Origin of the sequence: Mesorhizobium sp. XAP4 (assembly GCF_029269325.1) — a bacterium.
Lineage (GTDB): Bacteria > Pseudomonadota > Alphaproteobacteria > Rhizobiales > Rhizobiaceae > Mesorhizobium > Mesorhizobium ciceri.
The window spans coordinates 502,640-728,743 of sequence record NZ_JARIXW010000002.1 but is presented as its reverse complement, the minus strand read 5'-3'; the positions used below and the strand labels follow the sequence as shown (position 1 = coordinate 728,743).

The following is a 226,104-nucleotide window of genomic DNA, read 5'->3' as shown; positions in this document are numbered from 1 at the left end:
AGGTTGAAGCGATGACCATGGCCGACAAGATCGTCGTGCTGAACGCCGGCAACATCGAGCAGGTCGGCTCGCCGATGGAGCTCTACAAGACGCCGAAGAACCTGTTCGTCGCCAGCTTTATCGGCTCGCCGAAGATGAACCTGATCGAGGGCGCGCCGGCTGCCAAAAACGGCGCCAAGACCATCGGCATCCGTCCCGAACACCTGGAGATCTCGACCACGGCGGGCGAATGGAAGGCGGTCGTCGGCGTCGCCGAGCATCTCGGCTCCGACACCTTCCTGCACGTCCAGGCCGACGGCGTCGGTCCGCTGACCGTGCGCGCCGACGGCGAACTCGGCGTCCATCACGGCGACACCATTTACCTGACACCAGACAAGGCCAAGCTGCATCGCTTTGGCGCCGACGGAAAGGCAATCTGAACATGCGACTGGCCGGCAAATCCGCGCTGATCACGGGTTCGGCCCGCGGCATCGGCAGAGCCTTCGCCGAAGCCTATGCCGGCGAAGGCGCAACCGTCGCCATCGCCGACATCAATCTCGAGGCGGCGCAGAAGACCGCCGCCGAGATTGGCGGCAAGGCCTATGCGGTCAAGGTCGACGTCACCGACCTCGCCTCGATCGAGGCGGCGGTGAAAGCCGTCGAGACGAAGACCGGTGGCCTCGATATCCTGATCAACAACGCCGCCCTGTTCGACCTGGCGCCGATCGTCGAAATCACCAGGGCAAGCTACGACAAGTTGTTTTCCGTCAATGTCGCCGGCACGCTGTTCATGCTGCAGGCAGCCGCCCGCTCGATGATCGCGCGAGGCAAGGGCGGCAGGATCATCAACATGGCGAGCCAGGCCGGACGCCGCGGCGAGGCGCTGGTCGGCGTCTATTGCGCCACCAAGGCCGCCGTCATCTCGCTGACCCAGTCGGCGGGGCTCGACCTGATCAAGCACCGCATCAACGTCAACGCGATTGCCCCTGGCGTCGTCGACGGCGAGCACTGGGATCACGTCGATTCGCTGTTCGCCAAATATGAGAACCGGCCGAGGGGCGAGAAGAAGAAACTGGTCGGCGAGGCGGTGCCGTATGGCCGCATGGGCACGGCACAGGACCTCACCGGCATGGCTGTGTTTCTCGCCAGCAGCGACGCCGAATACATCGTCGCCCAGACCTACAATGTCGATGGCGGCCAGTGGATGAGTTGAGGGCGGGGGACGGCCTCTGCTCCTCGTCCCTCCGCGGGGAGCAGAGGCCGACTTCAGCGGGCGCGTAGCAAGTGCCACCCCTTATCCGCTCCCCGACGGGGAGAGGAGCGTAACGAAGGCCGAAACCCGGCCAAAGGGTAAAACAGATGACCGTGAAACTCTCGTCCTCTAACCTCTCCAAGCTGCCCGCCAACGTCGCAGGTCCGAAGTATGACCGCGCGACGCTGAAGGCCGGCATCGTGCATTTCGGCGTCGGCAATTTCCACCGCTCGCATCAGGCCGTCTATCTCGACGATCTGTTCAATGCGGGCATCGGCCATGACTGGGCGCTGATCGGTGCCGGCGTGTTCGACGGCGAAAAGATCGGTCGCGGCAAACTGGAAGAGCAGGACTGGCTCACCACGGTGGTCGAGCAGGATAGCGGCCATATGAGCGCACGCGTCACCGGCGCGATGATCGACTTCCTGATGCCTGGCGATGCGGCCGGTGTGATCGAACGGCTTGCCGACCCGGCGATCAAGATCGTTTCGCTGACCATCACCGAAGGCGGCTACTTTATCGATCCGGCTTCCGGCGTGTTCAACCCGACCCATCCCGACATCGTTGCCGATGCGCAGCCCGGCGCCACGCCGAAGACGGTGTTCGGCATCATTCTTGCCGGGCTGGTGCGCCGCCGCGATGAAGGCACCGTGCCGTTCACCGTCATGTCGTGCGACAACATTCCCCACAACGGCCATGTCACCTCGGATGGCGTCATCGGCCTGGCCCGTTTGATCGACGAGGATCTGGCGAACTGGGTCAGCGAGCATGTCGCCTTTCCGAACGGCATGGTCGATCGCATCACGCCGGCCACCACCGACCGCGAGCGCGGCATCCTGGCCAAGGATTTCGGCCTCGAGGACAACTGGCCGGTGTTCTGCGAGCCGTTCCGGCAGTGGGTGCTGGAGGACCATTTCACCGATGGCCGGCCGCCGCTGGAAAAGGTCGGCGTGCAGTTCGTCAAAGACGTTGCGCCTTATGAACTGATGAAAATCCGCATCCTCAATGGCGGCCATGCAGCGATCGCCTATCCGGCCGGCCTGATGGACATCCATTTCGTGCATGAGGCGATGCAGGAGCCGCTGGTGAGCGGTTTTTTGGCCAAGCTCGAACGGGACGAAATCATCCCGACGGTGCCGCCGGTGCCGGACACGGTTCTGGAAGACTATTACCAGCTCATCGAGAGCCGCTTCTCCAACCCGAAGATCGGCGACACGGTGCGCCGGCTCTGCCTCGACGGCTCCAACCGCCAGCCGAAGTTCATCATCCCGACCATCGCCGACCGGCTGAAGGCTGGGAAAAGCGTCGCCGGCCTGGCCCTGGAATCGGCATTGTGGTGCCGCTACTGCTTCGGCACGACGGACAGCGGCGCCGTCATCGAGCCCAACGACCCGAGTTGGGACCGGCTGCAGGCGACGGCAAAGGCAGCAAAGGACGCTCCCGCCGCCTGGCTCGCCATGGAGGACATCTATGGCGATGTCGGCCGCGCAACGGCGTTTGTCGAGGCCTTTGCCCATGCGCTCAACGTGCTGTGGGCGAATGGCGCGCGCGCCACGCTGACGCGCTACCTCGCCGGCAAGCTCTGAGAGCCATTCTCGGCCATGACGCCTGAACTGGTCATTTTCGACTGCGATGGCGTGCTGGTCGACAGCGAGGCGCTCTCCGTCTCGGCGCTGCTCGGCATGGTCAGGCTTGCCGGCGGCAGCGTCAGTGAGGATGCCGCCTACGAGCATTTCCTCGGCAGGAGCATGAAAAGCGTGCGCGAGATCCTCGGCCGCGACTTCGGGCTCGATATCACCGACCTGCACCTGACCGAGATGCGCGTCGAATTGATGCGCAAATTCCGCGAGGAGCTGAAGCCGATCGCCGGCGTCAAGAAGATGCTGCCGAAGCTTGGGCTGCCGTTCTGTGTCGCGTCCTCGGGCACGCTCGACCGCATCCGCTACGCGCTCGACGTCACCGGATTGCTTGGGCTGATGGAACCGCACCTGTTCAGTGCCACCATGGTGGCCAAGGGAAAGCCCGCGCCGGACCTGTTCCTGCATGCCGCCGCCAGCATGCGGGCCCATCCACGCAAATGCCTCGTCATTGAGGACAGCCCGGCCGGCATCATTGCCGCGCGGGCGGCGGGGATGCGCGTGTTTGCCTTCACCGGCGGTTCGCATGCCGGCAACCCGACCTTGAAAGCGCGGCTTGCGTCGAGTGAACCGGACTTTATATTCGCTGACATGCTGCAATTGCCCGATCTGATTGCAGGCCTGGGAGCGAGAGACAGAGCATCTTGACGAAACAGTTCGTTTGCGCGGTCGATGTCGGCACCGGGAGCGCTCGCGCGGGCATTCTCGACACCAACGGCACCTTGCTCGGCCGCGCCGAGCGGCCGATCGCCATGAACCAGCCGAAGCCCGATCACGCCGAACATGATTCGCGCGATATCTGGTCGGCCGTCTGCGCCGCCGTGCGCGCTGCCCGCGAAAAGGCCGGCATAGCTGCCGAGGAGGTCGTCGGCATCTCCTTCGATGCCACCTGTTCGCTGGTGGTGCGCGACCGGCAAGGCGGCCAGCTCAGCGTCTCGACCACGGGCGACAAGCGCTGGGACACCATCGTCTGGCTCGACCACCGCGCCATCGCGGAGGCCGACGAATGCACGGCAAGCGGCCATGCCGTGCTGAATTACGTCGGTGGCGTCATGTCGCCGGAAATGGCGACACCGAAGCTGATGTGGCTGAAGCGCAATTTGCCGGAGACCTGGAATGAAGCCGGCTATTTATTCGATCTCACCGATTTCCTGACCTGGCAAGCGACAGGTTCGCTGGCCCGCTCGCAATGCACGCTGACCGCTAAATGGACCTATCTGGCGCATGAAGAGGCCGGCTGGCGGCGCGACTTCTTTGCGCTCGTCGGCCTCGGCGATCTTTTCGAGCACGGCAATTTGCCGGAAAAGGCCAGCCCGGTCGGCGCTTATATTGGCCAACTGACCGCCCAGGCAGCGGCCGAGCTTGGGCTGAGCGAGAAATGCCGGGTCGGCGCCGGCGTCATCGATGCCTATGCCGGTGCGCTTGGCGTGCTCGGCGGCTTTGCCGGCGACCAACAGGACATCGGCCGGCATTTGGCGCTGATCGCCGGCACGTCGAGCTGCGTCATGGCGATGTCACCGGATCCGCAGCCCTTCGCCGGCGTCTGGGGTCCCTATTACGGCGCGGCGCTGCCCAGGCTGTGGCTGTCGGAAGGCGGCCAGTCGGCGACCGGCGCCCTGCTCGACCACATCATCCGCTGGCACGGCGCCGGCGGCGAGCCGGATGCCGCCATGCATGCGAAGATCGCCAGGCGTGTCGCCGAGCTGCGCGCCACCGAGGGCGACAACCTTGCCGCGCGGCTGCATGTGCTGCCCGATTTTCACGGTAACCGCTCACCGCTCGCCGATCCGCATGCCGTCGGCGTCGTCAGCGGGCTGACGCTGGACTCCTCCTTCGACAGCCTGTGCAAGCTCTACTGGCGCACCGCCGTCGGCATCGCGCTCGGCGTGCGCCACGTGCTGGAGGCGCTGAACGAGAACGGCTATCTGATCGATACGCTGCATGTCACCGGCGGCCACACCAAGAACCCGCTGTTGATGGAGCTCTATGCCGACGCCACCGGCTGCACGGTGATCGAGCCGCTGGCCGACGAGGCGGTGCTGCTCGGCACCGGCATGATCGCCGCCACCGCGGCCGGGCTGTTTCCCGACCTCAACGCGGCCTGTCTTGCCATGCAGCAAGGCGGCAGGAAGCGCGCGTCGAACCCGAAATCATCAGGGCGTTTCGACCGCGACTACAAGGTTTTCCTTGAGATGCACCGCCAGCGGCGGATGCTGGACGCGATCCGCTAGAGCATCGGGGCCGGTCCCTGGCTCAATCCGTTCCCGTCCCTCCTCTCTTGCCTTCATGTCGCGTTTCGTCCAGAAGCTGACGCAAACGCCGCGAAACCGAAGGTTTTGCCGTTTGACATGCGGCTTCCGGCTTTAATGCCGACGTGCCGTATCTGGAAAGAGCGGAACAATGTCTGCGATCGAAGCCGGCGCTCGCGCGCCGGAAAATCTTTGGCGTCAGGAAATCAGGGCGACGCTGGCGCTCGCCTGGCCGATGGTGCTGACCAATCTCGGCCAGACCGCGATGACGGCCACCGACGTCATGATGATGGGCCGGCTGGGGCCGGACACGCTGGCCAGTGGCGCGCTTGGCGCCAACCTCTATTTCATGCCGCTGATCTTCGGCCTCGGCCTGATGCTGGCGACATCGCCGATGATCGCCACCGAGCTTGGCCGCCGCCGCTATTCGGTGCGCGACCTGCGCCGCACCGTGCGCCAGGGCCTGTGGCTGGCGATCCTGATCTCGATCCCGATCTGGCTCGTGCTTTGGCACGGCGAAGGCATTCTGCTGGCCATGGGCCAGGAACCGGCACTGGCGCATCAGGCCGGCATCTATCTGCGCTGGCTCGAATGGGCGGTGCTGCCCTTCTACTTCTATATCGTGCTGCGCTCGTTTATCTCGGCGCTGGAGCGGCCGGGCTGGGCGCTGGTCATCGTCTTTGTTGCCGTCGCCTGCAATGCCTTCTTCAACTGGGTGTTCATGTTCGGCAATCTCGGCGTGCCGTCGATGGGCATTGCCGGGTCGGGCCTTGCCACCTCGCTGTCCTCAACGCTGATGTTCATCGGCCTGGCTGCCGTGGTGATGCTGGAGAAGAAGTTCCGCCGTTATCGTCTGTTCGGACGGTTCTGGCGATCGGACTGGCCACGCTTCAAGGGCCTGTTGCGGCTCGGCCTGCCGATTGCCGGCATTCTCGCCTTCGAGGTGACTATCTTCAATGCGGCCGCCCTGCTGATGGGCCTGATCGACGCGGATTCGCTGGCCGCGCACGCGATCGCCATCCAGATCGCCTCGATCTCCTTCATGGTGCCGCTTGGCCTCAACCAGGCGGTGACGGTGCGCGTCGGCCTTGCGCATGGCGCCGGCAATCCGCAAGGCGTGTCGCGCGCCGGCTGGACCGCCTTCGTCATCGGCGTCTCGTTCATGGCGCTGATGGGGCTGGTGATGATCCTGTGGCCGCATCCGCTGATCAGCGCCTTCATCGATCTGAGCTATCCGGCCAATGCCAGGGTGATCGAACTTGCCGTGTCGTTCCTGGTCTTCGCGGCGCTGTTCCAGGTCTTCGACGGCGCCCAGGCGGTGGCCGCCGGCATGCTGCGCGGCCTGCACGACACCAAGGTGCCGATGATCTATGCCGCGATCGGCTATTGGGGCGTCGGCCTGCCGCTTGGGGTGCTGCTCGCCTTCCATTTCGGCCTGCATGGCGTCGGCATCTGGATCGGTCTGTCGACGGGGCTGGCCGTGGTGGCCGCGCTGCTGCTGGCGCGCTGGCTGCGGCGCGACCGACTGGCGCCGCCGCTCGCGTTCGGGCATTGAAACAGGACGGTTGGGCTCGGCGGCTGTTGTCCTGTGGACGTTGGCTCATTGAACGACGTCTTCAGAACTCCCTCGAAATCCGGCGCCGCGCTTGAGGCGGTCAGAATGTCGGCGGCGTGTTGACCCAGAGGATGCGGACCGTGGTCGAACCGATATTGCGGTAGCCGTGGCCGAGTTCGGAGTTGAAATAGAACGCGTCGCCTGCCTCGAGCGCCACCACGTTCGCCTCGACCAGCAATTCGACGGAACCTTCGAGCACGTAGCCGAACTCCTGTCCCTTGTGGCTGATCAACTCGGGGCTGCCGCCGCCGGCCTCGATCACATGAACGTTGATCTGCAGCAGATATTCCGGACCGGACGGCACCAATTGCTCGAGCACGACATGGTTGCCCGAACGCCGATGTCCCGTCTCCATGTGCGGACGCTCGTTCTGCCGCAAAACGAAAACTTCCGAGGCATTGTGCTGCAGCGTGCCGAACATCGCGTTCATGTTGATGCCCAGCGCCTGCACCAGCCGATGCAGAGCCGCCATCGAGGGCGTCGCCCGGTCGTTTTCGATCTTCGAGAGATAACCCTCTGTCAGCCCGATGCGGGCGCCGAGCTCTTCCAGGCTGAGGCCAAGCACCTGTCTGGCATGGCGCAGCTTGACGCCGATCCTCGGGGTTCCGTTTCTGTCGCGCATGTCAGGTCCGCGTCTTCATCCAGTCCGCCAGCTTCGCCAGCAGGAAATCGACTTCCGCCTCGGTGTTGTAATGAGCCAGCCCGATGCGGACGACACCGTTGCGGTCCGCAAGCCCCAGCCGCTTGATTGGCTCCAAACCGTAATTGTGACCGTGCCAGAGATAGATGCCTTCCTCTGCCATCGCCTTGGCGATATCGGCGGGATCGGTTCCGTCAACGGTGATCGACACGGTAGGCACACGGCGCGCCAGCGCCGCCACATCGGATATGCCCTGGATCAAGACGCCATCAATTCTGGACAATCCGGCAATCAGCCGTGCTGTCAGGACACGCTCATAACGGTCGGCGACTTCAATGCCGGCGACGATGCGCTCCCGCCGCGTCGCCTGCGGGTGGACGTTGCCGAAGGACTGTCCGAGCCAGGCATAGTGCTCGACGGCGCCAAGCACCCCGGCAAGCGCCTCGCGGCTTGTCGTTCCCGTCTCGAATTTTCCAGGTGGCGTATTGGAAGCCGCGCGCACCTTATAGGCGGTCAGCGCCTGCAGCAGATCGAAACGGCCCCACAACACCCCGTGATGCGGTCCAAAAAATTTGTAGGCCGAGCAAACCAGGAAATCACAGCCGATCTCCTGGACGTCGATCACCCCATGCGGCGCGAACTGCACCGCGTCGATATAGCTCAGCGCCCCGATCGCGCGGGCGCGCTGCGCGATCCGCTTCACGTCGTTGATCGTGCCGGTAACGTTGCTGGCATAGCCGACGGCGACCAGCTTGACGTCCTCGTCGATAGTCGCCTCCAGCGTCGACAGGTCGAGTTCGAAGGTTTTTGGATCGAGGTCGATCCAGCGTACTTCAAGCCCCCGATCCTCCGCCAGCATCAGCCAGGGTGCGACGTTGGCGTCATGATCCATGCGCGTCAGCACGATGGCGTCGCCGGCGTTCAGATCGCGGCCGATGGCGCGCGAGACGGCGAAAGTCAGAGTCGTCATGTTCTGGCCGAACACCACCTCACGCCGGTCGGCGGCATTGAAGAAATCGGCCATCGCCTGATGCGCGTCGTCGACCATCGCCTGGGCCGCGAGTGAGGTTTCGAAATAGCCACCAAGATTGGCGTTGGTTTCGATCATGACACGCGTCATACGCTCGATCGAACGGCTCGCCATCTGGGTTCCCGCGGGATTGTCGAAGAAAATCCGCTTCTTCGGCTCGGCACCTCTCGCCATCGCCGGAAAAGCATCGCGGACTGTATCTATATCCATGTCTGAATTCCGTGTCTGATGATCGTTGTGCGGCGGCCCCTCGACCGCCGCCAGCAGCGGCTTCACGCGTTCAGCCGGCCGCTTCATGGATGGCGATAGCGCGAGCCGGGAAGCCAGATCCGGCCTTTGGCTTTGGCCAGCTTGCCATTATCAACGCGCCGGCTTCGGGCACCTTGTCGAGATTGGCCAAGAGCTCGATCTGCCAGCAGTCGCGCGACAGCACATAGTATTCCAGGCTTGCGTCACCTGCCGAAGTGGCACGGCCGGGATCAGTGTCCATGCCCTCGTGCCCGATCGCAGCGACACCGCGGCGTTCCAAAAGTTCCTCCAGCACCGGCTTCGACCAACCCGGCGCATGCGAGATACCGTCGGCCGACTTGTTCCGAAATGCCACGGGGTCCGGCCAGCGCGGCCACCAGCCGGTGCGAAGTGCGACAAAACACTTTTCCGGGATACGGCCGTTCCGCGTCTCCCAGGCCGAAATATCGTCGAGCGTCGGCGTCGCGTCGGGATCGGCGGCGACCCTGTCGCTGATGTCGAGGATGACCAGCGGCAGAAGCATCTCCGCCACCGGCAGTTGGTCGATCGAGCGGCCGCCGTCGATGAAGTGCACCGGCGGATCGACATGGGTGCCCCACTGTCCGACGAAGGCGTAGTGGTGGACCTGGAAGGCATCGCCCTTCGAAAAATCGAGCAACGCACTGCGCTCCTCGTCCGGGAAGGCCGGGAAATGCGGCTGACCCGGATGAAACGCATGCGTCAGGTCGGTGAAGGTCGCGGCGGAGAGCCGCGACCTGTAGATGTCCCAAAGCGAGCCCGGAGTGGACAAGATCACGGCTCCGCGACGAAGGTCGGTGCCGCTTCACTTGCTAGGACAAGCTTGCCGTCCTTGACACCAATGACCGAGACCGACTTGTCCGGCACCGAAATGCCCGGGCGGTAGGTGACCGTGCCGGTCACGCCGTCGAGCCCGGACGTAGCGGCCAGCGCGTCACGGATCTTGGCCGGATCCGGCGCACCGGCACGCTTGATCGCGTCGGCCATCAGCTTGACCGAGTCGTAGCCGAGCGCAGCGAACGCGTTCTCCGGGGCATTGCCGACCGACTTGGTGTAGGCGTCGATGAAGGCCTGCACCTTCGGGGTGGCGCCCTCACCGATGTAGGCGTGTGTAGTGAAGTAGGTGTCCTTGGCCGCGTCGCCGCCGACCTGGATCAGCAAGGGCGTGTCGTAGCCGTCGCCGCCGACCACCGGCAGGTTGATGCCGGCCTGGCGCATCTGCTTCAAGATCAGGCCGATTTCCTCGGCATTCGACGAGGCATAGACGAAGTCTGGCTGCGGCGACAGCGCCTTCAGTTTGGCGATCTGCGCGGTAAAGGTCTTGTCGCCGATCTTGTAGGTGTCGCGCTCCAAAATCTTGCCCCCGCCATGCTCGTAGGCGGTGACGAAGTAGTCCGACAGCAGCGTTGTGTATTCAGTGCCGATGTCGGTCAGCAGGTAGGCGGTTTTGCCATTCAGCTTGTTCAGCGCAAATTCCGCGCCAACCGCAGCCTGAACGTTGTCGCCGAAGGCGGCGAGGAAGATCTCGTTGCCGAGCTGGCTCGGCAATTTCGGCGAGGTCGCGCCTGGCGTTATGAACGGTATCTGCGCCGTCTGGACCTGCGGTCCGATGGCCAGCACCGAGTCGGAATCGGCGAAGCCGATGATGCCGACGACCTTGTCGCTGTCGATCAACTGGCTGGCGACGGTCGAGATCGTCGTCGAATCGCTCTTGGAGTCGTAGATCACCAGTTCTATCTGCTGGCCGAGCACGCCGCCGGCGGCGTTGATTTCGCTCGCTGCCAGCTTGGCGCCATTCAGCATCGGACCGTCGAGCGAGGCCTGGATGCCGGTCAGGTTTGCCGGATAGCCGATCTTGATGGTGTCGGCAGCAAGTGCCGTGCTGGCCGAGGCAAGCGCGAAGAATGCGCCAAGTCCCAGGCCGATGGTACCGCGTCGAGTGAGTTTGATCATCGTTTTCGTTCCTCTGTCTGGTTCACCGTTGCCGATCTTTGGGTTGATCCGAACGTAAGTTCCCGGTCCCCCATGATCCCCTTCGGCCGGAAGATCATGACTAGAATGAAGATGAAGCCGAGCACGATCTGGCTGGCGCCAAACAGGGCCGGCACCGCGAAATCGCCGATCGTGAAGCCGCGTTCGACCGAGCGCAGGATCTCCGACAACAGCGAAACGCAGATGACGCCGACCACCGCGCCGGTCAGGGAGCCCATGCCGCCCAGCACCAGCATTGTGATCAGACTCATCGTCAGCGCGAAGTAGAAAGTGTTCGGCGAAAACGAGCCGAGATAATGCGCATAGAGCGACCCGCCGATGCCTGAGAAGAACGCGCCGATGACGAAGGCGATCAGTCTGGTCCGCAGCACGCCGATTCCGACAGCGCTGGCCGCGATCGTGTCGTCGCGCACCGCCTTCATGGCGCGCCCGAAAGGCGAATAAACCAGGCGTGCCAGAACGAACACCGTGATGGCGAGCCAACCCATCACCCAGGGCAACGTCGTCTCCAGCGGCACGCCGGTAAACGTGCGGGCGCCTCGGGTGAAATCCGACGCATTGATCAGCACCACGTTGACGATAATCAAGAATCCCATCGTCGCCACCGAAACGAAATAGCCCGACAGGCGCATCAAGGGATAACCGACGACCACCGCAAGCAGTGCCGTCAGAACGCCTGCCACCAGCGTCGCCGGCAGGAAGGGGAGACTGAAAGCATGCAGAAACGCCGGCAAATGCGGCAGCAATGCCATCTTCTGCTGCACCGGGATCGACAGGATCCCCGAAATATACGCGCCGGCGCCGATGAAGCCGACATGGCCGAGCGAAAACACGCCCGTAAAACCGTTGCTCAGCGACAGCGCCAGCACCAGGATTGCATTCAGCGCGATCAGCAGGATAATCCGGACGAAATAGTCGCTCAGCACGTGCGGCGCACCGAATGCGACAGCTGCCCCCGCTACCAGGGCGACGAGGACGAGGAGTGTGATCCGCGCTTCCCGGCTCACAGCTTTATCTCCCGGTTTGGCTGCAGCAGCCCGCCCGGGCGCACCAGGAGAAAGGCGATCAGCACGGCGAAGACGATTGCGTCGCGATAGGACGAGACGCTGCTCGGCAGGAATGCGACGATGAATATCTCCAGCGCGCCCAATATGTAGCCGCCGACCAGGGCGCCCGCGATCGACCCGAAGCCGCCGATGATTGCCGCCACGAAAGCCTTCAGGAGCGGCGTGAAGCCCATCTGCGGCTGCACCACGCCGGCCTGCGCCGCCCACAAAATGCCGGCGAGGCCGGCATAGGCGGATGCGACGATGAAGGCGACGATGATCAGCCGGTTGACGTTCAGACCGACAAGGTGTGCCGCCGACATGTCCTCGGCTGCGGCGCGCATGCCGAGCCCAGTCGTGGTGCGCGTGATAAACCAGCCGAGGAGCAGCAGCGACACGAAGGTCAGCGCGATGGTCAGGAGATTGATGCTGGTGAAGGTGATGGCGCCGTTCGACATCTCCCAGGAGGTGTTGAGAATATCGGGGAGTGGAAAATTGCGCGGCGAGGAGGTGAACACCAGGATGCCGACATTCTCGATGATGTAGGTGACGGCGAGGCTGGTCAGCAGTCGCGCGACGTCGGGCGCGTCGCGGATCGGGCGATAGGCGATGCGTTCGATGAGGAAGCCGGCGACGGCGGCCGCGGCGATGCCGCAGATCACGGCGACCGGGAACGGAACGCCGATGCCGACCAGCAAGGCAACCCCGAAGGCACCTACCATCATGACGTCGCCATGCGCGAAATTGGTGAGCTTGAGGACGCCGAAGACGATCGACAGACCGACCGCCACCAGTGCGTAGAGGCTGCCGAGGCTCACCGCATTGACGATCTGCTGCAGGATATAGTCCAGCTGGGTCATGTTGCCGCCCCGAGATATGCCTGCGCCACGCGTTCGCTGTCGCGCAGTTCCGCGGACCGGCCCGACAGCGCCACCTGACCCGTGCGCAGCACATAGGCGCGGTCGGCGAGGTCCAGCGCGAGCGTGATGTTCTGTTCCACCAGCAGCATCGTCATGCCCTGGCGCTTCAGTTCGGCAAGCGCGCTGAAGATGTGGCGCACCAGCAGCGGCGCAACGCCGAGCGAAGGCTCGTCGAGCAGCAGCAGGCGCGGCGCCGCCATCAGCGCGCGCGCCAAAGCAAGCTGCTGCTGTTCGCCGCCCGACAGCGTGCCGGCCAGCTGCTTCAGCCGCTGCTTGAGAATCGGGAACAGCATGAACATGCGCTCGCTGTCTCTGACGACGGCCTCCTTGTCGGTGCGGGTGCAGGCGCCGAGCCGCAGATTGTCAGCCACCGTCAGGCCGCCGAACAGGCGCCTGCCCTCCGGGCTCTGCGCGATGCCCAGACTTACGATGCGCGACGGAGCGATACCTCCAATCGGCTTGCCATCGAAGATGATCCTGCCGCCGCGCGGCCGCGACAGGCCGGAAATGGTGCGCAAGGTCGTGCTCTTGCCGGCGCCGTTGGCGCCCACCAACGCCACCACCTCGCCGGCATGGACGTCGAGCGAAATGCCCTTCAGCGCACGCACCGCGCCGAAATTGACCTCGAGGTTCTCGACGCTGAGCAGAACGGGGCTAGGCGTGGCCAAGATACGCCTCCCGCACTTTCGGGTGTTCGCGTACCTGCTCCGGTGTTCCGACGCAGATCACCTCGCCAGTCGCCAGCACCTGGATGCGTTCGCACAGCGCCATGATCAGGTCCATGTCGTGCTCGACAACGACCACCGTTACGCCATAGCGGTCACGGATCGTCCGGATCAGCGCTGCCAACACCTTGGTCTCGTTGGAATCAAGCCCGGCTGCGGGCTCATCGAGCAGCAGCAGCTGCGGGCCGGTCGCCAACGCACGCGCAATCTCCAGCCGCCGCTGATCGCCGTAGGGAAGATCCGCGGCGACCCTGCCGGCCTGATCTGTCAGGCCCATGAGGTCGAGGAGTTCGTCGGCCTTCTGCCGGGTCGCGGCCACCCGCTCGCGATAACGCCGACCGCGCAGCACGGTATCGGCGGCGCCGACAGGATGGCGCAACTGCGCCGCCGTCAGCACGTTCTGCGCGACGCTGAGGCTGCCGAACAGGCGAGAGCCCTGGAAGGTGCGGGCGATGCCCATCGCGACGATCTGCGATGTGCGCAGGCCGACGATCGACCGGCCCTCCATCTCGATGCTACCGGAATTCGGCTGGGAGAAGCCGGTGATCAGGTTGAAAAGCGTGCTCTTGCCCGAGCCATTCGGCCCGATTACCCCAATGATTTCACGTTCGTGGAGTTCGATGGAATGATCCCGCAGGGCAACTAGCCCTCGAAAGGCTTTTGTCAGCCCAACCGTCCTCAACAGCACTCGACTCGACTGTCTATCCACCCGCCGGTTTGCCCCTGTCCCTCGCCGCCCCGTTCGGCCCGGTCAAGCTTCAAATGGACAATTCGAACGGCAAGATGTCAAGTCCTATTCCCAAGAGGAAAGCTGTATGCCTGCCTCGGCTCGACCGTTGCCGCGACAGCACCGGCATCGATTCAGGGCCTGCAGTCCAGCGCGCCAGCGCTCGCTTCTCGAGCCTGCGCGCATAGTGCGTGGGCGCAAGGCACGAGACGAAGACGATCGGCGCCACCGGCCCGTAGACCTTGGGCGTCCTCGGACCGCGCTTGTGCTAGCTTGTTATCTGTTCGGCGACAGCTTCTTCGAGGCCGGCTGCGGCCTGGGCGGCGAGAGCGCGCGCCGCCGCCTGTGAATCGTAGAATTCCTCGAGCGCATGAACCCTGCCCCACCGCAGCGTGAACACGTGGAGACCACGGTTGACGTAGGACGTATCGCCATTGAGCAGGGTAGCGGTGCCATCCCACTGGGCAAACACGGTGGTATGCCAGGGCCAGCCCTTCACCCACACGTGGTTGACCGTGAGATGGAGAGTGGGCAGAACACGGCCGAGGCGCTCGAACCACCGGCGCAGGGCTTGCTTGTCGTGACGCTCGCCACCAAGCGCGTGTGCGCCACCAACCCGGTGATGGACATGCGGCGCGATGGCCTTCACCGACACATCCCAGCGATGGTTGTTGACGTCGTCGAAGCTCTGCCGGATCGATTTCTCGACAAAATAGCTGTAAAGCATGTGACCTCTCTCCAAACTTATCGGTGGCGCGCCGTTCCGACGCGAGACCCCGGCCAGCATCGCTCGGCCGCGGCCTGCGCGTCAGGTCAGGGCATTGTCGCGTCGGCTCGCAGGGATGTGTCCGTCTCGGTCGAGACCGTCACCTCCTCACCGGACCTTGAGAACGCGTAGAGCGAGCCCGGGTGGCCCGGTATGGAAAACGCCACGGAGTCACTGTTGGCGAGGCCCATGACAACCCGCAGCGGATCACCCCCGGCCTTCGGTGCGAAAGTGGCGGTGACCTCAAGCAGGTCGCCGCGCGGAACGTAGTAGGCCACCATGTCCAGGTGTCCCTGGTGCAGGCTACCGCCTTCGATCGGGCGCCCGATGGTGGCTTCCTCGGCAAGAGCCGGGGTTGCAAGAAACAGCGCCGCCAGCAGCGAGGCGCCCAAGGTTTTGCGGATCATCTCATTTGTCCTTTTTTAGATTGCGTTCACCCTCTATATCGGGTATAGATTACGAATGCAATCTAAAAAAGGAGATGACGATGCGTGTAAGTCGCACTCAGGCCGCGGAAAACCGTGAGACCGTGATCAATGTGGCAAGCCGGCTTTTTCGGGAGCGCGGGTTCGACGGCATCGGCCTCAAGGATCTGATGAAAGGGGCCGGGCTGACCCAGGGCGCCTTTTACAAGCAATTCGAGTCGAAGGACGATCTGGCGGCGCTGGCGTCCAGGCGGGCGATGGAAAGCGCCACCCACAAATGGTCGGCCGCGACCGCGGCAAATCCCGGGAACCCGCTCGACGGGGTGATCTCATTCTACCTCAGCATGGATCATCGCGGAGAAAAGATGGACGGCTGCCCGGTCGTTGCGCTGGGCTCGGATGCGGCCAGGCAAGGTGCCGAGGTGAAGGCATCATTCGAAGCCGGCATCAAGGCGTACCTCGAGATGCTCGGCGGTTGGGTTGGCGAGGGCGACAGCGAAAAGACCGGCAACAAGGCAATGGCCGTTCTCTCGACGATGGTCGGCGCGGTCGTGCTGTCGCGGGTCGTCAACGACCCCGACCTTGCGCAGGCTTTTCTGGATGCGGCGGCCGATCAGGTTCGCGAAGCAGTCGCTACTTGAACGGCGCGAGCAGCGCCGCCAGCACAGCAAGGATAGGAGAGCAGATGGAACGGATTGTCGTCACGGGCATGGGTGCGGTCACGCCCCTTGCCGCCAATGTCGAAGCGTCCTGGTCACGCCTGCTTGCCGGCCGGTCTGGCGTTCGCAGGCTTCCTGACGATGTGGTGGGAGAGCTGCCGGCTAAGATTGGCGGCGTGGTTCCCTCCCTGGGCGAAGACCCCGAGGCCGGTTTCGATGCCGATGCCGTCCTGTCCGCGAAGGATCAGCGCAAGGTGGACCGGTTCATTCTCTTCGCGCTGGCGGCGGCGGAAGAGGCGCTTGCGCAGGCGCAATGGAAACCTGCCTTGGAGGCGGATCGCCTGCGCACGGCCACGATCATCGCTTCAGGTGTCGGCGGGTTCCCGGCCATCACCGAGGCGGTGCGCACGGTGGACCTGCGTGGCGCCCGCCGCCTGTCTCCCTTTACGGTGCCGTCCTTCCTGGTGAACCTCGCGGCGGGCCACATCTCGATCCGTCATGGCTTCAAAGGTCCACTCGGCGCACCGGTGACGGCGTGCGCGGCGGGCATCCAGGCGATCGGCGACGCCGCCCGCCTGATCCGCGCCAACGAAGCCGACATCGCCGTGTGCGGCGGAACGGAAGCGTGCATCAATACCGTCAGTCTCGGCGGTTTCGCCGCGGCTCGTTCTCTTTCAACCGGCTTCAATTGGGCGCCGGCCCAAGCCTCGCGCCCTTTCGACACATCGCGCGACGGCTTCGTCATGGGCGAAGGGGCCGGCGTGCTGGTCATCGAGGCGTTGAGCCACGCGTTGGCGCGCGGCGCAAAACCGATTGCTGAGCTCGTCGGCTACGGCACGACGGCGGATGCCCATCACGTCACCTCCGGGCCAGAGGACGGCGACGGCGCGCGCCGGGCCATGCAGATCGCGATTGCCCAGGCAGGGATTTCGCCACGCGACGTTCGTCATCTCAATGCGCATGCGACCTCCACGTCAGTCGGCGACCTGGGTGAGATCGAAGCGATCAAGAGCGTGTTCGGGCGCGATTTCGCGATAGCTGTCAGTGCCACGAAATCGGCGACCGGACACCTGCTCGGAGCGGCCGGCGGGCTTGGTGCGATCTTCGCAATCCTGGCGCTCAGGGATCAGGTCGCCCCGCCAACCCTCAACCTGGGCGAGGCCGATCCGGCCGGCGACGGAATCGACTTCGTCGCCAACGCACCCCGGCCCATGGAGATGGAGTACGCGATCTCCAATGGCTTCGGCTTTGGCGGCGTGAATGCCAGCGCCCTGTTCAGACGCTGGAACTAGCGGTGGCCAGACGCAGTCATGACCGACGCCCTTTGCCCCGGCCTATCTCAATGCTTTTCCCAATCCGATCCAACGCAAAGAAGGATATGATTCCATGAACAAGACCAGTCCCGGCGTCGCCCTTGTCACAGGGGCATCTTCCGGCATCGGGCGCGCTACCGCCGACGCCTTGCTCGGCGCTGGCTTTCGCGTCTTCGGAACCAGCCGTCGCACGGCCTCACAGCAATCCGCCGGCGTGACCATGCTGACCTGCGACGTGACCGACGACGCGTCCGTCGCGACAATGGTCGATGACGTTCTGGCCGCGGCCGGACGCATCGACGTGCTTGTCAACAATGCCGGCATGGGGCTGTTTGGCGGCGCGGAGGAGTCCTCGACCGCCCAGGCCAAGGCGCTGTTCGACGTGAACGTCTTCGGCGTCTTGCGCGTGACCAACGCGGTGCTGCCGGCAATGCGGCGCCAAGGGAAGGGCAGAATCGTAAATTTGAGCTCGGTACAGGGGTTCATCCCCGCTCCCTATTTCGCGCTTTACTCGTCGACCAAACACGCCATCGAAGGGTATTCCGAGTCGCTCGATCACGAATTGCGCCCCTTCGGCATTCGCGTTTCGCTGGTGGAGCCCGCCTATACCCGCACATCATTCGAGGACAATCTTGCCGCCCCCGACCGGTCGCTCGAAATCTACGACTCCGCGCGCGCCGGGATGACTATGTCAGTGCGGAAATCGATGGAAAAAGGCGATGCGCCCGAAGTGGTCGCCAAGACCATTTTGGCAGCAGCGACCGATCCCGCGCCGAAGAAACGCTATGCGGCGGGAAAAATGGCGCGCCAGGTCAGTTTCCTGCGCCGTTTCGTCCCCGCATCCGAATTCGACAAGAGCCTGCGCAAGCAGCTTGGGTTGCCGGTCTGAAATCGGGCGCTGCCTTGGCGCGTCAGCGAGCAGCCGCCTGTTTCTCGAGCCTGCGGGCGTATTGCGTCAGCGGAAAGCACATGACGAAGAAGATCAGCGCCACCAGCCCGTATACCTTGAACGGTTCGAAGGTCGCATTGTTGATGGCGTTGGAGGTCCGCACCAGCTCCTCGAAGCCGATGATCGAGGTGAGCGCCGTCGATTTGATCAGCTGCACCAGGAAGCCGACGGTGGGTGCGCGGGTGATCGAAAACGCCTGCGGCAGGATGATCAGCCTGAGTTCCTGCAGATAGTGCAGGCCGAGGCTGGCACCGGCGTCCCATTGACCGAGGGGTAGCGCCGCGACGCCGGAGCGCCAGATTTCGGCGAGATAGGCGCTGGCGAAGAAGGTGAGGCCGAGCGCCGCCGCCGTCCAGGGTTCGATGCGCAGACCAAGCATCGGCAGGCCGAAGAACATCAGGAACAGCTGCATCAAGAGCGGCGTCCCCTGGAACAGGGCGATGTAGCCGGAGGCGACACGCCGGCTCCATTTGTTCTCAGCGATCCTGAAGAACAGCACGATCATGCCGACGATACCGCCGCCGATAAAGGCGGCCAGCGATAGCAGCACCGTCCAGCGGGCGGCGAGCAGTAGGTTGCGCACGATGTCCCAGAAGGTGAACTCGATCATGACACACCGGCTCCGAGCGCGCGGCGCCCGCCTGACACCAGCAGCCGGCGCAAGGCCATCGACAGAGCGAGATAGACCAGCGTCACGACGAAATAGGTCTCGAAGGAGCGGAAGGTGCGTGCCTGCAGCATGTCGGCCTCGTAGGTCAGCTCACGCACGGCGATCTGCGACACGACGGCGGACTCCAGCATCATGATGACGATCTGGCTGGTGAGCGCGGGGTAGATGATCTTGAGCGCCTGCGGCAGCACGATCTTGACGAACACCTGGCGTGGCCGCAGCCCAAGGGCCAGCGCTGCTTCCGTCTGCCCGCCGGGCACGGCGTCAAGCCCGGCGCCGACGATCTCGATGGTGTAGGCCGCCATGTTGAGCGTCATCGCCAGCATGGCGGCCAGGAGCGGGTCGAGCCGGACGCCCAGGCTGGGCAGCCCGAAGAAGATGAAGAACAACTGCACCAGGAACGGCGTGTTGCGCATCACCTCGACATAGCAGGCGATTGCCCGCTTGAGCAGCACCGGGCCGTTTCGCCGCCCCGCGGCACCCAGGATGCTGAGCAGCGTTCCGGCCAGCGTGGTCACGGCGATCAGCAGGATCGTCGTGGCCGCGCCATGCGCGATGTCGCCCAGGGCACCCGGGAGCCAGCCAAAGGCCACGGAAACTCAATCCTTGAGATTGTCGGGATTGAGCGGCGTCTTCAGCCAGGCTTTCGAGCTTTCGTCCAGCTTGCCGTCGGCCAGCATCTTGGCGACCGCATCGTTGACGGCCTTCTTCAGGCCGTCTTCGTTCTTGTTGAGGCCGATATGCGAAGGCGAGGTCAGAAGCTGGAACTTCTGCTCCGGCTTCAGTGCGTCCTGCTTGGCCAGCACCTGCGCGCCGACGTCGTTGCCGACGACCATCAGCTGCGTCTGGCCGGAGATGAAGGCCTGGATCACCGAATTGTAGTTGTCGAAGCGCTTTATGTCGGCCGATGCCGGTGCTGCCTCGGTGAGCGAGGTGTCTTCCAGCGTGCCGCGATTGACGGCGATCGACTTGTCGGCGAGGTCTTCCTTGCCTTTGACGGCAAGCGCTGCCGGACCGATCACGGCGATGTAGTAGGGCGCGTAGGCAGCGGCGAAGTCGATGACCTGCTCGCGTTCCTTCGAATAGCCGACGCTCATCAGCAGGTCGACGCGATGATCGTTCAGATACGGGATGCGGTTCTGGCCGGTGACGGCGATGGGATTGAGCTTCACCTTGAGCGTATCGGCGATGTATTGCGCGACATCCATGTCATAGCCCTTGAGGCTCATGTCGGCGCTGGCCGAGGAGAAGGGCGGAAAGTCGGCGAAGACGCCGACATTGATGGTGCCGGCCTTGGTGATGTCCGCCAGCGCATCGGCGCTAGCGGCCTGAACTGCGAGGCCGAAACCGGCCGTGCCGAGCATCAGCACGGCGGCGATGGAGGCAAATGTCTTACGGATTGTCATTGTCATTCCCCTGTCTGGAAGCTTTGTTTGTTCGGGTCGGCCGCCGGCTCCAGCGCGGCGGCTGCCTTTGCTTTTCTAGACGTCAGGCGCCCTTGCCTGTTATCGCCGGGCTGAACACCATCAGGCTCAGTATCTCGAACAGCACCTGCGCCGCAGCGTGCGCCGTGTTGGTGGTGGCGTCGTATTGCGGCGCCACCTCGACGACGTCGCCGCCGACGATGTTGAGACCTTTGAGGCCGCGCAGGAGTTCAAGCACTTCGCGCGTCGTCAGCCCGCCGACCTCCGGCGTGCCGGTGCCCGGCGCGAAGGCCGGATCGACGCTGTCGATGTCGAAGGAGACATAGGTCGGGCCGTCGCCGACGATCTTGCGCGCCTTCTCGATGATCGCCGGAATGCCGAGGCCGGTCACCTCCTCGGCATGCACCACGGTCATGCCGGACTCGTAGGTGAACTCCCACAGATATTCGGCCGAGCCGCGGATGCCGATCTGGATCGTGCGCGTCGGGTCGAGCACGCCGTCAAGCACAGCGTTGCGGAACGGGCCGCCATGGTGGAACTTGGTCATGTCGAACAGGCCGCTGGTGTCGCAGTGGGCGTCGATATGGATCAACCCGACCGGAGCTTTCTTGCCGACGGCCTTCAGGACCGGATGGCTGATCGAATGGTCGCCGCCGATCGACAGCGGAATCACCCCGGCATCGACGATCTGGTTGGTGCGGCGCTCGATATCCTCATGGCTGGTCTCAAGCCGGTAGCGGCTGCGGAACGGCGTGTCACCAATGTCGGCGACCCTGAGCTCATGCGTCGGCGCGCATTCCAGCACGTGATTGTAGGGCCCGATGCGCTCGATGGCGCGCAACGCCCTTGGCCCGAAGCGCGAGCCCGGGCGGTTGGTGACGCCGAGATCCATCGGCACGCCGATCATCGCCACCTGCAAATCGCCGAAATCCGGATTGTCGGCCGATATTTCGCGGTAGGGCGCGGCAAGAAAGGTCGGGATGCCTGAATAGGGCGCCAGCCGCGTGCCGCTCTTGGAGAAGATCTTGTCGGCGACCTTGCGGAATTTCGGGTCGAACATCTCGCCGCCATGGCTTTCACCATATTTGCGACGCAACGCATCGAGCTTGCCGCGATCGTATCCCATGTCCGCTCCTCCTGGGCTGATGCAGTGCCGGCGCGGGTGACGCCTGCGAACCGACCATCATCCGGCCGGGCCGCTGTCCCGCTGGCTGCCTGCAGATTTCATGTCTTGATGCTGTTCTGAACTCGAGTGTCTGGCAGTGGCATTGAAAAATCAATTGATATTGTTAGGGTGTATTCTGTGAGAAAATCTCACAACAAAGTGGTACCATGACCAAGCGCCTGCCACCGCTCAATCCGCTGCGCGCCTTCGAGGCAACGGCTCGCCATGGTTCACTGACCAAGGCGGCCACTGAGCTGAACGTCACGCATGGCGCCGTCAGCCACCAGATCAAGGCGCTCGAGCAGTCGCTCAGTGTCAAGCTGTTCGAGCGGGTCGGCCAGCGGGTCAAGCTGACACCGCATGGCGCGGAGCTTCTGCCGGCGGTGTCGACCGCGTTCGACGGCATCGCCGCCGCCACCCAGCGCATGACAAGGCCGGCGAGCAGCGGCACACTTTCGGTCTCCTGCGTGCCGGCGCTACTGTTGCTGTGGATGACACCGCGGCTCGGCAGTTTCATGGCGCAATATCCCGACATAAGGCTGACGCTTATTCCGTCCAACGATCCCAAGGATTTGCGGGCGCCCAATATCGATGTCTGCGTGCATTATGGCGACGGCAGCTGGACCGATTGCTGGATGCGCAAATGGTCGGGCCTCGAACTGTTTCCCGTGGTCAGCCCGACCTTGATCAACAACCGGCCGATCCGCAGCGTCAGGGATCTCGCCGATCATGTCTTCCTGCATGGCGATGACGGCCGCGAGTGGCACACCTGGCTGGCTGCCGCCGATGCGCTGGACCTGGAGCGGGGCCGCCGCCATCACCTCGGCGATGCGCGTATGGCGACCGAGGCAGCGGTGCACGGCCATGGCGTGGCGCTGGGCGACTCGGTGACGGCAAGCGCGCTGCTGGCCAGGGGCATGCTGGTCGCGCCGTTCAGCCTGTCGGTGCCGGCGGTCGACGATTTTTATGTCGTCTGCCGCAACGAGATGCGGACGACGCCGATCGTGCAGGTGTTCGTCGACTGGCTGTTTGCCGAGAAAGCGGGGGACGACGGGCGCGCCGACGCCCCTGTGGCCGGCCGCATCGTCAGCCGCCGCAAGCGTCCGGCGCTCAGGGTGATGGGCGGCAAATCCGCAAGCTGATGCCAGGCTGCGCGCCGCCGCATGCAGGCAGCTCTTTTTGTCGGGCCAGCCTGAAAGCGGGCAGCGTTGCGGCCGATTCGATGCTATGAGGCCTGTCGCGATTGTGGATGGCAGGCAGCGAAGGCGGTGTTGAAACATGGCTAAGACCGATATTGCGCGGCGCGTCTACAACCACACCTGGAAGCTCGACCCGATCGTGCGCAGCCTGCTCGACACGGATTTCTACAAGCTTTTGATGCTGCAGATGATCTGGGGCATGTATCCCAAGGTCGACGCAACCTTCTCGCTGATCAACCGCACGACGTCGGTGCGGCTTGCCGACGAGATCGACGAGGGCGAATTGCGCGAACAACTCGACCATGCCCGCACGCTGCGCTTCTCCAAGAAGGAGATGATCTGGCTCGGCGGTAACAATTTCTACGGCCGCAAGCAGATCTTCGAGCCGGAGTTCCTCGCCTGGCTGGAAGGCTTCCGGCTGCCCGAATACGAACTGTCAAAGCGCGACGGCCAGTATGAGCTGACCTTCAGCGGGGCGTGGATGTACACCACGCTGTGGGAAATCCCGGCGCTCGCCATCATCAATGAACTCCGATCTCGCGCGGCGATGCGGGCGTTCGGGCCTTTCGCGCTCGACGTGCTCTATGCCCGCGCCAAATCCAAGATGTGGGCCAAGACCGAGCGGCTGAAGGCGCTGCCCGGCATCCGCATCTCGGACTTCGGCACGCGCCGGCGCCATTCCTTCCTATGGCAGCGCTGGTGTGTCGAGGCGTTGAAGGAAGGCATCGGCGAGGCGTTCACCGGCACCTCCAACGTGCTTTTGGCCATGGACAACGACCTCGAAGCGCTCGGCACCAACGCACATGAGCTGCCCATGGTGTTTGCCGCGCTTGCCGACTCGGAAAAAGAGCTGAGACAGTCGCCCTACAAGGTGCTGCAGGACTGGCAGCGCTACTATGGCGGCAATCTCTTGATCGTGCTGCCCGACGCCTTCGGCACAGCCTCATTCCTGCGCGATGCGCCGGACTGGGTGGCCGACTGGACGGGCTTTCGCCCCGACAGCGCGCCGCCGATCGAAGGCGGCGAAAAAATCCTGTCCTGGTGGCGCGACAAGGGCAAGGACCCCAAGCAGAAACTGCTGATCTTCTCCGACGGGCTCGAGGTCGAGACCATCGAGGAGACCTATCGCCACTTCAAGGGCAAGGTGCGTATGTCCTTCGGCTGGGGCACCAATCTGACCAATGATTTCGAAGGCTGCGCGCCGACGGAAACCAACAGCCTCGACGCCATATCGCTGGTTTGCAAGGTCACCGAGGCCAATGGCAGGCCAGCGGTCAAGCTGTCGGACAATCCGGCCAAGGCGACCGGCGATGTGAAAGAGATCGAGCGGTATCTCAGGATTTTTGGCGAGAAGGACCGCGTGGAGCAATTGGTCAAGGTGTGAGGGGTGGTGGGGCTCTTGGATAGGCCGAGTTCCTTGGCGCCCCCCTCTGTCCTGCCGGACATCTCCCCCTCAAGGGGGGAGATTGGACGTCATCTCCGCTTTCGCCAATTTTCGACGCCCAACGAAAAGCGCCGATCGAGCGAACTGCCAATCTCCCCCCTTGCGGGGGGTGAGGAGTGGTCCGCGCAGCGGACGGAAAGCCAATTGCTTGGCTTTCCGAACGACGAACGCCCGGAGCGACGGCGAAGGGCCGGGTCCGGCAGGACAGAGGGGGGCGCCGCAGGGTGCCGTCATCTATCGTTGGCTTTGTTGCTTACAGCCGCATCGCTCATATTTCCCGCCCCCGCCTGCGCACACGCCTCCGACCGGGGCCACGTCCTGCTGTTGCCGACCGGCTACTATCTGGTCGGAGGCGCCTTCGCCGTGGCCGTCAGCTTCCTCGTCCTGGCGCTGCTGCCGGCGGCTTCGCTTGACCGCTTCTGGCGCCGACGCCTGCCGCTGTTCACCTTCGGCGACAGCGCCCGCGCCGCCATCAGCCTGATATCCTTTGCCGGCTTTGCAATTCTCATCGCCGCCGGCCTTTTCGGCAGCCGCGACCCGCTTTCAAACCCGCTGCCTTTGGTGATCTGGACCCTTTTGTGGGCCGGCGTCACGCTGTTGCAAGGCCTCTTCGGCGATCTCTGGTCATGGCTGAACCCCTGGTATGGACCATGGCGTATCGCCTCGCGCCTGTTCGGGACCGGGACATGGCGCCTGCCCCGATGGGTCGGCTGCTGGCCTGCGGCCATCTTGTTCTTCGCCTTTGCCTGGTTCGAACTCATCGATCCGGCGCCCGACGATCCGGCGCGTCTGGCCGTGGCCGCCGGCCTCTACTGGCTATTCTCTTTCCTCGCCATACTGGCGTTCGGCTATCGCGGCTGGAGCCGCAGCGGCGAATTCCTGACGGTCTTCTTCTCCATGGTGGCGCGTTTCGCAATTGTGGTACGGAACGAACATGGCCGGCTTGCCCTGTGCTGGCCGGGCGCCAAGCTGCTGGCCGCGGAGCCCTTGCCGGCCAGCGGCATGGCTTTCCTGCTGCTCGCCCTGTCGTCGGTGTCCTTCGACGGCCTGTCGAAAACCTTCTTCTGGCTCGGCCTGTTCGGCATCAACCCGCTCGAAGTTCCCGGCCGCACGGCGCTGATCGGCAGCGGCACTTTCGGGCTGATCCTGACATTCGCGCTGCTGGCGGCGGTGTTCCTGCTTGCCGTCTGGCTCGGCCAACGTCTTGCCGGCAGCGACCACATTCTTAACCAGGCGGCCGGTCAGCTGGTGTGGTCGATCGTGCCGATCGCGCTTGCCTATCACATTGCGCATTATCTGACGGCGCTGCTCGTCGACGGCCAATATGCGCTTGCGGCACTTTCCGATCCGTTCGCGATGGGCTGGAACCTGTTCGGCACCGCCGATATGCAGATCGAGGCCGGCATCGTTGCGGGGGCGGACTCTGCGTGGTGGCTGTGGAATATCCAGGCCGGCGCCATCATCCTGGGCCATGTGCTCGCCGTCCTCGTCGCTCACGGCTTCGCCTGGCGCCTGCACCCACAGCCCTCCCGCGCAGCCCTCAGCCAGTTCCCGCTTACCTTGCTGATGATCGCCTACACCGTCTTCGGCCTCTGGTTGCTTGCCACGCCGACTGTCGGATGAGAAAAGGCGACCAGCATGCCTTCGGGGAAAGCCCGCTTGCCACGTCGGGGCTTTGGTGATTTAGTTTGTACACATGCGATTTTTTGCCTCGTTGCAGCCAGTCAAAACTCAAAAACAGGGGAACTGCCGTGACTGACAAGAATGGGTTTTTCGATCTCTCCAGATCCACGCTCACCCGCCGCACCGCACTGAAAGGTCTGGCCGCAGGCGCCGGCCTCGGCCTTGCCCCTGGCTTCGTCCGCTATTCCCAGGCGCAGAGTTCGGCGCCGATCAAGATCGGCTTCCAGTCGCACCGCACCGGCATCGGCGCTGCCTATGGCCGCTGGTACGAAAAGACCACGGCTGCCGCGGTCAAGGCGATCAATGCCGCCGGCGGCATCAATGGCCGTCAGGTCGAGGTGATCATCGAGGATGACGGCACCGATCCCGGCCGTGGCGCCGAGGTGGTCGGCAAGTTCGCCACCCAGCACAAGACCGACATCGTCTTCGGCACGCTGTTCTCGCATGTCGTCATCGGCTCGGCGCCCGCCGCCGGCGAAAACAAGATGCCCTATTTCGTCGTCAGCGAAGGCCATCACGTCGCCTCGACCAAGCTGAACCGCTATGTCTTCCAGCCCGGCATCACCGACGTGAAGAGCCAGATCCAGTCGATGGCTCCGTGGATCGCGGCCAACGCCGGCAAGAAGGTGACGCAGATCTTCCCGGATTTCGCCTTCGGCTACGACCACCGCGACTACCTGCCGCCGGCGCTGAAGGCGCAAGGCGGCGAGGTCATCGCGCAGATCGCCATCCCGCCGACGGAATCGTCCTTCACCAAGTATTTTCCGCAGATCCCGGCCGAGACCGAGGTGATCTACCACGTCATGGTCGGCCCGGCCGTGCTCACCTTCGTCAAGGAGCTTGGTGAGTTTTACGGCTCCAACCGGCCGCAATTGTTCGGCTTCATCGATTCGCTCGAAGCCACCGACATCAACAGCCCCGGCCTCGAATTCCTCGATGGCAGCCATTTCTGGGAAGGCTCGCCGCGCTATGCGCAGGCCGATGACTCCGAGGCGCAGAAGGCCTATCGCGCTGCTGTCGGCATCGACGACAATGGCGCCGCCGTCGGCGACCCCAAGGACGTCTCCACCGCAGCCCACATGTTCGGCTGCTGGGAAACGCTCTACGTCGTCAAGAAGGCGATGGAGGACGCCGGCTACAAGGGACCGGAAGACCGCGCCAAGCTGGTCGAGGCGACCGAGGCGCTGACCGAATTCGCCGAAGGTCCGGAACATCCGCAGGGACCGAAGACCTTCAACGGCAAGATCCACCAGTGCTTTGGCATCCAGAACATCTCCAAGATCGAAGGCGGCAAGCTCAAGGTCGTGCACAAGACCAAGATCGAGGACGGACTTTACGAGGCCGAAGGGGATTATACGACGCAGGCGCTGTGAGCTGCTCCAGCACAAGCGTGAGCGCCAGGCCGCCCCCCTCTGTCCTGCCGGACCCGGCCCTTCGCTGTCGCTCCGGGCGTTCGTCGTTCGGAAAGCCAAGCAATTGGCTTTCCGTCCGCTGCGCGGACCACTCCTCACCCCCCGCAAGGGGCGCGATTGCGCTATCGCTGGGCGTGTAGCATGCACTTCGGTCCCCACCTCCTCCTCGCCGCCCTCGAAGGCCTCGTCACCTCAGCCGTGCTGGCGCTGACCGCGCTCGGCCTGTCGCTGGTGTTCGGCGTCATGCGGGTGGTCAATGTCGCGCATGGTGAGTTCTTCATGCTGGGCGCCGTGCTCGCCTGGGCGATCACCACAGCCATTGGCGGCCATCCCGCGCTCGGCTTCCTGGCCGCACTTGTGATTGCTCCGCTGATCGTCGGCGCCATTGCGCTGGTCGCCGAACGGCTGGTGCTGCGCCGGCTCAACTACAATCCGGAAGCCACCATCGTCGCCACCATCGGCATGCTCTACATCATCCAGCAGCTGGCGCTGACCTTCTACGGTCCGGAGGCGCGGCCGGTGGAGCCGCCGTTCAGCTACCGTATCCTTTTGCCGTGGTTCGGCTACTCCGGCTACAAACTGTCTGTCATCGCCGCCTCCGCGCTGCTGCTCACCGCGACATGGCTGGTGCTGACGCGCACCAGGATCGGCCTCGTCATGCGCGCCACGCAGTATGACAGCGAGACGGCGCAGGCCTTCGGCATTCCCGTCGGCCGCGTCTATGGCGGCGTCTTCGCGCTTGGCGCCATGCTGGCGGCCATTGCCGCGGTGCTGATCGTGCCGATCAGCCAGGCGCATTATCTGATGGGGCAGGACCCGCTGTTGCTCTCCTTCATCGTCGTCATCATCGGCGGCCTCGGCTCGCTGCGCGGCACGGTCGTCGCCGCCGTGCTGATCGGTCTCTCCGACGGCATCATCTCGATGTTCTTCTCGCCGACGCTGGCCAAGATCATCGCCACGCTGCTGGTCGCCATGGTGCTGGTGTTCCGTCCGCAAGGCTTGTTCGGGACGAGGTCGCGATGAGCGAAGCTTCGCCGGTAAAAGCCTATGCCCTGCATCTCGGCGTCGTCGCGCTGCTTTTCGTGCTGAGCTTCCTTCTGCCGGAATACTATCACGGCCTGCTCGCCCGCATCATGGTGCTGGCGGTGTTCGCCATGGGCTACAACATGCTGTTCGGCTATGTCGGCCTGCTCAGCCTCGGCCATGCCATGTTCTTTGCCGCCGGGCTCTATGGCGCCGGCCTTGCCGTCATCCAGCTCGGCTGGAGCGTACCAGCGGCGTTCGCCGCCGGGCTTGCCTGTGGTGTTGTTGTGTCACTCGTGATCAGCCTGCTGGCGCTGCGCACCACTGGCGTCGCCTTCATGATCGTCACCATGATGTTCGCGCAAGTGTTCTACCTCCTCATCCTCTACTTCGCGACGTGGACCGGCGGCGACCAGGGCATGGTCGTGCCGCAGCCGGCGCGGGTGCTGAGCTTCGGCGCGACGTCGCTCGAGCTCACCAATCCGACGGTGCGCTACATGACAGCGCTGGCGCTGTTTTCCATCGTGCTGCTCGTCACATTGGCCATCGTCCGCTCCCGCTATGGCCGCGTGCTGGTCGCCATCCGCGAAAATGAGGAGCGTACGAAGATGCTCGGATACGACACGTTTTCGAACAAGCTCGCCGCCGTCGTCATCTCCGGCATCATCTGCGCGGCCTCGGGTGCCGCCTATGCGCTGCTGTTCGGCTATGTCGGATCGAGCTTCGCGTCGGTGCAATATTCGATCCTGCCGCTGCTGTGGGTGCTGCTGGGCGGTGCTGCAACAACGCTCGGGCCGCTGATCGGCACGCTGTTCATGTACTATGTCATCGATATCACCAGCGGCTACACCTCCGCCTATCTGCTGATCGTCGGCATCGCGCTGATCCTTCTGGTGCTGTTTTTCCCCAAAGGCATTCTGGGCAGCATTAGGCAGCGCTGGCTCGGGTGGCTGCCATGATGCCGCTTTTGACCACCAAGGGCCTTTCTCGCGACTTCGGCGGCCTGCGTGCCGTCGACCGTGTGGATTTCTCCTTGATGCCGGGCGAAATCCGCGCCGTGATCGGCCCCAATGGAGCGGGGAAGACCACCTTCGTCAGCCTGGTCAGCGGCCGCATCCAGCCGTCTGCCGGCATGATCGTCTTCGACGGCGCCGACATCACCAATCTGCCTGCCTATGTCAGGGTCCGCAGGGGGATCGCCTACACCTTCCAGCTCACCAGCGTCTATGCCAACCTGTCCGTCTACGCCAACGTCGCGCTGCCCGCGCAACTGACGCTGCGGCATGGCAGCCATTCCAGGAGCGCGATACAGGCCGCTGTCATGACCGCACTCGAACGCACCGGCCTGGCCGATCGCGCCCACATGCCGGCCGGGCAGTTGTCCTACGGCCATCAGCGCCTGCTGGAAGTGGCGATGGGCCTGGCGCTGAAGCCGCGCCTGCTGATCCTCGACGAGCCGACGCAAGGGCTGGCCGACAGCGAGATCGACAATTTCATCACCCTGGTGCGCGAGATCGCCAAGAACGCCACCATGCTTCTGATCGAGCACAACATGCCTGTCGTCATGCAACTGGCCGACCGCATCACCGTCTTCAATGCCGGCAAGATCCTCGCCGAAGGCACGCCCGAAGCGATCCGCGAAAATACGGCCGTACAGGAAGCCTATCTGGGGACCGCCCCATGACAAACAAGGCCGAGCCGAAGTCTCAAGCGCTCACCATCTCGAGGCTCGACTGCTTCTATGGCGAGGTCCAGGTGCTCTACGGGCTCGACCTGGTGCTGAACAAGGGGGAGGTGCTGTGCCTGTTCGGCCGCAATGGCGCCGGCAAGACGACGACGCTCAAGGCCATCATGGGACTGGTCCCCTCGAGCGCCGGCTCGATCAGGCTCGATGGCCAGGAATTGACCCGGCTGCCGGCACATGAGGTGCCGAAGGCCGGCGTCGCCTATGTGCCGCAGGGAAGGCGATTGTTCGCCGAGATGACGGTGGCGGAAAACATCGAGATCGGCCTGATGGCGCGCGGCAAGGGCAAGGCGACGCGTGAAAACGTGCTCGACCTCTTTCCATTGCTGCGCCAGCGGCTGCGGCAGCGTTCCGGCACACTGTCCGGCGGCGAACAGCAGATGCTGGCGATGGCGCGTGCACTCTGCCTCGAACCGCAGGTGCTATTGCTCGACGAGCCGACCGAAGGGCTGATGCCGTCGATGATCGCCAAGATCCGCGAGACGGTGTCGACGCTGCGTGACATGGGCGTGTCGACCATCCTGGTCGAACAACGGGTCGATGCAGTGCTTTCTGTCGCCGACCGCGTTGCCTTCGTCGAAAACGGCCGCAACCGCGAGACAGTCGATGTCCAAGAACTGCGCGCCGATCCGTCAGCGGTGCGCCGTTATGTCGGCGTGGGTTGATCAGCCGAAGAACAGAAAACCCGCTACCAAAAATGTCGGGATCAGCACCAGGCCCGACCATGCCATATAGCCGAAAAAGCCCGGCATCTTCACGCCGCGATGTCGGGCGATGGCGTAGACCATGAAGTTCGGCGCATTGCCGATATAGGTGTTGGCGCCCATGAACACCGCGCCGGCCGAGATCGCGGCAAGCGTCGAAGCGAACTCCGTCATCAGGTGCCGGGGGTCACCGCCGGCAAGCTCGAAGAACACCAGATAAGTCGGCGCATTGTCGAGGAAGGATGACAGCGCCCCGGTCAGCCAGAAATAGGCTAGATCGTTGGGCTGGCCGGAGGAAGAACTCACAAGCGACACCAGCGGCGCCAGCGCACCCTCATGGCCTGCCCTGAGGATGGCGATGACCGGCACGATGCAGATGAAGATGCCGGCAAACAATTTGGCCACCTCTGATATCGGACCCCAGTTGAAGCCATTGGCCTCGCGGTATTCCTTGCGCGAAATGACAAGTGAAACGAGGGCGAGCGCCAGGATCATGGCGTCGCGCACCAGATTCTGCAGTTCCAGGCTGACGCCGAACACGGAGAAGCTGACGCCCGGCTTCCAGGCCGCCGATAGCAGGATGGCGCCGATCACCCCCGCCAGCAGCGGAAGGTTGGCCAGGCCGCGCAGGCGCACCTTGGTATCCGGTGTCGGATCCTTGATCTTCGGCGCGCCAGCCTCGCGCCGGTGCAGGATGATGTCGATCACCAGAAAAACGCCCAGCACGACACCGCCGACGAACAGCGTCTCGCGCCAGAGGTTCGTCGTCGTCCAGAAGAAGTCGACGCCGCGCAGGAAGCCGACGAACAGCGGCGGATCGCCAAGCGGCGTCAGCGAGCCGCCGATGTTGGACACCAGGAAGATGAAGAAGATGACGACATGGGCGTTGAACGGCCTGTTATCGTTGGCGCGGATGATCGGCCGGATCAGGATCATCGAGGCACCGGTCGTGCCGATCACCGAGGCCAGCAGCGCGCCGACCAGCAGCAGGCCGGCATTCACCAGCGGCGTGCCGTGAATGTTGCCAGCAAGGAGAATGCCGCCGGAAATGGTGAACAGCGCAAACAGCAGGATGATGAACGACATGTATTCGGTGAGCAACGCATGCAGCACCGCTTCGGTCGCTGTGGAGACACCGAAGGCAACCGCCAGCGGCAGGATCACCAGAGCGCCCCAAAGGGCCGCGATCTTGCCGTAGTGATGCTCCCAGACATGAAGAAACAGCAGCGGACCAGTGGCGATCGACAACAGCAGCCCGGCAAAGGGCAGCGCCCACCACAGCGACATCGAAGCGCCGGGCAGGCCGTGTTCCTCCGCCCCGAAAGCCTGTGCCGGAAACAGCACGGCCACAACGATTGCCGCCTTCGTCGCGACCCACAAAAAGCCCCTCTTGCGCCTCACGATCCGTCAGTCCGACAAAGGGTCTTCGAGCCTCACGCCGGCGTCGCGCATGCGCTGCAGCGTGGCATGGAGCGAACCGTTGAGATCGATGCCGCGGCAGGCATCCAGCCGCACTGTGGTTTTGAAGCCCTGGCTGACGGCATCCAGCGCCGAAAAGCCGACGCAGAAATCGGTCGCCAGCCCGACCAGGGTCAGCGTGTCGATGCCGCGCTCCCGGAGGTAGCCGGCAAGGCCGGTCTGGGTCGTGCGGTCGTTCTCGAAGAAGGCCGAGTAGCTGTCGATATCAGGCCGAAATCCCTTGCGAATGACGAGCTCGGCCTTGGTCCAGGCGAGGCCGGAATGGAAATCCGAGCCCAGGCTGCCCTGGATACAGTGGTCCGGCCACAGCGTCTGCTGGCCGTACGGCATTTCGATCATGGTGAAGGGCTGCGCGCCCGGATGGCTGGAAGCAAAGCTGGAGTGACCGGCGGGATGCCAGTCCTGCGTCAGCACGACATGGTCGGTTCGCCGGATCAGGTCGTTGACCAGCGGCACGATCTCGTCGCCGCCGGCAACCGCCAGCGCGCCGCCGGGACAAAAATCGTTCTGCAGGTCGATGACGACAAGCGCTTCGTCGGCCATGGGCTTTCCTCTTCCGTATGCAGGCTCCAGTGGAAAATGCCGCTGACGCGACCGGACGCAGAAACTTGACCAGATGGCCGGCCGCGTCAACCTCTCAAGCCATAACAAATGCGTGCCGGCGGCGCCGCGGCAAACTCCGGCTTTGACAAATCCTGCCAGCTTGATATCATTTGCATACGAATGAATTTTCCGACCCCTGTGCTGGAAGGATCTTTCGAAGTACCAGCTCTGGAAGGCCTCTTTTCGGGAAGGCAAAGCGTGATCCGTTACGCGAAACCCACCTCGGTCGACGAAGCGCTCGCTTTGCTTGGCGAGGGCGCCTGGCGCATCCTTGCCGGCGGCACCGATTTCTATCCGGCACAGGGCAGCAAACCGATCCGCGACAATGTTCTCGACATTAACGGCCTGGCGGCGCTGTGCGGCATTGCCGAGACGAGCGACCATTTCGTCATCGGCGCGCGCACGACCTGGACCGACATCGTCCGCCATCCCTTGCCGCCGGCCTTCGAGGCGCTGAAGCAGGCGGCGCGAGAGGTCGGCTCGGCGCAGATCCAGAACGTCGCCTCGGTCGCCGGCAATCTCTGCAACGCCTCGCCTGCCGCCGACGGCGTGCCGGCCCTGCTCGTCCTCGATGCCGAGGTCGAGCTGCGCTCGGTGGCAGCGACGCGGCACCTGCCGTTGCAGGACTTCATTCTCGGCAACCGCCGTACGGCTCTGCTGCCCGGTGAGATGGTCACTGCGATCCGCGTGCCGAAGCCCAGCGGCACGTCGGCTTTCGTCAAGCTCGGCGCCCGGCGCTACCTCGTCATTTCCATCGCCATGGTGGCAGCACGTCTGGCCGTCGACAATGGCACCGTCCGGCAAGCGGCGGTCGCGGCCGGCTCCTGTTCGGTGGTGGCCAAGCGGCTGGCCGGCGTCGAAGCCGCGTTGTGCGGGCTGCCGGTGGATGGCGAGCTTGCCGATGCGGTCCTGTCCGCGCCGATGAGCGAACTGTCGCCGATCGCCGATGTGCGCGGCAGCGCCGAATACCGGCTCGATGCAGTGCGCGAGATTGTTGCCCGCGCCGTGCTTGCGGCTGTGGGGCGGACGACTGGCGAAGAGGTGGCGGCATGAGCCAGGTTCAACCTGACGTGCGTGAAGCAGTGCCCGACCTGGGCGCCGTTCGGCCTGCTCGCGGCCCGGAGCGCGTTGACATCGCCTTCGAGGTCAATGGCAGCGTCGTATCGGTCAATGTGCCGCCGCTGCGCCGGCTGTCCCTGGTGCTGCGCGACGAACTGGGGCTGACCGGCACCAAGGTCGGCTGCGATGCCGGCGATTGCGGCGCCTGTACGGTGCTGGTCGACGGCGATCCCGTCTGCGCCTGCCTGATGTCGGCGGCGTCCGCTGCCGGCGTATCGGTGACGACCGTGGAAGGGCTTGCCAACGGCCGGCTGTCGGCGTTGCAGGCCTCTTTCCTTGCCCATGGCGCGGCGCAGTGCGGGATTTGCACGCCCGCCCTGTTGGTTGCGGCGACGGCGTTGCTGGAGAAGAAGGCGAGCCCCACCGAGGTCGAGGTACAGGACGCGCTCGGCGGAATTCTGTGCCGCTGCACCGGCTACCGGAAGATCATTGCCGCAGTGATGGATGCCTCCCTGCAGGCAGCAAGCCTGGATTTCCGCTTGCCCCGGTCAGGCCACGCGATCGGTTCCTCGCCCATCCGGCTCGACGGCGTGCCGAAAGTCACCGGGGCTGAGAAATTCGGCAGCGATTCCTTCCCCGCCGATGCGCTGGCGGTGCTGGTGATCCGCTCTCCGCATTATCACGCCAGCTTCGCCTTCGGTGACCTCGATGGCTGGGCGAAGGCACATCCCGGCGTTGCCGGCGTCTTCACCGCAGCCGACATTCCGGGAAAAAACTGTTTCGGCGTCATCGGCCCGTTCGCCGACCAGCCGGCACTGGCCGAAGGGTTTGCCCGCCTTCGCGGTGAGGCGGTGGCGTTGGTCGCTGGCGAGCGCGAGGCGATGCTCGATATCGACCTCTCGGATTTTCCGATCCGCTGGACCGAATTGCCGCATGTTCTCCAATCCTGCGAAGCGCGCGCCGGCGGTGCCAAGCTCATCCATGAGAACAGACCGGCAAACCTGCTGACCTCCGGCTTCGTCGAACGCGGCGATCCGGAAGGGGCCCTTGCCGGTGCAGCGTTCACGGTTTCCGGCGTCATCGACACCTCCTATGTCGAGCACGCCTATATCGAACCGGAAGCCGGCTATGCCTATGTGGACGGCGACACGCTGGTCGTCGTCGCCTGCACCCAGGCGCCCTATATGGACCGCGACGAGACGGCGAAGGTGCTCGGCCTTGCCGTCGACAAGGTGCGCATCGTGCCGACCGCGACCGGCGGCGGTTTCGGCTCGAAGCTCGACGTCTCGCTGCAGCCGCTGATCGGCCTTGTGGCGATGAAGACAGGGCGGCCGGCGGCACTTGCCTACACCCGCACCGAATCGATGATGTCGACCACCAAGCGCCATCCGGCCGAGATGAAGGCGACCATCGGCGCCGATGCCGACGGCCTTGTCACCGGCATGATTTTTGAAGGCGATTTCAACACCGGCGCCTATGCAAGCTGGGGCCCTACCGTGGCCAACCGCGTGCCGGTGCACGCCTCCGGACCTTATGCGACGCCGAACTACCGCGCCGAAGGCCGCGCCATCCATACGCATGGGCCGATCTCCGGCGCCTTCCGCGGCTTCGGCGTGCCGCAAGCGACGATCATGCAGGAGACCCTCTACGATGAGCTGGCCGGCAAGCTCGGCATGGACAGGCTCGATTTTCGCCTGAAGAACTGCCTTCGTAACGGCTCCGAAACGGTCACAGGACAGCTTCTGGACTCGGGCGTCGGCATTGCCGAATGCCTCGAATCGCTGCGGCCGCACTGGGCGCGCGCAGCGGCCGATGCGGAGGCATTCAACAGTGCCAACACAGATAGGAAGCGCGGCCTCGGCGTCGCGTCCTGCTGGTATGGCTGCGGCAACACCTCGCTGCCCAATCCGTCGACCATTCGGGTCGGCATCGCGGCCGACGGCACGGTCATCCTGCACCAGGGCGCTGTCGATATCGGCCAGGGTTCGAACACGGTCATCGCCCAGATCTGCGCCGACGCACTCGGCCTGCCGCTGGAGAGATTCCAGCTGAAGAGCGCCGATACATCAATTACTCCCGATGCCGGCAAGACATCGGCCTCGCGCCAGACCTTCGTCACCGGCAAGGCGGCCGAAAAGGCCGGCCGCGCCTTGCGTGAAAAGATCCTGCGTTTCGCCAATGTTTCGGAAAAAGCCGCTCTCCAACTCGACGGCCCGGCGATCGTCATCCGCGAAGGCGAAGCCACGCGCCGCATCGACCTCACGACGTTGGACCTGGATGCCGAGGGCTTCGTCTTCCGCGCCGAGGAGAGCTACGACCCGCCGACGCTGCCCCTCGATGCCAAGGGCCAGGGCAAACCCTACGCCGTTTACGGCTATGGCGCGCAGATTGCCGAGTTGGAGGTCGATCTCAAGCTCGGCACGGTGAAGCTGATCAAGATCACCGCCGCGCATGATGTGGGCAAGGCGATCAACCCGCTGCTGGCCGAAGGCCAGATCGAAGGCGGTATCGCGCAAGGCATCGGCATGGCGCTGATGGAAGAGTACATCCCCGGCCGCACCGAGAACCTGCACGATTATCTCATCCCGACCATAGGCGACGTGCCGCCGATCGAGACCGTCCTGATAGAAGTTCCGGATCCGGAAGGACCCTTTGGGGCCAAGGGTTTGGGCGAGCATGTGCTGATCCCGACTGCGCCGGCAATCCTCAATGCCATCCGCCACGCCACCGGCGTGCTGGTCACCAAGATACCGGCGACGCCGACGCGTATCCGCGCTGGCATCCGCGAAAGAGATGGCATCCGCGAAAAGGAGGCACGCCGATGAGCGAGCTTGCCGAACGCTTCGAGACCCATGATCCCGGCGAGAAGCTGGTGGCGGAGAAGATCCGCTGCGATGCCTGCCCGGTGATGTGCTACATATCAGATGGGCGCACCGGCGCCTGCGACCGCTACGGCAATGTCGGCGGCAGGATCGTGCGGATGGACCCGCTGACCATCCTCGACCATGCGGCCGAGACCGGCGCGGCAATCGTGCCGTTCGTCGCCGAGGGCGAACAATGGGACGGCGAACTGGTCAACACCGGCCGCCGCTTCGTCACCGCAATCGGCGCCGGCACCACCTATCCCGACTACAAGCCGGCGCCGTTCATCGTCAGCCAGGAAGTCGAAGGCGTCGATCTCGTCACCGTCGTCACGGAAGGCATTTTTTCGTACTGCGGCGTCAAGGTGAAGATCGACACCGACCGGCATATCGGACCCGAGACGGCTATTGTGCGATCGCAAGGCGAGGCAATCGGCCATGTCACGACGGGCGAGTATGGCTCGCAGATGCTGTCGCTGGGCGGCGTGCATCATCTGACCGGCGGCTCGAAGGCCGAAGGACGCGCCACCTGCGACGCGCTGCTCAATCTGTGCAACCGCAAGCCGGTGGAACTGGCCATCGACGGCGGCGCCACCATAACAGTCGAAGCCGGCAAAGCGCCTGTCATCGACGGCAAGCAGGAACATCGCATGCGCGTCGGCTGCGGCTCGGCGACCATCGGCATGTTCGCCACGCAATGGCGCGGCCTTGTCGACGAGGTGGTGGTGGTCGACGACCACATCACCGGCGTCGTTTCCGAGCATCAGGCCGGCAAGGTGCTGGGCTGGCAGGACACAGGGATAAAGATCATCGGCCGCCGTTCGACGCCGGGCCGCTATTTCAAGGTGTCCGAGCCAGGCCTCGGCTGGGGCGGCACCAGCATTTCAGACCCGCTGTCGATCCTTGGCGAGTGGAACGCCAAGAAGGGTGCGCGGCCGGGCCTGTCGCTGCTGATGGTTTCGACCACCGGCGAGCAATTCGCCTATTACGAGCTCGACGACGAGTTGAAGCCGGTGCAAAAGCCGTTTCCGGAACGGCTGCAAAAGTCGGTCGGCCTGATCGAGGACAATTGCGAGCCGGCTTTGTGCACGGTGCTGTTCATCGGCGGCGCCGGCGGTTCGCTGCGCGCCGGCGTCACCGAAAACCCGGTCAATCTCACCCGCTCGGTTCAGGGCCTGACCACCTATGTCACGGTCGGCGGTGCGCCGGTCTATGTCTGGCCGGGCGGCGGCATCACGCTGATGGTCGATGTCACACGGGTGCCGGAAGGCGCCTTCGGCTATGTGCCTACACCGGCGCTGGTGGCGCCGATCGAATTCACGCTGCGCCGCGACGACTATGTCAGGCTCGGCGGGTACGAGGCCGAGATCCGCAGCGTCGAGGATATTGTCGCAAAAGGCGGTGAGTACCTGAATCCGCGCCGCGGCACAGGCGCCGAAGCCAACAATCCATGGCCGCCACTCGCGCAGCTACGTCGTGCCGGCTCGAATGGAGCCGGGTGATGCAAGGCCCGCAAGCGCATTGGCTGCAGGACGGCAAGCGGCTGCATCTCAACCACGGGCCGATCGACCTGATCGTCGAGGTTTTTGGTGAGGCGGATGAATGCCGCCGAGCCTATGAACAGGCCATAGCGCGCTTCCAGACGATCCTGGTGGAGCTGGTCGAGGAACTCCCCGAATTGCGGCTGCCGGCGTTTTTCCTGGCGCCGCGCACCTTCGCCGGCCCGACGGCGCGCCGCATGGAGGCAGCCGTCATGCCCCTGGCGGAATGCTTTATAACTCCGATGGCGGCCGTCGCGGGATCGGTAGCCGACGAAATGCTCGCCGCATTGCTTGCCGGTCGCAAGATCGAGCGCGCCTATGTCAACAATGGCGGCGACTGCGCGCTCCATATCGGCAAGGGCCAGTCGATGGGTCTGGCGGTAGCCGGTACCGGCAGCGGCATGGCCGACCGGATCACGATCCGCGCGGAAGATGGCGTTCGCGGCGTCGCCACCAGCGGTTGGCGTGGCCGCTCCTTCTCGCTTGGCATTGCCGACGCCGTCACCGTTCTGGCGCGGACCGGCGCCGAAGCCGATGCGGCGGCGACGCTCATCGCCAACGCGGTGGACCTGCCCGGCAATCCCGCCATCAAGCGCATTTCCGCACACGAACTGTCGCCCGACAGCGATCTCGGCTCGCGGCTGGTGACGCAAGGCGTCGGCACGCTTGCCTTTGGCGAAGTGGCGCGCGCGCTGGACAATGGCCTTGCCGTCGCCGAAGATTTTCGCCGGCGGGGGCTTATTGCCGGGTCGGCGCTGTTTCTCGGCGGCGAGATCCGCATCAGTGGCTCGGTTGCGCTTGCCGCGCCCAACGAAACTTCGAGGGAGGAAGTTGCCCATGCCTGAGTTTCCGATCCGCAAGATCGCGGTTCTGACCGAAGAGATCTTTCACGAGGGCGGGCCGGTGGCCAAGGTGCCGCGCCGCCGTGCCGCCGCCATGGCGCTGGTAAAGAACCCGTTCGCCGGGCGCTATGTCGAGGAGCTGCAGAGCGCCATGGACGATCTCAAGCCGCTCGGCCTGCTGCTCGCAGACCGGCTGATCGCGGCGCTCGGCGGCGACGTCAAGCAGATCGACGGCTACGGCAAGGGTGCCATTGTCGGCGCGGCGGGTGAGCTGGAACACGGCGCCCTCTGGCATGTGCCCGGCGGCTACGCCATGCGCGAGCGGCTCGGCGACGCCAAGGCGATCGTGCCGTCGGCCAAGAAGGTCGGCGCTTTCGGTTCGAAGCTCGACGTGCCGCTCGGCCACATCAACGCCGCCTATGTGCGCAGCCATTTCGACGCCATGGAAGTCGGCATGTCCGATGGTCCGCGCCCCGACGAGATTCTGTTCTGCCTCGCCATGACTTGTGGCCCGCGCATTCACGATCGCATGGGTGGTCTCGCGGCCGATGACATCAAAGCCTGGGATGGGCTGCGGTGAGCGGCGAGGACAATCTGCTCAAGCTGGTCGAGGTCGAGGCGCCGGACGACCAGGATTACCTCCTGCAGGAGCAGGTCGGCTTCATCCTGCGCAAGGCGCATCAGCGCCATGTCGCGATCTTTGCCGCGCATATCGGCGATCTGACGCCGCCGCAATTCGCGGCGCTGGCCAAGCTGCGTGACGTCGGCGAGACCTCGCAGAACCAGCTCGGCACGCTGATCGCGATGGATGCGGCGACGGTCAAGGGCGTCATCGACCGGCTGAAGGCGCGCGGCCTGGTCGAGCTTTCCAGGCACGAGGTCGACAAAAGACGGCTGCTGGTCAATCTGACCGCGGCAGGCCGCGATGCCATCGAGCGCCTGATCCCGCTGGCGCGCGAGATCACAAAGGAGACGCTGGCGCCGCTCTCGGCCAAGGAGATCGCCACCTTCATGAAGCTGCTGGTGAAGCTGGCTTAGACCCGCCGGGCGCCAAAGGAGGCACCCGGCAGGAAGTTTGCCTCAGAGGCCGTTGTCCTTCAGCACCTGGGCGGCGTTTTCCTTGGTGATCTTCTCGGTTGGCAGGGTAATGGTCTTTTCGACTTTCTCGCCGTTGAGGAACTTGATCGCCTGGCGCAGGCCTTCGGCACCGGGAGTGACATAGGTGAAGGTCGCCGTCAGCTCGCCCTTGTTCACCATCTGCACGCCTTCATTGGGCAGGCCGTCGATACCAATGAACTTGATGTCCTTCTCGCGGCCGACATCCTTGGCGGCGAGATAGGCGCCATAGGCCATCGGGTCGTTGTGCCCGTAGACGAGATCGATCTTCTCGTTGCTCTTCAGCGCGTTGGCCATCAGATTGTAGGCCTGGTCCTGCTTCCAGTCGCCCGATTGCTGGTCGAGCAGATATTTGATGCCCGGCTCCTTGTCGGTGAATTCGTGAAAGCCGTCATGGCGGTCATGCGCCGGCTGGGTGCCCATGCCGCCCCAGATCTCGACGACGTTGCCTGCAGCCTTGCCCTTGCCGCCCAGCAGCTCGACGGCATATTCGCCGGCCGCGCGGCCGATCAGCGCGTTGTCACCGCCGACGAACTGCGTGTAGTCCTTGGTGTCGACATTGCGGTCGAGCACGAAGACCGGGATCTTGGCGTCGATCGCCTGCTGCACGACGCCGGTCAGGCCGGCCGATTCCTTCGGTGACACCAACAGCGCATCGACCTCCTGGCGGATCAGGTTCTCGACATCGGCGACCTGCTTTTCGGTCTTGTCCTCGCCGTCGGTGATGATCAGCTCGACCTCGGGGTGCTTGGCGGCTTCGGCCAGGATGTCCTTGTTGAACTGCGCGCGCCAGGGCTCGATGGTCGTCACTTGGGAGAAGCCGATCTTCCACTTCTTGTCCTGAGCGTAAGCGTTGCCGGTGGTCAGCAGCGCGGTGGTGGTCAGCAGTGCCGCGGTCACGGCGGCAAGCTTCAGCATGTCACGTCGTTTCATTTTTTGTTTCCTCCGAGATTGAGAGACGGTGTCTCTTGCGACGGCCGCTTTGCCGCGGCCGTTTCCTTGTGCGCCGATTGCCCGCCGGGCAGGCGCAGATAGGCCAGGAGATCACCGGCATTGCGCTCCTGCACGAGCACGGTGCCGATGATGATCATCCCCTTCAGCACCAGCTGAAGGTTCGAATTGATGTTGTGGAGCTGCAGGATGTTGGAGAGCAGACCGAAGATCAGCACGCCGCAGAACGTGCCGATGAGGCTGCCGCGCCCGCCCATCAGGCTGGTGCCGCCTATGACCACAGCGGCAATGGCGTCGAGCTCCAGCCCGGCGCCGGCATCCGGCTTGCCTTGCCGGTACTGCGCAACATAGAGCACGGCGGCAATGCCGGCGAGCAGCCCGGAGACGGCATAGGTGGCGATCTTGACGCGGCCGGCGGCGATGCCGGAGAGGCGCGCCGCCTCCTCGTTGCCGCCGATGGCATAGACATAGCGGCCGAACGGCGTGAAGCGCAGCACCGCGCCGTAGATCACGATGGCGCCGAGGAAGAACAGGCCCGGCATCGGGATGATGCCGAACACCAGCGAGCGCAGGATCTCGAAATCGGCGGTGGCGTTGGAGCCGGTATAGACCGGCAGCACCGCATTGTTCTGGCCGGCGGTCAGCCGTGCGATGCCGAGCGCCGTCACCATCATAGCCAGGGTGACGATGAAGGGCTGCAGCCGTCCGGCAACGATGATGAAGCCGTTGAGCGCGCCGAACAGCAAACCAACGCACGGCGCCACCAGCAGCACGCCGAGCACGCCGAATTTCGGCTCGATCTGCGGCAGCAGAAACCACAGCGACAGGCAGCACAAGACCACGCCGACGACGGCGGGCGTGATCAGGCCGCGAATCCCGTCCAGCCTGATCTCGCGGACGAGATCGGCGCCGGCACGGGACTTTGCCAGGTTCTGGAAGATGAAGCGGGTGACGACGAAACCGAGGCAAAGCGCCACCAGCGCGACGGTCGGCACGCCCAGCACGACGCCCGGCGTCACGCCTGGGACCGTCAGCAGCATGGCACAGACCACCGAGCAGATGGCCATCAGCGAGCCGACGGAGAGATCGATGCCGCCGGTGATGATGACAGCCGTCATGCCGGTGGCGATCAGCCCGGTGGTCGAGACCTGGCGCAGCACGTCGAGCAGGTTGCCGTAGGAGAGGAAGATGTTGTTGCCCTTGGAACTCATCGGCGAGCCCAGCACGCCGATCAGGAAGATGGCGATCAGGCCCCAGTAGAGCTTGGTACGGGACAGGAGTTTCAGGGCAGTCATGCGGCTGGTCTCGATATGGTCCTGCGCGGGGCGGCGAGACGCATGATGGCCTCCTCGCTGGCCGCGTCGCGGGAAAGAATGCCTGTCTGGCGGCCATCGGCCATCACCAGGATGCGGTCGGAGAGATGCAAAAGCTCCGGCAGTTCGGAGCTGATGACGGCGATGGCCAGTCCATCGCGCGCCAGCTTGAAGATCAGGTCGTAGATCTCGCGTTTGGCGCCGACATCGATGCCGCGCGTCGGCTCGTCCAGCAACAGCACCCTTGGCCTGGTCGCCAGCCACTTGCCGATGACGACCTTCTGCTGGTTGCCGCCGGACAGCGTGCCGGCAGGCTGGTCGATGTCCCGGCAGCGGATGCCGAGCGCCTTGACCGCCTGCCGCGCCAGCCCCTGCTCGGAGGCCAGCGAGCGGATGCCGAAGCGGGCCAGCGACCCGACCAGCGGCAGCGCGACATTGTCTGCGATCGAAGCCTGCAGATGCAGGCCTTGCGTCTTGCGGTCCTCGGTGACCAGTGCAATGCCCAGCCGCCTTGCGTCGCGGGGCGAACGGATATCCACAGGCCGGCCGTCGACCTGGATTTCGCCACCGGTGCGGCCATCGCTCGAGCCGAAGATCGCTTCCAGGATCTCGGTTCGGCCCGAACCCAGCAGCCCGCCAATGCCGAGGATCTCTCCGGCGGCAAGATCGAAGCCAACGCCGTCGATCACCGTGCGCCAGCCATGCGCATCGGGCTTCGACAGCGACAGGTTTTCGACCGAAAGCACAATGTTGCCGCCGGAGTGGCGCTCTTCCTGGGAGGAAGCGAGCAGGTTGCGTCCGACCATCGCCGAAATGATCGCATCTTCGTCCAGCCTGGCCATCGGCTCGGTCAGTACATGGCGCCCGTCGCGAAACACGGTGACGCGGCTGGCCAGATGCATGACCTCGTCGATGCGGTGCGAGATGTAGACGATGGCGACACCGCTCTCGGCAAGCTGGCGGATGATGCGGAACAGCCGCTGGCATTCGGCCGGCGACAGCGCCGAGGTCGGCTCGTCCATGATCAGGATGCGTGCCGACATCGACAGCGCCTTGGCGATCTCGACCAGCTGCTGCTCGCCGACACGCAGGGCACCGACGCGGGCTTGCGGATCGAGCTCGATGCCGAGCCGCTGCAACAAAGCGCCCGCCGCGCGGCTGCTTGCCTTGCGGTCGACAATCAGCCCGGCGATCAGCTTCTCGCGGCCAAGGAAGATGTTGTCGGCGACGCTGAGTTCGGGCACCAGGTTGAGCTCCTGATGAATGATGGCAATGCCGGCATCCTCGGCGTCGCGTACGCCAGCGAAATTGACAGGGTGGCCATCGACGCTGACCGTGCCTTCATAGCCGGTGTAGACGCCGGAGAGGATCTTCATCAGCGTCGACTTGCCGGCGCCGTTCTCGCCCATCAAGGCATGAACCTCGCCGCGCCGCAGCTCGAAGCCGACATCGACCAGGGCGGCGATGCCGCCGAAGCTCTTGGAAATATGCTCGGCGCTCAGAACGGTGTCCGACCGATCGGCAGCGCCGTGCTGCGGGGAAAGGGAACTGCTCTCTCGCATGACAATGGCGGCCTCCCTTCCGTCCTCGTCAACTTCCCGCAAACGCTAATCTAAACGTTTCGATCATGTCAAGCTGATATGAGGTGCCGCATGTTTACTGCATTTCGATTCTTGCTAAAAAGGACAGGATTCCGTACGTATTGGCCGGCAAGGGTGGCGAAACGTTTCGAAAATGACAGCATCAGGGCAAAAAAAACACCGGAAATCCACCGCGCCCACCATGCTTCATGTGGCTGAAGCGGCACGTGTGTCTGTCGCCACCGTTTCGGCGCTGATCAACGGCACGGCGACGGTCAGTCCGGAGCTTAGCCAGCGCATCGAACAGGCGATCCGCGATATCGGCTACAAGCGCAACGCGATCGCCCGCAGCCTGAAGATGGGCACGACCCGCACGATCGGACTGACCGTGCCGCACATCACCAACCCATTCTTCACCGATGTCGTCTCGGTCATCCAGCAGGCCTTCGACCGGGCCGGCTATGCCGTCATGCTGTGCTGCACGGACGAGGATTTGAATACCCAGGACGATCAGATCAAGCTGCTGCTCGACCGCATGGTCGACGGGCTGATCGTGGCGCGCGTCGGCGACGGCGCGATCCTCAAGCGGATCGTCGACGACGCCAACGTGCCGGTGGTGCTGCTCGATCGTATCTGCAAAGGCGTCGACACCGATGCCGTGGTGCTGGACAACCAGCGCGCGGTGTTCGACGCCATCACCTATCTGATCAATCTCGGCCACCGGCGCATCGGTTACATCACCGGCACGTCGGACATTTCGCCGATGCATGACCGCATGGCGGGATATCGCGAGGCGCTTCACGCCGCCGGCCTGCCGATCGCGGAGGAGCTGATCCGCTTCGGCAATTTCCACGAGATCGACGGCTACAACGCGACCATGCAGATGCTGTCCTCGCACGATCGGCCAAGCGCGATCTTCTCGGCCAACAACCCGATGGTGATCGGCACCATGAAGGCGATCCGCGACATCGGCCTGTCCTGCCCGGAAGACATTTCAGTTGCCTGCTTCGACGACTTTCCATGGTCCGACGTGTTTCAGCCGCAGCTGACCACCGTCGCGCAGCCGGTGCAGGCGATCGGCGAACAGGCGGCCAATCTGCTTCTCGACCGTCTCGCCGGCAACAGGGACGCGCCGCCGCGCAAGCTTTTGCTCAAGGGCCGGCTGATGATCCGCAATTCATGCCGCCCGCTCGGGGCGATTGCGCAGAGCGTGAGCGCATAGTTTTTCGCCCAGCATATATCGTACCAGAACTTCTCAGGCCGCCTGCGACAGCGATTTGTGCGCCTCGGCCAGGATCTCGAACGACCGCACCCGCGCCGCATGATCAAAAATCTGCGCGGTGACCATCAGCTCGTCGGCGCCGGTGCGGCGCACGAAGGCATCGATGCCTTGCCGCACCGTTTCCGGGGAGCCGACGACGGCGCAGGACAATGCCTGGCCCAGCATGGTCTTTGCCATCGGATCGAGATCGCGGTCATAGTTCTCGACAGGTGGCGGCAGCCGTCCGGCCCGGCCGGTGCGCAGATTGACGAAAGCCTGTTGCAGCGAGGTGAACAGCAAACGAGCCTCGGCATCGGTGGGCGCGGCAAAGACGTTGAGGCCAAGCATGACATGCGCCTTGTCGAGCTGCTCGGAGGGTTGGAAGCGCGAGCGGTAGACATCCAGCGCGTGATCCAGATCCGCCGGCGCGAAATGCGAGGCGAAGGCATAGGGCAGGCCGAGCATGGCGGCAAGCTGCGCGCCGTAGAGGCTGGAGCCGAGGATCCAGACCGGCACGCCCTGGCCTTCGCCGGGCACGGCACGGATGCGTTGGCCTTCCTCGGCCGGCTGGAAATAGCCCATCAGCTCGACGACATCCTGCGGGAAATTGTCGACCCCGGCCTCGAGATTGCGGCGCAAGGCGCGGGCGGTACCCATGTCGGTGCCGGGCGCCCGGCCGATGCCGAGATCGATGCGGCCCGGATGCAATGCGGCCAGCGTGCCGAACTGCTCGGCAATCACCAGCGGCGAATGGTTGGGCAGCATGATGCCGCCGGCGCCGACACGAATGGTCTTGGTGCCGCCCGCGACATGGGCAATGACGACGGCTGTGGCGGCACTGGCAATACCCGGCATGTTGTGATGCTCGGCCAGCCAGAAACGCTTGTAGCCCAGGCGCTCGGCATGGCGGGCAAGATCGAGCGAGTTGGCCAGCGACTGCGAGGCATCGCTGCCTTCGACGATCGGCGACAGGTCGAGAACGGAAAGAGCGGTCATGGGTGGGATCCTGTGTCAGGACCGCATGTAGGAAGCATCCGGCGGCGCCGCAAATTCAAAAATATTGATCAGCCTTTGACAGCTTCGGGGTCGGCGATGTCGTCCTCCTCGACGACAACCGCGTGCTGCGCGGCGAGAAAATTGCCGACATGGCTGAGCCCATCGAAATGATCGCAGAACACCTTGATGACGACCAGCAGCGGCACCGCCATCAGGGCGCCGACGAAACCCCACAGCCATGACCAGAAGGCGATGGCGATAAAGATCGCCACGGCGTTGATCTCGAGGCGCCTGCCGACCACCATCGGCGTCACGAACTGGCCTTCGACGATGTCGCACAAGATCACGAAGGCCGGCGCCAGAAGCGCGTAGAAGATGGTATCGAAGCTGATCAACGCCATGACCGTGACAAGCACGATGGTGATCAGTGCTCCGACATAGGGCAGGAAATTGAGCAGGGCGGCAGCAACGCCCCAGACCAGCGGATTGGGCACGCCGAGCGCCCAAAGACCGAGAGCGATGACCGTGCCGAGGCCGGCATTGATGATGGTGACGGTGAGCAGATAGTGCGAGATTTCGCGTTCGACGTCATAGACGACGCGCAGCGCCCGCTTCTTTTCGCTGAGGCTGGCGAAGGACTGGATGATCTTTTCATAAAACATCGTGCCGGAGGCGAGCAGGAACAGCGACAGCACGAAGATGATGGTGAGGCCTGTTCCCGCCGACAGGATGTTGCTGGCGGCCGCCGACAGGATGCCGGACTGCGCTACCGCCACCTTCTGAATGCCCGACTCCTGCGAGGTCTCGGTCAGTTGTTCGATCTGATGCGAAATCTGCATGATCTTCTCGAGCGGCTGTCGCAATTGCGCCAACCGTTCGGTGAGCTTCTGGCCGATCGACGAGGTGTTGTTGATAAGATCGATTATCGGGCCACTGAGCAGATAGCCGGCGGTGGCGAACACACAGAGGGACAACAGCACCAGAAGGGTTGCCGAGATCACTTCCGGGATACCGTGCTTGCGCAGCAGCCGGACGATCGGCGTCAGCGTCAGCGCCAGCAGGAAAGCCAGAAGCACTGGCATGAAAAAGGCGCGGGCGAAGTAGAGCGCGTAGATGGCCATGAACAGGAAGATGCCGATCAGCAACGAGCGCATCAGACGCGTGTCGGCGCGAGCCGCGGCGCGCGAATCCGGTTCATCGGAAATGTCCTGACCCCAGGCTGTGGGTTCGGTTTTCATGGTCACCCCCTCAAGCCGGCGCCCCTTCGCACGGCAATCGCCTCCATGAAACGCAGAGTTACGCGCGAGGGTTCCATGAGCCGGCTTCGGGATTGAGGCCGCTCGCGCCGGCTCCGGGTCAGGCTGCCGGCGACGTGACGGCTGTGGCGGGCTTGGCTGTTTCCTTGCGAACGATCGGCGCCACCCTGGTGCCGTAGAGTTCGATCGCCTTCATGATCTTGGCATGCGGCATGGTGCCGATCGCCATCTGCAGCAGGAAGCGGTCATTGCCGAAGATCTTGTGCTGGGCGACGATCTTTTCAGCCACTTGCTCGGGACTGCCGACGAACAGGGCGCCTGTGGGGCCGCGCGACTGGTCGAAATGCGCCCGCGAGGTCGGACCCCAGCCGCGCTCGCGGCCGATGCGATTCATCACTTCCGCCTGCGGGCCGTAGAAATCGTCCGCCGCCTGCTCGGTCGTCTCGGCGATGAAGCCGTGCACGTTGATGCTGGTGGCAAGGCCCGCCGGATCACTGCCGGCGCGCTTGGCGGCTTCGCGGTAGAGATCGAACAGCGGCGCGAAACGCGCCGGCTCGCCGCCAATGATGGCGAGCGCCAGCGGCAGGCCGAGCGCGCCAGCGCGGGCGGCAGACTGCGGCGTGCCGCCAATGGCGATCCAGACCGGTAGCCTGTCCTGGAAGGGCCGGGGATAAACGCCGCGATCGTTGATCGGCGCACGCAGATTGCCCGACCAGGTGACCTTCACGCTGTCGCGGATGGCAAGCAGCAGATCCAGTTTTTCGGCGAACAGCTCGTCATAATCCTCGAGGTTGAAACCGAACAGCGGGAAGGATTCGATGAACGAGCCGCGCCCGGCCATGATCTCGGCGCGGCCGCCCGACAGAAGATCGAGCGTGGCAAATTGCTGGAAAACGCGCACCGGGTCATCGGAAGACAGAACGGTGACCGCGCTGGTCAGCTTGATGCGCTTCGAACGCTCGGCCGCCGCGGCCAGGGCCACGACCGGTGCGGAGGCGGCATAGTCGGGCCGGTGATGCTCGCCGAGGCCGAAGACGTCGAGGCCGACCTGGTCGGCCAGCTCGATCTCCTCGATCAGGTTGCGCAGCCGCTCATGCGGGCCGATGGCACCGGGGCCCGGCTGCGGGCTGACGTCGGCGAATGTGTAGAGACCGAGTTCCATTTGATGTCATCCTGGTGTTGGGTTTTCGGGTTAGACGTAGCGACGCCTCAGCCGCGCCGCCAGTGGGGCGGACGGTGAACAGTGCATGTCGGTTTCGGCTCTATCTCTTCGTCGCCATTCCGGACGGAAAACCGCTTCACACTTTTCCTGGAATTGCTCCAAAGGCGTCTCCCGAGTGCAACAGCCGACAATTTCATGGCTGCCATGCCGTTTTGGCGCTTGAACTCTCGGTTTTCGCGCGTATGTAAGCGTCGCGAATTGACTTCAGGGAAGTGGACTTGGCTATCTACAGGGAAAAAGACGTTTTCGAGCGGCGCAATGCCGCAAACGAGGCAAAGAAGGCGCTCCTCGAGCGCTTCAAGGCAAAGCCGGCGGCGGATGATCCCGCAGTGCTGGCGCGGCAGGCTGAACGCAAGGCTATCCTTGCGGCCCGCGAAATCCGCGAGGCCGAAAAGGCCCGGCTGAAGCAGGAGAAGCTGGCACGCGAAGCGGTCGAGAAGGCCGAGCGCGAGGCAGCAGCCGAAGCGGCACGTATCGCCGCCGAGGAAGCTGCACAGGCCGAGGCCAAGATTCGGGAATCCGAAGAGAACGAGCGCATCGCCCGTCTTCTGGCCGACGAAGCCGAACGCAAGGCCAAGCGTGACGCGCGTTATGCGGCACGCAAGCAGCGTACCGGCAGGACGCCTCCGGGCTTCTCCGCCCGCTAGCTCTCGGCTACGGAGCAATCTGCTTCGAGAATCAGGGTCGCCTCGCAGCGGCCCTGAACGTGTTTGTCCCATGCATGTCGCCCTGGTCCCGGCTCTGGGAGGACGACATGCGCAAACCAAGAGACCTAAGCGTTACCGTCAGGCGGCGAACTTCAGCCCCATGATGCCGCAGACGATGAGCGCGATGCAGGCCAGCCTGATCGCGGTGGCCGGTTCGCCGAGCAGCCAGATGCCGAGCAGTGCCGTACCGACGGTGCCGATGCCGGTCCACACCGCATAGGCGGTGCCGACGGGCAGCGCCTTCAGCGCCAGGCCGAGCAGAGTGAGGCTGACGACCATCGAGGCAACGGTCAGCACGGTCGGCACCAGCTTCGAGAAGCCATCGGTGTATTTGAGGCCGATTGCCCAGCCGATCTCGAACAAGCCAGCGAAAAAGAGAAGAATCCACGACATCGACAACGCTCCATCAGAGCATCGGACCCGAAAGGTATTTCGGCGCCCGACGATCAGTCAAACAATGGCGGGTCGTCCCGTCCGGATTTGGGGAAGCGCGAGGTCGTCCCCGCCACGCCAATATAAGAATTTCGGGCGCTCGAGCAACAGCGACCGGCAACAAGTGTCGCCGGCCGTAATCTTATTGCGAAGTGGATCGCCGGACCTACTTGTCCTTGAGCTTCATCGCCTTGACCGGCGGCGCCTTCAGCGCCGGAGCCGGAGCGGGCTTCTTGGCGTCCTTCTTCGGCTTGCGGGCTTCCTTGCCTGCCTTCATCGCACCTTTAGCCATGATTCGTTCCTCCTGATGTGAGAAGCCAAGTGAAACAAGAGAACCGCCCGACCGCAAGGGGTTAGCGACTGTTGCCGCCGACAGCGGATCGCTTTCAACCGGTTTCTAGAGCAATTCACCGTTTCGCGGAAACAGTGAATTGCTCTAACTCTTTGTTTTGACGCAATTCCGGACGGAAAACCGCTTCACACTTTTCCTGGAATTGCTCTAATTTGCTCGTAAACCATGGCGGTCCGTGCCATGGTCATTTTCGCACTGCAGCATCGACCCGAGCTTCGCCGGGTGATCGTCAGGCAGGCCGTCAGGACGACAATGCGAATCCACATCGGCTGCGAGATGAGCTTCGACTTTCCGCAGGAAACGCCGCTCATCGCGATGCTGAATGTGCACTATTCGCGGGCCTCCGATCTCGAGCGGCCGGATTTCCTGATCTCCAATCCACCGGTGCCGATCGAAAGCTATCGCGACAGTTTCGGCAATTGGTGCAACCGGCTTGTCGCGCCGCCCGGGCGCTTCACCTTCGGCACCGACGCGGTGATCCGCGACCCCGGCACCTTCGAGATGGGCGACCCGATGGCCTGGCAGCACGAGGTGCGCGACCTGCCGGCGGACACATTGCTGTTCCTGCTGCCCAGCCGTTTTTGCGAAAGCGACCTTCTGGCTGACGAGGCGTGGCGGCTGTTCGGCAACACGCCGCTGGGTATTCCGCGCGTGCAGGCGGTCTGCGACTTCGTCCACAGCCACATCGTCTTCAACTACGGCAATGCACGGCCGACGCGCACCGCGGCGGAAGCCTATCGTGAACGGAGCGGCGTGTGCCGCGACTACGCGCATCTCGCCGTCACCTTCTGCCGGGCGCTCAACATCCCAACACGCTATTGCACCGGCTACATCAGCGACATCGGTATGCCGAAGCCATGGGCAAGCATGGATTTCTGCGCCTGGATGGAAGTCTATCTCGGCGGCCGCTGGCATGTCTTCGACCCGCGCAACAATGCACCGCGCATCGGCCGCATCCTGATCGCCTCCGGCCGCGACGCCGCCGACGTGCCGCTGACCCATATTTTCGGCCCGGGAACGCTTGCCGGCTTCAAGGTGTGGACCAGCGAGATCATCGAGTAGTCGCCGTTTTCCATAGACCGATCTCTCATGGCCGCTGCCGTGGACGACCCGACATTCGCGCGGTGTGATGCCTGTGGAGCTTTAGCGGCCTGGCCGCTAGACTGCGCCTTGAACGGGGGCAAATGCCATGGCCGGGCACGGCGGCTCAAAAAAGGTGATCTACGCGGCGCTCGCCGGCAATCTCGCCATCGCGCTGACCAAGTTCGCCGCCGCCGCCTTTACCGGCAGTTCGGCGATGCTGTCGGAGGGCGTCCATTCGCTGGTCGATACCGGCAATGGCGGCCTGCTGCTCTACGGCATGCACCGCGCCGCTCGCCCTGCCGATCGCACGCATCCGCTCGGCCACGGCCGCGAACTCTACTTCTGGAGCTTCATCGTCGCGCTCCTCGTCTTCGCGCTGGGCGCCGGCGTGTCGTTCTATGAAGGCGTGGTCCATATCATGGCGCCGGAGCCGGTCGCCAACGCCAAGGTAAACTATATTGTTCTGGGCCTTTCCTTCCTGTTCGAAGGCAGTTCGTGGTGGGTGGCGCTGAAGGAGTTTCGCCGGCAGAAGGGCAGGCAAGGCTGGCTGCAGGCCGTGCAGTCGAGCAAGGATCCGAGCGTCTACACCGTGCTGTTCGAGGACAGTGCGGCACTTCTCGGCCTGATCGTCGCTTTCGCCGGCATATTGGCGGCGGAACTGCTGGAGATGCCGGAGCTCGACGGCGCCGCCTCTATCGGCATCGGGCTGATCCTTGGCGCGACCGCGATCTTCCTGGCCCGCGAAAGCAAGGGCCTGCTGATCGGCGAGCCGGCGTCGCCCGAGGTGCAGATGAAAGTGCTGGCGATCGCCCAGCAGGATCCGGCGGTGCAGCGGGCGAACGGCGTCCTGACCGTCCATATGGGGCCGACAGAGATCGTCGCCGGGCTCAGCATCGAGTTCGAGGACCATTTGACGGCGCCCGAGATCGAAGCTTGCGTCGAGCGCCTGGAGGCGCAGTTGAAGAAGGAAATGCCGGAGATCACACGGCTGTTCGTCAAGCCGCAGACGTCAGGCACCTGGGAGCAGCGACGCAGGCTGATCGATTCCGCATCCGATCCTGCCCTGGACTAAAACCGTGCCATTGCCTCACGGCCTTGCGCCGCTAGATTGAAGGGGCTTTGGAGGAACGAAGATGAGAATAGACGGCGGCTGTCATTGTGGCGCCATCACCTACGAGGCGGAGGTCGATCCGGAAAAGACCACGATCTGCCACTGCACGGATTGCCAGCAACTGACCGGCACGGCTTTTCGCCTTACGGTTCCGGCGCCGGAAAGCAACTATCGCATCACCAAGGGCACGCCGAAAATCTACATCAAGATCGTGGCGAGCGGCGCCAAGCGCACCCAGGCCTTTTGCGCCGACTGCGGTTCGCATCTTTACGCCACGTCTGTCGGAGATGGTCCGAAGGTCTATGGAATTCGCGTGGGGACCGCGCGGCAGCGCCAGGATTTGATCCCGACACAGCAGAAATGGCACCGCTCGGCGCTGCACTGGCTGCCTGAATTTCAGGGCATGACCACGTTGGAGGAGCAGTAGCACCGGTCCGGCACCGCGCCTCAATCGTCGCCTTCGACGACCCTCAGCCTGAGCTGCCCGGTTTTCGAATCGGCAACGCGCGCGCCGGTATCGACCTTGGCGGCGGGACCCCGTGACGCGGCGTCTACGGCGGCATCGCCGTCGGGCTGCGCGCCGAATTCCAGCGCCTCGATCTTCTGGCCGCGCTTGGTGACCTTCGACGTCGAAACCAGTATGTCGTCGATGTCCTTGGCCGACTGGCCGAAATGCACCTGCAGCTTGCGCACCCGCTCATCGACACGTGCAACATCCTCCATCAGCCGGATGACCTCGCCCTGGATCAGGTGCGCCTGTTCGCGCATGCGGGCATCCTTGAGGATCGCCTGGATGACCTGGATCGACAGCATCAGCAGCGACGGCGAGACGATGACGACGCGCGCACGGTGCGCCTTGTGCACGATCGCCTCGAAATTCTCGTGGATCTCGGCGAACACCGATTCCGACGGCACGAACATGAAGGCAGTGTCCTGCGTCTCGCCCTGGATCAGGTATTTTTCCGAGATATCGCGGACATGGATCTCGATGTCGCGGCGGAAGGCCTGCGAAGCTGCCTTCTGCAGATCGGCGCCATCGGCGGCGCGGATGGCGTTCCAGGCTTCCAGCGGAAATTTTGCATCGATGGCCAGCGACGGCGCGCCGTTCGGCATCTTCACCAGGCAGTCGGGCCGGCTGCCGTTCGACAGCGTCGCCTGGAACTCATAGGCGCCGTGCGGCAGGCCGTCGGCAACGATCGCCTCCATGCGCGACTGGCCGAACGCGCCGCGCGTCTGCTTGTTCGAGAGGATCGCCTGCAATTGCACGACCTGGCCGGCGAGCGACTGGATGTTGCCTTGCGCGACGTCGATGATCGCCAGCCGTTCCTGCAATTTGGCCAGGCTCTCATGCGTGGATTTGGTCTGCTCGGTCATGGTCTGGCCGAGCCGGCCGGTCATGGCGTCGAGGCGTTGGCCGATCGATTGCGTCAGTTCCGCCTGCCGTGCGCCGAACACTTCCGCAATGGCGCCCATGCGGCCCTGCATTTCGGCCTGGCTTTGCAGAATGCCGGCCATCCGCACTTCCGCATCGCGGGCATGATCGGCGGCTTCCGCGGCCGCCACGGCGCGCGCCTTGGCCGACCGCCACAACGCAATGACCAGCGCCACGAACAGGGCCAGAAACAGCAAAACGCCGAAGGCCAGCGCATGGCCGAGCGTGATCGTTGTGGCGCCAAGCCGGGCGACAGGCTCCGAAAGGATGGTGCTCAAATCATTCATGTGGACAGCATAGACGATTCGCCGCGATAGCACAGATCAAAACGTGAACGCGCCTGATGCCAACCGGTTGACGCGTTTCGCTGGAGGTCTTAGGTGGAACGCCATGCCGATCAAGCCGCTTATCATCCTTCCCGACCCCATCCTGCGCCAGGTTTCCAAGCCCGTAGAGCGTGTCGACGCGCCTTTGCGCAAATTAGCCGACGACATGCTGGCGACCATGTATGATGCGCCGGGCATCGGGCTGGCGGCAATCCAGATCGGCGAGCCGCTGCGCTTGCTGGTGATCGATCTCGCCAAGGAAGACGAGACGCCGGCGCCGCATGTCTTCATCAATCCGGAAATCCTGGAGAGCGCCGACGCGCGCTCCGTCTATGAGGAAGGCTGCCTGTCGATCCCGGATTATTACGCCGAGGTCGAACGCCCCGCCTCCGTGCGGGTCAAATATCTCGACCGCGACGGCAAATTGCAGGAGATAGAGGCCGAGGGGTTGATGGCGACCTGCCTGCAACACGAGATCGACCACCTCAATGGCGTCCTGTTCATCGATCACATCTCGAAGCTGAAGCGCGACATGGTGGTAAAGAAATTCAAGAAGCTCGCCAGGGACAAGGCGCCGGGCAAGCTCGCGGGATAAGGTACGGGAGTCCCCTCCAGGCCTATTGTCGGCAGGATTGCCACCAAATGGAGATGCCGACGGTCGACATGCTGATCAGGGACATTCCTGAGCCTTTGAAGCGCGAGATCGAACTGGCGGCGCGCGAGGTCGGCCAGAGCGTCTCGGACAAGGCCATCGGCCTTCTGCGCAAAGGCATAGTTGCGGAGAGGCCGGCCCGAGAGGAGTCGAGCCTCTCGGCGTGGGCTGCAATTCGCTCGGCTTTCGTATCTGAAAGCGCAATTGGCGATGAATACGCGGAAATCATGGAGAAGATCGAAGCGGAAAGATAGCGCGACGGTCGTCCCGCGACTTCGACGGCCTTGACCTAAAGCTCGTAAACCCGTTTGAAGCAGATGCCTGAGCCGGCACACTGCGCGAGCAAGAAGACAGGATACCGGAAGAAAAAATGCCCCTTCGCCTCATCTTCATGGGTACGCCGGAGTTTTCGGTGCCGACCTTGCGCGCGATCGCCGAGGCTGGCCATGAGATATCAGCCGTCTATACCCAGCCGCCGCGCGCTGCCGGACGACGCGGGCTGGAGCTGACGCCGTCGCCGGTGCAGCGCGAGGCGGAGCGACTGGGCATCGAGGTGCGGACGCCGGTTTCGCTCAAAGGCGAGGCCGAACAGGCCGCTTTTCGCGCCTTGCAGGCCGATGTGGCGGTGGTCGTCGCCTATGGACTGCTGCTGCCGAAGGCGGTTCTGGAGGCAACCCGGCTCGGCTGCGTCAACGGCCATGCGTCGCTTCTGCCGCGCTGGCGCGGCGCCGCCCCCATCCAGCGCGCCATCATGGCCGGAGACCTGGAAAGCGGCATGATGGTGATGCGCATGGAAGAGGGCCTGGACACCGGTCCGGTCGGGCTGGTTGAAAAGTGCGCCATCGAACCCGATATGACAGCCGGCGATCTGCATGATCGGTTGATGAGTGTCGGTGCTGCCTTGATGGTGGAAGCGCTGGCGCGGTTGGAAGGGAACACCCTGACATTCACCACACAAGCTGTGGATGGGGTGACCTACGCCAAGAAAATCGATAAATCCGAGACTCGCGTGGACTGGACTCGCTCGGCAAGTGAGGTCCACAATCATATTCGTGGCTTGTCGCCCTTTCCAGGCGCCTGGTCGGAGATAGGAATTGGCGGCCGCCAGGAGCGGCTGAAACTGCTTCGCTCGACGCTGTCGCAAGGCCTGTCGCCTTCGGAAGATTTGGGCGAGTCGGGAGGAATTCTCGATGACCGGCTGACGGTCGCCTGCGGGGCAGGCGCGATCAGGCTGGTCGAAGTTCAACGGGCGGGCGGAAAGCCCGCTGCCGCGTCGGAATTCCTGCGCGGGGCCAAGATCGAAAAAGGACTGAAATTCTCATGAGCATGATGTCGATACGCGCGGCAACGCCGCGGGATCGCGAGGCCATCCGCCTCGTCGAGGAACACGCTTTCGGCCAGCAGGCGGAGGCCGGTCTGGTCGACGCGCTGGTGACCGGCGGCGACGCGGTTGCCGAGCTGGTTGCGGAAGAGGACGGCCAGGTGGTCGGCCATATCCTGTTTTCGCGGCTGTTCGTCCAGAATGGCGGCAAGACCTTCGCGGCCGTAGCGCTGGCGCCGCTGGCGGTGGAGCCCTCGTTCCATGGCAGCGGCATTGGCGGCGCGCTGATCCGCGAGGCGCATATCCGCCTCAAGGATGGTGGTGAGACGCTGGCCGTGGTGCTGGGCGACCCCACCTATTACGGGCGTTTCGGCTATAGCCACACGCGTGCCGAGAACTTCGAAAGCGAATACCAGGGCGAAGCGCTGCAGGCGCTGGCCTGGGGTGACGCGCCAGAAGCAGGCAGGCTGGTCTACGCCTCCGCCTTCACCGCTCTCGCCGCGTAGAACAGTCAGCCGTTTTCACGGAAACGGCGAACTGCACTCCTCTTTGTTTTAACGCAATTCCGAACGGAAAACCGTTTCACACTTTTCCTGGAATTGCTCGAGGCGAGAGCTCTAGCCGCAAATGCCGCGTTTTCGCCTCGACATCGAATATGACGGCAGCCTGTTTGCCGGCTGGCAGCACCAGGCGGATCAGCCTTCGGTGCAGCAGGCGATCGAACAGGCGATCGAAAAATTCTGCGGCGAAGCGATCAGGCTGCGCGCCGCCGGCCGCACCGATGCCGGCGTGCATGCGACTGCGCAGGTGGCGCATGTCGACCTCGTCAAGGCGTGGCCGAGCGACAAGGTGCGCGATGCCGTCAACGCCCATCTGCAGGCGGCCGGGGCGCGCATCGCCATCCTGAAAGCGACGGTGGTCTCCGACAGTTTCGACGCCCGCTTCTCGGCCATTGGCCGCCACTATCTCTACCGCATCCTGAACCGCCGCGCGCCGGCCGCGCTCGACAAGGGCAAGGTGTGGTGGGTGCCGAAGCGGCTCGACGCCGGCGCCATGCACGAAGCGGCAAAGGTCCTGCTCGGACGGCATGACTTTACCACCTTCCGCTCGACCCAGTGCCAGGCCAACAGCCCGATCAGGACGCTGGAACGGCTCGATGTGAGCCGACAAGGCGACATGATCGAGGTCAGGGCTTCGGCGCGCTCGTTCCTGCACAACCAGGTGCGTTCGATGGTCGGCTCGCTCAAGCGTGTCGGCGACGGCGGCTGGAGCGCGGCCGACCTGAAAACAGCGCTCGAGGCGCGCGACCGCGCCGCCTGCGGCCAGGTGGCGCCGCCCGACGGGCTGTTTCTCACCGGTGTCGATTATCCGGTCGAGACGAGCCCGGAAAGGCTCTGAACTCCGACATCGTCCGGGACGGTGATGCCGAGCAACGTCTGCAGGCCGAACAGCACCAGCAGCGACGCAATGAACATGCCGACGAAAACGGCCGTGCCGACCGCTGCGCCCCTGCCCATCGTGGCATTTGTCATGCGCCAGGTCAGCACCATAGAAAGGGCAAAGAGGAACAGCGACACAAGGCTCGAAACCTGGCTTGCGGACGACAGGAAAAGCCGGATCAGCGCCGAAGGCAGCATCAGCCAAGCGGTGATGGCCGAAGCCCAGTTGCTGGCAACGACGTAGTGGACGAAGCGGCCGCCTATGCCGGCGCGCGGCGCGATGAAAGCGAGCGCAACCAGCGGCAGCACCCAGGAGCCGATGTCGACCGTCGCCAGGCGCACCAGCATGCTGAAGCGCCCCGCGAAGGCGTCGGGATCGCCGATTTCGTTGGCGATGCCGACCCAGCCGACGATCAGCGCCGGTGCTGCAACGACAATGGCGAAGAAGGAATTCCAGAAGCCGTCGGCCGACAGGTCGAGCAGGCGCAGGCCGTCGGCTCTGCCGAGCATCAATCGCCAGGCGCCCGTCAGCGAAGCTTGGGTTTCGTCCGCCGAAAGCATGCTGTTCAGCCCTGTCCGAACCAGTCTTCTATGAAGCGCTGGTAGATTTGCGTCAGCGTCTCGAGGTCGGCAATGGCGACGCGCTCGTCGACCATGTGCATGGTCTTGCCGACCAGCCCGAACTCGACCACCGGGCAATAGTCCTTGATGAAACGCGCGTCGGAGGTTCCACCGGAGGTCGACAGCGTCGGCTCCTTGCCGACCGCCGACTTGATCGAGCCGCGCAGCGTTTCGATCAGCCTGTCGTCACGAGTCAGGAAGACATGGCTCGGCCGGTCGCGCCAGACGAGCTCGTAGTCGACCGGCGTCTTCTTGCCCTGCCGGTACTTCTTGCGCCTGGCCGCCTGGTCGAGCCGGTTGTGGATTTCGGCCTGCAGGGTCTCGTCCGTCCAGGTGTCGTTGAAGCGGATGTTGAAGGTCGCGGTCGCTTTGGCCGGGATGACATTGGTGGCCGGGTTGCCCACATCGATGGAGGTGATCTCCAGATTTGTCGGCTGGAAATCCCTGGTTCCCTTGTCGAAAACCGGATGCAGCAAGGCATCGACCAGGCTCATCAGCCCGCGTACCGGATTGTCGGCAAGCAAGGGATAGGCGACATGGCCCTGGCGGCCGTTGACGGTGACGGCGCCGGACATCGAGCCGCGGCGGCCGATCTTGATCATGTCGCCCAGCGCATCCGGGTTGGTCGGCTCGCCGACGACAGAGGCATCCCATTTCTCGCCCCTGGAAGCCGCCCATTCGAGCAGCTTGACCGTGCCGTTGATCGCGGGGCCTTCCTCGTCGCCGGTGATCAGCAGCGAGACCGAGCCTTTCGGACCGCCATTGGCCTCGACATGGCGCGCCACGGCGGCGATGAAACAGGCGATGCCGCCCTTCATGTCGACGGCGCCGCGGCCATACATCTCGCCATTGGCGATCTCGGCGGCGAAGGGCGGATGCGTCCAGGCGGCTTCGTCGCCGACCGGCACCACGTCGGTGTGGCCGGCGAACATCAGATGCGGGCCATTGCCGGAACGCCTTGCATAGAGGTTTTCGATATCGGGCGTGCCGTCTTCGGAAAACACCGGCCGATCGACCAGGAAGCCGAGCGGTTTGAGCATCGTCTCCAGCGCGGTCAGCGCACCGCCCTCAGCGGGCGTCACCGAAGCGCAACGGATAAGGGCGGCGAGGTTTTCGGCAGGATCGGTCGGCAGCGTCATGGCAAAAGCGATAGTCGAAAGCGCAGGGCCTGTCACGGCCAGACATAGGGGCCAGCCTCATGGCTGGCGATACCGCCGATATTATGGTTTTCATGTCGTATAGTTGCGACCCGGCGCGGGCGACAGGATGGCAGACAAGGACAAACGGATCGTCATAGCCGGTGCCGGCAGCATCGGCTGCTATGCCGGCGGCTGCCTGGCGCTGGCCAGCCGAAAGGTCATTCTGCTGGCCCGGCCGCGCATTGAGGCAGCGTTGCGGCAGGGTGGATTGCGGGTCAGCGACCTCCAGGGCCGCGATCGCTCGATCAAGCCGGAGGCGCTTGCCGTCACCACCGATCCGGCCGCCACCCTGCCGCAGGCGGACGTGATCCTGGTCACGGTCAAGAGCGGCGCCACTCAGGACATGGCGGATCTTATCAAAGCTCATGCCCGGCCCGACGCCGTGGTGATCAGCCTGCAGAACGGTGTCGACAATGCCGACAGGCTGCGTGCCGGACTTGGCCGGCGAACGGTGCTGGCCGGCATGGTGCCGTTCAATGTGGTGCAGTCGCCGGACGGCGAGCTGCCGCTGCGCGTGCACCGCGCCAGCGACGGCAAGGTGATGGTCGAGGATGGCGATGCCGGCCTGGTCGGCCTGCTTGGCGTCGAAGGGTTTGCGGTTGAAGCGCATGGCGACATGAAGGCGGTGCTGTGGGGTAAGCTGCTGATGAATCTGAACAACGCGCTGGTGGCGCTTTCCGGCCTGCCGCTGGCAACCGAACTGGCCGACCGACGCTGGCGGCTGATCCTGGCCGGCCAGATCGACGAGGCGCTGACGGCACTGAAAGCGTCCGGCATCGAGCCGGCGCGGATCGCCGGCCTGCGGCCGGCGCTGCTGCCGAAAGTGCTCAGGCTGCCGGACTGGCTGTTCAGGCTCTTGGCGCGGCGCATTCTGGCGATCGACCCGCAGGCGCGCTCGTCGATGTGGGACGATCTTCAGCGCGGCCGGCCGACGGAGATCGACGATTTGCAAGGTGCCATCTTGCGGCTGGCGGGGAAGGCCGGCACGCCCGTGCCGACGGTTCAGCGGATCATCGCCTTGGTGCGCGCGGCGGAAGCGGAGCGGCTTGGCTCGCCGGGCCTGGCGCCGGAGCAGATTGTTGCACCGGCCGGCCGTCGATCAACGTGATCTTCTGCCAGATTTTCCGCGACAGGTTGGACGCCAGGTTCTCGATGTCGTTGACGCCGTCGATGACCACGTCGTCATTGACCGACTGCGCGAACAATGCGGCGATCTTGCCGGTGATCGACAGCATTTCGGAGCAATAGTCGAGGTAACGCGCCAGGTCGGCGGCATTGGTGATGCGGGCGGGCGAATGCGACGTCGGCTTGAAATCGGCCGACAGCGCCGCCGGATCCTTGGTCAGCTGGTGCATGTCGATGACGTGGATCAGCGAGCGCAGGCCATGCAGCTGGCGAAAGACCTGCTTGCGCTTGATGCGCTCCTCGGAGCGGATCAAGGCGAGAAATCCGACAATGGCGAGGATGAACATGTTGAGCGAAGCTTCGATGCCTTGCACCGACTGGACGGCATCACCCGGTTTGGAAATGCGGTCGAATGGCAATACGGTTCCGACGAAGATGAACATCAGTGCGCCGGCAACGACAGCGGCGACGATGAGGCCGCGCAGCCACCAGATCGGTGCTTCCAGGGCCTTGGCGCCCTGTGCCAGGTCGCGCGACAGAGAGACCAGTTCGGCGGCAACGCCGCGCAGGCCGGCATCGGGGAAACGCTCCGCAACGCGCGTCTCCAGCCGTTCTGCGGTCTCGATGATCAGCTTCGGATCAAGCGTACGGTAGCGCATGTCCGATCGAACCTCAGGGTTGTGCTGGCTCGTTGGTGCGCCGGCCGTAGCGGTTGGGTCCAGGCTGCCCCGGAAACAGGCACAACACAAGGAAGGCCACGATCGAGACCACCGGCACGAACAAGATCAGCGCCGCAATGCCCGGCTTGTCCAAATCGTGCAGCCGCTTGACCGCCAGGGCAATGTTCGACCACAGCGAGGCGATGAAGGCGACGAAGAAGATGAACGACCACATGTTGCTCTCGGCCGAACCTTCCGGCACCAGCGTGAAGCGGTAGAGCGGGAAGGCCTGGATGATGGCGACGAGCAACCCGCCAAGAAAATAGGCCGCGCGACTGACGCGGCCCGAGGTTTTGAAGAAAAGCCAGGTGAGATCTGATCTGTCAGGCAAGCGGGTCCGGTCCATATTGATTGGCGCCACTGGCGCCTTCGAGAATGCCGCATTCCACCAGAAACCAGATCGGGCCGATCAATGGCACCAGCATGATCAGGCTCCACCAGCCCGACTTGCCGCGATCATGCCAGCGCTTGGCGTAGACTGCGAGTGCGAAATAGATCGAGGCCAGAGCGATGAGAACGCCGATGATGCCGATCTGGGCGCCACTGGCCGTGGTGATGCGTGTACCGAGGATCGCATCGAGAATAAAGGCAACGATGCCAATGACGATGAAAACGCCAATCGCGGCCCAGAACTTGCCACGGTTGATGCGACCGTCAAAACTTGTGAGCAGATACTTCCAGTCCATGTCACCCCTCCATGATGAATCCGCGCGACCGATTGTCGCGCCGGCGGAAGGTGCGCCCGCTTTGCGCAAAGATCAATCGCGCAGCAATTCGTTGATCGAGGTCTTGGACCTGGTTTTGGCGTCGACGCGCTTGACGATGACGGCGCAGTAGAGGCTCGGACCCGGCTCGCCGTTCGGAAAGGGCTTGCCCGGCATCGCTCCGGCGACGACGACGGAATTCGGCGGCACTTCGCCATAGAAAATCTCGCCGGTAGCGCGGTCGACGATCTTGGTCGACTGGCCGATGAAGACGCCCATGCCGAGCACCGAGCCTTCGCGCACGATGCAGCCCTCGACCACTTCCGAGCGCGCGCCGATGAAGCAATTGTCCTCGATGATGGTCGGACCTGCCTGCATCGGCTCCAGCACGCCGCCGATGCCGACGCCGCCGGAAAGATGCACGTTCTTGCCGATCTGGGCACAGGAGCCTACCCCGACCCAGGTGTCGATCATGGTGCCTGTATCGACATAGGCGCCGACATTGACGAAGGACGGCATCAGCACGGCGCCCGGCGCGATATAGGCCGAGCGACGCACGATCGACCCCGGCACGGCGCGAAAGCCCTCCTTTTCGAAATCGACAGCGCCCCAGCCATCGAACTTCGACGGCACCTTGTCCCACCACGTCGCTTCGCCGGGACCACCCTTGATGATCTCCATCGGGTTGAGCCGGAAGGACAAAAGCACGGCCTTCTTCAGCCACTGGTTGACATGCCACTTGCCGTCGCCCTGCCGCTCGGCGACGCGGACGGCGCCGCAGTCGAGCAGGTCAAGCGCCGACTGGATGGCATCGCGCGTTTCGCCGCGCGTCGCAGTCGAAATCGCATCGCGTTCCTCGAAGGCCTTCTCGATGGTCTTTTCGAGGCTCGCCAGATCGGGCTTCGACATGAATTCGCTCCATTACCAAGCTGTTAAGGGGCTGAGCCTTAACCTGTTTTGAAAGTCGCGCGGACCCTATGTTAAGGCTTAATGGGGGTCAATCGCGTGTGCGTCACGGGACGGCGCAGTTAAGGGAATTGGACGGGTAGTTATGACTCCTATGGAAAAGGCGGGGTGGACGCCGCTGCCGCATTCGGACGAGGATCTGGAGCGGTCGAAGAGCGTACCTGACACGCCGCAGACGCGTGCCGAAACCTACCGGCTCGCCTGGAACGATCCCGACTTCATGACGCGGCGCGAGTTGCGCGCGGTCAGGCTGCAACTCGAACTCCTGAAACCGGAAATGATCCTAGCCGAACGCGGCATCCGCTCGACGGTGATCCTGTTCGGCGGTGCGCGCCTGCCGGAACCCGGCGGCGAGGCCTGGGCGGCCAAGAACGAGACGCAGAAGAAGAACCTCGAAGAGAACAGCAAATACTACGAGGAAGCGCGCAAATTCGCCCGCCTCTGCTCGCAGCAATCGGCTACCTCCTATTACCGCGAATATGTCGTGGTGACCGGCGGCGGGCCTGGCGTGATGGAAGCGGGAAACCGCGGCGCCGACGATGTCGGCGCGCCGTCGATAGGCCTCAACATCGTCTTGCCGCACGAGCAGGCGCCGAACATCTATGTGACGCCGGAGCTCTGCTTCAACTTCCATTATTTCGCTATCCGCAAGATGCATTTCGTCATGCGCGCCAAGGCGGTCGCGGTGTTTCCGGGCGGCTTCGGCACGATGGACGAATTCTTCGAGACGCTGACCCTGATCCAGACAGGGCGCATGGAGCGCGTGCCGGTGATCCTGTTCGGCAAATCCTTCTGGAAGCGGGCGATCGATCTCGATTTCCTCGCCGAGCAGGGCACGATCAGCCCCGGTGATCAGGACATCATCGACTTCGTCGACACCGCGGATGAGGCGTGGGGGATTATCAGCCGGTTCTATAAGTTAGGAGAGTAGGGCTGGGGATCGGGGAATTGAAGAATTGAAGAATTGAAGAATGAAGGGATTGTGGCTCTGCATTCGGATCGATGCCCAATTCGTCATTTCATCATTTCTTCATTTCCCCTCCCCCCTCTCCACAATCGCCGTCAGAAACCCCGCCAGATCGTCGGTGACGAAATCGACATCATCCTCGTTGGCCGGGTCGCGCTCCCATATCTCGGAAAAGGTCGGCTCGAAATTGCGCGGCACGATCAGCACCGTGGTCATGCCGAGCGACTTCGGCACCGAAAGGTTACGGGCAAGATCCTCGAACATCACCGCATTGTGGCCGGTGACGGCGTGGAGTTCGGCGAACTTCTCGTAGGTCTGGCGCGCCGGCTTGGGATTGAGCCCCGCAGCGACGATGTCGAAGATGTCGTCGAAATGGTCGAGGATGCCGAGCTGGCGCGCGGTGCGCTCGGCGTGCCTGCGGTCGCCGTTGGTGAAGATGAACTTGCGGCCGGGAAGCTGGCGGATGGCGGTGCCGAGAACGGGATCGGGCACCAGCCATGAATAGTCGATGTCGTGGACCTTCTCGAGGAAATCGTCGGGGTCGATGCCGTGGCGTGTCATCAGGCCGTTCAGCGTCGTGCCATATTCGCGGTAGAGCTCCTTCTGCAACTTGCGCGCATCGTCGCGCGGCAATGCCAACAGTTCGCCGACATAGGCGGTCATCTTGACGTCGATCTGCGAGAACAGATTCGAATGGTGCGGATAGAGCGTGTTGTCGAGATCGAAGACCCAGTCGGTGACATGGGCGAAGCGGGCGGGGTCAGGGAGCGTGGTCATGGGCTCCTTATGGCATGAAACGCGCATTCCGAAAGCGACTTTATCCACAACTTCTGCTCGTTGAGGTTGCGTAAATCGTCTCACGATTCAAATTTTAGGCATCTGGGAAAGGTGGCCTTCAGGGCTTGCTGGCAGAGAGGCAGTCTTGTGGGAGCAAGCGATGAACAGCATAATTCTGAGATCCGCCGCCGTTGCTTTCGCCTCAGTCGCGGCCTCTCTCCTGCTGACCCTGATCATCGTTCCGGCCATGGGATTTCCGGTCAACCGGACGATCTGGCTGACCTCCACGCTCTGTCCGCTGGTGCTGGCGTGGGCCGCCAGCGCAAGCACTTTCTGGCAAAGCGACAGGCTGAAAAACGCGCATCGCGATCTCGCCCGAGCCCATGCCCAGCTCGCCGCCGCGCATCGCCGCCTGGCGGAAAAGGCGAGCCGCGACGACATGACCGGCATGCTCAACCGGGAAAGCTTCTTTGCCGCGCTCGACGGTTCGCGCCGCAAGTCCGATCGCGGCGCGCTGCTGATCATCGATGCCGACCACTTCAAGACCATCAACGACAATTTCGGCCACCTGACCGGCGATGACGCGCTGCTTTTGATCGCCAGCGCGATTCAGCGCGGCGTGCGCAGCGGCGATGTGCTCGGCCGCATCGGCGGCGAGGAATTTGGCGCCTTTCTGGTTGGCGCCACCGAGCAGGAGGCCAAGCGCGTCGCCGAGCGCATTCGCCGCGAAGTCGAGCTGATCCGCTTCCGGCCCGTCGACGAGCGGACCATTCCGCTCACGGTCAGCATCGGCGGTACTGTCTGCGGCGAGGAAGCCAGCGTGTCGGAGTTGATGCGCGCCGCCGACCGACGCCTCTACCAGGCCAAGCACCAGGGCCGTAACCTGACGATCATCGACACCGGCATTTCCGAGGCGGCGTGATCCGATCTGCCGCAACCGGCCTGTTAAGAAAACTCTAACCCTGTTTGCACTCGGTTGTACCGCTTAGCCGGGTTTTCACTGCTTTGCGGCCAGACTTGGCACGATACTGGCTTCCACGGTGATGCATGTGTCGTTCCGGGAATTGCCGTTCTGGGAACGCCATGCAGTGCCGAAGCCCAGCCGAGAGACCAGCCATGAGTTTCATCATCAAGAAAATGTCACGCCGCGCGCTCGTGCAGGCGTTGATCGCACTGCCTGCCCTGTCCTTGTTCCGCAAGCTGCCTGATGCCGATGCCGCCGGTCCAAAGCCCGACCCGAACGAGATCGTCGAGGTCGATGGCTGGATCCTGAAGCGGAGCGACCTGGCATGATCTTCGACAGCTACGAGGCGTATCGCGCTGCGAACTTCACCCCGAAGGTCTGCATCCTCGGCTCCGGTCCGGCCGGCATGACCATTGCCCGCAAGCTTGGCGCGGCCGGCATTCCGGTGGTGGTGATGGAGGCCGGTCCGCGCGAATTCAGCGACGACTCGCAGGACTTTTACCGGGGCAGCACGGTCGGGGATTTCTATTTCGATCTCGACATCACCCGGCTGCGGTTCATGGGGGGCAGTTCCAACCACTGGGCAGGCTGGTGCCGCGTGCTCGACAAGCAGGATTTCGAGCCGAAGGCCTGGGTACCCGATACGGGCTGGCCGATCGCCCGCACCGACATCGAACCCTATCTGCCGGAAGTGCGCGATATTCTCGACCTTCCGGCCCTCCGGCCCGATATGCCGATCTCGGACGATATTCGCTGGGTGCAGCTGATCAAGAGCCCGGCCGTGCGCTTCGCCGAAAAGTTCGGCGATGAACTCGACAAGGCCACGAACATCGCGGTGGTGCTCAACACTTGTGCCACGGAACTTGCCGGCGACGGCAGACGCGTGACTGGCGCCAGGCTGTGGTCGAACGGGCAGGATGCCGGCTCCTTCAGCGCTGACTATTTCATCGTCTGCACCGGTGGGCTGGAGAATTCGCGGCTGCTTCTGTGGTCCAACCAGCGCTCGAACGGCGGCGTCGTGCCGAATGCAACTGCGCTTGGCCGCTACTGGATGGAGCATCCGACCTTCGAGGGCGGCAACGCCATCCTGGCCGACTATAACGCGTTCGAGGTCGACGCCGTCAACGAGGCCTTCTTCTCGCCGACACTCGCCGCCATGGAGCGACTGCAGATCATGAATTTCGGCATCCGGCTGATCGAGACGCCGTATCCCGGCGTCAAGAGCCTTATCGCCGACCTCGCCTGCACGGCGCCCAGCATGGCGGAATGGATGTCCTACCAGCTCAGTCAGAGACTGCGCTGCGCGGCCCAGCTCTACGTCGCCTGGGAACAGGCGCCGCTGGCCTCCAACCAGATCGAGTTGTCGAAGACCGATGTCGACCATGCCGGCGTGCCGCGCATCGAACTGCACTGGAAGAAATCCGAACTGGAACATCGCACCCTTCTCGAAGGGCTCAGACTGTTCGGCGCAACGCTGATCGAGAAGAATCTCGGCCGCGTGCGCATTGCCGACTGGATCAGCAATGGTCAGGACTATCCGACCAACGACGAGACGGCGGGCCATCACCATATGGGCGGCACGCGCATGGGCACCGACATCAGCAAGAGCGTGGTCGACGCCAACTGCAAGGTGCACGGCATGGACAATCTCTATGTCGGCGGCTCCTCGGTGTTCTGCACGTCGGGTCAATGCAACCCGACGACGACGATCACCGCGCTGGCCTGCCGGCTGGGCGACCATCTCAGCAAGGTGGTCACCGCCTGACGGCTGCAGGGCAGCATGCTGCCTAGGGCAGTTCACCGTTTCACGGAACGGCGATCCGCTCTAACTCTTTGTTTGACGCAATTCCGGACGGAAAACCGTTTCACACTTTTCCTGGAATTGCTCTAGAGCGTCGCCGGGTCGAGCGCCGGCTGGTCCTTGCGCCGGGCGACGATTGCCGCGAAATCGGCGGTCTGGAAGGCATCGCGCAAGGCATCGAAGGACGGCAGCACGAAATAGGCGCGCTGGAACTTGTCGATCTCGTAGCCGGTGCGCATCACCGTTTCCAGGTCGAAGGGCACGTGGTGGGCGTCCTTGCCTTCGACCGCGAACTGCAGCTCGGTAAACGACGACATAAGGCCGGCGCCAAAGGCCTTCAGCGGCTGGCCGGCCTCCTGCATCAGGCCATATTCGGCCGTGTACCAGTAGAGCCGGGAAATCATCTCGTCGCCACCCAGCGCGATGATGTCGCCGGCCTTCTCGCCATACATCTGCATGAAATCGGCGAACACCGGTTGCGACAGCGCCGGCACATGGCCGAAGAAATCATGGAACATGTCGGGCTCGACAATGTAGTCGAGCTCCTGCCTGGTCCGCAGCCAGTTGGTGACCGGGAAGCGGCGATCGGCGAGATGGTCGAAAAACGGAGCCGCGGGAATGAGCCCCGGCACCGCGACGATCTGCCAACCGGTGAGTTTGCGCAGCTTGGCGCTGACCTCGTCGAAGTCGGGAATACGGTCGAGCAGGCCGAGTTTTTCGACGCCGTCGAGGTAGGAATGGTGGGCGAGCTTGCGCGTCAGTCTGGTCTGGCGGTCGCACAGCGTGCGCCACACCGCCTGCTCTTCATCGCTGTAATCGTAACCCTGCGACACGGTGAAATCGGCACGGCAGACCGAGTAGTCGCCGCGCAATCCTTGCGCCGCGCAGTCGCGGGCATATTCGGCAACGCTCATCGTCGTCATGGTTTTTCTCCTCGCAAAGCAAATGGCCGACGTGTTGAAGGTTAAGCGGGTTTGCGGAGGCGAATCGGTTTTGATGATGGTTCGAATTCGGAAATCGGGATAATATTCACTCATAAATTCCCAGGAAGGAGTGGAAATGCCTCGATTCGATGATTTCGAGATCAAGATGCTTGATGTCCTGCAGCGCGACGGGCGCAAGCCGGTTTCCGAGCTGGCGCAAGAGATCGGCCTGTCGACGACACCATGCGCGCGGCGCTTCGAGGCGCTGCAGGAGGCCGGCATCATCAAGGGATTTGCCGCCGTGATCAGCCGCCGCGCTGTCGGGCTGATGGTCGAGGTGTTCATCCAGGTGCGCCTCGTCAGCCACAGCGACGGCTCGCCCGAAAGCTTCATCGCCGCCGTGCAGCGCATGGACGAGGTTTCCTCGTGCTGGACGATGACCGGCGACCATGACTTTCTGCTGCATGTCATGGTGCCGTCGGTCGACGAGCTCAACGCTTTCGTCATGCACCGGCTGATGCGGCTCGACGGCGTGCGCGACGTCCACACGCAGTTGGTGCTGCAGAACATCAAGGGCCCGGGCCATGTGCCGCTCGGGCATCTCAGGCGATGACAATGCCTGCCCTTCGCACTCCTTGAGGAAAAGCTGCACGCAAACTGCTGAAACGGGCCAAGCGCGTGTCCACATCGCCGGCCAGCTTGCGCGGACCAACTGCCCAGGAGGTCCGCCATGAAAATCGTCCTGATCAATCCGCCGCACACCGCCATCGGCAGCCGCGTGCCCGACGATCACCTGCCGCCGCTCGGCCTGCTGGCGATCGGCGGGCCGCTGATCGATGCCGGCCATCAGGTGCGCCTCGTCGACGCCGAGTTCGGGCCTATGCCGCTCGATGACGTCGTGCGCAGCGCACTGGAGGACCACCCCGACTTCGTCCTGATCGGCCATTCCGGCTCGACCTCGGCGCATCCGACCGCCTTGGCGATCGCGCGCATGATCAAGGAGCGCGAGCCGGCGACCATCATCATCTATGGCGGCGTTTTCCCGACCTATCATTGGCGCGACATCCTGGCCGCTACCGATGCCTTCGACTTCATCGTGCGCGGCGAGGGCGAAGCGACGGTGGTGGCGCTGGTCGAAGGGCTGGAAATGCGCCAGCCGCCGGCGAGCGTGGCCGGCATCGCCTATCGCGACGATCTCAGCCGCCCCTTCGCCACACAGGCGGCCATGACCATTGCCGACCTCGACGCCTACCGCGTCGGCTGGGAACTGATCGACCATACCAGTTACAGCTACTGGGGCGGCAAGCGGGCCGTGGTCATGCAGTTTTCGCGCGGCTGTCCGCATCTGTGCAACTATTGCGGCCAGCGTGGCTTCTGGACCCGCTGGCGGCATCGCGATCCGGTGAAATTCGCCAGGGAGATAGCATGGCTGCATCGCCAACATGGCGTCGAGCTCATCAATCTCGCCGACGAGAATCCGACGGTCTCGAAGAAAGCCTGGCGGGCCTTCCTCGATGCCCTGATCGCCGAGAACGTGCCGGTGCTGATCGTCGGTTCGACCCGTGCCGACGACATAGTGCGCGATGCCGACATCCTGCATCTCTACCGCAAGGCCGGTGTCATCCGCTGGCCGCTCGGCATGGAAAACACCGACGAGCAGACGCTTCAGTTGATCCGCAAGGGCGGCAGCACCTCATCCGATCGCGAGGCGATAAGGCTGCTGCGTCTCAGCGGCATCCTGTCTATGGCGACCTGGGTGTCCGGCTTCGAGGACGAAGGGTTTCGCGACCTGTGGCGCGGCTTTCGCCAACTCATCGCCTACGACCCCGACCAGATCCAGGCGCTTTATGTGACGCCGCATCGCTGGACGCCGTTCTTCCGCATCGCGCAGGATCGCAAGGTGATCCAGCAGGATGCGCGCCTGTGGGACTACAAGCACCAGGTGCTGCAGATGACGCGGCTGAAGCCGTGGATGCTGTTCTTCAGCGTTAAGCTGATCGAGCTGGCGGTGCAATCACGGCCGAAGGCGCTGGCCCGCATCCTGTTCCACAAGGATCCCGAGCAGCGCCATTCGATGCGCTGGTACACACAGATGGGCCGCCGCGTGTGGTTCCGCGAGGTCTGGGGCTTTCTGGTCCGCGACATCAGGGTGAAAGACGGCCCGACGCTGGCCGAATTCTGGGGCGCGCCGCAGGACGCCGAGGAGGAATCGATGTCCGTTCGACGCCCGGCCAGAAAGCCCGCCATTCCCACCATCGACAATATTGAAGATTCCGAGGCGAGAAAGTTAGCCGGCTGACGAGCGCCTCAGGGCACGATCAGCGTGCCGGCGCCATGTTCGGTGAACAGTTCCAGCAGCACCGCATGCGGGGTCTTGCCGTTGAGGATGACGACGCCTTCGACGCCGCGCTCAATCGCTTCGATGCAGGTCTCGACCTTGGGGATCATGCCGCCCGAGACCGTGCCGTCCTTGATCAGCGCCTTGGCCTCGGCCACGGTCAGTTCATCGATCAGCTTGTTGTTCTTGTCGAGCACACCCGGCACGTCGGTGAGGAACAGCAGGCGCGTCGCCTGGCAGGCGCCGGCAATGGCGCCGGCGAAGGTGTCGGCGTTGATGTTGTAGGTGTGGCCATCGCGTCCCGGCGCCACCGGCGCCAGCACCGGGATCATTTCGGAGCGTGCCAGAAGATCGAGCAAGGTACGGTCGACCTCGACCGGCTCGCCGACGAAGCCGAGATCGAGCACGCGCTCGATGTTGGAGTCCGGATCGATCATGGTCTTGCGGGCCTTTTCGGCGAACACCATGTTGCCGTCCTTGCCGCACAGGCCGATCGCCCATTCGCCCTCGGCGTTGATCAGCGCGACGATCTCCTTGTTGATCGAACCGGCCAGCACCATTTCGACGATCTCGACCGTCTTCTGGTCGGTGACGCGCAGGCCGCCTTCGAACTTGGATTCGATGCCCATCTTGGCCAGCATGGCGCCGATCTGCGGGCCGCCGCCGTGGACGACGATCGGGTTGACGCCGGATTGCTTGAGCAGCGCGATGTCGCGCGCGAAGGCCTTGCCGAGCTCGATGTCGCCCATGGCATGGCCGCCATATTTCACCACGACCGTCTTGTGCTCGTAGCGCTGCATGTAGGGCAGCGCCCGCGACAACAGGGCTGCCTGCATTTCGGCGGTGGCGGTTATTTCCGTCATCGGCTTGGTTCCCTGGAGATCGGTAAGGACGGCGGCGTCTTAGCGGGAATTGGCGCCGCCCGCAAATGGCTTTGCTGTCATATTCGAGCGCCTCACGGCCTCGTCATCGTGTCGGCACCATCAGCGGCGCCCTGCGGCCCAGCCAACCTGAGATCTTCTCCATCTGCGCGGCGAGCGACAAAAGCGTCTCCTCGTCGCCCGGACGGCCGGCAGCCTGGACGCCGATCGGCAGACCGGCGTCGGTGACATGGACCGGCAGGGCGATCGATGGCTGGCCGCTGACATTCTGGATCGCCGGCCAATGGGTGAACCAGAGGCTCTTGTCCATCAACTGGCCGAAGAACGGCTTCAGCTTCAGCAAGGGCGTCAGGTGAAGCTTGTCGAGCAGGTTCTCGATGAGGTCGTCGGCGCCTTTCGGATCCATTGCGCCGCAGGCAAGCGGCGGGTGGGCAATGATCGGCATCAGCACGGCGTCATACTGCGCGGTCTCTGCGATCAGCCGCCGTGAGGCGGCATGCAGCCGCTGCAGGTCGGCATAGGTCTCGCCGGCCGACACCAGTTCGCCGAAGCGGGCGAGCACGCGCGTGGCCCGCTCGATGTCGCCAGCAACGGAACGGCCGACGCGCAGCGCTTCGGCCCGCATCGTGCCAGCGACGGCGGAGGCAACCGTCCTGCAGAAATCGGCGAAGAAATCGCGGCCGATAAAGGGCAAGTCGATCTCCTCGACCGTGTGGCCGCCCTCGCGGGCAAGCGCCACCGCCGTGTCGAGCGCCTCGAGCGTCTCGTCCGAGATCGGCAGGCCAAGCGGCGATTTGCGGTACACGGCCAGGCTGAGCTTGCCGGGATCGCGCGCGGCGGCAGCCGCGAACGTGCCTTTCGGCCGCGGCGCGGCATAGGGCGACAGAGGATCGGGCCCGTGGGTCAGGTCGAGCAGCAGCGCGCAATCGCGCACCGAACGGGTGAGCGCATGGTCGACGACCATGCCGTACCAGCTTTCGCTCACCAGGGGCGTCAGCGGTGTACGGCCGCGCGACGTCTTCAGGCCGACAAGCCCGGTGCAGGCGGCAGGCACACGGATCGAGCCGCCGCCATCGGAGGCATGCGCCACCGGCACGACGCCGGCTGCGACCAGTGCTGCCGAACCGCCCGAAGAGCCGCCGCTGGTATGGCCGGTGTTCCACGGATTGCGGGTGATGCCAAAGGCCCTGGATTCGGTCATCAATCGAAGCCCGTGCTCGGCGATGTCGAGGTGACGATCGGGATAAGTCCGGCAGCGAGATAGCGGTCGGTCAGCGCCGAATTGACGTCGGCCAGCCATGCCGGAATGCGGCTGCCGCCATGCGTCGGCACGCCCTTGATGGCGATGCCGAGATCCTTGATGGCGAAGGGAACACCAGCCAGCGGCAGCGAGGGGTCGACGGTCTTGGCGCGGGCGCGGGCAGCATCGTAGAGCGGTTCGGCCGTGGCATTGATGTCGGGACGGGTGGCCTCGGCGCGGGCAATCGCGGCGTCGGTCAGTTCGACGGCCGAAACCTCGCCCTTGCGGACCAGATTGGCGAGGCCCGTGGCATCTTCTTCCCAAAGGATCCGTTCGACCGACATGCGCGCTCCCCCATCAATGAAGGCAAGCTAGCCAGTGGCAATTCCATTGGCAATCGACCGACGGATCCGGGCCGGCGACACACAAAAGCTTAGGCGTGCACAAGGTTATTTCCGTCGTTGCAAATACATGGCAATCGCCTAATTTGCCTGCAATGACGCCGCAGGACATCACCAAGCTGATCGTTCGGACTTCGATGAAGGATCGGGCCGCGTTCGATCTGCTTTACCGGCAGACCAGCGCGAAACTTTTTGGCGTCTGTCTTCGTGTATTGAACGACCGGGGAGACGCGGAAGAAGCGCTGCAGGAAGTCTTCGTTAAGATATGGACGAAGGCCGACCGTTTTGCTGTTTCCGATCTAAGCCCGATCTCCTGGCTGGTGGCAATCGCGCGCAATCATGCGATCGATCGCATCAGAGCGCGGCGCAACCCCGCCGCCGACATCGATGCCGCGCTCGACGTGGCCGATCCGGCGCCGGGGCCTGAAGCGATGGCGGTGGCGGGCGACGAATCCGAACGTATCCACCATTGTCTCGATGAGCTGGAGAAGGACCGGGCAGCAGCCGTCCGGGGCGCCTATCTCAAGGGCGAGAGCTATGCCGAACTGGCGGAGCGCCATGGCGTGCCGCTGAACACGATGCGTACATGGCTGCGCCGCAGCCTGTTGAAACTCAGAGAATGCCTGGAAAGATGACGCTGGCAGAAGACACAGGACCGGAACGTGGAGGCGACGACCTGCTCGCCGCCGAGTACGTTCTCGGCGTGCTCGATGCCGACGAACGCCAGATCGTCTCTCGCCGCATCGATGCGGATACGGTTTTCGCCCGTCTTGTCGAGGACTGGGAGGTCAGTCTCTCACCGCTTGCCGCCGCCTATCGGGAAGTCGAGCCGCCGGTTTCGGTGAAGACCGCGGTCGACCGCCGCCTGTTCGCTACCGCTGCCGCGGTGAGCAGGCCCGCCGAAGTGCGCGGCGGCCTGTGGTCCAGCCTGGCCTTCTGGCGCGGCCTTGCCGCAGCCGCGGTTGCGGCACTGGCGATTTACATCGCCGTGCCCATTCTCAACCCACCGGTCGAGCAGCCGCAGGCGCGACTCGTCGCTTCGCTGGCCGCCGAAGGCAGCGACGTCAAATATCTTGCCGTCTACGACGCCGCGCATCACGAAGTCGGCCTGTCGCATGTCTCCGGTGAGCGTGCTTCCGGCAAGGACTTCGAGCTGTGGATGATCGAGGGCAAGAACCCGCCGGTCTCGATGGGCGTCATTCCGGCAGGTGCAACGGCGCATATTATCGTCTCGCCGGCGGCCCATCAGAAACTTGCCCAGGGCGCGGTGCTTGCCGTCAGCCTCGAGCCGTCGGGCGGTTCGCCGACCGGACAGCCGACCGGACCGGTGGTTGCCGCTGGCGACCTGAAGAGCATCTGACCGGCTCTTCACCTGAAAAATCACAACAGACTATCATAAGTCTATCCTTCGCTGAACATGCCCAAGACAGCATGTCGGCAGGCGGCCGATGGCTCGGGAAATCCCTCTGCGCCATGGATAAAATCAAGAATCACAATATTTCTGAAACTCGGGCGAGTTTGTTCCGTATCTCCTCGCGTCCCCAAAAATGGGAAGAGAAAAACCCGAGGAGTTCGACATCATGCGTAGATACGCCACCCTTTTGCTCGCCGGTACGATCGCCGTTTCGGCCCTTGCCACCGCCGCCTACGCCGAAAACCCGATGGTTGGCGGCGCCGCCATGTATGCCAACAAGAACATCGTCGAGAACGCCGTGAACTCGAAGGATCACACCACGCTGGTCGCCGCCGTGAAGGCCGCCGGCCTTGTCGAGACGCTGCAGGGCGCCGGTCCGTTCACCGTGTTCGCGCCAACCAACGAAGCCTTCGCAGCCCTTCCGGCCGGTACGGTCGAGACGCTGCTCAAGCCCGAAAACAAGGACAAGCTCACCAAGATCCTGACCTGCCATGTCATCGGCGCCAAGGCGATGGGAGCAGATGTCGCCGCGATGGCCAAGGCTGACGGCGGCACCCACAAGGTCAAGACGGTCGGCGGCTGCGAATTGTCGCTCAAGGCCGACGGCGGCAAGGTCACGGTCACCGACGAGAACGGCAATGTCGCCAATGTGACGATCGCCGATGTCGAACAGTCCAATGGCGTCATCCACGTCATCGACAAGGTTCTTTTGCCCAAGATGTAACAAGGGGCTTGCTGCCGGCGAACTGACGGCAAGGACCCTCCGTCGATTGCACGATCCCGCTCCCGTGATCCGCAATTGGCCCGTGCACTTCGCGCCCGCCTGCATTCGGATGTGGGAGGGCGCGGAGTGTTCGTTCGAGGGGCTACCGTCACCGGCTTTTGATTTCCGCGCGGCGGTGTAGTTTGGCAAAAAGGACATCAGGAGGAACTGGTCATGAACCGTCGCGACTTTCTTTTGAGCGGTGCCGCCGCCATCGGCGTGATCGGGGCCGCGGCAACGATGCTGCGCATGGGCGATCCGCAGGCAGCACAAGCGGCCGAGAGCTTCGAGGTCGTCAAGACCGACGCCGAGTGGAAAGCCATCCTGTCGCCGGCCGCCTTCGACGTGCTGCGCAAGGAAGGCACGGAGTACCCCGGCACCAGTCCGCTGCTCAACGAACACCGCAAGGGCATTTTCGCCTGTGCCGGCTGCGACCTGCCGGTCTATTCGTCGGAGACGAAATTCGATTCCGGCACCGGATGGCCGAGCTTCTGGCAAGAGATCCCCAAGGCGATTGGCACGACCGTGGACAGGTCGCTCGGCATGACGCGTACCGAGGCACATTGCCGCCGCTGCGGCGGCCATCTCGGCCATGTCTTCGACGACGGTCCGGCGCCGACCGGCCTGCGCCACTGCATCAACGGCGTCGCGCTGACCTTCAAACCCGCCACGGCCTGAGTCCATAGACTCGAATGCAAAAAACTCCGGGCTTGCGGCCCGGAGTTTTTACGCGGTCAGAGCTTTTCGGGCGTGGACTGGAGGAGCTTCCCGAAACCGCTGCCCACGTATCCTTGTCTTGTCGCAATCTCCAAGGGAAAGCGCTGCGCGCTTTTCCCGGGAAACCGCCTTACACTTTTCCTGGAATTGCTCCGTATCAGTGCCCCCCACCGCCGCCGCCACCCGGTACGGCCGGCTTGCGGATCAGCATGGTGAACAGGCCAAGCGTCGCAAACAGCACCGTCAGCATGAAGAACACGTCCATGAAGGACAGCAGCGCCGCCTGCTGCTGGACCATGCCAGACAACTTGGAGATCGCAGCGCTTGTGGCGTCGAGGCCGGGGGTCTGCTCGAAATTGCGGGTCATGTTCTGCAGCTTGGCCTGCGCGGCTTCACTGCCCCATTGCACATGCTCGGAGAGCCTTGCGTAGTGGAAGGCGTTGCGGTCGATCAGCACGGTGTTGATCAGCGCAAGGCCGACGGCACCACCAAGGTTGCGGGTGAGATTGAACAGGCCTGACGCATTCTTCAGCCGCTCGGGCGGCAAGGTGCCGAGCGCGATGTTGTTGATCGGAACCATGCACAGCATCATCGAACAGCCGCGCAGGATCTGCGGGATGAGCAGCTCATAGAAATCCCAGTCGGCGGTCAGATGCGTCATCCACCAGGTGCCGGTGGCGAAGCCGAAGAAGCCGATCATCATCATCAGGCGCGGGTCCATCTTGTTCGACAGGATGCCCGAGATCGGCGCGGTGAAGAACATCGCCAGGCCGCTGACGAACAGAGCCTCGCCGATCATCATCGAATCGTAGCCGCGGATGCGCCCGAGGAACACCGGGTAGAGATAGGTCAGGCCGTAGAGACCGATGCCGATGACGAACGAGAACAGCGAGCCGAAGGCGAAGTTGATGTTGGTGAAGGCCTTCAGGTCGACGATCGGCTCCTCGGCGGTGAATACGCGCCAGAAGAACAGCACCGCGCCGATGCTCATGACGATGGCGCAGATAAAGACGCCCTGGTCCTGCAGCCAGTCATTGTTGGGGCCTTCCTCGAGCACATATTCCATGCAGCCCAGGAAAGCCGCCATGCCGGCGAGGCCCCACCAGTCGAATTTGCTGAACAGCTTGAGGTTAGGCTTGTCGAAGTCGATCAGCGTCCAGGCCGCCGTTGTCACCAGGATGCCGGGCACGACGTTGACCAGGAACAGCCAATGCCAGGACATGGCATGGCTGATATAGCCACCGACGGTCGGGCCGATGGTCGGCGCCAGCGTCGCCACGAGGCCGATCATCGGCGAGACGACGGCGCGGCGCGAGGGCGGGAAGATGGTGAAGGCAGCGGCAAAGACGCTCGGTATCATGCCGCCGCCGATGAAGCCCTGGACGGCGCGGTAGACGATCATCTGGTCGATGTTGGTGGCGGTCGCCGCCAGCGCACTGGCCGCGGTGAAGCCTGCCGCCGAGATGGTGAACAGCACGCGCGTCGACAGCATCCGGCTGAGAAAGCCCGACAGCGGGATCATCACCACTTCGGCGATCAGGTAGGCGGTCTGCACCCACGGAATTTCGTCGGAGCTGGCGCTCAGGCCGGCCTGGATCTCCGACAGCGAGGCGGAGACGATCTGGATGTCGAGGATGGCCATGAACATGCCGAACACCATCGCCAGGAAGGCGATGACGCGCCGCGTCGAAATGGTGTCAGGCACAGCCGGCCTCGCCGGCGGCGCTCCTGCTGTCAGGGTTGCGGTTGCCATGGCATTGCTCCCCGGCCGCCGCTCAATTCGACGCTGCCACTGACGCCGACCCGGATGGGGCGGTGCGGCTGTCGACGGCGACGACGACGCTCAGGCCGGCGCGCAGCTTACCGCTCTTCAGCGCATCGGCCGGCACATCGATGCGGACCGGAACGCGCTGCACGACCTTGGTGAAGTTGCCGGTGGCATTTTCGGGCGGCAGCAGCGAGAACACGGCACCCGAAGCCGGCGCCAGCGACGAAACGGTTCCCTCGAAGTCCTGGCCGTCGGTCGCATCGACCGAGATCTTGACCTTCTCGCCGGGAACCAGCCGGGCAAGTTGTGTCTCCTTGAAGTTGGCGACAATGTAGAGCTTGTCCATCGGCACGATGACGGCGAGCTTCTGGCCGGGGCTGACAAGGTCGCCCTGCTCGACCGAGCGGTTGCCGACGATGCCGTCATATGGCGCCTTGAGCACGGTGAAGGAAAGATCGCGCAGCGCCTTGTCATGGCTGAGCTGCAGGGACGCCAGCGTGCTCGCCGATTCCGCGCGCTGCGCCTGCAGCACGCCGATATTGGCTTGCGCGGCGGCGATCTGTGCGTCGGCGCCGACAAGGGCGGCATCGGCCTGCTGGACCGCGGTCTGGGCGTCGTCCAGCTGCGCCTGCGTGCCGACATGGGTCTTGAGCAGCTGGGAGGCGCGCGCCGCGACCTTGGCTGCGTTGTCGGCCGCGGCCTGGTCGGCGACCTTCTGCGCCTGGGCCTGCTGCAGCGAGGCGCGGGCCGCGTCGGTCTGGGCGTCGATACGGTCGAGCGTCTTGCTCAAGGTGGCGATCTGCGCCTCGGCCTGGGCGACGGCAATCTTGTAATCGCCGTCATCGACGACGAGCAGCGGATCGCCGGCCTTGACCAGCTGGTTCTCGCTGACCTTGACCTGATCGACATAGCCGGAAATCTTGGGCGAGATGAACGCCATGTCCGCCTGGACATAGGCATCGTCCGTCGAGATCATGAAGCGGCCCGTTGTCCAGTAGTCGTACCCATACCAGGCGCCGGCGCCCAGCAAGGCAACACCGATGACCGGCAGCAGGAAGGAACGCACCGAACGCTTCTTCCTGGCCGGAGCCTCTGCCGGCGGCGACGAGACGGGCTGGACAGGTACTTCCGGTGCTTCCGTCGCTGGCGCAACCTTGGCGTTGGGGAAGGGACGGACTTCGGCAGTGGTCGGCGCGTTCGAGGACATGACATCTCTCTAAAGTTATAATATAATACTGAACCGTTCGGTTCGATCCGGCCGTTGACATAGCGCGTAAAGAGGACCATATCAAGGGCAATCGAACCGCTTGGTTCGAATTATTTTCGAGGTGTGACTTTCATGGCCGAGACCCCGCCCAATGTCGAAAACGAGTCGTGTGACGACCTGTTGGAAAGCTTGCGCCGTGGCCGCCCGGCCGCGGGGCAGGATCCGGCCAAGCGCAGCCAGATCATCGACGGCGCCCGTCGTGTCTTCATCGACAAGGGCTTCGAAGCCGCCTCGATGAACGACATCACCCGCGAGGCCGGCGTCTCCAAGGGTACGATCTACGTCTACTTCGCCAACAAAGAAGAGCTGTTCGAGGCGCTGATCGAGGAAGAGCGCGGCACCATCTTCAAGAACATGTATGACGTGCTGGACAATGCCGACAACCTGCGCGAGACGCTGGTGAAGTTCGGCAAGGTGCTGGCTCTCAAGATCACGTCGGCCAAGGTCGTCCAAGCGCAGCGCACGGTGATCGGGGCATCAGACCGGATCCCCGACATGGGCGCGCGTTTTTACGAGCGCGGTCCCAAGCGTGGCCACGACAAGGTCGCGGCCTTTCTCAATGCCGCCATCGAGCGCGACCTGCTGCGCATCGACGATGTCGATCTTGCCGCCTATCAGTTCACCGAACTGTGCCTGGCCGGTCTGTTCCGCCAGTGCATCTTCGCCTACCGCACCAAGGCCCCGACCCAGGACGAGATCGACCACATCGTCAGGTCAGGCGTCAGCATGTTCCTGAAGGCCTACGGCACCGAAAGACTTGTGGCGGAAGAAGGCCATCAGACGATTGCTATCGAGGCCAAGCCCTAGCCAGACCATGCTCTAACTCTTTGTTTAGACGCAATTCTGGACGGAAAACCGCTTCACACTTTTCCTAGAATTGCTCTAAGGTGCGGATGCTTTAGCCGCCATTGGCGGCAAGCACGATGGCTGCCTGCAATTCCTCAAGGCCCTCGGCCTTTTCAGAAGAGGTGGCCAGCACGAACGGGAACGCCGCCGGCCGCTTCTTGATCTTTGCCAGCGTCTCCTCGATCAGCCTCGGCACGCCGGCAGTCTTGATCTTGTCGGTCTTGGTCAGCACGATCTGGTAGGACACCGCCGCCTTGTCGAGCAGCGACAGCACTTCGTCGTCCTTGGCCTTGATGCCATGACGGGCGTCGATCAGCACATAGACGCGTTTCAGCGTGACCCGGCCCTTGAGGTAATCGAAGACCAGCTTGGTCCACTCGTCGACCTTCTCCTTGGGCGCGGTGGCGTAGCCGTAGCCGGGCATGTCGACCAGCGCCAAGGGCGGCAGGTCGGCGCCCTCGCCCGAAAATCCATCCGGCACGAAATAGTTGAGCTCCTGCGTGCGCCCCGGCGTGTTGGAAGTGCGCGCCAGCCCCTTCTGGTTGACCAGCGCATTGATCAGCGACGACTTGCCGACATTCGAGCGGCCGGCAAAGGCGATTTCCGGCGGCCCTTCCGGTGGCAGGAACTTCATCGCCGGCACGCCGCGGATGAAGATCCACCCTCGCGTAAACAGTTCGGTGCCGATTATGCTGCTGTTCAGAGCGTTCAAGCTGCTGCCTCCAGAAGAGAAATATTGGCACCCCGGATAGCATCGAGGTTGCGGCTGACCTTGTCTACCGGCCAGTCCCACCACGCCACCGCCAGCAGCCGCCTGATTGTCCGGTCGTCGAAACGCATCTTTACCACCTTGGCCGCGTTGCCGGCGACGATCGCATAGGGCGGGACGTCGTGCGTCACCACTGATTTCGCAGCGACGATGGCGCCGTGGCCGATTTCCACCCCGGGCAGGATCACCGCCTCCATGCCGATCCAGACGTCGTTGCCGACGATGGTGTCGCCGCGCACCTCCTTCGACCAGGTCGCCGGGTCAAAACCCTTTTCCCAGCCATGGCCGAAAATATTGAACGGATAGGTCGAAAAGCCGGACATGGCGTGGTTGGCGCCGTTCATGATGAAGCGCGCGCCCTCGGCGATGGCGCAGAACCTGCCGATGATCAGCTTGTCGCCTATGAACGGATAGTGATGCAGGACGCACTTCTCGGCGAATTTGTCCGGCCCGTCGGGGTCGTCATAATAGGTGAAGTCGCCGATCTCGATGTTTGGCGCGTTCACCAGACCCTTGAGGAAGCCGACGCGGGTATGCATCGGGATCGGGTGCTTGATGTCTGGGTTGGGTCCGTCCATGTCGAAATCCGTCAGAGAAATGGCCGCCGGGTGCATCCGAAACTCGAATGCGCCCGTTCAAAATAGCGTGATCCGCCCTATAGCACCAATCGGGCGACGAGCGAGCTTTCCTTGACGGCCTTGCTCATTTGCTGCCGCGGCAAATCACGATCGGATCGGACAGCGCACTGTCGAAACCGCTGCCCTGATAGACGGTGACATTCGTGGCGCCGGGCGGCAGCATGAAGCTGCCTTCAACGATTTTCTGGTCGCCGGCCGGCATGTGGAGAGCCCAGCTATAGGTGCAAAACTGAGGCGGCGCCTGGGGTTCGACGTGGCTGCAGTTCAATTGCGCGCCACCCAGCATGGCGGCGCCGCCGCAACTGACGGCGCCCTTTGCGAGCGCAATGCCCGGCCATCCCGCAATGGCCGCCACGGTCGCGATCTTCAGCCAATTCATCGTCGTAACCTTGCCCGGCAACAGCCTGCTACCTGAGCCTTTTGGTGGGTCGCAGCCCATGCGTCATTTTTTCCAGGCGGGCTTAGTCCGTCTTGCGCACCGCGTCCAGCAAGATTATGTGCATGATGATAATAAGCATGCTCACTAATAGTCGCGCCGAAAAACTCCAGTACCTCCCATGCCATCGTCACCCAACATCAGCTTCGTGCTGCACGATGTCGCGCGCCTGCTTCGAAAGCGGTTCGAGCAGAGGTCGCGGGCATCGGGGCTGACCCGCGCCCAGTGGCAGGTGCTGGCCTATCTCAGCCTGCATGAAGGCATCCACCAGAACAAACTGGCGGACCTGATCGAGATCACGCCGATCACGCTCGCCCGGCTGCTCGACAAGATGGAAGCAAGCGGGCGCCGGCCCGATCCCGCTGACCGCCGGGCATGGCTGCTGTACCTGAAGCCGCAAGCCCATCCGCTGATCGAAATCATGCGCGGCAATGGGCGGAAGACGCGTGACGAGGCCTTTGTCGGCCTTTCCGCGGATGCGCAACTGCATCTGCTGCAAACCCTATCCCTCATCAAATCCAATCTGCTCGCGGCTTGCGCCCAGCCTGCCGCCGACCGGGAGAAAACACATGGCTGAATCAACCTCACCAAAGAAGCCTGTCGAAGAAGACGGATCCGCCGCCGACCGGGCGCGCGACCAGGTCATCCGGCTGGACAGCGAACGCGAGCAAAGGCGAGCCAGCACCGTCATCGACAATGACGAGCTCGAAGCACCGGTCGCCCTGGAGCCGGCGGCGCTTGAGGCTCCGTCCAAGGAGCCACGCCAGGCCGGGGTTGCGGTGGCGCCTCCGGCGCCGGTCAAGCCCAAGCGCGGCCGGGCACGGCCGATCCTGTTTGCCCTGCTTCCGTTCGCGCTGGTCGTCGGCGGCTATTACTACGTCATCGGCGGCCAGGTCATGACGACCGACAATGCCTACATCCAGGCGCAGTCGCTCGGCGTTTCCACCGATGTCTCCGGCACTGTGTCCGAGATCGACGTGCACGAGAACGAGGCGGTGAAGAAGGACCAGGTGCTTTTCCGGTTGCGGCCGGCCTCTTTCGAAACCGCTCTTGCCGCCGCCCAGGCACAGCTCGGCACAGTGCGCAACCAGGTGCTGACCTTGCAGGCGAGCTACCAGCAGTCGCAGGCGCTGATCGAGCAGGCGCAGGCCGACATCCCCTATTACGAGGCCGCTTTCCAACGCCAGCAGGATCTGCTCAAGACCTCCACCTCCTCGAAGGCGACCTTCGACAGCGCCCAGCACGACCTCGTCGCCGCCCGCCAGAAAGTGTCCGTTGCCCAAGCGCAGGCACAGGCGACGCTTGCCCAGCTCGGCGGCGACGCCAGCCAGCCGGTGGAGAAGAACCCGTTCTATCTCCAGGCGCAGTCGGCGGTGGACGACGCCCAGCGCAACCTTGCCGATTCCTTCGTCAAGGCGCCATTCGACGGCATCGTCACCAATGTCGACGCGCTTCAGGTCGGCAAGTACCTGCCGGCTTCGCAGCCGGCGTTCAGCCTGATTTCGGCGACCGATCTGTGGATCGCGGCGGAGCCTAAGGAAACCGAACTGACCTATGTGCGGCCGGGACAGACGGCGACGATCAGCGTCGACAGCTATCCCGGTGCCGTCTGGCACGGCAGGGTCGCCTCGATCAGCCCGGCGTCGTCGTCGAGCTTCTCGCTGCTTCCGGCGCAGAACACCACCGGCAACTGGGTCAAGGTCGTGCAACGCATTCCGATGCGCGTGACGGTGGACGATCTCCAGGGCAAGCCGCCGCTGCGCGGCGGGATGAGCGTCGTGGTCGGCATCGATACCGGCCATGCGCGCGGCCTGCCGGACTTCGTGACGGACCTCCTCGGTCGGTTCGGACAAAAGTCATGACCGGCGCGTCCGCGACAGGTGGCGTGGTCGCCAATCGCGGCGCCATCACCGCCTGCGTGATCCTGGCCGTGATCATGCAGGCGCTGGACACCACCATCGCCAATGTGGCGCTGCCCTATATCCAGGGCAGCGTTTCGGCCAGCGCCGACCAGATAAACTGGGTGCTGACGTCCTACATCGTCGCGGCAGCCGTCATGACGCCGCCTTCGGGCTATATTGCCAATCGCTTCGGCCGCAAGCGCATCCTGCTGATCTCGATCACCGGCTTCGTCGTCGCGTCGGTGCTGTGCGGCTTCGCGCAGTCGCTGCCGCAGATCGTCGGCTTCCGCCTGCTGCAAGGCCTGTTCGGCGCAGCCCTGGTGCCGCTGGCGCAGAGCATCCTGCTCGACATCTACAGCGTCGAGGAGCGCGGCTCGGCGATGGCGCTGTTCGGCGTTTCGGTGATGGTCGGGCCGGTGCTCGGGCCGGTCATCGGCGGCTGGCTGACCGAGAATGTCAGCTGGCGCTGGGTGTTCTACATCAACGTACCGATCGGCGCGCTGGCTTTCGCTGGCGTCTCGATGTTCGTCCAGGAAACCAAGACGGACCTCAAGGCCAGGCTGGACTGGCTGGGCTTCGGCATGCTCAGCGTCACCATCGCGTCGCTGCAGATGTTCCTCGATCGCGGCGAGCAGCTCAACTGGTTCTCGTCGTCCGAGATCATCGTCGAGGCGCTGATCTGCGCGTCGGCCTTCTACATCTTCCTCGTCCACACCTTCACCGCCAAAAACACCTTCGTGAACCCGCGGCTGTTCCTCGACAGGAATTTCGCCGTCGGCATGATCTTCATCTTCATCATCGGCATCACCTATCTGGCCTCGCTGGCCCTGATGACGCCCTATCTGCAGACCCTGATGGGCTATCCGGTGGTGACGGCCGGCATCGTCATGGGGCCGCGCGGTCTCGGCACCATGGCTTGCATGTTCCTGGTCGGCAGACTGATCGGCAAGGTGGACACGCGCTGGCTGCTTCTAACCGGCCTGCTGGTCACCGCCTGGGCGATGTACGACATGACCGGCTGGACCCCTGATGTCTCGCAATGGACGATCATCAGCACCGGCTTCATCCAGGGCGCGGGCCTGGGTTTCCTGTTCGTGCCGCTGACCACCATCACCTTCGCCACGCTGGCGCCGGAGCGGCGCGCGGAAGGCACCGGACTGTACAATCTGTCCCGAAACATCGGCTCCAGCGTCGGCATATCGGTGGTCACCGCGCTGTTGACGCAGAACGTGCAGATCAACCACGCCAATATCGCCACCTATGTGACGCCCTACAACCAGGCGTTCAGCAATCCGGCGATCTTCCAGGCAATGGATCCCTACAGCGCCGCGGGCCGCGCCGCGCTCGACGGCGTGGTCACGCTGCAGGCCACGATCATCAGCTATATGAACGACTTCAAGCTGATGATGATCCTGTCGCTTGCTGCCATTCCGCTGGTTCTGTTGCTGCGCAAGCCGGCGACTCCGGCCAAGATCGACCACAGCGCCGTGATGGAGTGACGACGCTCGAAACTTATCCGGCTGCACAGGCAACAGCCAAAAAGAAACCGGGGTCCTGTGAGGTACAGGACCCCGGCCGATGCCGATACGACTTCCCAAGAAACATGGCACCTCGTCATGAGGCGGGGATAGCAGGCCCGAGAAAGCCCCAACGGACCTGCCTTGATCCCATGCCGAAAGCCGTTACTTCGGCAACAACACCTTGTTGACGACATGGATGACGCCGTTCGACTGGTTGACGTCGGCGATCGTCACTCGCGCCTCGCCGCCTGACTCATCCATGATGTAGAGCTTGCCCTTCTTGACTTCGGCGGTCAGCGTGTCACCGGAGACGGTCTTCATCTCGTACTTGCCGCCCATCGCCTTGGCCTTCTTCATCATCTCGGCGCCGGAGATCTTGCCGGCCACGACATGCGCGGTCAGCACCTTGGTGAGCTTGCCCTTGTTCTCCGGCTTCAGCAGCGTGTCGACGGTGCCCTTGGGCAGTTTCGCAAACGCTGCGTTGGTCGGGGCAAAGACGGTGAACGGGCCAGCGCTTTGCAGCGTGTCGACCAGGCCGGCGGCCTTGACCGCAGCGACCAGCGTCGTGTGGTCCTTCGAATTGACGGCGTTCTCGACGATGTTCTTGGTTGTGTACATCGGCGCGCCGCCGACATTCGGGTTCTTGGCATAGGCGGGCGCGGCAATCGCCACGCCGGCGACGAGTGCGGAAAGGGCGATGATCCTGAATGACGGCAAGCGCATGTGGTCTTCCTCCGTGTGAGGGCTGATCGGAATTGATAGCCTTTGGAAACGCACAGGCAGTCACGCCGCCGAGGGGGCGCAAGTTTCGCCGATCACGGGAACGTGATGCCGGAGCTGCTTAAACGAAAAGCCCCGCGCGAGGCGGGGCTTTGAAGGCTGGAGAAAGCGCTGCGCCTTCTATTCGGCCGGTGATGGTTTCTTTCGGAACAGCGCGACCAGATTGTCCCACAGCTCGATCTTGGCGCCCTGGCGCTTCATGATGATGCCCTGCTGGAGGATCGACAGCGTGTTGTTCCAGGCCCAGTAGATGACCAGGCCGGCCGGGAAACCCGCCATCATGAAGGTGAAGATGACAGGCATCCAGGTGAAGATCGCAGCCTGCGTCGGATCCGGCGGCGTCGGGTTCATGCGCATCTGCAGGAACATGGTGACGCCCATGATCAGCGGCCAGACGCCGATCATCAGCATGTGCGGCAGGGTGACCGGAATCAGGCCGAACAGGTTGAACAGCGACGTCGGATCGGGCGCGGCCAGATCCTGGATCCAGCCGAAGAACGGCGCGTGCCGCATTTCGATGGTGATGTAGAGCACCTTGTAGAGCGAGAAGAAGACCGGGATTTGCAGCGCCACCGGCCAGCAGCCGGCAAGCGGGTTGATCTTCTCGGTCTTGTACAGCTCCATCATCGCCTGCTGCTGCTTCATCTTGTCGTCCGCGTATTTCTCGCGGATCTCGAGCATTTTCGGCTGCACCTTCTTCATGTTCGCCATCGACGCGTACGACTTGTTGGCGAGCGGATAGAAGATGGCCTTGACGATGACGGTGGTGGCGAGAATGGCCAGGCCGAAATTGCCGAAAAATTTGTAGAGCGTGTCGATCAGCCAGAACATCGGCTTGGTGATGAAGTGGAACCAGCCCCAGTCGATCAAAAGGTCGAACCGCTTGATATGACGGTCTTCCGCATAGGCGTTGATCTTGCCGACTTCCTTGGCGCCCGCGAAGATCTCGCTCTCCACCGTCGCCGACTGGCCGGCATCGACGGTGATCGGGTCGGTGAGGAAGTCGGACTGGTAGCGATGGCGGCCGTCCTCGAAATAGGCATAGCGCGGCTGGAACGGCTGCTTCTCGGTCGGCACCAGCGTCACCGCCCAGTATTTGTCGGTGATGCCGAGCCAGCCGTCGGTCGACTTGCCCGGCGTGAACTGCTTGTCCTTCTCGATGGACGCGTATTTGTGTTCCTGCAGGCCTTCCGTGCCGGTGAAGCCGATCAGGCCCTCATGCAGCACATAGGTGCTTGCAACGAGCGGCTTGTCGAAGCGGGTGACGCGGCCGTAATTGGACAGCGAGACGGCGGCCGTGCCGGCATTCTGCACCGTGTCGGACACCGTGAACATGTAGTTGGTGTCGACGGAAAAGGTGCGCTTGAAGGTCAGGCCCTTGTCGTTCGAATAGGTCAGCGTGACCGGGGTCGTCGGCGTCAGTGTCGCATTGCCGTCGACAGCCCACACTGTTTCGGGACCGGGCACCGCGCCGGTCTTGTCGTTGCCGACGAAGCCGATCTCGGCATAGTAGCCATTGGGCAGTGCTGCCGGATTGAGCAGGCTGATCTCGGGCGAGTTCTTGTCGACCGTCTCGGTGTAGTGCTTGAGCTTGAGGTCGTCGAGACGGGCGCCGGTCAGGTTGATCGAACCCTCGAGGCTCGGCGTGTCGATCTTCGCGCGGGTCGTCGTGGCGAGCGCCTGTTCGCGGCCGGCCGGCGTCACGGCATCGGTGCCGGGTGCGTTGGGAATGGCGCCAGGGGCGGCGGGCGTTCCGGTGTCGGTACCGGGATTGGTGCCGGCGGCCTTCTTCTGCTCCTCGACGCGCTGCTGTTCGACGCGGGCGGCCTCGCGCTGCGCTTCGCTGCGCGGCAACACATAAAAATATTGCCATACCGCCAGGATCAGCACCGACAGCGCGATGGTGATGAAGAAGTTCCGGTTGTTTTCCATCGAAAGCCCTTGGCCTATCGTGTTCCGCGCAGTCGGCGGGAGAGTTCGGCCTTCAATTGGCCGAACGGAGTGGTAAGCACGTCTTCGCGCCCGACGATGACATAGTCATTGCCAGGCGCCATGTCACTTGCCGCATGCGTACGGACGGCTTCTCGCAGCCGCCGCCGGACGCGGTTGCGGACAACCGCATTGCCGACCTTCTTGGTGACGGTGTAGCCGACGCGCGGCGACAGGCCGTCGCCGCGGTCGAGAACTTCGACGAGAAAAAGCCGCCCGCGTCGTTTTTCACCACGACGGACAGCCAGGAATTCCGCGCGCTTCAGAAGCCGCTTGGGATTTGGTCCCACTGGCTTGCCGGATGCGGGCAACGATCTCGTCTTCCGTTCAGGCGCTGAGCCGCTTGCGACCGCGGTTGCGGCGAGCTGCGACGACGCCGCGACCACCCTTGGTGGCCATGCGGGCACGAAAGCCGTGCCGACGTTTGCGGACGAGTTTAGACGGTTGGTAGGTACGCTTCATTTGTTTTAATACCGCGGGGTGCGGCCCTTCTTGATTCTGTCACTGTGTAACAGGAGCTTTGCCGGGCCGGCTTTGGCGCGATCGAAACCGCGCCGGGACGAATGGCCCGAGCGTGTGCGGGCTTATAGAAAGAAGGCTTTTGGAAGTCAATCCGGAGTCGTCGGGCCGAAAGCTTCGCCATTCAGGCCGGTTATGTTTGCGACCAAGGATGAAATTGGCAAAAAAGCCGTAATCGCCTAATCTGCGTTGATCAAGTGATCGTGAAGACATTAGCCGCATGAGCGAAACCATACAGGCACAGGAAGGGATCGGCACGGCGGGGTCCACCGAGGCGCCGGCCAGCGTGCGCACGGTGCCGCTGTCGCGCGGCCTGTCGACCAAGCTGCTGCTGCTGACCATCGTCTTCGTGCTGCTGGCCGAAGTGCTGATCTTCCTGCCCTGGATCGCCAGCTACCGGCTGAACTGGCTGAAGGAGCGGCTGAGCACGGCGGCGGCGGTGTCGATCGTGCTGGTGCAGGGTGAACCCACCTCGCTGTCGCGCACGGCGCAGAACGACGTGCTGATGGCGATCGGCGCCAAGGCGATCGCGGTGCGCGACGGAGGCGTCTCGCGGCTGCTGGTGGTGGCCGAAATGCCGCCGAAGGTCGACGAACACATCGATATCGCCTCGATCGGCATGATCAAGGGCATGACCGGCGCGCTCGACACGTTGTTTTTCGGCGGCAACCGTATGCTGCGCGTCTTCGGTCCGGTCGGCGACTCGGACAAGGAGTTCGAGCTTATCATGCCCGACAACAGCCTGCGCAACGCGATGCTGCGCTATTCGCGCAACGTCGCCTTCGTCTCGCTGCTGATCTCGCTGTTCACCGCCATGCTGGTCTACGCCGCCATCGACCTGATCATGATCGGGCCGATCCGGACGATGACGCGCTCGATGCTGTCTTTCTCCGAAGCCCCTGACGATCCCGGGCGGATCATCCATCCGGCTGCCCGCGCCGACGAGATCGGCGTTGCAGAGCGCGAGCTGTCGCAGATGCAGGAACGGCTGCAAAAAATGCTCTCCGAGCAGAAGCATCTTGCCGATCTCGGCCTGGCGGTTTCCAAGATCAACCATGACATGCGCAACATCCTGGCTTCGGCGCAGCTGATGTCGGACCGCTTGCGTCAGGTCAAGGATCCGACGGTGCAGGCCTTCGCGCCGAAACTGCTGCGCGCGCTCGACCGCGCCGTGTCTTATTCCGAAGGCGTGCTTCACTACGGCCGCACGCAGGAGCCGCCGCCGGCGCGCCGACGCCTGAGGCTGCGGCAACTGGTCGAGGACGTGCACGGCCTGCTGGACATCGAGCAAGGCATCGAGTTCGTCAATTCGGTCGAGCCGGCCTTCGAGGTCGATGCCGATTCCGACCAGTTGTTCAGGGTGCTGACCAATCTGTGCCGGAATTCCGTGCAGGCGATGGCGGCCGACAGTGAAAGCGCCCTGGTGCGCCGCCTGGCGGTGTCGGCCGTGCGCCTGGGCAGCGTCAGCCGCATCGCCGTCAGCGACACCGGCCCCGGCCTGCCGCCCAAGGCGCGCGAAAACCTGTTCGCGGCCTTTCGCGGCTCGGCGCGCAGCGGCGGCACCGGCCTTGGCCTGGCGATCGCGCACGAACTGATCCGCGCGCATGGCGGCACGGTCGAGCTGGTCGAGAGCATTGGCGGGCGCACCACATTCGCCGTCACCATCCCCGACCAGCCGGTCCGGCTCGACCAGGCCCGCAACGGCCTGCGCCGCCCGGCCTGAGGTTCTTGACCGGTTTCCGCTTGGCAACACCTAGCTTTTCGGTCTCACCCCTTCCTTCCAGAAACATGTCGCCCGCGAACGGGCTTTTGCCCTGAGAGGCCGGCATGCATGGAAAGCGCATCGTCTGAACCACCCAGCACGATGCGCTTTGGTTGTTTTGAGGCGCTGAGAAGCGAGCTGTCATTGCCGAATGACACACCTGCGACAAAACTTTTGCCGGATCGGCTTGCTTTTCGGAAATTCAGTCGCTAGGGAACACGTCTCGTCGCGACCGGTCGTTCACGATCGGATCGCGGGGTCATGGAAAGCATGGCCTGTTGCGCGCCCGTAGCTCAGCTGGATAGAGCACCAGACTACGAATCTGGGGGTCAGGAGTTCGAATCTCTTCGGGCGCGCCAAAACCATTCATCGTTTCCCTGCGACGATATAGCTGCCGAATTGGTGCCTACGCGACGAGCGGGGAATAGCCTGCGAGCGAAAAAGCGTAGAAACGGCGGCGTTAGGCAGTAAAGAGTTCGAATCTCTTCAGATTGGCGGAGTTCCGACGCGGCCGGAGCGGAGTTCCAAGCGGTGATTGATGTGGATGGTGCCGACGACGATCTCCCGACAGGCGAGCATCATTTATTTGTATCAGATCATGGATCGAGGTCAGCAGGCGCTCATACCACTTGGTCGGCGTGTGTCAGTCACTCGAAACCTGCTTCGGTTTTCCGGCATCCGCGGCATTGTCCCCATGCGCAGCGGCCTTCCCGGGTTCAGGAAAGCATTTCGACGCGCAGCGGATGTTCTCCGCGCGTCAGAAGGGGCGCCGGGCCCTGGTCCAGTCGCCCGAGCCGGATCAGGCCGCGCGACCAGCGGTAGGGACCATGAAACATCGCCAGATTGCCCCAGGGGGCGTAGTAGCAGAGATCGCCAGTCGCCTCGTTGCCGAAGCGACCGCTGCCTTCCTCGGTGAGCTTGCGCGGCAGGTAGGCGATCTTCTCGTTGGTCGAATAGTCGTCGATCGTCAGATCCAGCGGCAGGATCGAGACCAGATCGTGCGCGGAAGGATTGTCCTCCAGCGTCGCCGTGAAATCCTGATCCCCGAAGATGAATCTAAGGCGCATGGTGGCTCCTTTCCTATCCGTGGCTGCGTCGGTCTGAGAGCGCACCGAAGAGGGGAGCGCGAGGCTGGCAGCACCTGCCAGCAAGGTGCGGCGCGAAAGCCATACGGCGGCGCGTGTCATTTAAAGCTCTCCCGGTCGGTGCGGCCATGTCCATCGTTCCTGCACACGGCCGCACCCTTCGACGATACGACCTGGTCAGGCAGCGAGATGCTGGTTGAAGAAGCTGGTCAGCTTGTCGAACGGGATCACGTCCACCTTGTCGTAAAGATCGGTGTGGCTGGCGCCTGGAATGATCATGAGTTCCTTCGGCTCCGCCGCTGCCGCGAAGGCGGTTTCGCTGAAGTAGCGCGAATGGGCCTTTTCGCCATGGATGAACAGGATCGGGCGCGGCGAGATTTCAGCGATGTAGGTCAGGATCGGCATATTCATGAACGACAGCGGCGTGGTCTGCGTCCAGGAATTGCCTGAGTTGACCGCGCGCGCATGGTAGCCGCGCGGCGTCCTGTAATAGTCATGGTAGTCGACCAGGAACTGCGCCTCGCCGCCGTGCAGGTCGTTGTAGGGTGGTTGATAGGCTGGCGCGCCGTTTTCCGCATCCGTCCAACGCTGCCGACCCAGTTGCTCCAATGTCTGTGCGCGCTGTTCGGGGGTCACGCTGTCGTTGTAGCCCTTCGACATAACACGGGTCATGTCGTACATGGTGCTCGCCACCACGGCCTTGACGCGCTTGTCTGCGGCGACGGCATTCAAAGCCATACCGCCCCAGCCGCAGATGCCGATGACGCCGATGCGCTCACGGTCGACGGCGGGGTGCAGGCCGAGATAGTCGACGGCCGCGCTGAAATCCTCGGTGTTGATGTCCGGCGAAGCGAGATTGCGCGGCTCGCCGCCGCTTTCGCCGGTGTAGGACGGATCGAAAGCCAGTGCGACGAAGCCGCGCTCGGCCATCGTCTGCGCGTAAAGGCCAGAGGATTGTTCCTTAACAGCGCCGAACGGACCGCCGACGGCAAGCGCCGGCAGACGTCCACCGGCCCGGTCCTTCGGCAGATAGAGATCACCCGACAGTGTGATGCCGTAGCGGTTCTTGAATGTGATCTTCTCGTGATCGATCTTATCGCTGAGCGGAAAGACCTTATCCCATTGCTTTGACATATTCTGAGCCTTTGCTTTGAAGGGGTTGGATATTGAAACTGCACCGAAGGCGGCGACGCCTGCGCCGGTCAACTTCAACAGTTCGCGCCGGTGGATGACGCTTGCCGAATTTTTCGTGTCAGGGGTATTCATGGGCATTTCCGATCTCCTGTTGGTATGAATTGGGATTGGGCAGTTCGTTGAACGAACGTCAGTGCGGGGCGTCCGGGCTTCAGCAACCGCCGGCCATTGCCGATCAGGGCGATTGCAAGGCCGGCGAGAACCACGCTGCCGGCGAAGGTCGCGAAGACCGTCATGCCATCCAGCAGCAGCCCGCCGACCACGGCACCGAGCAGGATCGACGCCTGGATGGCTGCGACCATCAGGCTTCCGGCGGCTTCCGGCGCATCGTCCGCGTTTTGGGACATCCACGTCATCCAGATCACAGACATTGCGGTGTTCGCCGCGCCCCAGAGAGCAAGGAAGAGGCCGGCGGCGGCTACCGAACCGCCGAGAAGCAGGAGTCCCAGCGTGCAACCGCCCATCAGCAGCGCGGGCAACCGCAGCAGCGGTGCGACATTGCCGCTCACGATACGCCCTGCCGCCCATGTTCCGAGGAAGCCCGCACAGCCCAGTACAAGCAACAGGATCGAGAGCGTCCCCACGTTGACGCCCGTCACCTGCTCCAGGAAGGGGCGGAGATAGGTGAACATGGTGAAGGCCGAGCCCCAGGATAACATCGAGGCAATAAGGCCGCGCAGGAAATGGGGGCGCTTCAGCAGGCCGAACATCGTCCGGAAATCCTGCCGCTGGCGCGCGGGCAACGACGGCAGCGCGATCAAGTGCCAGACGAGGTTGATGGCGACGATTGGCGTCAGCGCCCAGAACACCGCGCGCCAGCCGAACACGGCGCCGAGATAGCTGCCGATCGGCGCGGCGAAGGCCGCAGCGATCGCCTGTCCGCCATACATCAAGGCGAGCGCGCGCGGCACATCCCTTTCAGGGACCAGCCGCATGATGACGGCGGTGGCCAGTGCCCAGAAGCCGCCGATGCAGATGCCCAACAGGCCTCGACCGAGCATCAGCACGGAGAAATTCGGGGCCGCCGCAACCAGAACCAGTGACAACAGCATGAAAGCCGTCATCGCGACCAAGACCCATTTGCGGTTCAGCGTTCCAGCGGCAGTGGTGATGACCATGCTCGCCGCTATGGCGAAAAGACCGCTGATCGATATCGCCTGTCCGGTCTGTCCCTCAGTTGCGCGCAATCCTTCGGCCATGGGGGTGAGCAGGCTGACCGGCATGAATTCCGAGGCGATCAGCATTGCCACACACAGTGCCATCGAAAGAACCGCGCCCCAGGCGGCGTCCGGTTTGCTATCCGCATCGGTTGCGGCGGCAATCGCCATGTCGTTTGCTCCTGCTGAATTGTTGCAACGCAAAACTAGTGGCTTTGCCATAAAGCGATTAGCCATCGAAATTCGCATGAACTAATCGACCACATCGAATAATGTGCTGCGGCATGGCAAACGAGAGAAGCTCATGGCCAAAACCGACCTCAATCAACTGACGTGGTTTCAGGCCGTCGCCGAGGAGCGCAGCTTCACCAAGGCGGCGGCAAAGCTCGGCGTCGCGCAGTCGACGCTCAGTCACAGGATCAAGCAGCTCGAAGCGCAAATGGGCATACGCCTCCTGACCCGCACCACGCGCAATGTCGCGACGACCGCCGCAGGCGAGCGGCTGTTACAGACGATCGCCCCGCGCATCGGCGAAATCGAGGATGAGATCGCCGCGTTGATGGCGTTTCGTGAAAAACCCTCGGGCTCGATCAGGCTGACGCTGTCCGACCACGCGCTTGAAAGCGTGGTTTGGCCCAAGCTGAAGCCGATCCTCAGCGCCTATCCCGATATCGGTGTCGAACTGATCCTGGACAGCACGTTCCGCAACATCGTCGAGGAGGGCTTCGACGCGGGCGTCCGGTTGGGAGAGAGCGTCGAGAAGGACATGATCGCGGTCCGAATTGGTCCGGACTGGCGTTTGGTGGCCGTGGCTTCTCCCGACTATTTCGCCGCGCGTGGTGTGCCTGAGCACCCACAGGACCTGATCCGCCACGTCTGCATCAACATGCGTCACGAGACCGCCGGCGGTCTTTATGCATGGGAGTTCGAGAAGGATGGGCAGGCGTTGCGCGTCCGGGTAAACGGCCAGCTGACCTTCAACAATTCCTATGCCATGATCGACGCAGCCGTGCACGGCTACGGCATCGCCTATGTGCCCGAGAACATCGTGGAGCGGCACATCGCCTCGGGCCTGCTGGTGCAGGTCCTCGACGATTGGTCGCCGTTCTTCGACGGCTATTTCCTCTATTATCCGAGCCGTCGTCAGAATCTTCCCGCGTTCAAGGTCATCGTCGACGCGCTACGACATCGGAATTGAGACAAGAGGATCTAACCCGCGCGATTGGCTGCACGCCGAGCCCGTTTCGCCCCGCTCGCATAGCACCCACCTGCGGAAGATACGGTATTTTCCGGATCTCGGGCATCAAGATCGTCCTTCCCACGCCCGCTCTATCGCCACGCCTCGTTCGGCTCGTCTTCGCACGTCGAGAACGCACAGCGGGCGGGATGTTGCAGAGCAAATCTTCGCAGCGCCATCACCCCAATGTGCGTGGTAAGACCGCGACAGGCGCAACCAGCGGAGCCTGATTTGACCATGACCTCTACCCCCATCAAGCGCGCTTTGATCACCGGGGCCGGAGCGGCCGACGGCATCGGTTTCGCCATTGCCCGCCAGCTCGGCCATGCCGGCCATGCCGTTTTTCTCACCGGTGCCAGTGGGCGTGTGCTCGATCGCGCCGTTGAGCTCCGTGCAGAAGGCATCGACGCCAAGGCCGTGGTCGCCGATCTCACCATAGCTGCCGATGTCGCGCGGTTGCGGGCTGATGTCGGCGCGGTCGATATCGTTGTCAACAATGCCGGCATGGGCTCGCTGGCATCGCCATCGGTCGACAAGGCGTTTCTCGCCATGACCGAGGCCGACTGGGACCATGGGATCGACGTCAGCCTGAAGACGGCATTCCTCGTCACGAAGGCGTTTCTGCCGGCGATGGTCGAAGCGGGCTATGGGCGTATCGTCAATGTGGCGTCAGTCACCGGACCGCTGGTGTCTTTCGAAGGCACATCAGCCTATTCCGCCGCCAAGGCCGGCATGGTCGGCCTGACACGCACGCTGGCGCTCGAAGTGGCGAAAAACGGCATCACGGCCAACGCAGTGGCTCCCGGCTGGATCGAAACAGGGTCGTCGAGCGAGATGGAGCGGCAAGCCGCCCTGAATACGCCGCCGGCGCGGGCCGGGCGACCGGATGAGGTGGCCGCCGCGGTCGTGTTCCTGGCCTCGGAAGGCGCCAGCTATGTCAACGGCGCCCTGCTGGTGGTCGATGGCGGCAACAGCCTTCAGGAGCGCAAGGGCTGAAGCCGTCCAACGCGTCGGGTGCGAGAATTCAGCCTTTGCCCGAGCTTTTGCCTGCCCCCGGCGCTTCCGGCCTGAGATAGACGGCCAAGCAGCAGCAACAGATCGCCAAGCCCGCGACTGGATATTTCAGGGCGACCAGCCCCGCCAGCGCGAATAGGCAGAGCGTCGCGAGCGACCGGATGCGCATGCGCTTGCGCACCGCGAGCGGAACCGCGTTCTCCGGCATCGGGTCGATGAGTTCGCGGATCAGAAGAATGTAGGTCAGGTTCACCAGGAAGAAGACGGCGGCATAGAAGGCGACCGGCTGCGGCGCCAGCTCGCTGACCGCCATCCACGCGGTCGCCAGCGGCAGCAGCGAAACCGAGAACAGATGCGCGAAATTGTACCACATCAGGCTGGCTGTCGCCTCCCTGGCGTGGCGTAACAGATGATGATGGTTCGCCCAGACGATGGCGATGAAGAGATAGCTGACGCTGTAGCTCAGCCATGTCGGCCAGAGCTCCAGAAGCGCCTTGAACGTCGGCAACTCCGGCGGGCGCAAGTCGAGGACCAGCACCGTGATGAGGACGGCGAACACGCCATCCGAAAATGCGCTCAACCGATCGAGCCCTGTCGAGGGAAGCACTGGACCGTCCTCGTCGCAGTTCGTGAGACATATAGTAGTGCTGTCGATAGCAATATCCATGGCCGCTCGGACCATCTGACGCCGCCACCAGCGCCGCTCAGGACGCCTTGGCCAGAAAACTCTGGTAGTCCGATTTCGCCTGCAGCAGGCGCAGCACATTGTCGCGCGAGCCCCTTACGTGGGCGCGGGCCAGCGTGCCGGCTCGGGCGGCATCGCCGGCGCAGATCGCCTCGACGATCTCGGCATGCTCGTCGCGGGCGATCTTCCATTCGTCGAGCCACAACAGTTCGGTCCAGACATAGTGCTGGCACTTGTCGAGGATGCCGCACAGCATGCCATGCAGCATCGCATTGCCGCTGATTTCGGCGATGACGCGGTGCAGGTCGATGCCGACTTCGAGCTCCTGGAATTTTTCGCGCGTGGTGCGCTCCGGAATGGCGGCCAGCCGCTCGCATTCGGCCAGCATGGCACGCAGCCGCGCCTTGTCCTGTTCCGTCGCAGCAGCGGCGGCCAGTGCCGTCGCGTGGCCGTCGAGCAGTTCGCGGATCTCGAAGGCCTCGCGGAACATGTTGATGTCGAACTCGGTGACGACATAGCCCTGGCGCGGCCGGCCGGTGACCAGGCCGTCGCGCTCGAGGCGGTTGAAGGCCTCGCGCACCGGGGTGCGGCTGACAGTCAGCTTCGCCGCGATGTCGTTTTCGGTGACGCGTGAGCCCGGCGGAATCTGGCCGGTCACGATCATCGCCTTGAGCGCGGAATAGACCGAGTCGCGCAGCGTGTTTTTGGTTTCCTTGGCCAAGTTCCGTTTCCAGTTCTCCGGTCTTTCCGCCGGCATATGTTCTCACGCATAGCTGTATTCAAAGTCGGCGCGGTTTGCCACGCCCCGGCGCCCCATCTCCCAGCCCGGGTTGACGGCCCCAGGCGCGCCGATCGGTGTTGACATCGCTGATCCCCAAGCTACACTCAAAATTGTATACAAAATAGCATGCGAAATCAAAAACAATGGGAACACCGGTTGGAGAGCCGAAAATGAACAGGACCAGAAGCGTTAGCATTGCCGCGATGGCAGGCCTCATGGCCTCGCTGGCGGCCCCCGCCATGGCGGGCGACACCATCACCGTCGCCTCATGGGGCGGCACCTACCAGGAGGCGCAGACCAAGGCGTTTTTCAAGCCGACCGCCGACGCGCTCGGCATCACCATCAAGGAGGACACCACCAACGGCCTCGACGACGTACGGCTGCAGGTAACCGGCAATGCGGTGAAATGGGACATCACCGAGCTTGGCGCCGACGAATGCGCACGCGGCTCGAAGGAAGGGCTGTTCGAGAAGCTCGACTACGGCATTATCGACAAGAGCGGCATCAACCCGAAGCTTGTCCATGATGACTGGGTCGGCATTTCCTACACCTCCGTCGTGCTGATCTACCGGACCGACGTGTTCGGCGACAAAGGCCCCAAGACCTGGGCCGACTTCTGGAACGTGGAAAAATTCCCGGGACGGCGCGCGTTGAGCGGCAGCCAGGCGACCGAAACGCTGAGCGTCGCGGCTCTCGCCTCGGGCCTGCCGATCGACAAGGTCTATCCCGTGGATGTCGACGGCGCGCTGAAATCCGTCGACAAGATCCGTGGCCATGTCGACGCCTGGTGGACCTCCGGCGCGCAGGCCATGCAACTGGTGAAAGACGGCGAAGTCGACATGGCGAGCATCTGGAACGGCCGCGCCGGCACCTTGAAGAAGGAAGGCGCGCCGGTCAGTTTCTCCTTCGACCAGGGCGTGCTGACCGCCGACTGCATGGTCATCCCCAAGGGTGCCAAGAACAAGGAAGCCGCGATGAAGGCGCTTGCGATGTTCGTCAGCCCGCAGCTGCAGGCCAATCTGCCGCTCTACGTCGACAATGGCCCAGTAAACGAGAAGGCTTTCGAGACCGGCAAGATCCCGCAGGACAGGATCAAGGACATCAATTCGGCGCCCGAAAACGTCAAGAAACAGGTGCTGCAGGACGCCGAGTTCTGGCGCGACAATCTGGTCGAGGCGACGGAGAAGTTCAACAATCTGGTCCAGCAATAGGCCGCGGACACAAGCTTACGGCGGGCAGCGTAACCAGCCACTGCCTCGCCACCTGTTCTCTGCGGCTAAGGAGCGAAAAATCTTGTCCATTGCGCCATCCGCGTTGCCCATCGGCATGCGCGGGATCGAGAAACGATTTGGCAGCGTCCCGGTGCTGCGCGACCTTAACCTCGATGTCGAGGCCGGCGAATTCCTGACGCTGCTCGGCCCTTCCGGTTCCGGCAAGACGACGCTGCTGATGATCCTGGCCGGTTTCGTGCGGGCCAATGCCGGCTCGATCAAGGTCGGCGGCGACGAGATCATCACCACGCCGCCGCACAAGCGCAACATCGGCATGGTGTTCCAGAACTACGCGCTGTTTCCGCACATGAACGTCTTCCACAACATCGCCTTTCCGCTGAAGCAGCGCGGCGTCGCCGCCGCCGAGACGGCCGAACGTGTCGAGAAGGCGCTCGATCTGGTGAAATTGCAGGGCCTGGGCGAACGCCGGGTCGACCAGCTTTCCGGCGGCCAGCGACAGCGTGTGGCGCTGGCACGCGCCATCGTCTTCGAGCCGCGCATCGTGCTGATGGACGAACCCTTGTCGGCGCTCGACAAGGGCCTGCGCGAGCACATGCAGATCGAGCTGCGCGCCCTGCATCGCCGGCTCGGCATGACCACCGTCTATGTCACGCACGACCAGCGCGAAGCCATCACCATGTCCGACCGCATCGCGGTCATGAACGCCGGGCGCATCGAACAGCTCGACAAGCCTGAAACCCTCTACGCCAGGCCGCAAACGCGATTTGTAGCCGGCTTCATCGGCGAATCGAATTTCATTCCGGTCGAGTGCCGCAACGGCTCCGTCTGGTACGAGGACCGGAGAATCCATACCGCGGCACCAGTGCCGGCGGCAGGCCAGCACCTGATGGTGGTGCGGCCGGAAAAGCTGCGGCTCCTGGCAGACGCCGAACCGACAAGCGGCGTCAACGTGCTCGAGGCGAAAGTCAGCGACATCATCTATCAGGGCGACAGCTTCGTCTGCTACGCGGCGTTGCGCGACGGCCGCCAGCTGACTTTGCGCGACTACTGCCGCAGCGATGTGCTGGCCAAAATGCCGGCGCCCGGCCAGCCAGTCTCATTCGGTCTCGATGCGCAGGACACGATCCTGGTGGCGGCAGACTGATGAGCGCGCAGCCCGCCCTCATGGAAGAGATCGGCAGCGCCGCAGGCCGGGAGCTCAACACGCAGGGACTTCACGCCGACGCCCGGCGTGAATCACTACGGCTGCTGGCGCTGTTGTCGCCAAGCCTGCTTCTGGTCTTCGCCATCATCATCGTGCCGATCGGCTGGCTGTTCTGGCTGTCGCTGTTCGACGAAGCGGGCGGCTTCAGCGCCGCCAATTATGCGCGATTCTTCGAGCAGGCCTCCTACATCAAGACCTTCATCACCACCTTCAAGGTCGCCTTCATCGTCACCGGCGCCTGCGTGCTGCTCGGCTATCCCTTGGCCTACATGCTGTCGCAACTGCCGCGGCGGGCGGCGTCGATCTGCCTGATCTTCGTCATCCTGCCGTTCTGGACATCGGTTCTGGTGCGCACCTATGCCTGGCTGGTGATCCTGCAGCGCAAGGGACTGATCAACAGCTGGCTGATCGATCTCGGAATCATCAGCCAGCCGCTATCGCTCGCCAACAATTTTTCCGGCGTCGTCATCGGCATGACGCACATCTTGCTGCCGTTCTTGGTGCTGCCGCTCTACGCCTCGATGAAGACCATCGACACCGACTGCCTGCGCGCCGGCATGAATCTCGGCGCCGGCCCGGCTGCCACCTTCCGGCAGATCTTCTTTCCGCTGTCGCTGCCAGGCCTCGCCTCGGGCGTGGTCATCGTCTTCGTGCTCTGCCTGGGCTTCTTCGTCACGCCGGCTTTGATGGGCGGCGGCAAGGTCATCATGTGGGCGATGCGCATGGAACAGACCACCAGCCTCTATTCAAACTGGGGCGCGGGTGCAGCACTGGGCGTGGTGCTGCTGGTGGTGACGCTGGCGCTTCTCGGCCTGTTCCAGTGGCTGCTCGGCGCGCGTGCCACCGGCGTGTGGAGTTCGAGATGAGTAGGGATCTCGGCCTGCCTATCTCGCACCGGCAACGCCTATGGCTCTATTGCTTCGGCGGCCTCGTGCTGCTGTTCCTGATCGCACCGTCGATCATCATCGTCATCATGTCGTTTTCCGATTCGACGCTGCTGCAATTCCCGCCGCAGCAATGGTCGCTGCGCTGGTACCAAGCCTATTTCGGGTCGCTGGAGTGGCGCGATGCCACGATCGTCTCGGTCAAGGTGGCTGTCATGACCGTGCTGGTGGCGACGCCGCTCGGCACCGCGGCCGCCTATGCCATCAACCGGGGCACGCTGCGCTTCAACGGCACCATCAACGCGCTGCTGACGGCGTCGCTCATCGTCCCTGTGATCCTGATCGGCATCGGCACCTTCTTCCTCTATGCGCGCATCGGCCTCAACAACACGCTGACCGGCCTGGTCATCGCGCATACGGTGCAGGCGCTGCCGTTGGTGGTGCTGACCGTGCTGTCGGGATTGCGCTCCTACGACATGAACCAGGAGCGCGTGGCGCGCAGCCTCGGCGCCGGCCGCGTCGCCGCCTTCTGGCAGGTGACGATGCCGCAGATCCGCTTCTCGATTGTCTCGGGCGCGCTGTTTGCCTTCATCACCTCCTTCGACGAAGTGGTGGTGTCGCTGTTCATCTCGGGCGGCGAGACGACGACATTGACGCGCCGTATGTTCAATGCGCTGCGCGACCAGATCGACCCGACGATCGCCGCCATCTCGACCTGCCTGATCGTTCTGTCGGTCGTGCTGTTGTCGGTTGCGCAGATCTTCGGCCGGCGGCATTGATTTCACCAGATCAATTCGCAGAAGCGACCAATTTGCAGAAGTGACTAGGGGATATTCAGACAGAATGCGTGATTTCCAGTTTCCCGGCCGCTCGCCGGTTCGTGCCACCGAGGCGGTTGCCGCGACCTCGCATCCGCTTGCAACGCTTGCGGCCATCGACATGCTGCGCTCCGGCGGCAATGCCATGGACGCCGCGGTCTGCGCCGCCGCCGTGCAGGGTGTGGTCGAGCCGCAATCGACGGGCATCGGTGGCGACTGCTTCGTGCTTTATTCTCCCGGAGGACAAGGCAATGTGCTGGCCTTCAACGGCTCGGGGCGAGCGCCGGCCAGGGCGACGGTCGGCTGGTATCTCGAAAAAGGCTTCGACCGCATCCCGCTGCAGGGTCCGCATGCGGTCACCGTACCGGGCGCCGTCGACGCCTGGAGCCGCCTGCTCGAAGACCATGGCCGCAAGGGCCTTGCCGAGGCGCTGACGCCGGCCATTCACTATGCCGAGAACGGCTATGTCGTGCACGACCGCGTCGCCTTCGACTGGGCCGAGCCGGAGACCGACCTGTCGGCCGACGAGCATGCCGCGCGCATCTTCCTGCCCGGCGGCAGGGCGCCGAAGGCGGGTGACGTCCATCGGCAGCCGGAACTGGCGGCGACCTTGCGCATCATCGCCAAACACGGCCGGTCCGGCTTCTACGAAGGCGCGGTCGCCGACGATATGGTGAGCCGGCTTAACGAATTGGGCGGACTTCATACGGCCGAGGATTTCGCCGCGACCAGAGGCGACTATGTGGCGCCGGTCAGCACCTCCTATGGCGGCCATGAGATCCACCAGATGCCGCCGAACAATCAGGGGCTGACGGCGCTTTTGATGCTCAATTTGCTGTCGGGCTTCGAGCTTGGCGGGCTCGACCCCAACGGCGCCGAACGCCTGCATCTGGAGATCGAGGCCGGGCGCCTGGCTTACCGCGACCGCGACCGCTATGTCGGCGACCAGGACCATGTCCCGGTGCCCCTGAAGCAGCTCCTGTCCGGCGCCTATGCCGACCGGCTACGCGCCGAGATCGACCGCGACCGCGCCATGACGCATCTGCCGCGCGTCGAGCTGCCCGGCAGCGACACGGTCTATATCTCCATCGTCGACCGCGACCGCAACGCGGTCTCCTTCATCAACTCGACCTATTATTCGTTCGGCAGTGGCGTCGTCGGCCCGAAGACCGGTATCGTGCTGCAGAACCGTGGTTCGAGCTTCCGCCTCGACCCGGCGCATCCGAACGCGATCGCGCCGGGCAAGCGGCCGATGCACACGATCATGCCGGGCATGGCGACGAAGAACGGCCGCGTGGTGATGCCGTTCGGCGTCATGGGCGGCGGTTACCAGCCGTTTGGCCATGTCCACCTGCTCACCAACATGATCGATTTCGGCATGGACCCGCAGCAGGCACTGGATGCGCCGAGGGTGTTTTACAACGATGACACAGTGGAAGCCGAGCGTGGCGTTCCCACTGATGCAACCGAGGGCCTGCGCCGGCGCGGCCACCGCATCGCCGAACCGCATCATCCGCTTGGCGGCGGGCAAGTGGTGCTGATCGACTGGGAGAAGGGGACGCTGACCGGCGCTTCCGATCCACGCAAGGATGGTTTGGCGCTTGGCTATTGAGGCGATCCGTTGTCCAATGGCGCCCATATCGAGGCAAGCCCGTCAGAAGGGCTCTCGCCAGTAATCGTTCGAAATCCAGCCGGTGATCATGACCCAAACTGAAACCCACGCAGATCTCTCCCGCCGTCTCGCCGCCGGCGCCGACGACGCCCCCGCCATTCTGGCGCCCGATAGGGCAACGCTCAGCCATGGCGGATTGCGCAGCATGATCGCCGACACGGCAAAACAGCTGCATGCGCGCGGCATCGGCCGCGGCGACAGGGTGGCGATCGTGCTGCCGAACGGGCCCGAGATGGCCACCGCCTTCGTCGCCGTGGCGGCCGCCGCCTCTACGGCGCCGCTCAACCCCGCCTACCGGGCCGACGAGCTCGATTTCTACCTGACCGACATCGGCGCCAAGGCGATCCTTGTCGCGGAGGGTGAGACCGGCCCCGCGGTGACGGTGGCCGAGCGCCTCGGCATCGGCGTGCTGCGGCTCGTCGTGCAGCCTGGCACACCCGCCGGCAGTTTTGCTATCGAGGGCGCGGCGATCGGACCGAAGGCCGCGCCCGACATGGCGCAAGACAGCGACATTGCGCTGCTGCTGCATACCTCCGGCACGACATCGCGTCCAAAACTGGTGCCGCTCAGCCATGCCAACATCGCGGCCTCGGCAGCTCATATCGGCGGCACGCTTGGCCTGACGGCCGATGACCGTTGCCTCAATATCATGCCGCTGTTCCACATTCACGGCCTGATCGCGGCCGTGCTGTCGTCGCTGGCTGCCGGCGGCAGCATCTACTGCACGCCGGGTTTCAACGCGCTGCGCTTCTTCCAGTGGCTGAGCGAGGCGCAGCCGAGCTGGTACACGGCGGTGCCGACCATGCATCAGGCGATCCTGGCCCGCGCGGCACGCAACACCGAGGCGCTGGCGGCGGCGCGCCTGCGCTTCATCCGCTCGTCCTCGGCGTCGCTGCCGGCGCAGGTCATGACTGAGCTGGAAGCGACCTTCGGCTGCCCAGTGATCGAATCCTACGGGATGACCGAGGCGGCTCACCAGATGGCCTCGAACCGGCTGCCGCCGGGCCAGCGCAAGCCCGGCAGCGTTGGTGCCTCCGCCGGGCCGGAGGTGGCTGTGATGGCGCCCGACGGGCGGCTGCTCGATGCAGGCGAGACCGGCGAGATCGTCATCCGCGGGCCCAATGTCACGACGGGCTACGAAAAGAACCCGGATGCCAACGCCACGGCTTTCGCGCATGGCTGGTTCCACACCGGCGACCAGGGCGTGCTGGACGGGGACGGCTATCTCAGGGTCACCGGTCGGCTCAAGGAGATCATCAATCGCGGCGGCGAAAAGATCTCGCCACTCGAGGTCGACGATGTGCTGATGGACCATCCGGCGGTGGCGCAGGTCGTCACCTTCGCCATGCCGCATGGCAAGCTTGGCGAGGAGGTGGCGGCGGCGGTTGTGCTGCGCGAAGGCATCAGCGCCACCGAGGGCGACATCCGCACCTATGCCGCGACGCGGCTTGCCGACTTCAAAGTGCCGCGCAAGATCCTGATCCTGGACGAGATCCCCAAGGGCGCGACCGGCAAATTGCAGCGCATCGGCCTTGCCGCCAAACTCGGGCTTTGACGATGAAGATCACCATCTTCGGCGCCGGTGCGATCGGCGGCTATCTCGCTGCCAAGCTTGCCGCCGCCGGCCGCACCGATCTCTCGATCGTCGCGCGCGGCGCCCATCTGGAAGCGATCAAGGCAGATGGCCTGCGCCTGATCGAGGATGGCCAGGAGACGTCCGTCCCCGTCCGGGCCGCCGCCAAGGCCGAGGAACTTGGCGTGCAAGATTATGTCGTGCTGGCGCTGAAGGCCCATTCCCTCACCCCGGCGCTCGACCAGATCGCACCGCTGCTTGGGGACCACACATCAGTCGTCACCATGCAGAACGGCGTGCCGTGGTGGTATTTCCACGGCGTCGGCGGGCCACTCGAAGGCACCAGGCTGAACGCGGTCGATCCCGGCGGCGCGATCTGGCAGCGGATTGGACCGGACCGCGTCATCGGCTCGGTCGTCTATCCCGCGGTCGCGGTCGATGCGCCGGGGCTCATCCGCCATGTCGAGGGCAAACGCTTTTCGCTCGGCGAACCTTCGGGCGAGCGCAGCGAACGGGTCACGCTTCTGGCCGAGGAGATGGTCAAGGGCGGCTTGCAGGCGCCGGTGCGCGAAGACATCCGCAGCGAGATCTGGGTAAAACTGTGGGGCAATCTCTCCTTCAACCCGATCTCGGCGCTGACCGGCAGCACGCTTGCCGCGATCGTTGTCGACGAGGGCACCCGCACGCTCGCCCGCACCATGATGCTGGAGGCGCAGGCGATCGGCGAAAGCCTCGGCGTGCGTTTTCCCATCGCGGTCGATCGGCGCATCAAGGGCGCCGGCGATGTCGGCGAGCACAAGACCTCGATGCTGCAGGACCTGGAGCGTGGCCGGCCGATGGAGATCGACGCGCTGGTGAGCGCGGTGCAGGAACTTGGCAGGCTAACGGACAAGCCGACCCCGACCATCGATGCCGTGCTGGCGCTGGTGCGGCGGCTGGCGATGGAACGCGGGTGTTATGGATAATGGGCTCGGGGTTGATCAGCACCGTGGCGAGGGCGCGACGATCCAGGCCTTGAAGCGCCTTGGCCTCATCTCCCAGCTTGACCAGGGTTAGCAGCATGCTGAACGCCATTCACCACGTCGCGCTCATCTGCACCGACTAAGACCGGTCGCGACGGTTCTACGTCGAACTCCTCGGCCTCGATCTGATCCGGGAGGTTTATCGGGAGGAGCGGCAGTCATGGAAGGCGGATCTGCGGATCGGGTCGGCCCAACTGGAATTGTTCTCCTTCCCTGCACCGGCGATGCGGCCGTCCCACCCAGAGGCTACAGGCCTAAGACATCTGGCATTCGCGGTGGCTAATCTTGATCCCGTGATTATCCGGCTGGAAGCCGCAGGCGTTGCCGTCGAGCCAATCCGGATCGATCCATACACAGACCAACGGTTTACCTTTTTCAGGGACCCGGATGGATTGCCGCTGGAACTCTACGAAGCCCCATAAGGAACGGTTCGATTTCACGATGGGCGCTTTGTACTGACGGTCTCGGTATCGGCGGACCGCGAATCTGTGCTAAGCGCCGCCCAACCAACCAAAGGACGACACCAATGAGCGAACTGACCGTGGCCGAGGCGACCGAGAGCATCTATGCCTCGCTCCGGGCGGACAATGCCGACATCGACACACATATCGCGGCGCTTAAGGCGGCGCTGACGCGAGAGGGGATCAAACAGGCGGTGTTCGATCCGACCAAGCTGGCGCAGAACAACCGCTCGGGCCGCAAGTTGATGCAGGCTTATTTTCGGCAACGCGGCGTGAGCGTGACGTTTTCGGACCAATAGAACCGCGCACGGGCGATCTCAACCGTGTGATTGGTTGGTTTCGGACGCATGTTCTCCGACGCTCCGGGCCCTCCCATTTGGCCGGTTCAATAACAGCGATCTGCCGCCGCAAGGGCTTCGGCACGGTGAGCTTGGTCCAGTGCGCCAATCCGTCGGACCGACGCATAGAACCTGACATAGTCGCCCGAGCACAGATCGAACAGGCGGAGAAACGCGGTCACCCGATCGCTATAGACGGAAGTCGCGGCGAGCTTTGCATTGTTGATCGGGGAAGCGAACCAGGCATCGTATCCCCGGTATCGGCCCCAGCGCCTGTCGCGCATGTGTCGGTAGCGCATCCGCAGCCGTTCGATCGCCGCCGTCTTCGCGGCCAGTTTTTGCTCCGAGGTTCCGGCGTTGGAATAGACTTTCGCCAACTCGTCCCGTGTTTGCGACACCAGCGCAAGAAATTCAGCTTTGCGCCTCCGGGCGGCTTCGTAACGGCGCAATGCTGCGGTATCGCCAGCCGCGCGCAGCCATTTTTTCACGCCGGTCGTTTCGACGGCGACAGCGAACGACTCGTTGAATGCGGAATCGTCGTGCACGTAGACGCGCTGGTGGGCCAGTTCATGGAACACCAGCCCCGCAAGATAGGTTTTATCCTCGCTGAACATCGTGCTCAGCAGCGGGTCACTCGACCAGCCAAGCGTGGAATATGCGGTGATGCCCGTCACATAGACATCCATGCCCTGTCCTTGAAGTTCGGCAGCGGTTTCAATTGCGGATTTCCTGGAGAAATATCCCCGGTAGGGCACGCAGCCGAAAACGGGAAAACACCATGTTCGCGGCGTCAGCGAGAATGCCGGCGCGGCGAAGACGGCCCATGTCACCGAGTCCCGACCGATATCGACGTAGCTGCGGTAGCTGTTGTTGTCGGGCAGCGCCAGTTCATCCGTTGCGAATTGTCGTATGGCGCTCGCCGATGCCATTCGAGCGCGCAATGCCTTCGGCGTCGAAGGGTCCTCGATCAGTTTTCCGACATCCTGGCGCGCCGTCATGATCCTCAGATGACCCTGCACGGATTGCGCGTAGTAGGAAACACTGGTGCAGCCGGTCACGCCGGACACCACGATCATAACGGCAAGCAATCGAAAGAATGCGCGCATCACGATTTGCCCACAGCAGTGCTCCCGTACCGATCGGGCGATTGTCGCGATTGCCCCAGGTCGCAAGCAGCCGCATCGGTTTGATCGAGGTCTATAGCTTTCTAAAGAATCCGGACAGAATATTCGGACCCACTTCCCCAGGGCGCAGTCTGATCCCGTCCTCGAAGCCGTTCAGCGTCATGCATTCGAAGCCGCTGTGTGCGAGGAGTGCCACCAGCGAGTCACGATCGAAGTGGTGGAGGTGCTCGTCGGGAAGACGCATACGCCACGTCCGGAACCAGGCGTCGCCGTCGGCGCCGAGCTCGCGCCAGCGGCAATAAGGGACGGCGACGGCAAGGTAGCGGGCCTTAAGCCGGGCGAGGAAACCCAGATTCGGGATATGCTCAAGCACATCGAACATGGCGACGAGATCCCACGAGCTGGAGAGCGCCTCATCCCAATCGACGAAGCGGACGCCCTTGGGCAGCGGAAACCTGGTTATGTCGCAGCCGGCGCAGTCGGCGACCCCGGTTATTTTCGCGGCTTCGATGAATGTGCCGGTGCCATATCCAATCTCCAGCACGGACCGGGGAATCTCGCCAGTGATTCCCAGCACCCAGCCGAGTCGCTGATATCCGAGCTTGATGGTCCGGTCACTCAGGTCCTCGTAATAGGAAATGTACTGCTTGTCATACTTGATCGGTTTGGAGTCGACCTGGTGGATCACGCCAAACCCGTCCACCGCGTAGTTGTCCAACATTGGCGTGCGGCCCCCAGGTTCCGGTGCTCAGTCCTTGCCCGCCCGCTTGAAAATCCGCGCATAAAATTCGCCGACGATGCCGCGCCGGAAGATCAGCACGCACACCATGAAGATGAGGCCGGTGGCGATGGTCACCGGAAAGCCGGAAGTGGCAAGCGTGTTTTCCAGGCCGATGACAAGGCTGGCGCCGATGATCGGCCCGACCATGGTGCCGATGCCGCCGAGAAGCGTCATCAGGATCACCTCGCCCGACATCTGCCAGGTGACGTCGGTGAGCGTGGCGAACTGGAAAACGATCGCCTTGAGCGAGCCGGCCAGCCCGGCCAGGGCCGCCGACATGACGAAGGCGCCCAGCTTGTAGTTGGCGACGGAATAGCCCAGCGAAATGGCGCGGTTCTCGTTCTCGCGGATCGAGCGCAGGATCATGCCGAACGGCGAGTTGACGATGCGCCAGATGGCGAAGACGCCGATCAGGAACACCGCCAGCACGAAGTAATACATGTTCAGCGAGACGTTCAGGTCGAGGACGCCAAGCAGCATGCCGCGCGGCACGCCCTGAATGCCGTCCTCGCCTTGCGTGAAGGGCGACTGCACGCAGAAGAAGAAGAACATCTGCGACAGCGCCAGCGTGATCATGGCGAAATAGATGCCTTGCCGGCGAATGGCGAAAAAGCCCATGACAAGGCCGAGCAAGGCCGCACCCGCCATGCCGAGCAGAATGCCGGCTTCCGGCGGCCAGCCCCAGACCTTGACGGCATGCGCGGTGAAGTAGGCGGCGCCGCCGAAGAAGGTGGCGTGGCCGAACGATAAGAGCCCGGTATAGCCGAGCAGAAGATTGAACGCGCAGGCAAACAGCGCGAAACACAGCATCTTCATCAGGAAGATCGGATAGATCAGGAAAGGCGCTACCAGCAGCGCCAGGATGCCGAGCCCGACCAGCATCCATTCAAGCCGTGCCGAGGTTTTGGCCGATGCCTCGCGAAGCGTCAGTTCGGTCATGTCAGATGTCCCTTCCGACATGTCAAGCGTCCCTTCCGAACAGGCCAGCCGGCCGGACCAGAAGCACGATGGCCATGATGACGAAGACCACGAGATTGGAGGCCTCGGGGTAGAAGACCTTGGTCAGGCCCTCGGCGAGGCCAAGCATGTAGCCGGTGACGATCGCACCGAGGATCGATCCCATGCCACCGACCACCACCACCGCGAAGACGACGATGATGAGGTCCGATCCCATAAGCGGGCTCACCTGGTAGATCGGTGCTGCCAGAATGCCGGCAAGCCCGGCCAGCGCGGAGCCAAGGCCGTAGGTGAGGGTCAGCAGCAACGGCACGTTGACGCCGAAAGCCTGGACGAGACGGGGATTCTCGGTTGCCGCGCGCAGATAGGATCCAAGCCTGGTCTTCTCGATCAGCGCCCAGGTGCCGAAGCAGACGATCAGCGAGGCGACCACGACCCAGCCGCGATAGTTGGGCAGGAACATGAAGCCGAGATTGGTGCCGCCGGCAAGCAGCGGCGGCACGGCATAGGGGTTTCCCGAGACGCCGTAATAATAGCGGAAGATGCCTTCGAGCACGAGCGCGAGGCCGAAGGTGAAGAGCAGCCCGTAGAGCGGATCGAGATCGTACAGCCTCGACAGCGCCAGGCGCTCGACCACGACGCCGAAGACGCCAACGATCAGCGGCACAAGGATCAAAGCGGGCCAATAGCCGATGCCGAGATGGGTGAGAAGCAGGTAGCCAACGAAGGCGCCGAACATATACTGGGCGCCATGGGCGAAATTGATGACGCGCAGCAAGCCGAATATGACAGCCAGGCCCAGGCTCAGCATGGCGTAGAACGAGCCGTTGATCAGGCCGACCAGCAGCTGGCCGAGAAAGGCCTGAACCGGGATTCCGAAGATCATCGTCATGGCGCCATCATACACCCAGGACTTCGTGGAGCTGCGCCATGCGGTCCGGCAGTTCGCCGACCGGAAAACCCGCCACCACCTTGCCGTGCTCCATCAGGTAGAAACGGTCGGCGACGCGACTGGCGAAGCGGAAGTTCTGCTCGACCAGCAGGATCGTCATGCCGCGCTTTTTCAACGTCGCCAGCAACGCGCCGATGCGCTGCACGATGACGGGAGCGAGCCCCTCCGTCGGCTCGTCGAGAAGCAGCATCTTCACGCCGGTTCGCAGCATGCGCGCGATCGCCAGCATCTGCTGTTCGCCGCCCGACAGCCTGGTGCCGGGACTGTTGCGCCGCTCCTTCAGATTGGGGAACAGATCGAATATCTCCTCGACGCTCATGCCGCCCTGCGCGACGACCGGCGGCAGAACCAGATTCTCGTCCACGGTCAGCGTTGCGAAGATGCCGCGCTCCTCCGGCACGAAGCCGATGCCTTGATGGGCGGTGCGGTGCAGCGGCAGCCGCATCAGGTCCTTGCCGTCGAAGGCGATCCGGCCGGTCCGCTTGCGGATCAACCCCATGATGGCGCGCAGCGTCGTCGTCTTGCCGACGCCGTTGCGGCCGAGCAGCGTGACCGTCTCGCCGGCAAACACTTCCAGATCGACACCGTGCAGCGCATGGCCCTCGCCATACCAGGCGTTGAGGCCGGTGACGGCAAGCAGAGGTGCGGCACTAGTCATCGGCGGTGCCCATATAGGCGATCTTGACGCGCTCGTCGCGGCTAACGGTGGCGTAGTCGCCAGCGGCCAGCACCTCGCCGCGCTGCATGACCGTTATCCAGTCGCAAAGGTCGGCCACCACGGTCAGATTGTGCTCGACCATCAGCACGGCGCGATCCCTGGCAACCGAACGGATGAGGCTGGAAACCGTGGCCACGTCCTCGTGCCCCATGCCGGCCATCGGCTCGTCCAGCAGCAGCACTTTCGGATCGAGCGCGAGCGTCGTGGCGATCTCCAGCACGCGTTTCCTGCCATAGGAAAGATCGCCGGCGAGCCTGTTCCTGGCGTCGTCGAGACCAACCGAGCGCAGCAATTCCTCGGCGCGCGGGGTCAGCCGGTCGAGCGCCGCGAGCGAGCGCCAGAATTGAACGGCAAGACCACCCGGCCGCTGCAGCGCGACGCGGACATTGTCGAGCACGCTGAGGTGCGGAAAAATCGCCGATATCTGGAACGAGCGCACCAGCCCCATCCGCGCAACCCTGGCCGGCGAGGTGCGGGTGATGTCGTGGCCAAGCAGCTCGATCCTGCCGCTGGTCGGCGCCAGGAACTTGGTGAGCAGGTTGAAGACGGTCGTCTTGCCGGCGCCGTTGGGTCCGATCAGGGCATGGATGTTGCCATGGCGGACATCGAGATCGACGTTTTTGACGGCGATGAAGCCGGCAAAGTCGCGTCGCAACCCGCGGGCGGAAAGCACAACCCGCGGCTCGTTCGCGTCCAGGTCAGTCGGCGCCATCGGCCGCGCCGATCACTGGCCGGCCGTCGGACAGCCGCTTTCCTTCTCGCTGAGGAAGGCCTCGTTGCCTGGAATGGTGGCGAGATATTTGTAGTAGTCCCAATCCTTGGTGCTCTCGGCTGGCGACTTGACCTGGTAGAGGTACATGTCGTGGACCATGTTGCCGTCCGCCTGCACCTTGCCGTTGGTTATCACCGCGTCGTCCACAGGCATCGAATGCAGCTGCTTGGCGACGGCTTCGGTCTCGTCCGTGCCGGCCTTGTCGATCGCCTTCAAATACTGCGTCACCGCCGAATAGGTCGCGGCCTGGATCATGTTCGGCATGCGGTTGGTGCGCTTGAAGAAGCGCTGCCCGAATTCGCGGCTCTTGTCGTCGCGATCCCAGTAATAGCCTTCGGTCAACACGACGCCCTGCGCCGCCTGAAGGCCAAGCCCATGCACCTCGGCCAGCGTGAACAGGAGTGCGGCAAGACGCTGGCCGCCCTGCACGATGCCGAATTCGGCCGCCTGCTTGATGGAGTTGGAGGTATCGAGGCCGGCATTGGCCAGGCCGATGACCTTGGCGCCCGACGATTGCGCCTGCAGCAGGAAGGACGAATAATCGGTCGATCCCAGGGGATAACGCACCTCGCCCAGCACCTTACCGCCATGGCTTTCGACGAACTTGGTGGTCTGATCCTTCAGCGAATAGCCGAATGCATAGTCGACGGTGACGAAGAACCAGCTGTCGCCGCCCTGCTGCACGAGAGAGCCGCCGGTACCCACCGCCTGCGAGTGAGTGTCATAGGCCCAGTGGAAGCCGTAGGGCGAGCACTGTTTGCCGGTCAACTCCGTGGTCGCCGCGCCGGTGACGATGTCGATCTTCTTCTTTTCCTTGGAAATCCCCTGGACGGCGAGCGCTACCGAAGAGGTCGTCAGTTCCATGATGGCATCGACTTGCTCGGTGTCGTACCACTGCCGGGCGATGTTGGAGGCGATATCCGGCTTGTTCTGGTGGTCGGCGCTGATGATTTCTATCGGCGCTCCCTGCACCTTGCCGCCGAAATCCTCAACGGCCATCTTGGCCGCCTCGACCGACCACTTGCCGCCGAAGTCGGCGTAGACGCCCGACTGGTCGTTGAGGATGCCGATCTTGACCTTGCCGTCGGAAATTTCGGCGGCCGAAGCGGGGATCGCGGATGCGGCGAGAAGTGCCGCGGAAACGAAAAGGCTTACCTTCATGGTTGACTTCCTCCCATAGCGATGAATCCGACCGACCCTCCTACGATCGATCATCGCAATGGTATTGAACATGAGGAAGATAGGGACAGAGGGCAAGAGGCCGTTAGGGATTTAGTGTTCGAAGCGATACGGTTTGGCGGCGCAACGCGAGCCTTGGGCGAGAGATAGAGACACAAACATGTGAACCGCCCGGCGGCAGTGCCGGCTCAGCCCTCGGCGGCGACGAGGTGGCCGTTGCCGACATCCCTCAGCGCCAGTTTCAGCGGCGCCTCGCCGATCCTGCGGGTGGCGCTCGGGATTTCCTGGTCGAGGCGCGCGAAGCGGCTTCTGCGCTGCGCGGGATCGGGCACGGGCACGGCTTCGATCAGGCGCCTGGTGTAGGGATGGCGCGGGTTGGAAAAGACCTGGTCGCGGGTGCCCATCTCGACGATCTGGCCGAGATACATGACGGCGACGCGGTCGGAGATGTTCTCGACCACCGCCATGTCATGCGAGATGAAGAGATAGGCGACGCCGAATTCGCGCTGCAACTCCTTCAACAGATCGAGCACGCGCGCCTGCACCGAGACGTCGAGCGCCGAGACGCTTTCGTCGGCGATGATCAGCTTCGGCCGCAGTGCAAGCGCGCGGGCAATGCAGACGCGCTGGCGCTGGCCGCCGGAGAATTCATGCGGATAGAGTTCCACCTGGTCGGCCGACAGGCCGACGCGCTCGAACAGCGCTGCGACACGCTCGCTGCGCTCTTCCTTCGAGGCGATACCGTGGATCAGCAGCGGCTCGGCGACGAGGTCGCCGACACGCATGCGTGGGTCCAACGAGGCATAGGGGTCCTGGAAAATCATCTGCACGTCGCGGCGCACCGCCTTGCGCTCGTCGCGGCCGAGGCCGGACAGATTGCGGCCGCCAATGGCGATGTCGCCGCTGTAGGGCACCAGTCCGGCCAGCGCCTTGGCGGTGGTCGACTTGCCACAACCGGATTCGCCGACCAGCGCCAGCGTCTCGTTGGGCGCGATCGAGAAGCTGACGCCTTCGACGGCGTGGACGCGACGAGTGACCCGGCCGAAGAAGCCGCCATGCAGGTCGAAACGGACATGCAGGTCCTTGACGTCAGCGACATTGGCCGGCGTTGCCGTCTCGGCACTCCTGGATTCCTGGCGACCGATACCGCTGCCGATGCGCGGCACGGCGGCCAGCAGCTCGCGCGTGTAGCCGGCTTGCGGCCTGGCGAAAATGTCAGCGGTTTTTCCCTCTTCGACCATGCGGCCATGCCGCATGATGATGACGCGGTCGGCCATTTCGGCGACGACGCCCATGTCATGAGTGATGAGGATGACGCTGGTGCCATGCTGGCGCTGCAGATCGCGCAAAAGTTCCAGCACCTCGCCTTGCACGGTGACGTCGAGCGCCGTCGTCGGCTCGTCGGCGATCAGCACGTCCGGCTCGAGCGCCAGCGCCATGGCGATCATCACCCGCTGGCGCATGCCGCCGGACAGTTCGTGCGGAAACTGCTTTAGCCGGCTTTCGGCTTCCGAAATGCGCACCGCCTTCAGCGCCTCGATGGCACGCTGGCGAGCCTCGCTCTGCGACAGGGAGGTATGCGCCTCGATGGATTCGGTGAGCTGCCGGCCGATCGACAGCACCGGGTTGAGTGAGGTCATCGGCTCCTGGAAGATCATGGCGATGCGGTTGCCGCGAATGCGCCGCATCCGGCGCTCGTCCAGAATCGTCAGATCTGTATCGCCGAGATGGACCTTGCCGGATGAAGTCCTGGCGGCAGGCTGCGGCAGAAGCTGCATGATGGCCAGAGCGGTCATCGACTTGCCGGAGCCGGATTCACCGGCAATGCACAGCGTCTCGCCACGAGACAACGTCAGCGACAGGTCGGAGACGACCTCGCGCTCGCCCTCCTCGCCGCGCACGCTGACGGAGAGGTTGGCGATGTCGAGTATGGGTTCGCTGGCGGCGATCATTGCGCGCGTGACCCGGAGAGGGATTTACTCCGGCACACCCCCCTCCTCATTCAAACACGCAGCGCGGAAAGTAGAACGACACCACCCAGTTCGGCATGTCGACGATCTCGCTGATGCGGAGATCGCCGCAGACCGAGGCCAGCATATAGGCCTCGACTGGGTCGATGTGATAACGACCGGCGAGCAGGTCGACCATCTGCGCAACCGCTTCCCTGGCGCCGGTCATCAGGTCCGGACCGATGCCGGTCGTCACCTCATAGCCCTTGGCGTCGAGATGGCGCGTCACCGGGCCTGGCGTGGTGAAGCGCGGCGTCTTCAGCCTGGCATCCTTGACCAGGTCGAGCTTGAGCACGACGTCCATCGGGCTTTCGATCGCCGTGCCGCAGACCTCGCCGTCACCTTGCGCGGCATGGGTGTCGCCAACCGAAAACAGCGCGCCCGCCACTTCCACCGGCAGATAGAGCGTGGTGCCGGCGGCGAGATCGCGGATGTCGAGATTGCCGCCGACGCGCCTTGGCGGCACCACCGAGTGGTGGCCCTTTTCCGCCAGCGCGTTGCCTATGGTGCCGGCGAAGGGTTTCAACGGCACACGCGCATTCTTGCCGAACAGCGCCGGCTCGAGCGAGGCAGCGTCGTATTTCCAGATGTTCAGCGCCGGCTCCTTGAAGTCGTCGGCGAGCAGCCCAAAGCCCGGAATGTTGGCCGTCCAGCCGAAGCCGGACGGCTTGAACATCTCGATCGTCACCTTCAGCGCGTCACCCGGCTCGGCGCCCTCGACGAAGATCGGCCCGGTCACCGGATTGACGGTGGCGAAGTCGAGCTTGGCGACGTCGGCGACCGTGCTGCCGGCCTGCAACTGGCCGCCGGAGGAATCGAGGCACTGGAACTCGATCGTCGAGCCGGGCGCCACCCGCTCGGCCGGGGCAAACGAATTGTCCCAGCCGAAATGATGTTGGCGCCCGTGGATGGTGTAGTCGCAGTTATTGCACATCTTTTACGTACACATTGTCGTAGTTGATCGGGATATGAACCGGGTCGACATAGAGGTTGTCGGCGCCGCCCATGCGCGCCGATTTCATGGTGAAGCGCTGCTCGTTGAAGACCGGCGCCCAGGGCGCGTCTTCCATCACCTTGTCGTAGATGGCGCTCCACATCTTGTCGCGTTCGCCTGATTTAGCCGGGTCGACCACCGAGTCGGCCTCGGCCGCCTTGGCGTCGAGATCCTTGTTGCAATACCACGACCAGTTCCAGCCGCCCGGCACCGCACCGGCGCAGCCGAGGATCGGGCCGTAGAAGTTCGACGGATCCGGGAAGTCGGCGATCCAGGCCATGCCGCCGGACCAGATCATCGGTGCGCCGGCCTTGTCGCCGCCGGCGGCAATCACGTTTGCCTGCGCCAGCGACTGGATGCTGGCCTTGATGCCGATCGCCGCCAGATCCTGCTGGATCGCCTGGGCGATGCGCGGGTTGGGATCGGTGTTCATGGCAAACAGCTGTGTCTCGAAGCCGTCGGGGTGGCCAGCCTCTGCGAGCAGCGCCTTGGCCTTGGCGACGTCATAGGGATAGCCCTTGTATTCCTTGTCGTAGCCCGGCATCGACGGCGGCAGCGGCTGGTTGGCCGGCACGGCGCGGCCGTTGATGATCTGGATGACGCGCGCCTTGTTGATCGCCATGTTGACCGCCTGGCGCACCTTAACATTGTCGAACGGCGCCATGGTGGTGTTCATGGTGACATAGCCGGTGTGCAGCTGGCCGCCTTCGACGACGCGTGCCTTCTGCTCGGGATCGGCCATCACCTCCTGGAATTTTGCTGGCGGAATGCCGTCGCCGGGGACGTCGATCTCGCCCTTCTGCAGGCGCAGCAGCGCCACGATCGGCTCCTGGCCGATCTCGAAGGTGATCTTGTCCAGATGCGGCAGGCCCTTGTGCCAGTAGTCCGCATTGCGCTCGAAGACGATGCGCTGGCCGAGCGTCCACTCGGCGAGCTTGAAGGCACCGGTGCCGACCGGATGCTTGCCGAAATCGGCGCCGTATTTCTCGACCTCTTCCTTCGGCACGACATGGGCGAAGTTGATGGCCATCACATGCAGGAAGGTGGCGTCGGGGCGGGTCAATTCGAACTTGATCGTGTAAGGGTCGACGACGGTGACGCCGGAGAGGCTCTCGGCCTTGCCGGCGGCGACATCGTCATAGCCCTTGATCGAGCCGAAGAAGCCGGCGCCGGGGCTCTGCGTCTTCGGATTGGTGACGCGGTCGAGCGAATATTTCACGTCGTCGGCCGTCATCTCGCGGCCATTGTGGAATTTCACGCCATGGCGCAGCTTGAAGGTGAAGGTCTTGCCGTCGGGCGAAATCTCGTAGCTTTCGGCGAGGTCGGGTTTCAAATTGGTGGTGCCCGGCTCGTAGTCCATCAACCCGTCGAACAGACTCTTGATCATCGACCAGTTCTGCCAGTCATAGCCGATCGCCGGATCGAGCGTGGCGACGTCGTCCTTGTAGGTGATGGTGATGGCGCCGCCCTGCTTGGCGTTCGGATCGACGGCGTCCTCGGCGCGAACGCTCGTCATGCCGAGCATCAGAGCCAGCGCCGATGCCGCTACCGTGGATGCGAGAAACCTTTTCATTTTTATGTTCCCTTTCTCTGTCTGGTTTTCATTTCATCTGAGCTTGATGCGGGGGTCGATGAAGGGCGCGATGATGTCGGCCAGCAGATTGCCCAGCACGATGGCGAAGGCCGACACCAGCGTCACACCCATGATGATCGGGATGTCGACGCGCTGGATGGCCTGCCAGGCGAGCTGGCCGATGCCGGGCCAGCCGAATACGCTTTCGACGACGACGATGCCGCCCATGAAGATGCCTATGTCGATGCCGATCATGGCGATCACCGGCAGGATGGCGTTGGGCAGCGCATGGCGGAACAGGATAGCTCGCCGCGCCAGGCCTTTGGCGCGGGCGGTGCGCACGTAATCCTGGCGCAGCACGTCGATCATCGACGAGCGCATCATGCGCGCGTACCAGCCGGCGCCGAGGATTCCCATGGTCAGTGACGGCAGCACCAGATGACGCCAGGTGCCGTAGCCGCCGATCGGGAACCAGCTGAGCCGCACGGCAAAGACGTAGAGCAGCAGCAGACCGACGACGAATTGCGGTGCCGAGACGCCGACGAAGGAGGCGACCATCAGCGTCTGGTCAGTGGCGGTGCCGCGCTTGACGGCGGCGATCAGGCCCATGCTCAGGCCGAGCAACAGCTCGCACAGGATGGCGCCGACCATCAGCAACAGGCTGGCCGGCAGCCGCGAGACGATCAGCTCGGTGACTTCGGAGCGCTGGATGTAGGAGCGGCCTAAATCGCCGCTGACGAGCTTCGTGAGATAGCGCCAGTACTGGACGATGAAGGGCTGGTCGAGGCCGAGCTGCTGGCGGATGTTCTCGACCGTCTGCGGCGTGGCGCTGCGGCCGGCGATCTGGCGCACCGGATCGGCCGGCAGGAGATAGAGCAGCGCGAAGGTGATCAGCGAGACGCCGAGCAGGATCAGCAGCGACTGGATGAGGCGGCGGCCGAGATAGGCGATCATGCCCGGCCCCTCTGCGTCGGATCGAGAATGTCGCGCAGCGCATCGCCGATCAGGTTGAAAGCCAGCGCCAGCGCCAGGATCGCGGCACCGGGGAAGAACACCAGCCAGGGTGCGGCCTGGAAATAGGTCTGGTTCTCGAAGATGATGTTGCCCCAGGACGCCGTGGGCGGCTGGACGCCGATGCCGAGGAAAGAGAGCGTCGCCTCGAGCAGCACGGTGGTCGAGATGCCGAGCGTGCCCCAGACGATGATGGTCGGTAAGAGATGCGGCAGGATGTGGCGAAACAGGATGCGCGGCGCGCTCGCGCCGATGGTGCGTTCGGCATCGATGAACTCACGCTCCGCCAGCGATGAGGTCTCGGTGTAGATGACGCGGGCGGTCTGCACCCAGTTGACCAAAGCGATGACCATGGCGACGATCCACAGGCTGGGCTCGAACACCGCGGCCAGGCAAATGGCGAGCAGCAGTGCCGGAAACGCCATCATCAAATCGGTGAAACGCATCAGCGCGCTGCCGATCCAGCCACGGAAATAGCCGGCGACAACACCGACCAGCGTGCCGATGAACAGCGCCACGCCATTGGCGACGATGCCGATGATCAGCGAGGTGCGGGCGCCGTAGAGGATGCGGGTCAGGAGGTCGCGGCCGAGCAAGTCGGTGCCCAGCCAGAATTTTGCATCCGGCGGCAAGGGCGAGCCCTCGATGGTCAGGCCGTCGAACATCTGCTCGTTGGGATCATAGCCAGTCAGCCATGGCGCCAGCACGGCGCCGGCAACGACGATGGCGACGATGACCAGCCCGAGCAGAGCCAGACGGCGCCTGACCAGCCGGCGCCAGACGCCGGCGCGCGGCTTGACCGGCATGCGCCCTGGCGCGGTGAGATCAGGCGCGATGGGACTGGTCATCGCCGCCTTCTTCCCCTGTTGCTTCTTCACTTGTCATGGCCACGATCCGCCGCGCGGCATCCTCGACGCTGATCTGCCAGCTCATCGCCAGCGAGCGCAGTTGCGCATAGGCGCGGCCGTCATCGCTGCCTTTCGCGAGTGCCGTCACCGCGCGCACGATGGTCTGGCGCTCGGCAACGCGCTGGCGAAGCGAGGCGATCTCGCTGGCCAGGTGTTTTCGCGCCTCGAAACTCTGGCGCGCGATCAGCAGCGCGCTGTAGACGCCGGCATTGCCGACCGGCTTCAGCAGCTGCGCATCGGCCTTATGCGACAGCGCCCATTCGATGCGGCCCGGCGCCTCGGAACCGATCAGCGCCACCAGCGGCATCGGTGCCTCGCCCGGCTTCCACGGAAACTGCTCGTCAAAGCCGAGATCGGCGTCGAAGAAGACGAAATCGGCGGCCAGCGCCTCGGGCGGCAGTTCCGGCCAGCAATCCAGCGTGATCAGCCCGATGGCCGACAATTGCCTGGTGATCGCCTGCACCGTCGGATGCGGGCGATGCAGGATAAACGCCCTGGCGCCGCCGAGATTGGGGATGCGTGGGGCTCTGGTCACGACACCACCCTCAGGCGCGGGCGGCCGAATGTTTTTGCCGGGTCGTAGCGCGACAGATACGGATCCGGCGCGACTTCGTCTTCGCGGCTGACGACCTCGAAGAAGCCGTCCGCGATGCGCCCGATGATCACCGGCAGTGTCGCGTGCTGCGAGTGGGCGTCGATGGCGATCGGACCGAGCCGGGTGGAGAAGCGGCGTTCGGCGAAGGCTTTGGAGAATTCCGCCGGACCGGCGTCGGGATTGCTGGAGAGCACGTCGGCCATCACCTGCACCGAGGCATAGGCGGAGGCCTCGAAGGATGAGGCAAAGGCAGCCGGGCGCGGCGCGAAATACGGCCCGACCGACAGATGTCCCTTGCCGGATTCACCGATCGCCGGCAGCTCACCTTCGGTCAGGTTGCAGGAGATGACGGGGCAAGTCCCGGGACTGAAGGCGGCATCCTCGTGACCCAGGTCGCGATAGGCCGCGAGGAAGGCGTAGGACGAGGTGCCGATCAAGTTGTTGAGGATGAAGTTCGGCCGCGTGGCGCGGATCTCCGCGATCAGCCGCGACACGTCGGTCTCGCCGATGCGCAGGTAGCGTTCGCCCAGCACCTTGCCGCCGGCATCCGCGATCAGGTCGCGCGCGACGCGATTCATCTCCCAGCCCCAGATGTAGTTCGAGCCGAGCAGGAAGCCGTTGGCGCCGAAACGCGGCACGACATGCGCCATCAGCGGCACCAGATGCTGGTTGGGGCAGGCGTGCATGTAGACGACATGCTCATTGGCTTCGAAGCCCTCATAGGGGCAGGCGTACCAGAGCATGCCGCCGGCTTTCTCCAAGACCGGAATGGTTTCCTTGCGGCTCCAGGAGGTGACGCAGCCGATGACATGGCGTGCGCTGCTGGTCTTGAAGATATCTTCGCAAAGCGTTGCGTAGCGGTCCGCATTGCTTTGCGGATCGCGCTCCACCGGCACCAGTTCGATGCCTGAGCTGCGATCGGCGTTGATGTCGGCTATGGCACGCATGGCGCCGATGCGGCACGCATCGGAGACGAGCTGATAGCTCCCCGAGCGGGAATACAGGATGCCGATCTCGATGCGCCGTTTCAAACAGGACCCCAGAAATGACAATGCCTCGCAGCCTGCGCCGGAAGGGCGAGGCATACGAGGCATTTTTGCCGCCCGGCAATCAGAGCCGGTATTTTGCGCTAGCGTATTCGGTCCGGCGGGTCAGTCAAGCCCTCAATGACATTTGCATGACCTGCCATCGCCGTTTCGCTGCCGCCGGCTATTTGGCCGCCGGCCTCTGGCCGAGTTGGCGGGCATAGGTCACACAGGCGTCCACCGTGCTGACACAAAGCGCGTCGCGCCTGTTCGGCAAATTGTTGTCGCCGGCATAGGCAACTTCGGCGACACGGCCATCGACCATGCGAATTTGCGTATCGCAATAGCCGCCGGGAGCGACATTGACGGAGCCGCCGACCGCCGGGATCGCGCCGACCGCCAACGTCGGAACCACAATGCTGAGATTGCCGCGCTGGACGATGCGCTTGTAGGTCCAGATCTGGCCCGATTGGCCGGCGTCGGCGGTGGCGGTCGGAAACCCGGCGCACATTCGAACATCGGCTTCGCTGAGGCCGACCATCTCCTTGCGGGCAGCCGCCGCCGTTGGATCAACCTTGGCGATACGCGACGTATCGTCGGGAACGACGCAGGAAGACTGGATGCCGACACAGAGAGCAGCGAGGCCAAGCTTTCGAATGCAGGAAAATATCATGCCGACTGTCAGATTTGCCCGATTGTCAGATTTTGCGTGGCGCCCGCCGCTCCTTTCTACCTAGGCAGACAGGCGAGCGGATCAACCCGTTCAGCTTCACGAAAAAGTGGCTGTGGCTGCATCATGGCCGGTCGGGAAGCCAACGCCCTGGCGGAAGCGGACTCGCGCCGGAACGGTGCGCCAAGGTCCGCATCCATGGTCACCCATCAATGACCCTGCAACTGTTTCCGCCGCCAGGACGCGGGCGCTTCGCCGACCCGCGCGCGAAAGAATCGTGAAAAATACGCCGGGTCGTCGAAGCCGATCTCGTAGGCGATGTCCTCGACCGTGCGTACGGTGAACAACAGCAGCCGCTTGGCCTCCAGCAGCCGTCGCTCACTGACGACGCGTTTGACGCCGCTGCCCAGCACCGCGCGGCTGGCCTTGTCGAGAAGATGCGACGTCGTGGCCAGCGCCTCGACGTAGCGATCAACAGGCCAGTTGTCGCGGAAATGCGCATCGGCGAGCCGGCGCAGCCCCAACGCCAGTGAGGCATCAGAAGACGCCGTGGCATCCTTTGTCTCGGGACTGAGGCGCGCGATGTGGGAGAGCGCGACGGCGATCAGCGCCTGCAGGACCCTGTCATTGCCGGCTTGCGCCTCGACGTATTCGGCGGCGATCATCTCCAGCACCGCCGCCAATCTGGCCCACGCTGCGTGCTGCGGCATGCCGTCGGCAAAGACCGGCCGGTCCAGCGGCAGCAGGCTGTGAGCCGCGATGGCCGCAAGCGCGCCGTCGGCGACCGAGACGACGATGGCGTCGGTGCCGGGGCCGATCGAGAAGCCGTGCACGATAGTGCTCGGCACGAAACTCACGGCAGGCGCCGAAAAGTCCCAGGATCGGTCTTCGATGCGGTAGGTACCGGAGCCGCTGGTCCAGAAGGTGATCTGACCCATCTGCGGGTGCTTGTGCGCGGCGACCTCACCAAGATGGATATTGCCGCGCGCAAGCACCGTCTCGACATGCAGAAAACCGACATCGAGCGGCCGCACCGGCTCGCCATAGACGAAGAAGTCGGGGATGGATCTCTGGCTCATGACGCCGGAAAAAGTCCAATCGGTTTTGCCGTTCCGTCCATAACCGATCGATGCCCAGGGCGCTAGGGTTACGGCTTAAGAGGAGGACCATCATGCGATCAGAAGACTTCCGCACTGATAAGGCACGCCCGTTCACCGGGGCCGAGTATCTGGAGAGCCTGCGCGATGGCCGCGAGGTCTATATCAACGGCGAACGCATTGCCGACGTCACCACGCATCCGGCGATGCGCAATTCGGCGCGGTCGCTGGCGCGCCTCTACGACGCCCTGCATGATCCAAGGCGGCGGGACGCGCTGACGTCACCAACCGACACCGGCTCGGGCGGCTACACCCACAAATATTTCCGCGTTGCCAAGTCTTCCGCCGAGCTTGTTGCCCAGCAGGCGGCGATCGCGAAGTGGTCGCGCATGTCCTATGGCTGGATGGGCCGCACGCCCGACTACAAGGCGGCGCTGATGAACACGCTCGGCGCCAATGCCGACTGGTACGGGCCGTTCAAGGACAATGCCCTGTCCTGGCACAAACGCGCGCAGGAAGCCGCGTTGTTCATGAACCACGCCATCGTCAACCCGCCGATCGACCGCCACAAGCCGGCTGAACAGGTGAAGGATGTCTTCGTCCACATCACCAGGGAGACGGATGCCGGCATCTACGTGTCCGGCGCCAAGGTGGTGGCGACGTCCTCGGCGCTGACGCACTACAATTTCCTGGCGCAAGGGTCGGCGACGGTGACCGAGGATCCGTCACTGTCGGTGATGTTCATCGTGCCGATGAATGCGCCGGGGATAAAGATGTTCTGCCGCGTCTCCTACGAGCAGACGGCCAATACGATGGCGGCACCCTTCGATTATCCGCTGTCGTCGCGCTTCGACGAGAACGACGCGATCCTGGTGCTCGACAATGTCTTCATCCCCTGGGAGGACGTGCTGGTGCTGCGCGATGCGCAAAAAATCCTGTCCTTCCATCCGGCCTCCGGCTTCATGCACGGCTACTGCTTCCAGGGCTGCACGCGCTTCGCCGTCAAGCTCGACTTCCTCGCCGGCCTGCTGGCCAAGGCGCTGCGCGCCACCGGCGGCGATGCTTTCCGCGGCAACCAGGCGGCACTGGGCGAGGTCATTGCGCTCAGGCACATGTTCTGGAGCTTTTCCAACGCCATGGCCTACAACCCGATCCCGTGGGCGAATGGCGCGGTGCTGCCCAATCTGGAAGCCGCGCTTGCCTACCGCACCTTCATGTCGGAAGCCTATCCGCGCGTCATCGACACCGTGCGCCGGGTGATCGCCTCGGGGCTGATCTACCTGCCGTCGTCGGTGCGCGACTTCAACAACCCCGAGATCGACAAATATCTGGCGCAATATGTGCGCGGCTCCAACGATATGGGCCACATCGAACGCATCAAGATCATGAAGCTGTTGTGGGATGCGACCGGCACCGAGTTCGGCGGCCGCCACGCGCTCTATGAGCTCAACTATGCCGGTGCGCCGGAAGAGGTACGGCTGCAGGTGCTGAAAGGCGCCGAGCGCGGCGGGCGGCTGAAGGCGATGGAAGAGCTGGTCGACACCTGCATGGCCGATTATGACGAGAATGGCTGGACCGGCGATACCTGGTTCAATCCGCTTGTCTCAACGGCCGAGTGAAATCACATGGCCACGCAGATTTCGAAAGCCGATTTCCGCGACGCCATGGCGAGGGTCTGCGCGCCGGTCAACATCGTCACCACAGACGGGCCGGCAGGACGCGGCGGCTTCACCGCCACCGCCATGTGCAGCGTCTCGGACGAGCCGCCGACGCTGCTCGTGTGCATGAACGGGCGCTCGACCCAGGCCGCCATGTTCCTGTCCAACCGGCGCTTCTGCGTCAACGTGCTGACGCATGACCACATGCATCTGGCGGGAAAGTTCGCCGGCGCGACCAGGGACATGGAGGCGCGCTACGCCTCGGCGCGCTGGCAGACGCTGACCTCCGGCACGCCGGCGCTGTCGGATGCGATCGTCAACTTCGATTGCGAGATCGAGACCGTGCATGTCGTCGGCACGCACAATGTCATGATCGGCCGCGTCATCGATGTCCGGCACGGCAGCGGCGGCTCGGCCCTGCTCTATGTCGACCGGAATTATACGCAGCCGACACGGTTGGGCAGCTTTGGCGGGTGAGCCTGGACGAAACGGCCAGGACCGACCGCTCAGCTCTCGCCGTCGATCAAGCTCTCCAAGAGATCGAGGAGCTGCTCCAGCTTCTCATGCCCAAAACGCTGTTCGATGTCGTCATAGATGACGCGACGCTCGGGCGACAGGGCGTCGATCAGGGCGGAGCCGGCAGGCGCAATGGTCAGCACGACGCGGCGGCCGTCGCCTTCGGCCTTGTTGCGGGTGATGAATTTGCGTCCCTCGAGGGCCTTGATGATGCGCGTCAGGCTGGGCGGCAAAACCGAGGCGCGATCGGCAAGTTCCGTCGCCTCGACCGGGCCGGCTTCGCTGAGCACACGCAGCACGCGCCATTGCTGTTCGGTCACGTCATGCGCCGCAAGCATCGGCCGAAACCGCGCCATCACCGCTTCGCGGGCATGAAGCAGCGCCATCGGCAGGGAACGACGGGTATTTTCAGGCAGCAAAAAAGAGCCTCCCACGCTTGCGATCGAAACAGGCCTTCCTTCGGCCGAATCCGCCAGCCGGGGCCCGTTCCTGCCATCCCGTATCGTTGCGCCAAGGCCGATGCAAGACTTGACTTCGCGGATGCCGCATGTAATTAACGCGTTAACTACAACAAAGCAATAACCCAGGGAAACGAAGCGCCGTGCCTCACTTCTCCATCGAGTATTCGGCCAATCTCGATGCCAAGGTCGATATGGACGAATTGTGCGCGCTGGTGTTGCGCACAGTGCTGGACACCGGGCTGTTCGAGACCGGCGCCGTGCGGGTGCGGGCCTTTCGCGCCGAGGCCTACGCGATGGCCGACAGCCTGCCGGAAAACGCTTTTCTCGACATGTCGTTTCGCATCGGCACCGGCCGCAGCCCGGACGAGAAGAAGCGGACCGGCGAGGCTGTCTTCGCGGCGGTGAGCGAATACCTTGCCACCCTGTTCGAGACCCCGCATTTCGCCCTGTCGCTCGAAATCCGGGAAATCGACCCGGTGCTCAGCTGGAAGAAAAACGCAATCCACCCGCGGCTGCGCGGCAAGTGACGGAACCCGACATGTCCGACCTGCAAGGCAATCTGAAAAAGGCCGAGGCCTATCTGGCCCGCTTCAAGCGCGATGGCGTTTTGAACCAGATCGGCGGCGAGGCGGTGCCGGCCCTCGATGGCGCGACGTTCGAAACGCTGTCGCCGGTCGATCTCAAGCCGCTGGCAAGCGTCGCGCGCGGCGGGGCCGCCGACATCGACCGCGCCGCCAAGGCGGCGAAGGCGGCGTTCCCAGCCTGGGCGGCCATGCCTGGCGAGGCACGCAAGAAGCTGCTGCACAAAATCGCCGACGCAATCGAAGCGCGCGCCGAGGAGATCGCTTTTGTCGAATGCATGGATACCGGCCAGGCGCTGAAGTTCATGGCCAAGGCAGCGCTGCGCGGTGCCGAGAATTTCCGTTTCTTCGCCGACCGCGCGCCCGAAGCGCGCGACGGCGAGACACTGCGTACGACAGGCCAGGTCAATATGACGACGCGGGTGCCGATCGGCCCGGTCGGCATCATCACGCCGTGGAACACACCGTTCATGCTGTCGACGTGGAAGATTGCGCCAGCGCTGGCGGCCGGCTGCACCGTGGTTCATAAGCCGGCTGAATTCTCGCCGCTGACCGCCCGCCTGCTGGTCGAGATCGCCGAGGAGGCCGGCCTGCCGAAAGGCGTATGGAACCTGGTCAACGGCCTTGGTGAAGACGCCGGCAAGGCGCTGACCGAGCATCCCGACATCAAGGCGATCGGTTTTGTCGGCGAAAGCCGCACCGGTTCGATGATCATGAAGCAAGGCGCCGGCACGCTGAAGCGCGTGCATTTCGAGCTTGGCGGCAAGAACCCGGTGATCGTCTTTGCCGACGCCGATCTCGAGCGCGCCGCCGACGCCGCCGTGTTCATGATCTATTCGCTGAATGGCGAGCGCTGCACCTCGTCGTCGCGCCTGCTGGTCGAAGCCTCGATCTATGGAAGCTTCACCGCCAAAGTCGCGGAGAGGGCGAAGCGCATCGTCGTCGGCCACCCGCTCGATCCGAAAACGGTGGTCGGGCCGCTGATTCATCCGGTGCATGAAAAGAAGGTGCTGTCCTATATCGACATCGGCAGGTCGGAGGGGGCGACGCTGGCCGTCGGCGGCGGCAAGGTCGAAGGGCCGGGAGGCGGCTGTTATGTCGGCCCGACCCTGTTCACCAACGTGACCAACGGCATGCGCATCGCGCAGGAGGAGATTTTCGGGCCGGTGCTGAGCGCCATTGCGTTCAACGACGAGACGGAAGCGCTGGCGCTGGCCAACGACACGCAATACGGCCTGACCGGCTATCTCTGGACCTCTGACGTCATCCGCGCCTTCCGTTTCACCGATGCGCTGGAGGCCGGCATGATCTGGGTTAACTCCGAGAACGTGCGGCATTTGCCGACCCCCTTCGGCGGCGTCAAGAATTCCGGCATCGGCCGCGACGGCGGCGACCATTCCTTCGACTTCTACATGGAGACGAAGAACGTCGCCTTCGCGACGACGGCGCACGCGATCCAGAAACTCGGCGGCTGACCGGAGGAAATCGGATGCCCTTGCCCAAACCCAATCTCTACCCCGCCTTCAACATCGTGCGCCTCAGCGATGTCGAGTTGGCTGTCACCGACCTCGCCAAATCCCGCGCCTTCTATGTCGACACGCTCGGCCTGCAGGTTACCGACGAGACATCAGGCGCCATCTACCTGCGCGCCATGGAGGAACGTGGCCATCACTGCATCGTGCTGCGCAAGGCGACGATGCCGGAAGCGCGCGATCTCGGCTTCAAGGTCTTTTCGGACGAGGACCTCGACAAGGCCGAGTATTTCTTCAAGGGCAAGGGCCTGCCGGTGGAATGGGTCGAGCGGCCCTACCAGTCGCGCACTTTTCGGACGCGCGACCCGCACGGGATTCCGCTGGAGTTCTATGCCCAGATGGAAAGGCTGCCGCCCATCCATCAGAAATATGCGCTCTACAAGGGCGTCAAGCCGCTGCGCATCGACCACTTCAACTGCTTCTCGCCCAATGTCGACGAGTCCGTCGCCTTCTACAACGAGCTCGGTTTTCGCGTCACCGAATACACCGAGGATGCCGCAACCGGGAAGCTTTGGGCAGCTTGGACGCACCGCAAGGGCGGCGTCCACGACATCGCGTTCACCAACGGCATCGGCCCGCGCCTGCATCATGTTGCCTTCTGGGTGCCGACGCCGCTCAACATCATCGACCTGCTCGACCTGATGGCGACCACGGGCTATTTGCCGAACATCGAACGCGGCCCTGGTCGGCACGGCATCTCCAACGCCTTCTTCCTCTATGTCCGTGATCCGGACAACCACCGTATCGAGATCTACTGTTCGGACTACCAGACAGTCGATCCGGACCTGGAGCCGATCAAGTGGGACCTCAAGGACCCGCAGCGCCAGACGCTGTGGGGCGCACCGGCGCCGAAAAGCTGGTTCGAGGAGGGCAGTGCGTTTGCCGGGGCGGAGGCGCGCCAGCCGGATTTGGCGGCTTCGCCGATCATTGCGCCGTGAGTGGATTCTAATCGATGTCAGCGTTCCTTCGCGCCCCCCTCTGTCTTGCCGGACATCTCCCCCTCAAGGGGGGAGATTGGCTAGGCCCATGGTCAGCGCCTCTCTTGCAGCGTTGGAAATTGGCGAAGGCAGAGATGACATCCGATCTCCCCCCAGGAGGGGGAGATGTCCGGCAGGACAGAGGGGGGCGCCGTAGAGCTCCAACCTCGCCCACCACCATCGCCGGAGCCGCAGCATGAACCACGCACGGCTCGCCACCTTCACCGTCGGCGGCAAGGCGCGCTATGGCGCGGTCACCAGCAAGGGTGTCGTCGACCTGTCGGCGCGCCACGGCCAGTGGCCGACGCTGCGGGAGGTGATCGAGGCCGGCGCCTTGCGGCGGCTGGCGGAAGAGGCAGAGGCCTTCCCAGTCGATTTCCCGCTCGACGCCATTGCCTACGAAATTCCGATCCCTTCGCCGGAAAAGATCATCTGCGTCGGCGTCAACTATCCAGACCGCAACGAGGAGTACAAGGACGGCCAGGCAGCACCCTCGAATCCGTCGCTGTTCGTCCGTTTTCCCCGCTCCTTCGTCGGCCATGGCGCGCCGCTGGTGCGGCCGCCGGAATCCCCGCAGCTCGACTATGAGGGCGAAATCGTCATCGTCATCGGCAAGGCGGGACGGCGCATTGCCGAGGCCAACGCGCTCAGCCATATTGCGGCACTGTCGCTGTGCAATGAAGGCACCATCCGCGACTGGGTGCGGCATGCCAAGTTCAACGTCACGCAAGGCAAGAATTTCGACCGCACCGGCTCGATCGGCCCTTGGCTGGTGCCGTTCACCCACGAGGCGCAGATCGCCGACATCGCGCTGACCACCCGCGTCAATGGCGAAATCCGCCAGCAGGACCGCACCAGCCGGATGATCTTCTCGTTTCGCAAGATTATCGCCTATGTCTCGACCTTCACCACGCTGGTGCCGGGCGACATCATCGTCACCGGCACGCCGACGGGCGCCGGCGCCCGCTTCGAGCCGCCGATCTGGCTGAAGCCCGGCGACGTCATCGAGGTCGAGGCAGACGGCATCGGCGTGCTGCGCAACAGCGTCGTCGACGAGGAAGCAGCATGACCCCGGAGCAAGTGGAAGACGCCGCGGCACGGCTGTTCGAGGCCGAGCGTTCGCGCAAGCAGATCCGGCTGCTCAGCCTCGATTTTCCCGAGGCGACGATGGAGGATGCCTATCGCGTGCAGGCAGCGCTGGTGACGCGCAAGATCGATGCCGGGCTGAAGCCGAAGGGCTGGAAGATCGGCCTGACCTCCAAGGCGATGCAATATGCGCTCGCCATCGACACGCCGGATTCGGGCGTGCTGTTCGACGACATGTTCTTCGACGATGGCGCGACCATTCCCGCCGGCCGCTTTATCCAGCCGCGCGTCGAGGCCGAGATCGCCTTCATCATGAAGGCGCCGCTGAAAGGCCCCGGCGTGACGATCTTCGACGTGTTCAACGCCACCGACTACATCACGCCGGCGCTCGAAATCCTCGATACGCGCATCGAGCGCGTCAATGCGGAGACGAAGAAGGCGCGTACCTTCTTCGACACCATTTCGGACAATGCCGCCAATGCCGGCATCGTCATCGGCGGCCGGCCGCAGCGGCCTGATGAGACCGACATGCGCTGGATCGGCGCCATCGTTTCGCGCAATGCCGAGGTCGAGGAGACCGGGCTTGGCGCCGGCGTGCTCAACCATCCGGCGATGGGCATTGCCTGGCTGGCCGACAGGCTCGCCCGCTACGGCATGTCGATCGCTGCCGGCGAGGTCGTTCTCTCCGGGTCGTTCGTGCGTCCGGTCGAGGCGCGACCCGGCGACACGATCGTCGCCGATTTCGGCAGTTCGGGCACGGTCAGCATCCATTTCGCGAAGGGCTGACGGTTCCGCCAGTTCTTATCAATCGGCCCTATTCGCCATGCAGATAGGCAATCACCACATCGGCTGCGATGGCCGACATGCGCAAGCCGACCTCCCTGGTGATGTCGCCTTCGACGCGGCTCTGCACCCAGCCGAGGAAGGCGAAGGCCCGCAAGGCAGAAAACAGCGGCAGCGCGGCGATGTCGCGCGCCGTCAGTTCGCGCTCCTGCCGATAGCCCTTGAGCAAAGCGGCCTCGATCAGCGGATAGATCGCCTCATCGCGGTTCTGGTAAAGCGCGACGGCAAGGTCGTACATGTGCCAGCCATGGCCGCAATCGTCGAAGTCGATGATGCGGATCGCACCATCATGGACGAGCACATTCTCGCGCACCAGGTCGGCGTGGATGATGCCGAAATTGCGGGCACTGCGTTCATACCTCAATAGCGCGCGCACGGCCTTTTCGCGCGCCCGCAAAACCAGTTCGCGGCGAGGACCGTCGAGGAAGGGCGAGGTCTCGAAACGCCCCCAATTCGGGTTCGCGCCGAAGAAGCCGTCGAAATCCCAGGCATGGCGGGCAAAGCCGGACGGAGGCGTCCAGGCTGCTGTGACATTGTGCATGTGGGCGATGGTTCGCCCGATCTCGGTAAAGATCTGTCTTGCCTGCTCGGGCGTAAAATCCAGCGGCACGCCTCGCGCGCCGACGGCGCGGCCTTCCAGCCAGCTCAGGCAATCGACTTGCCGGGGTTGCATTGAGGCATTCGCGCTGACAAGCACGAACAGATCGCCAGCCGGCGTGGCGACCGCAGATGGCGTGGCGATGCCGGCCGATTGCAGAAAACCCATCCATTGCAGTTCCGAGCGCAGGGCGGCGTCCGTGTGATAGCCAAGCCGGTGAATGCGCATGGCGGCCGGCTGGCCATCGGGCAGACGGATCCGGAAGACCGCGTTCTCGCGGAATTTCAGCAGCTCCGGCTCACCCTCATCAATGCCCCAATGGGCGAGCGCGCGCCTGGCCAGCGCCGTGACATCGGCTGCCGTCTCGGGTTCGGATTGCGCGGAGACTGCGCTCACGCCTTCACTCCGCGGACTTCGCCAAGCACTTCGTCGAGGACGCCGATCAGGAAGTCGGCATTGTCGCGGGAGAACGGCATTGGCGGGCGGATCTTCAACACATTGCCGTGGATGCCGGTCTTGCCCATCAGCACGCCGCGCTGGCGCATCCGGTTGGCGACCTGCTCGGCAATGTCGGGCGCCGGTTCGCGCGTCTTGCGGTCGTGAACCAGTTCGGCGCCGAAGAACAGGCCAGCGCCCCTGACCTCGCCGATACATTCATGGCGATCGGCGAGCGGGCGCAGCAGGTTGAGTGCATAGGCGCCGACGTCACGCGCGTTGGCAACGAGATCTTCCTGCTCGATGACGTCGAGAACGGCATTGGCCACCGCGCAGGAAACCGGATTGCCGCCGAAGGTGTTGAAATAACGGAAGGCGTTGCGGAAGGTCGCCAATATCTCCCTTGATGTGACCACGGCGGCGATTGGATGGCCGTTGCCCATCGGCTTGCCCATGGTGACGATGTCGGGAACGAAGCCGGCGCGCTGGTGACCCCAGAAATGACTGCCGGTGCGGCCGAAACCAGGCTGCACCTCGTCGGCGATGACCAGTCCGCCGGCGTCACGCACCGCGCGCATCGCGTCGTCGAAAAAGCCGGATGGGAGCGTCGGAAAGCCTTCATTGGCGAGCAGCGGACAAAGGATGATGCCGGACAGGCCGATACCGTCCTTTGCCAGCGCGGCGATGGCTTCGCGCACCGCGTCGCCAAAGGCTTTGCCGTTGGCCATCGCATCCGGATGGCGATAGCTGTCAGGCGCCGGCACCAGCCTGACATTGCGGGCGCGGCCGCCGACCGGCGGCATGCGGGTGCTGAGCTGCGAAACCGCCGCGGTGTTGCCATGATAGGTGGCGTCGGTGGCGATGATACCCATGCGGCCGGTGGCGGCCTGCGCCATGCGCAGCGCGATGTCGTTGGCCTCGCTGCCGGTGCAGGTCAGGATGGCGGTCGACAGGCTGGCATCGAAGGTCGCGGTCAGCCGCTCGACATAGTCGAGGATGGCGGTGTGCAGATAGCGCGTGTGGGTGTTGAGCAGGCTTGCCTGCCGGCACAGGGCCTCGACCACATAGGGGTGGCAGTGGCCGACATGGGCGACATTGTTGTACGCGTCGAGATATTTGCGGCCGTCGGCATCGTAGAGCCAGACGCCTTCGCCGCGCACCAGGTGCACGGGCTCGTCATAGAACAATTGCGATTTCGCACCGAGCAGGCGCGAGCGCCGGCTAACCAGCGCTTCTTGCGGTTGAGTCATTGCGTCTCGAAACTCCGTTCTCTCCAATAAACCGTCAGACCTTCGACAGGCCTGCATCCAATGCTTCGCCGATCCTCGCGACATCCGCGGCGCTGACGATAAGCGGCGGCGACAGGATGATGGCGTTACCGGAGACGCGCAGCATGACGCCGGCCTCGTAGGCCGCCTCCGAAACCAATGCCATAGTCTTCTTGTCGGCGGGCTTTTTCGTCGCGCGGTCCGAGACCAGCTCCAGTGCCGCCATCAGGCCCTTGTACCGGACATCGCCGACGATCGCATGCTTCGCCTTCAGCCCCTCCAGCACGGCTGCGAGTTCGACGCCGCGCGCGGCGGCGTTTTCGTTCAGGCGAAGCCGTTTGGTCTCGGCAAGCGCCGCCAGACCCGCGGCGCAGCCGACAGGATGGCCGGAATAGGTATAGCCGTGGCCGATGGCGCCGAAGCTGGTCTTGTCGGCCTCGAAGACATCGGCGACCTTGGCGCCGATCAAAGTGGCGCCGAGCGGGAAATAACCCGAAGTGATCGCCTTGGCGATGGTCATGAAATCGGGCTTCACGCCGGACAGACGCGAACCCGACCATGCGCCGGTGCGGCCGAAGCCGGTGACAACTTCATCGGCGATCAAAAGGATCTCGTGGCGGTCGCAGATCTCGCGCACCAGCGGCATGAAGCTCTCATGCGGAACAATAACGCCGCCGGCGCCGAGAACCGGCTCCATGATGAACGCGGCGATGGTGTCGCCACCCTGGAAGGCGATTTCGTCCTCCAGCGCCTTGGCGCAGAGTTTTGCCAGCCGCACTGGGTCGGTCTCGTCGAACGGGTTGCGGAAGGTCCAGGGCGCGGGAATGTGGAAGACGCCCGGCAGCAGCGGCTCGTAGTTGCGGCGGAAATTGGCATTGCCGTTGACCGACGCGCCGCCGAAATGCGTGCCGTGATAGCCTTTCTTCAAGGCGATGAATTTGGTGCGGTCGGCCTGGCCACGGATCTTCCAGTACTGCCGCGCCAGCCGAAGTGCCGTTTCGACCGAATCCGAGCCGCCCGAAGTGAAAAACGTCCGCACCATGCCTTCTGGCTCGAACCATTCGCAGAGTTCGTAGGCGAGCTCGATCGACGGGCCGGTCGAGGTGCCGCGAAAGCCGGAATAATAGGGCAGCGCGCCAAGCTGGTCGGCGATCGCTTTCTTGATCGGGTCGCAGCTGTAGCCGAGATTGACGTTCCACAGGCCGCCGACGGCGTCGAGCACGGTGTTGCCGGCGATGTCGGTGACCATCACACCCTCGCCTTTCATGATCACCTTTGGCGGGTTGGCCCGCATCTCGGCCGGATGCGCCATCGGATGCCAGATCGGCTTGGCGTTGGTTTCGGTGAGAAAATTGATGTCGCGCATAATGGACTCCGCAAAAATCTCAGGCAACTGGGACGAGGTCGAAATGGCCGAGGGCCTCGGCATAGGAATGAGCCGGGCGAGCGACGTCGAAATGCACCGTGCGCATGCCGGCAGCACAGCCGCCATCGACATTGCGCCGCTGGTCGTCGACGAAGACGCAAGCGCCGGCCGGCACGCCGAGCGCCTCGCTGACGAAGGCATAGGCACGCGGGTCGGGCTTGAGGATGCCGGTGTAAGTGGCGTCGATGATCACATCGAAGAGGCCGAGCAACGGCAGCCGCTGGCGGAAGTCGGCGCCGTAGAACAGGTCGAGTTCATTGGACAGGATGGCCAGTCGAAAACCGGCGGCATGCACCGTGCGAATGGTGCTGTCAGCCTCCGGCCGCACCACCTTTTCCGGCTCGGCCCCTCGCGCGCGCCGGACGAAGGTCTCCATAGCCTGCCAGTCCTCGCCCACCAGACGGCCGACCTCGCTTGTGCGTGTGCGCCAATAGTCACGCTCGCTGATCTCGTCGGCCTGCATGGCGCGCCACAGCGGATCGCTGCCCGGATCGAACGGCCCGCGCCATTGCAGCGTCCCCGGCGCGAGGCCGAGCGCCTGTTCGGTCAAGGCGTGGGTCTCGAACAGCGTGCGGGTGACGACGCCGCCGAAATCGAGGACAAGCGCCTGGGCGGGAACAGCACTCACGCCGCCACTCCCTCGGCCGGCTTGCCGCGCGGGACGATGCCTTCCTCGACCCAGCGGTCGAAGATCTCGAGCGCCTTGCCGACGAAGTCGTCGCTGTTGATGTGAGCGTCGATCTCGTGGAACTCGACGCCGGCGGGAATGACCTTGCGAATTTCGTCAGTGAAGGCGGCCAGGGCTTCCGGCTCATAGAGCGGCTCGCCCTCCACGTCCCATTCCTGGATGCCTTGGGAGGGCAGGATGAAGGCGGAGCGGCCTCTGGCGGCACCGAGCTTGGCGGCGATGGTCCTGGCGACCTGGCGGCGATCGTCGGCATCGACGGTGATCGAAGCGATCAGCCTGTTATGGGCGTGAAACGGCCGCTTCGAGAATTTAGCCGGCAAATCCTGCCAGGTCGGCAGGTCGACCATGTCGACCGCGCCGGGTGCTGCGATCTGCGGAATGCCGCGGGCACCGGCATTCTCCAGCCGGTCGGCGCCGGAACTGACGACTGAGCCCGCGAGATGATTGGTGATTTCCTGCAGGCTGAAGTCGAACACCGCGCAAAAATGGTCTTGACCGGCAATCGATTCGAAGGCGCGGCCGCCCATTCCGGTGGTGTGGAAGACGGCAACGTCATAGCCGCGCTGTTCCAGCGCCGGCTTCAGCGTCTTCATGTAGCGCAGGCAGCTGCTGCCGAGCGAGGTCATGCCGATGGTCGGGCCTGTTGCCCGCGCCGACACGCGCGACGCCAGCACGATTTTCGCCGCGCCGACGACCGCACCACAGGCCTGTGACAGGACCAGCCTGCAGATCGAGTTGAGGCCGTACAGCCCGCCCGCCCAGAGGATCATCATCAGGTCGGGCGCGACGCGCTCGGGTGGGATGAGGTGCGAATAGGCGATGGTCGAGACGACGAATTTCGGCACGCCGAGCGGCAGGCAAAGCGCCACGTCGAGCGCCAGATCTGTCCCCATCGAACCGCCGATGGCGATGAAGGCGTCGATCTCGCCGTTTTGATGGAGCTTGCGCACCAGTTGCACGGCGCCGCCGGCCATCAGCGTCATGGCGGTGTTCTCGTCACCGCTCGAAACGATCTCGGCGATCGTCACATCCACCGCCCGCGCCACGGCGTGCTTATCCTGGTCCGGGCTGTAGGGCGGGTCGCCGAGCACACTGACATCCATCATCACGGCGCTGCCGCCCGACTGCTCGATGCACTGTTTCATGAACAACAGCTCTTCGGCCTTTGTGTCGCCCGTGCCGATGACCAGGATGCGGGGTGCTGTCTCCGAGGGCATCAGGCCTGCCTCCTCAAGATTTGCAGGTTTTCACCGTTGAGGCGCATGGAAATCTCCCGTGCCGCCGCCCTCACGGCAAGTCCCCGCTCCGTGATCGCGGCCGCCGTCGTTCTGGCCTTTGGCGCCGCCACCGCGATGGTGCCGAGCGCAAAGCCATCCGCCCCGCGGATTGCCGCCGCGACGCTGATCACACCTTCCTCATAGCCCTGGTCGCAGATCGAATAGCCGCGATCGCGCGCCTCGCCCATGGATCTTGAGATGGCGGCCGGCTCGATCAGCGTATGGGCCGTGAAGGCGTCGATCGAACCCGCCAGGCACGCTTTGACGGTCTCGTCGCGGGCGAAGGCCAGATAGGCGATGCCCGACGCGGTCGAATGCAGGGGCAGCAACTGGCCGATGTCGATGTTGACCCGGTTTGCCCATGCTGGATGCTCGACATGGACGGTGACCAGCCTGTCGACGCCGAATTCCGACAAATGCACGGTCTCGGCCGTCGAGGCGGCCAGGTCCCGCACCAGCGGAACGGCCGTCTGCAGGAAGGGAAAGCGCGCCTCGCGGATGCGCGCCAGCCGCGACAGGCCGGCGCCGAGGCGATAGTGCCGCGTACCCGCATCCTGCTCGACGAAACCACGGCCGGCCAGCGCTACCAGCAGCCGCCTTGTCGTCGCCTTGTCCAAGCCCGAGCGGCGCGCCAGATCGGACAGGCCGAGCTCGGGCTCGTCGACGTTGAACAGCTCCAGAAGCGAGATCGCTTTTCCGACCGTACTCAAATTTGCCTCCCGGTTCGGACAATCATTTAACGTGTGAATTAACTTGACAGGCATCAGCATTGTTTGCAAGTCTATATTCAAAATAACGGTTCAAATAATGAACCAACCACCAGAGTGCATGGGACAGGCCATTCGGCCGGCGAACTCAAGGGTTTGCAAACAGGAGGGATCAATGACAGCAGTCTCGGAACAGGCGCCGGCCAACAGGCTGCGCAAGAACAGTCTTGGCGTCGGCGCCATCACCTTCATGGTGATTTCTGCGGCCGCCCCACTCACGGCAGTCGCCGGCGGCACGCCGCTTGGCATGCTGATGGGCAATGGCGCCGGCTTTGCCGGCACCTATCTCATCGTGACCGTGCTGCTGCTTTTGTTCGCGGTCGGCTATGTCGCCATGTCACGCCATGTCGGCAATGCCGGCGCCTTCTATGCCTATGCCGCACGCGGCCTCGGCAGCATGGCCGGCGGCGCCACGGCGCTGATCGCCATCCTGTCCTACAACGCCATGCAGATCGGCGTCATGGGCCTGCTGGGCGCCGCAACCGCCGGCCTGTTCGCCGGCTGGGGCATCAACCTGCCCTGGTGGGTGTGGAGCTTCATCGCCATCGCGCTGGTCGCCGTGCTCGGCTATCGGCAGGTCGACCTCTCCGCCAAGATCCTGACGGTGCTGGTGCTGTGCGAATATCTTGTGGTGCTGATCCTCGATATCGCCATCCTCAAGACCGGCGGCGATAGCGGCCTGTCGGCGGCGCCATTCAGCTGGAGCCAGATCGTCAGCGGCTCGCCGGCCATCGCCATCCTGTTCTGCTTCGCCGCCTTCATCGGTTTCGAGGCGACGACGATCTATGCCGAGGAAGCCCGCGACCCAAAGGTCACCATTCCGCGCGCCACCTATTTTTCGGTCGTGCTGATCGGCGTCTTCTACATGCTCACGGCATGGCTGATGGCGGTCGGCGCCGGTGTCGACAAATTGCTGCCGACGCTGCAGGGATTGCAGGATCCGACGACCTTCCTGTTCGGCCTGTCCGACCGCTACGCCGGCACGATGCTTTCGCAGGCGATGAGCATCCTGTTCGTGTCGAGCCTGTTTGCCGGCGTGCTGGCGTTCCACAATGCGGTTGCGCGCTATATCTACGTCTCGGGCCGCGAGAAGCTGTTGCCGCAGACGATCGGCGTGACGCATCCGGTGCACCAGAGCCCGCACGTCGCTTCCGTCGTCCAGAGCGTGCTCGCCGCGGTCGTTGTCGGCCTGTTCGCCGTGCTCGGCCTCGATCCGGTGCTGGCGCTGTTTTCGTGGCTGACCAATGTCGCGACGCTCGGCGTCATCGTGATGATGGCGGTGGCATCGCTTGCCGTGGTGATGTTCTTCCGCGCCAACCCGGCGGCCCACGAGAATGCGCTGAAGACCACCATCCTGCCCGGGCTGACCTTCATCGCCTTCGTCATCATCATCTATTTGATCGTCATCAATTTCGGCAGCCTGTCGGGAGCCGGCGGTTTCCTTGGCGTGTTCCTGCCGGGGCTGGTGCTGATCGCCGCGATCGTCGGCCTGCTGCTGGCCAGCGCGCTGAAGAGCCGCGATCCGGTCGCGTTCAAAAACCTCGGCCAGCCGCTGAAGGATTGAGAAAAGCAAAGGGGCGGCATGCCACGCCGCCCCTTACACCACAAGGGGAGTGGCGGATTTGAGCTTTGCCGAAAATATCACCGTCGAGGCATTGGAAGCCGATCCCTACCCGATCTATGCAGAGCTCAGGCGCAGTGCGCCGGTCGCTTTCGTGCCGGCGGTCAATCTTTGGTTCGTCACCCGCTGGAAGGATGTCGAGAGCGTCGCCAAGTCGCCCGAGATCTTCTCCGCCGTCGTCGGCTCGTCACCAGTTGAGCGTTCCTTCGGCAAGCCGACCATCCTGACCACCGATGGCGAGACGCACAAGCAACTGCGCCAAGGCGTCGACCCGAAATACCGGCCGCGCACCGTCGCCGCCTATGCCGGCGACCTCGTGCGGTCGATTGCCGAACCTTTTCTGGACCGGATCGTCAACCAGGGCTCCGCCGAGCTGATGGCCGATTATTTCGAGCCGGTGTCGACGCTCAGCCTGGCGCGCTCGCTCGGCCTTGCCGGCATCGATATGCCGACGCTGCGCCGCTGGTTCTACGGCCTTGCCCAGGGCGCCATCAATTTCGAGAACGATCCGAAACGGCAGGAGATCGCCGACGCAACCAGTGCCGAGGTCGGCGACGCCATCCTGCCGACGCTGGAAAGACTTGCGCGCCAGCCAGATGACTCGGCGCTGTCGCATATGCTGCATGACGGCATGCCGGAGGGCACGACGCGGCCGATCGACTTTCTGATGCCCAGCATCAAGGTCATCCTGCTTGGCGGCATGCAGGAGCCCGGACATGGCGCCGGCTCGATCCTCGCCGGCCTGCTGGCCCATCCCGAGCAATTGCGGCAGGTGCTCGCCGATCCCGAGACTTTCGTGCCGAGGGCGGTCGACGAGGGCCTGCGCTGGGTGGCGCCGATCGGCACGCAGACGCGGCAGACGACGCGGGCAGTCGAGCTTGGCGGCGTGACGATCCCGGCCGGCGCTGCCGTCGCCGCCCTCGTCGCTTCGGCAAGCCGCGACGAGAGCCGCTTTGCCGATCCCGACCGCTTCGACATCAACCGCAACGAAGGCAACCATGCCGCCTTCGGCTTCGGCCATCATTTCTGTTCGGGCCGGTTCTTCGCACGCGAGCAGATGTGCCTTGCGGTGCGGCTGTTGCTCCAACGCTTCCCTGATCTCAGCCTTGTGCCGAGCAGGGAACCGGTGTTTCGCGGCTGGGAATTCCGCGCGCCAATCACATTGCATGTTTCCCTTGGAGTCCGTCACCAATGATCAGTCAGAATGCCATCGAAACGCTGCGCAAGACGGAGATCGGCGCGCAGGGCCTGTTCATCGATGGCGTGCAGGTCGAGGCAACAAGCGGCGCAAGCCTGCCGGTGACGTCGCCGATCGACGGCCGACCTTTCGCCAGCATCGCCGACGGCAACGCCGCCGATATCGACCGCGCCGTGAAGTCGGCGCGCAAGGCGTTCGAGAAGGGCTCGTGGTCGCGCGCCGCACCCGCCTTTCGCAAGAAGGTGCTGACGAAATTCGCCGAGCTGGTCGAGAAACACGCCGATGAGCTCGCCGTGCTCGGTGTGCGCGACAACGGCACCGAGATCGGCATGGCCTACAAGGCAGAACCGCTGTCGGCGGCAGGCACCATCCGCTACTATGCCGAGGCCATCGACAAGGTCTATGGCGAGATAGCACCGACGGCCGAGAATGTGCTCGGACTGATCCACAAGGAGCCGCTCGGCGTCGTCGGCGTCATCGTGCCGTGGAATTTCCCGCTGATGATCGGTGCCTGGAAGATCGCGCCTGCACTTGCCGCCGGCAATTGCGTGGTGGTCAAGCCGCCGGAGATCGCCTCGCTGACGCTGCTGCGGCTGGCCGAACTGGCAAGCGAGGCCGGCTTGCCCGCCGGTGTGCTCAACGTCGTCACCGGGCTTGGCGCGGTCACCGGCGAGGCGCTCGGTCTGCATATGGATGTCGACGCCATCGCCTTCACCGGTTCCGGCCCGGTCGGCAGGCGGCTGCTCGAATATTCCGCTCGCTCCAATCTGAAGCGCGTCTTCCTCGAACTCGGCGGCAAGTCGCCGAACATCGTCTTTGCCGACGCCCCGGACCTGAAACAGACAGCGGTCGTCTCGGCCAATGGCATCTTCCGCAATTCCGGCCAGGTCTGCGTCGCCGGCTCGCGGCTTCTCGTCCAGTCAGCGGTCTACGACCGCTTCATGGACGAACTGCTCTCGGCAACCATGCGGCTCAAAGTCGGCGATCCGCTTGATCTCACCAGCGATGTCGGCGCGGTATCGAGCGCCGAACAGCTGGACAAGAACCTCGGTTTCGTCGCCAGGGCCACGGAAGAAGGTGCCCGTCTCGTCACCGGCGGCCAGCGGATGCTGACCGAGACCGGTGGCAGCTACATGGCGCCAACGATCTTCGAGAATGTCATGCAGGACATGCAGTTGGCGCGCGAGGAGGTGTTCGGGCCGGTGCTCGGCGTCATGCGCTTCGAGACCGAGGAGGAGGCGGTTCGGCTCGCCAATTCGACCATCTACGGGCTTGCCTCCGCGGTGTGGACCGCCAATCTCTCCACCGCGCATCGCATGGTGCGCGCCATCAATGCCGGCGTCGTCCACGTCAACACCTATGGCGGCGCCGACATCACCGTGCCGCTCGGCGGCGTCAAGCAGTCCGGCTTCGGCCGCGACAAGTCGCTGCACGCGCTGGAGAAATATTTGGAACTGAAGACGGCCTGGATCGCGCTTTGACGGCACGCTGAGCTCTCTGAGAATCTGACGACCTCCAGACGCGCGCAAGATCGCGCCGCGATCCGCTGCGGCCGGTCAAGCGGCGGCTTTTGCTCACGCTCTTGAAAATTTTGAGAGGATATTCCCGGCTTTGGCGAGAATGGCGAAACGCGTTCTTTGATAAACTTGATAGAATTTCTGAGGATGCGACCAAGGCTAGGCAATCCGCCTCGCTGCCATGACTCACAACCGCAGAGATCAATCATGACTGACTTCAAGAACACTTTGCCATCTTCCCCTGGGTCAACCGTCAACCGGCGCAGTGGCCTTGCTCTGCTGTTCGCCTCGGTCGTCGCGATCGGCAGCCTGATTGCACCGCATGCGTCGTTTGCCGAGGACAAGAAGGCGATCAAGGTCGGCATCATCAGCGGCGAGGACGAGGACGTCTGGCGCGTCGTCGTCGCGCAAGCCGCCGAAAAGGGCCTTGCCATCGAGACGGTGGTATTCAACGACTACACCCAGCCCAACGAGGCGCTGGAGCGCGGCGAGATCGACGCCAACGCCTTCCAGCACCAGCCCTATCTCGACAACCAGATCAAGACGCAAGGCTACCACATCGTCCGTGTCGGCTATACCGGCGTCTGGCCGATCGGCCTCTACTCTAAGAAGTTCAGCAAGGTTGCCGACCTGCCCGAGGGCGCGGTCATTGGCGTGCCCAACGACCCATCCAATGAAGGCCGGGCGCTGCGCGTGCTGCAGAACGAGGGCGTGATCAAGCTCAGGGATGGCACCGGCATTCTGGCCACCACCGCCGACATCGCCGAGAACGCGAAGAAGGTGGTGATCAAGGAACTTGACGCCGGTATCGTCGGCCGCTCGGTCGAGGATCTCGATGCGGCCGTAGTCAACACCGACTGGGCGCTGAAAAGCGGCCTGTCGCCGGAAAACCGCATCGCGCAGGAGCCTATCGCCGACAATCCCTACCGCAACTTCATCGCGGTGAAGACCGGTAACGAGAACGAGGCCTGGGTGAAGACGCTGGTGGCTTCCTATCAGAACGAGGCGGTGAAGGCCGAGTTCGACAAGGTCTACAAGGGCACCGGCCTCAGCGCCTATTGATCCGGTCCTCGGCCGGAAGCCCGGTTCGAGAGCAACAGCGGTCCGCGCTCAGGCGCGGGCCGCGATTGCGTTTTCGGGAACAGGAATATTCATGAACCAGCATATCACGGCATCCGGGAAGACCGCCGATCCGACCCAGACCCGGCCCGACGCATCTCAGGATGTCGTGCGCCTTGTCGACCTGAAGCGCCATTTCGGTGTGACGGCGGCGCTCGACGGCATTTCGCTGACCGTGCGCAAGGGCGAGATCCTCGGTATCATCGGCCGCAGCGGCGCCGGCAAATCGACGCTGATCCGCTGCCTGAACGGGCTGGAACGGCCTGACTCCGGCGAGGTGTTCATCGAGGGCCGCGAGATCAGCCGGCTCGGCGAGCGCGACCTGCAGCCGCTGCGGCGGCGCATCGGCATGATCTTCCAGCATTTCAACCTGCTGTCGGCCAAGACCGTCGAGGACAATGTGGCGCTGCCGCTGAAGATCGAGGGCCGCCCGAAAGCCGAGAGGCTGAAGCGCGCCGCCGAACTGCTCGATCTCGTCGGCCTGTCGGAGAAAGCCAAGGCCTATCCGGCGTCGCTGTCGGGCGGCCAGAAGCAACGGGTCGGCATCGCCAGGGCGCTTGCCGCGCGCCCGGCGCTGCTCCTGTCGGACGAAGCCACCTCGGCGCTCGATCCGGAGACGACGCGCTCCATCCTCGCACTGCTCAAGGACATCAACCGGCAGCTTGGCCTGACCATCCTTTTGATCACCCATGAGATGGAGGTGATCCGTTCCATCGCCGACCGCGTGGCGGTGATCGACGCCGGACGCATCGTCGAGCAAGGGCCGGTCTGGTCGGTGTTTGCCGACCCACAATCAGACATCACCAAAAGCCTGCTCGGCGCCATCCGGCCGCAGCTGCCAGCCGAACTGGCGGCCCGGCTGTTGCCGGCGCCCGGCGAGGAGACGATCCTGCGCGTGGATGTGGCCGGCGAAGCGGCAAGCAGGCCATTGCTGTCCGACCTTGCCACGGCTGTTCCAGGCGCCTTCCGCCTCGTCCATGGCGGCATCGACCATATCCAGCAGCAGCCGGTCGGCACGCTGTTCCTGTCGGTTCCCGGCAGCGATGCAGATCATCTCGCTGACATCATCACATTCCTGAAGGCCCGCCAGGCGCGGGTGGAGGTGCTTGGCCATGTCGCCAATCCTGTTTGAGCTTCTGCTGCGTTCGATCTGGGAGACAGTGCTGATGACGGCCGCTTCCGGCCTCATCTCGCTGGTCTTCGGCCTGCCGCTCGGCCTGGCGCTGATTGCTACCGAACGCGGCGGCATTGCCGAAAGCCTTTGGGTGAACCGGGCGCTCGGCGCCATCATCAACGGCTTCCGCTCGGTGCCCTTCATCATCCTTCTGGTGGCGCTGATCCCGGTGACGCGGCTGATCGTCGGCACCTCGATCGGCACATGGGCAGCCATCGTGCCGCTGTCGATCGCCGCAACGCCCTATTATGCGCGCATCGCCGAAGTGTCGCTGCGCGAAGTCGATCGCGGGCTGATCGAGGCGGCGCGCGCCATGGGCGGCAACCGCTGGACGATCATCCGCGAGGTGCTGGTGCCAGAAGCCCTGCCCGGCATCGTCGCCGGCTTCACGGTGACGCTGGTGACGCTGATCGGTGCGTCAGCCATGGCCGGCGCGATCGGCGCCGGCGGCCTCGGCGACCTCGCCATCCGCTACGGCTACCAGCGTTTTGAGACGTCGGTGATGATCGCAGTGGTCATAGTCCTGATCGTCCTGGTCTGCGGCATCCAATGGGTGGGGGATCGTCTGGTGGCGAGGCTGGATCGGAGGGGGTGAGGGTCGGCTCATAGCGTCGGATGAGCCGAGGCCTCCCCGACTTTGTCATCCACGGGCGGAGCAGCCGCGAAGCGACGCGGCGCAGACCCGAGGATGACGAGGCACAGGGGGTTTCCGCCAATCACCAACTAATGCGGTTCGCGCTGTGACGCCCGCGTCACGGCGTTGGGCGAGAGAGTTCAGTAATTGCCGACGTCGTTGTCGGGGCGATGCTCGGGGTTATTCTCCCCGAGGCCGGTGGCCGCGCCGTAGGCCTTCCAGGTGGCGGAGGCGTATGCCTCTGTTATGCCGCACAGGAACCGGCCCAGACGAAACTTCGGCCACTTCAACGGTTTCTTTTTGAGGGTCTCACCTGCCTTTCCCGGAACCTCTGCAACGACCGACATTGGTGTTTCCTCTCAGATGTTGTTTAGTTGCGAGAGGCACCATCGAATTCGGGGCGTGAGACGGCTGTGAAAAGCCTCGTGAAAATCGCGGAAAAAGCAGAAATTCCGGGCAAATCGCGATGAGCTTGGCGAGGCTCGATCTCCTGGGTGGTTTTCGCCTGACGTCCCGCGAGGGGGAAACCTTGGAAGTGCCTGCCAAGAAGAACAGGGCACTTCTGGGCATTCTCGCCGTAGCGCCGAACCAGGAGGCGACGCGTCATAAGCTGGCTGCTCTTCTATGGAGCGATCGAGGTGAGGAGCAGGCAAGGGACAGTCTGCGGCAGGCCCTGGCCACTATCCGTAAGGACTTCGCCGAGCTGGGAGCGGATGCCTTGGCCCTGGTCGGAGATCGTGTCGCGCTCAATCCGAAATTCGTCACCATCGACGTGGTGGAATTCGTGGCTGTATGCGGGAGCCGCGACGCGGTCGAGCTTCGACAGGCCGCCACCCTCTATACCGGACCCTTCCTTGATGGTCTGGGCACGTCCGACAACGCTTTCGAGGATTGGCTGCGTGAAGTCCGTGCCGACCTGTCCTTGCGTGCGATCGATCTGTTTGAACGCCTGGCTGAATCGGTGAGCGGCACCGAGCGCGTTGCCACTGCCGAACGGCTGGTTGCTCTCGATCCGCTGCGAGAGCCATCGCATGTCGCACTGATTCAGGCACATATCGCCCTGGGTCAGACCGCTCTCGCCATCAAGCAGTATGAGGCGTGCAAGCTGTTGCTGAAGCGCGAGCTGAACCTGAAGCCCGGTGATGAGCTTCAGCTATTGAAGCAGACCATCGACGAGCTGTCCAAGCCGCAAACCGGCGACGCATCAAGCCACAGGCCGGTCATTGCGGTTCTTCCGTTCGAGAATATGAGCGGCGACCCCAGCCAGGCGTATTTCAGTGACGGGATCACCGAGGACATCATCACCGAACTGGGCCGATTTGGAGAACTTCATCTCATAGCCCGCAATTCCTCCTTTGTTTTCAAGGACGGGCTTGCTGACGCTGCCACCATCGCGAAGCAGTTGTCCGTCGATTACCGCCTTCAGGGCAGCACCCGCCGTGCGGGAGACAGAGTCAGGATCTCGTCGCAACTCGTGGAAGCCAGATCCGGCAATCAAATCTGGGCTGATCGATTTGATCGCGAGCTAACGGATATTTTTGAACTCCAGGACGAGATCGCCAGAAGTGTCGCCATTACCGTTGTCGGCACGATCCGAACTTCGGCCGTTGAGAAAATCCGGCGGCTTCCCATCTCCCAGCTCGATGCCTACGATCTGTATCTCCAGGCTCGTGTCCGCATGGTTCGCTACGACACGGTGCTGGAAGCAGAGCCCTATCTTGTCAGAGCGATTGAACTCGACCCGAACGTCGCCACGACCCATGCAATGATGGCGATCATGCTCACAGTCAAATGGCTGCTTGAGGGGGACGGAGACACGCTCAAGACCGCTCTTGCCCACAGTCGTCGCGCTCTAAAACTCGGACCGAAACAAGTATGGAGCCATATGGCGATGGGTCACGCGCTCATCTTCACGGGTGAGTTGGAGGAGGCGCTGCTCCATCTCGAACAGGCTGTGAACCTCAATCCGAACGAAAGCCGAGCGAGAGCGATCCGGGCTTTGTGCCGCAACTATCTCGGTCGGCATGAGGAAGCTTTGGCCGATCTGGACGTCTGTATCGCCCGCGACCCCCTAAATTACGATTGGTTGTGGGATCTGCGCGGGCAGGTTCTCCTGGTTCTCGGACGGTATCCCGAGGCGATAGCCTCCTACCGGAATCTCAATTCCTATGCATTTTGGGCACACGCGTTTCTAGCGGTCTGTCATTGGAGAATGGGTGACGAGCAACTCGCCGCTCACGCAGCCAGAGAATGTCTGGCGGCAAGGCAAGGTGCGACCGTAAGCACCATCTTGATCGATCCATATCGCAACCCGAAAATCCTGAAGGATCTTCGGAGAGACTTGCTTGCTGTCGGCATACCCGATGGATGAATGTCAGCCTTCCGTGCCGTCGGCACTGGCGTAGTTGAAGCGCGGATAGGCGCCCTCGGTGCCGATCCTGAGTTTCTTGTCCTGGGCGGACGCGGCACCGGCGGCAAGGGTTAGAGCGACGGAAGCGGCAAGCACGAAACGACCGAAAGGCCGCATGTTCCAGATCTCCGTTGACTGCGGAAGCCCACGGCTTCGTGCGGCGGAGACGGAAACGACGTGCGCGGCGAGCGATCCGCGCCATGGCAGAGCCGACGGTCCTTCAGCCCGCGCGCTGCTTGTCTGTCGCCATTCGGTCGACGGCTAACTCCGCTGCCGACAGGACAACGCCGAATTTTTCACTGGCTTCTTCAGCCGTGTAGTACCCCAGTGCCACGTCTCGTGCCACCAGATCCGGATCCCGCTCACGCGGATCACCATAGCCGCCGCCGCCCGGCGTGCCGACGCGCACGCGGTCGCCGGCCTTGAGCGCAATGTCCTGTTCCTTGGACAAATGCGGCGGCACGTGTTCCTCGCCGTTGCGGAAGACGGTCACCGTGTTGACGGCGCCGTCCTTGCCGCCAAGCGCGCCCTGCGGGCCGAACCGGCCATGGTCCATGACGAAGGAAGCGCGGGCGTCGCCGCGCAGGATTTCCACCTCATAGGCGAGGCCGAAACCGCCGCGATGCTTGCCGGCGCCGCCGGAGCCTTCACGCAAGGCGTAGTGGCGGTAGAGCACCGGGAATGCCTGTTCCATGATCTCGACCGGCGGCGACTTGGAGATGCCGATGGTCGAGCAGCCATTGGTCAGGCCGTCATGGCCTGAATTGCCGCCATAACCGCCGCCGGAGATCTGATACATGACGTAGTCGCGGCCGCGTGCCGGGTCGTTGCCGCCGAGTGCGAAATTGCCGCTGGAACCGGCGGGGGCGGCCGTCACCTTGTCCGGCAATGCCTGCACCATCGCCGCGAACACCGCCTCGGCGATGCGCTGCGACACCTCGGCGGCGCAGCCCGAGACGGGCCGCGGATATTTGGCGTCGAGGAACGTGCCTTCCGGCCGTTTGACGATCAGGGGTTCAAACGCGCCGGCGCTGATCGGTACATCCGGGAAAATGTGGCGCATGGCGAGATAGACCGAGGATAGGGTCGTCGCCAGCACGCTGTTCATCGGCCCGGCGCAGGGCTTTGACGAACCGGTGAAATCGAAGGTCAGCGTGTCGCCCTGTTTTTCGACGGCGAGCGCGATGATCAGCGGCTCGTTGACCACCCCATCGGAATCGACAAAGGCCTTCGAATGGTAGGTGCCGTCGGGAATGGCTGAGATGTTGGCGCGCATCTGCTCGGCCGCGCGGCGGCGCAGTTCGGCGATCGCCTCTACAACCGTTTCATCCCCGTAACGATCCAGGATTCCATTGAGCCTGTCCCGACCGATCAGCAGTGCGGCAGCTTGGGCGCGGATGTCGCCGATGCGCTGGTCGGCGACACGGATGTTGGAGCAAATGATGGCGTAGATTTCCGGATCGAGCACGCCCTTCTTGAACAGTTTTACGGGCGGCAGTCGCAGGCCTTCCTGCTCCACGGCAGTCGCCGAGGCTGAAAATCCGCCCGGCACCGAGCCGCCAATGTCGGGCCAATGGCCGGTGTTGGATAGCCAGCAGAAAATCTTGCCGTCCCGGTAGACCGGCATGGCGAAGCGCACATCCATCAGATGGGTGCCGCCGAGATAGGGGTCGTTGACGACGTAGATGTCGCCTGGTTCCGGCGGCTGGCAACGGCCGTCGGCGATCATCTCGATCACCGTCCTGGTCGAATACTGCATGACACCGACGAACACCGGCAGGCCCTGGCTGCCTTGCGCGATCAGCGAACCGTCGACAGCCGAATAGATGCCGTCGGAGCGGTCATTGGCCTCGGCGATGACAGGCGAGAAGGCGGCGCGTGAGAAGGTCAGGTCCATCTCGTCGCAGACCTGCTGCAGGGCCGCCTGGAGGACCGAAAGGGTGATGGCGTCGAGCTTTGCCATATCAGGCCTCACCAATGTCGATGATGATGTTGCCGTCAGCGTCGCTGCGTGCGCGGTCGCCGGGTTCGAGCACGGTGGTGGCATCCATCTGTTCGAGGATCGCCGGGCCTTCGATGATAGCATCGAGCGGCAGCTTTTCACGCGCATATACGGGCGTGTCGTGCCAACGGCCGGCATACCAGACCGGCCGGATTTCGCGCCGCGCCTCGTCCAGCGTTGCTGCGCGCCCCGCCGGATCGATCAGGCGCGACAGATCGATCGCCAGACGCACGCCGGTGACCGATGTATTGAGATTGACGAGATTGGCTCGGATTTCCGGCAGCTCGACCTTGAATCGGGCGAAATAGGCCTTTTCGAAAAGCTGCTGCAGCGTTGCCCGGGTCACCGAGGAGGACGGCAGCGCCACGTTGATGATGTGGGTCTGGCCGACGAACTGCATGTCGGCGGAGTGGGTGACGCGGATCGTCTCCGGCTTTACCGCTTCCTTGCCGATCAGCTCCTCGCCTTCGTTTCGGTGCCGTTCCAATACCCCATGAAGGCGCGTTTCGTCGAGCACCGACACCGGCTGGTTGATGGTGTTGACGAAGTCGTGGCGCAGGTCGGCAACGACGCAGCCGAGCGCGTTGGTGATGCCTGGACGCGCCGGCACCAGCACCTTGGGCAGGCCGAGTTCGCGCGCCAGGGCAGTCGCATGCAGCGGCCCGGCGCCGCCAAAGGCGAACAGCGCGAAATCGCGGGGGTCATGACCGCGTGACACCGAGACCATGCGGATGGCGCCGGCCATCTTCATGTTACCGAGCCGCAGCACCGCGCCCGCCGCCTCGACGCCGGACAGGCCGGTCGGCTTGCCGATTTTCTCCTCGAAGATGCCGGTGACGCGCTCTGATGTGACCGGGTTTTCGACCGCCAGCAGCTTCTTCGGCGCCAGCCGGCCGAGCACCAGATTGGCGTCGGTGATGGTCGGCTCGAGGCCGCCGCGCCCGTAGCAGATCGGGCCGGGATTGGCGCCCGCACTTTCCGGGCCGATCTGGATCAGGCCGGCCGCGTCGACGCGGGCGATCGAGCCGCCGCCGGCGCCGACCGTGTGCACCGCCACCATCGGCACATGGATCGGCATGGCATATTCGATCTCGATCTCGTTCGAGACAGCCGGCTCGGCATTGCGGATCAGCGCCACGTCGGTCGAGGTGCCGCCCATGTCGTAGGTGACGAGGTTTTCGAAGCCGGCACGTTTTCCGGTGTAGGCGGCGGCGATGACGCCCGAGGCCGGACCGGACATGACAGTCTTGGCCGATTCACGTGTGACGAAGCGGGCCGAGATCATGCCGCCATTGCCGTTCATGATCAGGAAGTCGCGGGCATAGCCTTTTGCAGCCAGTTCCTTGCGCAGCCGCTCGACATAACGCTCGAGGATCGGCTGCACCGAGGCGTTGACCGAAGCGGTGACGCCGCGCTCGAACTCGCGCGCCTCCGACAGCAGCGCATGGCCTGCCGTGATGTAGCCGTTCGGCCAGAGCTCGGCGGCAATTTCGGTGGCGCGCCGCTCGTGCGCCGGATTGGCGTAGGAATGCAGGAAATGGATGACGAGGGATTCGCAACCGGCCGCGATCAGCGTCTGCACCGCCTCGCGCATTTCGGCCTCGTCGAGCGGTGTGCGTATCGCACCCGACGCCTCGACGCGCTCCGACACTTCGAGCCTGAGATTGCGCGGGATGATCGGCACGAAGCTGCCGGTCATGCCATAGGCCTGCGGCCGCGTGCGCCGGCCAAGCTCGATCACGTCGCGAAAACCGCGCGTGGTGATCATGCCGGTTTTCGCCAGCCGGCGTTCGAGCACCGCATTGGTGGTGGTGGTCGTGCCATGCACGATGAGGTCGATGCCGTCGATCGGAAATCCGGTGGCGCCGAGCGCCGAAACGACACCGAAGGCCTGGTTCTCGACCGTGGTCGGCGTCTTGGCCAGATACACCCTGCCGCCATCGCTTCCGTCGATCAGGAGCAGGTCGGTGAAGGTGCCGCCGACATCGATACCGGCAACGACATTTCCCCGGGACTCGCGCGCTTGCGCCGAAATATTCTCTTCCATCGTCGAAACCCGAAATGCGCGGACTACGGATATGCGTCAGTTTGGAAAGCTGTTTTAAGGGAGCATCTTGACGCAAATATCGTTTGTATACTAATAAATTCCGGACACAAGAGCTTGCCGCTTTGAAGTGTGCGAACAGCACGCCGGGACCTGAATGGTCCGGGCGCGCAGGTGAAGGTTTGGCGCCCGCGTCCGTGAGCTGGGCCAGAAGGTTGGATTTGATGAACACCACATCCGCTCTCAACACCGTCGGCGCCCGACCGCTGCAGTTCCCGATTCCGGCCAATGTCTATGCCGAAACCGTGGTCTCGGTGAAGCACTACACCGACCGGCTGTTCTCGTTCCGCATCACCCGTCCGCAGTCGCTGCGCTTCCGCTCCGGCGAGTTCGTCATGATCGGCCTGCCCAATGCAGAGAAGCCGGTGTACCGCGCCTATTCGGTGGCGAGCCCGGCCTGGGACGAAGAGCTGGAATTCTTCTCGATCAAGGTGCCGGACGGCCCGCTGACTTCGGAGCTGCAGAAGATCCAGGTCGGCGACACCGTCATCATGCGCCAGAAGTCGACGGGCACGCTGGTGGTCGACGCATTGACGCCGGCCAAGCGGCTGTTCATGATCTCGACCGGCACCGGCATCGCGCCCTTCGCCAGCCTGCTGCGCGACCCCGACACCTACGAAAAATTCGATCAGCTGATCCTGACCCATACCTGCCGCGACAATGCGGAACTCACCTACGGCCAGGAGCTGGTCGCAGCACTTGAAAGCGACCCGCTGATCGGTGAACTGACCACTGGGCGCGTCACGCTCTACAATTCGACGACCCGCGAGGAATCGGCACGCATGGGCCGCATCACCGCGCTGATCGGCTCCGGCAAGTTCTACAGCGATCTCGGCATCGACAAGCTCAACCCGGAAACCGACCGGATCATGATCTGCGGCTCGATGCATATGCTGAAGGACGTCAAGGAACTGGCCGAAAGCCTCGGCTTCGAGGAAGGCTCGCTGAGCCATCCGGCGACTTTTGTCGTCGAGCGCGCCTTCGTCGGCTGAGCCGCACCAACATCTCGAGTCTACGCTTTTGACCGCACGGTCAAAAATTGCTGCTTTCGCCGCCTTTTTCGGTTATGACCGCCCGCAGGACTCGTGAAGTACGGCTTCACGGGCTATCTTCGGCACACGTCGCTGAATGAAAGGGCAGGAGATGAGCAGCACAATCCGCGAAGCCGATGTCGGCTCGTCCAAGGTGACGCCGCTGCCGGCGCGTGCCGCCGCCAATACAGCCGTCCCACCGGACCATCGCGTTGCGCGCAACCCCGGCATGAAGCTCGACCTTGGCTTCATGGAATCGGTGCGCAGCGTCAATCGCTCGGCGCTGGAACGGCGCGTCGCCAGCCTGACCAAGCGGCGCTCTATCAAGGCCGACAATCAGGCCGCCTGGCTGCTGCGCGCCGTCGCCTGCATGGATTTGACGACGCTGAATTCCAACGACACCGAGGAGCGCGTGCGCCGGCTTTGCGCCAAGGCGATCAATCCGTTCCGCCGCGACATTGTCGAGGGCCTCGGCATATCAGGTGAAACCATCCGCCCGGCCGCCGTCTGCGTCTACCACCCCTTCGTTGCCACCGCCGTCGATGCGGTGCGCGGCACTGGCATCCATGTCGCCGCCGTCTCCACCGCCTTTCCGCATGGCCTGGCGCCGCTGTCGACCCGTTTGCAGGAGATCGAGGCCTCGGTCCGTGACGGCGCCGACGAGATCGACGTCGTCATCCCGCGCGGCCTGGTGTTCGGCGCCAAGTGGCGGGAGCTTTACAATGAGATCGTCTCGATGCGCGCCGCCTGCGGTGATGCGCATCTGAAGGTCATCCTCGGCACCGGCGACCTCGCCACGCTGCGCAATGTCATGCTGGCCTCGATGGTGGCGATGATGGCGGGCGCCGATTTCATCAAGACCTCGACCGGCAAGGAAAGCGTCAACGCGACGCTGCCCGTCGGCCTCGCCATGGTGCGTGCCATCAGGGCCTATTTCGAGGAAACCGGCTATCTCATCGGCTTCAAGCCGGCCGGCGGCATTTCCACGGCCAAGGCCTCGCTCGACTGGCTGGTGCTGATGAAGGAAGAGCTCGGCCGGCCATGGCTGGAGCCGGACCTGTTCCGCTTCGGCGCGTCGAGCCTCTTGACCGACATCGAGCGCCAGCTCGAGCACCATCTGACCGGACATTATTCGGCCAATCATCGCCACGCGATGGCGTGAGCCTTTACCCCCACCCCGATCGGCTTTTGCCGATCGACCCTCCCAGGCGGGAGGGTGAAGGAGGCACCTGATGAACATTCTCGACCGCTACCACGCCATGGAGTACGGCCCGGCACCGGAGGCCCGCAACGAGGCCGACGCCTGGCTTGCCGCGCGCGATTTCGGCAAGGCGCTGTTCATCGGCGGCGACTGGAAAGCCGCTGCCGGCGGCAAGACCTTCGAGACCAGCGAGCCGTCTTCCGGCAAGCTGCTGGCCGAGGTCTCGGACGCCAATGCCGCCGATATCGACGCGGCGGTTGCGGCCGCCGCCAAGGCGCTGCCGAAGTGGTCGGCAGCCTCAGGCTATCAGCGTGCCAAAGTACTCTATGCCATCGGCCGCGCCATGCAGCGGCATCAGCGCCTGTTCGCGGTGCTTGAGACCATCGACAACGGCAAGCCGATCCGCGAAAGCCGCGATATCGACGTGCCGCTGGCGATCCGCCATTTCATCCACCATGCCGGCTGGGCGCAGGCGCTGGACAGGGATTTCCCCGGCCATAGGGGTGTCGGCGTCGTCGGCCAGATCATCCCGTGGAACTTTCCGCTGCTGATGCTGGCCTGGAAGATCGCGCCGGCGCTCGCCGCCGGCTGCACCGTGGTGCTGAAGCCGGCCGAGTTCACGCCGCTGACCGCTATCCTATTCGCCGAGATTTGCGAGCGTGCCGGCGTGCCGAAGGGCGTCGTCAACATCGTCCAGGGCGGCCCTGAGGCCGGCGTCGCCATCGTCAACCATCCCGGCGTCCAGAAGATCGCCTTTACCGGCTCTTCCGAGGTCGGCAAGATCATCCGCAAGGCCACCGCCGGCTCGGGCAAGAAACTGTCGCTGGAGCTCGGCGGCAAATCGGCTTTCATCGTCTTCGAGGATGCCGATCTCGACAGCGCCGTCGAAGGCCTGGTCGACGGCATCTGGTTCAACCAGGGCCAGGTCTGCTGCGCCGGTTCGCGACTCCTGGTGCAGGAAGGCATAGCCGACGCCCTGATCGCCAAGGTCAAGACGCGGATGAGCCGGCTGCGCGTCGGCAGCCCGCTCGACAAGAACACCGATATCGGCCCGCTGGTCGATCTGACCCAGCTCGAGCGCGTCAAGGGCCTGGTTGCCGAAGGCGCCAGACAGGGCGCTGTTTGCTGGCAGCCGGATGCCGGGCTGCCGTCCTCCGGCTACTACCATCTGCCGACGCTCGCCACAGGTGTTTCGCCGGCTAACATATTGGCGCAAGAAGAGGTGTTCGGCCCTGTTCTGGCGACCATGACCTTCCGCAACACCGAGGAAGCGATCGAGCTCGCCAACAACACGCGCTATGGCCTCGCCGCCTCGGTGTGGAGCGAGAATGTCAACCTTGCCCTGCACGTCGCGCCGCAATTGAAGGCCGGCGTGGTCTGGGTCAACGGCACCAACATGTTCGACGCCGCGTGTGGCTTCGGCGGCTACCGCGAGAGTGGTTTCGGTCGTGAGGGCGGGCGCGAGGGTATGTTCGAATATCTCACGGCAAAATTGCCGCTCGGCCCGGTCATCAAGCCGGCGACGATGTCGGCGCAACCGGTCGAGCAGGCCGACGGCGCGGCAATCGACCGTACGGCAAAGCTGTTCATCGGCGGCAAGCAGGTACGGCCGGACGGCAATTATTCGCTGGCTGTCGCCACCGCCAAGGGCAAGCTTGCCGGCGAAGTTGGGCTTGGTAGCCGCAAGGATATCCGCGATGCCGTCTCCGCCGCCCGCGGTGCCAAGGCCTGGCCGGAGGCGACCGCCTATAACAGGTCCCAGGTGCTCTATTATCTGGCCGAGAATCTTTCCGGCCGCGCCGGCGAGTTCGCCGCCCGTCTCACCGAATTGACCGGCGCTACGCCCAAGGCCGCGCGGGAAGAGGTAGAACAATCCATCGAGCGGCTGTTCCTCTATGCCGGTCTGGCTGACAAATTCGAGGGCCGCGTGCACCAACCGCCCGCGCGTGCCGTGACATTGGCGCTGCACGAGCCGGTCGGCGTCGTCGGCATCGTCGCGCCGGATGCCTCGCCGCTGCTCGGCCTGATCTCGCTGATTGCACCCGCACTCGCGATGGGCAACACCGTGGTCGCAGTGCCGTCGGAGCGCTACCCGCTGCTGGCGACCGATCTCTACCAGGTCATCGAATATTCCGACATTCCCTCAGGCGCCATCAACATCGTCACCGGTCGCAGCGCCGAACTCGCCGGCGTGCTGGCCAAGCATGACGATGTCGACGGGCTTTGGGTATTCGCCGATGCCGAGACCTGCGCCAAGGCGGAGGCCGCGTCCATCGGCAACCTCAAGCGCGTCTGGAGCGGCAATGGCCGCGGCATCGACTGGGCATCCGACCAAGCCGCCGGCGACGCCTTCCTGCGCCGCGCCGTCGAGGTCAAGAATGTCTGGGTGCCTTACGGCGATTGATGGCCTGCCGGTACTGTTCAGATCGTGTTCGGGCTTGACGCCCGGACAGATGTTCTTTAACGAGAAAAAACATCTTTATCAGTGAACGGTCAACGGCGCAGGCTGCACGATCACGCGTGACTGGCACATGACGCCTTGGCCAGCCGCAGGTAGACCCGGACTATCCCAGCGGACGAGGAGAACAGCATGGCGGATCTGGCAGGCAAGGTCGTTGTCGTCACGGCAGCGGCGCAAGGGATCGGCAAGGCGAGCGCACTGGCCTTCGCAAAAGCCGGCGCCATCGTCTACGCCACCGACATCAACGAGACGCTGCTGGCGGAACTCGCCAAGACGCCAGGGATCAAGACCCGCAAGCTGGACGTGCTCAACGACGAAGCCGTCAACGCCGCCTTTGCCGAGATCGGTGTCGTCGACGTGCTGTTCAATTGCGCCGGTTTCGTCCATTCGGGCTCGATCCTGGAGATGAAGGACGGCGACCTCGATTTCGCGCTGAACCTCAATGTGCGCGCCATGATCCGCACCAGCCGGGCCGTGCTGCCCGGCATGCTGGAACGTGGCGACGGATCGATCATCAACATGGCCTCGCTGGCCAGTTCCACCAAGGGCGTGCCCAACCGCTTCGTCTATGGCCTGACCAAGGCCGCGGTCATCGGCCTGACCAAGGCGATAGCCGCCGACTATGTCGGCAAGGGCATACGCTGCAACGCCATCTGCCCCGGCACGGTCGAGAGCCCGTCGCTGCAGGACCGCATGCACGCGCAAGGCGACTATGATGCCGCCCGCGCCGCCTTCATCGCCCGCCAGCCGATGGGCCGGCTCGGCACGCCGGAGGAAATCGCCGATCTGGCCGTCTACCTGGCCGGCGCCACGTACACGTCCGGGCAGGCCTACAATATCGACGGCGGCTGGTCGATCTGACTGCGGAAATCTTGCGTGGGCCGGACGATCTGGCCCGTTGCCGGCGTTCAACAGGGGATCGAACAGTCTGAAAATCCCGCGCGCCGGCTATCTTGTATGGCGATCGCGCTTGTCCGTAGTCAGGTCGATGGGTACGGTCCGCCGGTTCCTTGAAGGAGCAATCGCCTTGGCGGAAAGTTTGCAAAAGGCCACGAGGCCGCAATCAGGAGAAGGATTTAGATGAAACTGCTGCGCTATGGCGAGGTGGGAAGCGAACGTCCCGGCCTGCTCGATGCGGATGGAACGATCCGTGATCTCTCCGCTCACGTCACCGATATCGGCGGCAAGGCACTCGATCCGGCATCGTTGGCAGCACTCGCCAGGCTAGATCCGAAGTCGGTGCCGGCGGTTTCCGGCAGCCCGCGCCTCGGCGCCTGCGTTGCCGGCACGGGCAAGTTCATCTGTATCGGCCTGAACTATTCCGACCACGCCGCCGAGACCGGCGCCACCGTGCCGCCGGAGCCGATCATTTTCATGAAGGCAAGCTCGGCCATTGTCGGGCCGGACGACGACGTGCTGATCCCGCGCGGCTCGGAGAAGACCGACTGGGAAGTCGAGCTGGCCGTGGTCATCGGCAAAACCGCCAAATATGTCAGCGAAGCCGACGCGCTCGACTATGTCGCCGGCTATAGCGTCGCCCACGACGTCTCAGAGCGCGCCTTCCAGGCCGAGCGCCAGGGCCAGTGGACCAAGGGCAAGAGCTGCGACACCTTCGGCCCGACCGGCCCATGGCTGGTGACCAAGGACGAGGTGGCCGATCCGCAGAACCTCAAAATGTGGCTGACCGTCAACGGCAAGACGATGCAGAACGGCTCGACCAAGACCATGGTCTATGGCGTCAAGTATCTGGTGTCCTATCTCAGCCAGTTCATGTCGCTGCACCCCGGCGACATCATCTCCACCGGCACGCCGCCCGGCGTCGGGCTGGGCATGAAGCCGCCGGTGTTCTTGAAGGCCGGCGATGTGGTGGAGCTGGGCATTGAAGGCCTGGGGCAGCAGAAGCAGACGTTCAAGGCGGACGTTTAGGCAGTACATTTCGGGGTCAGCGCTGCCCCCTCATCCGGCCGCTTCGCGGCCACCTTCTCCCCGCTGGGGAGAAGAGACTGGCGTCGGCGCTGACAATCTCCTCTCCCCTCGGGGAGAGGTCAGCCGAGCGAAGCGGAGGCTGGGTGAGGGGGCTGCGCCGGCGTATCTACTTCAGCACCTTCCCATCCGCACCAAACCGATACGTCTTCGCCGGATCCGGCGTCGCATACAGCGTGGCACCCGGCTCGGCATCGTAAACACCAAAAATCCGCACGGTGATCAGCCCGGCCTTCTCGCAGTCGAGATAGAGGTTGGTGTCGGCGCCGAGATGCTCGGCGTGCACCACCGTTCCCTTCCAGGAGCCGGATTTCGGATCGACGGTCAGATGTTCCGGCCGCACGCCGATTGTCCTGGCGGTTTCGCCGAGACGGGCGCCGTCGACGAAATTCATCTTCGGCGAGCCGATGAAGCCGGCGACAAATTCATTTGCCGGCGAATTGTAGAGCTCCATCGGGCCACCGATCTGCTCGATTTTCCCTGCGTTCAGCACCACGATCTTGTCGGCCAGGGTCATCGCCTCGACCTGGTCGTGGGTGACGTAGATCATCGTTGCCTTCAGCCGGCGATGCAGCTGCGCGATCTCCAGCCTTGTGTTGACGCGCAGTGCCGCATCGAGGTTGGACAATGGCTCATCGAAGAGAAAAAGCTTGGGTTCGCGCACCACGGCGCGGCCGATGGCGACGCGCTGACGCTGGCCGCCGGAGAGTTCGGCCGGCCGCCTTTCGAGATAGGGCTCCAGCGACAGCATCGACGAGGCGATGCCGATGCGGCGCTCGATCTCGGCCGCCGGCGTGCCGGCCTGCTTGAGGCCAAGGCCCATATTGTTCTTCACCGTCAGATGCGGATAGAGCGCATACGTCTGGAACACCATGGCGATGCCGCGCTTGGCCGGCGGCGTGGCCGAGACGTCCGCGCCGTCGATGACGACGCGGCCCGAGGTCGAATCCTCCAGTCCGGCGATGACCCTGAGCAGGGTCGACTTGCCGCAACCGGAGGGGCCGACGAAGACAACGAACTCGCCGTCGTTCACTTCGAGGTTGATGCCCTTCAGCACCTCGACCGGCCCAAAGGCCTTCTTCACGTTCTCGATGTTCAGCGAGCCCACGGCTTCGTCCCTGTTCTAGAGTTTGACGGCGGCGCCACTGCGCACGCTCTCGTCGGCTGCAAGGCAGACGGCGAGCGATTTGACCGCGTCGTCCATATGTTTGGTGAGATCCAGATCCTCGCGGATCGCCTTCAGCACGAAGGCCTGTTCGAGGTCGCAGAGGTCCTGATGGCCGGGTTCGCCTGCCATCGACAGCATTTCGTCGGCCTTGAGAAACTTGCCGTCCGCGTCGGTCGCCGCATTGTGCAGGCGGATGGTCGAGGTCTTGGTGTGGGTGTCGATGTCATCGGACTTCACACCTTCCTTCATGACGATCGACACGCAGCCATTGGGCGAGATGACGTCCTTCACGAAGAAGGCGGTTTCCGAAATCATCGGCCCCCAGCCGGCCTCATACCAGCCGACCGAACCGTCATCGAACAGCACCTGCAAGTGGCCGTAATTGTACATCGAGGGCGCGACCTCGTCGGTCAGCCGCACGCCCATGCCGCGCACTTCCACGGGCTTCGCATCGGTGATCTGCAGCATGACGTCGAGATAGTGCACGCCGCAATCGACGATCGGCGAGGTCGTCTGCATCAACTGCTTGTGCGTCTCCCAGGTATGGCCCGAGGATTGCTGGTTGAGGTTCATGCGGAAGACGTAGGGGCCGCCGAGCTTGCGCGCTTCGGCGATGAGCCTGATCCAGGACGGGTGATGGCGCAGGATGTAGCCGATCACCAGCTTCCTGCCGTTGGCCTTGGCCGCCGCGACGACGCGCCTGGCATCGGCCACCGTCGTTGCCAGCGGCTTTTCGACGAAGACGTGGCAACCGGCCTCGAACGCCTTCACCGCATAGTCGGCATGGCTGTCGGAATAGGTGGCGATGCAGGCGACATCGGGCTTTTCGTCACGCAATGCCTCGTCGAAGGAGCGCCTGATGCCGTAACCCGACAGCCCGTCCGGCAGCGGCACGTCGGAGCGATTGATCAGCGCCGCGATCTGGAAACCTGGATTGGTATGGTAGGCCAGCGCATGGCTGCGGCCCATATTGCCGAGGCCGGCGACGACGACACGCAGGGGTTGGGCCATTTCAATTCGCCTTTTCTTGACTGCGGGCTGCGAGAGCCACCATCACCTGTGGCTCACATTCATCTGCGACCCGCAGGGCTGCTTCTTCGCTGTCACACCGGGACAAAAGTCGAAAGCCATAGGCATCAACTCCGTCCTTGATCAGTGAAAGCCTCTGATCATCAGGCAAGGGATGCTCAAGGTTGAGCGCCTGCTCGAACGCTTTCGACTGCTCGTCTTCCATCTGGGAATTGACGCGCCAACGAATGTGACAATTGTATTCCTTCGGCCGGCGCTCCGGCCCAAGCCGTGCAAACCAGACAGCAGCGTTGATATAGAATTGCGGACCCCAGGAAGACTTCTGAAGGTTCAGCACACAGATCGTCTCCGGCCACTCTCGGTAGAAATTTTTGGCGCGAACGCCCCGGAATCCATAGTGGCTCGCTGTCTCGACGAGGGCCTGTACGATAGCTTCTTCCCCGCCGCTCACTTCACCGCTCCGGAAGTAATGCCGCGGATCAACTGCCGCGAGAAGATGACGTAGAGGATAAGCACCGGCATGATCGCCAGCGACAGCGCCGCCAGGATGGCGTTCCAGTTGGTGACGAACTGGCCGAGGAAGAGCTGCGCGCCGAGCGTCACGGTCTTGGTGTCCTCCGACGGCGCCAGGATCAGCGGGAACCACAGATCGTTCCAGATCGGGATCATGGTGAAGACGGCGACGGTTGCCATCGACGGCCTGACCAGCGGCAGCACCAGGCGGAAGAAGATGGTGTATTCGGACAGGCCGTCGATGCGGCCGGCATTCTTCAGATCGTCGGACACCTGCTTCATGAACTCCGACAGGATGAACACGGCAAGCGGCAGGCCTTGCGCGGTGTAGACCAGGATCAGCGCCGTCAGCGTGTTGACCAGCCCGCTCGCCACCATCAATTGCAGGATGGCGACGGTGCCCAGCCGGATCGGGATCATGATGCCGAGCGCCAGATAGAGCCCCATCAGCGAATTGCCGCGGAAGCGGTATTCCGACAGCGCAAACGCTGCCATGGCGCCGAACAGGAGCACGAAGAACAGCGAGGCGACAGTGACGACGAGGCTGTTCTGGAAATAGTGGAAGAAGTCGCCCTGGCCGATGACGGTGGTGTAGCCGATCAGGTCGAAGGTCTTTGGCGTCGGCGGCGTCAGCGGCGCGCCGAAGATGCCGGCGCGGGATTTGAACGAGTTCATGATCACCAGGATCACCGGAAACAGCGCGATCACCGTGTAGGTCAACAGAATCGCATGGGCGCCGATGGTGCGGGGCACGGAACGGGTGGCGGTGCTCATCTCTCGGCCCCTCAGAACTGGTAGCGACGCAGGCGCGTCTGGACGAGGAAGAGGTAGACGCAGACGCCGCCGAGGATGATCAGGAACATCATCGTGGCGATCGCCGCGCCCATATTGGGGTCGCCGACCTGCAGCTGGAAGCCGAAGAAGGCGCGGTAGAGGAAAGTGCCGAGAATATCGGTCGAATAGTTCGGCCCGGCGAGCGCGCCTTGCGCGGTGTAGATCAGGTCGAAGGCGTTGAAATTGCCGACGAAGGTGAGGATCGAGATGATGCCGATCGACGGCAGGATCAGCGGCAGCTTGATCTTCCAGAACTGCGCCAGGCCGGTGATGCCATCGCATTCGGCGGCCTCGATCACCTCTTCGGGGATCGACAGCAGGGCGGCGTAAATCAGCATCATCGGGATGCCGACGAACTGCCACACCGAAATCAGGCTGAGTGCGGTGAGCGCATATTGTTCCTTGCCGAGCCATGGCGTGAACAGGCTTTTCAGGCCGACGAGATCCATCAGATGCGGCGCTACGCCCCACAACGGGGACAGGATCAGCTTCCAGGCGAAACCGACGATGACGAAGGACAGGATGGTCGGCACGAAGATCGCCGTGCGGTAGAAGGCCGCGAACCTCAGTCTCGGGCTGGACAGAAGCGCGGCCAGCATAACGCCGATCGGGTTCTGCACCAGCATGTGGATGATAAAGAACCAGGTGTTGTTCCTCAGCGCGTTCCAGAAACCCACCGACCAGTTGGGATCGCCGAACAGCATGCGGAAGTTTTCCAGCCCGACGAAGACCTGGTGCTGCTCGATGTTGCGGAACAGCGAGAGCTGCAGCGTGCCGGCGAGCGGCAGGATCATGATTGCCGTGTAGACGAGCACCGCCGGCGCCAGGAAGACGCCTATATGCCAGCGGAAAGGTCTTTTCGGTCTGATATCTGCGGCCATGAGTTCGGTCCCCGCCGTCTCTCGGTTCCAAAGGGTATCGATCTAGATGATGCCTCGATGCACGGCCCGACCATTCCTGCCGATGCGGCAGGAACAAAGGCCTGCGACTGATCAGCTAGCCTTCCCCGAAGAGAGGGTAAGGCCGGGAGGCGGTGCCGACAATCGCAATCTGAATAGGCGCACTTTGAATGAGGTAGTCCGGAACCGGCCAGGCGTGCGCCGGCCGGTTCCATTACCTGAGCTCTTACTTGGCCGGATGGTACCAGCTGTCGAGGCCGGTCTGCAGCTTCTTGGCCGCCGCTTCCGGCGTATCGGTGCCGTTGATGACGTTGGCCGATTCAACCCAGGTCTCGTTCTCGAGGTTCGGCGTGCCGCGCGACAGGATCTGGTAGGTCGAGCGGATCGTCGACTTGCACTTGCCGCGCCAGGAGACGAATTCCTGCGCCAGCGGGTCTTCCATCTTCACCGGCGAGGAGTTCAGGCTGAAGAAGCCCGGCAGTGCGTTGGCGTAGATGGTGGCGAAATCCGGCGAGGCGACCCAGGACAGGAAGGTCTTGGCCGCATCGGCGTTCTTCGAAGCCGCATTCAGGCCCATGCCGATATCGGTATGGTCGGAGATGTAGCAGGTGTCACCGGCCTTCTCGACCGGCGGCGGGAAGGCGCCCATCTTGAACTGCGCCTGGGTGTTGAACAGGCCGATCTCCCACGAGCCGGCCGGGTAGATGGCGGCGCGGCCGAGCGTAAACAGGTTCTGGCTGTCCGGATAGGTCTGCGCCTCGAAGCCATCGCCGAGATAAGGCTTCCACTTGGCCAGTTCCTCATACGGCGCGACCCAGTCCTTGTCGGTCAGCTTCTGATCGCCCTTGATCAGTGCTGCGCGGCCATCTTCGCCCTTCCAGTAGTTGGGGCCGATGTTCTGGTAGCCCATGGTCGCGGCTTCCCAGAGATCCTTGGTGCCCATCGCCATCGGGATGTAGGTGCCGTCGGCCTTGATCTTGTCGAGCGCGGCGAAGAACTCGTCGCGGGTCTCCGGCACCTTGATGCCGAGCTTGTCAAAGGCGTCCTTGTTGTAGATGAAGCCGTGGATGACCGAAGCCATCGGCACGCAGAAGCTCGCCTTGCCGTCGTCGGTCTGCCAGGCGGACTTGGCCACCGGCGAAAAGTTCTCCATGCCGGGCAGCGCCGAGAGATCGGCAAGGTTGCCCTTCTTGAACAGCTCAAGCGACTTGTCGAACGGGCGGCAGGTGATCAGGTCGCCCGCCGAGCCGGCGGCGAGCTTGGCGCCGAGCGCGGCGTCATATTCGGTCGGAGCCGACGGTGCGAACACGACCTTGATGCCCGGGTTCTTGGCTTCGAAAGCCGGGATCAGCTTGTCCTTCCAGATGGCAAGGTCGTCGCCGCGCCAGCTTTCGATGTTGAGCGTTACGTCGTCGGCGTGAGCCAACCCGGCCGAGCCGAGAATGCTGGTGCCCAAAAGCAGTGCCGTCAGTAGTTTCGTTGTCATGCTCAGTCTCCCTGTTGACCTTTTTCAGGTTCGGTTTTGATGAGAACAGAGGCTTTTGAGCCCTTGCTCCCCTCTATAGCGGAAAGGGCCGGCCGCAACTTCTGGCCGGCCTCTTCCAGTATCTTCTGCGCCGCGTCAGTGCTGTCGGCGCCGGCGGCGAGCAGAATGGCGGTCTTGACCGCGCCGCCGCTCTTTTCGAGCAGGCGGGCCGCTTCGTCCGTGCCGCGGCCGCTGACGGCGGCGACGATGCGCGCCGCGCGGTCGCGCAGCTTGATGTTGTCGGCCATGAGATTGACCATGTAGCCGTCATGCACATGGCCGAGATGGATGGCGGTCAGCGTCGACAGCATGTTGAGCGCGATCTTCTGGGCAGTGCCGGCGCCCATGCGCGTGGAGCCGGCGATCAGTTCCGGCGGCGTTTCGAGCAGGATGGCGGCTTGTGCCTGGCGCAGCAGCGCAGAGTCCCTGTTGTTGGCGATGCCGATGGTGGCAGCGCCGCGGCGGGCAGCCTCCTCGATGGCCCGCACGGCATAGGGCGTCGTGCCGCTGGCGGAAATGGCGATCAGGCAGTCGCCCTTGCCGAGGCTGGCCTCGGCGACCGCTGCCGCGGCTTCCTCGGTATCGTCTTCCGGCCCGCCGGCCAGCGTGCGGAAAGCGTCGTCGCCGCCGGCGATGAGGATGGCGATGCGGTCGCGGTGAATGCCGAAGGTGCCCGGCAGCTCCAGCGCATCGGCCAGTGCCATCAGGCCTGAGCTGCCGGCCGCGGCGTAGGCAAGCTTGCCGCCGCCCTTCAGCCTGCCGGCGATGATCTCGGCGGCCCTGGCGATGGATGGAATGGCATGGCGCACCACCTTGGCGGCTTCGATCTGCGCATCGGCCAAATAGGAAAGGATGGCGTCCGGAGGCTGGATATCCAGCCCCTCGGCATTTTTGTGAAGCGCTTCGGTGCGCGTTTCGGCCATCCCGGTTCCTCCAATACCAGAACAATACCAAAAAAATACCACTTGTCCACACGCATTAACGAATTCGCGGGCTGGAAATCGCTGAGCGGCCGAAATACGCAGATTTTTCAATAAAATACGGCTTAAACTTTTTGAAACGGAAATTAACCCTTGGCTATTGGTATTTTATTGGTATTATCCGCCCGGAGGAGAAATCAACGTGAATTTCGTGCTCGGAATCGATGGCGGCGGCACCAGCTGCAGGGCCGCCCTGGCAACGGCGGACGGCACGGTGATCGGCCGCGCCAAAAGCGGCGCCGCCAACATCCGCACCGACCTGACCGGCGCTCGCTCGAACATCGTCGAGGCCGCCAGGCAGGCGTTCCTCGTCGCCGGGCAGGATCCGGAACTGATCCCGCGAACGCCCGCAATTCTCGGCCTTGCCGGCGCCAATGTCGGCACCTACCGGCAGCAGCTCGAGGCGATCCTGCCATTCAGCATCAGCCAAGTCGAGACCGACGCCGAAATCGCGCTGGAAGGCGCTGTCGGCGCCGGTGACGGCGCCATGGCGATCCTCGGCACCGGCACCGCCTATATGGCGCGCAGACAAGGCAAATCGCGCGCCATCGGCGGCTGGGGCTTCCAGGTTGGCGACCAGGGCAGCGGCGCCCGTATCGGCCGCGACCTGCTCGAACAGACACTGCTTGCCTATGACGGCGTCCGCGCGGGCTCGCCGCTGACGCAGAGCATGCTGGCCGTCTTCCGCAACAACCCGGAGGATGTCGTCGAATTCACCACCAATGCCAAGCCCGGCGATTTCGGCGGCTTCGCACCCAAGGTGTTCGAACACGCCGAGAAGGGCGACAGCGTCGCCAACTGGATCCTCGACAAGGTAGTTGCCGATGTCGAAGCCTCGCTCGGCGCGCTCGATCTCGCCGACGACGCGCCGCTGTGCCTCCTGGGCGGGCTGGCGCCGCTCTACGCGCCGCGCCTGTCTGCCCGCTACCGGGCGCTGCTGAAGCCGCCGCTCGACGACGCGCTGGGCGGCGCGGTGCAGATGGCGGTTCGCCTCCTTGCCGGACACGCGGAGGCAACTCGATGAGCGAGGCCGCCGACCAGATCTTCGCCACGCTGAAACATCAGGCGCAAAGCGGCGCGCCGCTTTATCTGCAGTTGCGCAAGAGCATCGAGGACGCGGTCAATCGCGGCCTGATCGGGCCGGGCGACGCGCTGCCCTCCGAGCGCGACATCGCCACCAAGGCCGATATTTCGCGGGTCACCGTGCGCAAGGCGGTGCAGGACCTGGTCAAGGGCGGCATCCTGGTGCAGCGCCACGGCTCCGGCACCTTCGTGGCGCCGCGCATGGAGCGTGTCGAACAGTCGCTGTCGCGGCTGACCTCGTTTACCGAGGACATGGCGCGGCGCGGCATGGTGGTGCGTTCGGCATGGCTCGACCGCGGCCTTTACGCACCTTCGCCCGACGAAATGATGGTGCTCGGCCTGTCGTCGAACGAACTGGTGGCGCGCGTGGCGCGCCTGCGCATTGCCAACGACACGCCGCTGGCGATCGAGCGGGCCTCGCTGTCGGCCAGCGTGTTGCCCGACCCGGCCGACATAGGCTCCTCGCTCTATGCCGCGCTGGAATTGACCGGCAATCGGCCGGTGCGGGCGGTGCAGCGCATTTCCGCCGCCAATCTCGGCGACAGCGACGCGCGCCTGCTCGAGGTGCCGCCAGGCATTGCCGGCCTGCACATCGAACGTATTTCCTATCTGGCGAGCGGCAAGGTGATCGAATTCACCCGCTCTATCTACCGGGGCGACGCCTATGATTTCGTCGCCGAACTGCGGCTGACAGGGCCGAGCGAAGAGGGCCGACCATGAGCACGACAGAGCCGACCATGTCGACAGAGATGACCCATATGCGGCGCGAGATCGAGGAGGTCCCGCAGGCCGTCGCCCGCCTGCTCGACGGCTCCGGCGCCGTGCTGACCGAAGCCGGGCGCGGCATCCGGGAACGCGACCCGCAGTTCGTCGTCACCGTGGCGCGCGGCTCGTCCGACCATGCCGCCACCTTCATGAAATACGCCGTCGAGCTGACCGCGGGCCTGGCCGTCGCATCGGTCGGGCCGTCGATCGCCTCGATCTATGGCCGCAAGCTCAGGCTCGCCGGCTCGGCCTGCCTGGCGATCTCGCAATCGGGCAAGAGCCCCGACATCGTCGCCATGGCCGAAACCGCGCGGGCGGGAGGCGCGCTGACCGTCGCCATCACCAACACCGCCGATTCGCCGCTGGCGCGTGCCTCGGACTATGCGATCGACATCCTGGCCGGCCCCGAGCGCAGCGTCGCGGCCACCAAGACCTTCATCAATTCGGCCGTCGCCGGCCTCGCTCTGATGGCGCATGCCACCGGCGACGATGCGCTGCTGGCGGCGCTTGCCCGCCTGCCGGAGCATTTCGGCAAGGCGATCGCCTGCGACTGGATGAGCGTGCTCTCTGAGACGATCGAGAAGCAGAAGTCGTTGTTCATCCTCGGCCGCGGACCGTCGGCGGCGATGGCCAATGAGGCTGCGCTGAAATTCAAGGAGACCTGCGGCATGCATGCGGAAGCCTACAGCGCCGCCGAGGTCATGCACGGCCCGCTGGCGCTGGTCGGCCCCGATTTTCCGGTGCTGGCGCTGGCCGCGCGCGACGCGTCCGAACCGTCGATTGCCGAGGCCGCCGACAGCCTGGCGGCCAAGGGCGCGCCGGTGTTCGTCACCTCGGCACTTGCCCAACGCGCCGTGCGCCTGCCGCATGTCGCCACAGGCCATCCACTGACCGATCCGCTGACGCTGATCGTCTCCTTCTACATGTTCGTCGAGGCGTTTGCCCGCCATCGCGGTCTCGACCCGGACACGCCGCGCAATCTTCGCAAGGTGACGGAGACCGTATGAGCAATCGCTTTGCCCTGACTGGCGCCCGGATTTTCGACGGCGACGATTGGCATGAAGGCCACGCGCTGGTCGTGCGCGACGGTCTCGTCGAGGCCATTTTGCCCACGGGCGCCGTCCCCTCGGACATCGCCCTCGTCGACGCCGGTGACGGCCTGCTGGTGCCGGGTTTCGTGGACCTGCAGGTCAATGGCGGCGGCGGCGTCATGCTCAACGACCATCCCGATGTCGCTTCCATCGAGACCATCTGCCGCGCGCACGCGCCCTTCGGCACGACGGCGCTGCTGCCGACGCTGATCACCGACACGCCTGCAATCACGGCCGCCGCTGTCGCCGCCGGCGAGGCGGCGGCGCGCCAGAAGGTGCCTGGGTTTCTCGGGCTGCATCTCGAAGGCCCGCATTTGTCGGTCGCCCGCAAGGGCGCGCATGATCCGGCGCTGATCCGGCCGATGACGGATGCCGACCAGGCGATGCTGATCGCGGCTCGGCAAAAGCTGCCGGTGCTGCTGACCACCATCGCGCCCGAATCCGTCGAGCCGGCTCGCGTCGCGGCGCTGACTAAGGCCGGCGTCATCGTCAGCCTTGGCCATTCCGACACCGGCTACGCCACCGCCAGCGCCTTTGCCGCGGCGGGCGCCTCGATGGTTACCCACCTGTTCAATGCGATGAGCCAGATCGGCAATCGCGAGCCTGGCCTGGCTGGCGCCGCCATCGACATCGGCACCTTGTCGGCCGGTCTCATCGCCGACGGCATCCATGTCGATCCGGCCACCATCAAGATCGCACTGCGCGCCAAGCAGGGGCCGGCCAGGATCGTTCTGGTCACCGACGCCATGGCGACAATCGGCACCGACATGACGTCGTTCACGCTCAACGGCCGTACCATCTATCGCAGGCATGGCAGCCTGCGGCTCGGCGACGGAACGCTGGCGGGCGCCGATCTCGACATGATCTCGGCCATTCGTTTCACCCACCGCGTCATCGGGGTCGAGCTTTCCGAGGCCTTGCGCATGGCTTCGCTCTATCCGGCGCAAGCAATCGGCCAGTCGCACCGGCTTGGCCGATTCGCCAACGGCACGGCTGCGGATATTGTCGCGCTGTCGGACGATCTCGACCCGAAGGGCGTCTGGATCGGCGGCGAAAAGGTTTTTGGAGCCGGCTACGGCACTGCGCATTGATATCGGCTGTCGTCGTGAAACCTTTTGATTTTGAGGTCGTTGTCGGAGCGTATGTCCGAGGCGAAACCCAAATTGAAACAGGCCGACGGCATCAAACCGCGCGGTGCCTTGAAGCCGCGACAGCAAGCGCCGCGTGACCAGAGGCCGCGCCACGAGGATCTGCGCGAAAAAAAACCGCCGACTGCCGAAGCTGCCCCCGAGGTCGACGGCCAGCCGGGACCGCCACCGGAGGCTGTCGAGCCGGATCCGCAACTGACGCCCGAAGAAGCCGAGCAGGCGCGCCGGAAATACCTGCTGCGGCGTTTCTGGATCAGCGGGCGCGGCTACTGGGCCAGGCGGGGCGATGGGCTTGCCTGGCCGCTCACGATCGGGCTGTTGATCCTGATCTGCGTCAATGTCGGCTTTCAATACGGGATCAACGTCTGGAACCGCTCCTTCTTCGACGCCATCGAGCAACGCAACGTCCACACCGTCTATGTGCTTAGCGCCATATTCCTGCCGCTCGTCGCTGGAAGCGCGGGCCTTGTGGTCGCGCAGGTCTATCTGCGCATGACGATCCAGCGCCGCTGGCGTTCCTGGCTGACCACCGCCGTCATCGCACGCTGGCTTGCCAATGGCCGCTACTACCAGTTGAATCTCGTCGCCGGCGACCACTCGAACCCCGAAGCCCGCCTCACGGAGGATCTGCGGATCGCCACCGAGTCACCCGTCGATTTCATCTCGGGCGTCCTCAATGCGTTCCTGTCGGCCTCGACCTTCATCGTGGTGCTGTGGACGATCGGCGGCGCGCTCACTTTGCCGATCGGTGGCGAAAACCTGACCATTCCCGGCTTCCTCGTCATCACCGCGGTCATCTATGCCGCCATCACCTCCACGTCGATGGTGGTCATCGGCCGGCATTTCGTCCGCCTCTCCGAGCAGAAGAACCAGGCGGAAGCCGAATTCCGCTACACGCTGACGCGGGTGCGCGAAAACGGCGAGAGCATCGCATTGCTTGGCGGCGAGGAGGAGGAGCGCAGCGGCATCGACAGGAATTTCGGTCATGTGCTCAGGCAATGGGCGCTGCTGACGGGCCAGCACATGCGCACGGCGCTGGTGTCGCAGGGGTCGAGCCTGTTTGCGCCGGTCGTGCCGGTCCTGCTCTGCGCGCCGAAATTCCTCGAAGGCTCGATGTCGCTCGGACAGGTGATGCAGGCTGCCTCCGCCTTCGCCATCGTGCAGGGCGCGTTCGGATGGCTGGTCGACAACTACCCGCGTCTTGCCGACTGGAACGCCTCGGCGCGGCGCATCGCCTCGCTGATGATGTCGCTCGACGGGCTCGAGCGTGCGGAGCAGAGCGACGCGCTCGGACGCATCCAGCACGGCGAAACCGAAGACGGTGCGATGCTCAGCCTCGACGATCTCTCCGTCACGCTCGACGACGGCACCTCCGTGGTCAAGGAAACCGAGGTTGCGATCGAACCGGGCGAGCGTGTGCTGGTGGCTGGCGAATCCGGTTCCGGCAAGTCGACGCTGGTGCGGGCCGTTGCCGGCCTGTGGCCGTGGGGCGGCGGCAGCGTCAATTTTCATGCCGACAGGCGACTGTTCATGCTGCCGCAACGCCCCTACATTCCCTCGGGCACGCTTCGCCGCGCGGTCGCCTATCCCGCGGCCGCGGACAAGTGGACGATCAAACAGATCAAGGCCGCCCTGGACAAGGTCGGCTTGGCCTATCTTGCCGAAAGGATCAAGGAAGAAGCGCCATGGGACCAGACGCTGTCGGGCGGCGAAAAGCAGCGTCTCGCTTTCGCGCGCCTGCTGCTGCACCGCCCCGATATCGTCGTGCTGGATGAAGCAACCTCGGCGCTCGACGAGAAGAGCCAGGACGCCATGATGGCGACGGTGATCCGCGAATTGCCCGATGTCACCATCATCAGCGTGGCGCACCGTGCCGAGCTGGAAGCCTTCCACAGCCGCAAGATCACCCTCGAACGGCGCGAGGGCGGCGCCAAGCTTGTCAGCGACATCAACCTCGTGCCGCGCAAGCGCAACCTGCTGAAGCGCGCCTTGTGGGGCTCCGGCAGTCGGGTCGAAAGGGCGCGCAAGGAGTAAGGCGCCGCTGCCCCGGGCTCCGCGCAACTATGATGCGTATATGTCCTTGTAGGTGTCGCGCAGCAGGTTCTTCTGTACCTTGCCCATGGTGTTGCGCGGCAGTTCATCGACGAAGATCACGCGCTTCGGATGCTTGTATTTCGCCACCCGTCCGGCGATAGCGCCGAGAATTTCGGCACCGGTGATCCGCGATGACGGCGCCCGCACGACGACGGCGGTGACGCCTTCGCCGAAATCCGGATGGGCAACGCCGATGACGGCGCTTTCGCTAACCCCGTCGAGCGCATCGATCTCGCTTTCGAGCTCCTTCGGGTAGATGTTGTAACCGCCCGATATGATCAGGTCCTTGCCGCGACCGACGATGTGGACGTAGCCGTCGGCGTCGGTCATGCCGAGATCGCCGGTGATGAAAAAACCGTCGGCGCGGAATTCCGCCTTGGTCTTCTCCGGCATGCGCCAATAGCCGCCGAAAACATTTGGGCCCTTCACCTCGATCATGCCGACCTCGCCCTGCGCAAGCGCTGCGCCGCTGTCTGGATCGGCGATGCGAAGCGTGACGCCGGGCAAGGGGAAACCGACGGTGCCGGCGCGCCGCTCGCCCTCATAGGGGTTCGAGGTGTTCATGTTGGTCTCGGTCATGCCGTAGCGTTCGAGGATCGCGTGGCCGGTGCGCTCGCGCCAGGCCTTGTGCGTCTCGGCCAGCAGCGGCGCCGACCCGGAAATGAACACACGGATGTTTTTCGCCGCCTCATGGTCCAGCCCCTCATGCTGCAGCAGGCGCACGTAGAAGGTCGGCACCCCCATCAGGGCCGTGGCACGCGGCAGCAGCGAGGCGATGCGGGCCGGATCGAACTTCTGCTCGAACAGCATCGAGGCGCCGGCCATCAGGACGACGTTGGTGGCGACGAACAGGCCGTGCGTGTGGAAGATCGGCAATGCGTGGATCAGCACGTCGTCTCCGGTGAAACGCCAGTGCTCGACCAGCACGCGCGCGTTCGAAGCAAGGTTCTCGTGGCTGAGCATGGCGCCTTTCGAACGACCGGTGGTTCCCGACGTGTAGAGGATTGCCGCGAGGTCATCCGACCCGCGCGCCACGTCATGAAAATCCGTCGGCAGCCGCGAGGCCTGCTCGGTCAGCGATCCCCGGCCATCGCGGCCGAGCGTGACGGTGACGGCGCCCGTCTTTTCCGCCAGCGCGCCGATGTCGGCCGCTCTTGCCGGATCGCAGACGACCAGGCGTGGTTCCGCGTCGCCGAAGAAATACTCCAGCTCAGCCAGCGTGTAGGCGGTGTTGAGCGGCAGGAAGACGGCGCCGGCGCGCAGGCAGGCGAGATAGAGCATGACCGCTTCCGGGCTCTTCTCGACCTGCACGGCAACGCGGTCACCGGGTTCGACATCCAGTTGCAGGAGCGCATGCGCAAGCTGCGCCGAGCGGGCCAGCATATCGCCATAGGTGATCGAGCGGCCATCATCGGTTTCCATCAGCAAGCGCGCTGGCGCCGGCATCCGGAACCGGAACGCATCGAACAGATGATTGCTCATGAAGACTTCCCTGGGGTGCTGCGGCGCTGAGCATGCGCCTGTCGCGGCATGCCTCGGCGGCGAGAGTTCGCGGTTCTTGGCCGCGCCGTCAAGCCCGCCGACAGCGGTTCACGCCGGCCACGCCGACGCAGGTTGCGTGCAAGAAACGAGCACAAGAGACCCGCCAGGAAACGACTGCTATCGCCGAGCGCGTTTGCCGGCGATTTCTTTCGTTTCCTCGTCCTGCTCGAAGCGCTTCATGCACATGGCCGCAGTCAACCGGTAGTGGTTGAGCAGGGCCTCGACGGCACCGTCGGCATTGCCGTCCAGGGCATATTCGGCGATCAGACGATGCTCGCCGAAATCGTCGCGCTGGACGCCTTCGCCATCATTGGCCATTTGCCGGTAGCGATAGGCGTGATCGGAGAGCTGGTCGCAAAACCCCACCAGCCATTGCGACCGGCAGGCCGAAATCAGCACCCTGTGGAAGATGCGATGCAGCCTCTCCCAATCGGGATTGAGCGAGAAGAGATTCTGCGGTGCCAGACGTGACGCGCGTCCCAGGCGATGCAGCGCCAGCACGAGCTGTTCTTCCCATTCGGCGGTGCGGTGGGTGATGGATTCGCGAAGCGCTCGCTCCTCGAGCCAGCAGCGGGTGCGCGTCAGCTCCTCGAGTTCCGAGGCGCTGACCGGCATGATGAAGAAGCCGCGCTGGTCGTGCCGGCCGAGAAGCCCTTCCGAGGCGAGGCGATTGAGGGCTTCGCGGACAGGCGAGGCGCCGGCTCCATATTTGGAGACCACCCACTCGACCCGCAGCTTGCTCTCGGCTTCAAGGACACCGCCGAGAAGATCGTCCCGCAATTGCTGATAGACCGTAGTGGCAAGCGTGCTCTTCGGTCCGGCAGCGTCGTCGTTCAGATTGGCAGCTCCGTATGTCAAAGCGACTCCTTGTCCCCAGGACTTGTCCCGGGCGATTCGAGTCCGAAAGCATTCGCCTTCTCGTACTTGTACCATACAGCGCGAAGATTCGCCTGCTCAAGCAGAAGATCACGTTATTGTACTTTAGCACAAAGGAATATGCGGCATTTCGGAGTTCAGTGCTGTAATTCCGCGCTTTTTCACAACCTGCGGGCACTTAACATGTTTTGTATGCACGCAGGAGAATCTGTTCTTTTTGTTCTTTTGTATTCGCGCGAGATCAACTGTCTGCTTTGGGCATAGACGACGGAGCTGAAAACCGAATCAGGCAATCGCTCACATCCGATGCCGTTGCCCCAAAAGCTTCACAAACCCGCCCGGCACCAGAACCTTAGCCGGCATGCAGGACCGACGCGGGAACACTGCTGGTCAACCGGCTGCCTTATCGGCTGCCGTCCTGATCGCCTGGATGTTCTGCCGATAAGCCTCGACGCTGCCGCCTTTGAAGATGGCGGCGCCCGCCACCAGCACGTCGGCGCCGGCAGCGGTGACCAGCGGCGCGGTTTCGGCTGAAACACCGCCGTCGATCTCGATTCGGATCGGCCGGCCTCCGATGAGGGCCTTGACCCGCTTCACCTTGTCGACGATCGCTGGGATGAAGGCCTGGCCGCCGAAGCCCGGATTGACGGTCATGATCAGGATCAGGTCGAGCCGGTCGAGCACGTATTCGACCACGCTTTCCGGCGTCGCCGGATTGAGCGACACACCGGCCTTCTTGCCAAGATTCCTGATGGTCTGCAGCGAGCGGTCAAGATGCGGGCCGGCCTCGGCATGGACGGTCAAACCGTCGCAGCCGGCCTCGGCGAAAGCGGCCAGATAGGGGTCGGCCGGGGCAATCATCAGATGGCAGTCGAAGAAGGCCTTGGTGCGGTTGCGGATCGCCTTGATCACTGGCGGGCCAAAGGTGATGTTGGGCACGAAATGCCCGTCCATAACATCGAGATGTATCCAATCGGCGCCGGCTGCCGCTACCGCTTCGACCTCATCGCCGAGTTTGGAAAAATCCGATGCCAGCACCGATGGTGCAATCAGGGACTTTCTGCTCATGGATGCGGCCTTTCCGAGTGTCCTTCTCGTTGGCCACCCTATCGACTGCCTAATGCGCCGCAGCCGACTTGTCGAGGGTGCAGGCGCGGTCGACGCGCAGGCTGGGACGCGTGCCGTTATCCGCGATCATGCTGCGGCCAATTCCCGCTTGTCCCCACAGCTGCGAAGAAAAACCCGCCGGATTGCTCCGGCGGGGTTTCTGGTCTCGCGTCGAGCAGGTGGTTATTGCTGCTGGAGCTTCAGGATTCTGTCTGGAACCTGGTCCTGCCGCTGTTCGACTTGCGGCCTGCGCCGTGGCAGCACCTGCTGCAGCAGCAGGCCGGGGTTCAGCTCCAGCGACGGTTGTCCGCGGACCGCCCGGCAGTTCGGGTAGCGCCCGATCGTGCCTTCCGGGCAGCGCCTCCTGATGATCGGCTGGCACTGGCCATCGATCATCTGCGAGCCCGGTGCGCATTCCACCTCCTGCCTGCGGCATGCGCCGTTGATCACCTCGGTGCCGCGCGGGCAGACACATTCGCCGCGCTTGTTGTGGACCTGGCCGCGTATGTCGCACTGCTCCTGCGTCGGCTGCTTGCGCCGGCAGGCATTGCCCCGCACCTCGGTACCCCTCGGGCAGACACAATTGCCGTCGGCGTCGTGGACCTGGCCACGGATGGTGCACTGGTCAGGCCTTGGCCGGATCGGGCGGCAGGCGCCGTTTCTGACCTCGTTGCCTTGCGGGCAGACGCAGTCTCCGTCCGCGTCGTGGACCTGGCCACGGATGATGCACTGCTCAGGCTTCGGCCGGATCGGACGGCAGGCGCCATTGCGCACCTCGGTCCCTCGCGGGCAGACACAGTCTCCATCGGCATCGTGGACCTGGCCACGGATCGTGCACTGCTCCGGCTTTGGCTGGATCGGGCGGCAGGCATTGCCCCTGATCTCGGTTCCCCTGGGGCAAACACAATCGCCATCCGCATTGTGGACCTGGCCACGGATAGTGCACTGCTCGGGCTTGTCGGTCCTGACACACCTGCCGTTCTCGAGCCCGGTTCCGCGTGGGCAGACGCAGCGTCCGTCCTCGGTGCGGATCTGGCCCTCGAGCAGCACACAGCGTTTCGGCTGTTCCGGCTTCGGCACGATACCACCGCCCGGCGAGCACTGGCCGTTGCGGTAGGTGGTGCCTTCGGGGCAAACGCAGCGGCCGGCATCGTTCATGACGAAGCCTTGCGAGCATTCCTTCCTCGTCTCCTGGCTAATGGTGAAGGGATGGCAGGCATAGGCCTTGCCGCGATCGCCCTGCACATTGGTCTGATCGCCGCCAAGCACGTCGCCACCGCCCTGCACCCGTGTGTCGGGAGACAGCACGCCGACGCAGTTCTGGCCGCTGACATTGCCCTGCAGATTGGCCAGGCGGCCGTCGTCGGGAATGACCACGGTGACATGGTGCACCCGGCTTTCGCCGGCGCCGAGCGTCAGGTTGGCAATGCAGGACGCAGGCAAGGTTGCCGGTTCCGGCGAGCAGCCGAAGGGCGGATCGATCGAGGTGATCTCAACGCCTTCCAGCCTGCCGAGCCCCTCCACGCCGATCGCATCGCCGATGCGGACCGGCCCGGAGAAGGCGGTCGCTCCGTCATTGGTGATGGTGATCTCGAACGAGCAGGGTTGGCCGAGCCTGCATTCGCGGTCGCCGGTCTTTTCGACACGGATGGTCGAAGAACCGCCGCCCTTGGCGCAGGCCTGGCCAAAGGGATAGACGACGTCGTCGCCCGGCGCAGGCCCATAGGAGCCGCGCGCGCAGTTTTCGAACGCGCCATTCGCCGAGACCGTCACGTCGAAGTGGCGGCTGGTTCCAGGTGTCATGACGGCACCGGGAATCTGGCACGACAGCGCATTGGCCGGAACCGGTCCGCACGCCCATTCCGCGCCGTCGGGGGTGACGGTCTGGATCTGGACGGGCGCGCCGCCGGCCACCAGCGTGGCGGCATCGTTGACCCGCACCGGACCGTTGGGGGCAGCGGTGCCAAGGCTGATGACGGTGATGCGGCAAGAGACGACCGCGGCACCGGCGAGCGAGCCGTTGCACACCTTGGTGATGCGCAGGGTCGGCTTGCCGCCATTGGGATGACGGAAGCGTTCCTTGGCGCAGGCCTTGTTGTTGGTGAGGTCGTTTTCACCGGCGATGGGCTTCACCTCAGCGCAATTCTCGACAATGTCCGACTGGTAGCCGGCCGGCATGACCGCCTTCACGAAGATCGGCGTCGAGGCGCCCGCAGGCAGCGAGATGCCGGCATTGTCGCAGCGGAACTGGCCGGGGCCGTTCGGTCCGCATGTCCAGGGCGGGCTCGGCCCGAAGGTCGAGGAGGACGGCGCGCCGCCGGGATAATTGTCGATGACCGTCAGCGGTCCATTGTAGGTGGCGCTGCCGTTGTTGATGATGTCGATCACGAAGGTGCAGATGCCGTCGGCCGAGCAGACCGGGACGCGGGCACGCTTCTTCAGGATCAGGTCGACCTTCTTCTCCACCGGCGGCCGGCAGTCGCGGTCACGGTCGCCGCGCCGGCAGATCGGGATCGAGGCACAGCCGCGATCGTTCGACTGGCTGCCGAACAGCGGCTTGCCGCTGGCGCCATAATTGTAGGTGGCGCAGTTGCGTAAAGCACCGCCTTGCCAGCCTCCGGCCGGCTTGAAGCCGAGCTTGAGGTCGACGGAGGCCCCCGGATTGAGCGTGGTCACCGGATAGGTGCAGGTCATCGGGGTGGTTCCGGGTACGCAGACCCAAGGTGGATTTGGCCCTGAATCGAGCGTCGAGCCGGCCGGCAGCGTCACCTCGTCGAGCACGATCTTGCCGTGGTAGGCACCGGTGCCGACATTGGTGACCCTGATGGTGAAGTCGCAGCCGCCGCCCATCGTGCAACGCGTCACGTCGGCGCGTTTCTCGACCTTGAGGTCCGGCTCCTTGTCCCTGGGCGGGCACCTCTGGTCACGCGGGATGACGATGTCGATCGTCTGCGTGCAGCACAGGCCCCAGCCTTCCTTCGGACCGGCATAGGTTTCGATGCCGGTGACGATGAGGTGGATGACGTCGCCGGGCGAGGCACCGACGATCTTCCAGTTGAGCACACCGCCGCCCGCCGGCACCAATTGGGTATCGGGGATGATGTTGATGCCGGGCGTGCTCGTCGACACCTGCACCCACTTGCCGCCCATCTCCGGGCCGACCGGCATGTGATAGATGAAGGCGCCGCCGCCGGGCACGCAGTCGACCGTACCGCGTTCCACCTTGAAGCATTCCTTGCCGGGAGGTGGCGGTGGCGGATTGCACTTGGTGACGTCGATCTTGATCGAGGTCTTCACGCCGGTCTTGAAGTCACCGTCGTCGGGCTTGCTCGGATCCTGCGATGGGATGATGGTCCCGGTGCCCGGTCCGGCCGTCACCTTGATCATGCCCTGGTTGTCGACGATCGTCGGCGCGGGAAATGCCGCACGATCGATCTTGGCCGTGATCGCGAAGTTGATCACACGCTCGTTGGCAGCGCCGACGCCGTCGACATCGGACGTGGAGATGCGGAAATCGGAAACCGTGGCAGTATCGTTCGGATTTGCCGAAGTGCTGATCGTTGCACCCGGCAGTGGTCCGCCGGACGAATCCGTGCCGTCGCCGGACACGTTGACGTTGATGATCGCAAGGCCGTGCGGAAGCTGGTCCTTGAAGTCGATCCTGACCTTCTTCAGCCTGGCCTCGAGGCTCGGGTCGGCAAGGCCCTGCGGATCGCCGCGCAAGCCGAAGCTCAGCGAGTAGACGACGTAATCGCAGCCTCTTTGAGTGCCTGTCTTGGTGAAGAAAGGCACCACCTGGTCAGGCCTCGGAGTGACGACGCGCGAACTATCAAGATCGAGCTTCAGCTCCGGGGTGATCGAGGCAGCGTCTTCTGCAAAGCCTTGCACCGGGGTGAACATGGCGACCGCGATACCGGCCGCCATCAGCCAGCGCGCGCCGCGCCTGGCGTATGACAGGGGTTTCATGATCGTCTCCATGACGGTTGTTTGGGCGTTCGTTGCGAGCGGGGAGAGTGCGAGATTTTTCATCTTCCCCTCCTCAACGTTCGCAGCTGGCGGCTGGGGTTCTGAGCGGCAAAGTCATCTTGCAGCAAGGGTAATAGCCACCCTTGTCCTTGTCGGACTTCCTGTAGAAGCAGAGCCCGACATCGACTGTGTCACCCGGATAGTGGCCGGTGATGTCGATCGTGTAAGGCTTGCCGGGCGCATGCGACTGGGATGATGTCACCCCGACGCCTGGCGTCCTGGACTGGACCTTGATCGAATCGCCGCCGAAGCCGGCATGGTCATGGAGATAGAGATCGGCCTCGAGGCCGGAAGGCGTGCAGTAATACTGGACGTCGTCGACGTCGAGACATGGAGGCAGGTTGCCGGGTGGTGGGAAATCCGGCGGGTAGAAGGGGGGCAGGTAGCCGCCCGGGATTTCCTCGTAATAGCCGGCGCGGCCCTCGCAAGGGTGCCAGACGGCAACATCGCCGACATGGCCCTCGACCTCCGGGTCTTCGAAATAACCGTCGAAGTCGACGAACCATGAGCCGAAGGGCGGCACATTAGCCGGCTTGACCAGCTCTTTCGGCGTGATCTGCACACCGTGTACGGCCAGCGGCCCGCCGGCTGCGAGCTGTTCGGCGAGTGAAGGATTGTCGCGCAGCTTGTCGCCCGTGTTGACCAGCGTCTGCGTGCAGACGGAGCTGTCGAGATTGCCGTCGGCATCATAGCCATATTGCAGATCAAGACCGCCGGCCGACTGCCGGTTGCCTTGGGGGAAGCCGACCGCATATTCCTGCGGCACTTCGACCCAGACCGATTCCGTTTCCGGATCGTCCGGGTTCTCCCGGAAGTAGCGGATGACCTCGCCTTTACCGGAATCGGCGAACTGGCTGTAATCGTAACGGTTCTCGACCGGACCGCGCTGGGCCAGGTACATGAAGCCGCTGTTGTCGAAGGCGATGTCGGTGACGGCGTAGTCCTTGTCGGCCCTGACCGTCAGTTCCCAGCGCGGGTCACCGGCAAAACTGCCGTCGCGGGCGATGCCCACCGACCAGATTTCCGACTTTTCGCCGACCGAATAGTAGAGCCGGCCGCCATGGTAGGAGACACCCCAGACGCGGCGCTCGTCCTGCGTGTAGCCCCAGCTGTCGGGGTCTTCGCTATCGAAGGCGGCACCTTGTATGTCCATCACCGAACCATCGTCGGCGACGGGAGCGAGCCCATGCGTGGGCCGGCCGGCAACGCCGTGATCGAAGCTGTCGATCAGTCTGCCTTCGGCGTCGATGCGATGGATCAGGCCGGTGTCGAGATCGGACGCGAAGAACTCGCGGTGAGTGGCGTCGAAAGTGAGATTGCCGATGCCGGGACCGCTGTTGGTGTCGATGTCGGCGAATTTGGAGACCTGGCCGGTGATGCCGTCGATCTTCCAGACGGTGCCCGGCCCACCACCGTTTTCGGTGCCGAACTGGCCATCCATGAAGGTGGCACCGGCAGCGCCGCGGCGCTGCCTCTCAGGGCGGCCGTCATCGTCGGCATCCGGGGTGACGATACGGATGCCGTGCAGCGAGGTGGCGCCGGCATAGAGATTGGGAATGCCCGATGGAACGCCGTCGCGCACGCCGTCATCATAGGTGACGCCGAACACCTGGCCGATCTGCTCCGCCGTCACCTCGAAGGGCGGCGGCGTGTTGACCAGCTGGCCGGAGGCTGGGCCGCCCAGATGCGAAACGTCGAACACGCGCAAGGTGGCGCGCGTGGGGTCGATGAAGGTTTCGTCGACCGGATCGACGCCGGGCGGCAGGCCCTCTTTTTCGGAATCAGGGGGGTCGAAATTGGGAATGATGGTGCCGGAGAATCCGGTCACCGCCATCGAGCCGGGATAGATGATCCGGGTTTCCTGCGCCTGCGCGGCGCCCAGCCACAGGCCGAGTGCCAGCGCCAGCAACCCGCCTGGATGCACAGCACGGCGCAAGCCGCCATCAAGAGACGACACGAACGAGCCGCGGATGCGAGACATGACACTACCCCCCGTAGTCGACGGGAGAACGTCGGGGCTGGCCGCGCAAATCAGGGCAAGGCGCGGCGGTCCGGCTCGTTCTTCCCTGATCGAATTGTCTGCTTTCCTCAAGACGACGATACGCCTGGTCTTACGCAGGGTCAACGGAATCAGCGGAAAGCCCAGCGCATCGACCCCGTCCCGAAGGCGGTGGTCGCGCCGAGCTCCTGTTGTTCCCGGAGACCTCAGAGCCTCTGGGTTATTGGTCATGGGGGCTTCCTTTCCGGGCCGCACCATGCGGCACCTGGAGATCAGTCGCGGGCGGAGATGGAAAGGTTCATGGAAGGCCTGCGCAGAATGCTTGCGCGCGATGCCGCCTGTTCTTATATACGCGCCAAGCCGTTCGGCGCCGGAATGCCGGTTGCCGGAACGGGATTTCTTGTGAACAGGGGCTTTCGTCGGAACGCCTGTACGGGTCCTGAGAGCCTGCTTAGCGGAGAGACTAGAGAAATGGCAAAAGTAATCGGTATCGATCTCGGCACCACCAACTCCTGCATCGCCATCATGGATGGCAAGGAGCCCAAGGTAATCGAGAATGCGGAAGGCGCGCGCACGACGCCTTCCATCGTCGCCATCTCGGGCGACGACGAACGTCTGGTCGGCCAGCCGGCCAAGCGCCAGGCGGTCACCAATCCTGAAAACACCATCTTCGCGGTCAAACGCCTGATCGGCCGCCGCTATGACGATCCGGTGACGGAGAAGGACAAGAAGCTTGTCCCCTACAAGATCGTCAAGGGCGACAATGGCGATGCCTGGGTCGAAGCCGGCGGCAGGAAGCAGTCGCCCTCGCAGATTTCGGCCATGATCCTGCAGAAGATGAAGGAGACGGCGGAAGCCTATCTCGGCGAAAAGGTCGAGAAGGCGGTCATCACCGTTCCGGCCTATTTCAACGACGCCCAGCGCCAGGCGACCAAGGATGCCGGCAAGATCGCCGGCCTTGAAGTGCTGCGCATCATCAACGAGCCGACCGCGGCAGCGCTTGCCTATGGCCTCGACAAGAAGGAAGGCAAGACCATTGCCGTCTATGACCTTGGCGGCGGCACGTTCGACATTTCGGTGCTCGAAATCGGCGACGGCGTGTTCGAGGTCAAGTCGACCAATGGCGACACCTTCCTCGGCGGCGAGGATTTCGACATGCGCCTGGTCGAATACCTGGCGGCCGAGTTCAAGAAGGAACAGGGTATCGACCTGAAGAACGACAAGCTTGCCCTGCAGCGCCTCAAGGAGGCGGCTGAAAAGGCCAAGATCGAGCTGTCGTCGACCACCCAGACCGAAATCAACCTGCCCTTCATCACCGCCGACGCGACCGGGCCGAAGCACCTGACGCTGAAGCTGACGCGCGCCAAGTTCGAGCAGCTGGTCGACGACCTCGTCCAGCGCACGATTTCCCCTTGCAAGGCGGCGTTGAAGGATGCCGGCCTGAAGGCGGGCGAGATCGACGAAGTCGTCCTGGTCGGCGGCATGACCCGCATGCCCAAGATCCAGGAAATCGTGAAGCAGTTCTTCGGCAAGGAGCCGCACAAGGGCGTCAATCCGGATGAGGTCGTCGCTCTCGGCGCCGCCATCCAGGCCGGCGTGCTGCAGGGCGACGTCAAGGACGTGCTGTTGCTCGACGTGACGCCGCTGTCGCTCGGCATCGAGACGCTGGGTGGCGTGTTCACCCGCCTGATCGAACGCAACACGACGATCCCGACCAAGAAGAGCCAGGTGTTCTCGACGGCCGAGGACTCACAGTCGGCAGTGACCATCCGGGTCTTCCAGGGTGAGCGCGAAATGGCCGCCGACAACAAGGCGCTCGGCCAGTTCGACCTGGTCGGCATTCCGCCGGCGCCGCGCGGCGTACCGCAGATCGAGGTCACCTTCGACATCGACGCCAACGGCATCGTCAACGTTTCGGCCAAGGACAAGGGCACCGGCAAGGAGCACCAGATCCGCATCCAGGCATCGGGTGGTCTTTCGGACGCCGACATCGAGAAGATGGTCAAGGACGCCGAGGCCAATGCCGAGACCGACAAGAAGCGGCGTGCGCTGGTCGAGGCCCGCAACCAGGCCGAAGCGCTGCTGCATTCCTCGGAGAAGTCGCTGAAGGAATATGGCGACAAGGTTTCGGAAGGCGAGCGCACGGCGATCTCCGACGCGATCGCGGCGCTGAAGACCGCGACCGAAGGCGACGACGCGGCCGACATCGAAGCCAAGAGCCAGGCGCTGGCCGAGGCTTCTATGAAGCTTGGCCAGGCCATGTACGAGGCTTCGCAGAAGGAAGCGGCGGAAGCCGACGCCAAGGCGGACGCCGCCAAGGACAGTGACGTTGTCGACGCCGATTTCGAGGAAATCGACGAGGACGACGACAAGAAGAAGTCGGCCTGAACCGTTTGACGGCAAGATAAAGCGAAAAGCCCGGCGAAGGCCGGGCTTTTTTGCAACCCCTTGCAGAAAAACAGCGGGCCTTGCTGAAAAAATGCAGGCAAAGCCGCGTCGACACTGGCATCCCCCTTCCATCGCACCTAAATCGAAGCGTCAGTGCCGGCAAGAGACGCAACAATGCTTCAAGACGTTGAGCATCCGGACAGCGGGAAAAAATGAAAGCTGATTTCTACGAGACGCTGGGCGTGCAAAAAGGCGCCGATGAGAAGGAGCTCAAGAGCGCTTTCCGCAAGCTCGCCATGCAATTCCATCCCGATCGCAACCCCGGCGACCATTCCTGCGAGCACAAGTTCAAGGAAATCAACGAAGCCTACGAGACGCTGAAAGACCCGCAGAAGCGCGCGGCCTATGACCGCTTCGGCCACGCCGCCTTCGAACAAGGCGGCATGAATGGCGGGGCCCAGGGCTTTGGCGCCGGCGGCTTCGCCGACATTTTCGAGGACATTTTCGGCGACATGATGGGCGGGCGCCAGCGCCGCTCGTCGGGCGGCCGCGAGCGCGGCGCCGACCTGCGCTACAACATGGAAATCACCCTGGAAGAGGCTTTTGCCGGCAAGACCGCTCAGATCCGGGTGCCGGCGTCGATCTCGTGCTCTGAATGTTCGGGCAGCGGCGCCAAGCCCGGCACCCAGCCCGTCACCTGCTCGATGTGCAACGGCCACGGCAAGGTGCGCGCCACGCAAGGTTTCTTCTCGATCGAGCGGACCTGCCCGCAATGCCAGGGGCGCGGCCAGACGATCAAGGACCCGTGCCCGAAATGCGCCGGCCAGGGCCGCGTCACCGAGGAGCGTTCGCTGTCGGTCAACATCCCGGCCGGCATCGAGGACGGCACCCGCATCCGCCTTGCCAATGAGGGCGAAGCCGGCCTGCGCGGCGGGCCCTCGGGCGACCTCTATATTTTCCTGGCGGTCAAACCGCACGAGTTCTTCCAACGCGACGGCGCCGATCTCTATTGCAAGGTGCCGATCTCGATGACGACGGCAGCCCTTGGCGGCTCCTTCGAGGTGACGACGCTGGACGGCACGCAGACCAAGGTCAAGGTGACCGAAGGCACACAGAACGGGCGCCAGTTCCGCCTCAAGGGCAAGGGCATGCCTGTGCTGCGCCAGCCCAATGTCGGCGACCTCTACATCCAGACCGCGGTCGAGACGCCGCAGAACCTGACCCGGCGCCAGCGCGAACTTCTGGAGGAGTTCGAACAGCTCTCCTCGCAGGACAATTCGCCTCAATCGAGCGGCTTTTTCGCCCGTATGAAGGATTTCTTCGAGTCTTTCGGCGAGCGTTGATGCACTTTGGCCCGCGTAAGCCGATTTGCCACGCGTAAATCCTTGAATCGCGTCGCCCCTTGAGACGCGACGAAAATTATCTTATCCACGACATGCGTCCGGCCGCGCCTTGCCTAGCACCGCTCAGGTGCTAAGTAACTTTGCGGGGAGCGCTGAGGAGAGCTTGCATGACACGTGGCCCTGGACTGCGGAAGGCGCTTGTCGAAAAGTTCGACGACGAACTCAAATTCTTCAAGGGCTGGATCGACAAGCCGAAGACGGTTGGCTCGATCGTGCCGACCAGTTCGATCACCGCGCGCAAGATGGCCTCGATCGTCAATCCTAAATCCGGCCTGCCAGTGCTCGAGGTCGGTCCCGGTACCGGCGTCATCACCCGCGCCATCCTCGCCCAGGGCGTACGCCCCGAAAACCTTTACGCTGTCGAATATTCCACGGATTTCGTTCGTCACCTGCGGCGGCTCTATCCCGGCGTCAACGTCATCGAGGGCGACGCCTTCAACCTCAACGCCACGCTTGGCGACAAGAGCGGGATGATCTTCGATTCCGTCGTTTCGGGCGTGCCGCTGCTCAACTTTCCGGTCGCCCAGCGCATCGCCTATATCGAGAGCCTGCTCGACCGCATCCCGGCCGGACGGCCGATCGTGCAGCTGACCTACGGACCGATGTCGCCGATCCCGGCCGGCCGCGGTGACTACACGGTCAAGCATTTCGATTTCATCCTCCGCAACATTCCGCCGACGCAGCTGTGGATCTATCGCCGCGAAGCGCACTAGTGAGAAGGGAATAGGGCAATAGGGGAGTAAGAGAGTAGGGATGAAGGGTTCCATTTCCAGGCTATTTTCTACTCCCATATTCCCTACTGCCCTATTCCCCTATCCAGCCGTTGATTTGAGCCGTCCTTGGCTGTACCTGTCCGGGAACAAGGGTGGCCAATGGCAGTGATCCCGAAAATCCTCGTCTTCGCCGGCTCGGTGCGCAGCGGCGCCTATAGCGGCAGGGCCGCCGACGTGGCGCAAAAGGAACTCGCCATGCAAGGTGCCGAGGTGACCCGCATCTCGCTCGCCGAATACCCCCTGCCGATCATGGACGAGGACCTGGAAAAGGAAAAAGGCGTTCCCGAAAACGCCCAGAAACTCGGCCGTCTCATCATGGCCCATGACGGGCTGCTGATCGCCACGCCCGAATATAACGGCTCCATTCCGCCGCTGCTCAAGAACACGATCGACTGGGTGAGCCGGGTGCGCAGGGATGGTGGCCGGCCAGTCAGGCCGCTGGCCGGCAAGGTCGTTGGCCTTTGCTCGTCCTCCAACGGGCACTTTGCCGGTATCCGCTGCATCAACCATCTGCGCGCGGTGCTGGTGCGTTGCCAGATGGAGGTGGTGACGCCGGAATGCTCGGTGCCCGACGGCGGTGACGCCTTCGACGAGGATGGAAATTTCCGTGACGAAAGACTGCACAAATCGATGGAGCACCTATGCCGCACGCTGATCGAGACCTCGCGCCTGCTGTCCACCCGGATCGAGGCATGATCGCCAATAGCATGCGCGACCGGCTCGTCGTCGGCCTCGACGTGCCGACAGTGAAGCAAGCCGAGCAGGCAGTGCGCGAACTCGACGGCATCGTCTCCTTCTACAAGATCGGCTACCAGCTTGCCTTCGCCGGCGGGCTCGACTTCGCCAGGGAGCTGGCCAGCGGCGGCACCAACGTCTTCCTAGACATGAAGCTGCTCGACATCGACCACACGGTGGCCAAGGGTGTCGAGAACATCGTCAAGATGGGCGTGACGATGCTGACCATCCACGCCTATCCCAAGGCCATGCAGGCCGCCGTAGAGGCGGCCAGAGGCAGCGACCTTTGCCTGCTTGCCGTCAGCGTTCTGACCTCGATGGACGAGCAGGACATGATCGACGTCGGCTATGAGTACGATCCGCATACGCTGGTGCTTAGGCGCTCGGAACAGGCGCTGCATGCCGGCATGGGCGGCATCGTCTGCTCGGCCGCGGAGGCCGAGGCGGTGCGCCGGATCGTGGGACCCGACATGGCGGTGGTGACGCCCGGCATCCGGCCGGCGGGCAGCGACCATGGCGACCAGAAGCGCGTGGTGACGCCGGGCCAGGCGATTCGCAATGGCGCCAGCCACCTCGTCGTCGGCCGTCCGATCATTGCTGCGGCCAACAAACGGGAAGCGGCCGAAGCCATCCTCGACGAGATGCGCTCGGCCTGAGATTTCCAGGAACAAGTTCGGAGACCAAGAAAATGCCCAAAGGATATTGGATCGCTCGTGTCGATGTGCGCGACGCGGAAGGCTACAAGGACTATGTCGCCGCCGCCAAACCTGCCTTCGAGCGCTTCGGCGCGAAGTTCCTGGCGCGCGGCGGCGAGCATGAAAAGGCCGAAGGCCCCGGCCGCGCACGCAATGTCATCATCGAGTTCGAATCGCTGGCTGCCGCACACGATTGCTATCATTCGCCGGAATACCAGCGCGCCGCCGCCATCCGGCAGAAGGTCGCCGATGGCGAGATCGTCCTGGTCGAGGGCGCCTGAGGTCCCCTGCATGCATAGTTCCGGTTTTAGCCGGAGACGTGCTCAAAATCGGATAGAGCCTGGCGGCGTTTGAAGCCTCGCAGGCTCATTTTACATATCTTTGCTCCGCGATTTCACGGTGATCTGCCTGGCGCAGTTGCCAGGTGCGGAGCCGTGCCGACGAGCGGTCATTCAACGCCGGTCGGATTGCCGATTGACATGCAGGTATTTACCTGCATATTATGCCTTACAACAGAGTGAGGCAGATGGACGCCGACAAGGTTTTCAAAGCGCTGGGCGACCCGACGCGCAGAAGGCTGCTCGACCTTCTGTGTGAGCAGAACGGGCAGACGCTCGGTCAGCTTTGCGATCATCTGGACATGGCCAGGCAATCCGCCACCCAGCACCTCGACCTGCTGGAGGCGGCCAACCTGGTGAGCACGGTCAAGCGCGGCCGCGAAAAACTACATTTCATCAATCCCGTGCCGCTGCACGAAGTCTACGAGCGCTGGGTACGGAAATTCGAACGGCAGCGGCTCAGCCTGCTGCACGACCTGAAGCAGGAACTCGAAGGAGAAGACCAATGACCACCAGAGAGACCACGAGCTTTGTCTACGTGACCTATATCCGCTCGACGCCGCAGAAGGTGTTCGAGGCGATAATCAAGCCCGAGATCGCAAAACGCTACTGGGGCCACGAGAACGTCTCCGAATGGACGCCGGGCTCGAAATGGGAACACATCCGCGCCAATGACGAACGGACCGTCGAACTCGTCGGCAAGGTCGTCGAGATTTCGCCGCCGACCCGCCTCGTCATCACCTGGGCGAACGCTTCGCAGGCCGACGATCCGTCGAAAACCAGCCGGGTGACGTTCGCCATCGAGGAATACGACACCATGGTGCGGCTGACCGTCAGCCATGACGAGCTCGAGGCCGGCAGCGGCATGGCGAAGGGCGTCAGCCAAGGCTGGCCGGCGGTGCTGTCCAGCCTGAAATCCTTCCTCGAAACCGGCAGCGGCATCGATATTTTCGCCAAGCCGAAATCGGCCTGATGTTGCGGCCTCGAGCAGAATCAGACCCGTGGAGAACGACAATGACCAACCACTATACCGGCGGCTGCGCATGCGGCGCGATCCGTTACGAGACCAATGACGAGCCTATCTTCCAGAACCACTGCCAATGCAGCGATTGCCAGAAGCGCTCAGGCACCGGCCACGGATCCTACCTGACCTTCGGCCAGCGTGCCGATATGGCCATTACCGGGGAGGTGAGCACCTGGCGCGTGGCGGGCGCCAGCGGCAATGAAAAAATCCACACCTTCTGTCCAACCTGCGGAACGCCGGTCTTTCTGATATCCGTCGCCATGCCGGAATTCATAGCGGTCCATGCGGCCAGCCTCGACGATCCGGAACAGTTCAGCCCACAGATGGTGACTTACACGAGCCACGGCCATGCCTGGGACAAGATGGATCCCGCCTTGCAGGCGGTCGAGCGAATGCCGTAGTGAAACGCGTCCGCCGGTCGGCCCGCGATCTGCCGTAGCGCCTTCAGGCGCGATGCTCTTGGCCGATCAGCCGGCTCGCCGCTGTCTCGGCTATGGCATCGGCAAGCTCGAGACCCCATTGCTGGCGGCAATAGGCGCGGAAATCGAAGCAGGGCAGGCCGGGGCAGACCTCGAACTCGATGAGGTGGACGGTGTCGTCGGCCTCGACCCTGAGATCGATGGAAAACACGTCGCGCAGGCCGAGCCCGCTCATCAGCCGCCCGGCGATCGCACGGATCCTGGCGTCGGCGACCGGCTGGCTGTCGGCGACCGCGACGAGCTCCGGCTCGGCGTAATGTCCCGCCGCTTTCGCTGCCTCGCCAGTGTCGCCGTAGAGCGCCAGGCTGTCGGCCATGGTCTGGAAATCGGCGCCTGAATCGACAAAGGCCACGCCAAGCACTTCGACTCCCGCGCCCGGCATCAGGCTAAGGAAACTGGCGCGCACGTTGCGGCCGGCGACGTAGGGCTGGACGACGACATCGTCGCGATAGGCCGAAAAGACGCGCCGGCTGAGCTCCAAAGCGTGGGCGAGATCGCTGCAGCGCGACTCCGGCCAGATGCCGATCTTGGCGCCGAGCCGGTTGGGCTTGACGAACCAGCCGGCGGGCGAGGCCGGCGGCTCGACCAGCCATTGGCCGTCACGCGCGAGCCCAGCCTGTGGCACCGGCAGGCCGAGCGCGCCGAGCACGGCGCCGGAGCGGAACTTGTCCTGGCAGAGCGCAAACAGCGCATCGTCGGCGCCGATTGTCTTGAAACCGCCCAGTCGCGCCAAAGCGGGCGCCGCCCCGCCGCGAAAATAGGCAATGCCGTCGGTCAGCGTCCAGACCAGCGTTATGCTGGGGTGCTCACCGGCGAGGACGCTTGCGGCGTCGTCGAGCGCCACCGGCGCGAACGACAGGCCGCGTGCCTGGCAGGCACGGCCAAGCACCTCGAATTCAGGAGCGAGATCGGTCGACTGCGCCAGATAGGACGCGATTTCGGTTGCGCGCTGCGGCGCATGGCCGTCGGCGACCAGACGGTCGAAACAAGCCTTTTCCGGCTCATGGACGAGTATCAGTTTCGGCTTACGGCTTGGCATGAGATGAACGATTCCCGGCGGTACGATCACCTACCATCGCATGGTCGAGACGTCAGGCTCTCGCGAAACCGACACGGTGCGGGCGGTGGCGTGACAACGCACCGTCCGACCATAGAATCCAGTTCGATCAGGCGATCAGCACGCGCGGCTCGAAGCGGCCGTTGACGGGAATATCGAGCAGAAAGGTCATGCCGCCCTGCAGATCCAGCAGACGCTGCTTCTCATCCTTGCCCGACCAGGCGGAGGTGACCGCCAGCCGGTCGGCCTTGGCGCCGACGAAGGCTGGGCAGGATGGCTGCGTCACCGGCATGGCGACCGTGCGGACGAGCTTGCCGTCGGGTCCGTAGGCTTCGATGACGCTGCCGCCCCAGACGGCGTTCCACAGGATGCCGTCGCGGTCGAGCACCGACCCGTCGACATAGCCCTTGGCCGAGCGGTGGTCGACGAACAGCTTGGGCTCACCGGCAGGCAGACCGGTCGCCGGGTCGCAGGCGACGCGCATCAGCAGCCCGGTCGAGGTGTCGGTGTAGTAAGCGATCGCGCCATCCTCGGTAAAACAGATCGAATTGGAGACGGTGATGTCCGAAAACAGCTGGCGCAGTTCGCCCTTGAAAAACCAGTAGATCGAACCCGCGCCTTTTTCCTCGCCCTTGCCCATGGTGCCCATCCACAGGGCACCACAGGGATGGACGCGGGAATCGTTGGAGCGCGTGACCGGATTGTCGGCCTCGACAGGCGTGTGCAGCGTCAGCTTGCCGGTCGCGACATCGCGGACATAAAGGCCGGTCTCGGCGGCGATCAGCTGGCGCTTGTCGTCGATGACGGCGATGGCGCTCGCCATTTGGCCAAGCTCATGGACGGTGGTCGCGCCGCCGGACAGCCGCTTTTCCAGAAGCTGGCTGTTGACGATGTCAAACCAGTAGAGCGTATCGGTGGCGGGATCGTAGCTCGGCCCCTCGCCGAGCTGGCAGACGTGATCGGAAAAAACCGAAACGATCGCTTCGCTCATCCTGCTTCTCCGAACACCGCATCCCAGGCCGCGACGGCAGCTTGCGCACGCGCGGCCACCTCGTCGACGCTCATGCCCGGCTTGAACAGGCTGGAGCCCAGACCAAAGGCGGTCACGCCGGCAGCCTTGTAGCCGGCAAAATCTTTTTCAGAGACACCGCCGACGGCGCCGACCAATGTCTGCGCCGGCAACACCGCGCGCATCGCGGAAATGCCGCCGGCACCCAGCACGCTCGCCGGGAAGAATTTCAGGGCCGAGGCGCCGAGCTTGATCGCCTGGAAGGCTTCGGTCGGCGTGAACACGCCGGGCATCGTCACCATGCCGTAATGCATGGCGCGCGCCATCACCTCGGCATCGATGTTGGGGCTGACCAGCAGCCGCCCTCCGGCCTGGTGCAAGCCATCGACATCGGCCGGCGTCAGCACCGTGCCGGCGCCGACCAGCGCCGTTTTCGGCAGCACTTGGACGATGCGAGCGATCGACGAGAACGGTTGCGGTGAGTTCAGCGGCACTTCGATCGCCTCGATGCCAGCGTCGAACAGCGCCTGGCCCATGGCCATCGCCTCGGTGGGCTTGAGCCCGCGAAGGATGGCAACCAGGCCGCGCTTGAGTTTTGGAAACGGTGCGGTCTGGCTCATCGGGCAACTCCAATTCTGGCGATCATGCCGTTCTCGCGCGCCGCCTCGACGAGACCGGCACGCACTGCCTCGTCGGCGTCGACGGCCCGGACCTCAAGCCCAGCAAGACCAAGTGCGGCCTGGTAGAGTGCGGCCAGCGCGCCGGAGGCAATCAGCACCACGGGTTCGGCGCCGGCGCCATGCCGGCGGCTGGCGGAGGCGATCTCGCCGCCGATCAAAAGGCCGGACAGGCAGGCGGCGGCATCGTCGGCTTTCAGATCCTGCAGCAGGCCGGCGGCGCGGATGGAAAACAGCCGCGAGGTGACATCGCCGCCTTCGCCCAATGCGGTTTCGCACCAGCGGCGGAAGAACGGATTGTCCGATGTGACCGGCTTGGGGTGCTCGCCGAGCGAGTGGCGCAGGATCGAATGCGCGGCAAGCACGGAAAACAGCTCGCCGGTCGGCCAGGTGCCGAAACCGGCAACCGCGCCATCCTCGACCAGCACCCATTTCGAATGGGTGCCGGGCATGCAGACCAGCTGGCGCCCCCTGGCCGGCAGGCCGGCGCCGGCAAGCTGGGTTTCCTCGCCGCGCATGACGTCGGGCGCGTCAGTCAGCCGCTGGGCAAGGCCCGGAACGATGCGGATGTCGCGGCTTTGGCCGGGCACGCTGGCGGCACCCGCAAGGATGGCGGTAAGCGGCGCCGGCACGGTGACATAGGGCGCTTCGAGCCAGCCCTGGCGGGACCCGGCCATGCCGCAGATGATGACGGGCAGCGCCGCTGGTGCTCCCATCGCCGCCAGATGCCCTTCGAGGATGGTCGAAAAGCCCTTTTGCTGCGCGGTGATCAGGCCGTCATCGCCGCGGCGTTCGGCAAGCATATTGCCTTGCCCGTCGATCAGCCAGACCCGCATACGGGTCGTGCCCCAGTCGACGGCGGCGACCGCCGGTGCGTTGCCGGCTTGGCTCACAGGAAGCCTCCATCGACGACCAGCATCTGCGCTGTCAGCATGCGCGAGGCGTCCGAGGCCAGGAACAGCGCGGTGCCGACGATGTCGTCCGGCTGCATCACCTGTTTTATGCACTGCTTGGCGACATGGGCGGCAAGCCCCTGTTCGGTCACCCAGAGCTCCTTCTGCCGCTCGGTGATCACCCAGCCGGGCGCGATGGCGTTGACGCGGATGCCGTCCACACCGAGCTTGCCGGCCAGCCCCTTGGTCAGACCGAGGATACCGGCCTTGGCGGCCGTGTAGGACGGCATGTCGGGGTGGTTGATCAGATAGGACGTCGAGGTGAAGTTGATGATCGAGCCGCCGCCGGCCCGCTTCATGCCCGGCGCCACCGCTTGCGCGGTGAAGAAATGCGGCCTCAGATTAATGGCTTGGTTGTTGTCCCAGAACTCGACCGTCACGTCTTCGACGGCGTGGCGTTCGTCCCAGGCCGCATTGTTGACCAGCACGGTGACATCGCCATGCGCCTCGGCAGCCTTCGCGGCGGACGCCCGCAGGGCCTCGACATCGCGCAAATCGGTCTTGAGATAGAGCGGCCGGCGGCCGAATTCTTTCTCGATGCGGTCGGCAAGAGCTGTGCTTGGGCCGTCGGCGATGTCGATGAAGGCGACATTGGCGCCCTGGCGCACAAAACCCTCGGTCAGTGCCGCGCCAATTCCGGAGCCGCCGCCGGTGATCAGCACCGAGGCTCCTTCGAGGTCGGCAAAATGCGCCGATGGCATCATCGTTGTTGTCTCCCAGCGCATGACCCCGAAAATCGGATCGATTTTCGGAAAGGGATCATGCGCAAATGTTAAATGCTACAGCGTCCTTTGCGCGTCTTGAAAGACGCGCGGCGCCGTAGCGTGATCGGCGCGCATCCTAGCCACGCAAGGCGCGCGGGCAAGGGCGAACCGCCGAATTTCAGGGCTTATGTCAGACAAAACGACAATGCGCCGCACCGGATGCGCACGGCAGCACCGTCGGGGTTGGGGATCTCGGAGGACCGCCGGTCAGATCGCCTTGGCGCGCAGGGCGCCGCGGAAGGAATCGCGGAGATAGCCGAGCGTGGCGTCGGCATCGACCGGCTTGCCGAACAGATAGCCCTGTCCGCCGGCGCAGCCAAACTGGACCAGGCGATCGGCCTGCGCTTCCTGCTCGATTCCTTCGGCGACGACGTCCATGCCGAGCCCTTCGCACATTGCGAGGATAGCGCGGATGATGTGTTCCGACGGCCTGTCGTCGAGAATGGAGGAGACGAAGGCGCGATCGATCTTGAGCTTGTCGAAATGGAATTCGCGCAAGCGGCCGAGCGAGGACTGGCCGGTGCCGAAATCGTCTAGCGAGACGCGGATGCCGACGCGGCGCAGATCCTCGACGATCTGCGCGGCCGAGGCCGGGTCGTTCATCAGGCCGGTCTCGGTGATCTCGATCTCCAGCCGGCGCGGATCGAAGCCGGTGCGGTCGAGGATCGCCAATATGTGCAGGCCGGTGTTCTGGTCGACGAGCTGCGAGGGTGACAGGTTGAACGACAGGAACAGGTCCTTCGGCCAGCTTCTGGCGGCCTCCGTCGCCTTGCGCAGCACCAGCTGCGACAACGGGCCGATGATGCCGCGCTCCTCGGCGATGGGAATGAAGACGGTCGGCGGCACGGAACCCAGGTCGCGGTCGGTCCAGCGCGCCAGCGTCTCGAAGCCGATGGTGCGGCGCGTGGCGAGATCGACGATGGGTTGGAAATGCGGCTCCACTTCGCCGGCCGAGACAGCCCGGCGCAGCGCCTGTTCGATGCGGGTGACGCGCTTGGCCGCTTCTTCCATCTCACGGGTGTAGACGACGACGCGGCCACGGCCGGAACGCTTGGCGTGGTAGAGTGCCGTCTCTGCCTTGTTGATGAGGATTTCCGTGGTCTCGTCGCCCGAATAGAACAACGAGCAGCCGACCGAGGCCGAAAGCCTGGCGGTGCGTTCGCCGACATCGTAGGGCGCCGACAGGATCTCGATCAGCATGCGCGACTTTTCGGCCGCAGCGTCCTCGCTGAATACCATCGGATAGAGAAAAGCGAATTCGTCGGCGCCGATGCGGCAGACCGTGGAATAGCCGTCCATAGAGGCGCGCAGCCGCATCGCGACCTGGATCAGGATGTCGTCGCCGGCCTTGTGGCCGAACAGATCGTTGATCGGCTTGAAGCCGTCGAGGTCGAGAATCCCGACGGTAAAGGGCGCGGGATCGTCGGCTCGGTCGGCGATCAGCCGATCGACCTTGTCGAAGAAGCGGCGATGGTTGCCAAGCCCGGTCAACGGATCGGTGAATGCCAGATCCGTGCTCTCCCTGTTTGCCTGACCGGTGCCAAACGAAGTTTGCATCGGTGTCCCTGTTTTGTGACTTCGGAATTTATTTTCAGACTGGCAGCAAACCCTTTAGGAAACGTATCGCGAAATCGATTTTCCATGGGCAACCGCGACCTGTTTCGAAGGATCGATGTGAGGTGTGGATTCGGGCTCAAGGAACAACGAGGACGCGCAGCCTGGCTCCTGTCACGGAATGACCGGCAGGGCCGAGCTTGCGACTTGCTGATGCCAATCTTCAAAAGGTCGCGATTGGCAGACGGGCAGTGAGCCTGTACAGGCAGGACAGTCGTCCATCCGAGCCGCCGGAGACCCGCCATGAAGCTGAAAATCGCCGTCCAGATGGACCACATCTCCACCGTGTCGATCGCCGGCGACACCTCGTTCGCGCTGTCGCTGGAAGCGCAGCGGCGTGGCCATGAGCTGTTCCACTACACGCCGGATCGGCTGTCGTTGCGCGACGGCAAGGTGTTTGCCCGCATTGAGGAGATGCAGGTGCGCGACGAGAAAGGCAGCCACTATTCGCTGGGCGAGAAGGTGCGCACCGATCTGTCGGAGATGGACGTCGTCCTGCTGCGCCAGGATCCGCCCTTCGACATGAACTACATCACCACCACGCACATCCTGGAGCGCATCCACCCGAAGACGCTCGTGGTCAACGACCCGGCCTGGGTGCGCAACAGCCCGGAAAAGATCTTCGTCACCGAATTTGCCGACCTGATGCCGGACACGCTGATCACCAAGGATCCACTCGAAGTTGCCGCCTTCCGCAAGGAGTTCGGCGACATCATCGTCAAGCCGCTCTACGGCAATGGCGGCGCCGGCATCTTCCATCTGCTGGAGGGCGACCGCAACCTGGCCTCGCTGCTGGAAATGTTCGGCCAGATGTTTCGCGAACCCTATATCGTGCAGCGCTATCTCAAGGACGTGCGCAAGGGCGACAAGCGCATTATCCTGATCGACGGCGAGCCGGTCGGCGCCATCAACCGCGTGCCCGCCGAACATGATTCCCGCTCCAACATGCATGTCGGCGGCCGCGCCGAAAAGACCGAGCTGACGGCGCGCGAACGCGAGATCTGCGCACGCATCGGGCCTTCGCTGAAGGAGCGTGGCTTCATCCTGGTCGGCATCGACGTGATCGGCGACTACATGACCGAGATCAATGTCACCTCGCCGACCGGCGTGCGCGAGGTCAAACGCTTCGGCGGCGCCGACATCGCCAGCCTGTTCTGGGATGCAGTCGAGGGCAAACGCGGGTAAGCCGTTTTCATTTTGTCTTAACCATGTTCCGTTTTTGCAACCGCGCTCAATTCGGCTGCAACCCACGCGCTCACATGTTCCCGTAATGTTCTTGATTTGACCGAGGATTTGTGATTGTCTGCCCGTGGGGCCATTTCTTGGCCATCGCGTGGGTTGTGGCCTGGGGGCAAAGAAATGGTGGCGCGGGTTCGCACGGTCGCTTTCCAGGGCATCGAGGCCGTGCCGGTCGACGTGCAGGTGATGATCGCGCCCGGCAAGGTCAACATGCACATCGTCGGCCTGGGCGACAAGGCGGTGGCCGAAAGCCGCGAGCGGGTGCAGGCCGCACTGCATGCATCCGGCCTGTCGATGCCGTCGAAGAAAGTCACGGTCAATCTGGCGCCGGCCGACCTGCCGAAGGAAGGCAGTCACTACGACCTGCCGATCGCGCTTGGCCTGATGGCTGCGCTTGGCGCCATTCCGGGCGACATGCTGGCCGGCTATGTCGTGCTTGGAGAATTGTCGCTCGATGGCACGATTGCCGCGGTCGCCGGCGCCTTGCCGGCGGCGATCGCCGCCAATGCCGAGGGCAAAGGCCTGATCTGCCCGTTCGCCTGCGGACCTGAGGCGGCCTGGGCTGGAAAGGATTTCGACATTCTGGCACCGCGCAGCCTGATTGCCATCGCCAATCATTTTCGCGGCACGCAGGTGCTGTCGCGCCCCGAGGCCGGCATCCACGCCGCCGCGCTGGATTTGCCCGACCTCGCCGACATCAAGGGCCAGGAGACCGCCAAGCGGGCGCTGGAAGTGGCGGCCGCCGGCGGGCATAATCTTCTCATGATCGGCCCGCCGGGCTCGGGCAAATCGATGCTGGCGCAGCGGCTGCCGTCGATCCTGCCGCCGCTGGCGCCGAAGGAATTGCTCGAAGTCTCGATGATCGCGTCGGTGGCGGGAGAGCTCGGCGAAGGCAAATTGACCGACCGGCGGCCGTTCCGCGCTCCGCACCACTCGGCCTCGATGGCGGCGATGGTCGGCGGCGGCATTCGCGCGCGGCCGGGCGAGGTGTCGCTGGCCCATCACGGCGTGCTGTTCCTCGACGAGTTTCCCGAGTTCACGCCGCAGACGCTCGATGCGCTGCGCCAGCCGCTGGAGACCGGCGACTGCATGATCGCGCGAGCCAACCATCGCGTCACCTATCCAGCGCGTATCCAGCTGGTGGCGGCGATGAACCCGTGCCGCTGCGGCATGGCCGGCGAGCCTGGTTATCGCTGCCTGCGCGGCGAGCGCTGCCGCACCGACTATCAGGCGCGCATTTCGGGCCCGCTGCTCGACCGCATCGATCTCAGGATCGAAGTGCCGGCGGTCTCGGCCAGCGACCTGATCCGGCCCGACCGGGCGGAGAAAAGTGCCGATGTGGCGCTGCGCGTGGCACGCGCCCGCACCATCCAGCGCGAACGTTTCGAGCGGCTCGGCGCCACCCGCGCCACCACCAACGCGCATTGCGCGCCCTCGGTCATCGAGGAGATCGCCATGCCTGACGCCGCCGGCCTGTCGCTGCTCAAGGACGCCAGCGAAAAGCTCGCCTTTTCGGCGCGCGCCTATCACCGGGTGCTGAAGGTGGCGCGGACACTGGCCGATCTCGACGCCAGCGAAACCGTCGGCCGCATCCATCTGGCCGAAGCGATTTCCTATCGCATGAGCTCGGAGCGGGTGGCGCAGGCGGCGTAGGTCACTCGCCGCCCGACAAGCCGACTCTGCCACGCCACCTTCCGCAATCACGCCATAACCGTCATCCGACGAATCGGCCATCTCCGCACTGCGGCGGACCTGATTGTCCGCTTGGTCGACGTCCTCACCACCCAACGGCCCCCACCGACCGGGCGCCGGCCGTTTCTCCGTCTTCGGGGCGTGGACGTCATCGCATCGGACCAAAGTCTTGGTCTCCGCATTGGGAATTCCTTATTTAGATAATGTGAATATGATTGTGGTCGGGGAGCCCGCTATGTTCGTTGACTACTACGAAGTTTTGGAAGTCAGCCCGAACGCCAACTCGGAAACGCTGGAGCGCATATTTCGCTATTTTGCGATGCGCTATCATCCCGACAATCGCGAAACCGGCGATGAAGCCCGCTTCAGTGAAATCGTGGAAGCCCACAACACGCTCAAGGATCCGGTCAAACGCGCTCAATACGACATCGCGTATAGGGACCATGCCGGCCTTCGCCGCGAATTGACCGAGGAAGCCAGCAACAGCAAAGGCATCGAGCGGGATGTCGTGATCCAGGCCAGGCTGCTGTCGCTGCTTTACGCGAAGCGCCGGCACGACGTCAGCAATCCCGGGATCGGGGATGTGGAGCTCGAACGCCTGTCAGACTGTCCGCGAGAGCATCTCGAGTTTCATCTCTGGTATCTAAAAGCGAAGGGCTGGATAGCAAGAGTGGAAAACGGGACGATCGCGATTACGGTGGAAGGCGTCGATAGGGTCAACTCCGAACACCGTCGCGATCCCACCATCCGGCTCCTGGACCATACAGCTTCCTGACGCCTCACCTCCGGAGGAAGTCAGGCCGAAGACCTGCCGCCCCATTCACGGCAGGGACTGGCCTCTTCAGCCCTGCTGCGCCTTCAGTTCCAGCCGCCGCGCGTGCAACACCGGCTCCGTATAACCATTCGGCTGTTCGCGGCCCTTGAACACCAGGTCGCAGGCGGCCTGGAAGGCGATGGAGTTGTCGAAATCGGCGGCCATCGGGTAGTAGAGCGGATCGCCGACATTCTGCAGGTCGACGATGGCCGCCATGCGGCGCAGCGAATCCATCACCTGGATTTCGGAGCAGACCTTGTGGTGCAGCCAGTTGGCGATGTGCTGTGAGGAAATACGCAGCGTGGCGCGGTCTTCCATCAGGCCGACATCGTTGATGTCAGGCACTTTCGAGCAGCCGACGCCCTGGTCGATCCAGCGCACGACATAGCCAAGAATGCCCTGCGCGTTGTTGTCGAGTTCCTTCTGGATATCATCCGGCGACCAGTTCGGCCGCACCGCGACGGGCACCGACAGGATGTCGTCGAGCCTGGCCTTGGGCCGGTTCTTCAGCGCCGCCTGCACGGCGTGAACATCGACCTTGTGATAGTGCGTGGCATGCAGCGTGGCCGCCGTCGGCGACGGCACCCAGGCAGTGTTGGCGCCGGCCTTGGGGTGGGCGATCTTCTCGACCAGCATCGCAGCCATCAGATCCGGCATCGCCCACATGCCCTTGCCGATCTGGGCGTGGCCGGCCAAGCCGCATTCCAGCCCGATGTCGACATTCCACGCCTCGTAGGCGGAAATCCAGGCGGCCTGCTTCATGTCGCCCTTGCGGATCATCGGGCCGGCTTCCATCGAGGTGTGGATCTCGTCGCCGGTGCGGTCGAGAAAGCCGGTGTTGATGAACACGACGCGCTCCTTTGCGGCGCGGATTGCCTCCTTGAGGTTGACGGTGGTGCGCCGCTCCTCGTCCATGATGCCCATCTTGATGGTATTTTTCGCCATGCCGAGCAGCGCTTCGACGCGGTCGAAGATCTCGACGGCGAAGGCGACTTCGTCGGGCCCATGCATCTTGGGTTTCACGACATACATCGAGCCGGCACGGGAATTGGCGCGGCGGCCGTTCGGCCCGACATCGTGCAGCGCGATCAGCGCCGTCATCGCCGCATCCATGATGCCTTCCGGAACCTCATTGCCGTCGCGGTCGAGGATCGCCGGGCTGGTCATCAGGTGGCCGACATTCCTGACCAGCATCAGCGAGCGGCCGGGCACGGTCAGCGTGCCACCGGCGGGCGCGGTGTAGGCGCGGTCGGGATTGAGCTTGCGGACAAAACTCTTGCCGCCCTTGGTGATCTCTTCCGCCAGGTCACCCTTCATCAGGCCGAGCCAGTTGCGGTAGACGACGACCTTGTCTGGCGCATCCACCGCCGCGACCGAATCCTCGCAGTCCTGGATGGTGGTCAGCGCCGATTCCAGGATGACATCGGCGATGCCCGCCGGATCGGTGCGGCCGATCTGGTTGTTGCGGTCGATCACGATCTCGATGTGCAGGCCGTTGCGCACAAGCAGCACGGCATCGGGATTGGCGGCATCGCCGCGATAGCCGACGAATTGCCTGGGGTCGGCCAGCGTCGTCGAGCCGGCGCCGGCGCTCAGCCGCAAGGCACCTTGCGCCAGCGACAGGCCATTGACGCCGGCCCATTTGCCGGACGTGAGCGGGGCAGCCTCGTCGAGAAAGGTCTTCGTCCAGGCGACGACCTTGGCGCCGCGTGCCGGATTGAAGGCTTTGCCCTTTTCGGCGCCATCCGTTTCGGGGATGGCATCGGTGCCGTAGAGCGCATCGTAGAGCGAACCCCAGCGCGCATTGGCAGCGTTGAGCGCATAGCGCGCATTCATCACCGGCACGACCAGCTGCGGTCCGGCAACATCAGCAATTTCCGGGTCGACATTGTCGGTCGACACGCTGAAGGCCGGGCCTTCGGGAACGAGGTAGCCGATCTCTTTCAGGAAGCCCTTGTAGGCCTCCATGTCGACCGGCGCGCCGTGATCGCGATACCAGCCGTCTATCTGTTCCTGGATGGCGTCACGCTTTGCCAGCAGCGCCCGGTTCTTCGGCGCCAGATCATGGACGATGGCCGAAAAACCGTTCCAGAAGGCGTCCGCTTCGATCCCCGTGCCCGGCAGCGCTTCCGTGGCCACGAACTCATGCAGCTCGCGGGCAATCCGCAATCCGGCGATCTCGATGCGGTCGGTCATCAGGCTACTCCAGATGAAAGGCTTTGCGGGCCTTTGGCATGTCAGGTTTGCCGGGTCAATTCAGCTTAGGGTGAAGGTGGCGTATTTCGCCGCGTCGCTCAAACCGCAATGCGCGGCCTTCCCGAGGCCACGGCCACGACATGCGCCTCGATGAACATGCGCTGGGCCTCGACGGTCGAGACCCGGAATTCGGTGGCGACGTCGATCTCGGCGCTGTCGGTGCCGGCATCCCTGGCGCGCTCCGCGACGATGGCGCGGACATCGGCCTCGGCCGCCGCGATCGCCGCTGCCTCGTCGAGGAAATCGCGTACGGTCTCGCCCGAGGCGAGACGAAACAGCCCTTCTATGGGCTGGCTGACCCGCGCCTCGGCCGAAACCCTGACCTGGCCGACGACGGCGCCGAGCGCGTTGGCGACATCGGTATCCCTGGGCACCACGCAGTCATTGCCGATCAGCTCGGCCAAGCCGGCATAGTGCAGCGGCGCCGAGGCGCCGAGGCCGATGACCGGGCGGTCGAGCGCAACGCTCAGGCGGGCGATGCCGGGATGCGCGTCGACTGCGCGCTGCACCAGGGCGTGCGCCACTGTCGCGGCGCCATCGAGCCCATCCTCGGCAAAGGCGGTCTCGAGGATATATTCGGCCGACCAGCGCGTCAGCGTCACCAGCACCCGTTCCGAGATCGCTTCCGGCGAAGCGGCGATGTTCTGGCCACGGCCGTCACGCTTGCGGGCAAACAGTTCGGCGCCGAGGCGCGCGGCGATGGGATCCCAGTTCGCCTGCTTGCCCAGCACGTGGGCGGCGTCCGACGGGGTGAAGCCGGCGACATGCACCAGCCCGCGCGACACCAGCCGGTTCAGCGTCGCGTTCTGCGCATTCGAGGTCAAAAGCCTGTCGACGGCGAGCGGCACGGCACCGATGGCCTCGTAGAGCCTGGCTTCGGCGCCGGTCAGGCCGGCGGCGAGCCGGTCCGGCACGCCGGTGCGCACCGCGAAGCGGCCGTCCATGCGGCCGGGATTGGGTGCCCGCAGATGGCGCTCCAGCTCTGAAATCACCGCTACGCCATGCGCCATGCCGGCCAGCGCCAACGGCACCAGGCGGCGCGGCCCGAGCAGGATCCTGGGGTTGAGCGCGCCATCCTCCAGCGCCACTTCGGAATCGCCGCCGAGGCCGAAGGTGCGCATGGCGACGGCCTCGACCATGGTGCGGAAGCCGCCGACGGTGGCGCCTTCCGGATCTAGCCTGGGACGGCCGCCGTCGAGCACGGCGACGTCGGTGGTGGTGCCGCCGATGTCGGACACCACAGCATTGTCGAGCCCGGTCATGTGGCGGGCGCCGACCAGGCTGGCGGCCGGGCCGGACAGGATGGTCTCGATCGGTCGCTGGCGGGCAAAAGCGGCTGAAACCAGCGCGCCATCGCCGCGCACCACCATCAGCGGTGCTGCGATGTTGCGCGCCTCGAGAAAGCCTTCGGTCGCTGCCACCAGCCGGTCGATCATCGAGATCAGCCTGGCGTTGAGCAAAGTGGTCAGCGCCCGGCGCGGGCCGCCGAGCTTGGCCGACAGCTCGTGGCTCGATGTGACCGGCAGGCCGGACTTGTCGCGGATCAACTCGCGGGCGGCGATCTCATGCGCCGGATTGCGGGTGGCGAAGTAGGCGCAGACGGCAAAGCCGGACACCGAGGCGCCGAGTTCCGGCAGCGCCGCTTCCAGTCCGGACAGATCGAGCTTGGCGGCATTGCCATGCACGTCGTGGCCGCCCGGACAAAAAACCACCGGATCGGTGCCGAGCGCGGCCTTCAGCCCGTCGCGGGCGAGATCGCCCTCGGAAAAGCCGATCATCACCAGCGCGACGCGGCCGCCCTGGCCCTCGACGAGCGCGTTGGTGGCAAGCGTCGTCGACATCGACACCAGCTTGATATCAGCCGGATCGGTTCCGGCCTTCTGCAGCACCGCGTCGACGGCGCCGGAAATGCCGACGGCAAGATCATGCCTGGTGGTCAGCGCCTTGGCCTTGGCCAGCACCTTGCCCTTGTTCGGCCCTTCTTGCGGGCCTTCCGTTTCAGACCACAACACGGCATCGGTATAGGTGCCGCCGGTGTCGATCCCGAGGAACAACGGTTTTGGCTTGGTCTTGGGTGTCATTTTTGGCGGCGGTCCGGCTGGGGAGTCTGTCTGCCCCTGCCTTTAGCCGATGCGGGCCGGTCGATAAAGCTGCGAGCGCTGGGCCAAGGCGGAGATTGGCAGCGTTGGCCGAAGCGCCAACCTACCCGACAAACCCCACTTTCTTGTGCGTGCCATCGCAGAACGGCTTGTTGGCGGAATGGCCGCAGCGGCAGAGGAAGGCGCGTTGCGTACGGTCGACCGTATGGCCGGTTCCGGTGACGATCTCGAGATTGCCCTCAAGCTTGAGCGGGCCATTGGTGGTCGGCGTCACTTTCAGCGGACCATTTCTCGCTTCGAGCGCCGGCGTGTCCTTCAGCTGCGGCTCGCCGCTGGCGGCAAAACCGGATTTGTTGTGGCTGCCGTCGCAGAACGGCTTGTTTTCCGAAGCGCCGCAGCGGCAGAGCGTGGCACGATAAGAAGTCTCGCCGTCGAGAACGATCTCGGCGTGTACCGCCAGCGGGCCGTTTTCCCGCAGCCGCACCGTGTTGACCACCGGTGCTTGCTCCTGCGGCCCGCCATCCTTCCTGACATAGGTGATGGCGCCCGACGGGCAGCTTTCGGCGATGGCCACGATCTTCTCGACGCTGGCCGCCTCGGGATGGATCCATTGGCCCGGCGCGTTGGGCATGAAGACGTGGGGATCGCCGAGCACGCAGTTGCGCGAATGGATGCAGCGCTTGCCGGAAAACCCGACGTCGATCTTGTCGCTTTCGACCGTGCCGGCCATAGCTGAGCTCCTTTTGCCTGAAGCACGTCGCGTCTGAACAGTTCGAGGCGGCGCGCGCTGCGTATTTGCACAGGCTATGGCTCCAGCCCGAAGACCGTCAAGCTGGCAAACCGGTCAGGGGACCAGTTCGATCTCCTCGGTCTCGCCGCCGCTGCAGGTGTAGCAGCAATCCTCGCATTTTTCCTTGTTGCCGGGGCCGACGCCCCAATAGGTGCCCTCGTCACCATCGACCCAGGCGCCGTAACAGATCGATTCCCCGGCGTTGCAGGATATCGGCAGCTGCTTGGTCTCGCCGTCGTCGAGGTAGAAGTCCTTGTCATCGCCCGGCCAGACATAGTCGCGGTCCTGGCTGTAGAGTTCGACGCGCATGGCGTTGGGGTGGCCGTTCTTGATGGCAAAGGTGACATCGTCGGCACGCGCCGCCGGCACGAGCAGCATGAGGAGAGACAGCGCGGCCAGCACGCGGCGCGCATAGGCATGAAACATGAGTAACCCCCTGAATAAGCGGCCCACCCGGCCGCGTGGCGACCATCGCACGCAGCGCTGAATCGCGGAAGTGGACCGGACGAGCCGATCCCTGACTTAATTTGGGTCCAACGAAAACTTCCGCGCTCTACGGCACCAGATCGATCGTCTCTGTCGAGTGTTCGACGCAGATGAAGCAGCAGGTGTCGCAAGGCTGGTCATTGTCCGGCCCGACGCCGGCCGAGAGGCTGTCATTGCCGTCGGCCCAGGCGCCATAGCAGATATGTTCGCCCTGATTGCAGGAGAACGGCACGGATTTCTGCGACCCTGGGGCGATCAGGAACACCTTGTCGTTGCCCGGCCAGACCGTCTCGCGGTCGCGGCTGAACAGCTCGACCGCGACTGCTTCCTTGCGCAGGTTCTTGACGAAGAAGGCCATGTCGGCGGCCTGCGCCGAGGCGGTGAAGACCAGCGCCGCCAGTGCAACCATACGAAACAGCGTCACGGCCTGGATCTCCCGAATCACCGCGGCAGAATCGCATGCCTGCCCGCTACTAGGAAGGGTGCGGAACCCTGCGTCGCGATCTCATGCCCCAGCCGCACCGTTTCACGCACCAGCAGGTCGAGATCCTCGCGCCGTGTGCGATGATTGGTGATCGCCACGCGCAACCAGTGCTCGCCATGCACCGTGGTGTCCGAAAGGGCCGCAATGCCCTGTTCCTGCAGCCGCAGCATGATCTCCGTGTTGAGCGCCTTCAGAGCCTCGCCTGTCAGACCGGGCTGATAGCGGAAGCAGACGATGTTGACGGTCGGCGATGCCGCCAGCTGCAGCCGCGGCGCGGCCTCGATCAAGCCGGCAAGATAGACGGCCTGGGCAATGTTCTGGTCGATCAGGCGGCCGAATTTCTCGACACCGTGCTCCTTCAGCGCCATCCACACCTTCAGCGCGCGAAAACCGCGCGACGTCTGCAGGCCGTAGTCGTGCAGCCATTCGCCGGAAGCGAGGCCGCGCGGCGTCGATTCCAGATATTCCGGCGTCACCGCGAAGGTCCCGCGATGCGCGGCGGCATCCCTGACCAGGGCGCAGCCGACTTCGAACGGCGCGTGCAGCCATTTGTGGGGATCGAGCGCGACCGAATCCGCCCGTTCGATGCCGGCGACGCGATGGGCATTCTCAGGCGCAATGGCGATCAGCGCGCCGATGCAGCCGTCGAGATGGAACCAGAGGCCTTCCTCATGTGACAGCTTCGCAAGCGCCTGCAGATCGTCGATCGCCCCGGTGTTGACGGTGCCCGCCGTACCGATGACGCAGGCCGGCTTGAACCCTGCCGCGCGGTCCTCTGTGATCGCTGCCCGCAAGGCGGCGATATCGATGCGCAGCCCGGCATCGGTCGGGATGCGGCGCAGTGCCCGGTTGCCGAGGCCAAGTGCCTCCATCGCCTTGCGGTGGCACGAGTGGATCTGCTCCGAGCCGTAGAAGCGCAGCGGCTTTTCGATGGCGGCGACACCATGCTCGCGCACGTCGATGCCGGCCTTGACGTTGCGCGCCACGGTCAGCCCGATGATGTTGGCCATCGAGCCGCCGCTGACCAGCGTGCCGCCGGCAGAAGCGGGAAAGCCCAGCATCTCCTTGCACCAGTTCACCACCTGGCTGTCCATCAGCCCGGCGGCGTGGTTGCCGCCGCCGAGGTTCGAGCCCTGGATTGCCGCCAGGAAATCGCCGAGCGCACCGGTGAAATTGCTCGACCCCATATACCAGGACCAGAAGCGCGGATGAATGTTGCCCATTGGATAGGACATCACCGTGCGGGACACCTCAGAATAGACCGCATCCAGCGGCGCCGGTGAGCGCGGCAGCGGCGCCGAGAAGGCCCCTCTCACATCGGCCGGCATCTCCCGCCAGACCGGGCGGTCGCGCACATCGCGGAGGTAATCGACCGCATCGTCGATGACCCGGTGCGACAGGGCCTGCACATCGGCCCAATCCAGGGGGTCGAGCGTTTCCTCGGCCAACAGGCCTAGGTTATCTTGCACGGCGTCCATACCAGATCTCCCGTCAAGCCGCCGGGAACTGGCAGCCGGGCGTCGAGCGCGACAGGGCGGTCTCGTCGGCATCCATCTCGGCCTCGATGCCGTCGAACAGCGGCGTCGACATGTAGCGTTCGCCGGTGTCGGGCAGCATGCACAGGATCACCGCGCCAGCCGGCGCCTTCTCAGCGACCTGCCGCGCCACGGCGAAGGTCGCGCCGCCGGAAATGCCGGTGAAGATGCCCTCTTTGCGCGCCAATTCCCTCGCCCATTTGATGCCCTCGGGCCCGGCGATCGGCATCACCTCGTCATAGAGGCTGGTGTCGATCGCCTCCTGCAGCACGTTGGGGATGAAATCCGGCGTCCAGCCCTGGATCGGGTGCGGCTCGAAGGCTGGATGGCTGGCGGCGGGAGCACCATCGACGCCGCGCTGCTGGACCTTGCCGCTGCCGATGAGCTGCGCGTTGGCCGGCTCGGAGAGCACGATGCGGGTTTCCGGCCGCTCGCGGCGCAGCACGCGCGCCACGCCCACCACCGTGCCACCGGTGCCATAGCCGGTGACGAAGCAATCGAGCCGCGAGCCGGCGAAATCATTGACGATCTCGCGCGCCGTCGTTGCCTCGTGGATGGCGGCGTTGGCGGCCGTCTCGAATTGGCGGGCAAGGAACCAGCCATTGGCCTCGGCCAGTTCCACCGCCTTCTTGTACATGCCGAAACCTTTTTCGGCGCGCGGCGTCAGCACCACCTTGGCGCCCAGCATGCGCATCAGTTTGCGGCGCTCGACCGAAAAACTGTCGGCCATCGTGACGACCAGCGGATAGCCCTTTTGCGCGCAGACCATGGCGAGGCCAATGCCGGTGTTGCCGCTGGTCGCCTCGACCACCGTCTGGCCCGGCTTCAGCGCCCCGCTGCGCTCGCCCTCCTCGATGATGTTGAGCGCCAGCCGGTCCTTCACCGAGGCGCCGGGATTGAAATACTCGGCCTTGACGTAGATCGTCGCGTGGGACGGTCCGAGATTGTTGATGCGAACCACCGGCGTGTCGCCGACGGTGTCGAGAATGCTGTCGAACAGGCGGCCGCGCCCGGCCGTGGTTCTGATCTTCTGTTGCTGCAACATCTTGGTCTCCTTGATTGTCATCGCGTTTTGTCTTCACGGGCCGGTTACAAACCGGCGGGTTGGGCGGCGAGGTTTGGTGACCTTGCCGCGCTAGGACTGACATGCCGCACAGCGGCAATGCCCGTATCCGGCGCTGATATCCGCTGCCGGATGCGCCGTGTCGTGTTTGGTGATACAGGAGAGGCCGACAGGCCAGCGTGGGAGCAGGCGTGGAAACGCACGTGGAATCCACTCGATCGAGGCCGGACGGCGACATGCCGGTCCTTTCCGTGCGCCTGCTCGGACCGCTGATGATCTCCCGCGACGGCGCTCCGGTTGCCCTGCCCGCGTCACGCAAGCTGCGCGCGCTGCTCGCCTATCTGGCGCTGGCGCCGCATCCGGTCAGCCGCAGTCGCCTGTGCGAGTTGTTGTGGGATGTGCCGAACGACCCAAGGGGCGAACTGCGCTGGTGCCTGAGCAAGCTGCGCGGCGCGCTTGACATGCCGGCCCGGCGCCGGGTCTCCACCCAAGGCGATACGGTCGCACTCGATCTCGACGATTGCCTGGTCGATGTGCTGGAGGTCAGCCGCGCCGCCGCGCAAGGGATCGGCACGCTTGACGTCGAGCGCTTGCGCGTGCTGGCCGGACTGTTTGCCGGCGATTTCCTCGACGGGCTGGAGCTCGAGCGCAGCCCGCATTTCAACAGTTGGCTGATCGCGCAGCGCCGCCGCTTCAGCGCTTGCCATGCCGCCGTGCTGGAACGCCTTGTCGCGAGCCTGCCGGCTTATAGTGACGAGGCGATCGCCCATCTCGACACATGGGTGGAACTGGCGCCGTTCGACACGTGCGGACATCTGGCGTTGCTGTCCAATCTGGCCGGGCGCGGCGAGGTCGGCGCGGCCGAAGAGCATCTGGCCGCGGCGGAACGATTGTTTCGGTCGGAGGAGCTCGATTTCGCACCGCTTCGCGCGGCCTGGCGGGCGATCCGTGACCGACAGTCGGGCACCTCGCTTCGAACGGCCTGCCTGTCCACGCTATCGCCACTGGTGGCCACCATGCCCACCGCACCCGGCCCGGTCGAGCCCAGCCACGCTTCGCTGGCGGTGATGCCGTTTGTCGAGGAGAGCGGCGGCACGCGCGGCGGACTGGCCGACGGTTTCACCCACGACATCATCACCCGCCTGGCCAAGCTCAGGGATTTCTTCGTCATCGCGCGCGGATCGGTGTTTGCGCTGGCAGAACAGAACATCGCGCCCGAGGATGCCGGCCGCCGGCTGAATGTCGACTATGTCGCCACCGGCACGGTGCGCAGCCCGTCCGGCCGCCTCATCGTCAGCGTCGAGCTGATCGAGGTGCGCAGCGCCAGGATCGTCTGGGCCGAGACCTTCGAGCGCAGGCCCGATGACATCTTTTCCGTGCTCGACGACATCGGCAACAGCATCGTCTCCTCGATCTCGGCCGAGATCGAAACGGTCGAGCGCAACCGCGCCATGCTGAAGGCGCCCAGCTCGCTCAACGCCTGGGAGGCCTACCATCGCGGCCTCTGGCACATGTACCGCTTCACCCAGGCCGAAAACGAGCAGGCGCGGCATTTTTTTGCGCAGGCCTTGCAGCTCGACCCGACCTTCGCCCGTGCCTATGCCGGCCTGTCCTTCACCCACTGGCAGAACGCCTTCCAGCGCTGGGGCGACCGCGACCGCGAAAGCGCGCTGGCGTTCGAGAGCGCCGGCCACAGCCTGCTGGTCGACGACCACAATCCGGCCGCGCATTGGGCGATGGGCCGGGCGCTGTGGCTGCGCGGCGAGCAGGACGGCTCGCTGCTCGAACTCGAGCGGGCGGTCGATCTCAGCCCCAACTTCGCGCTCGGCCACTACGCTTTGTCCTTCGTGCATTCGCAGTCGGGCGACCCGCGAGCGGCGATAGGCTCTTCCGATCATTCGCGCCATCTCAGCCCGTTCGACCCGCTGCTGTTCGGCATGCTGGGCGCACGCGCCATGGCGCATGTCCGGCTCGGCCAGTTCGAGGAGGCGGCCGAATGGGCGCTGAAGGCGGCGGCGCGGCCCAACGCCCACGCCATCATACTGGCGATCGCCGCGCACTGCCTGGCGCTGGCCGGACGGCTCGACGAGGCGCGCGGCTTCGCCGCCGCCATCCGCAAGACAAGGCCGGACTATTGCGCCGACGATTTCATCGGCACCTTCCGCTTCGAACCGGATGCCGTAGCGCTGTTCCGGCAGGGCGCCAGCCGCATCGGGCTCAACTGAAGCCTGGATCGCCATCTTGGGGATCGCGTGGGAATTTCGCCTCAAATCCGCCGGGTTAACGAAGTCGGAAGGAGTTGTTTAACCGTTAGCTTCTATGTCACGGCCCGGGGGGCCGACAAAGTGAGTATGATGAGCAACAGCCCCGACAAGCGCAATGAATGGCGCGCCATATTTTACGTGCAGGCTCGCGTTGCCATCCTGTTTGTCCCGGTGGTTGCCAGCCTGCTGATCATAGCGGCGCTTGCCGGAAACGAACGCAAGTCGGTTCCCAGCATGATCGACCCGACCGTCACCGGCTCCGTGCGGTAGGCGCTATCGGTCGGCGTTAGCCCTCTCGGGGAGAGCGCCTTCTGAAGAAAAAGAAGGTCGAGGGAAAGGCCCTCCCGATCAACGAGGGAAGGCGCTATGCGCTTTTCCTGGGAAACCACTTCACACTTTCCCGGACTTGCTCCAGGAGAGCGTGCTTTCCGGCAGCATTCGCTTGAGCACGTCGTCCTTGCGGATGAAATGATGCCATAGCGCCGCGGCCGCGTGCACTCCGGCGAGGATGAGGATCAAATTGGCGCACAGGCTGTGCAGTTCCCTGATGAACCGGGCCGTGTCGCGGTCGGGCGATACCGGGGCCGGGATGGTGAAGAGGCCGAAGAAGCTCAAGGCGTCGCCCCTGTACCAAGTCAGCAGGATGCCGAGAGCCGGAATGGTCACCAGCAGCGCATAGAGCAGCAGATGCGCGATCTTGGCCGCCCATCGTTCAAGCTCCGACATTTCCGTCGGCAGCCCTGGCGTTCCCAGTATCAGGCGCAGGCCGACGCGGATGACGACCAGCGCAAACAACAGCAGCCCGAACGAAATATGGAACCACCAGACGAGCGCGCGGCCGGGATCGCCGCGCGGAAAAAGTTCTTCCACATAGGTCAAGCCATAAAGGCCGATGACCAGCAGAAACACCGCCCAGTGAATGGCTTTTTGTGCGCTTGTATAGGTGGGGTGCATGCGAGCCTTCCAGTTTTGAATATTTCTAAACTAGCCGCGATCATGTCAAAGCTTTGTCGGGCTCGGATGATCGTGAGCTGGCAGGACACTGGAACGGGTAAGCTGTCAGTTTGCGGACAGTCGGGCATCGAGCGCGTAATGCTGGACAAAGAAAAGCCCGGGCGAACCGGGCTCTTCTTCGGCGTCTCCAGGGCGCTCAAACAAAGCGCGGGATCGGACCGTTCTGCGGGGTCACATCGTCGCCGAGGTCGACAAACACCTCGTCGACATAGCACCATGCCCAGCCTTCGGGTGGATCGTAGCCCTCGATGATCGGATGCTTGGTGGCGTGGAAATGCTTGGTGGCGTGGCGGTTGGGCGAGTCGTCGCAGCAGCCGACATGGCCGCAGGTACGGCACAGCCGCAGATGCACCCATTGCGACCCGCTCTTCAGGCATTCCTCGCAGCCGAGCGCGCTCGGCGTGACCTTCCTGATGTCGCGCGTATGTCTGCATTCATCCATCATGGTCTCCCGGCCATTTGAAATGTGTCGGCGTTGCCGCGCGCGAGGTAGGCATGCAGAGCCGCGACCACCTGGGCGCCTTCGCCGACAGCCGCCGCGACCCGTTTGACCGAACCGGCGCGGACATCGCCTATGGCGAACACGCCGCTGCGGCTCGTCTCCATCTGCGCCGATCCTATGTCCGATCCGGTGCGCACGAAACCCCTGGCGTCCAGCGCGACATCGCAGTTGGCCAGCCAATCGGTGTTCGGATCGGCGCCGATGAAGAGAAAGAGATGGCGGATCGGGCGCGTCGTTTCCGCGCCGCTGGCGCGGTTGCGCCAGCGCACCATGGCAAGATTGCCCTCTTCGCCCTCCAGCGCCTCGATTTCGGTCCCGGTCAGCACTTCGATATTCGGCTGCGCCCTGATGCGCTCGACCAGATAGCGCGACATCGAGGCTTCGAGGCTGCCACCACGCGCCAGCAGCGCCACTTTCCGCGCATGGCTGGCGAGGTAAACCGCCGCTTGGCCCGCCGAATTGCCGGCGCCGACCAGCGCCACTTCCTGGCCGGCGCAAAGCCGCCCTTCTATGGGCGACGCCCAATAGTGCACGGACGTCCCCTCGAACCGCGCAAGATTGGCGATGTCGAGGCGGCGATAGCGCGCGCCGCTGGCGATCACCACGCTGCGCGTGCGCACGGTCTCGCCGTCACCGACATCGAGCAGATAGCGGGCGCCTGATGTGTCGGTGGCCGCGCTCAAAAGTTTCGCCTCGTCCGGGATGACCATTTCAACGCCGAACTTCTGCGCCTGGTTGTAGGCGCGCGCCATCAGCGCCATGCCGGTGATGCCGGTCGGGAAACCGAGATAGTTCTCGATGCGCGAGGAGGCGCCGGCCTGTCCGCCGAAGGCACGGCAATCGAGCACGATCGTCGACAGCCCTTCGGATGCCGCATAGACCGCCGCCGCCAGCCCTGCCGGGCCGGCGCCGACGATGGCCACGTCATACACCGTATCGGCATCGATCGGGCGCAACAGGCCGACGCAGCGGGCGAGGTCCTTTTCGCCGGGGTTCATCAGCAGCCTGCCGTTTGGACAGAGCACGATCGGCAGGTGGTGCGGATCGACCTCGAAGCGTTCGACCAGGGTTTTGGCGCAGGGATCGCTGTCGGAATCGAGCACGCGGTGCGGCTGGCCGCTGCGCGCCAGAAAACCCTGCAGCCGCAACACGTCGGCATTGTCCTGGGGTCCGATGATGATCGGCCCGCTGGTGGCGCTCTCCAAAAGCCCGACGCGGCGCAGGATCAGCGCCCGCATGATGCGCTCGCCGAGATTGGCCTCCTGCACCATCAGGTCGCGCAGCCGCTGCGAGGCGATGACGAACGCCTCCACCGGCTCGGCGGCCTGCGCATTCACCAGCGAGGGACTGGCCGAAAGCTGCGCCAGCTCACCGACAAAGCTGCCCGGGCCGTGCGTGACGATCGTCTCGCGCCGGCCGAGCCCGCCGTCCTGGGTGATGTCCACGCTACCCGACAGCACGACGATCAGGCCGGGCGCCACATCGCCGGCTTCGATGATGTGCTCGCCGGCTGCATAGGCGCTGGCCTCGCCGAACCGGCGCATGCGGTCGATGTCCACCTCGGCCAGCGTGGGGAACGCCTGGTCGCGGCGGGCACCGAAGATCGGGTTGGTGGATTGAGCCATGGTTTTGAGCGTAGCGAAGCGGCCGCGGAGTTTGAAGCGGTTTGTGAGGGGACTGGCCGGAAGGGGAGGTTGGCTGAAAAGAAAAAGCCCGGACGAACCGGGCTTTTTCTCTAAGTTTCTGAACCGTCGAGTGGCTCGAAACGGGAATTTGGTGCCCAGAAGAGGACTCGAACCTCCACTCCTTGCGGAACACGGACCTGAACCGTGCGCGTCTACCAATTCCGCCATCTGGGCTGGTGCGGGCTCATGTAAGCGGGCAAGCGATGTGTGTCAACGCGCTTTTTTCGCAGGTACTCCGTTCGCCGGTTCAGTCGTCCAGCACTTCCTTGGAAGCGACGGTGGAATCGGCGTTGAGCTGGTAGATGACCGGCACGCCGGTGCCGAGTTCCAGCTTGACGATCTCCTCACCCGACTTGCCGTCGAGCGCCATGATCAGCGCGCGCAGGGAGTTGCCATGCGCGGCGACCAGCACGGTGCCGCCGCGAAGCACGTGCGGCTGCAAATCGTGCAGGTAATAGGGCCAGACGCGGGCGCCGGTCTCCTTCAGGCTTTCGCCGGCAGGCGGCGGCACGTCGTAGGAGCGGCGCCAGACATGCACCTGCTCCTCGCCCCATTTCTTGCGGGCGTCGTCCTTGTTGAGGCCGGAGAGGTCGCCATAGTCGCGCTCATTGAGCGCCTGGTCGCGGATGGTCTTCAGGTCGCCCTGGCCAACCGCGTCGAGGATGTGCTGGCATGTCTTTTGCGCCCGGATCAGCGCCGAGGTGAAGGCGATGTCGAATTTCAGGCCGCGCGCCTTGAGCTTTTGCCCGGCGGCCTTGGCCTCGGCGTGGCCCTGTTCGGTCAGGTCGACGTCGCGCCAGCCGGTGAACAGGTTCTTCAAATTCCATTCGCTCTGGCCGTGGCGCACGAGCACGAGGGTTCGCGACATGTTTGCTCCTTCAGGTTTATGGATCAGGCCGGCTCAGCTGAGGCCGAGCACGTCCCGCATCGAATACAGTCCCGGCTTCTTGCCGCGCGCCCAAAGCGCCGCCTTGACGGCGCCCCGAGCGAAGATGGCGCGGTCCTCGGCGTGGTGCGACAGGGTGATGCGCTCGCCGGTGCCGGCCAGCATCACGCTGTGGTCGCCGACGACAGAGCCGCCGCGCAACGTGGCAAAGCCGATCGAGCCCGTCTTGCGCACCCCGGTGTGGCCGTCGCGGACGCGCACGTCGTTGCCTGAGAGCTCGATACCACGCCCGCCGGCGGCGGCTTCACCCAGCAGCAGCGCCGTGCCCGAAGGCGCGTCGACCTTGTGCTTGTGGTGCATTTCGAGGATCTCGATGTCGAAATCGTCGGCATCGAGCGCGCGCGCCGCCTGCTCGACCAGCACCGCCAGCAGATTGACGCCGAGGCTCATATTGCCCGACTTGACGATCGTCGCATGGCGCGCCGCCGCAGCGATCCTGGCATTGTCATCGGCCGAACAGCCGGTCGTGCCGATGACATGGACGATGCGCGCCTGCGCCGCGTAGCCGGCGAATTCGACCGTCGAAGCAGGCGTGGTGAAATCGAGCACACCGTCGGCCTTGGCGAACACCGGCAGCGGATCGTCGCTGATCGGCACGTTGATGATGCCGATGCCGGCCAGCTCGCCGGCATCCTTGCCCAGATGCGGCGAATCCGCCCGCTCGACCGCGCCGATGACCCGCGCGCCTGATATAGAGTGAATGGCGCGGATCAGCGTCTGGCCCATGCGGCCGGCGGCGCCCACCACCACCAGGCCCATATCATTTGCCGGTCCGTCGGTTGCGGGCGTGGCGCTCATGTCGTGCTCCCGGCGATGCTCTGCGTGTCGATGCCTTGTGACAGGCGTTGCGCCGAAGTCCGGATCGGCGCGCTGTCGTCGACAAGCCCCAGACCCTTGACGCCCTGGATGCGGTGGAAGCGGGCATAGACGCTGTGCGGATCGGCCATCAGCGAGGCGTGCGTGCCTTCCTCGACCAGCCGTCCCTGTTCCATGACGATGATGTGGTCGGCATTGACCACCGTCGACAGCCGGTGCGCGATGACGATGGTGGTGCGGCCTTCCATGACCTTTGTCAGCGCCTGCTGGACGCGAGCCTCGGCCTCGTTGTCGAGCGCCGATGTCGCTTCGTCGAGCAAAAGGATCGGTGCCTGCCGCACGATGGCCCGCGCGATCGAGACGCGCTGGCGCTGGCCGCCGGACAGCGTCACGCCGTTCTCGCCGACTGGCGTGTCGTAGCCCTGCGGCTGCTGGCGGATGAAGTCGTCGGCCGCGGCTTGGCCCGCGGCCTGTTCGATCTCGGCATCGGTGGCGCTCAGCCGGCCGTAGCGGATGTTGTCGCGGATGGTGCCTTCGAACAGATAGGGCTGCTGCGAGACATAGGCGATGGAACCGCGCAGCGACTGTTTGGTGACCTTCGAGATGTCCTGGCCGTCGATCTCGATCGACCCCGCCTCGACATCGTAGAAGCGCTGCAGCAGCGCCACCAATGTCGTCTTGCCGGCGCCCGAAGCGCCGACGATTGCCGTCACCTTGCCGGCCGCGGCGACGAAACTCAGATCCTGCAGCACCGGAGCCTCCTCGACATAGCGGAAGGAGACGTTGTTGAAACGCACTTCGCCGGAGGTGAATTTCGCCTCGGCGGCGCCTTGGGCGTCGCTCTGCTGCGGCTCGATGTCGAGAAGCTCGTAGATCATGCGCGCATTGACCAGCGCGCGTTCCATGCCGACCTGCATGCGCGCCAGACGGCGGGCCGGATCATAGGCGAGCGTCAGCGCGGTGATGAAGGAAAACACCGCGCCCGGCGGCTGGCCGAGAACGGTGGCCCGGTAGCCGGAATAGGCGATGACGCTGGCGAAGGCGATGCCGGCCAGCAGTTCGGAAACCGGCGTCAGCCGCTCGGAGACGCGAGCGATCTTGTTCGACCGCTGCTCGGCATCCTCGGCGAGCTGGCTGATCCGGCGCGACAGCTCGTCCTCCATGGTGAAGGCCTTGACGATGGCGATGCCTTGCGTGGCTTCCTGCATGGCGCCGATCAGCCGAGAGTTGATCTGCACCGATTCGCGCGTGATGCGGCGCACCCGGCGCATTAGATAGGTGACGGTCCAGATCAGCGGCGGCCCGATCAGCAGCGAACTCAAGGAGAGTATCGGATCCTGATAGATCATCACGCCGACCAGGCCGACCAGCGAGACGGCATCACGCGCGGTCGAGGTCACCGTCATCGACAACAGGTCGCGAATGCCGTTGACGTTCTCGTTGACCTGCGCGGCCAGCCGCCCGGACCTTGTGTCGTTGAAGAAGGAGACGCCAAGCTTCATCAGATGGTTGAAGATGCGCTGCTGATAGCGCGCCACCAGATTGTTGCCGATCCTGGCCATCGTCACCGCCTGGCCGTAGCCGGCAAGGCCGCGCAGGATGAAGGCACCGAGCAGTGCGGCGCAGATCCATGGGATCAGGTCGCCGCGTCGTTCGTAGAAGATCTGGTTGACGACCGGGCTCATGATCCAGGCGGCAAGCGCCGTCGTCGCCGACACGGTCAGCAGGCAGAGGATGGTGAAAACATACGCGCCCCGATAGTCGCGGCCATTTTCCTGGAGGATACGGCGGATGACCGCCACGATCTCTCCCGCACGGGGTTTCGACAAATTGGGGGGCTGAAATGTCAAATTGGAGCGCTTCGTAGATTTCCGCTTCCCGCGGCCGGGCAATTTGGCACCCCTCTTAACGCCAAGCAGCCAGCTTGCCTATGCCTCGGGGTGACTAACTTCGTCGCGCCAGCGCCGGCCCGAAGTCTGGACACCGAACAGCGAGGGGTTCCTGGCATAGGCGGCAAGGCCCAGAAGTGCGGCCAGCGGATGGGTAATGACATACACCGGCATGGTGCGCATCATCGCGCTGTGCGGCGCCTTGTCCTCGAAAGCGGCACGGAAATTGCCGGCTTTCAGCGCCGGCACGATCTTCTGCGCGATGCCACCGGTGAGAAACACGCCGCCGCGGCTCATGAACACCAGAGCAAGGTCGCCTGCCGTGCGCCCAAGGCAGGTGACGAAGGTCTCCAGCGCTTCCTCGGCAACCGGATCGGTTTTCGCAAGTGCCGCGGCAGTGATCTCGGCCGGCGTGGTGAAGGGCGACGGCTTGCCGTCCGCCTTGGCAACCGCCCGATAGACATTGACCAGACCGCGTCCGCACAGGATCTGCTCGCCCGAAATGCGGCCCTCCAGCTTCTCGATATGCGGAAAAACCTCGAAATCGCGGGCCGAGCGCGGACCGATGTCCATATGGCCGCCCTCGCCGGGCACCGGTATCCAGTGGTGCAGCGCATGGACCAGCCCGGCGACGCCGAGCCCGGTTCCGGGGCCGAGCACGACGCGGCCGGCATTGGGCTCCGGCGTGCCGCCGCCGATCTTTTCCATGTGCTCCTCGCCGAGCGCGACGACGGCCAGCGCCTGCGCCTCGAAATCGTTGAGCACGACGATGTCGCTCAGGCCGAGGCTGGCGAACATTTTTCTCGGCTTGACGATCCAGGGGCAGTTGGTCAGTTCGATCTCGTCGCCGTCGACCGGACCGGCCACCGCCAGCACCGCCGAATTGGGACGCACCGACGAGCGATCGAGCACGGCCGCCTGGATCGCCTCGTCGATGGTGTTGTAGTTCGCCGTCTGGACGATGGTCGGCTCGCCTGCCTCGGAATTGGCGTCGAGCACGATCGAAAAGCGCGCATTGGTGCCGCCGATGTCGCCGATAAGGATCGGAAACCGCAACAAAGTATCGTCGTCGCCTGTGCCTGGCATGCTCTCGTCCGTCTCCGGCGCCACCGACGGCATCTAGCCGTTCTTCCGTTGACTAGCGCATGGGTTTGAAAAGGGAAACGGTTTTCGACCCCGGCGGCGCGCTGAGGCCGGCTGTGCGGCCAAACCGACACGGTTTCGCAAAAATAAGGCCCCGAACCGATTGGGCCGTGACCGTCAGTTTCCTGGCGGCCGCGGTCGCGGCAGCGGCACGCCGGTCTCGGGGGTCGCCGTGAAGGCGTTCACCGTACTTGGCAAGCCGGCGGCGGCCGGCGTGGCGGACAATGACGGCGCTTCGGGTTCGGGTGCGGCAGCCGCGACCGGCACGCCGCCGCCATGATAGGTCGCCGCCTCGGCCGAGGCCGGCCCCGGCGCGTCGAGCACGGCGCGGCATTCGCTCGGCAGGTTCGCCATCGTCATCAGGTCGCGTGCCTTGGGGGCATCCGGGTTCTTGTTGGGCCGCCACGGCTCCTGCGTGAACCACCAGGCCAATGGCTTGCCGCAACCGTCATCGTCCGGCGTCGCTTCCTGCGCCTTGCAGCCGGGGGATCCCGGCTGACAGCCGATGCGCATGTGAAAATGATAGTCGTGGCCCCAAAACGGCCGGATCTTGCGCAGCCAGCCGCGGTCGCCCCTGACGGTGTCGCAGAGTTTCTTCTTGATGCCCGGATTGACCAGGATGCGCTCGACCTGGCTGTAGCTCGCCGCCCGCTTCAGAAGCCTTGTGTGCGCCGGCGTCCACAGCGCGTCCTTCACCAGATGGGTCTTCTCATCGACCATCAAGGTGGCGCTCATCGATTCGCGCTGCGCCATCGACAGCGGGCGGCTGGGCATCGGCGTCAGCCAGATGTCGGCGTCGAGCCCGATCTGGTGCGAGGCATGCCCGGTCAGCATCGGGCCGCCGCGCGGCTGCGAAATGTCGCCGATCAGCAGGCCCGGCCAACCGTCGGCTGCCGCATCGCGCGACAATTTCTCGATCACCGCGATCATAGCCGGATGGCCCCAGCGACGGTTGCGGGACGGCCGCATCACCTCCCAGGTCGGACCGTCCATGGGAATGGCGACGCCGCCGGCAAAACAGCCCTTGGAATAGAAGCCGATCGATTGCGCCGCGCTCGCGGCTGGCAGTTTCTTGGCGCCGAACAGGTCTTTTGCCCGTTCCTCGGCCGCGGCCGGCCGTACGGCTAGACCGGTAAGGACGAACAGGCCGAGAGCGGCCGCCAGCCTGAATTTTTTGCCGAGAGATGGCTGTATCGGTGTTTTCATGAAACCGGATCCCCACCAGGCCGAATCATAGCATGCAACGCGGAACGCTTCGATCGACAGAGCGGTTCACCGAAACGGTGAACCGCTCTATCTCTGTTTTGACGCAATCCCGGACGGAGAACCGTGTCACACTTTTCCTGGAATTGCTTTTAGCGCTTCATCGGGCTGCGCGCCTCGCCGTCGCGCCAGTCGTCGCTCGCCCACATATGGTCGAAGGCGGCGCGGTAGTCCGGAAAGCGCAGGGAATAGCCCGCCGCCTTGATCGCCGCGTTGCCGACGCGCTTGTTCTCGCCATAGAAGGACCGCGCCATGGGCGAAAGTTGGGCGGCGTCGAAAGGAATCTCGGGCGGCGGTTCGATGCCCATCAATGATGCGGCATAGGCGACGACGTCCTGCGGCGCCGCCGGCAGATCGTCGGTGACGTTGAAGATGCCGCCTTTATTGCCTTGGATGAGCTGCCACAGGGAGCCTGCAATGTCGTCGCAATGAATGCGGTTGAACACTTGGTCGGGCTTGACCAGCCGCCTTGCGCTGCCGTTTTCCAGATTGACCAGGGCATTGCGGCCCGGCCCGTAAATGCCGGAGAGTCGCAGGATCGCCACCGGCCGGCGAATCTCGCGGCCCAGCTCCAGCCAGTCCTGCTCTGCCGCCACCCGCATCATCGAACGCTTCGACACCGGCCGGCATTCAGCCGTTTCATCGACCCATGCGCCGTCATAATTGCCGTAAACCCCGACCGTAGAGAGATAGCCGATCCATTCCAGCAAAGGCATTTGAGCGATTGCCTCTCGGGCGGCACCCAGCACGGGATCGCCGGCCTCCTCCGGGGCGACCGAAATCAGCAGATGCGTTGTTTTCCGCAATGCATCGCCAATCTCATCCGTCAGCGCACCGTCGAACAACAGCGGGGCGATGCCGGCCTGCCGTAGCGTCTCGAATTTTTCCGGCGAGCGTGTCGTGCCGAAGATCGTCGCGGCGCCTTTGTTGGCCCGAGCAAAAGCCCTGCCCGAATAGCCGGCGCCGAAGATGAATATCTGCTTTTCGCTCATGCATTCGCCCTGGTTGGCCGCGCCAGACGCCATTCGTCGCGCACGGCTTCGTCGCTCTCGGTTTTCAGGCCGATGGCTGCCCTTTCTGAATATTCGGCGTTGGGCACCAGCCGCGCCAGCGCCCAAATTGCCGCGCCCCGCACCAGCGGGGACGGATCGCCGAGCAGCGCAAGCACCGCGCCGGACAGCGACGCTTCGCCGGAATTGCCGGCGGCGATCAGCACGTTGCGGATGAACCGATCGCGGCCGATGCGTTTTATCGGCGAACCGGAGAAGAGAGCGCGGAAGGCCGCGTCATCGAGACCCAAAAGGTCGGCGAGCGGTGGTTCGCGCAGATCATCGCGCGCGGCGAGTTTTGCTTCCGAAGCCGCCCGGGCGAATTTGTTCCACGGGCAGGCGGCTAAACAGTCATCGCAGCCATAGATGCGGTTGCCGATCTTTTCGCGGAATTCGTGCGGGATCGGCCCCTTGTTCTCGATGGTGAGATAGGAAATGCAGCGCCGCGCATCGAGCCGGTAGGGCGCCGGAAAAGCATCGGTCGGGCACGCGTCGAGGCAGGCGCGGCAGGAGCCGCAATGGTCGATTTCGGCGCGGTCGGGCACGAGTTCGGCGGTGGTGAAGATGGTGCCGAGGAACAGCCAGGAGCCGTGCTCGCGGCTGACCAGATTGGTGTGTTTGCCTTGCCAGCCAAGCCCGGCGGCTTCGGCCAGCGGCTTTTCCATGACAGGTGCGGTGTCGACGAACACCTTCACGTCACCGCCGGCGCGGGCAACGAGCTTGCCGGCGATCTCCTTCAGCCGGCCTTTCATCACATCGTGATAGTCGCGGTTTTGCGCATAGACCGAGATCGCGCCGCGGTCGCGCTTGGCCAGCACTTCGCGAAGATCATGGTCGGGGCCGTAGTTCATCGCCAGCACGACGATCGAGCGTACCTGCGGCCAGAGGGCCGTTGGTTCACTGCGGCGTTGCAGCGTCTCGGCGATCCAGTCCATCGAGCCGTGAAAGCCGTCGGCGACGAATTCGGCCAGGCGCGCCGGCGCCAGCGGGATCGCATCGGGGGAGGTGACGGCGACGGCATCGAAGCCGGCGCGCTGCGCCTCCGCGTCGATCAGCGCGCGCAGTTTTGCGGCGTCAGAAGTCGAGGTCCGCATAATGCGACACCGGTGACAGGCCGCGCACCCGGTCGGTCAAAAGCGGCCGGAAGGAAGGCCGCGACTTGACCCGCGTGTACCATTCGCGTGCAGCGCTGTGCTCGCGCCAGTCGATCTCGCCGAGATAATCGAGCACCGACAGCGTCGCCGCGGCCGCGAGATCGGCATAGGTGACCCTCGAGCCGGCCAGCCAATGGCGGGTGCCGGCCAGCCAGTTGGTGTATTTCATGTGCTGGCGGATGTTGGCGCGCGCCGCACGGATCGCGCCCGAGTCGGGCGAGCCGCCGCCCGCCATTTCCGGCATGACCGGCTTCAGCACGCGCTCACGCACCAGATGGCGGGTGACTTCGCTTTCAGCCTTGTTGAGATACCAGTCGATGAGCCGGCGGATTTCGGCGCGCTGCATCGGGTCCTCGGCGAACAGCCGCTTGTCGCGCTTCAGCACGCCGCGCGTTTCATCGAGATATTCCGATATGACCGTCGCGCCGACGATCGGCACGTCGCCTTCGGCCAGCAGGATCGGCAGCGTGCCGGCCGGGTTCAGCGCCAGGAACTCCTTGCGCCGGGTCCACGGCTTTTCCTCGATCAGGGCCAGCTCCTCGCCATACTCGCCGAAAGCGAGGCGGACGAAGCGACAGGTGGCGAACATGGGATGGTGGAAAAGCGTCAGCATGGTTCCGCGATGATAAAGCGCACTGGCGAATCGCAGGGCGCACCGGTAAGTCTTGGCCGCCCGGTTAGCGGGCCGTCAGGGTGTTGCGACCTATAGGGGGACTTCAACGCCATGACAAGCAAGCCCTTCTGTCAGCCGTCACGCCAATGCCGAGGTAGCCATGGAAAGCCAGACCATCGTCGAAGCCCTGCTGCTCGGCCTGCTGGAGGGGCTGACCGAGTTCATACCGGTGTCCTCGACCGGCCATATCCTGCTCGCTGGCCATTTCCTCGGCTTCCACTCGACCGGCAAGGCCTTCGAGATCCTGATCCAGCTCGGCGCCATCCTGGCGATCCTCAGCGTTTATTTCCGCCGCCTCTGGAAAATGCTGCTCGAACTGCCGCACGACCGACTGACCAGGCATTTCGTCATCGGCATCCTCATCGCCTTCCTGCCGGCGGCATTCATCGGCGCGCTGGCGCATGATTTCATCAAGACGGTGCTGTTCGAATCGCCAAGGCTGATCTGCATCATGCTGATCATCGGCGGCGTCGTGCTGCTGGTGGTCGACCGCATGAACCTCAAGCCGGTTTATCGCGACGTCGAGCGCTTCCCGACCCGGCTTTACCTGCAGATCGGGCTTTTCCAGTGCCTGTCGCTCATTCCCGGCACATCGCGTTCGGGCTCGACCATCGTCGGCGCCCTGCTTTTGGGCGTCGATAAGCGCGCGGCCGCTGAATTTTCCTTCTTCCTTGCAATCCCGACCATGGTCGGCGCCTTCGCCTTCGACCTGTTCAAGAACCGCAACGTGCTGAGCAGCGCCGACCTGCCGATCATCGCCGTCGGCTTCGTCGCCGCCTTCGTCACGGCGCTCATCGTCGTGCGCTTCCTGCTCGATTACGTCTCGCGCAAAGGTTACTCGCTGTTCGGCTGGTGGCGGCTGGTGGTGGGCGGTGTCGGGTTGGTGGCGTTGATGATCTGGGGGTGAGGAGTGTTCCGCGTAGCGGCCCTCACGCTTCGTCATCCACGGGCTCCGCCCGTGGATGACGAATGAAGGAGGGCTGCCCCCTCTAACTCTTCCCATAAAACGCGTTCTCGACATGCACCGGCCAGCGCCAGGGCAGCACGGCGACCATGTCGAAGCGCATCGACAGCCTGCCGTAGTCCGCTTGGCGCGAGAGCCAGATGTCGGCCGCGCCTTCTATGCGACGCTCCGATTCGTGACCGATCGCCTCCATGGCTTCCATCAGCGACCGGCGCGCCTTGACCTCGACGAACAGCACCAGGTCGCCGCGCCGCGCGATCAGGTCGATCTCGCCGAAGCGCGTGCGGTGGCGGCGGGCGAGAATGCGATAGCCTTTCAGCATCAGCGCTACCGACGCCAGCCATTCGCCGCGATGGCCGCGCCGATAGGCTTTCTGGCGGCTGGCGCTCGGGCGTTCAGCCACCGCCGCTTTCTCCCGAAGCTTCCTTAAGCTCCAGCAATCGCCGGTACAGCGCCTGTTTCTGGCCGCCGGTCATCTTCGCGGCTTCCGCCGCCGCCTTGGAGGCCGGCATTTCGGCGGCAAGCGACAGAAGCAGACGGTCGATGTCGGCGGGTTCGTCGACCCTGGCCTCGGCCGGAGCGACGCAGACGACGATCTCGCCCTTCGGCGTATCGGCCGCGGCATAGTGGTCGGCCAGCGCCTGCAGCGTGCCGGTTCGCATCTCCTCGAAGGTCTTGGTCAATTCCCTGCCGATCGCGGCCTTGCGCTCGCCGCCCAGCGCTTCGACCATGGCACCGAGGGATTCGGCCAGCCGGCGCGGCGATTCGAAGAAAATCAATGTCGCCGGCACGGCTTTCAGTGCCTCCAGCCGCGTCAGCCGCTGCCCGGTCTTCACCGGTAAAAATCCGGCGAACATGAAGGCATCGGAGGGCAGGCCGGATGCGGTCAACGCCGCGAGCGGCGCCGATGGGCCGGGGATAGGCACGACGCGAATGCCGTGGTCGAGCGCCTCGCCGACCAGCCGGTAGCCGGGATCGGACACCAGCGGCGTGCCGGCATCGGAGATCAGCGCCACGCTCTGTCCAGCCTGCAGCGCCGCGATCAGCTTCGGCCCGGCCTCGCCTGCATTATGCTCATGATAGGCTGTGGTGCGGCGGCGGATGCCATAACGGTCGAGCAGCACGCGCGACACCCGTGTGTCTTCGCAAGCGACGATGTCGGCGGCGGCCAGCGTCTCCAGCGCGCGCAGCGTGATGTCGGCGAGATTGCCGATCGGCGTCGCCACCAGATAGAGCGCCGGTTCCAGCGGCCGGGCCGCGATCTCGGTCTGCCCGACCACATAGCTGCGCTTACCCGTCTCTGCGGTCACTGATCAAGTCTCCGTTCGACCCTGTTTGGCACGGCTGACGCGGGCTTGCAAAAGCCGACGCCGATGTAAGGAATTCGCCTTTCCTTTGCCACAGTGGGGAACCAAACCGGCGTTGGCAGATTAGCCCCCTGATTCCGGAGGAGGACAGGATGGACAGCCTCAAGATACAAGACGCTTTCGAACCCTACTATGCCGGCCGCAACCGCGTTGCCACCCCCAGGGACAAGCGCCCGTCTGCCAAGACCGAGCACAGCCTGACCGAAGAGCGCGTCGCCAGCACCTTGCCGACGAACGTCAGCCTTTCCGACAACAAACCCGACAGCACGACGGAGCACTGACCGGACGATGCCCAATCGCTTCGATATCTTCATCACCCGTCTTGAAACGAAGAACGCACGCCATGGCGCGCAACTACCCTCGATAGGCGACCAGCACAGCACCCGCCGCGATAAGGGCGACGCCAAGCCAGTTCGCTCCGGACAACCGCTCGCCGAGAAAGGCCGCGCCAAACACCGCCACAAGCACGACGCTTAGCTTGTCGATCGGCGCCACCTGCGCCGCATTGCCGATCTTCAGGGCGCGAAAATAGCAGAGCCATGAAGCGCCGGTCGCCAGACCGGACAGGGCGAGGAAAGCCCAGGTCTTTCCCGAGATCGTAGCCGGCGACTGGAACTGGCCGCTGGCGAGCAGGATGGCACCGAGCACGATCAGGATGATGATCGTGCGGATGAAGGTGGCGAAATCGGAATTGATGTTCTCGATGCCGACCTTGGCGAAGATCGCCGTCAGGGCAGCGAATGCAGCCGAGAGCAATGCCCAGAATTGCCAGGAGGATACGGTCAGGTTCATCAAGGTGGCCTTCGCGGATGACGTCTCAACCGAGATACCGCGAAACGCGCGCCTTCAGAAGGCCAATCAACTCCAGATCCATGAATTCATAATTGTCAGGTATGTCGAGGCAGATCACACGCACCTTCTTCAGGCTGGCCTTGAATTTCTTCTGCAGCTTGGTGCGGTGCGCCTTTTCCATGACGAAGATGATGTCGGCCCAAGCGACCAGCTCATGCGTCAGCGGCGTGTCGGCATCGTGGTTGGTTCCGGCCGAGGCCACCTCGATATCGCGGCGCGTTGAAAACACCTGTTCGGCGGTCGGGCTGCGCAAGCGGTTCTGGCTGCAGACGAAAAGGACGTTCTTCAAGGGTTAGCGCGCCAGATCGGCGACCACCGCGTCGAGCACGATCATGCCGGCGGCCGTGGCACGCAGGCGCGCATTGCCGATCGGCGCCACCAGCCCTTCGCCCTGCAGCATCGACAACCGCTCGCTCGACAGGCCGCGCCCGGAGAACGCCTCGTAGCGGGCGAGGTCGATGCCTTCGGCCAGCCGCAGGCCCATCAGCAGGAATTCGTCGGCCTCTTCCGAACGCGTCAGGATCTCGCCGCCGGTGACGCCATGGCCCTTGGCCTCGACCAGATTGGCCCAGGTTTCCGGCATCCGCTCGGCGATTGTCACCGTGCGGCGGCCGTTCTCGACGAAGCGGCCATGCGCGCCCGGCCCGACGCCGACATATTCGCCATAGCGCCAGTAGGTCAGGTTGTGCCGGCTCTCGGCGCCCGGCCTGGCGTGGTTGGAAATCTCGTAGGCCGGCAGGCCGTGCGCCGTGGTGATCTCCTGCGTCAGCGCATAGAGGTCGGCGGCATGGTCGTTGTCGGGGATGACGAATTTCTTTGCCGCATGCAGCGCGTGGAAGGGCGTGCCTTCCTCGATGGTCAACTGGTAGAGCGACAGATGGTCGGCGGCATGGCCGATCGCCTGTTCCAGCTCCGATGCCCAAGCCTCCGGCGTCTGGCCGGGGCGGGCGTAGATCAGGTCGAAGGACAGCCTTGGGAATATTTCTCGCGCGAAGCCGATGGCGTGCAGGGCCTGTTCGACATTGTGCAAACGGCCGAGGAAGCGCAAATCCTTGTCGTTCAGCGCCTGCACGCCGAGCGACACGCGATTGACCCCGGCTGCCCGATAGCCGCGAAAGCGCTCGGCCTCGACCGAGGACGGATTGGCCTCCAGCGTCACCTCGATGCCGGCAGGCACAGTCCAGTTCTTCGCCACGGCGTCCAGAACCCTGGCCACGGTTTCCGGCTCCATCAGCGAGGGCGTGCCGCCGCCTAGAAAAACGCTGGTCACCTCGCGCGGCCCGGTGCGCTCGCGCATCGTCGCCAGTTCGGCCTCGAAGGCGGCGGCAAAGCGCTCCTGGTCGACCGGCTGGTGGCGGACATGGCTGTTGAAGTCGCAATAGGGGCATTTGGCCGCGCAGAACGGCCAGTGGACATAGACGCCGAAGCCGGGCGTCCGGTCGAGCAGCATGCTCATGCCGAGCCCAATCTCGCCTTGGCGAATTTCTGGAAGGCGCGGGCGCGGTGCGACAGCGCCGTCGGCTGGCCGGGCTTCCAGCCATGCTTTTCCTCGGCGCTCATTTCGCCGAAGGTTTTTTCGAAGCCATCGGGCAGGAACACAGGATCATAGCCGAAGCCGAGCTCGCCGCGCGGTGGCCAGACCAGCGTGCCTTCGGCCTCGCCGCGATAATATTCCGCCTCGCCGTCGGGAAACGCCAGGCAGATGACGGCGACAAAGCGTCCCTTGCGCTGTTGCGGCAAGGCCGCTCCGACTTCCTGCAGCGCCACTTCGGTGCGTTGCATGGCCATGCCGAAGTCACGCGAACCGTCCGGGGTTTCGGCCCAGTTGGCGGTGTAGACGCCGGGCGCGCCGTCAAGCGCGTCGACGCACAGGCCGGA

Annotated in this window: 215 protein-coding genes, 2 tRNA genes and 3 pseudogenes (2 of these 220 only partly in view); 101 read left to right on the top strand and 119 right to left on the bottom strand. The window is 64.0% G+C overall.

Annotated features, from left to right (window positions below; genetic code table 11):
* From P3C39_RS12460 to P3C39_RS12435, 6 genes are all read left to right on the top strand, one after another.
* Positions 1 to 419: the end of an ABC transporter ATP-binding protein gene (locus P3C39_RS12460; protein ID WP_013528416.1), read on the top strand. The gene continues 580 nt to the left of window position 1, outside the view; only the last 419 of its 999 coding nucleotides appear in the window; the start codon falls outside the window, past its left edge; its stop codon occupies positions 417 to 419.
* A gap of 2 nt (positions 420 to 421) precedes the next feature.
* A complete protein-coding gene (locus P3C39_RS12455) occupies positions 422 to 1,192 on the top strand; it encodes an L-iditol 2-dehydrogenase (RefSeq protein ID WP_275953253.1) in 771 nt (256 codons plus the stop codon).
* 146 nt (positions 1,193 to 1,338) lie between these two features.
* Positions 1,339 to 2,817 (top strand): mannitol dehydrogenase family protein, encoded by a 1,479-nt coding sequence (locus P3C39_RS12450; protein WP_275953254.1) that lies wholly within the window; start codon positions 1,339 to 1,341, stop codon positions 2,815 to 2,817.
* 15 nt (positions 2,818 to 2,832) lie between these two features.
* The gene (locus P3C39_RS12445) at positions 2,833 to 3,516 is read left to right on the top strand and encodes an HAD family hydrolase (protein ID WP_013528419.1); all 684 of its coding nucleotides are present in this window, start codon (positions 2,833 to 2,835) and stop codon (positions 3,514 to 3,516) included.
* Positions 3,513 to 5,099: an FGGY-family carbohydrate kinase gene (locus tag P3C39_RS12440; protein WP_275953255.1), complete on the top strand. Its 1,587-nt coding sequence runs from the start codon at positions 3,513 to 3,515 to the stop codon at positions 5,097 to 5,099. Before P3C39_RS12445 ends, P3C39_RS12440 begins: the two co-directional genes overlap by 4 nt.
* 169 nt (positions 5,100 to 5,268) lie before the next feature.
* Entirely contained in the window at positions 5,269 to 6,672 is a 1,404-nt protein-coding gene (locus tag P3C39_RS12435) for an MATE family efflux transporter (protein ID WP_275953256.1), read from the top strand.
* A gap of 100 nt (positions 6,673 to 6,772) precedes the next feature.
* Here P3C39_RS12435 and P3C39_RS12430 read toward each other — a convergent pair whose 3' ends face one another.
* From P3C39_RS12430 to P3C39_RS12385, 10 genes are all read right to left on the bottom strand, one after another.
* On the bottom strand, positions 6,773 to 7,354 hold the full coding sequence (locus tag P3C39_RS12430; RefSeq protein ID WP_013528422.1) for a cupin domain-containing protein: 582 nt from the start codon (positions 7,352 to 7,354) through the stop codon (positions 6,773 to 6,775).
* Between the two features lies 1 nt (position 7,355).
* A complete protein-coding gene (locus tag P3C39_RS12425; protein WP_275953258.1) occupies positions 7,356 to 8,612 on the bottom strand; it encodes a cysteine desulfurase-like protein in 1,257 nt (418 codons plus the stop codon).
* Positions 8,613 to 8,682: 70 nt separating this feature from the next.
* A complete protein-coding gene (locus P3C39_RS12420; protein WP_275955446.1) occupies positions 8,683 to 9,447 on the bottom strand; it encodes a cyclase family protein in 765 nt (254 codons plus the stop codon).
* Entirely contained in the window at positions 9,444 to 10,622 is a 1,179-nt protein-coding gene (locus tag P3C39_RS12415) for an ABC transporter substrate-binding protein (protein ID WP_275953260.1), read from the bottom strand. Before P3C39_RS12415 ends, P3C39_RS12420 begins: the two co-directional genes overlap by 4 nt.
* The gene (locus P3C39_RS12410) at positions 10,619 to 11,668 is read right to left on the bottom strand and encodes a branched-chain amino acid ABC transporter permease (protein WP_275953261.1); all 1,050 of its coding nucleotides are present in this window, start codon (positions 11,666 to 11,668) and stop codon (positions 10,619 to 10,621) included. The genes P3C39_RS12415 and P3C39_RS12410 overlap by 4 nt, the downstream gene beginning before the upstream one ends.
* Entirely contained in the window at positions 11,665 to 12,567 is a 903-nt protein-coding gene (locus tag P3C39_RS12405; RefSeq protein ID WP_013528427.1) for a branched-chain amino acid ABC transporter permease, read from the bottom strand. The genes P3C39_RS12410 and P3C39_RS12405 overlap by 4 nt, the downstream gene beginning before the upstream one ends.
* Positions 12,564 to 13,295 (bottom strand): ABC transporter ATP-binding protein, encoded by a 732-nt coding sequence (locus P3C39_RS12400; protein ID WP_275953262.1) that lies wholly within the window; start codon positions 13,293 to 13,295, stop codon positions 12,564 to 12,566. Before P3C39_RS12400 ends, P3C39_RS12405 begins: the two co-directional genes overlap by 4 nt.
* On the bottom strand, positions 13,282 to 14,040 hold the full coding sequence (locus tag P3C39_RS12395) for an ABC transporter ATP-binding protein (protein ID WP_224620866.1): 759 nt from the start codon (positions 14,038 to 14,040) through the stop codon (positions 13,282 to 13,284). Before P3C39_RS12395 ends, P3C39_RS12400 begins: the two co-directional genes overlap by 14 nt.
* 307 nt (positions 14,041 to 14,347) lie before the next feature.
* Positions 14,348 to 14,806: a nuclear transport factor 2 family protein gene (locus P3C39_RS12390; protein ID WP_275953263.1), complete on the bottom strand. Its 459-nt coding sequence runs from the start codon at positions 14,804 to 14,806 to the stop codon at positions 14,348 to 14,350.
* Between the two features lie 86 nt (positions 14,807 to 14,892).
* On the bottom strand, positions 14,893 to 15,252 hold the full coding sequence (locus P3C39_RS12385; RefSeq protein WP_013528431.1) for a hypothetical protein: 360 nt from the start codon (positions 15,250 to 15,252) through the stop codon (positions 14,893 to 14,895).
* Between the two features lie 80 nt (positions 15,253 to 15,332).
* On the opposite strand from P3C39_RS12385, the gene P3C39_RS12380 reads away from it, so the two are divergent.
* The 3 genes from P3C39_RS12380 to P3C39_RS12370 all read left to right on the top strand — a co-directional run bounded on the left by P3C39_RS12380 (position 15,333) and on the right by P3C39_RS12370 (position 18,131).
* Positions 15,333 to 15,911: a TetR/AcrR family transcriptional regulator gene (locus tag P3C39_RS12380; RefSeq protein WP_027161084.1), complete on the top strand. Its 579-nt coding sequence runs from the start codon at positions 15,333 to 15,335 to the stop codon at positions 15,909 to 15,911.
* 44 nt (positions 15,912 to 15,955) lie between these two features.
* Positions 15,956 to 17,221, top strand: coding sequence for a beta-ketoacyl-ACP synthase II (gene fabF, locus P3C39_RS12375; protein WP_084015525.1), 1,266 nt, complete (start codon positions 15,956 to 15,958; stop codon positions 17,219 to 17,221).
* A gap of 94 nt (positions 17,222 to 17,315) precedes the next feature.
* The gene (locus P3C39_RS12370; protein WP_063170427.1) at positions 17,316 to 18,131 is read left to right on the top strand and encodes an oxidoreductase; all 816 of its coding nucleotides are present in this window, start codon (positions 17,316 to 17,318) and stop codon (positions 18,129 to 18,131) included.
* Between the two features lie 22 nt (positions 18,132 to 18,153).
* Here P3C39_RS12370 and P3C39_RS12365 read toward each other — a convergent pair whose 3' ends face one another.
* The 4 genes from P3C39_RS12365 to speB form a co-directional block, all read right to left on the bottom strand.
* Complete coding sequence (locus P3C39_RS12365; protein ID WP_024502056.1) at positions 18,154 to 18,801, bottom strand: amino acid ABC transporter permease; 648 nt, start codon at positions 18,799 to 18,801, stop codon at positions 18,154 to 18,156.
* Positions 18,798 to 19,454 carry an amino acid ABC transporter permease gene (locus tag P3C39_RS12360; protein ID WP_024502057.1) on the bottom strand — a complete coding sequence of 219 codons (657 nt, stop codon included), beginning with the start codon at positions 19,452 to 19,454 and terminating at the stop codon, positions 18,798 to 18,800. The genes P3C39_RS12365 and P3C39_RS12360 overlap by 4 nt, the downstream gene beginning before the upstream one ends.
* Positions 19,455 to 19,460: 6 nt before the next feature.
* Positions 19,461 to 20,267 carry a transporter substrate-binding domain-containing protein gene (locus P3C39_RS12355; RefSeq protein ID WP_013528437.1) on the bottom strand — a complete coding sequence of 269 codons (807 nt, stop codon included), beginning with the start codon at positions 20,265 to 20,267 and terminating at the stop codon, positions 19,461 to 19,463.
* Between the two features lie 82 nt (positions 20,268 to 20,349).
* Positions 20,350 to 21,411 (bottom strand): agmatinase, encoded by a 1,062-nt coding sequence (gene speB, locus P3C39_RS12350; protein ID WP_127370311.1) that lies wholly within the window; start codon positions 21,409 to 21,411, stop codon positions 20,350 to 20,352.
* A 206-nt stretch (positions 21,412 to 21,617) separates the two neighbouring features.
* Here speB and gcvA point away from each other — a divergent pair, with 206 nt between their 5' ends.
* The 8 genes from gcvA (at position 21,618) to P3C39_RS12310 (ending at position 30,620) form a co-directional block, all read left to right on the top strand.
* Entirely contained in the window at positions 21,618 to 22,592 is a 975-nt protein-coding gene (gcvA, locus tag P3C39_RS12345; RefSeq protein WP_275953264.1) for a transcriptional regulator GcvA, read from the top strand.
* Positions 22,593 to 22,728: 136 nt separating this feature from the next.
* Positions 22,729 to 24,033 (top strand): nicotinate phosphoribosyltransferase, encoded by a 1,305-nt coding sequence (pncB, locus tag P3C39_RS12340; RefSeq protein ID WP_027161087.1) that lies wholly within the window; start codon positions 22,729 to 22,731, stop codon positions 24,031 to 24,033.
* A 300-nt stretch (positions 24,034 to 24,333) separates the two neighbouring features.
* Complete coding sequence (locus P3C39_RS12335) at positions 24,334 to 25,716, top strand: hypothetical protein (RefSeq protein WP_275953265.1); 1,383 nt, start codon at positions 24,334 to 24,336, stop codon at positions 25,714 to 25,716.
* Positions 25,717 to 25,844: 128 nt separating this feature from the next.
* The gene (locus P3C39_RS12330; protein ID WP_013528442.1) at positions 25,845 to 27,149 is read left to right on the top strand and encodes an ABC transporter substrate-binding protein; all 1,305 of its coding nucleotides are present in this window, start codon (positions 25,845 to 25,847) and stop codon (positions 27,147 to 27,149) included.
* A 180-nt stretch (positions 27,150 to 27,329) separates the two neighbouring features.
* A complete protein-coding gene (locus tag P3C39_RS12325; protein ID WP_013528443.1) occupies positions 27,330 to 28,211 on the top strand; it encodes a branched-chain amino acid ABC transporter permease in 882 nt (293 codons plus the stop codon).
* Entirely contained in the window at positions 28,208 to 29,170 is a 963-nt protein-coding gene (locus P3C39_RS12320; protein WP_275953266.1) for a branched-chain amino acid ABC transporter permease, read from the top strand. The genes P3C39_RS12325 and P3C39_RS12320 overlap by 4 nt, the downstream gene beginning before the upstream one ends.
* The gene (locus tag P3C39_RS12315; RefSeq protein ID WP_275953267.1) at positions 29,167 to 29,895 is read left to right on the top strand and encodes an ABC transporter ATP-binding protein; all 729 of its coding nucleotides are present in this window, start codon (positions 29,167 to 29,169) and stop codon (positions 29,893 to 29,895) included. Before P3C39_RS12320 ends, P3C39_RS12315 begins: the two co-directional genes overlap by 4 nt.
* A complete protein-coding gene (locus tag P3C39_RS12310; RefSeq protein WP_275953268.1) occupies positions 29,892 to 30,620 on the top strand; it encodes an ABC transporter ATP-binding protein in 729 nt (242 codons plus the stop codon). The genes P3C39_RS12315 and P3C39_RS12310 overlap by 4 nt, the downstream gene beginning before the upstream one ends.
* Here the strand turns inward: P3C39_RS12310 and P3C39_RS12305 are convergent, their stop codons facing one another.
* Complete coding sequence (locus P3C39_RS12305; protein ID WP_275953269.1) at positions 30,621 to 32,039, bottom strand: sodium:proton antiporter; 1,419 nt, start codon at positions 32,037 to 32,039, stop codon at positions 30,621 to 30,623.
* A gap of 27 nt (positions 32,040 to 32,066) precedes the next feature.
* Positions 32,067 to 32,681, bottom strand: a complete 615-nt coding sequence (gene pncA / locus P3C39_RS12300) for a bifunctional nicotinamidase/pyrazinamidase (protein ID WP_063169737.1) — start codon at positions 32,679 to 32,681, stop codon at positions 32,067 to 32,069.
* A 258-nt stretch (positions 32,682 to 32,939) separates the two neighbouring features.
* Between pncA and P3C39_RS12295 the strand changes: the two genes are divergently transcribed.
* Genes P3C39_RS12295 through P3C39_RS12270 form a run of 6 tightly spaced genes read left to right on the top strand, consistent with a single transcriptional unit; the run spans position 32,940 to position 40,082 of the window.
* Positions 32,940 to 33,794 (top strand): xanthine dehydrogenase family protein subunit M, encoded by an 855-nt coding sequence (locus P3C39_RS12295; RefSeq protein WP_027161092.1) that lies wholly within the window; start codon positions 32,940 to 32,942, stop codon positions 33,792 to 33,794.
* Positions 33,791 to 36,625 carry a molybdopterin-dependent oxidoreductase gene (locus P3C39_RS12290; protein WP_275953270.1) on the top strand — a complete coding sequence of 945 codons (2,835 nt, stop codon included), beginning with the start codon at positions 33,791 to 33,793 and terminating at the stop codon, positions 36,623 to 36,625. Before P3C39_RS12295 ends, P3C39_RS12290 begins: the two co-directional genes overlap by 4 nt.
* Positions 36,622 to 38,163, top strand: coding sequence for a 6-hydroxynicotinate reductase (locus P3C39_RS12285; protein WP_064992808.1), 1,542 nt, complete (start codon positions 36,622 to 36,624; stop codon positions 38,161 to 38,163). Before P3C39_RS12290 ends, P3C39_RS12285 begins: the two co-directional genes overlap by 4 nt.
* Positions 38,163 to 39,047: a UPF0280 family protein gene (locus P3C39_RS12280; protein WP_275953271.1), complete on the top strand. Its 885-nt coding sequence runs from the start codon at positions 38,163 to 38,165 to the stop codon at positions 39,045 to 39,047. The genes P3C39_RS12285 and P3C39_RS12280 overlap by 1 nt, the downstream gene beginning before the upstream one ends.
* Complete coding sequence (locus P3C39_RS12275) at positions 39,040 to 39,624, top strand: amino acid synthesis family protein (protein WP_224674701.1); 585 nt, start codon at positions 39,040 to 39,042, stop codon at positions 39,622 to 39,624. The genes P3C39_RS12280 and P3C39_RS12275 overlap by 8 nt, the downstream gene beginning before the upstream one ends.
* Positions 39,621 to 40,082 carry a MarR family transcriptional regulator gene (locus P3C39_RS12270; RefSeq protein WP_013528454.1) on the top strand — a complete coding sequence of 154 codons (462 nt, stop codon included), beginning with the start codon at positions 39,621 to 39,623 and terminating at the stop codon, positions 40,080 to 40,082. Before P3C39_RS12275 ends, P3C39_RS12270 begins: the two co-directional genes overlap by 4 nt.
* Positions 40,083 to 40,124: 42 nt before the next feature.
* On the opposite strand, the gene P3C39_RS12265 is transcribed toward P3C39_RS12270, so the two are convergent.
* Genes P3C39_RS12265 through P3C39_RS12255 form a run of 3 tightly spaced genes read right to left on the bottom strand, consistent with a single transcriptional unit; the run spans position 40,125 to position 43,986 of the window.
* The gene (locus tag P3C39_RS12265; protein WP_013528455.1) at positions 40,125 to 41,093 is read right to left on the bottom strand and encodes a substrate-binding domain-containing protein; all 969 of its coding nucleotides are present in this window, start codon (positions 41,091 to 41,093) and stop codon (positions 40,125 to 40,127) included.
* Positions 41,090 to 42,406 (bottom strand): ABC transporter permease, encoded by a 1,317-nt coding sequence (locus P3C39_RS12260; RefSeq protein WP_013528456.1) that lies wholly within the window; start codon positions 42,404 to 42,406, stop codon positions 41,090 to 41,092. The genes P3C39_RS12265 and P3C39_RS12260 overlap by 4 nt, the downstream gene beginning before the upstream one ends.
* Positions 42,403 to 43,986, bottom strand: a complete 1,584-nt coding sequence (locus tag P3C39_RS12255; RefSeq protein ID WP_064992803.1) for a sugar ABC transporter ATP-binding protein — start codon at positions 43,984 to 43,986, stop codon at positions 42,403 to 42,405. Before P3C39_RS12255 ends, P3C39_RS12260 begins: the two co-directional genes overlap by 4 nt.
* A gap of 220 nt (positions 43,987 to 44,206) precedes the next feature.
* Here P3C39_RS12255 and P3C39_RS12250 point away from each other — a divergent pair, with 220 nt between their 5' ends.
* The gene (locus tag P3C39_RS12250) at positions 44,207 to 45,226 is read left to right on the top strand and encodes a LacI family DNA-binding transcriptional regulator (RefSeq protein WP_013528458.1); all 1,020 of its coding nucleotides are present in this window, start codon (positions 44,207 to 44,209) and stop codon (positions 45,224 to 45,226) included.
* Positions 45,227 to 45,259: 33 nt separating this feature from the next.
* On the opposite strand, the gene P3C39_RS12245 is transcribed toward P3C39_RS12250, so the two are convergent.
* The 3 genes from P3C39_RS12245 to P3C39_RS12235 form a co-directional block, all read right to left on the bottom strand.
* Positions 45,260 to 46,261: an LLM class flavin-dependent oxidoreductase gene (locus tag P3C39_RS12245; protein WP_275953273.1), complete on the bottom strand. Its 1,002-nt coding sequence runs from the start codon at positions 46,259 to 46,261 to the stop codon at positions 45,260 to 45,262.
* A gap of 68 nt (positions 46,262 to 46,329) precedes the next feature.
* Positions 46,330 to 47,499: an AI-2E family transporter gene (locus tag P3C39_RS12240; protein ID WP_275953274.1), complete on the bottom strand. Its 1,170-nt coding sequence runs from the start codon at positions 47,497 to 47,499 to the stop codon at positions 46,330 to 46,332.
* Between the two features lie 118 nt (positions 47,500 to 47,617).
* Positions 47,618 to 48,679, bottom strand: a complete 1,062-nt coding sequence (locus P3C39_RS12235; protein ID WP_013528461.1) for an LLM class flavin-dependent oxidoreductase — start codon at positions 48,677 to 48,679, stop codon at positions 47,618 to 47,620.
* 278 nt (positions 48,680 to 48,957) lie between these two features.
* On the opposite strand from P3C39_RS12235, the gene P3C39_RS12230 reads away from it, so the two are divergent.
* A complete protein-coding gene (locus P3C39_RS12230; RefSeq protein ID WP_013528462.1) occupies positions 48,958 to 49,386 on the top strand; it encodes a DUF6481 family protein in 429 nt (142 codons plus the stop codon).
* Between the two features lie 138 nt (positions 49,387 to 49,524).
* On the opposite strand, the gene sugE is transcribed toward P3C39_RS12230, so the two are convergent.
* A complete protein-coding gene (sugE, locus tag P3C39_RS12225; protein ID WP_013528463.1) occupies positions 49,525 to 49,839 on the bottom strand; it encodes a quaternary ammonium compound efflux SMR transporter SugE in 315 nt (104 codons plus the stop codon).
* A gap of 205 nt (positions 49,840 to 50,044) precedes the next feature.
* Positions 50,045 to 50,170: a hypothetical protein gene (locus P3C39_RS12220; RefSeq protein ID WP_013528464.1), complete on the bottom strand. Its 126-nt coding sequence runs from the start codon at positions 50,168 to 50,170 to the stop codon at positions 50,045 to 50,047.
* A 312-nt stretch (positions 50,171 to 50,482) separates the two neighbouring features.
* Here P3C39_RS12220 and P3C39_RS12215 point away from each other — a divergent pair, with 312 nt between their 5' ends.
* From P3C39_RS12215 to P3C39_RS12205, 3 genes are all read left to right on the top strand, one after another.
* Positions 50,483 to 51,292, top strand: coding sequence for a transglutaminase family protein (locus P3C39_RS12215; protein WP_275953525.1), 810 nt, complete (start codon positions 50,483 to 50,485; stop codon positions 51,290 to 51,292).
* A 127-nt stretch (positions 51,293 to 51,419) separates the two neighbouring features.
* Positions 51,420 to 52,385, top strand: coding sequence for a cation diffusion facilitator family transporter (locus tag P3C39_RS12210; protein ID WP_013528466.1), 966 nt, complete (start codon positions 51,420 to 51,422; stop codon positions 52,383 to 52,385).
* Positions 52,386 to 52,446: 61 nt separating this feature from the next.
* Positions 52,447 to 52,851: a GFA family protein gene (locus P3C39_RS12205; protein WP_013528467.1), complete on the top strand. Its 405-nt coding sequence runs from the start codon at positions 52,447 to 52,449 to the stop codon at positions 52,849 to 52,851.
* Positions 52,852 to 52,871: 20 nt separating this feature from the next.
* Here P3C39_RS12205 and P3C39_RS12200 read toward each other — a convergent pair whose 3' ends face one another.
* Entirely contained in the window at positions 52,872 to 54,143 is a 1,272-nt protein-coding gene (locus tag P3C39_RS12200) for a DNA recombination protein RmuC (protein ID WP_013528468.1), read from the bottom strand.
* A gap of 103 nt (positions 54,144 to 54,246) precedes the next feature.
* On the opposite strand from P3C39_RS12200, the gene def reads away from it, so the two are divergent.
* From def to truA, 5 genes are all read left to right on the top strand, one after another.
* Positions 54,247 to 54,777, top strand: coding sequence for a peptide deformylase (gene def, locus P3C39_RS12195; RefSeq protein ID WP_013528469.1), 531 nt, complete (start codon positions 54,247 to 54,249; stop codon positions 54,775 to 54,777).
* Positions 54,778 to 54,824: 47 nt separating this feature from the next.
* Positions 54,825 to 55,088 carry a hypothetical protein gene (locus P3C39_RS12190; protein WP_013528470.1) on the top strand — a complete coding sequence of 88 codons (264 nt, stop codon included), beginning with the start codon at positions 54,825 to 54,827 and terminating at the stop codon, positions 55,086 to 55,088.
* A 116-nt stretch (positions 55,089 to 55,204) separates the two neighbouring features.
* Positions 55,205 to 56,158, top strand: a complete 954-nt coding sequence (gene fmt / locus P3C39_RS12185; RefSeq protein WP_275953275.1) for a methionyl-tRNA formyltransferase — start codon at positions 55,205 to 55,207, stop codon at positions 56,156 to 56,158.
* Positions 56,155 to 56,661 carry an N-acetyltransferase gene (locus P3C39_RS12180; RefSeq protein ID WP_013528472.1) on the top strand — a complete coding sequence of 169 codons (507 nt, stop codon included), beginning with the start codon at positions 56,155 to 56,157 and terminating at the stop codon, positions 56,659 to 56,661. Before fmt ends, P3C39_RS12180 begins: the two co-directional genes overlap by 4 nt.
* A gap of 121 nt (positions 56,662 to 56,782) precedes the next feature.
* Positions 56,783 to 57,553, top strand: a complete 771-nt coding sequence (truA, locus tag P3C39_RS12175) for a tRNA pseudouridine(38-40) synthase TruA (protein ID WP_013528473.1) — start codon at positions 56,783 to 56,785, stop codon at positions 57,551 to 57,553.
* On the opposite strand, the gene P3C39_RS12170 is transcribed toward truA, so the two are convergent.
* Entirely contained in the window at positions 57,520 to 58,155 is a 636-nt protein-coding gene (locus P3C39_RS12170) for a hypothetical protein (protein ID WP_013528474.1), read from the bottom strand. The genes truA and P3C39_RS12170 overlap by 34 nt on opposite strands.
* A gap of 5 nt (positions 58,156 to 58,160) precedes the next feature.
* Complete coding sequence (dapE, locus tag P3C39_RS12165) at positions 58,161 to 59,354, bottom strand: succinyl-diaminopimelate desuccinylase (RefSeq protein ID WP_013528475.1); 1,194 nt, start codon at positions 59,352 to 59,354, stop codon at positions 58,161 to 58,163.
* Between the two features lie 127 nt (positions 59,355 to 59,481).
* Between dapE and P3C39_RS12160 the strand changes: the two genes are divergently transcribed.
* Positions 59,482 to 60,522 carry a 2-dehydropantoate 2-reductase gene (locus tag P3C39_RS12160; RefSeq protein WP_275953276.1) on the top strand — a complete coding sequence of 347 codons (1,041 nt, stop codon included), beginning with the start codon at positions 59,482 to 59,484 and terminating at the stop codon, positions 60,520 to 60,522.
* Here P3C39_RS12160 and P3C39_RS12155 read toward each other — a convergent pair.
* The 4 genes from P3C39_RS12155 to dapD all read right to left on the bottom strand — a co-directional run bounded on the left by P3C39_RS12155 (position 60,425) and on the right by dapD (position 62,871).
* Positions 60,425 to 61,198: a hypothetical protein gene (locus P3C39_RS12155; RefSeq protein WP_063169724.1), complete on the bottom strand. Its 774-nt coding sequence runs from the start codon at positions 61,196 to 61,198 to the stop codon at positions 60,425 to 60,427. The genes P3C39_RS12160 and P3C39_RS12155 overlap by 98 nt on opposite strands.
* 13 nt (positions 61,199 to 61,211) lie before the next feature.
* Positions 61,212 to 61,589 carry a DUF805 domain-containing protein gene (locus tag P3C39_RS12150; RefSeq protein ID WP_024502086.1) on the bottom strand — a complete coding sequence of 126 codons (378 nt, stop codon included), beginning with the start codon at positions 61,587 to 61,589 and terminating at the stop codon, positions 61,212 to 61,214.
* A complete protein-coding gene (locus tag P3C39_RS12145) occupies positions 61,582 to 61,944 on the bottom strand; it encodes a DUF805 domain-containing protein (RefSeq protein ID WP_275953277.1) in 363 nt (120 codons plus the stop codon). Before P3C39_RS12145 ends, P3C39_RS12150 begins: the two co-directional genes overlap by 8 nt.
* Positions 61,945 to 62,016: 72 nt before the next feature.
* On the bottom strand, positions 62,017 to 62,871 hold the full coding sequence (dapD, locus tag P3C39_RS12140; RefSeq protein ID WP_275953278.1) for a 2,3,4,5-tetrahydropyridine-2,6-dicarboxylate N-succinyltransferase: 855 nt from the start codon (positions 62,869 to 62,871) through the stop codon (positions 62,017 to 62,019).
* A gap of 142 nt (positions 62,872 to 63,013) precedes the next feature.
* On the opposite strand from dapD, the gene P3C39_RS12135 reads away from it, so the two are divergent.
* The gene (locus tag P3C39_RS12135) at positions 63,014 to 63,859 is read left to right on the top strand and encodes an LOG family protein (protein ID WP_013528481.1); all 846 of its coding nucleotides are present in this window, start codon (positions 63,014 to 63,016) and stop codon (positions 63,857 to 63,859) included.
* 99 nt (positions 63,860 to 63,958) lie between these two features.
* Here P3C39_RS12135 and P3C39_RS12130 read toward each other — a convergent pair whose 3' ends face one another.
* The gene (locus P3C39_RS12130; protein ID WP_013528482.1) at positions 63,959 to 64,672 is read right to left on the bottom strand and encodes a pyrimidine 5'-nucleotidase; all 714 of its coding nucleotides are present in this window, start codon (positions 64,670 to 64,672) and stop codon (positions 63,959 to 63,961) included.
* Between the two features lie 160 nt (positions 64,673 to 64,832).
* Between P3C39_RS12130 and P3C39_RS12125 the strand changes: the two genes are divergently transcribed.
* The 3 genes from P3C39_RS12125 to P3C39_RS12115 all read left to right on the top strand — a co-directional run bounded on the left by P3C39_RS12125 (position 64,833) and on the right by P3C39_RS12115 (position 67,401).
* Complete coding sequence (locus P3C39_RS12125; protein ID WP_013528483.1) at positions 64,833 to 65,594, top strand: GGDEF domain-containing protein; 762 nt, start codon at positions 64,833 to 64,835, stop codon at positions 65,592 to 65,594.
* A 194-nt stretch (positions 65,595 to 65,788) separates the two neighbouring features.
* The gene (locus P3C39_RS12120; RefSeq protein ID WP_082826619.1) at positions 65,789 to 65,965 is read left to right on the top strand and encodes a hypothetical protein; all 177 of its coding nucleotides are present in this window, start codon (positions 65,789 to 65,791) and stop codon (positions 65,963 to 65,965) included.
* Positions 65,962 to 67,401: a GMC family oxidoreductase gene (locus P3C39_RS12115; RefSeq protein WP_127384771.1), complete on the top strand. Its 1,440-nt coding sequence runs from the start codon at positions 65,962 to 65,964 to the stop codon at positions 67,399 to 67,401. The genes P3C39_RS12120 and P3C39_RS12115 overlap by 4 nt, the downstream gene beginning before the upstream one ends.
* Before the next feature lie 122 nt (positions 67,402 to 67,523).
* Here the strand turns inward: P3C39_RS12115 and phhA are convergent, their stop codons facing one another.
* Positions 67,524 to 68,360 (bottom strand): phenylalanine 4-monooxygenase, encoded by an 837-nt coding sequence (phhA, locus tag P3C39_RS12110; RefSeq protein WP_224620819.1) that lies wholly within the window; start codon positions 68,358 to 68,360, stop codon positions 67,524 to 67,526.
* Between the two features lie 136 nt (positions 68,361 to 68,496).
* On the opposite strand from phhA, the gene P3C39_RS12105 reads away from it, so the two are divergent.
* Positions 68,497 to 68,973 carry an Lrp/AsnC family transcriptional regulator gene (locus tag P3C39_RS12105; protein ID WP_024502088.1) on the top strand — a complete coding sequence of 159 codons (477 nt, stop codon included), beginning with the start codon at positions 68,497 to 68,499 and terminating at the stop codon, positions 68,971 to 68,973.
* 117 nt (positions 68,974 to 69,090) lie between these two features.
* Positions 69,091 to 70,659, top strand: coding sequence for a magnesium-protoporphyrin IX monomethyl ester anaerobic oxidative cyclase (gene bchE / locus P3C39_RS12100; RefSeq protein ID WP_275953280.1), 1,569 nt, complete (start codon positions 69,091 to 69,093; stop codon positions 70,657 to 70,659).
* 8 nt (positions 70,660 to 70,667) lie between these two features.
* Here bchE and argB read toward each other — a convergent pair whose 3' ends face one another.
* Entirely contained in the window at positions 70,668 to 71,561 is an 894-nt protein-coding gene (gene argB / locus P3C39_RS12095) for an acetylglutamate kinase (protein ID WP_275953281.1), read from the bottom strand.
* Positions 71,562 to 71,664: 103 nt separating this feature from the next.
* Positions 71,665 to 73,163 (bottom strand): annotated as a pseudogene (locus P3C39_RS12090) (amidase).
* A 152-nt stretch (positions 73,164 to 73,315) separates the two neighbouring features.
* On the opposite strand from P3C39_RS12090, the gene P3C39_RS12085 reads away from it, so the two are divergent.
* From P3C39_RS12085 to msrB, 4 genes are all read left to right on the top strand, one after another.
* On the top strand, positions 73,316 to 73,855 hold the full coding sequence (locus P3C39_RS12085; protein ID WP_063169719.1) for a sigma-70 family RNA polymerase sigma factor: 540 nt from the start codon (positions 73,316 to 73,318) through the stop codon (positions 73,853 to 73,855).
* Positions 73,852 to 74,580, top strand: a complete 729-nt coding sequence (locus tag P3C39_RS12080) for an anti-sigma factor (RefSeq protein ID WP_224620816.1) — start codon at positions 73,852 to 73,854, stop codon at positions 74,578 to 74,580. Before P3C39_RS12085 ends, P3C39_RS12080 begins: the two co-directional genes overlap by 4 nt.
* Before the next feature lie 220 nt (positions 74,581 to 74,800).
* A complete protein-coding gene (locus tag P3C39_RS12075; protein ID WP_013528492.1) occupies positions 74,801 to 75,358 on the top strand; it encodes a fasciclin domain-containing protein in 558 nt (185 codons plus the stop codon).
* A gap of 213 nt (positions 75,359 to 75,571) precedes the next feature.
* On the top strand, positions 75,572 to 76,075 hold the full coding sequence (gene msrB / locus P3C39_RS12070) for a peptide-methionine (R)-S-oxide reductase MsrB (protein WP_013528493.1): 504 nt from the start codon (positions 75,572 to 75,574) through the stop codon (positions 76,073 to 76,075).
* Positions 76,076 to 76,271: 196 nt separating this feature from the next.
* Here the strand turns inward: msrB and P3C39_RS12065 are convergent, their stop codons facing one another.
* Together P3C39_RS12065 and P3C39_RS12060 are read right to left on the bottom strand one after the other, a co-directional pair.
* Positions 76,272 to 77,867, bottom strand: coding sequence for a DHA2 family efflux MFS transporter permease subunit (locus P3C39_RS12065; RefSeq protein ID WP_275953284.1), 1,596 nt, complete (start codon positions 77,865 to 77,867; stop codon positions 76,272 to 76,274).
* 22 nt (positions 77,868 to 77,889) lie between these two features.
* On the bottom strand, positions 77,890 to 79,089 hold the full coding sequence (locus P3C39_RS12060; RefSeq protein ID WP_275953285.1) for an HlyD family secretion protein: 1,200 nt from the start codon (positions 79,087 to 79,089) through the stop codon (positions 77,890 to 77,892).
* Positions 79,090 to 79,221: 132 nt separating this feature from the next.
* On the opposite strand from P3C39_RS12060, the gene P3C39_RS12055 reads away from it, so the two are divergent.
* A complete protein-coding gene (locus tag P3C39_RS12055; RefSeq protein WP_013528496.1) occupies positions 79,222 to 79,956 on the top strand; it encodes a TetR/AcrR family transcriptional regulator in 735 nt (244 codons plus the stop codon).
* Between the two features lie 91 nt (positions 79,957 to 80,047).
* On the opposite strand, the gene yihA is transcribed toward P3C39_RS12055, so the two are convergent.
* The 3 genes from yihA to P3C39_RS12040 all read right to left on the bottom strand — a co-directional run bounded on the left by yihA (position 80,048) and on the right by P3C39_RS12040 (position 81,781).
* Positions 80,048 to 80,707, bottom strand: a complete 660-nt coding sequence (yihA, locus tag P3C39_RS12050) for a ribosome biogenesis GTP-binding protein YihA/YsxC (protein WP_013528497.1) — start codon at positions 80,705 to 80,707, stop codon at positions 80,048 to 80,050.
* Positions 80,704 to 81,342, bottom strand: coding sequence for a CatB-related O-acetyltransferase (locus P3C39_RS12045; protein ID WP_027161114.1), 639 nt, complete (start codon positions 81,340 to 81,342; stop codon positions 80,704 to 80,706). Before P3C39_RS12045 ends, yihA begins: the two co-directional genes overlap by 4 nt.
* Positions 81,343 to 81,466: 124 nt before the next feature.
* Positions 81,467 to 81,781, bottom strand: a complete 315-nt coding sequence (locus tag P3C39_RS12040; protein ID WP_024502096.1) for a hypothetical protein — start codon at positions 81,779 to 81,781, stop codon at positions 81,467 to 81,469.
* A 178-nt stretch (positions 81,782 to 81,959) separates the two neighbouring features.
* Here P3C39_RS12040 and P3C39_RS12035 point away from each other — a divergent pair, with 178 nt between their 5' ends.
* Genes P3C39_RS12035 through P3C39_RS12025 form a run of 3 tightly spaced genes read left to right on the top strand, consistent with a single transcriptional unit; the run spans position 81,960 to position 85,238 of the window.
* Entirely contained in the window at positions 81,960 to 82,415 is a 456-nt protein-coding gene (locus tag P3C39_RS12035; protein WP_275953286.1) for a MarR family winged helix-turn-helix transcriptional regulator, read from the top strand.
* The gene (locus P3C39_RS12030) at positions 82,408 to 83,700 is read left to right on the top strand and encodes an HlyD family secretion protein (RefSeq protein WP_275953287.1); all 1,293 of its coding nucleotides are present in this window, start codon (positions 82,408 to 82,410) and stop codon (positions 83,698 to 83,700) included. The genes P3C39_RS12035 and P3C39_RS12030 overlap by 8 nt, the downstream gene beginning before the upstream one ends.
* Positions 83,697 to 85,238, top strand: a complete 1,542-nt coding sequence (locus tag P3C39_RS12025) for a DHA2 family efflux MFS transporter permease subunit (protein ID WP_275953288.1) — start codon at positions 83,697 to 83,699, stop codon at positions 85,236 to 85,238. The genes P3C39_RS12030 and P3C39_RS12025 overlap by 4 nt, the downstream gene beginning before the upstream one ends.
* Positions 85,239 to 85,421: 183 nt before the next feature.
* On the opposite strand, the gene P3C39_RS12020 is transcribed toward P3C39_RS12025, so the two are convergent.
* The 4 genes from P3C39_RS12020 to rpmH form a co-directional block, all read right to left on the bottom strand.
* Complete coding sequence (locus P3C39_RS12020) at positions 85,422 to 85,982, bottom strand: fasciclin domain-containing protein (RefSeq protein ID WP_013528503.1); 561 nt, start codon at positions 85,980 to 85,982, stop codon at positions 85,422 to 85,424.
* Between the two features lie 177 nt (positions 85,983 to 86,159).
* Positions 86,160 to 87,971, bottom strand: coding sequence for a membrane protein insertase YidC (gene yidC / locus P3C39_RS12015; RefSeq protein WP_013528504.1), 1,812 nt, complete (start codon positions 87,969 to 87,971; stop codon positions 86,160 to 86,162).
* Between the two features lie 14 nt (positions 87,972 to 87,985).
* On the bottom strand, positions 87,986 to 88,339 hold the full coding sequence (gene rnpA / locus P3C39_RS12010) for a ribonuclease P protein component (RefSeq protein ID WP_013528505.1): 354 nt from the start codon (positions 88,337 to 88,339) through the stop codon (positions 87,986 to 87,988).
* 16 nt (positions 88,340 to 88,355) lie between these two features.
* Positions 88,356 to 88,490 (bottom strand): 50S ribosomal protein L34, encoded by a 135-nt coding sequence (rpmH, locus tag P3C39_RS12005; RefSeq protein ID WP_008833937.1) that lies wholly within the window; start codon positions 88,488 to 88,490, stop codon positions 88,356 to 88,358.
* A 277-nt stretch (positions 88,491 to 88,767) separates the two neighbouring features.
* Here rpmH and P3C39_RS12000 point away from each other — a divergent pair, with 277 nt between their 5' ends.
* Together P3C39_RS12000 and P3C39_RS11995 are read left to right on the top strand one after the other, a co-directional pair.
* Entirely contained in the window at positions 88,768 to 90,270 is a 1,503-nt protein-coding gene (locus P3C39_RS12000; protein WP_275953293.1) for a HAMP domain-containing sensor histidine kinase, read from the top strand.
* 321 nt (positions 90,271 to 90,591) lie between these two features.
* A tRNA-Arg gene (locus P3C39_RS11995) sits at positions 90,592 to 90,668 on the top strand.
* 357 nt (positions 90,669 to 91,025) lie between these two features.
* Here the strand turns inward: P3C39_RS11995 and P3C39_RS11990 are convergent.
* From P3C39_RS11990 to P3C39_RS11980, 3 genes are all read right to left on the bottom strand, one after another.
* Entirely contained in the window at positions 91,026 to 91,496 is a 471-nt protein-coding gene (locus P3C39_RS11990) for a cyclophilin-like fold protein (RefSeq protein WP_024502099.1), read from the bottom strand.
* Between the two features lie 75 nt (positions 91,497 to 91,571).
* Complete coding sequence (locus P3C39_RS11985; RefSeq protein ID WP_275953294.1) at positions 91,572 to 92,666, bottom strand: alpha/beta hydrolase; 1,095 nt, start codon at positions 92,664 to 92,666, stop codon at positions 91,572 to 91,574.
* Positions 92,657 to 93,787, bottom strand: coding sequence for an MFS transporter (locus P3C39_RS11980; RefSeq protein WP_263499100.1), 1,131 nt, complete (start codon positions 93,785 to 93,787; stop codon positions 92,657 to 92,659). Before P3C39_RS11980 ends, P3C39_RS11985 begins: the two co-directional genes overlap by 10 nt.
* Before the next feature lie 262 nt (positions 93,788 to 94,049).
* Between P3C39_RS11980 and P3C39_RS11975 the strand changes: the two genes are divergently transcribed.
* The gene (locus tag P3C39_RS11975) at positions 94,050 to 94,943 is read left to right on the top strand and encodes a LysR family transcriptional regulator (RefSeq protein WP_063173508.1); all 894 of its coding nucleotides are present in this window, start codon (positions 94,050 to 94,052) and stop codon (positions 94,941 to 94,943) included.
* A gap of 276 nt (positions 94,944 to 95,219) precedes the next feature.
* The gene (locus tag P3C39_RS11970) at positions 95,220 to 95,978 is read left to right on the top strand and encodes an SDR family NAD(P)-dependent oxidoreductase (RefSeq protein WP_275953295.1); all 759 of its coding nucleotides are present in this window, start codon (positions 95,220 to 95,222) and stop codon (positions 95,976 to 95,978) included.
* Between the two features lie 28 nt (positions 95,979 to 96,006).
* Here P3C39_RS11970 and P3C39_RS11965 read toward each other — a convergent pair whose 3' ends face one another.
* On the bottom strand, positions 96,007 to 96,576 hold the full coding sequence (locus tag P3C39_RS11965; protein WP_027161123.1) for a TMEM175 family protein: 570 nt from the start codon (positions 96,574 to 96,576) through the stop codon (positions 96,007 to 96,009).
* 124 nt (positions 96,577 to 96,700) lie between these two features.
* The gene (locus P3C39_RS11960) at positions 96,701 to 97,402 is read right to left on the bottom strand and encodes a GntR family transcriptional regulator (protein ID WP_164745804.1); all 702 of its coding nucleotides are present in this window, start codon (positions 97,400 to 97,402) and stop codon (positions 96,701 to 96,703) included.
* Between the two features lie 230 nt (positions 97,403 to 97,632).
* Between P3C39_RS11960 and P3C39_RS11955 the strand changes: the two genes are divergently transcribed.
* The 9 genes and pseudogenes from P3C39_RS11955 (at position 97,633) to P3C39_RS11915 (ending at position 106,627) form a co-directional block, all read left to right on the top strand.
* The gene (locus P3C39_RS11955) at positions 97,633 to 98,673 is read left to right on the top strand and encodes an ABC transporter substrate-binding protein (protein ID WP_275953296.1); all 1,041 of its coding nucleotides are present in this window, start codon (positions 97,633 to 97,635) and stop codon (positions 98,671 to 98,673) included.
* A gap of 82 nt (positions 98,674 to 98,755) precedes the next feature.
* Positions 98,756 to 99,838, top strand: a complete 1,083-nt coding sequence (locus P3C39_RS11950; RefSeq protein ID WP_063169709.1) for an ABC transporter ATP-binding protein — start codon at positions 98,756 to 98,758, stop codon at positions 99,836 to 99,838.
* Positions 99,838 to 100,764 carry an ABC transporter permease gene (locus P3C39_RS11945; protein WP_275953297.1) on the top strand — a complete coding sequence of 309 codons (927 nt, stop codon included), beginning with the start codon at positions 99,838 to 99,840 and terminating at the stop codon, positions 100,762 to 100,764. The genes P3C39_RS11950 and P3C39_RS11945 overlap by 1 nt, the downstream gene beginning before the upstream one ends.
* Complete coding sequence (locus P3C39_RS11940) at positions 100,761 to 101,561, top strand: ABC transporter permease (protein WP_127369843.1); 801 nt, start codon at positions 100,761 to 100,763, stop codon at positions 101,559 to 101,561. Before P3C39_RS11945 ends, P3C39_RS11940 begins: the two co-directional genes overlap by 4 nt.
* A 64-nt stretch (positions 101,562 to 101,625) precedes the next feature.
* Positions 101,626 to 103,212, top strand: a complete 1,587-nt coding sequence (gene ggt, locus P3C39_RS11935) for a gamma-glutamyltransferase (protein WP_275953298.1) — start codon at positions 101,626 to 101,628, stop codon at positions 103,210 to 103,212.
* An 88-nt stretch (positions 103,213 to 103,300) separates the two neighbouring features.
* Positions 103,301 to 104,827, top strand: a complete 1,527-nt coding sequence (locus P3C39_RS11930) for an acyl--CoA ligase (protein WP_027161128.1) — start codon at positions 103,301 to 103,303, stop codon at positions 104,825 to 104,827.
* A 2-nt stretch (positions 104,828 to 104,829) separates the two neighbouring features.
* Positions 104,830 to 105,810: a 2-dehydropantoate 2-reductase gene (locus P3C39_RS11925; RefSeq protein WP_275953299.1), complete on the top strand. Its 981-nt coding sequence runs from the start codon at positions 104,830 to 104,832 to the stop codon at positions 105,808 to 105,810.
* Positions 105,811 to 105,905: 95 nt separating this feature from the next.
* A pseudogene (locus P3C39_RS11920) lies at positions 105,906 to 106,289 on the top strand (VOC family protein).
* Positions 106,290 to 106,393: 104 nt separating this feature from the next.
* On the top strand, positions 106,394 to 106,627 hold the full coding sequence (locus P3C39_RS11915; protein WP_024502111.1) for a hypothetical protein: 234 nt from the start codon (positions 106,394 to 106,396) through the stop codon (positions 106,625 to 106,627).
* Between the two features lie 86 nt (positions 106,628 to 106,713).
* Here P3C39_RS11915 and P3C39_RS11910 read toward each other — a convergent pair whose 3' ends face one another.
* From P3C39_RS11910 to P3C39_RS11835, 16 genes are all read right to left on the bottom strand, one after another.
* Entirely contained in the window at positions 106,714 to 107,772 is a 1,059-nt protein-coding gene (locus P3C39_RS11910) for an aminopeptidase (protein WP_275953526.1), read from the bottom strand.
* Positions 107,773 to 107,863: 91 nt separating this feature from the next.
* Positions 107,864 to 108,511: a class I SAM-dependent methyltransferase gene (locus P3C39_RS11905; RefSeq protein WP_275953300.1), complete on the bottom strand. Its 648-nt coding sequence runs from the start codon at positions 108,509 to 108,511 to the stop codon at positions 107,864 to 107,866.
* Positions 108,512 to 108,538: 27 nt separating this feature from the next.
* The gene (locus P3C39_RS11900; protein ID WP_024502115.1) at positions 108,539 to 109,510 is read right to left on the bottom strand and encodes a branched-chain amino acid ABC transporter permease; all 972 of its coding nucleotides are present in this window, start codon (positions 109,508 to 109,510) and stop codon (positions 108,539 to 108,541) included.
* Between the two features lie 22 nt (positions 109,511 to 109,532).
* Positions 109,533 to 110,420 (bottom strand): branched-chain amino acid ABC transporter permease, encoded by an 888-nt coding sequence (locus tag P3C39_RS11895; protein ID WP_024502116.1) that lies wholly within the window; start codon positions 110,418 to 110,420, stop codon positions 109,533 to 109,535.
* A gap of 7 nt (positions 110,421 to 110,427) precedes the next feature.
* Positions 110,428 to 111,138 (bottom strand): ABC transporter ATP-binding protein, encoded by a 711-nt coding sequence (locus P3C39_RS11890; RefSeq protein WP_013528528.1) that lies wholly within the window; start codon positions 111,136 to 111,138, stop codon positions 110,428 to 110,430.
* Positions 111,131 to 111,910, bottom strand: a complete 780-nt coding sequence (locus P3C39_RS11885; RefSeq protein ID WP_013528529.1) for an ABC transporter ATP-binding protein — start codon at positions 111,908 to 111,910, stop codon at positions 111,131 to 111,133. Before P3C39_RS11885 ends, P3C39_RS11890 begins: the two co-directional genes overlap by 8 nt.
* 12 nt (positions 111,911 to 111,922) lie before the next feature.
* Complete coding sequence (locus P3C39_RS11880; protein WP_013528530.1) at positions 111,923 to 113,131, bottom strand: ABC transporter substrate-binding protein; 1,209 nt, start codon at positions 113,129 to 113,131, stop codon at positions 111,923 to 111,925.
* A gap of 206 nt (positions 113,132 to 113,337) precedes the next feature.
* Positions 113,338 to 115,101 (bottom strand): ABC transporter ATP-binding protein, encoded by a 1,764-nt coding sequence (locus tag P3C39_RS11875; protein WP_275953301.1) that lies wholly within the window; start codon positions 115,099 to 115,101, stop codon positions 113,338 to 113,340.
* A 46-nt stretch (positions 115,102 to 115,147) separates the two neighbouring features.
* Positions 115,148 to 116,092 (bottom strand): acetamidase/formamidase family protein, encoded by a 945-nt coding sequence (locus P3C39_RS11870; protein WP_024502120.1) that lies wholly within the window; start codon positions 116,090 to 116,092, stop codon positions 115,148 to 115,150.
* Positions 116,082 to 117,725 carry an ABC transporter substrate-binding protein gene (locus P3C39_RS11865; protein ID WP_063170924.1) on the bottom strand — a complete coding sequence of 548 codons (1,644 nt, stop codon included), beginning with the start codon at positions 117,723 to 117,725 and terminating at the stop codon, positions 116,082 to 116,084. Before P3C39_RS11865 ends, P3C39_RS11870 begins: the two co-directional genes overlap by 11 nt.
* 33 nt (positions 117,726 to 117,758) lie before the next feature.
* Positions 117,759 to 118,679 (bottom strand): ABC transporter permease, encoded by a 921-nt coding sequence (locus P3C39_RS11860; RefSeq protein WP_063170923.1) that lies wholly within the window; start codon positions 118,677 to 118,679, stop codon positions 117,759 to 117,761.
* On the bottom strand, positions 118,676 to 119,542 hold the full coding sequence (locus P3C39_RS11855; RefSeq protein ID WP_128278528.1) for an ABC transporter permease: 867 nt from the start codon (positions 119,540 to 119,542) through the stop codon (positions 118,676 to 118,678). The genes P3C39_RS11860 and P3C39_RS11855 overlap by 4 nt, the downstream gene beginning before the upstream one ends.
* Positions 119,543 to 119,561: 19 nt before the next feature.
* Entirely contained in the window at positions 119,562 to 120,179 is a 618-nt protein-coding gene (locus P3C39_RS11850; protein WP_024502123.1) for an ANTAR domain-containing protein, read from the bottom strand.
* Positions 120,176 to 121,270: a transporter substrate-binding protein gene (locus P3C39_RS11845; RefSeq protein ID WP_013528537.1), complete on the bottom strand. Its 1,095-nt coding sequence runs from the start codon at positions 121,268 to 121,270 to the stop codon at positions 120,176 to 120,178. Before P3C39_RS11845 ends, P3C39_RS11850 begins: the two co-directional genes overlap by 4 nt.
* A 178-nt stretch (positions 121,271 to 121,448) precedes the next feature.
* Positions 121,449 to 121,937, bottom strand: a complete 489-nt coding sequence (locus tag P3C39_RS11840; RefSeq protein WP_275953302.1) for a hypothetical protein — start codon at positions 121,935 to 121,937, stop codon at positions 121,449 to 121,451.
* Positions 121,938 to 122,143: 206 nt separating this feature from the next.
* Positions 122,144 to 123,013: a helix-turn-helix domain-containing protein gene (locus P3C39_RS11835; protein ID WP_275953303.1), complete on the bottom strand. Its 870-nt coding sequence runs from the start codon at positions 123,011 to 123,013 to the stop codon at positions 122,144 to 122,146.
* A 92-nt stretch (positions 123,014 to 123,105) separates the two neighbouring features.
* Between P3C39_RS11835 and P3C39_RS11830 the strand changes: the two genes are divergently transcribed.
* Together P3C39_RS11830 and P3C39_RS11825 are read left to right on the top strand one after the other, a co-directional pair.
* Positions 123,106 to 124,650 carry a 4-hydroxyphenylacetate 3-hydroxylase N-terminal domain-containing protein gene (locus P3C39_RS11830; RefSeq protein WP_275953304.1) on the top strand — a complete coding sequence of 515 codons (1,545 nt, stop codon included), beginning with the start codon at positions 123,106 to 123,108 and terminating at the stop codon, positions 124,648 to 124,650.
* A 6-nt stretch (positions 124,651 to 124,656) separates the two neighbouring features.
* Positions 124,657 to 125,166 carry a flavin reductase gene (locus P3C39_RS11825; protein WP_013528541.1) on the top strand — a complete coding sequence of 170 codons (510 nt, stop codon included), beginning with the start codon at positions 124,657 to 124,659 and terminating at the stop codon, positions 125,164 to 125,166.
* Positions 125,167 to 125,195: 29 nt separating this feature from the next.
* On the opposite strand, the gene hpaR is transcribed toward P3C39_RS11825, so the two are convergent.
* Entirely contained in the window at positions 125,196 to 125,591 is a 396-nt protein-coding gene (gene hpaR / locus P3C39_RS11820; protein ID WP_224620863.1) for a homoprotocatechuate degradation operon regulator HpaR, read from the bottom strand.
* Positions 125,592 to 125,806: 215 nt separating this feature from the next.
* On the opposite strand from hpaR, the gene P3C39_RS11815 reads away from it, so the two are divergent.
* From P3C39_RS11815 to hpaH, 5 genes are all read left to right on the top strand, one after another.
* Complete coding sequence (locus P3C39_RS11815) at positions 125,807 to 126,193, top strand: 5-carboxymethyl-2-hydroxymuconate Delta-isomerase (protein WP_013528543.1); 387 nt, start codon at positions 125,807 to 125,809, stop codon at positions 126,191 to 126,193.
* An 11-nt stretch (positions 126,194 to 126,204) separates the two neighbouring features.
* Positions 126,205 to 127,722 (top strand): 5-carboxymethyl-2-hydroxymuconate semialdehyde dehydrogenase, encoded by a 1,518-nt coding sequence (gene hpaE, locus P3C39_RS11810; protein WP_275953305.1) that lies wholly within the window; start codon positions 126,205 to 126,207, stop codon positions 127,720 to 127,722.
* 14 nt (positions 127,723 to 127,736) lie between these two features.
* Positions 127,737 to 128,717 carry a 3,4-dihydroxyphenylacetate 2,3-dioxygenase gene (hpaD, locus tag P3C39_RS11805; protein ID WP_275953306.1) on the top strand — a complete coding sequence of 327 codons (981 nt, stop codon included), beginning with the start codon at positions 127,737 to 127,739 and terminating at the stop codon, positions 128,715 to 128,717.
* 235 nt (positions 128,718 to 128,952) lie between these two features.
* A complete protein-coding gene (locus tag P3C39_RS11800) occupies positions 128,953 to 129,825 on the top strand; it encodes a fumarylacetoacetate hydrolase family protein (RefSeq protein WP_063170917.1) in 873 nt (290 codons plus the stop codon).
* Complete coding sequence (gene hpaH, locus P3C39_RS11795) at positions 129,822 to 130,628, top strand: 2-oxo-hept-4-ene-1,7-dioate hydratase (protein ID WP_275953307.1); 807 nt, start codon at positions 129,822 to 129,824, stop codon at positions 130,626 to 130,628. The genes P3C39_RS11800 and hpaH overlap by 4 nt, the downstream gene beginning before the upstream one ends.
* Before the next feature lie 28 nt (positions 130,629 to 130,656).
* On the opposite strand, the gene P3C39_RS11790 is transcribed toward hpaH, so the two are convergent.
* The 6 genes from P3C39_RS11790 to P3C39_RS11765 are packed head-to-tail and all read right to left on the bottom strand — an operon-like array spanning position 130,657 to position 137,087.
* Positions 130,657 to 131,679 (bottom strand): phosphotransferase, encoded by a 1,023-nt coding sequence (locus P3C39_RS11790; RefSeq protein WP_275953308.1) that lies wholly within the window; start codon positions 131,677 to 131,679, stop codon positions 130,657 to 130,659.
* Positions 131,676 to 132,968, bottom strand: a complete 1,293-nt coding sequence (locus tag P3C39_RS11785; protein WP_064992765.1) for an aminotransferase class III-fold pyridoxal phosphate-dependent enzyme — start codon at positions 132,966 to 132,968, stop codon at positions 131,676 to 131,678. Before P3C39_RS11785 ends, P3C39_RS11790 begins: the two co-directional genes overlap by 4 nt.
* A gap of 34 nt (positions 132,969 to 133,002) precedes the next feature.
* A complete protein-coding gene (locus P3C39_RS11780; RefSeq protein ID WP_063170913.1) occupies positions 133,003 to 134,352 on the bottom strand; it encodes an aminotransferase class III-fold pyridoxal phosphate-dependent enzyme in 1,350 nt (449 codons plus the stop codon).
* A 19-nt stretch (positions 134,353 to 134,371) separates the two neighbouring features.
* On the bottom strand, positions 134,372 to 135,040 hold the full coding sequence (locus P3C39_RS11775; RefSeq protein WP_064992764.1) for an HAD-IA family hydrolase: 669 nt from the start codon (positions 135,038 to 135,040) through the stop codon (positions 134,372 to 134,374).
* Positions 135,037 to 136,317 carry a Tm-1-like ATP-binding domain-containing protein gene (locus tag P3C39_RS11770; protein WP_064992763.1) on the bottom strand — a complete coding sequence of 427 codons (1,281 nt, stop codon included), beginning with the start codon at positions 136,315 to 136,317 and terminating at the stop codon, positions 135,037 to 135,039. The genes P3C39_RS11775 and P3C39_RS11770 overlap by 4 nt, the downstream gene beginning before the upstream one ends.
* Positions 136,317 to 137,087 carry an IclR family transcriptional regulator gene (locus P3C39_RS11765; RefSeq protein ID WP_275953309.1) on the bottom strand — a complete coding sequence of 257 codons (771 nt, stop codon included), beginning with the start codon at positions 137,085 to 137,087 and terminating at the stop codon, positions 136,317 to 136,319. Before P3C39_RS11765 ends, P3C39_RS11770 begins: the two co-directional genes overlap by 1 nt.
* Before the next feature lie 172 nt (positions 137,088 to 137,259).
* Between P3C39_RS11765 and P3C39_RS11760 the strand changes: the two genes are divergently transcribed.
* The 6 genes from P3C39_RS11760 to P3C39_RS11735 all read left to right on the top strand — a co-directional run bounded on the left by P3C39_RS11760 (position 137,260) and on the right by P3C39_RS11735 (position 144,368).
* Positions 137,260 to 138,708, top strand: coding sequence for an APC family permease (locus P3C39_RS11760; protein ID WP_064992761.1), 1,449 nt, complete (start codon positions 137,260 to 137,262; stop codon positions 138,706 to 138,708).
* A 58-nt stretch (positions 138,709 to 138,766) separates the two neighbouring features.
* A complete protein-coding gene (locus P3C39_RS11755) occupies positions 138,767 to 139,960 on the top strand; it encodes a cytochrome P450 (RefSeq protein WP_084015579.1) in 1,194 nt (397 codons plus the stop codon).
* Positions 139,957 to 141,444 (top strand): aldehyde dehydrogenase, encoded by a 1,488-nt coding sequence (locus P3C39_RS11750; protein ID WP_064992759.1) that lies wholly within the window; start codon positions 139,957 to 139,959, stop codon positions 141,442 to 141,444. The genes P3C39_RS11755 and P3C39_RS11750 overlap by 4 nt, the downstream gene beginning before the upstream one ends.
* A gap of 243 nt (positions 141,445 to 141,687) precedes the next feature.
* The gene (locus P3C39_RS11745; RefSeq protein ID WP_013528557.1) at positions 141,688 to 142,542 is read left to right on the top strand and encodes a MetQ/NlpA family lipoprotein; all 855 of its coding nucleotides are present in this window, start codon (positions 141,688 to 141,690) and stop codon (positions 142,540 to 142,542) included.
* A 91-nt stretch (positions 142,543 to 142,633) separates the two neighbouring features.
* Positions 142,634 to 143,731 carry a methionine ABC transporter ATP-binding protein gene (locus tag P3C39_RS11740; RefSeq protein WP_275953310.1) on the top strand — a complete coding sequence of 366 codons (1,098 nt, stop codon included), beginning with the start codon at positions 142,634 to 142,636 and terminating at the stop codon, positions 143,729 to 143,731.
* Positions 143,712 to 144,368: a methionine ABC transporter permease gene (locus P3C39_RS11735; protein WP_275953311.1), complete on the top strand. Its 657-nt coding sequence runs from the start codon at positions 143,712 to 143,714 to the stop codon at positions 144,366 to 144,368. The genes P3C39_RS11740 and P3C39_RS11735 overlap by 20 nt, the downstream gene beginning before the upstream one ends.
* A gap of 179 nt (positions 144,369 to 144,547) precedes the next feature.
* On the opposite strand, the gene P3C39_RS11730 is transcribed toward P3C39_RS11735, so the two are convergent.
* Positions 144,548 to 144,754, bottom strand: a complete 207-nt coding sequence (locus P3C39_RS11730; RefSeq protein ID WP_275953312.1) for a hypothetical protein — start codon at positions 144,752 to 144,754, stop codon at positions 144,548 to 144,550.
* Positions 144,755 to 144,873: 119 nt separating this feature from the next.
* On the opposite strand from P3C39_RS11730, the gene P3C39_RS11725 reads away from it, so the two are divergent.
* Positions 144,874 to 146,778, top strand: a complete 1,905-nt coding sequence (locus tag P3C39_RS11725) for a BTAD domain-containing putative transcriptional regulator (protein ID WP_275953313.1) — start codon at positions 144,874 to 144,876, stop codon at positions 146,776 to 146,778.
* Positions 146,779 to 146,784: 6 nt separating this feature from the next.
* On the opposite strand, the pseudogene P3C39_RS11720 reads toward P3C39_RS11725, so the two are convergent.
* The 3 genes and pseudogenes from P3C39_RS11720 to P3C39_RS11710 form a co-directional block, all read right to left on the bottom strand.
* Positions 146,785 to 146,934: pseudogene (locus P3C39_RS11720) on the bottom strand (amino acid ABC transporter); the annotation flags it as partial.
* A gap of 103 nt (positions 146,935 to 147,037) precedes the next feature.
* Positions 147,038 to 148,780 carry a hydantoinase B/oxoprolinase family protein gene (locus P3C39_RS11715; protein ID WP_275953314.1) on the bottom strand — a complete coding sequence of 581 codons (1,743 nt, stop codon included), beginning with the start codon at positions 148,778 to 148,780 and terminating at the stop codon, positions 147,038 to 147,040.
* Between the two features lies 1 nt (position 148,781).
* Complete coding sequence (locus P3C39_RS11710; RefSeq protein WP_275953315.1) at positions 148,782 to 150,866, bottom strand: hydantoinase/oxoprolinase family protein; 2,085 nt, start codon at positions 150,864 to 150,866, stop codon at positions 148,782 to 148,784.
* Between the two features lie 221 nt (positions 150,867 to 151,087).
* On the opposite strand from P3C39_RS11710, the gene P3C39_RS11705 reads away from it, so the two are divergent.
* From P3C39_RS11705 to P3C39_RS11685, 5 genes are all read left to right on the top strand, one after another.
* Positions 151,088 to 151,915 carry a ferredoxin--NADP reductase gene (locus P3C39_RS11705; RefSeq protein ID WP_027040179.1) on the top strand — a complete coding sequence of 276 codons (828 nt, stop codon included), beginning with the start codon at positions 151,088 to 151,090 and terminating at the stop codon, positions 151,913 to 151,915.
* Positions 151,916 to 152,066: 151 nt separating this feature from the next.
* The gene (gene deoC, locus P3C39_RS11700) at positions 152,067 to 153,116 is read left to right on the top strand and encodes a deoxyribose-phosphate aldolase (protein ID WP_024502140.1); all 1,050 of its coding nucleotides are present in this window, start codon (positions 152,067 to 152,069) and stop codon (positions 153,114 to 153,116) included.
* Positions 153,117 to 153,186: 70 nt separating this feature from the next.
* The gene (locus tag P3C39_RS11695; RefSeq protein ID WP_275953316.1) at positions 153,187 to 155,559 is read left to right on the top strand and encodes an aldehyde dehydrogenase family protein; all 2,373 of its coding nucleotides are present in this window, start codon (positions 153,187 to 153,189) and stop codon (positions 155,557 to 155,559) included.
* 186 nt (positions 155,560 to 155,745) lie between these two features.
* Complete coding sequence (locus P3C39_RS11690) at positions 155,746 to 156,477, top strand: SDR family oxidoreductase (protein WP_013528567.1); 732 nt, start codon at positions 155,746 to 155,748, stop codon at positions 156,475 to 156,477.
* A gap of 219 nt (positions 156,478 to 156,696) precedes the next feature.
* Positions 156,697 to 157,542 carry a fumarylacetoacetate hydrolase family protein gene (locus P3C39_RS11685; RefSeq protein ID WP_275953317.1) on the top strand — a complete coding sequence of 282 codons (846 nt, stop codon included), beginning with the start codon at positions 156,697 to 156,699 and terminating at the stop codon, positions 157,540 to 157,542.
* Between the two features lie 166 nt (positions 157,543 to 157,708).
* On the opposite strand, the gene P3C39_RS11680 is transcribed toward P3C39_RS11685, so the two are convergent.
* The 7 genes from P3C39_RS11680 to P3C39_RS11650 all read right to left on the bottom strand — a co-directional run bounded on the left by P3C39_RS11680 (position 157,709) and on the right by P3C39_RS11650 (position 164,490).
* On the bottom strand, positions 157,709 to 158,707 hold the full coding sequence (locus P3C39_RS11680; RefSeq protein WP_275953318.1) for an ABC transporter ATP-binding protein: 999 nt from the start codon (positions 158,705 to 158,707) through the stop codon (positions 157,709 to 157,711).
* 15 nt (positions 158,708 to 158,722) lie between these two features.
* Positions 158,723 to 159,778 carry a Gfo/Idh/MocA family oxidoreductase gene (locus P3C39_RS11675; RefSeq protein WP_275953319.1) on the bottom strand — a complete coding sequence of 352 codons (1,056 nt, stop codon included), beginning with the start codon at positions 159,776 to 159,778 and terminating at the stop codon, positions 158,723 to 158,725.
* 1 nt (position 159,779) lies between these two features.
* Entirely contained in the window at positions 159,780 to 160,247 is a 468-nt protein-coding gene (locus P3C39_RS11670) for a DUF4304 domain-containing protein (RefSeq protein ID WP_013528571.1), read from the bottom strand.
* A complete protein-coding gene (locus tag P3C39_RS11665) occupies positions 160,244 to 161,083 on the bottom strand; it encodes a carbohydrate ABC transporter permease (protein WP_064992751.1) in 840 nt (279 codons plus the stop codon). Before P3C39_RS11665 ends, P3C39_RS11670 begins: the two co-directional genes overlap by 4 nt.
* 11 nt (positions 161,084 to 161,094) lie before the next feature.
* A complete protein-coding gene (locus P3C39_RS11660) occupies positions 161,095 to 162,024 on the bottom strand; it encodes a sugar ABC transporter permease (protein ID WP_013528573.1) in 930 nt (309 codons plus the stop codon).
* Positions 162,025 to 162,268: 244 nt separating this feature from the next.
* Positions 162,269 to 163,528, bottom strand: a complete 1,260-nt coding sequence (locus P3C39_RS11655) for an ABC transporter substrate-binding protein (RefSeq protein ID WP_013528574.1) — start codon at positions 163,526 to 163,528, stop codon at positions 162,269 to 162,271.
* Between the two features lie 2 nt (positions 163,529 to 163,530).
* Entirely contained in the window at positions 163,531 to 164,490 is a 960-nt protein-coding gene (locus P3C39_RS11650; protein WP_275953320.1) for an N-acetylmuramic acid 6-phosphate etherase, read from the bottom strand.
* 199 nt (positions 164,491 to 164,689) lie between these two features.
* Between P3C39_RS11650 and P3C39_RS11645 the strand changes: the two genes are divergently transcribed.
* From P3C39_RS11645 to P3C39_RS11625, 5 genes are read left to right on the top strand one after another with little or no spacing between them, the layout of a single operon-like run.
* Positions 164,690 to 165,571: an N-acetylglucosamine kinase gene (locus P3C39_RS11645; RefSeq protein ID WP_127369172.1), complete on the top strand. Its 882-nt coding sequence runs from the start codon at positions 164,690 to 164,692 to the stop codon at positions 165,569 to 165,571.
* A complete protein-coding gene (locus P3C39_RS11640) occupies positions 165,568 to 166,350 on the top strand; it encodes a GntR family transcriptional regulator (RefSeq protein ID WP_063169682.1) in 783 nt (260 codons plus the stop codon). Before P3C39_RS11645 ends, P3C39_RS11640 begins: the two co-directional genes overlap by 4 nt.
* A 17-nt stretch (positions 166,351 to 166,367) precedes the next feature.
* Positions 166,368 to 167,402: an SIS domain-containing protein gene (locus tag P3C39_RS11635; RefSeq protein ID WP_024502148.1), complete on the top strand. Its 1,035-nt coding sequence runs from the start codon at positions 166,368 to 166,370 to the stop codon at positions 167,400 to 167,402.
* The gene (gene nagA, locus P3C39_RS11630) at positions 167,399 to 168,577 is read left to right on the top strand and encodes an N-acetylglucosamine-6-phosphate deacetylase (protein WP_013528579.1); all 1,179 of its coding nucleotides are present in this window, start codon (positions 167,399 to 167,401) and stop codon (positions 168,575 to 168,577) included. Before P3C39_RS11635 ends, nagA begins: the two co-directional genes overlap by 4 nt.
* 51 nt (positions 168,578 to 168,628) lie before the next feature.
* The gene (locus P3C39_RS11625) at positions 168,629 to 170,668 is read left to right on the top strand and encodes an ATP-binding cassette domain-containing protein (protein WP_275953321.1); all 2,040 of its coding nucleotides are present in this window, start codon (positions 168,629 to 168,631) and stop codon (positions 170,666 to 170,668) included.
* 27 nt (positions 170,669 to 170,695) lie between these two features.
* Here the strand turns inward: P3C39_RS11625 and P3C39_RS11620 are convergent, their stop codons facing one another.
* The 5 genes from P3C39_RS11620 to P3C39_RS11600 all read right to left on the bottom strand — a co-directional run bounded on the left by P3C39_RS11620 (position 170,696) and on the right by P3C39_RS11600 (position 180,536).
* Positions 170,696 to 172,210 (bottom strand): malonyl-CoA synthase, encoded by a 1,515-nt coding sequence (locus tag P3C39_RS11620; RefSeq protein WP_275953322.1) that lies wholly within the window; start codon positions 172,208 to 172,210, stop codon positions 170,696 to 170,698.
* A 177-nt stretch (positions 172,211 to 172,387) separates the two neighbouring features.
* On the bottom strand, positions 172,388 to 173,128 hold the full coding sequence (locus tag P3C39_RS11615) for a GntR family transcriptional regulator (RefSeq protein ID WP_013528582.1): 741 nt from the start codon (positions 173,126 to 173,128) through the stop codon (positions 172,388 to 172,390).
* Between the two features lie 408 nt (positions 173,129 to 173,536).
* Positions 173,537 to 174,214, bottom strand: coding sequence for a ribulose-phosphate 3-epimerase (gene rpe, locus P3C39_RS11610; protein ID WP_275953323.1), 678 nt, complete (start codon positions 174,212 to 174,214; stop codon positions 173,537 to 173,539).
* 222 nt (positions 174,215 to 174,436) lie between these two features.
* Positions 174,437 to 178,282, bottom strand: coding sequence for a hypothetical protein (locus P3C39_RS11605; RefSeq protein WP_275953324.1), 3,846 nt, complete (start codon positions 178,280 to 178,282; stop codon positions 174,437 to 174,439).
* A gap of 10 nt (positions 178,283 to 178,292) precedes the next feature.
* Positions 178,293 to 180,536, bottom strand: coding sequence for a hypothetical protein (locus P3C39_RS11600; RefSeq protein ID WP_032808071.1), 2,244 nt, complete (start codon positions 180,534 to 180,536; stop codon positions 178,293 to 178,295).
* A 213-nt stretch (positions 180,537 to 180,749) separates the two neighbouring features.
* Here P3C39_RS11600 and dnaK point away from each other — a divergent pair, with 213 nt between their 5' ends.
* From dnaK to P3C39_RS11555, 9 genes are all read left to right on the top strand, one after another.
* Positions 180,750 to 182,666: a molecular chaperone DnaK gene (gene dnaK / locus P3C39_RS11595; RefSeq protein WP_275953325.1), complete on the top strand. Its 1,917-nt coding sequence runs from the start codon at positions 180,750 to 180,752 to the stop codon at positions 182,664 to 182,666.
* Between the two features lie 212 nt (positions 182,667 to 182,878).
* Positions 182,879 to 184,009 carry a molecular chaperone DnaJ gene (gene dnaJ, locus P3C39_RS11590; protein ID WP_013528587.1) on the top strand — a complete coding sequence of 377 codons (1,131 nt, stop codon included), beginning with the start codon at positions 182,879 to 182,881 and terminating at the stop codon, positions 184,007 to 184,009.
* A gap of 167 nt (positions 184,010 to 184,176) precedes the next feature.
* On the top strand, positions 184,177 to 184,782 hold the full coding sequence (gene pmtA / locus P3C39_RS11585) for a phospholipid N-methyltransferase PmtA (RefSeq protein WP_027161171.1): 606 nt from the start codon (positions 184,177 to 184,179) through the stop codon (positions 184,780 to 184,782).
* Positions 184,783 to 184,941: 159 nt separating this feature from the next.
* On the top strand, positions 184,942 to 185,538 hold the full coding sequence (locus P3C39_RS11580) for an NADPH-dependent FMN reductase (protein ID WP_063169676.1): 597 nt from the start codon (positions 184,942 to 184,944) through the stop codon (positions 185,536 to 185,538).
* The gene (gene pyrF, locus P3C39_RS11575) at positions 185,535 to 186,233 is read left to right on the top strand and encodes an orotidine-5'-phosphate decarboxylase (protein WP_275953326.1); all 699 of its coding nucleotides are present in this window, start codon (positions 185,535 to 185,537) and stop codon (positions 186,231 to 186,233) included. Before P3C39_RS11580 ends, pyrF begins: the two co-directional genes overlap by 4 nt.
* A 32-nt stretch (positions 186,234 to 186,265) precedes the next feature.
* Positions 186,266 to 186,553, top strand: a complete 288-nt coding sequence (locus P3C39_RS11570; protein ID WP_013528591.1) for a DUF1330 domain-containing protein — start codon at positions 186,266 to 186,268, stop codon at positions 186,551 to 186,553.
* 245 nt (positions 186,554 to 186,798) lie between these two features.
* Positions 186,799 to 187,119 (top strand): metalloregulator ArsR/SmtB family transcription factor, encoded by a 321-nt coding sequence (locus tag P3C39_RS11565; protein ID WP_013528592.1) that lies wholly within the window; start codon positions 186,799 to 186,801, stop codon positions 187,117 to 187,119.
* Positions 187,116 to 187,583 carry an SRPBCC family protein gene (locus tag P3C39_RS11560; protein ID WP_063169674.1) on the top strand — a complete coding sequence of 156 codons (468 nt, stop codon included), beginning with the start codon at positions 187,116 to 187,118 and terminating at the stop codon, positions 187,581 to 187,583. Before P3C39_RS11565 ends, P3C39_RS11560 begins: the two co-directional genes overlap by 4 nt.
* Before the next feature lie 41 nt (positions 187,584 to 187,624).
* On the top strand, positions 187,625 to 188,035 hold the full coding sequence (locus P3C39_RS11555) for a GFA family protein (RefSeq protein WP_027161173.1): 411 nt from the start codon (positions 187,625 to 187,627) through the stop codon (positions 188,033 to 188,035).
* Positions 188,036 to 188,078: 43 nt separating this feature from the next.
* Here the strand turns inward: P3C39_RS11555 and P3C39_RS11550 are convergent, their stop codons facing one another.
* The 6 genes from P3C39_RS11550 to P3C39_RS11525 all read right to left on the bottom strand — a co-directional run bounded on the left by P3C39_RS11550 (position 188,079) and on the right by P3C39_RS11525 (position 194,130).
* On the bottom strand, positions 188,079 to 189,152 hold the full coding sequence (locus P3C39_RS11550) for a D-alanine:D-lactate ligase-like protein (protein WP_275953327.1): 1,074 nt from the start codon (positions 189,150 to 189,152) through the stop codon (positions 188,079 to 188,081).
* A gap of 127 nt (positions 189,153 to 189,279) precedes the next feature.
* Positions 189,280 to 190,161 carry an SMP-30/gluconolactonase/LRE family protein gene (locus P3C39_RS11545; RefSeq protein WP_024502161.1) on the bottom strand — a complete coding sequence of 294 codons (882 nt, stop codon included), beginning with the start codon at positions 190,159 to 190,161 and terminating at the stop codon, positions 189,280 to 189,282.
* Positions 190,158 to 190,799, bottom strand: a complete 642-nt coding sequence (locus tag P3C39_RS11540) for a 2-dehydro-3-deoxy-6-phosphogalactonate aldolase (protein WP_063173488.1) — start codon at positions 190,797 to 190,799, stop codon at positions 190,158 to 190,160. Before P3C39_RS11540 ends, P3C39_RS11545 begins: the two co-directional genes overlap by 4 nt.
* Positions 190,796 to 191,749: a 2-dehydro-3-deoxygalactonokinase gene (locus P3C39_RS11535; RefSeq protein WP_275953328.1), complete on the bottom strand. Its 954-nt coding sequence runs from the start codon at positions 191,747 to 191,749 to the stop codon at positions 190,796 to 190,798. Before P3C39_RS11535 ends, P3C39_RS11540 begins: the two co-directional genes overlap by 4 nt.
* A complete protein-coding gene (locus P3C39_RS11530; protein WP_275953329.1) occupies positions 191,746 to 192,513 on the bottom strand; it encodes an SDR family oxidoreductase in 768 nt (255 codons plus the stop codon). Before P3C39_RS11530 ends, P3C39_RS11535 begins: the two co-directional genes overlap by 4 nt.
* Positions 192,514 to 192,780: 267 nt before the next feature.
* Positions 192,781 to 194,130 carry an EAL domain-containing protein gene (locus P3C39_RS11525; RefSeq protein ID WP_013528600.1) on the bottom strand — a complete coding sequence of 450 codons (1,350 nt, stop codon included), beginning with the start codon at positions 194,128 to 194,130 and terminating at the stop codon, positions 192,781 to 192,783.
* A 300-nt stretch (positions 194,131 to 194,430) separates the two neighbouring features.
* On the opposite strand from P3C39_RS11525, the gene gshB reads away from it, so the two are divergent.
* From gshB to P3C39_RS11510, 3 genes are all read left to right on the top strand, one after another.
* Positions 194,431 to 195,372 (top strand): glutathione synthase, encoded by a 942-nt coding sequence (gene gshB, locus P3C39_RS11520; RefSeq protein WP_027161179.1) that lies wholly within the window; start codon positions 194,431 to 194,433, stop codon positions 195,370 to 195,372.
* Positions 195,373 to 195,546: 174 nt separating this feature from the next.
* Positions 195,547 to 197,079 (top strand): YifB family Mg chelatase-like AAA ATPase, encoded by a 1,533-nt coding sequence (locus tag P3C39_RS11515; protein ID WP_275953330.1) that lies wholly within the window; start codon positions 195,547 to 195,549, stop codon positions 197,077 to 197,079.
* Positions 197,080 to 197,353: 274 nt separating this feature from the next.
* A complete protein-coding gene (locus P3C39_RS11510; protein ID WP_013528603.1) occupies positions 197,354 to 197,893 on the top strand; it encodes a J domain-containing protein in 540 nt (179 codons plus the stop codon).
* A gap of 66 nt (positions 197,894 to 197,959) precedes the next feature.
* Here the strand turns inward: P3C39_RS11510 and P3C39_RS11505 are convergent, their stop codons facing one another.
* From P3C39_RS11505 to cysK, 7 genes are all read right to left on the bottom strand, one after another.
* Entirely contained in the window at positions 197,960 to 200,128 is a 2,169-nt protein-coding gene (locus P3C39_RS11505) for a malate synthase G (protein ID WP_275953331.1), read from the bottom strand.
* A gap of 98 nt (positions 200,129 to 200,226) precedes the next feature.
* Positions 200,227 to 202,269 carry a hydantoinase/oxoprolinase family protein gene (locus tag P3C39_RS11500; protein WP_275953332.1) on the bottom strand — a complete coding sequence of 681 codons (2,043 nt, stop codon included), beginning with the start codon at positions 202,267 to 202,269 and terminating at the stop codon, positions 200,227 to 200,229.
* A gap of 121 nt (positions 202,270 to 202,390) precedes the next feature.
* On the bottom strand, positions 202,391 to 203,017 hold the full coding sequence (locus P3C39_RS11495) for a CDGSH iron-sulfur domain-containing protein (RefSeq protein ID WP_275953333.1): 627 nt from the start codon (positions 203,015 to 203,017) through the stop codon (positions 202,391 to 202,393).
* Between the two features lie 114 nt (positions 203,018 to 203,131).
* Complete coding sequence (locus tag P3C39_RS11490) at positions 203,132 to 203,503, bottom strand: hypothetical protein (protein ID WP_064992726.1); 372 nt, start codon at positions 203,501 to 203,503, stop codon at positions 203,132 to 203,134.
* A gap of 127 nt (positions 203,504 to 203,630) precedes the next feature.
* On the bottom strand, positions 203,631 to 203,987 hold the full coding sequence (locus tag P3C39_RS11485; RefSeq protein ID WP_024502169.1) for a hypothetical protein: 357 nt from the start codon (positions 203,985 to 203,987) through the stop codon (positions 203,631 to 203,633).
* A 17-nt stretch (positions 203,988 to 204,004) separates the two neighbouring features.
* Entirely contained in the window at positions 204,005 to 205,525 is a 1,521-nt protein-coding gene (locus P3C39_RS11480) for an aspartate aminotransferase family protein (RefSeq protein ID WP_275953334.1), read from the bottom strand.
* 13 nt (positions 205,526 to 205,538) lie between these two features.
* Positions 205,539 to 206,627: a cysteine synthase A gene (gene cysK / locus P3C39_RS11475; RefSeq protein WP_064993010.1), complete on the bottom strand. Its 1,089-nt coding sequence runs from the start codon at positions 206,625 to 206,627 to the stop codon at positions 205,539 to 205,541.
* A 254-nt stretch (positions 206,628 to 206,881) separates the two neighbouring features.
* Between cysK and P3C39_RS11470 the strand changes: the two genes are divergently transcribed.
* Both P3C39_RS11470 and P3C39_RS11465 read left to right on the top strand, forming a co-directional pair.
* The gene (locus P3C39_RS11470) at positions 206,882 to 208,870 is read left to right on the top strand and encodes an adenylate cyclase (protein ID WP_013528611.1); all 1,989 of its coding nucleotides are present in this window, start codon (positions 206,882 to 206,884) and stop codon (positions 208,868 to 208,870) included.
* Between the two features lie 129 nt (positions 208,871 to 208,999).
* On the top strand, positions 209,000 to 209,179 hold the full coding sequence (locus P3C39_RS11465) for a hypothetical protein (RefSeq protein WP_023814179.1): 180 nt from the start codon (positions 209,000 to 209,002) through the stop codon (positions 209,177 to 209,179).
* Positions 209,180 to 209,299: 120 nt separating this feature from the next.
* Here the strand turns inward: P3C39_RS11465 and P3C39_RS11460 are convergent, their stop codons facing one another.
* The 12 genes from P3C39_RS11460 to P3C39_RS11405 all read right to left on the bottom strand — a co-directional run bounded on the left by P3C39_RS11460 (position 209,300) and on the right by P3C39_RS11405 (position 220,983).
* A complete protein-coding gene (locus tag P3C39_RS11460; protein ID WP_275953335.1) occupies positions 209,300 to 209,863 on the bottom strand; it encodes a cytochrome b in 564 nt (187 codons plus the stop codon).
* A gap of 196 nt (positions 209,864 to 210,059) precedes the next feature.
* Positions 210,060 to 210,368 (bottom strand): UBP-type zinc finger domain-containing protein, encoded by a 309-nt coding sequence (locus P3C39_RS11455; protein WP_027161196.1) that lies wholly within the window; start codon positions 210,366 to 210,368, stop codon positions 210,060 to 210,062.
* A complete protein-coding gene (locus P3C39_RS11450; protein WP_275953336.1) occupies positions 210,365 to 212,050 on the bottom strand; it encodes an FAD-dependent oxidoreductase in 1,686 nt (561 codons plus the stop codon). The genes P3C39_RS11455 and P3C39_RS11450 overlap by 4 nt, the downstream gene beginning before the upstream one ends.
* Before the next feature lie 149 nt (positions 212,051 to 212,199).
* Positions 212,200 to 212,284, bottom strand: a tRNA-Leu gene (locus P3C39_RS11445).
* Positions 212,285 to 212,357: 73 nt separating this feature from the next.
* On the bottom strand, positions 212,358 to 212,978 hold the full coding sequence (locus tag P3C39_RS11440; protein ID WP_275953337.1) for a 2,3-bisphosphoglycerate-dependent phosphoglycerate mutase: 621 nt from the start codon (positions 212,976 to 212,978) through the stop codon (positions 212,358 to 212,360).
* A 33-nt stretch (positions 212,979 to 213,011) separates the two neighbouring features.
* Positions 213,012 to 213,854, bottom strand: coding sequence for a 4-hydroxy-tetrahydrodipicolinate reductase (gene dapB, locus P3C39_RS11435; RefSeq protein ID WP_275953338.1), 843 nt, complete (start codon positions 213,852 to 213,854; stop codon positions 213,012 to 213,014).
* Complete coding sequence (locus tag P3C39_RS11430; RefSeq protein WP_024502175.1) at positions 213,851 to 215,722, bottom strand: ABC transporter ATP-binding protein; 1,872 nt, start codon at positions 215,720 to 215,722, stop codon at positions 213,851 to 213,853. Before P3C39_RS11430 ends, dapB begins: the two co-directional genes overlap by 4 nt.
* A 78-nt stretch (positions 215,723 to 215,800) precedes the next feature.
* Positions 215,801 to 216,847 (bottom strand): glucokinase, encoded by a 1,047-nt coding sequence (locus tag P3C39_RS11425; RefSeq protein WP_027161200.1) that lies wholly within the window; start codon positions 216,845 to 216,847, stop codon positions 215,801 to 215,803.
* A gap of 174 nt (positions 216,848 to 217,021) precedes the next feature.
* Positions 217,022 to 218,110 carry a penicillin-insensitive murein endopeptidase gene (mepA, locus tag P3C39_RS11420; protein ID WP_064992720.1) on the bottom strand — a complete coding sequence of 363 codons (1,089 nt, stop codon included), beginning with the start codon at positions 218,108 to 218,110 and terminating at the stop codon, positions 217,022 to 217,024.
* A gap of 149 nt (positions 218,111 to 218,259) precedes the next feature.
* Positions 218,260 to 219,159 (bottom strand): SDR family oxidoreductase, encoded by a 900-nt coding sequence (locus P3C39_RS11415; protein ID WP_013528620.1) that lies wholly within the window; start codon positions 219,157 to 219,159, stop codon positions 218,260 to 218,262.
* Positions 219,156 to 220,310 (bottom strand): tRNA epoxyqueuosine(34) reductase QueG, encoded by a 1,155-nt coding sequence (gene queG / locus P3C39_RS11410; RefSeq protein ID WP_275953339.1) that lies wholly within the window; start codon positions 220,308 to 220,310, stop codon positions 219,156 to 219,158. Before queG ends, P3C39_RS11415 begins: the two co-directional genes overlap by 4 nt.
* On the bottom strand, positions 220,291 to 220,983 hold the full coding sequence (locus tag P3C39_RS11405) for a glutathione S-transferase family protein (RefSeq protein ID WP_275953340.1): 693 nt from the start codon (positions 220,981 to 220,983) through the stop codon (positions 220,291 to 220,293). Before P3C39_RS11405 ends, queG begins: the two co-directional genes overlap by 20 nt.
* A gap of 160 nt (positions 220,984 to 221,143) precedes the next feature.
* On the opposite strand from P3C39_RS11405, the gene P3C39_RS11400 reads away from it, so the two are divergent.
* Positions 221,144 to 221,950 carry an undecaprenyl-diphosphate phosphatase gene (locus P3C39_RS11400; protein ID WP_013528623.1) on the top strand — a complete coding sequence of 269 codons (807 nt, stop codon included), beginning with the start codon at positions 221,144 to 221,146 and terminating at the stop codon, positions 221,948 to 221,950.
* A gap of 82 nt (positions 221,951 to 222,032) precedes the next feature.
* Here P3C39_RS11400 and P3C39_RS11395 read toward each other — a convergent pair whose 3' ends face one another.
* Both P3C39_RS11395 and rsmI read right to left on the bottom strand, forming a co-directional pair.
* Positions 222,033 to 222,410 (bottom strand): YraN family protein, encoded by a 378-nt coding sequence (locus P3C39_RS11395; protein ID WP_024502180.1) that lies wholly within the window; start codon positions 222,408 to 222,410, stop codon positions 222,033 to 222,035.
* On the bottom strand, positions 222,403 to 223,317 hold the full coding sequence (gene rsmI, locus P3C39_RS11390; protein ID WP_275953341.1) for a 16S rRNA (cytidine(1402)-2'-O)-methyltransferase: 915 nt from the start codon (positions 223,315 to 223,317) through the stop codon (positions 222,403 to 222,405). Before rsmI ends, P3C39_RS11395 begins: the two co-directional genes overlap by 8 nt.
* Positions 223,318 to 223,466: 149 nt before the next feature.
* Here rsmI and P3C39_RS11385 point away from each other — a divergent pair, with 149 nt between their 5' ends.
* Complete coding sequence (locus P3C39_RS11385; protein WP_013528626.1) at positions 223,467 to 223,655, top strand: hypothetical protein; 189 nt, start codon at positions 223,467 to 223,469, stop codon at positions 223,653 to 223,655.
* Positions 223,656 to 223,728: 73 nt separating this feature from the next.
* Here the strand turns inward: P3C39_RS11385 and P3C39_RS11380 are convergent, their stop codons facing one another.
* The 4 genes in view from P3C39_RS11380 to rdgB are tightly spaced (at most 25 nt apart) and all read right to left on the bottom strand, a layout consistent with a single transcriptional unit that may run on beyond the window.
* Positions 223,729 to 224,166 (bottom strand): EamA family transporter, encoded by a 438-nt coding sequence (locus P3C39_RS11380; protein ID WP_013528627.1) that lies wholly within the window; start codon positions 224,164 to 224,166, stop codon positions 223,729 to 223,731.
* A gap of 25 nt (positions 224,167 to 224,191) precedes the next feature.
* Positions 224,192 to 224,515: a low molecular weight protein tyrosine phosphatase family protein gene (locus tag P3C39_RS11375; protein ID WP_275953342.1), complete on the bottom strand. Its 324-nt coding sequence runs from the start codon at positions 224,513 to 224,515 to the stop codon at positions 224,192 to 224,194.
* A 3-nt stretch (positions 224,516 to 224,518) separates the two neighbouring features.
* Entirely contained in the window at positions 224,519 to 225,682 is a 1,164-nt protein-coding gene (gene hemW / locus P3C39_RS11370; RefSeq protein ID WP_275953343.1) for a radical SAM family heme chaperone HemW, read from the bottom strand.
* Positions 225,679 to 226,104, bottom strand: partial view of an RdgB/HAM1 family non-canonical purine NTP pyrophosphatase gene (gene rdgB, locus P3C39_RS11365; protein WP_275953344.1) — the 3' portion only. Its footprint extends 222 nt past the window's final position; 426 of the gene's 648 nt are visible here — the last part of the coding sequence; the start codon falls outside the window, past its right edge; its stop codon occupies positions 225,679 to 225,681. Before rdgB ends, hemW begins: the two co-directional genes overlap by 4 nt.

Coding starts and splice junctions, on each gene's coding strand:
- P3C39_RS12455 (WP_275953253.1), top strand. CDS start 422: ATGCGACTGGCCGGCAAATCCGCGCTGATCACGGGTTCGGCCCGCGGC.
- P3C39_RS12450 (WP_275953254.1), top strand. CDS start 1,339: ATGACCGTGAAACTCTCGTCCTCTAACCTCTCCAAGCTGCCCGCCAAC.
- P3C39_RS12445 (WP_013528419.1), top strand. CDS start 2,833: ATGACGCCTGAACTGGTCATTTTCGACTGCGATGGCGTGCTGGTCGAC.
- P3C39_RS12435 (WP_275953256.1), top strand. CDS start 5,269: ATGTCTGCGATCGAAGCCGGCGCTCGCGCGCCGGAAAATCTTTGGCGT.
- P3C39_RS12430 (WP_013528422.1), bottom strand. CDS start 7,354: ATGCGCGACAGAAACGGAACCCCGAGGATCGGCGTCAAGCTGCGCCAT.
- P3C39_RS12425 (WP_275953258.1), bottom strand. CDS start 8,612: ATGGATATAGATACAGTCCGCGATGCTTTTCCGGCGATGGCGAGAGGT.
- P3C39_RS12415 (WP_275953260.1), bottom strand. CDS start 10,622: ATGATCAAACTCACTCGACGCGGTACCATCGGCCTGGGACTTGGCGCA.
- P3C39_RS12405 (WP_013528427.1), bottom strand. CDS start 12,567: ATGACCCAGCTGGACTATATCCTGCAGCAGATCGTCAATGCGGTGAGC.
- P3C39_RS12390 (WP_275953263.1), bottom strand. CDS start 14,806: ATGCTTTACAGCTATTTTGTCGAGAAATCGATCCGGCAGAGCTTCGAC.
- P3C39_RS12385 (WP_013528431.1), bottom strand. CDS start 15,252: ATGATCCGCAAAACCTTGGGCGCCTCGCTGCTGGCGGCGCTGTTTCTT.
- P3C39_RS12380 (WP_027161084.1), top strand. CDS start 15,333: ATGCGTGTAAGTCGCACTCAGGCCGCGGAAAACCGTGAGACCGTGATC.
- fabF (WP_084015525.1), top strand. CDS start 15,956: ATGGAACGGATTGTCGTCACGGGCATGGGTGCGGTCACGCCCCTTGCC.
- P3C39_RS12370 (WP_063170427.1), top strand. CDS start 17,316: ATGAACAAGACCAGTCCCGGCGTCGCCCTTGTCACAGGGGCATCTTCC.
- P3C39_RS12365 (WP_024502056.1), bottom strand. CDS start 18,801: ATGATCGAGTTCACCTTCTGGGACATCGTGCGCAACCTACTGCTCGCC.
- P3C39_RS12355 (WP_013528437.1), bottom strand. CDS start 20,267: ATGACAATCCGTAAGACATTTGCCTCCATCGCCGCCGTGCTGATGCTC.
- speB (WP_127370311.1), bottom strand. CDS start 21,411: ATGGGATACGATCGCGGCAAGCTCGATGCGTTGCGTCGCAAATATGGT.
- gcvA (WP_275953264.1), top strand. CDS start 21,618: ATGACCAAGCGCCTGCCACCGCTCAATCCGCTGCGCGCCTTCGAGGCA.
- pncB (WP_027161087.1), top strand. CDS start 22,729: ATGGCTAAGACCGATATTGCGCGGCGCGTCTACAACCACACCTGGAAG.
- P3C39_RS12325 (WP_013528443.1), top strand. CDS start 27,330: ATGCACTTCGGTCCCCACCTCCTCCTCGCCGCCCTCGAAGGCCTCGTC.
- P3C39_RS12320 (WP_275953266.1), top strand. CDS start 28,208: ATGAGCGAAGCTTCGCCGGTAAAAGCCTATGCCCTGCATCTCGGCGTC.
- P3C39_RS12315 (WP_275953267.1), top strand. CDS start 29,167: ATGATGCCGCTTTTGACCACCAAGGGCCTTTCTCGCGACTTCGGCGGC.
- P3C39_RS12310 (WP_275953268.1), top strand. CDS start 29,892: ATGACAAACAAGGCCGAGCCGAAGTCTCAAGCGCTCACCATCTCGAGG.
- pncA (WP_063169737.1), bottom strand. CDS start 32,681: ATGGCCGACGAAGCGCTTGTCGTCATCGACCTGCAGAACGATTTTTGT.
- P3C39_RS12290 (WP_275953270.1), top strand. CDS start 33,791: ATGAGCCAGGTTCAACCTGACGTGCGTGAAGCAGTGCCCGACCTGGGC.
- P3C39_RS12285 (WP_064992808.1), top strand. CDS start 36,622: ATGAGCGAGCTTGCCGAACGCTTCGAGACCCATGATCCCGGCGAGAAG.
- P3C39_RS12280 (WP_275953271.1), top strand. CDS start 38,163: ATGCAAGGCCCGCAAGCGCATTGGCTGCAGGACGGCAAGCGGCTGCAT.
- P3C39_RS12275 (WP_224674701.1), top strand. CDS start 39,040: ATGCCTGAGTTTCCGATCCGCAAGATCGCGGTTCTGACCGAAGAGATC.
- P3C39_RS12265 (WP_013528455.1), bottom strand. CDS start 41,093: ATGAAACGACGTGACATGCTGAAGCTTGCCGCCGTGACCGCGGCACTG.
- P3C39_RS12260 (WP_013528456.1), bottom strand. CDS start 42,406: ATGACTGCCCTGAAACTCCTGTCCCGTACCAAGCTCTACTGGGGCCTG.
- P3C39_RS12255 (WP_064992803.1), bottom strand. CDS start 43,986: ATGCGAGAGAGCAGTTCCCTTTCCCCGCAGCACGGCGCTGCCGATCGG.
- P3C39_RS12250 (WP_013528458.1), top strand. CDS start 44,207: ATGCTTCATGTGGCTGAAGCGGCACGTGTGTCTGTCGCCACCGTTTCG.
- P3C39_RS12245 (WP_275953273.1), bottom strand. CDS start 46,261: ATGACCGCTCTTTCCGTTCTCGACCTGTCGCCGATCGTCGAAGGCAGC.
- P3C39_RS12240 (WP_275953274.1), bottom strand. CDS start 47,499: ATGAAAACCGAACCCACAGCCTGGGGTCAGGACATTTCCGATGAACCG.
- P3C39_RS12235 (WP_013528461.1), bottom strand. CDS start 48,679: ATGGAACTCGGTCTCTACACATTCGCCGACGTCAGCCCGCAGCCGGGC.
- sugE (WP_013528463.1), bottom strand. CDS start 49,839: ATGTCGTGGATTCTTCTCTTTTTCGCTGGCTTGTTCGAGATCGGCTGG.
- P3C39_RS12220 (WP_013528464.1), bottom strand. CDS start 50,170: ATGGCTAAAGGTGCGATGAAGGCAGGCAAGGAAGCCCGCAAGCCGAAG.
- P3C39_RS12215 (WP_275953525.1), top strand. CDS start 50,483: ATGCGAATCCACATCGGCTGCGAGATGAGCTTCGACTTTCCGCAGGAA.
- P3C39_RS12210 (WP_013528466.1), top strand. CDS start 51,420: ATGGCCGGGCACGGCGGCTCAAAAAAGGTGATCTACGCGGCGCTCGCC.
- P3C39_RS12205 (WP_013528467.1), top strand. CDS start 52,447: ATGAGAATAGACGGCGGCTGTCATTGTGGCGCCATCACCTACGAGGCG.
- P3C39_RS12200 (WP_013528468.1), bottom strand. CDS start 54,143: ATGAATGATTTGAGCACCATCCTTTCGGAGCCTGTCGCCCGGCTTGGC.
- def (WP_013528469.1), top strand. CDS start 54,247: ATGCCGATCAAGCCGCTTATCATCCTTCCCGACCCCATCCTGCGCCAG.
- P3C39_RS12190 (WP_013528470.1), top strand. CDS start 54,825: ATGGAGATGCCGACGGTCGACATGCTGATCAGGGACATTCCTGAGCCT.
- fmt (WP_275953275.1), top strand. CDS start 55,205: ATGCCCCTTCGCCTCATCTTCATGGGTACGCCGGAGTTTTCGGTGCCG.
- P3C39_RS12180 (WP_013528472.1), top strand. CDS start 56,155: ATGAGCATGATGTCGATACGCGCGGCAACGCCGCGGGATCGCGAGGCC.
- truA (WP_013528473.1), top strand. CDS start 56,783: ATGCCGCGTTTTCGCCTCGACATCGAATATGACGGCAGCCTGTTTGCC.
- P3C39_RS12170 (WP_013528474.1), bottom strand. CDS start 58,155: ATGCTTTCGGCGGACGAAACCCAAGCTTCGCTGACGGGCGCCTGGCGA.
- dapE (WP_013528475.1), bottom strand. CDS start 59,354: ATGACGCTGCCGACCGATCCTGCCGAAAACCTCGCCGCCCTTATCCGT.
- P3C39_RS12160 (WP_275953276.1), top strand. CDS start 59,482: ATGGCAGACAAGGACAAACGGATCGTCATAGCCGGTGCCGGCAGCATC.
- P3C39_RS12155 (WP_063169724.1), bottom strand. CDS start 61,198: ATGCGCTACCGTACGCTTGATCCGAAGCTGATCATCGAGACCGCAGAA.
- P3C39_RS12145 (WP_275953277.1), bottom strand. CDS start 61,944: ATGGACTGGAAGTATCTGCTCACAAGTTTTGACGGTCGCATCAACCGT.
- dapD (WP_275953278.1), bottom strand. CDS start 62,871: ATGTCGAAGCCCGATCTGGCGAGCCTCGAAAAGACCATCGAGAAGGCC.
- P3C39_RS12135 (WP_013528481.1), top strand. CDS start 63,014: ATGACTCCTATGGAAAAGGCGGGGTGGACGCCGCTGCCGCATTCGGAC.
- P3C39_RS12130 (WP_013528482.1), bottom strand. CDS start 64,672: ATGACCACGCTCCCTGACCCCGCCCGCTTCGCCCATGTCACCGACTGG.
- P3C39_RS12125 (WP_013528483.1), top strand. CDS start 64,833: ATGAACAGCATAATTCTGAGATCCGCCGCCGTTGCTTTCGCCTCAGTC.
- P3C39_RS12120 (WP_082826619.1), top strand. CDS start 65,789: ATGAGTTTCATCATCAAGAAAATGTCACGCCGCGCGCTCGTGCAGGCG.
- P3C39_RS12115 (WP_127384771.1), top strand. CDS start 65,962: ATGATCTTCGACAGCTACGAGGCGTATCGCGCTGCGAACTTCACCCCG.
- phhA (WP_224620819.1), bottom strand. CDS start 68,360: ATGACGACGATGAGCGTTGCCGAATATGCCCGCGACTGCGCGGCGCAA.
- P3C39_RS12105 (WP_024502088.1), top strand. CDS start 68,497: ATGCCTCGATTCGATGATTTCGAGATCAAGATGCTTGATGTCCTGCAG.
- bchE (WP_275953280.1), top strand. CDS start 69,091: ATGAAAATCGTCCTGATCAATCCGCCGCACACCGCCATCGGCAGCCGC.
- argB (WP_275953281.1), bottom strand. CDS start 71,561: ATGACGGAAATAACCGCCACCGCCGAAATGCAGGCAGCCCTGTTGTCG.
- P3C39_RS12085 (WP_063169719.1), top strand. CDS start 73,316: ATGACGCCGCAGGACATCACCAAGCTGATCGTTCGGACTTCGATGAAG.
- P3C39_RS12080 (WP_224620816.1), top strand. CDS start 73,852: ATGACGCTGGCAGAAGACACAGGACCGGAACGTGGAGGCGACGACCTG.
- P3C39_RS12075 (WP_013528492.1), top strand. CDS start 74,801: ATGCGTAGATACGCCACCCTTTTGCTCGCCGGTACGATCGCCGTTTCG.
- msrB (WP_013528493.1), top strand. CDS start 75,572: ATGAACCGTCGCGACTTTCTTTTGAGCGGTGCCGCCGCCATCGGCGTG.
- P3C39_RS12065 (WP_275953284.1), bottom strand. CDS start 77,867: ATGGCAACCGCAACCCTGACAGCAGGAGCGCCGCCGGCGAGGCCGGCT.
- P3C39_RS12060 (WP_275953285.1), bottom strand. CDS start 79,089: ATGTCCTCGAACGCGCCGACCACTGCCGAAGTCCGTCCCTTCCCCAAC.
- P3C39_RS12055 (WP_013528496.1), top strand. CDS start 79,222: ATGGCCGAGACCCCGCCCAATGTCGAAAACGAGTCGTGTGACGACCTG.
- P3C39_RS12045 (WP_027161114.1), bottom strand. CDS start 81,342: ATGGACGGACCCAACCCAGACATCAAGCACCCGATCCCGATGCATACC.
- P3C39_RS12040 (WP_024502096.1), bottom strand. CDS start 81,781: ATGAATTGGCTGAAGATCGCGACCGTGGCGGCCATTGCGGGATGGCCG.
- P3C39_RS12035 (WP_275953286.1), top strand. CDS start 81,960: ATGCCATCGTCACCCAACATCAGCTTCGTGCTGCACGATGTCGCGCGC.
- P3C39_RS12030 (WP_275953287.1), top strand. CDS start 82,408: ATGGCTGAATCAACCTCACCAAAGAAGCCTGTCGAAGAAGACGGATCC.
- P3C39_RS12025 (WP_275953288.1), top strand. CDS start 83,697: ATGACCGGCGCGTCCGCGACAGGTGGCGTGGTCGCCAATCGCGGCGCC.
- P3C39_RS12020 (WP_013528503.1), bottom strand. CDS start 85,982: ATGCGCTTGCCGTCATTCAGGATCATCGCCCTTTCCGCACTCGTCGCC.
- yidC (WP_013528504.1), bottom strand. CDS start 87,971: ATGGAAAACAACCGGAACTTCTTCATCACCATCGCGCTGTCGGTGCTG.
- rpmH (WP_008833937.1), bottom strand. CDS start 88,490: ATGAAGCGTACCTACCAACCGTCTAAACTCGTCCGCAAACGTCGGCAC.
- P3C39_RS12000 (WP_275953293.1), top strand. CDS start 88,768: ATGAGCGAAACCATACAGGCACAGGAAGGGATCGGCACGGCGGGGTCC.
- P3C39_RS11990 (WP_024502099.1), bottom strand. CDS start 91,496: ATGACACGCGCCGCCGTATGGCTTTCGCGCCGCACCTTGCTGGCAGGT.
- P3C39_RS11985 (WP_275953294.1), bottom strand. CDS start 92,666: ATGCCCATGAATACCCCTGACACGAAAAATTCGGCAAGCGTCATCCAC.
- P3C39_RS11980 (WP_263499100.1), bottom strand. CDS start 93,787: ATGGCCGAAGGATTGCGCGCAACTGAGGGACAGACCGGACAGGCGATA.
- P3C39_RS11975 (WP_063173508.1), top strand. CDS start 94,050: ATGGCCAAAACCGACCTCAATCAACTGACGTGGTTTCAGGCCGTCGCC.
- P3C39_RS11970 (WP_275953295.1), top strand. CDS start 95,220: ATGACCTCTACCCCCATCAAGCGCGCTTTGATCACCGGGGCCGGAGCG.
- P3C39_RS11955 (WP_275953296.1), top strand. CDS start 97,633: ATGAACAGGACCAGAAGCGTTAGCATTGCCGCGATGGCAGGCCTCATG.
- P3C39_RS11945 (WP_275953297.1), top strand. CDS start 99,838: ATGAGCGCGCAGCCCGCCCTCATGGAAGAGATCGGCAGCGCCGCAGGC.
- P3C39_RS11940 (WP_127369843.1), top strand. CDS start 100,761: ATGAGTAGGGATCTCGGCCTGCCTATCTCGCACCGGCAACGCCTATGG.
- ggt (WP_275953298.1), top strand. CDS start 101,626: ATGCGTGATTTCCAGTTTCCCGGCCGCTCGCCGGTTCGTGCCACCGAG.
- P3C39_RS11930 (WP_027161128.1), top strand. CDS start 103,301: ATGACCCAAACTGAAACCCACGCAGATCTCTCCCGCCGTCTCGCCGCC.
- P3C39_RS11925 (WP_275953299.1), top strand. CDS start 104,830: ATGAAGATCACCATCTTCGGCGCCGGTGCGATCGGCGGCTATCTCGCT.
- P3C39_RS11915 (WP_024502111.1), top strand. CDS start 106,394: ATGAGCGAACTGACCGTGGCCGAGGCGACCGAGAGCATCTATGCCTCG.
- P3C39_RS11910 (WP_275953526.1), bottom strand. CDS start 107,772: ATGCGCGCATTCTTTCGATTGCTTGCCGTTATGATCGTGGTGTCCGGC.
- P3C39_RS11905 (WP_275953300.1), bottom strand. CDS start 108,511: ATGTTGGACAACTACGCGGTGGACGGGTTTGGCGTGATCCACCAGGTC.
- P3C39_RS11900 (WP_024502115.1), bottom strand. CDS start 109,510: ATGACCGAACTGACGCTTCGCGAGGCATCGGCCAAAACCTCGGCACGG.
- P3C39_RS11895 (WP_024502116.1), bottom strand. CDS start 110,420: ATGACGATGATCTTCGGAATCCCGGTTCAGGCCTTTCTCGGCCAGCTG.
- P3C39_RS11890 (WP_013528528.1), bottom strand. CDS start 111,138: ATGACTAGTGCCGCACCTCTGCTTGCCGTCACCGGCCTCAACGCCTGG.
- P3C39_RS11885 (WP_013528529.1), bottom strand. CDS start 111,910: ATGGCGCCGACTGACCTGGACGCGAACGAGCCGCGGGTTGTGCTTTCC.
- P3C39_RS11880 (WP_013528530.1), bottom strand. CDS start 113,131: ATGAAGGTAAGCCTTTTCGTTTCCGCGGCACTTCTCGCCGCATCCGCG.
- P3C39_RS11875 (WP_275953301.1), bottom strand. CDS start 115,101: ATGATCGCCGCCAGCGAACCCATACTCGACATCGCCAACCTCTCCGTC.
- P3C39_RS11870 (WP_024502120.1), bottom strand. CDS start 116,092: ATGTGCAATAACTGCGACTACACCATCCACGGGCGCCAACATCATTTC.
- P3C39_RS11865 (WP_063170924.1), bottom strand. CDS start 117,725: ATGAAAAGGTTTCTCGCATCCACGGTAGCGGCATCGGCGCTGGCTCTG.
- P3C39_RS11860 (WP_063170923.1), bottom strand. CDS start 118,679: ATGATCGCCTATCTCGGCCGCCGCCTCATCCAGTCGCTGCTGATCCTG.
- P3C39_RS11855 (WP_128278528.1), bottom strand. CDS start 119,542: ATGCCGGTCAAGCCGCGCGCCGGCGTCTGGCGCCGGCTGGTCAGGCGC.
- P3C39_RS11840 (WP_275953302.1), bottom strand. CDS start 121,937: ATGATATTTTCCTGCATTCGAAAGCTTGGCCTCGCTGCTCTCTGTGTC.
- P3C39_RS11835 (WP_275953303.1), bottom strand. CDS start 123,013: ATGAGCCAGAGATCCATCCCCGACTTCTTCGTCTATGGCGAGCCGGTG.
- P3C39_RS11830 (WP_275953304.1), top strand. CDS start 123,106: ATGCGATCAGAAGACTTCCGCACTGATAAGGCACGCCCGTTCACCGGG.
- P3C39_RS11825 (WP_013528541.1), top strand. CDS start 124,657: ATGGCCACGCAGATTTCGAAAGCCGATTTCCGCGACGCCATGGCGAGG.
- hpaR (WP_224620863.1), bottom strand. CDS start 125,591: ATGGCGCTGCTTCATGCCCGCGAAGCGGTGATGGCGCGGTTTCGGCCG.
- hpaE (WP_275953305.1), top strand. CDS start 126,205: ATGTCCGACCTGCAAGGCAATCTGAAAAAGGCCGAGGCCTATCTGGCC.
- hpaD (WP_275953306.1), top strand. CDS start 127,737: ATGCCCTTGCCCAAACCCAATCTCTACCCCGCCTTCAACATCGTGCGC.
- P3C39_RS11800 (WP_063170917.1), top strand. CDS start 128,953: ATGAACCACGCACGGCTCGCCACCTTCACCGTCGGCGGCAAGGCGCGC.
- hpaH (WP_275953307.1), top strand. CDS start 129,822: ATGACCCCGGAGCAAGTGGAAGACGCCGCGGCACGGCTGTTCGAGGCC.
- P3C39_RS11785 (WP_064992765.1), bottom strand. CDS start 132,968: ATGACTCAACCGCAAGAAGCGCTGGTTAGCCGGCGCTCGCGCCTGCTC.
- P3C39_RS11780 (WP_063170913.1), bottom strand. CDS start 134,352: ATGCGCGACATCAATTTTCTCACCGAAACCAACGCCAAGCCGATCTGG.
- P3C39_RS11770 (WP_064992763.1), bottom strand. CDS start 136,317: ATGCCCTCGGAGACAGCACCCCGCATCCTGGTCATCGGCACGGGCGAC.
- P3C39_RS11760 (WP_064992761.1), top strand. CDS start 137,260: ATGACAGCAGTCTCGGAACAGGCGCCGGCCAACAGGCTGCGCAAGAAC.
- P3C39_RS11750 (WP_064992759.1), top strand. CDS start 139,957: ATGATCAGTCAGAATGCCATCGAAACGCTGCGCAAGACGGAGATCGGC.
- P3C39_RS11745 (WP_013528557.1), top strand. CDS start 141,688: ATGACTGACTTCAAGAACACTTTGCCATCTTCCCCTGGGTCAACCGTC.
- P3C39_RS11740 (WP_275953310.1), top strand. CDS start 142,634: ATGAACCAGCATATCACGGCATCCGGGAAGACCGCCGATCCGACCCAG.
- P3C39_RS11735 (WP_275953311.1), top strand. CDS start 143,712: ATGTCGCCAATCCTGTTTGAGCTTCTGCTGCGTTCGATCTGGGAGACA.
- P3C39_RS11730 (WP_275953312.1), bottom strand. CDS start 144,754: ATGTCGGTCGTTGCAGAGGTTCCGGGAAAGGCAGGTGAGACCCTCAAA.
- P3C39_RS11725 (WP_275953313.1), top strand. CDS start 144,874: ATGAGCTTGGCGAGGCTCGATCTCCTGGGTGGTTTTCGCCTGACGTCC.
- P3C39_RS11715 (WP_275953314.1), bottom strand. CDS start 148,780: ATGGCAAAGCTCGACGCCATCACCCTTTCGGTCCTCCAGGCGGCCCTG.
- P3C39_RS11710 (WP_275953315.1), bottom strand. CDS start 150,866: ATGGAAGAGAATATTTCGGCGCAAGCGCGCGAGTCCCGGGGAAATGTC.
- P3C39_RS11705 (WP_027040179.1), top strand. CDS start 151,088: ATGAACACCACATCCGCTCTCAACACCGTCGGCGCCCGACCGCTGCAG.
- deoC (WP_024502140.1), top strand. CDS start 152,067: ATGAGCAGCACAATCCGCGAAGCCGATGTCGGCTCGTCCAAGGTGACG.
- P3C39_RS11695 (WP_275953316.1), top strand. CDS start 153,187: ATGAACATTCTCGACCGCTACCACGCCATGGAGTACGGCCCGGCACCG.
- P3C39_RS11690 (WP_013528567.1), top strand. CDS start 155,746: ATGGCGGATCTGGCAGGCAAGGTCGTTGTCGTCACGGCAGCGGCGCAA.
- P3C39_RS11685 (WP_275953317.1), top strand. CDS start 156,697: ATGAAACTGCTGCGCTATGGCGAGGTGGGAAGCGAACGTCCCGGCCTG.
- P3C39_RS11675 (WP_275953319.1), bottom strand. CDS start 159,778: ATGGCCCAACCCCTGCGTGTCGTCGTCGCCGGCCTCGGCAATATGGGC.
- P3C39_RS11665 (WP_064992751.1), bottom strand. CDS start 161,083: ATGAGCACCGCCACCCGTTCCGTGCCCCGCACCATCGGCGCCCATGCG.
- P3C39_RS11660 (WP_013528573.1), bottom strand. CDS start 162,024: ATGGCCGCAGATATCAGACCGAAAAGACCTTTCCGCTGGCATATAGGC.
- P3C39_RS11655 (WP_013528574.1), bottom strand. CDS start 163,528: ATGACAACGAAACTACTGACGGCACTGCTTTTGGGCACCAGCATTCTC.
- P3C39_RS11650 (WP_275953320.1), bottom strand. CDS start 164,490: ATGGCCGAAACGCGCACCGAAGCGCTTCACAAAAATGCCGAGGGGCTG.
- P3C39_RS11640 (WP_063169682.1), top strand. CDS start 165,568: ATGAGCGAGGCCGCCGACCAGATCTTCGCCACGCTGAAACATCAGGCG.
- P3C39_RS11635 (WP_024502148.1), top strand. CDS start 166,368: ATGTCGACAGAGATGACCCATATGCGGCGCGAGATCGAGGAGGTCCCG.
- nagA (WP_013528579.1), top strand. CDS start 167,399: ATGAGCAATCGCTTTGCCCTGACTGGCGCCCGGATTTTCGACGGCGAC.
- P3C39_RS11625 (WP_275953321.1), top strand. CDS start 168,629: ATGTCCGAGGCGAAACCCAAATTGAAACAGGCCGACGGCATCAAACCG.
- P3C39_RS11620 (WP_275953322.1), bottom strand. CDS start 172,210: ATGAGCAATCATCTGTTCGATGCGTTCCGGTTCCGGATGCCGGCGCCA.
- rpe (WP_275953323.1), bottom strand. CDS start 174,214: ATGAGCAGAAAGTCCCTGATTGCACCATCGGTGCTGGCATCGGATTTT.
- P3C39_RS11605 (WP_275953324.1), bottom strand. CDS start 178,282: ATGAAAAATCTCGCACTCTCCCCGCTCGCAACGAACGCCCAAACAACC.
- P3C39_RS11600 (WP_032808071.1), bottom strand. CDS start 180,536: ATGGTGCGGCCCGGAAAGGAAGCCCCCATGACCAATAACCCAGAGGCT.
- dnaK (WP_275953325.1), top strand. CDS start 180,750: ATGGCAAAAGTAATCGGTATCGATCTCGGCACCACCAACTCCTGCATC.
- dnaJ (WP_013528587.1), top strand. CDS start 182,879: ATGAAAGCTGATTTCTACGAGACGCTGGGCGTGCAAAAAGGCGCCGAT.
- pmtA (WP_027161171.1), top strand. CDS start 184,177: ATGACACGTGGCCCTGGACTGCGGAAGGCGCTTGTCGAAAAGTTCGAC.
- P3C39_RS11580 (WP_063169676.1), top strand. CDS start 184,942: ATGGCAGTGATCCCGAAAATCCTCGTCTTCGCCGGCTCGGTGCGCAGC.
- pyrF (WP_275953326.1), top strand. CDS start 185,535: ATGATCGCCAATAGCATGCGCGACCGGCTCGTCGTCGGCCTCGACGTG.
- P3C39_RS11570 (WP_013528591.1), top strand. CDS start 186,266: ATGCCCAAAGGATATTGGATCGCTCGTGTCGATGTGCGCGACGCGGAA.
- P3C39_RS11565 (WP_013528592.1), top strand. CDS start 186,799: ATGGACGCCGACAAGGTTTTCAAAGCGCTGGGCGACCCGACGCGCAGA.
- P3C39_RS11560 (WP_063169674.1), top strand. CDS start 187,116: ATGACCACCAGAGAGACCACGAGCTTTGTCTACGTGACCTATATCCGC.
- P3C39_RS11555 (WP_027161173.1), top strand. CDS start 187,625: ATGACCAACCACTATACCGGCGGCTGCGCATGCGGCGCGATCCGTTAC.
- P3C39_RS11550 (WP_275953327.1), bottom strand. CDS start 189,152: ATGCCAAGCCGTAAGCCGAAACTGATACTCGTCCATGAGCCGGAAAAG.
- P3C39_RS11545 (WP_024502161.1), bottom strand. CDS start 190,161: ATGAGCGAAGCGATCGTTTCGGTTTTTTCCGATCACGTCTGCCAGCTC.
- P3C39_RS11540 (WP_063173488.1), bottom strand. CDS start 190,799: ATGAGCCAGACCGCACCGTTTCCAAAACTCAAGCGCGGCCTGGTTGCC.
- P3C39_RS11530 (WP_275953329.1), bottom strand. CDS start 192,513: ATGATGCCATCGGCGCATTTTGCCGACCTCGAAGGAGCCTCGGTGCTG.
- P3C39_RS11525 (WP_013528600.1), bottom strand. CDS start 194,130: ATGCAAACTTCGTTTGGCACCGGTCAGGCAAACAGGGAGAGCACGGAT.
- gshB (WP_027161179.1), top strand. CDS start 194,431: ATGAAGCTGAAAATCGCCGTCCAGATGGACCACATCTCCACCGTGTCG.
- P3C39_RS11515 (WP_275953330.1), top strand. CDS start 195,547: ATGGTGGCGCGGGTTCGCACGGTCGCTTTCCAGGGCATCGAGGCCGTG.
- P3C39_RS11510 (WP_013528603.1), top strand. CDS start 197,354: ATGTTCGTTGACTACTACGAAGTTTTGGAAGTCAGCCCGAACGCCAAC.
- P3C39_RS11505 (WP_275953331.1), bottom strand. CDS start 200,128: ATGACCGACCGCATCGAGATCGCCGGATTGCGGATTGCCCGCGAGCTG.
- P3C39_RS11500 (WP_275953332.1), bottom strand. CDS start 202,269: ATGACACCCAAGACCAAGCCAAAACCGTTGTTCCTCGGGATCGACACC.
- P3C39_RS11495 (WP_275953333.1), bottom strand. CDS start 203,017: ATGGCCGGCACGGTCGAAAGCGACAAGATCGACGTCGGGTTTTCCGGC.
- P3C39_RS11490 (WP_064992726.1), bottom strand. CDS start 203,503: ATGTTTCATGCCTATGCGCGCCGCGTGCTGGCCGCGCTGTCTCTCCTC.
- P3C39_RS11480 (WP_275953334.1), bottom strand. CDS start 205,525: ATGGACGCCGTGCAAGATAACCTAGGCCTGTTGGCCGAGGAAACGCTC.
- cysK (WP_064993010.1), bottom strand. CDS start 206,627: ATGTTGCAGCAACAGAAGATCAGAACCACGGCCGGGCGCGGCCGCCTG.
- P3C39_RS11470 (WP_013528611.1), top strand. CDS start 206,882: ATGCCGGTCCTTTCCGTGCGCCTGCTCGGACCGCTGATGATCTCCCGC.
- P3C39_RS11465 (WP_023814179.1), top strand. CDS start 209,000: ATGAGCAACAGCCCCGACAAGCGCAATGAATGGCGCGCCATATTTTAC.
- P3C39_RS11460 (WP_275953335.1), bottom strand. CDS start 209,863: ATGCACCCCACCTATACAAGCGCACAAAAAGCCATTCACTGGGCGGTG.
- P3C39_RS11455 (WP_027161196.1), bottom strand. CDS start 210,368: ATGATGGATGAATGCAGACATACGCGCGACATCAGGAAGGTCACGCCG.
- P3C39_RS11450 (WP_275953336.1), bottom strand. CDS start 212,050: ATGGCTCAATCCACCAACCCGATCTTCGGTGCCCGCCGCGACCAGGCG.
- P3C39_RS11440 (WP_275953337.1), bottom strand. CDS start 212,978: ATGTCGCGAACCCTCGTGCTCGTGCGCCACGGCCAGAGCGAATGGAAT.
- dapB (WP_275953338.1), bottom strand. CDS start 213,854: ATGAGCGCCACGCCCGCAACCGACGGACCGGCAAATGATATGGGCCTG.
- P3C39_RS11425 (WP_027161200.1), bottom strand. CDS start 216,847: ATGCCAGGCACAGGCGACGACGATACTTTGTTGCGGTTTCCGATCCTT.
- mepA (WP_064992720.1), bottom strand. CDS start 218,110: ATGAAAACACCGATACAGCCATCTCTCGGCAAAAAATTCAGGCTGGCG.
- P3C39_RS11415 (WP_013528620.1), bottom strand. CDS start 219,159: ATGAGCGAAAAGCAGATATTCATCTTCGGCGCCGGCTATTCGGGCAGG.
- queG (WP_275953339.1), bottom strand. CDS start 220,310: ATGCGGACCTCGACTTCTGACGCCGCAAAACTGCGCGCGCTGATCGAC.
- P3C39_RS11405 (WP_275953340.1), bottom strand. CDS start 220,983: ATGCTGACGCTTTTCCACCATCCCATGTTCGCCACCTGTCGCTTCGTC.
- P3C39_RS11400 (WP_013528623.1), top strand. CDS start 221,144: ATGGAAAGCCAGACCATCGTCGAAGCCCTGCTGCTCGGCCTGCTGGAG.
- P3C39_RS11385 (WP_013528626.1), top strand. CDS start 223,467: ATGGACAGCCTCAAGATACAAGACGCTTTCGAACCCTACTATGCCGGC.
- P3C39_RS11380 (WP_013528627.1), bottom strand. CDS start 224,166: ATGAACCTGACCGTATCCTCCTGGCAATTCTGGGCATTGCTCTCGGCT.
- hemW (WP_275953343.1), bottom strand. CDS start 225,682: ATGAGCATGCTGCTCGACCGGACGCCCGGCTTCGGCGTCTATGTCCAC.